We start from the raw sequence: 230,686 nt of genomic DNA, 5'->3' as shown, positions 1-230,686 counted from the left end.
AAATCTTCGCGATCCGCCGCAACGTGGTCGTGACCGGATGCAGGCCGGCAACCGCCTGGCCTCGTCCCGGCAGGGTGACGTCGATCCGCTCGCTCGCCAGCCGGGTGGCCAGTTCCTTCGCCTCGAGCACTTGCTTGCGGCCGTCCAACTGCTCCTGGAAACGGTCTTTCGCCTGATTGATCTTCTGGCCGGCTTCGCGGCGCTGGTCGGGATCGAGCGCGCCGAGCTCCTTCATCAGCTGGGTCAATAAGCCCTTCTTGCCGAGGTAATGAACGCGGACCTGATCGAGTTGCGTAAGGTCTTGGGCATCCGCAAGCGCTGTCGAAGCTTGCGCGAGAATTTCTTCAGGAGTGAAAGACACTGCTTGGCTCGCTGCTGGAATGGGAGAAAATGGAGTTACGCTAACACGACAAAGCGGCTGCGGATCGATCTCCGATCCGGCCGCTTTGTCTGACAAAACACTTATAAATTGCCTGACATATCCGCTGGGGTCACGCACAGGATGGGTAGAGCGAAGCGAAACCCATCATTAAGCTTTCCCTCATGAGTTTCGACGATGGGTTTCGGCTGGCGCCTCTCGGCAACTGCTCCCTGCGTTGCTCTAACTCCTGCATCCCTGCAGTCGTCGGCAACCGCTCCCTGCGTTGCCCTGCCTCCTGCATCCATGCAGTCGTACCCACCCTCCGCTCTACCTTCGCATTCCGCCCACCTCGCAGGGTGAAACGGACGGAGCTTCTTCGATGCGGACCAGCCGGTTTACAGCGGGCTGACGTTGGCTTTCGCGATCTTGGCGATTTCGGCGAAAGCGTCCATGTCGCGTACCGCGATGTCGGCCAGCACCTTACGGTCGATCGCGACGTTCGCGTTCGACAGGCCGTTGATCAGGCGGCTGTAGGACAGCCCGCATTGTCTGGCGGCGGCGTTGATACGCACGATCCACAAGGCGCGGAACTGGCGTTTTTTCTGTCTGCGGTCGCGGTAAGCATACTGGCCGGCCTTGATGACGGCTTGCTTCGCAACGCGGTAGACCCGGCTGCGGGCACCGTAGTAGCCTTTGGCCTGCTTTAAAATTTTCTTGTGTCTCGCTCTGGCGGTAACGCCGCGTTTCACTCTAGGCATCGTGATTCTCCCGGCTTAGGTGTAAGGCAGCATGCGGGCTGCGCTACGCACGTCGGATGGATGAATCGAAGCCGGACTACGCAATTGGCGTTTCCGCTTGGTGCTTTTCTTGGTCAGAATATGACGCTTATGCGATTGGCCGCATTTGAAACCGCCGTTGCCGGTGCGTCTGAAACGCTTGGCTGCGCCGCGGTTGGTTTTGATTTTTGGCATTTGTTTGCTCCAACGTTAACAATAAAAATCCCTGAGAAAATAACCCAGCAAGGCAAAATGCATGGCCCTGAAGAATTAGGCGCATCGAATCGATGTTAAGATGCTGGCAGATTCATCCTGAAGCTGCAGGAAAGATTCAGGCCCGTCGGGTGCGGGTGCGCGCCGACGGGCCTGCTTGAATTTTACTCGCGTTATTTTTTCTTTTTCGGGGCCATTACCATAATCATTTGACGGCCCTCCATCTTCGGAAACTGCTCGACGACCGCAATGTCTTCCAGATCCTTTTCGAGCCGCTTTAGCTGCTCCATGCCGATTTCGCGATGCGCCAGTTCGCGTCCGCGGTAGCGCACGGTGATCTTGGTCTTATCCCCATCGTTCAGAAACTTGATCAGGCTTCTGAGCTTGACCTGATAGTCGCCTTCGTCCGTACCCGGCCTGAATTTGATTTCCTTGACCTGAATCTGTTTCTGCTTTTTCTTGGCAAGGGCCAGTTTCTTGTTCTGCTCGAACTGGTACTTGCCGTAATTCATGATCTTGCAAACCGGAGGATCCGCATTGGGCGATATTTCGACCAGATCCAGATCGGCCGCATAGGCCAACTGCTTGGCTTCTTCCAATGAAATGATGCCCAATGACTCGCCATCGGCACCTGTCACCCTCACCCGCTTGGCGGTGATCGCATCGTTCAGGCGGATTTCATCTTTTTTAGCAGCGATACCTAGATCCTCCAGCTACACTCATTTTCTGTCCGCGACTTCCTGGCCCAGCCGTTCGCCGAATGCCTCTATCGCCAGACTACCCAAATTGCCACCCTTTTGCGTGCGCACCGTAATCGTCCGATCTTCGAGCTCCTTGTCGCCGATGATCAACAGGTAGGGTATACGCTGCATCGAGTGCTCGCGGATTTTAAACCCGATCTTCTCATTTCTCAAGTCAATTTTGACTCTGAAGCCCCGTTTTTCAAGGGTTTTCATTACCTCGACCGCATAATCGTCGTGACGGTCCGCGATCGTCAGTACGACGGCCTGCACCGGCGCCAGCCAGACCGGGAAAGTGCCGGCATAGTGTTCGATCAGAATGCCGGTAAAACGCTCCAGCGAACCGAGAATCGCCCGGTGCAGCATCACCGGCGTTTGCCGCGAGCTGTCCTCGGCGATATAAGCCGCGCCGAGGCGGCCGGGCATCGAGAAATCGACCTGGATCGTACCGCACTGCCAGACCCGGCCGATGCAGTCCTTCAATGAAAATTCGATCTTCGGGCCGTAGAAAGCGCCCTCGCCCGGCTGCAAATCCCACTTCAGGCTCTTGTTGTTCAAGGCCAGTTCCAGCGCATTTTCGGCTTTGTCCCAGACCGCATCGTCGCCAACCCGGCTTTCCGGACGGGTCGACAGCTTGATGACCACCTCGTCGAAACCAAAGTCTTTGTAGACGTCGAACAGCATGTCGATAAAATTCGACACCTCGTCCTGAATCTGCGCTTCGGTACAGAAAATATGCGCATCGTCCTGCACGAAGTTTCTGACCCGCATCAGCCCGTGCAAGGTGCCGGAAGGCTCGTTCCGGTGACAGGAGCCGAACTCGGCCAGACGGATCGGCAGATCGCGGTAGCTTTTCAGCCCCTGATTGAAAATTTGAACATGGCACGGGCAGTTCATCGGCTTGATCGCGTAATCGCGGTTTTCCGAATGGGTCGTGAACATGCCGGCGCTGAATTTGTCCCAATGCCCGGATTTCTCCCACAGCGAACGGTCGACGATCTGCGGTGTCCTGACTTCGCCGTAGCCGTTCACGCGCAGCTTCTCGCGAATGTATTGCTCGATCTGCTGATAGATCGTCCAGCCTTTCTCGTGCCAGAACACCATGCCGGGCGCTTCTTCCTGGGTATGGAACAAGCCCAGGGTTTTACCCAATTTTCGGTGATCGCGTTTTTCGGCTTCTTCGAGACGCGTGAGGTAAGCCTGCAACTCTTTTTTGTCGCCCCAGGCGGTGCCGTAGATGCGTTGCAGCATTTCGTTTTCGGAATTGCCGCGCCAGTACGCCCCGGCAATCTTCATCAGTTTGAACGCTGTTAGCTTGCCGGTGCTCGGCACATGCGGACCGCGGCACAAATCGGTAAAATCGCCCTGCGAATATAAGGAGATGGACTGATCGGACGGAATCGATCCGATGATCTCGGCCTTGTAATTTTCGCCGAGTTCGCGGAAATATTGCACCGCTTCGTCGCGGGGCATCAGCGCGCGGCTCACTTTGCAGTCGTCGGCGGCCAGCTTCTGCATTCGGGCTTCGATTGCTTCGAGATCTTCCGGCGTAAACGGGCGCTGATAGGAAAAGTCGTAGTAGAAGCCGTTTTCGATGACCGGGCCGATCGTGACCTGGGCGTCGGGGAACAGCTGCTTGACGGCCTGGGCCAGAAGATGGGCGGTGGAGTGACGGATGATGTCGACGCCTTCGGCATCCTTGGCAGTGATGATCTGCAGCGAGGCATCCCGATCGATCAATGCGCTCGCATCGACCAGCCTGTCGTTTACCTTACCCGCCAGAGTCGCCTTGGCCAACCCGGCACCGATGGACTGCGCAACTTCCAGCACAGTGACCGCGCGGTCGAAATCGCGCCTGGAGCCGTCGGGAAGGGTGATTACTGGCATGCTAGATCAACACAATTCGAATTCGGTTTCCGCAATAAAAAAGCACTGCGGAGCAGTGCTTTAGGATATCTGGTAGGCGCGATTGGACTCGAACCAACGACCCCCACCATGTCAAGGTGGTGCTCTAACCAACTGAGCTACGCGCCTGAAGTAGTCACTTCAGCCCGCGCATTATAGCGAGGAATCGGCGATGAGTAAACCCTCGTTTTCCAAAATAATCGAACTCATTCGTTCTTCGCCTTTTCGTAGAGCCGCTGGCAGGCCACGCAACGCTTGGCGGTCGGAAAGGCCAACAGCCGCTTGAAATAGATCGGATACCCGCAGTCCTGACAAATGCCGTATTGGTTTTCGGTGATACGCGTTTGCGCTGCCTCGATATCTTTGATCTCGTTCAGATAGTGATTCAGGTCGATCCTTTTCAAGCCGGCCAAAAGATGCGCCAATGCCGCCGTCGCCGCCTGATAAACCGTCTCGGCGATTTTCGAGCCGTACTCTTTGTCGATCGAAAGAATCTCTTTATAAAGGTCGGAGCGCACCATGTAGAAGCGGTCGTGCAGCAGATTCTTGAACTGTTCGAGCTGAAACCCGGTCAGTTTTTCGGACATACCCGACACTCCCCTCACGCCTTGCCCGGCTTTCCAAAGTATCCGTCCGCATAGCCTCCGGCCGCCTCAGAGAATCCCGCGTACACGTTCGACATGAACTTTTCCGCTCCGCCTGAAATAATGACGCCTCATCCGGGTTTTTTAGGAGGTAAGCCGCCTTTGGATGTTCTTATAGGCAACCTTCAATTCTTCGCCCACGATACGGGTTTTTTCGACAAACTCGGCCGTGGTTTCCTTGCTTTCATCAATAATCTCGGCGAGTTTGTCTTTGAAATGCCCCCATTCTCTTTCGCTTTCTTCCCAATCATCTTTCAAATCGGCAGTGGCCAGATGAATCTGCAGCCTGATTTCATCGCGTTGCTGTTTGAGAGTGTCGGACAGTTTGCCCAATTCTTCATACAGTTCCATACCCGTTCCCCCGGATTTTCAGAATGGGCTCAATCTAAAGAATTTTTCCGGGACTGACCATTCGTATGATTGCCTAAGTAGTCATACTAATTGTATCGCGCGGCTATTTTCGGTAATGACTTGTCGGATAAAATAAAAATGCGATTGCCAAGCTTTCGGCCGGCCGATAGACACTCTCGCGAACGCCGAGCCTGAGGCATCGCATCGTACCCGCGTTCGAAGCGGGAGTGAAGGAAATAAGGAAGCAAGCCGTCCCACCTTGCCGAGGCCGGGACGCAGCACCTGATGTGTCAACACTTTTCTGGACACATGGTTAAGCCGCTTTATGCAGCAATTCGTAGTCCACTGGCGACCTATAGCCATTGGCGGAATGCAGTCGCTCGCGGTTGTAAAACACTTCGATATATTCGAACACAGCCTGTTTAGCTTCCGATCGGGTTTGATAGGTCTGCTGATGCACCCGTTCGGTTTTCAAGGTATGGAAGAAGCTTTCTGAAACACTATTATCCCAGCAGTTGCCCTTACGGCTCATGCTTTGCCTTATGCCATGCCGGGCTAATAGCGCCCGATGGCTTTCCGAGGCGTATTGACTGCCGCGATCGGTATGCCACATCAGACCCTTCTCTGGCTTTCGCTTCCAAATGGCCATCAATAAGGCGTCGTTGACCAGCTGAGTCCGCATATGCTCGGCCATGGACCAGCCCACCACCTGCCGGGAATAGAGATCAATCACCACGGCTAAATACAGCCAGCCTTCCTGAGTAAGAATAGAGGTAATGTCGCCGGCATAGACCCGATTGGGCTGATCCACGTTAAACTGCCGATCCAGATGGTTAAGCGCAATCGGCTGATCATGCTGGGAGTTCGTTGTGGCTTTGAATTTGCGCTTAGTTTTACAGGCTAACCCCGCTTCTCGCATCAGACGGCCTATTCGCCGGCGACTGACCGTCCGATCTCGGCCTAATAAGGCAGCCTTGAGGCGGCGAGTCCCGTAGGTGGCTCTGCTCTTGGCAAAGGCGATTTTAATGAACTCGGTCAACACGGCATCCTCTTTTTCACCGGCGGTTTCAGGGCGCTGCAGCCAAGCATAGTAAGCGCTCCGGGACACCTGCATAAACCGGCACATCGTCTCCACGGTAAATTCGCTGACATGCTGTTGGATCCAGGCGTACTTCACCGGGGCTCCTTGGCAAAGTACGCGGCCGCCTTTTTTAACAAATCGCGCTCCTCGGTCAGACGGGCAACTTCTTTCTTGAGGCGTTTGAGTTCGTCGTAAAGATGCTCGTCGGTTCGTGCCGTTTTATCGTTCTCTTTAGGACGGCTGTACTTGCTGATCCAGGTGTGCAGGGTATTGACGTTAATGCCGAGATCTTTGGCGACCTGAGCGATGGGTTTATCTGATTCATTCGCCAGCTTGACGGCTGAAGCCCTGAATTCGGCTGTATAAGTATTGGGTTTTTCTAGACTCATTGGGGGGCGCTCTTGTTTGAGAATATTTTAAAGAGTGTGTCCGGTTTAGTGTAGCCACTTCACACCCGGAGTTAAAAATAAAAAAAGGAGAACGCCCCGCCGCGGCGTCCTCCGATGAGGAAAAGCCTGCACACAGAGCGCCGCGACGGCGGCATATCATTTCATCAATGAGTAGCCATACTGGCCATTTGTTTGCAGCTTTCGGCGCATTCGCGGCAAATCGACACACATTCATCCATATCTCCGATACTGGCGCAGTCCTTGGCGCAAGCTTCGCAGATTTCGGCGCACACTTCGCAGGTACGGGTATGGAAAGGCGAACTGCTCAGCATAAAGTTGGCCGACAACCGGCAGATTTCCGCACAGCAGATCATCAGGCGAAAGTGCTCCGGCTCAACGTGCCGTCCGCCCATTTCCAGACATTGGTTCATCGCCGTCTGCAGACAGGTCTGGGCGCAACGGTTACAGTTGTCTATACAAGGCTGCATGGATTGAAAAGCTGCAGTGGAGGTTTTTTGGGGTTCAGTTTGAGGCGTATACATGATGCCATTCTCCTAAATATCGAAATAACAAATACCAACTGGAAAGGAATGCGCGCTATTTTTTTGAAAAAAATCAGATTTCGGCGCGCCTTATCGAGGGGCGACCCTTAAATAGACCGGCATATCGCACAATCAAATCGGACACTTAAACCGAATCAGACCGCTTCTATTCAAGGATCGCCTCAATGAATCAAAACCGGATAAACAATTTGAACCGAACAGGTAAAAAAATCGGTGCGTTGCCACACCTGTAACCTTCGATGCCTCCACGCTCCGGGCAATTTTTCGCTCCGTTATACCGCCTGGATAAATAGCCCGTCCGGAAAGCAGACAAACCTTGCCGTTTCGTGCGCATACGGAAAATACTAAGGCATCGGCCCCTGCGGCGGCATCGGTTTTCTGCCCGCCTGCGGCTTGCGCATGGAGGCTTCGACCATGCCCATATCCATTTGCAGCTCCTGTTTGCGCAGATTGAGTTCTTCGCCCAGCGCGGCCAGATCGATCGATGATTTTTTCAACTTGGGGAACATCTTGCCTTCCTCTTCCTGGACATGATGCTCGACCATGTCTCTCAGAACATTCACTTCGGCATCGAAATAATCATCCTCCGGCGCCATCGACACCACCTGGTCGATCTGCTCCTTGGCTTTCCCATGTTCGACCAGCGCTTCATCCATGATGTCCAACTGGCCGATCGCATCGATGGCGGCGGGATAGAAGATTTCTTCTTCGAGCTGCGTGTGGATTGTCAATTCCATGCATATCCGCTGCACCAAATCCAGCTTGTCATCTTCGCCGCCCTCTTCCGCTTCGAGCATTTCGAACTCGTCGAACAACTCTTTTACCCTCTCGTGATCCCGAGTGAGCAGCACAATGGCATCCTGTCCCCTGCCGGCGCTTCCCGCTGCATGTCTTTGCTTTTGATTCATAATGCTTACCTCTCATCCATTTGCGATGACACAGGCACCGCGCTTGCAAGACCTTGATTTTATGCGGTCGTATGAGTTAGCGGCTCATGCTTTTCTCGCGCGCCTCTCCGTCCGGCATCTGTGTGCCGACATAACCGCCTACCGCGGCCGCGATGGCGCTCACCAGGATTACCAAAAAACCCCATAAGGCCGACCATGCCACCGCTTTCGCTGTCTGATCGGCGGCTTCCCGTACTTTTTGTTCGGCCTGTTCGTAGATTCTTTCCCATCGATTTACCCGATTGGCCGCTTCGTCGATACTCAACCCGGTCCGCGCGGTCAGCAGATTGATCAACGCGGTGCGATTGGTTTCCTTGACGTTTCTGTCTTCCGCCGTCAGAAACCGTTCCAGCGCCATGCTGAACTCCGGATCCATGATGGCCGAACGAGACTCTCCGCCCGCACGGGGTTCAATCGTCTGCGGAATTCCCGGCCTCGACCGCAGCACCCCTTCGGCATCCTTTCTGATATCGTCCCATGAAACGACCGTTACCGCTTTTTCCGCCACGCCGCGCGTGCCTGCGCTCAATACATTGCCGGCGCCGCTCGCTACCGAACCGATCGCGCTGCCCAGGAAATAGATCGTGACCAGCGTACCCAGCGCCCAGACGAGCAGCCCGTGCAAGATCCCGTCCAGATGGCGCAGGTACCCCGAAAACTGCGCCGCCACCCAGCCGCCGATAAACAGCGAAAGAAAGCTCGAGACGACCCACCATAAGCCGGCGCCGATGCTGAATTCGCGCACAGTCGGCGTATCATGCGCACGCAACGGGTCGATCATGCTCATCCCGATCCCGGTGCCCAGCGTGCTCAGCAGCATCTGAACCCCCAAAGCGACCACCACCCCGGCAAATACCGACGTCCAGGATATCCCTTTTATCCACCGCATCCGTCTCGATCTCTGGGGGGAAATGCCGGAGCCGATATGCGGTTTGTGCGTTTCTTCATAAGGTAAATTGCTCATAGCCATATTCTCCACAACCGGTTAAAAGAAACTGATGAACACCTACTCGGGCGATAGCCGCCAACCCAAAATCGAATAGCTGCTCAGCGTGCATTTGTTCGGTCTCTATATCAATAGATGCGCGAAAGATTACCGGTTTACGGGCGCCCCGTCGGTACGCTTAGGCACATAAACCGGCCGCGGCCGGCAACCCGGGCGGCAAATTCTTCTTACTCGAAATGAGTTTTCAAAGTGCGGCACCGTACCGATTTTTTCCGGCGCTGCAGTTATTTTTCCGCCTAGGGTTCTGGACGAAATGTTCCAGTGATTTCGATTTATTTCATGATTGGGGACACGAAGATGAGTTATGTAGATCGCGATACTTACGGCATATACAAAAACCGGCTCGGCGACGAAGGTCCGGGGCCGCACCTGATGGGAGCGGACACGCTGCTTGGCAATGATGTCTACAACGGCAAGGAGGAAGATCTCGGAGATATCAAAGAGATCATGCTGGACATGACCACCGGCAAAGTCGCTTATGCGGTCTTGTCTTTCGGAGGCATCCTGTCGCTCGGCGAAAAATTGTTTGCCGTACCATGGAATGCCTTAAAGCTCGATACGAAAAACAAACGCTTTACTTTGGATGTCGACAAGGAACGCCTGGAAAGCGCGCCGGGCTTCGACCCCGACCGCTGGCCCGATATGGCCGACGAAACCTGGGTCAACGAAGTGCATTCGTTCTATGGAACGCAGCCGTATTCCAGCGAATCCGGCACGACACGTCATTAATCCACGGATTTTTTTACCGCGCTGCCAAAGCGGCGCGGTTTCGTTCCGGGCTTGCACGGCCCGTTTTTTTCGGCAAAAGGAGATTCCTGATGACTATTAAAATGATCAATATGCTGTCCGGCATTATGCTGGGTTTGGGCGCCGTTACCGTCTATGCGGAAGAAAATCACCTTCAGCAAGCTGTCGAGCATACGATGATGGCCGCCAAACAAACCGACGGCAAGGCAATCGCCCAACACGCTCAAGAAGCGCTAACACATGCCGTAACCGCCGACCAGCACCTGGATGCGGGCATCAAGAGCCTGCAGGAGGCGGTCAATCAAGGCAATCAAAACAACGGCAGCGCCGCTCAGAAGGCCGCTCAGGAAGCCAGTCAACATCTGACGGCGGCCCAATAGCGCTTATTCGACACTTGCCCGGAAAAAAGAACGGCAATCAATCGCAAACCGATTGAGCGCCGTTCTTTATCGAGGATTGGACAGTTCCACCCCGGCTTCCGGTTTTCCGGCTACGGCAGCAGGTTCCGTTTTCGGCTTCGCCTCTTCTTCGGCCGGATGGAAAGTTTCCATGATCCAGGCGGGCGGCAACGCGTGAAACAGCGCAATCAGCAAACTGCCGAAATCCAGCGCTTCCTTCAAGGGCGTCGCTTCGGCACGCAAAGCACCCTCGATCGCCTTGTCGGCGGCTGCGTATTCCGGTTTGGACGGGCGCTTTTTAGTCAATTCGCCGACAATAAAACCCAGCTCGCTCACCAGTAACAACGTCGTGGGCGACGCCAGCTCATGCCTCAGGTCCTTGATCAATGCCCCCGTGTGGACATGCGTACTCAGTTGCCGGTCCAACAACCGGCGCTCGGTTTCCTCGATCCGAGCGGTCAGCGTACCGTTGTCCTCTTTGCGGTGATGATAATTCCGGTCCGCCATTTTTTACTCCTTATCTCGAAAGCTATTAACCGTCTCAGGAAAGAGCAGGTCACGGCTCTTGCGCCGCACGAACCAGAACAGAAGCCATGCAGCCACCAAATTGGCTCCGGCAATCGATAAAATGGTTTCGATATCGCCCATGACATGACTTTTCATCAAGGCCAGCGCAGCGGCGGCCATCAGCCCGCCCCACACGCCGATCAGCAGGACCGCCATCACCACGCCCGCCGCCAGCATGGCGGCCAAGCTGGTGCCGGCCCGTCTCGCTTCGAGCGCGGCAAGCTGCAGATGATCGTGCGTCAGTCCGCGCAGATCAAGCCATAGCAGATGGAGATCTTCCAACAAGTCCGCATGCCGTTCCGCCGGTTCGGCGGGAGCGGCGGAAAAACGGGCCGACCGCTCTTCATGGGGACGAATCGCCATTTATCTTCTCCGGTGCTCGCAGGTATGGGTCATCCGGCTCAAAATATAACCGGCCGCCAATGCGATGCCGATCGAGGTGATCGGATGATTGCGGATGCAGTCGCGGCATTGCTTCACGAGCCGCTCCTCCATGTCCATCAATTGTTCACCCTTTTCGCCAAGCGCTTCGGCGGCCTGGCGGGTGGCGCCGACGATTCTTTCGCCCGCTTCTTCTGCCGCACTCGACAATTTGTCCATGTTTGCCATAACAGTTACCTCCGTTAAATATTAAAAAATAGGCGTCCCGGCGGAACCGAAGCCGGTATGAAACAGCCTCCGGCAGCCGGAATTACCGGCCTTTTTCCCGGCTTTTTTCCATCACCAGATTGCCATACTCGTGTTCTTCCAGGCGTCCCGTCTTGCCGGCATCCACCTCATCGAAGCGCTTGAGCAAGTGCGGGTAGTCCGCCAGCTCGTCCTTGGTCACGTAATGGTCGCCGTTTTTATCCGCTTCCCGGAAGCTGGGGGCCTGCTCTACGGGGGCGCCTTTTTCCAAGGCACCGCCCGGCCCGGTTTCTGCGCCGCGTGAATGCGAAAGTTGAGCGATACCGGCCAGCATGACGCCGAACACGAACGGCGCCCCTCCTTTTTTCCGGAGAAAAGTGAAAGTCTTCATCTCGATTACCTCTAGCTCTGGAGCAGCCTGTTGAGAACACGGATATTCTCTTGTTGGGAATTCATAAACTTCGACTTGATCAGGTCGCTCACTTCGAGAGGCACGTCGGGGTCCTCCGCGGCGTCCTGATAATCGTCCAGGCCGCTCTTTTCCCCGGCTAAAAGCGCATTCAGCATCGCATCCTTGCCGATCAGCTTGGCGCCACCCATCAGCGCTTCGGACCAGGACCCCCATAAGCCGGAGCCGCTGGGGGGCATGCCGCCCAACTGCTGAATTTTTTCCTGCAGCTCGGAAACCGCCTCGGTATGTTCTTCGTAAATCGGCTGCAGCGAACTGATTTCGCTGCCTTGGGCCTCTTCTTCGAACTTTTCCAGGGCTTGATGATAGGTTTCCGCCGCTGCCATCTCGTTCTTCAGCAATTTCTCGATTTTGTTGATATTCAGCATCTGGACCTCCTCAAAGGTTGGATAACACCACGGAATTTCAATAATGTCTGGGCTCGGAGCGGCCGGACGAAGAATAGCGCTTAGGTTGGGCTTCGCCGGTCGATGAAATATCTTCCGCGTTCTCGCGCTCGAAAATGTCTTCCACTTTCGAGCGGGCTTCCGGAGTCTCGGTATGGACGGAAATCAGGGCATTGCCGCCCTGAATCCGGCTTTCATAACGTTTGGCCTCGTATTCGGGAATCCCCAGGCCCACCAACGCGCCGGCCAGACCGCCCGCGGCAGCCCCCACTCCGGCGCCACCCAGCGCCGCCATGATAGGTCCCGCCGCGACGAAGGGCCCCAGGCCCGGTATGGCGAGAGTACCGATACCCGCCAGCCAGCCCAGCACCGCGCCGGTGCCGATGCCTATCGTGCCGCCGATCGCGGTGCCTTCCGGCGATTTGGTATGCTTTTCATGGCCCGCTTCGCGTTCGCTAGTCTTGTCCGGCAACAGCACGGAAATATCGTTATTGGAAAAGCCCGCCGCTTTCAGTTCGCTGACGATGCGTTCCACTTGGTCGTTCGTTTGAGTGATGCAAAAAACTGCTTTCTTCATGACGTTCTCCTGCAATCGATTAGGGCGCCCGGACTTCCAGCTGATTGTCGACCTGGTTTACGCCGGGCGTTTTCTGGGCGATGTCCTGCAGTTTGTTTTTTTCGGCATCACTGTTGACGGGTCCCCGCAAAGTGACCGTACCGTTGCGCGTAATGACTTTCGCATTATGCGCGTTGACCGACAGCGAGCCGTCGCCGGTAATCGCTTTGCGGACATCGGCAGTGATCCTCAGGTCGCCCTCATTCTGAAGCTGATCTTCCGGCGTCAGGGTTGCATTGCCTTTATCGCGCACATTGCGCTCGGTACTTTCTACCGGACTGCCGGCCGTTCCACCTGCGGCTCCGGCCCAATCCGCGATCAGCATCAAACCGGCAGCCAATATGATGGCCAGTCTTGAGAATCTTTTTGACATAGGGTTTCTCCTTAATTAAGCGATGGAATAAACGCCCCGTTTCCGCGTCCGGACAGCCTCGGCAATCAAGCGGCGCCCTGCTCGCCTCGCGGAAAAACACCGGCACTTCCGCTCGTTTGCACATCACCCCGTAAAATACGGTTTGAACCCGCAGTTGTCTGCGTATCGGAACGCAACGCGAGCGGAATGGGAATAAAGCGCCCCGCATAACGGTACGGTAAAGGCCGGAGAACGGATGAAGCGATGTCCGAAAGGCAGCGCAAACCCGATTCAGCGATGCCCCATCAGACGGCTCAAAATAAACCCGCTGCCCAGGGCGATGCCCAGCGAAGTCACCGGATTTTCGCGGACATATTCGCGTATCTGTTCCTGCAGCCGCTCCTGAGCGTCCCTGACCTGTCCGCTTCTTTCGCTGAGGGTGTCCGCCGCCCTGAGCGTCATGTCGGCCGCTCTTTCTACTGCTTCATGCGCGCCTGCTTTGACGCGTTCCACGGTTTCATTCGTAGCGCCTGTTCTTGTCGTTTCCATAATTAACTCCTGGTATTGATGGGTTAAAAGATCATAGGGATCTCAATAAAAGTGCCGTCACAGCACCGGTTATTGATTACGATTCCGGATGGCGAACGCCTCTCGGCAACCGTTGAATGAAAAATCAATTGAAGATCAGATAAATGATAATCAGTAAAGACACCGGCACGCCGAGTAGCCATGCAAGTACATATCTGCCCATCGTGTTTCTCCTCTGAAATAGTGAGGTACCGTCGCTCCGTTTACCGTAACCGCCGGGTACAGGCCAAAGGGAACTCGATTAGCGAGATGCCCTTTTCCATGCGTTTCCGCCGACTGGAGTTGCCCATCTATAATGCATCCTGAGCGTCATCATAAAAACAAAACGACACCGCGTCGGTTCGATAGCTCACAAAAAACATTGAACCGTAATCGGGAGAAGCATCACCCGCCGGCACACCGTTCGCAGAAAAGCTTAAGAGCCGCGGCGATAGCTAATCCGAGACAGTACAGTCGGACCCGTTCGCCGTACCCGCCGCCGGAGAGTTGGACCGACAGCCCGATCATCGCGGGCAGAGACCCGGCTTTCATGAGCCGGATGCCGCCAAGCGTTCCTGCAGCAGATCGGCCAGTTCGTCGGCATGCTCCTCCTCCACCGCGAGAATGTTTTCCAGCATATTGCGCGTGGTCGGGTCATTGTCGCCCAGATACAGGATCATCTCTCGGTAACTGTCGATCGCTATCCGCTCCGCCACCAGATCTTCCTTGATCATATCGACCAGCGAACGGCCTTCCACATATTCCGCATGGCTGCGGCGGGACAGGGTATCCGGGGAAAAATCGGGTTCGCCGCCCAACTGTACGATGCGCCGCGCGATCTGGTCGGCATGTTCCTGCTCCTCGTTGGCGTGCGTAAGAAACTCCTCGGCGACGCCTTTCGATTGAATGCCTTGCGCCATGAAATAATGACGGCGGTAGCGCAGAACGCAGACCAGTTCCGTGGCCAGGGCCTCGTTGAGCAGTTTGACGACCGACTCCGCGTCCGCCGCATAGCCTGCGGTGACCGCGCCCTGCTCGATGTGCCGGCGGGCTTGCGCACGTAAAGTCTGGACCTCGGTCAAATGATGCTGGTTGGACATAAAAAATTCTCCGCATGGGAAATCATGAATCGAACCGAAAACCGCCAGCCCGCGCGAATGCGATGGCTCGCCACCTGCCCGGCTTATCGCGCGCGGCTTTTAAGACGCATATCGTTCTTTACCGATTTGACGCCTTCGACCTGTCGAGCCACTCGAACCGCCCGTTCGATATCTTCCTGAGATTCCACAAACCCGCTGAGCTGCACATTGCCTCGATAAGTCTCGACGCTGATTTCCGCCGAATCCAGACCGGGCTCATTGAAGATGGCCGTTTTAACCTTGGTGGTGATCATGCTGTCGTCAAGGTAGGCGCCGGCGCTTTCTCGCGCCGAGCGGTCGCCGTCGGACGCACAGCCGGATAGGGAAGTCAACACGAGAACCAGAAACCATACCGGATAATATTTGACCGATTTCATAACACACCCTCCTTATGAAGAACCCATTTGACTCGACTCTAAAAGGTTCGGCGCCCGCTGTCGGTGCGATGCCGAACTAATGATCGGGCCGATCATCACTTCTCCGAGCACTCATCGTTATTTATGTAGTGGTACGTTGGGTGACGCAATCGCTAACCCCACCTGCGCGCATTGTTGCAGTGGGTTTACACTCCAAAAAGGCACAAACCGCCGTAGGGTACGATCCCAGGGTGGGAGGAGGTAGATCGCGCCGGGAACACGCGATCGAGGGCAATGCCACCACTGAAGGGTGGTCTAAGGACAAAGCAATTGCCGACGACTGCAGGGAGGCAGGAGATAGAGCAATGCAGGAGCAATTGCCGACGACTGCAAGGAGGCAGGAGATAGAGCAATGCAGGAGAGCAATTGCCGAGTGCGTACCTTTTCAATCCGCATGGTACGCACAGCGTACCCTACAGCTGAAAAGGGTTGAGGGTGTAAATAATTCCGTGTAACCGCTTATTTTCAGTGTAGTAAACTTCTCTCAAGGAGAGCAGAAAATGAGCGATATTATTAAAGACCCCACGATGGTTGCCGCTTGACAAGATTTGGCCCGTGGCGTTAAGTCAGAGCGTGATTTAGCGGCACTGACTCAGGATTTACTGAAAATCACGGTAGAAGCCTCGCTGAATGCCGAAATGGATGCCCATTTAGGGTATGCCAAGCCTTCTCCCGAAGGCTATGGTTCCGGCAATAGTCGCAACGGTTATGGCACAAAAAAGCTGAAAAGCGGACACGGGGTCATTGAGATTGACACCCCACGCGATCGTAACGGCAGCTTCGAGCCGCCGCTGGTCACCAAGCATCAAACCCGCTGGAGTCATTTTGACGATAAGATTCTGACCTTGTATGCCAAGGGCATGAGCACGCGAGATATCGTCGAAACCTTCCGCGAACTCTATGGCGCCGATATCTCGCCCACCCTGGTGTCTAATGTCACGGAAGCGGTACTGGGCAAAGTGATCGAGTGGCAATCCCGACCCTTGGATGCGCTCTATCCTATCCTCTATCTGGACTGCATTGTCGTCAAAATCCGGCAGGACAAGCGAGTCATCAACAAAGCCGTTTACCTGGCGCTCGGCGTCACCCTGGAAGGCAGAAAGGAGTTGCTGGGTCTGTGGCTGTCCGAAAATGAAGGCGCCAAATTCTGGCTGTCGGGCCTGACCGAACTGAAAAACCGCGGCGTCAAGGATGTGCTCATTGCCTGTGTCGATGGCTTAACCGGTTTTCCGGAAGCGATCGCCGCCGCTTTCCCAAGCACACAAGTCCAACTCTGTATCGTGCATAGGGTGCGCAATTCCTTGCGTTTCGTGTCCTGGAAAGACCGCAAAACCGTCGCCGCCGGGCTCCGGAAAATCTACCAGTCCGTTACCGTGACTGAAGCAGAACAGGAATTGGAAGCCTTTGCCGCGCAATGGGACGGCCAATACCCCTCCATCAGTCGCTCCTGGCGCAACCACTGGGCCAACTTGATCGCATTCTTCGATTACCCTGACGCGATCCGGAAAATCATTTACACCACCAATGCCATTGAATCGATCAATAGCGTGATTAGAAAAGCCATCAATCAACGGAAACTGTTCCCCAATGACGATTCGGCTATGAAAGTCATTTATTTGGCAATCGAGAATGCCTCTAAAAAATGGTCCATGCCATTGCGCGATTGGAAGCCGGCTATTAATCAGTTTATGATTATGTTCCCAGACCGCATGCCCAATTAAATTTAACCGCGGTTTACACGGATTGTTTTACACTCTCTTAAAGTGTGGGGTTATTGGTTTTCCACGGCCTTTCTCCTCGCTTAAACCGATAGGAATCGCTTCCCGTTTCTAATCCTTTTTTTAGCCTACAGCATGAGGTGTACGGTAATGAAGACGATACCAATTAGCAAGTCCTTTACTTTGATTGAACCTGGGCCAGTTATCCTCGTTACGACAAGCGATGGGGAGAAGAACAACATTATGACCATCTCCTGGACCATGGTGATGGATTTTTCTCCGAGATTTGCCATAACGACGGGTCCCTGGAACTATTCCTATAAGGCGCTTCGGAACTCCAAAGAATGCGTCATTGCTATTCCTACCGTGGACCTAATAGATCAGGTTGTTGGGATAGGAGCTTGTTCCGGCAGCGATACGGACAAGTTTTATAAGTTCGGATTGACTCCTCTCAAGGGAAAGCATGTCGGTGCGCCGCTGATCAAGGAATGCCTGGCAAATATTGAATGTAAAGTGATCGATGTCGTCGAAAAGCACAACATCATTATCCTTGAAGGTGTCGAAACGTACTTAGATGATTCACGAGAAGAGAAGCGGACTATTCATGCAATCGGCGATGGCACCTTTGTCGTCGATGGAGACAAGTTGGATCGAAGGGAAATGATGCGCTCGAAGCTTCCAGAGGGTGTCTAACGACGTCATTTGAAAAATTAGCAACAAACCGCTCGTGGCCGAATTTGCTCTATCAAAACTGAAGGAGCAAAACCGACCCAAAGCGGGCATTCAACAATTCTCGCTCCCTGTGGCAGGTAACTGAGTAGAGCAGACGTTCGGAGGCACTTCACATCGGCCAAATCCGATGTTGAGCTTGTTGATTACTAACCGGCCGTAACAGGGTTCGACCGGCCGTTGGACAATTCAGGCGATTGGCGGCGGCAAGCTCGAATGAAGTAAACAAATCTGCTCATCAGCCCAGTCCTTAAGTTCTATCACAAGCTTAAGGAGAGAGTAAAATCGCATGCATGAAGACAGTATTTCGTTTAGCGCGGCCTAATTCTGGTGTAGGACTTGAAATATCGCAGTTTCAAGCCCCCGCCTCCGCCGGTTTCAACATTGAGGTTTTACCGACCATAATGTCGACGGCTTTGCGCAGCCTTTTGAATAACGAATCCTGGCAATACGGAATACTGTGCTTCTCGCAGAGAGCCTTAGCCTGCGGTTGCAACTTCTGATACTGGCTGAGTGGCAAATCCGGCCATAGATGATGTTCGATCTGGTAGTTCAGCCAACCGTAGAGGAAGTCGTTGGCATTGGAGCCGGTCGGATAGTTGACCGAGCCGAGTATTTGGCGCAGGTAAAACTCGCCCTTGCTGTGCGCCTTTTCATCGAAGCTCATCACATCATCGCCGGCATGGTTGGGAATCATCACCACAAAGCTGTGGATGTTGGTCAGGATTTCCGCCAATACGGAATTCAATAACACACTGGTCACGGCAACACTTCCTAATGGCAGAAATAACGCCGGCAGCAATACAAAGCGGTAAGCGACATAGGGCAGAATGCTTTTTAACCACAAGCCTCGGCCCTGGGGAGTGAATAAACTCCAGGCGTCGATGCGGGTCATCGTGGGTGCGGGCTGATGCTGGTGCCGATATTCGTTAAGGCGTAATTCTTTGTGGGTGCGTGGGGTGTAATAGCTAAGCTTCCAAACGCCCGAGAAAAATGCCACGATCGCGTAGCGTAACCACATCGGTAATTTCGACTGTCGCAGCCATTCCATGTTGTGCTGGGCATTGTTGGGGTCGGCCGTCTCGCCAAGGCGGTAGTGATGCAGGACGTCGTGTTCGTGGTGCCAACCCGCCGGCGTCATCCAGTCCGGCCAATCCAGAAAACGGCGGCAGCCTTTAGCGAAGCCTTTGCTTTGGTAACGTGCACTGGCGCTGTCGATTTTGTCGTAACCGCGATGCTGGATCGGATGCGCAACTTGAGTCCAACGGGTAAAACTACCCTGACTGATCAGCAGCGCGGACACGAGATTGGGAGCTATCCATGCGGTCGCATACCCCAACAATGAACAGGCTTGGCCCCAGAGCTCCATCCGCTTCATATGGCGAAAATCTTCCGGTCCCATGTCGGCCTGCGCTTGCAGATACAGCTGTTTAATATCTTTGGCTAGCTGTTCTCGGTTGACGGTCTGGTAACTATTCAAGCTCAAATTAGGTAGCCTCGCTGAAGTTCAATTGGAAAATATTCATTTCATTTATGCAATGTTTGATTACGGAAACAAAAAAAAGCCCCTCGACCAGAAGTAGAGAGGCTGGATGGTTTTGATCTCAGAATCAAAGATTCCGAGACCGATCCCTTTATCCCGAAGTGAAGTTATAACCAAAAAGTCCTGAGAAGGATCGACTTCGACTGCTACGGTGTCACCCATTCAAATGGCTAATCAAACGGCTAATGAGGAGGTAACCGACGGAGTGACCACCACATAAAGTGTAAGCGTCTCCTTCAAACATCGGGGATTGCATTAAACTATTAATTATCAGGATTGAAAAGTGCAAAAATTCGCTCATACCTATCGAATTCATCGATCAATATGACCTCAAACCATAAAATTTCGCTGGACCAGTGGCGAGCCCTTGTGTCAGTTAAGGAAAGATTTCAGATTGGCAAATCCTTCGCGAGCTGCTTTCAATTCTTGCGCAGCACCTGGAAAATCCGATTTTTTCGCGGCATCGCGAGCTTTTTTCAGGACTTGTTGCACTTTGGTGCGTTCAAAGTCAAATTTGTAATTGGCGTCCAGTTCTTTAGTTTTTTCGTTAGCGTCTTTGATTAAGGTAGCCAGTTGTTGTGCATTGCCTGCAGGAACGGCCTCTAAAGCGATTTGGATTTTGGCATCGACTTCTTTCAACGTGTCAGACACGTTAACTTTGGCTTCGGCGAAAGTTGCGCCGGAAAAGCCCAGCATGGCGAAAAACAGAGCGAATGCGATAAATACTTTTTTCAATGACATGATTTAATCTCTATAAAAATAATGGGGTATTAAAATATCTTTCAGGTATGACGTTTGACTTTCTTGTTGTCTGCTCCTCATAAAGTGTAAGTGTCTCCTTCAAACATCGGAGATTGCATTAAACTATTGATTATCAGTATTGAAAAGCGCGAAAATTCGCTCATACCTATCGAATTCATCGATCAATATGACCTCAAACCATAAAATTTCGCTGGACCAGTGGCGAGCGCTTGTGTCAGTTGTGGATGCGGGCGGCTATGCGCAGGCTGCTGACCAACTCCACAAGAGCCAATCCACGATGACTTATGCGGTGCATAAACTGGAACAGTCGCTGGGCATTAAAGTCTTCGAAATACAGGGCCGAAAGGCAGTGCTGACCAGCGTCGGTCAAGTGTTGTATCGACGAGGAAAGACACTCATGGAGGAAGCCGTGCGTCTGGAACACGTGGCGGCCAGCCTGGCGGCAGGTTGGGAGCCAGAATTGCGACTGGCCGTGGACACCATTTTCCCCACTTGGCTGTTGTTGGAAGCCTTGGCGCGCTTTTCCGATGAACATCCCGAAACACGCATCGAGCTTATCGAGACGGTGCTGAGTGGCACCGATGAAGCGTTGCAGGAGGGCCTTGTCGAACTGGGTATCGGTCCGACGGTGCCGGCGGGATTTGTCGGCGATCCACTCATACGAGTGCGCTTCATCGCCAGCGCCCACCCTGACCATCCACTACATCAGTTGAGACGGCCGCTTACGATGGCGGATTTGCGTCAGCACAGGCATCTGGTGGTTCGTGACACTGGCCGTGAGCGAACGCGCACAGTCAGCTGGCTCAATGAGCAGCGCTGGACCGTGGGCCAGCAGGCTACCTCGATTCGTGCCGCTTGCCTAGGACTAGGTTATGCTTGGTATGCTGAGGATCTCATCCGTCTGGAACTCGATACAGGAAAGTTAAAACCGCTCCCGCTGGAGGAGGGGTCGGAACGCTGGTCGACCCTGTACTTGATCTTCGCCGACCGCGATGCAACAGGTCCTGGCGCCTTGCGGATCGCTGAAATCCTTCGCGATCAATTGGCCCTACGATGTCCCCAATCCTGCCTGACGGATACCATCCTAGGGCGGAATACTTCGCCGCCGAACGGTTAGTCAAAGGCAGCAGCTCCGGTCTGTGATTCCAGCAGAACGCCATACCGCCTTGGGTGTTCCGTCATCCTGAGCGAGCACAGGTGAAAGCTTCAGAGCCCCGCGTGGCCGCGAAGGGATTGCGGGCCGATGCCCAACTTCTGATGAGCCAGCATGTCAGCCATCTTAAAGCCGATGCCGTGAATATCTAATGCTAAGCGATAGGGATTTTCGCGCACTTTCTCGATTGCCTGCTCACCATAAGGTTTTGTATATTCGCACCGAACGCGAGGTACCGACGCCATGCGATTGGAGAAAAAGGGCGGCGGTTTGTAGGAAGGCAATAAAGAATCATACCGGGTAATAAAGTCTCATACTGGCTAGGCAATAATGTTTCATACCATCGCAAAATCAACGACATAAACACCTGTGGTTGATCGGGTATGCAACGAAACCACGTTTTCAGTATGAAACTTTAATTTTCAAGCGATTTTTGTTGATGTGACGAAATACGGCTTGCAGCCGTTTCCAGTATTAATCTTTAATTGCTTAATTACATGGTTGCCACGGCATTGGCATCGATTTGACCCTCGCTTCCGGGCTATCGCGGCCATTTGAGTGTCTGCTTGCCCGCAATGATGAACTTCCGCTTTTGGCCGCTAGCACTCGATGGCAATTTGGCTGGTACTATCGACTCTAAGAGGGCGCTTGATCTTGGACCTTGAGTTTATAACCCATTTATACCGAACCGGATCTTCGCGAAGCAGGAATGCCCTTATTTCCTCGCGTTTAGCCTTATCCGCACGCAGGAAGATGCCATGCAGGTCATAGTCAATCGTCCGCTCACTGGCTCCGCGTTCTGTCGCCTTGGCATACCAGTCCCTCCCGAGGTCGTAAGTTTCCCATCTCGAAATTTACCGCACCTAATAGGGTGCAGGGGCGGAAATCCTTCGGCGTCAGAGCATGTGCCTGGTCGTCAAAATTCAAAGCTTCATTGAAACGCTTCAAATCTCGCATCACACCGCCATGGGTCGTGCAGATGGCAGAGATCAGTTTGGGGGCTTTCTGACGCCCGGCAGGGATCGAAGCCAGCCGATCATGGGCTTTTCTGGCTTGGTTGCACTTGCGGTAGTGGCCGCTGGCATTCACCGCATTCCATGGATCAGCTGTTCGTTTGTACTCAGCCGTATAGAACTCAGCCTCGCGCTCATGAAAGGCCGTCTGTAGAGCCTCAGTATAGTAATCCGAGCCCTCGGTGGTAAGCCACAGAATGTCTTCGTCAGAGAGACGATTGCCACCGTCTAGGCGATGAAGAATGTCCATCAAACGGGCAAAAAACTGTTTTTCAATGAACTGATCCAGCCCATAGCGTGACCGAAGCTGCTGGTTTTTTATTTTGGCGAACTATTTCGGGTCGCTCTCCCGCTGACGTCGAGCTTCCTCCGCCTGCTGACACTTACGTTCGTATTCGGCTTTACGGATAGCCTCTTGAGCTTTTTCTTGTTCAAATAGTCGCAACTGCGCCGTGAATCACGCTGGTTTTTCAAGGCTCCCCAAGCGACAATAGCGGCTGGAAAGGACATTGCCGGCAATGACCGATAGCGGCTTGCCGAATGCGTCCGTTAATAGAGCTTCTGTATCAATAAGACGAGAATGAAAGACAAGTTAAATCAGGGCCATGGAGAAGGCCAGCAAAAAGAACATACGCCGATGATGCAGCAGTATCTGCGCATCAAGTCCGACTATCCCGAAACCCTGCTGTTTTACCGGATGGGGGATTTCTATGAACTTTTCTACGACGATGCGAAAAAAGCCGCGCGGCTGCTCGACATTACGTTGACCGCCCGCGGCCAGTCGCAGGGCCTGCCGATACCGATGGCGGGCATTCCGTATCATGCAGCGGAAGGCTATATCGCGAAGTTAATCCGGATTGGCGAATCGGTCGCGATCTGCGAACAGATCGGCGATCCGGCCGCCTCCAAGGGGCCGGTCGAGCGCAAGGTGGTCCGAATCATCACGCCCGGCACGGTCACCGACGAAGCGCTGCTCGAAGACCGGAAGGACAACCTGCTGGTCGCGCTCTGCCAATTGCAGGGGCGTTACGGGATCGCAAGCCTCGACTTGACCAGCGGCCGTTTCGTGCTGCAGGAAGCCGAATCGGAAGACCAGTTGCTCGGCGAAGTGGGGCGGCTTAATCCGGCGGAACTTTTGTACAGCGAAAGCTGGCCGCTGCCGGACAATCTGAAGCAGCGCAGCGGCCTGTGCCGGCGTCCGCCCTGGCATTTCGAAGCGGAAAGCGCGCGGCTGTTGGTGTTGAAGCAGTTCAAAGCGCACGATCTGAAAGGTTTCGGCTGCGAGGCGATGCCGGCGGCGGTGGCGGCGGCCGGCGGGCTTCTGCAATACGTCCGCGATACCCAGCAGAACGTGCTGCCGCACATTCAGGGCATCCGTACCGAAACCAGCGACGATTCCATTCAGCTCGACGCGTCGAGCCGGCGGAATCTCGAAATCGACACGCATCCGAGCGGACAACTGCAATTCACGCTGCTCGGCGTGCTGGACAAAACCGCGACCGCGATGGGCAGCCGCTGCCTCCGGCGCTGGCTGAACCGGCCGCTCCGGGATCACTTCGTCCTGAACCGGCGCTATGCCTGCATCGAAACCCTGCTTCAGGACGGCCTGTACCGGGCGCTGCAGGACACCTTGCGGCAGGTCGGCGACATCGAGCGAATCAGTACCCGGATCGCGCTGAAATCGGCCCGGCCCCGCGATTTGCTGGTGCTGCGTTCGACGCTGGCGGCCCTGCCGGTTCTGCAGAAACGCCTGGACGGGTTCGACGATCCGCATCTGGCCGGGCTGCGCGCGGACATCGGCGAACATCCGGCCATGCTGGAGCTGCTCGGCAGGGCAATCGTCGACAATCCGCCGATGCTGATCCGCGACGGCGGGGTAATCGCGGCGGGTTACGACGAAGAACTCGACGAACTGCGCAATCTGAGCCAGAACGCCGACCGGTTTCTGATCGAGATGGAGCGGCGCGAGCGGCAAGCGACCGGGATTCATAACCTGAAGGTCAACTACAATCGAGTGCACGGTTTTTACATCGAAATTTCGAACGCGAACGCGGACAAGGTGCCGGTTCACTATACCCGCAAGCAGACCCTGAAAGGCGCCGAACGCTACATCACCGAAGAGCTGAAGGCGTTCGAGGACAAGGTGCTGAGCGCCCGTGAAAAATCGCTGGCCTTCGAGAAGGCCCTGTACGACGAACTGCTGGACGTGATCGCCAGTTCTTTAGGCGAACTGCAACTGTGCGCGGCGGCGCTGGCCGAACTCGATGTGCTGGTCAACTTCGCCGAGCGCGCCGAGACGCTGAACCTGTCGCGGCCCATGCTGCAGGCCGAGCCGGGCATCCGGATCGAAGCCGGCCGGCATCCGGTGGTCGAGCAGGTTGGCGGCGTGCCTTTTGTGCCGAACGATTTGAATTTGGCAGGCGAAAGCCGGATGCTGGTCATTACCGGTCCGAACATGGGCGGCAAGTCGACCTACATGCGGCAGGCCGCGCTGATCGTACTGATCGCGCATGTCGGCTGTTTCGTGCCGGCAAAGTCGGCGGTTCTCGGGCCGGTCGACAAGATCTTCACCCGGATCGGCGCTTCGGACGATCTGGCCTCGGGCCGTTCGACGTTCATGGTCGAAATGTCCGAAACCGCCAACATTTTGCACAACGCGACCGCGCAAAGCCTGATCCTGATGGACGAAATCGGCCGCGGCACCAGCACCTTCGACGGTCTGTCGCTGGCCTGGGCCTGCGCGGACCACCTGGCGAGAGTCACGCAGGCGTTCACGCTGTTCGCCACCCATTATTTCGAATTGACCACGCTGGCCGAGGAGCGTCCGTCGATCCGCAACGTGCATCTGGAGGCGATGGAGCACGGTGACCGGATCGTGTTCCTGCATGCGGTGAAGGACGGCCCGGCCAACCAGAGTTACGGGCTGCAGGTGGCGGCGCTGGCCGGCGTGCCGCGCGCGGTGATCGAGAAAGCCAAAACCAAACTGGCGCATCTCGAAAACAACGCCTATATCGAGCAGCGGGCCGAATCGGGCATCGATCAGTTCGACCTGTTTTCCGTGCCGGAATGCCACCCGGCGGTCGGCTTGCTGGAGGACATCGATCCCGACGCACTGAGTCCGAAACAGGCATTGGATGCGTTGTACCGGCTCAAGGCGCTGTTATAGGACCCGCCACTTCGCGGGATACCGCGAAGCATTCCGGGCTTTCGCCGTCTCGAAGACTGACGAAGCGGTGCCTTCCTCATTCGCTCTGCTTTATCGTTTGACGCGCGGCTCCCCCGTATCCGGGCGGCCGCGAATAAAAAGTCGCACTTGCAAACCTTATTTGACTCTAATGGACGACTTGCATCATCAAAAAGGAGTGAAACGGCGTAAAACCGGGTTGCTGTCCCGATGTGGGCGGACCATTCCGTGTGCGGCTCAGGGTACAGACAGCGCCCTAACCTAACCGTAGATTAAATCTACGGGCCTGTTCTTGGGCATCAAGCCGGGTATCCGGAGGGTGCCGGCGATTGGGTTTTGAATCATTTGCGGTGCAGATTCAATACCGCCGCGGGAGCGAAGCGGGGATGCCGGTACCGAAGTCTCGGGGTTCCAGGCCGAAGCCCGGCTTCAGGATTAGCGTTTACGTTTTATGGAGAATCGTTATGTCGACAAGTACTCTATTGCTGGTCATTTTACTCTTGATCATTTTGGGCGCGGTTCCCGTTTGGCCTTATAGCCGGAGCTGAGGGTATGGACCCAGCGGCATACTCGGCCTGATACTGGTAATTTTTCTCGTTATGCTGCTCTTGGGCGCGGTATAGGCATGAGGAGAGCCGTGATTCCCGGTTCCCCGAATAACCACGGCCAAAAACACATGGATAAACGGCCTTGAGGCTTTTGGCTTATCCGATAAATCCGCTGAAACGGAGGTTTTCGTCGAACTGTTTCCCACTCTCGCGAACGGCGGTAAGGATGTAATCAGCAGGACGGGGCGGAATGGGGCAATGCCGTTAAGTTAAGGGGCCGTAGGATGGATAAGCGAAGCGCATCCACCACGCACAATCGGCCGGATACCCCCCGCCCCGGCGGGCACTCACCTTAGCGATTTACCGTGCGAAGGAAAGCCTAAAAAACGACCCTCTAACAAATCCGTTATTAGAGAGCCGTTTTTATTACGGAAATGAATGAATTTAATGCGCTCTTCCTTCCCCTTCCCCTCCTTCTTCTTCTCTGCCGCCGCCATGCGAAGCTTTGCCGCCTTTGCGTCCGGCTTCCCGGGCTTCTTCGGAAGTGAACTCGTGGGCGGTGCCTTTCTCGTGGGCGGCCTTGCCGCCTTTGCGTCCGGCTTCGCGGGCTTCTTCGGAAGTGAACTCGTGGGCGGTGCCTTTCTGATGAGCGACCTGGCCGCCTTTGCGTCCGGCTTCGCGGGCTTCTTCGGAAGTGAATTCGTGGGCGGTGCCTCTCTCATGAGCGACTTGGCCGCCTTTGCGTCCGGCTTCCCGAGCTTCTTCCGGCGTGAACTCGTGGGCGGTGCCTTTCTCATGGCTGGCGTGGCCGCCTTTGCTGGCAATTGCGCGTTGTTTTTCTTCATCCATTGAAGCAAAGCCGCGGGCTGACTTGCCTTGGCCGGTTTCTTCTCTTTGTCTGGGCATGATATACATCCTCGAAAATATTAATGAATCATTGGTTGATTTGTGTCTGAAATCTAGCCAATTACCCCATTCTTTTTATATAAAAAGAATGATGAAAATATACGGGGCTGATATAAAAGTTCTGTACGGTATCGAACATTCCCTGTGGCATGAATCAAACAAAATAAAGCTTTATGAAGAAAGCAGCTTAGTATGAGTTATAGTTTATATTTATTTTTTTATATAAATAATTCACTAAATGTAAAGAAATTTTTCCCGAGAAATGAATTAACGAAGTTATTTTTTAATCGAAGTATTTAGAAGTTATCGTTTGGGTTTTATTTAATAATCATGGCTCTTAAATAATCGATTCGATAGTTTTCGCGATGAAAATATTGAATGTCAAAAATGTCCTTCTTCAAGGCAGCTTATGCGCGCTGTTGAGTGCGAGTCCGGGATTGCCGGGGTGTACCGGGAAAGAAGAAGGGGAAGCGGCCTCCAAAACGGAGACGAAAGTTCAGGATGCAGCGCCCCGGAAGGCTCATAAAGAAGTAGGGGAAGCCTCTTGGTACGGTCCCGGTTTTCATGGCTGCAAGACGGCCAGCGGCGAGGTTTTCGATCAGCGGGAAATGACGGCTGCCCATCCTGAGTTGCCTTTGGGGACCGAAGTGGAAGTGACCAATCTCGAAAACAAGAAAAAGGTCGAAGTCGAGATCAACGACCGAGGGCCCTATGCGAAGGATCGCGTAATCGACCTCTCGAAGGCCGCGGCGAAAAAGCTTGGAATGAAGGAACAGGGAGTCAGTACGGTCAAGATCGAAACCGCCGAGCCCGTCGAAAAAAAAATTCGCCGCCCAAGACTTCGAGTCAAACCCGGAAAAAGCGGGCCGGCAAGTCATCGCAGGCGATATCCTCGAAGAGGTAGGCGCTGTCCGGTCAGCGGAAAATCGGGCATACATCGGGAGACGCTAGCGTAGAGAAGCCAAACAACGCCTCTTATGTTGTAAGCTCCGTAACCCTTTGAGAGGGTAAAACAATCCGTGTAAACCGCGGTTAAATTTAATTGGGCATGCGGTCTGGAAACATAATCATAAACTGATTAATAGCCGGCTTCCAATCGCGCAATGGCATGGACCATTTTTTAGAGGCATTCTCGATTGCCAAATAAATGACTTTCATAGCCGAATCGTCATTGGGGAACAGTTTCCGTTGATTGATGGCTTTTCTAATCACGCTATTGATCGATTCAATGGCATTGGTGGTGTAAATGATTTTCCGGATCGCGTCAGGGTAATCGAAGAATGCGATCAAGTTGGCCCAGTGGTTGCGCCAGGAGCGACTGATGGAGGGGTATTGGCCGTCCCATTGCGCGGCAAAGGCTTCCAATTCCTGTTCTGCTTCAGTCACGGTAACGGACTGGTAGATTTTCCGGAGCCCGGCGGCGACGGTTTTGCGGTCTTTCCAGGACACGAAACGCAAGGAATTGCGCACCCTATGCACGATACAGAGTTGGACTTGTGTGCTTGGGAAAGCGGCGGCGATCGCTTCCGGAAAACCGGTTAAGCCATCGACACAGGCAATGAGCACATCCTTGACGCCGCGGTTTTTCAGTTCGGTCAGGACCGACAGCCAGAATTTGGCGCCTTCATTTTCGGACAGCCACAGACCCAGCAACTCCTTTCTGCCTTCCAGGGTGACGCCGAGCGCCAGGTAAACGGCTTTGTTGATGACTCGCTTGTCCTGCCGGATTTTGACGACAATGCAGTCCAGATAGAGGATAGGATAGAGCGCATCCAAGGGTCGGGATTGCCACTCGATCACTTTGCCCAGTACCGCTTCCGTGACATTAGACACCAGGGTGGGCGAGATATCGGCGCCATAGAGTTCGCGGAAGGTTTCGACGATATCTCGCGTGCTCATGCCCTTGGCATACAAGGTCAGAATCTTATCGTCAAAATGACTCCAGCGGGTTTGATGCTTGGTGACCAGCGGCGGCTCGAAGCTGCCGTTACGATCGCGTGGGGTGTCAATCTCAATGACCCCGTGTCCGCTTTTCAGCTTTTTTGTGCCATAACCGTTGCGACTATTGCCGGAACCATAGCCTTCGGGAGAAGGCTTGGCATACCCTAAATGGGCATCCATTTCGGCATTCAGCGAGGCTTCTACCGTGATTTTCAGTAAATCCTGAGTCAGTGCCGCTAAATCACGCTCTGACTTAACGCCACGGGCCAAATCTTGTCAAGCGGCAACCATCGTGGGGTCTTTAATAATATCGCTCATTTTCTGCTCTCCTTGAGAGAAGTTTACTACACTGAAAATAAGCGGTTACACGGAATTATTTACACCCTCCACTTTAACTGGGAACTATTCGACGCTCTTTACTGGAAACTGTTCAACTCTGTTTGACGCTAACGTGCTGGAGCAACCAGACGGTCTCCGTTGATGCGACTTTTCCCTTCAAACCTCCCGCGACACGCTTGCTTTCAACTGCCTTTAATTGGTACATAGCGCCATAATGTTGCTTGACTTCGTTTTCGTTAACTGAAAACGGAGGGCCATCCATCAACCGTTGGTCGTATTCATAACAGATCAGCAACTGCGGCGCTGTGCCGGTTATGTTCATCAGATGGGACGTATATCGCTCTCGTATGCTGGAAGGCAAGGCGACTAAAGCAGCGCGATCGTATATCGCGCTTATGGGCCCAAGAAATTCAGCAGACACATCAAAAATATCGCCCACGAATATGTCGATATCTTTAGCGCTGTAGCGGACCAACTCCCTAGCTTTAAAGATTTGCGGCTCTAACCCAAGTTCTTTAAACAACTCGTTAACGGCGAGTTCGCTCAATTCGGCGCCAGCCACTCGATAACCGCAGCCAAGTAACCAGGAAATGTCGCGTGTTTTGCCGCATAAAGGCAGGAACACACGGCAACCTTTTGCCAGCTTTAATTTTTCAAAATGGGCTATCAGAAATGGGTTTGCTTCGCTTTCATGAAAAGCAATCTCACCGCGCTCCCATTTTTGATGCCAGAAACTTGCTTCCATATCGACTCCTTAAATGTTCAAATATAAAAAATCACCACAAAATTATTGCTTCAGTGTTGTACCACGTTATGTTCAGGGCTAGGATAAAATTTCAAGTCAACTTGAAGTCAAGTATTAATTACGACAGGTGAAATAATGGATATATCTGAGGTAGCAAAGGCAACTGGCTTGCCCGCTTCAACGTTACGGTTTTATGAAGAAAAAGGACTGATCCAGTCTACCGGTCGCTTGGGTTTGCGCCGTCTATTCAGCGCCAATGTCAAATCGTAAAAATTGTTCCATGGAACAAGGGTAAGTTGATGGGTCAGCTTCTTCCATGCCGCAACTGATGAGCAACCCAGCGATTCGGATGCACGTACGTTTAACCCGAACGCCGGTCTTTACCATGGTACAATTATTTGCACTTTACGATTCGGCGGCTTCTCGCCAAAACCCATCTGCACATGAGCGACTTTTAGGGCCAAAAGCGTGTTAAATCCGGGGCCATGCGCCTCGGTAAACATCAACCCGTTTGAGCTTAAATTCTGAATGAAGAAGAACAAGAAAAATAAGAATCTTTGGCTGAAAGAATCAGAGATTGCAGTTGGCGATTTGTATTTCACCACAGCAAATCAATATCGCGCGGTCCTGGCCATGAAAGGCGGTTTTTTAATCTATGCGCCAAGCTTGGAAGGAATGGAGCCTTTGCGTTCAGATTCAAAAATGCCATTCGATAATTCTCCGGTTAAGAAATGCCAAATCGCTACCTTTGCTCAAAAGGAATACCAACCATTTGAATGGCATGGTGTTGCATCAATCAAGCATCAATTAAATAACGCGCAACTCGCCGAAGCCATCGCTCAATGCAATGCGAAAGCCGCTATTGAAGCTCTGTTAGCCGAATAAAAGTTGAGAGCCGTTCAGCGGCAGACTTTTCAACGGGTTTTTTGTTTATGGAAAACCGTTTGAAAATTAACCCCCTCTAACTGGGTCTCTATAAACCGTTAGCGTTCTTTGATTCTGACAGAGCAGGTTCGGCCGCCATTTGCTGACACGGAACACGCATTGACCACTGGCCGTAAACTGGCTCAATCCTGCCAATGATTTGGTTTGCTTCAAAATCCAGATGTAGGGTACGCACCGCGTACCTTGTTGGGCGATCCAATTGCCGAGGCTTCAAAAGGTACGCGGTGCGTACCCTACTTGGCTACTTGGCTGGAGAGAGATCGCAAGAAGCTGTCGGAAGACAGGAAGAAAAAGGGAGAACAAAAGATAATGACCGAACAAGAAAAACAGTGGTTTGATGAGCTGGCAACGCGCCGTGTTAAGCTTGCCGACGCATTTGATGACCCAGCCGCACGCGGCATCTGGGGCGGCATCGTGGACAAATATTCCGATCAAGCGCACTTCATCTACGAGCTTTTGCAAAACGCAGATGATGTCAAGGCGACAACTGCCACATTCCGCCTTGAAGAAAGCGGACTTTATTTCACGCATAACGGCTCTGTCCGATTCACCATTTCCAATCCGCAGAACGAAGAAGCGGATACGAACAACGGCACTCTGGGGCATATCAACGCCATTACTTCCATTGCCAATTCAAACAAGACGGAGGCTTCCATCGGCAAGTTCGGCGTTGGGTTCAAGGCGGTCTTTCAATACACGCAAACACCGCACATTTACGACCCGGAAATTCGGTTCAAGATCGAACGCTTCATCGTGCCGCACATGCTGGATGCCGACCTTGATTGGCGGAACTCTTCAAAGACGGTGTTCTTCTTTCCGTTTGACCATAAGAAAAAACAGCCCCAAGAGAGCCATGATGAAATTCTTGAGAAACTAAAGGCTCTGGAGTTTCCTGTCCTGTTCCTTTCCAGTCTGAAATCCGTGTCCTTTGAGGCGGAGAAAGTCTCTGGTAAATACACCAAGAAAGTCACTCGGAAAATTGAGGAAGGAGGCATAACCGCTCAGTGGATCACGCTGGCATTGAAGTTGGACGGCAAAAGAACTAGCCAACGTTTGGTGATGTTCACGCGAAACAACGCGAGCGGGCATCCCTGTTCCATCGGCTATGCCTTGGGAGAGAGCGGAAATCTCGTGCCGATTGATCGCACGGCATTCTGTTTTTTCCCGACAAAAGAGGCGACGAATCTGAATTTCATCCTTCACGCGCCCTTTCTTCTGACGGATAGCCGCGAAGGCATCAAAGCCGGAGAAAAGCACAATAATGAATTGATTGAGCAGTTGGCAGAACTCGCCGCGAACAGTTTGCCGATTCTTCGGGATGAAAAACTGATTGACGACGGCATCCTTGACATCATCCCCTACGACGAGGCGAGATTCAGCGAACTGGGCGATAGACGCATAATTTCATTCAAGCCGTTCTATACCGCTTTTAATTCAAAATTACAGACAGAAGCATTGCTTCCTTCCACGGACAATCTATTCGCAGAATCGAAAAACGCATATTGGGCATCTGTTCCTCGAATTGCGCAGCTCATTTCTAACAAACAATTGGCGCACATAACCAACAACAAGAATGCACGCTGGGTGTTTACTTCATTTGGACGTGACGAGTGCTTACGCAAAAACAAAGAAATTGCGACGTATATTGATGAAGTTATATGCACATGGTTGGACGAAAAAGACATTCTTACCGGTTGGAAAGGTGATGGAGGCAAAAGCTTTGACGGTATTTCTGCTGACTTCATAAAAAAACAACCGCACGACTGGTTGTTTAATTTTTATCAATGGCTGTCTGAAACAAAAACAAGAACAGAGATAACAAAAAACAGGAAAATCTTCATTGACAGTGTCGGTAATGCCGTTGCCTCGTATGGCCAAGACGGAAAACTAATCCTATTTCTTCCAGACAATGATGGTGATGGCTATACCACTTTGTCTTCTAAATTATTTTCCAAAGTGGAAAAAATTCTGCAACGCATTGATAGTACAAAAACTCAAACCGCCAAGGAGTTTTTTGACCGTTTTGGTATTCGAGGGCACACCGTAAAAGACGAAATCGAATCTGCCATTGAAAAAATGAAGAAGGGCGAAATTCCGGCAGATAATTTCCTTATTAAATCGTTCAAATACTTCAAAGATGAGTGTCCACAAAATGAGATTGAGGAATTCATTTCAAAAATCCGATCGTTGGCGTTTTTGCCTTATGAAACAAAGATCGGAAAGACTGGTTTTTCATCAGGACAGGGGTTGTACTTCCCAACCCCACGTCTCGTTTCCTTCTATGTGCTTAGGCCAGAAACAAAATTTGTCGCTTGGGAAACACTTCGTGCGAGATACCCTGAATCCGACCATGAGACATTGAAAAATTTCTTGGGGAAATTAGGCGTCAATAGTCAGGAACCGTCTAAACGCGATGAGGTTTATAATATTATTCTTCCTCAATGGCGGCAGAATCAAAAGCCCGACAACACCGTTGATGAAGGACTTGTCCATTTTAAGACATTCTTCGACTATTTCACGTCTCTTTCTCAATACCTAGGCGATACTTTCTTAAGAGACATCATAGAACTGCCTTTTCTTCTCTGTTCAACCAAACAGGATTCAGAAAAAAAATGTTTCTGGGGGAAATCCGCCAATATCTATCTGCCGACCGATGATTTGAAAGTGTGGTTTGAAACCAAGCCCGACAGTATGTTTCTATTGTTAGATAAATACTATAAGACGGTGGATGAAGAAGACCGCGCAAACCTCATGGGGTTTTTTGACAAATTGGGGGTCAGGAAGACCCCAAGTGTGCTTTCTCGTACGATCTCGCCTGCGGAGCTTGGTAATCAACGTGTGTCGTGGAGCGGGAAACATCATGAGTTTGAAGATAAATATCTTGATGGATGCCAACAAGTCATCGAAAACATTAACGCTACTCGCTCCGTCCTGCTATGGCGTGTTCTTGCAACCACTGTCCAGCTTCATGGTTTGAGAGGGCGGCACACTTGGTTTTATTACAGCCATCAAAGCGAATACTTCAAATCAACGGAAGAACAGAGACTCCTGACGGCGAAGTGGATTCTCAACAAGGCGGGCGAACTGGTTTCTGCCGATGCCGTGACAATCCAATCACTTTCAGATCAATATGACACAACCAGCGCAGGAGCAGAGGCGCTCATCAGGTTTTTGGGAATCCATGACGAAGCACAGGACACCGCGCATCTAAACGAGGAGGAGCGGCGAAAGATTGCGCTCGCGGAGAAAATCGAAAAATCAGGGTATTCCCCTGAGCAAATTCTTTCGCTAATCGAAGATGACAAGCGTACAAAGGCCGCTCAGACCTCGACGGTTACGATTGGAGGTGGTAGCGAACAGACCTCTCCTGGATCGACTCTGATTCAAGAGATTCAAAAGCGTCGCCCCTCCGTCAAGCACGACAACTCGTCGGGTCGTCAGGAAAATGATCCCACACCACCTACCCAGCCAAGTGATGCCAACGAAGACGCGGACGACTACACACCGAAAGCAGTGGACTACGGCAAAAAACTGGATCGCGCCAAAGATCGTTACGCCAGCGAGCTTGACCGTATAGAGCGTGAGCAGGTTCTGCATGACAAAGCCAATACTTTGCCGCGTTACAGCTACGGCTGGTTTCTCGCCCTGCTGGAACTGGAGTGCATGGCAAGCAGTGAAAAAAACGCGGACGGCAAGACCATTTCCATCAGCTTCGGCAAGGTGGAGCGGAACAGTCAATCGTCCAGAACCATCGTCCTGAAAGAGCCGAGCCGTTTCATCCCGCAGTCCATCGAAGAGTTTTCGGGCGTGCGTGTGGATCTCGATTTTGGCAATGGCCGCACAGGGACGTTGCATGTCGAATCGTTTACTGCCAGAGAGTTTTCATTGCTCGGCAAACTGGCGTCCGCGGGTGAGTTGAGCGGGATTGACTTGGGCGAGGTATTAGAGGCACGCATCGAAGTTCAGAATCCGTCCTTCCTGTTGCAAGAGTTGCTGGAGCGATTCCGTGAGTTGAGGCTTGCCGAAAAATTCGACATGAAGGCGAGCCTGACGCCCGACATCGAATTCGTATTCGGCCCGCCGGGAACAGGCAAGACCACTCACCTCGCGGAAAAGGTGCTGATTCCCATGATGCAGGCAACGGAGCAGGCAAGAGTGCTTGTCCTGACGCCGACCAACAAAGCGGCCGATGTGCTGACGACCCGCATAATGGAAAAGATGGGCGCGGATACTTCATTTCTGAACTGGCTGGTTCGCTTCGGAACCTCGGCTGACGAGCGCATCGAGAAAGCAGGCGTGTGGCGGGATCGTTCTTTTGACATCGGTGCATTGCCTCGCTCCGTAACGGTTACGACCATTGCCCGCTTCGCCTACGATGGGCTTGCGGTCGAGTATGGCAGCAAGAAGCTGCATGAAATGGAGTGGGATGCCATCGTCATTGACGAGGCTTCGATGATTTCGCTTGCCAGCATCATCTACCCACTTTACCGCCAGAAACCCCGGAAATTCATCGTTGCCGGAGACCCTTTCCAGATTGAACCGATTGTCGCAGTCGAGCAATGGAAGGACGAAAACATCTACACGTTGGTCGGCCTCAATAAGCCAGGCGCTTTTGCAAAGCCTGCTACGAAGCCACACGACTACTTGGTGACGAATCTGGAAACGCAATACCGAAGTATCCCGGCCATCGGCGAGATTTTCAGCCGTTTCACCTATGACGGCATCTTGAAGCACCACCGCGCGACTGGAACGCAGCGTCCACTGGAACTTGACGGCCTTGCTGTCCAACCGCTCAACCTCATCAAGTTCCCCGTCAGCAAATACGAAAGCATCTACCGGGCGAAGCGGTTGGAGAGCGGAACGCCCTATCAAACCTATTCGGCACTGTTCACTTTCGAATTCGTCCGGTGGCTTGCAGAGCAGATACGGATCGGCCATGAAAACAAATTTCGCATCGGGGTCATTGCGCCCTATCGTGCCCAGGCGAACCTGTTGAGCAGGCTGAACGACTCGTGGGCGTACAAGCCTGATGTCGTGGAGATTCAGGTCGGCACAATTCACGGTTTTCAGGGCGATGAGTGCGACATTATCATTGCCGTTTTCAATCCACCGCCGACTATCTCTTCAAGCCCGCAGATGTTTCTCAACAAGCGGAGCATCCTGAATGTCGCCATCAGTCGTGCACGAGACTACCTCTTTATCATCATGCCGGACGATGAAACAGAGGGCCTAAGAAATCTGCACAAAATTGCCAAGATTGAAGGACTTGTGAAGTCAGGTGGTGCGTTCGGTGAGTATGCGTCCCGTACTATTGAGGAAATGATCTGGGGCAATGCAAATTACCTTGAGGAAAACACCTTCTCAACCGGCCATCAGATGGTGAATATTTATCGCAACCCGGAGCGTTACTATGAAGTCCGTAGCGACGATTCGGCAATTGATGTTCAGATTCACGGAAAACAATGAAGGAATCCTCAAACCCGTGTGCTTCGTGATCGACTTCGCACCCAAAAAAAGGAAAAGAGGACGCTACCCTTTTTCGAAGCACATCGCTTTTTTGCTTGTGGCTGCACGGTTTTGGATGTACTCTCTGGCCTAACAAAACGATCAAAGGCGCGCCATCCGTTGGCGGTTTTGAAGTTTGGTTTTTATCATGGTGAGAAGGTCACGGTCTGGGAATCCTACCTGCGACGTTCCTGCGTCATTTGTGGTCGTGTTCCGCAACTTTTCGCTTCAATGACAAGATCAACGTCATTGGCTGGGTCGGTGAAGCCACAAAGCCATGATGTTCATAAAAAGCCTTAGCTTCAGCGGAGAGGGCATGCACCAAAAGGCCTCGAATGCCGAGAATTTCACTCGCGTGGAGCGTGCGCAGCACTGCGTCTTGCAACAGTGCGACGCCCACGCCTCGACCTTGCCACGCTTGATGGATGGCCAGACGGCCGAGTATGGCGACCGGTACGGGATCTGGCATATTGCGACGCAGTAAAGCCGGCGCATCGCTCAAGGCCAACGCCCCGGAGGCTAGGCAGTAATAGCCGACCACCTGCGTCCTTTCAGCGACCACATAGGTCCGTGAGGCGCCGCTTACCTGATTAGAACGAGCGCGCCGCTTAAGCCAGTCGTCCAGACTATCGACTCCGCAGGCAAAGTCATCCAGCCGATGTTCCGGCGAGAGCGGAGCCGGGGCGGATAGCATTATTCCTGCCAAGGTTTGGCAGCAGCCATCAGGCGTTCAAACCCTTCACCGCTCGGCGGCTGATCCAGCACCTCGAGAAAATGGTCATACGTTTTTTGATCGACGCGCACGAGGGTTTGATCGAGCAAGGATTCTTCAGCGGCACGGCGCGCTGCATCAATCATAAAGTCTGAGCGCGTCTTACCCTGGGCCTTGGCGGCTCTGTCAATCAAGGAACGAATGTCACTGCGCACCCGTAAATTGACTGCCTGGGTTTGCGTATCCGTGGGTGTTTGGTGCTTAGGGGGCATGGCAACCTCTTTCATTATCTGTAGGAATGAATCCTAACATAGTAGATACACATTGTGTATCTCATTTTTAATTGATCGATCCCTCGCACGGTCCGATCTTCGTAGCCGACGCCGATGCGCTTCGGAGCGGGTTGTCGGCACCTAAGCGCTTTTTGCACAGAGTTGAGCTCTTCTTCATGGTGACGAGAGTCCGGTTATCGGGGCAAGCTCGAACAATTGGATGCCGAAAGCCTTGCGCAGGTGCGCACCGCCAAATTGACTAACATAGGCGCCTGATTTGATGAAGTACGGCCTTGGCATCATTGTAGTCATATTGGATGGCGGTAAAGACACCTTCTTTTTCCAATAAGAGTGTCGGAAAACCTTTTACTTCCAGTCTGCGAGTGCATTCAATCTCTTTTAACAGCTCCTCCTGGACGGCTAGACTTTCGATATCCGCTGAAAAGAGCGCCCCATCCAAACCGATCTCACCGGCAAGTTCAATCAGCGTGTTTTTATCGGCAGGATTTCTTGCCTCCAAATAGTAGGCCTGTTGGATTGCCAGGATCATCTTTTCTTCATGGCCGGAATTTTGTCGCCGGGCAGCGATGACGGCACGACAGGCCGCATAAGTGGACCGCCGAGGCACACATTTCTCCCAGAATTCAAAATTGAACGGCGTCCCGGGAACCGTGTGTTGGATTTTTTGCCAGATACTTCTCAGCTTGGTCTGCATTTCTGCCGGCATCGTTTGATCCGTGTCCGGAGCCAGACCTCCCAGAACACGTTGGCTATGCACATGATCTGGAAGACCCGCAACGATTTCTTGCCAGCGCGGACTGAAGGCCCAACACCAACTGCACATGGGATCATGGAAGTAGTAAAGCGTAAGCGGCATAGCCGAACCTGTGCGAATGAGAGGTGATCAAAATTTTATCGCCACTGAGCCTTATGAAATTTATTATAGAGACAGGACTGACAATCAGTCCCGGATATTGACTTCCTTCTAAAGGTCAATAGATAGCATCTGCATTTTTCCGTATAACCGTTCCGGCATTTTTGTATTTTGTTTCAAAAGTAACATGGTAAATTCCAAATCAATGCGCTGAGGTTTTGAAATGATGGCTTTCCCCTCACCTTCTTCAAACAACCGAAATGCCGAAGCCAAGGTCTTTCTGGTCACCGGCGCGACCGGCGCGATGGGTCAAGCCATTGCCCGGCAATTGGCTGCAACCCCGGATTCCGAGGTCGTGCTGGTCTGCCGCCATCAAGATAAGGCCAAACAGGCGGTCAAGGAAATCGTCGATTCGACAGGAAATTCCAGGGTGCGTTATGAACTTGCCGACTTGAGCCGGCAGGATGACATCCGCGGACTGGTGGCGCGCTGGACAGGTCCCCTGCACGTCTTGATCAACAATGCCGCCTGCACGCCGCGCACCCGGCAGGAGACGCCCGAGGGCATCGAAATGCAGTTTGCCACCAATGTGCTCGGTTATTTTTGGTTAACCGAGGCATTCACGCCGGTTTTAAAAACATCTGCACCCGCGCGTGTCGTCAATGTCGCCAGCTACTGGGCCGGCGGCCTGGATTTAAACGATTTGGAATTTGTCCGCCGACGCTACGACAACGACACCGCCTACCGTCAGTCCAAACAGGCCGACCGCATGCTGAGCGCTGCCTTTGCTGAAACGCTCGCGCCTTACCGCATCAGCGTCAATGCCTGCCATCCCGGCGACGTCCATTCGACATTAAGCCATAATCTGGGGTTCGGAGGTCACGAAACGCCGGACCAGGGGGCTGCGACGCCTGTCTGGCTGGCGACCCATCCCGTCGGCCAGCAATCTACCGGACGCTATTTCGAGCACAGGTGCGAGTCCAACTGCGCTTTCAGCCGCGACAGGCAGGCGGTACGCACCCTCTATGAGCTATGCGCCAACTACTCAAACGGTAAACTCCGGCGCTAACCAGCGATTTTTGCAGGATGCTTGATCACCCATCCCGGCGGGATGGCGTATCCCGCAAGGAATGGATGAATACACACAGTAAACCCCGTGTCATGTCGGTTTGATCCGGTGCTAACGCCGTGCAAACCGATGCCCTTGCATGAAATCCCGATACTGCTGGGCCTCAAGTTTGGACTGAAACCGCGCATGCACGACATCGTCGATCCATACTTCCCATGGCAAGCGTTGCAGAGCGCCCTTGACCAGGGTAACGTCGCCCACCCGAAACGTCGCATGCTGATAGAGTACCTTGCGCGGGGTATCGATGCGGATGATGCAATGATCCAGCAATGCCGGTCCGCCGATTTCGCCGGACTCGACCAGTAACGGGACTTTGATGAAACCCCTCGACCGGCCTATGCAGCCGATGATATCGTGTTCCTCGTGCCAGGACTGACCGGTTTCTGGATCGCCGTAAAACAGACGGATCTTGCGCCGACATTGCCGCAACTGTTCCAACAGCTCGATGACCGGTTCCGGTGTCTCGGCATGATAACAGGTGCCGGATGGCAACCGGCGATAGTGAACGCTCTGGCCATTGCCGAAGCGATGTTCGAAGATATTTGAATTCATGATGATCTCCTCAATAAAAAAACGGAAACGTCATGAATCCCCGGTCGGGAATGAGACATTCCCGACTGGGTTGATAAAAAGGACCCCGTGTCAAATGACGGAGCTAACTCGGTTTGTGACGATTCACGCTGTTTTAGCCAACCATCGACTGAATGACTCAGGTTGGCAACGCGCTCTTGCCCAAGGCTTGCCGTGCCAAAGGCACCCACTGATCTAAATCTTCCCAGTGGATACTGCCTCCGTTGGCTTCGCCCTGTCGATAGGCTTCGACCAGTCCTCGGCAGACCTGCATCGCCGCCTGCTCCTTTTTCAGTTGTTGTACCGAGGTGTCGGGAGCCGGCCATCGTTCGACTGCCACGCCTTCCCAAACCAACCTCTCATCACCCGACTCCTGGTAATCGTCGGCCAATAACGGCATCGCCGCGGTATCATCCCAGATCGGGGCCTCATTGAACGCCTGCTCGGCGATCTGTTGGGCCGCTTCGGGACTCTCCGCTTCAATACCCACCGAGACACGGTGGACATCATCGATTTCCTACGAGACGACAAAGTGTTGCGTCATGGCTATTCTCCACGATGATCGACGGTAAGCCTCTTCCCCATGGAACGAAGGTTCCCGCCAGGTTAAAGTGCAATGTCTTCGCTGTGTAGCGGGACGATTTCTTGGTGACACCCCGGGCAGCGATCATTACAAGCGCCGTCCCCTTCATCCTGCCCATCGAGCAGGCAATCCGGGCAGCGGTAATCATTGCGGTATCGGGCTATCGTGTCATCAGACATTGCTTGGCTGATAGGAATACGGGATTGTGACATGAGTGATCTCCAAAAGTATGTGGCAGGAAACCCATCCGTCAGGATGGCTGTTCCGGCCGGATAATTGAAGCGGATAAGACCAAAAAACAGCCTGCTCAGCCCGCTTGATTTTGCATAAAAAAGGTTATATTGTTGCTATCTTTCACGAATTAACGGGAAATAAGCCATGTTTGAGCCGATATTGCGCATTTTTGATTTTCTCAGTCCTAACCGGACAGAGACTCGACATCAGCCGCCTAAACCGATGGCAATTCCGGTCGATGAGCGACTCAACACCGTTCAACAGTGCGAACACATTTTCAAAAAACTCGATGCGGTAGAAGCCGAGGTGTTGAGCCGAATTGACAACCCGGAGCAAGCCTGGCCCTTTTTATGTCGAATCCGACAACTCAGACGCGAGACCCAGAGCGACCTGTTATCGCTGTTGCCGGAAGGCAGTTGGGTCTTTCCAATTGACTCCCCTACCCTCGATAGCCCGGTTCGCGCAGCTAATACGCGAACCGGCGCACCCTTGCAGGTGTTCAATGGCGGGCGGGCTGATTATTAGGTGGCGTCGCTCCGCCACCCTTCAAGGCTTCCCTGAGTTGAAAAACCTGCTGGGCGGTTTTGGATGAATGGTCGTCTGTGACCGCCTGAGCCGGCTGGGTTTTAGCCTTGCGGCGTTTTTTGACTTCCGGTTCGGGACTCACGTCCACCGGTTTGATCTTGTGTAATTCCCGTTCCAGCTTGGCGATTTCAATTTCCGCCTCATATAACTTGATGGTTTTCTGTTTGGCTTGATATTGAAGCTCCAGTCGATCCAGTTCATTGCCTGAACCGCTGTTGCGCCGTTGTATTTCCCGGCGCACCGTTTCCGACATCGCCTCCCAATCGACCTCTTGGCTGATGCGAGGCAGGACGACCGGCACGGCCTTTCTGGCCGACCGTTGCATATAATGACCGAGTATGGCGGATAAACCGCTTTTAACGATCACGAGTAGTTGAAAGGCCGTTGCCCAGATCACCCGCAGCGCGAGGATGAACATCGCCACGATGATGATGCCAAAGATAAAGTTCATTGAAGGTCTCCTGTTTGAAAGTTAAACACCGGTCTTCGAATGAACCGTCGCCCCGCGGGCGATGATCGCCCGAAGCGGGATTGAGTGGAATACATTTAAGGTTGCAAAATGCGCTTGAACATCGGGCTTAACGCACCCGACCCGCATAGATGAGGCTATGCGCCGCCTGCTAACGGTACGCCGGCCAACGCCGGATTCAGCATTCTCGAACGAATGCATGAAATGTCTGTTTTTCCGATGCTCTCATTCTGTGCAAGAGCATGGGAAAAATGCACGGGCCAATCGGCTATTCATAGCCACAATCCCTTTGCGTAGGCTCAGGGATTGGGCTACGGATAACGACCTGGTATTTAGGCCGCCGCTAACAGCACCGCCTTCGATAACTCGAACAATTGCGTTCTGAGTTCTCTCAGTTCGTTGATCATGATCGCCACCGGAAACAGATGACTGACATCAAGGCCTAAGCCCACGCCCACGGTCTCAATCCCGCTGTTACGGCACCGCTGCAAAATCTCCAGCGTGCTCAGGATGTCGTTGGGCTGACCGTCGGTCATCACCAGCAACACCTTGCGCGGTTCCCGGCAACGGAGCAACGCCGCGGCGGCAAACCAGACGGCTTCCGTCATCGGCGTCGTGCCGCCGGCTCGTAACGAAAACGCCGCCGAATTTGCGCGAACGCGTTCGCCATGCTCCAGCAAACGAAACACCGAGGTGTCGTCCATTCCTGGAAAGGCCGTCATGCCGAGATTAACGCCCGCAATGCCCTCGAATGCCAAGGCCAGTGCCATGGACGCTTCCAAGGCGATCGATAACCGATTTGTCACGGACTGATGCTTACCGCCCCACACCGGTTCATCCATGCTCTCGGACTTGTCCAGCAGCAGATGGATGGCGGTATTCGGCGCGGGTTTGACCACACGCCGCGCAAATACCCGGGGATCGCCCAGAGCAAGTTGAGGAAGCCGCCGACCGATCACGCGCCGGCCCCGGCCTACGGGATGGCTTCGATCGAGACTTTGCGATTGCACCCAGCCTTGCAAGGCGGCACGAATTTTCACTGATTCGCTTTGCACGTGGTTGAGCAGGTTCAGGCCTGCCGCTGCATTACCCAGCGGCTTGAGCCCGACCGGCATCACCGTCTCAGGCGCATCCCGATCGTCCAGCGCCAAAGCGGACTTGACCACCTCAAAAACGTCGCGGTCGAAATCAGCATCTGAGGCCGATTGCAGCGTTGCCATCAAAGACGGGTAGTCCGGTCCGTCTTCTTGCCCGGCCAATTCCTTGTCAGCCATCTGGCTGGGCATGAGATCCATGCCGGCCATGTCATCGTTATCGGCGACTTCGTCTGGGCCGGAAGATCCCGCTGAAGAATCAGCATCATCCGTGTTTGTACCCGAACGATAATGATCATCGTCAGGCTCAGTCTCGCCCTTGCTCACACTCGCTTCGATATCAGAATCTTCCTGAGTCGATTGAGTTTGCTGTTGCGGCGTGTCTTCCTGTGCGGGCTTCTCACATTCCTGTTCAATGAGGGTCAGGATGCGATCCGCCAGGTGCAGACAATCGGTTTCCGATGCCAAACTGTCCGGGACTTCGGATAACAGTCCTTTCAGTCGTATCAACGCGCCGGCCGGAAAAAGCGATTTCAGCACCTGTTCGCTGATTTCGACCAAAGGATTCAGAGCCGTCTGACCGAGCACGCGTGCCCTCAGGCTTTTCAGCACATAGCCATACAACACGTTGGCCGGATGATCGTCCTGATGGGCGGCGGCAAAGCCGCCGTTCGCGATCATTTTTTCAATCACGGTACGCAGGGTGAGCCGGGTCCCGGGAAAGACCTTGGCCAGCTCGTATTCGATGCGGACATCTTCAATGGCGCCACACAGCCGCCGTCGCAAAACCGACTGCCCATAGACCAGGGTAAAATCGGAATAGCGAAGATGCGCGGCTTCGTGCGCCAACAATCCCCAGGCATAATCCTGATAATCGGGATCATTGCCGTTATAAGCCGGCAATTGAATCAACTTGCCGTCGGTATAGGCTTGATCGCCGCCCACTTTGACCTGAATGCCGAAGCGGTTACCGATGGCGGCCGCCACAATCGGAAACGCGTGATGTAAGGTGTTATTTCTCATGGCTTGCTCCTAAAAGTGAGGGACAAGCCACCGCCCCAAAAGGGACGATGAACTGCCCCCGTTGGGTATCAAATAAATGAATGCTATCCGTTAAAACCAATAATCGGGGTCTGTACCCGTCTCATCATTATCATCGTCTACCGTCATCACCGTTTCCGGTTCGGCGTGAGACAATCTTGACTTGTCCGGATTGGACGCCCCGATGGTTACGGCTGCAAGAACAGTGGGATTTGACGGCTGTCCCGTGCTTTCGGCCAGATGGGCGGGTTCGTCCAAACTCTCCGTTTGAAGATCGTTGAATTCCATATCCCCTGCCCCCTCGTCCTCGAAAATGCCATCGAACAACCCGGAAAACAGATCGCTGTCCGGACTGGCTTCGTTATTTTCTCGGGATGCGATCGTGCTCCCGCCTTCCTCAGTCTCGACTGCGGTGGTTTGATCATCCGATCTGTAAGCCACGCCGATGTCACAGTCAGACAGAACTGGCGGTGATAAAAGCGGCAGCAGTAAAGACTGATCCGCCGTTGCCCGCAAATCAGAGTGTTCCACAAGATCATCCTCCACTTCCCGGCCGTCATCGTCCATCGCATGACTCTGCTCGGCCAGCAGCCCTTCGCCGTGGCGGCGGGTTTTGTCCGGATCGGCCAACAGCATGGCGGTGGCGAGAATCTCCTGCAGGATACTGCCCGTAATCGCGCCTTTGTCAGGAATCCTGGCCAATAGCGCATCGATGGTGCCGACCACGGGCGCCACCCGGTAATCGAGAAAGCCCAAGCCATCGAGTTTGTCGCGCATGCGGCGAATCGGACGGAGCGCATTGCGCGTGACCTGATCCTTACCCAATAACGATTGCTCGATCAAGTGATTGGCTTCTACCGAGATTTCATAGAACATCTGCTCGCTCAAGGTACCGATTTTGGTTTCCAGGCGCGCAATGTCTTCCGCTGGCAACGTATCCGGCACGCCGACCGTAACGATTAAATAGTCAAATGACAAGCGCGTCGAGACGAACTCCACCGAATCCACCGCTTGCTCGATAATGCCGGCAAATTCCGGATGGCGAACTACCCAGTCCGTCACCGCAGCATCGTAGCCGGCCAAAAACTCCGCTTTGGCGCTGGCAAAGTCCTGGGCAATCCGTTCGAGTTCGAGGGTAATGCCGGCGGCCGATTCGCTGGGAATCGCAAAACCGCCCAAAAACCGGGTACCGACCCGCAAACAGATGCGTTCGGCTTCCTTTTTCAGGCGATTGAACACCGTCAGCCGGTCCGGATCGAGCAGACGCTTGGAACCCAGACTGGCCAAATCCTCGGGCGGCAATTTGCTGCCGTCGGCGAGCACCAGGTCTTCCTTTTTCAGTTTTTTGCGGGCGCCGTAAATGTTGGCTTCGACTTTCACCAACACGACGCGGTCTAAAATGATATTGGCTGCTTGGATCATAAAAACCTCCTTGGGAGAAAGAGGCGCAGCCGGCCCGGATGGGCAGGTTCGCCCCTTCCGGGTTAAAGTAAAAATGAACAGGATTAACTTTCTAAAACCAACGATCGTCTGTATCGGATAAAACCGAGGCCAGATTCAACCGGGGTTTCAGTAAACCTAACATTTCAGCCGTTGCTCTGATTTGGTCGAGATTCGTGCCGAAAAAATCCAACACGTCCTGTTCAGCCTTCAGATCGGCGGATACCTCGCGGCTGCTTTCCGTGGCTATACCGATCTCAACGCCGGCAAAGGCTTGCTGTTTTAACGCCATCAAAAACAACCAGGGCAGAATGCCATGGCCGGGTTTGATCTGGCCGCTTTGCGAAAACGGCTCGGCGCCCAGTGCCAGATCGCTCAACCGCTGCCAGCCTTCCCAGAGGGGATGGGGCATCACGGCATAGTCCGGCAAGGACTGAATCGCATCGATCAGACGCCTGATTTCGCTGGCCAAGGCCAAGCAGGTCTCCTGACTGGCCCGGCAATCGATATGCCAATACAAGGCTCCACCCGAAGTAGCCGGTGGATCGGGCTTGGCTGGATCAGGAAAAAGCACGTGTCCTTCGCTGTCGATCTCCACCTCGGCGACGAATACATAGCCTTTGGCCTGTTTTTGCTTTTCGAGATCGAATAGCCTCACACCCCTTCGGGTACTCACCCCAGGCAGACGCGCTGCGGTTCTGCCCCATCGAGTCGTGATCGCACCGTCCGCATTCGCCCTGACCGCCCAGTCTTTCGAGCGGCCATCGCTGTGGCGATAACGGTATAAACGCCACGCTGCCATGACTACACCTGCCAGTCATCGCCGAACACGTCCTTGGCGATGCGATGAATCGCTTCGCGTTCCGACGCTTCCGCCCGGAAAGTCAAGGCTCTGTCCAACGAATAGGCCAAGGCATTGGGGGCACTTTTAAAGGTCGCCACCAGTGTCGCCCACCGCACTAAACCGCGGGTCGACAGCGTGACCGACAACATGCCCGCCCCATCCTGGCCGCCCATGAAGACCTTGCGGATCTGATTGGCGACTTTGATCATGCTTTCGCGCAGCGTTTCCGGCATGCTCGGCACAACGTCGGCCAGGAGTTTCATTTCGTCTTCGGGCTCGGGATACCCCACTTCCATCAAACGAAACCGGTCCAGAAAGGCCAGGTTCTGTCTCAATACGCCCTGATACAAACCCGACGGATCGCCTGCACCCTGACTGTTGCCGGTGGCGACCAGCCGAAACTTGGGATGCGGTAGGATCACGTCCCCGGTCTGCGGAATCGTCAACGGCTTGCCTTCAACGACTTCGTTCAAACCGATCAATTCGGCCGGATCGACCGCATCGATTTCATTGATCAACAAGATGTGTCCGAGACGAACCGCCCGCGTCAACGGACCGTCGATCCATTTCATGGCGCCGCCATCGACCAGCATGTACTGGCCGAGCAAATCGTTCAGTTCCAGGCGGCCGTGTCCGGTGACGGAATGGACGCCCCACTGCAGCCGGGCGGCCACTTGTTCCAAGAGCGACGTTTTGCCGGAGCCGGTGGGACCGGTCAGATACAAACCATCGCCATTGGCCGAGCCCAGAAACGCCAGGACATCGCGCAGATGATCCTTGCGAAACACATAGGACTTTTTGATCGGCACATACGGATTGTGCGCCGAGCTAAAACCCTCCACTTTCATCGAAGCGGGTGCGGCAATGCCGAAGGTGTCGGCAATGGAATACTGTTGCATCATGGTGGACTCCTTAAGTTTGGGTTGAAACCCGAAACCGGAGACACACCATGCCCCTGAAGGGTGCTGTGTCCCCTTCGGGTGAGTAAATTCCCTGGCAATCCAGGGGATGAATGATGAGTAAACGTAAAGAAATCGAGATCAGTGGGCCATGGACAAGCGCATGATATTCGCCAGCTCGGCGCGGGCGAGAATCTCTGCGTCCATAAAGCGCAAAATCCGGCGAATGTCGGCTTTCAAGTCGCGGTCGCGGCTTTCACTCAGCAGTTGCCGCACGCATTGCTGTTTAGCCTTGATCTCTTCCAGACTGGCCGTTTCCAACCAGGCATACAAGGTTTTCCAAAAGTCTTTGTTCATGAGGGACCTCCTCTAATTAAAACAAGGGGCCACCATGACCCGGCGGGGCGATGAACCCCGACGGGACGACAACATCAGGCTTGACGCACCTGACCCAAGAAAGGGGTAACCTTTCCTGCCGCTCTACAGCGGAACGCCGGCAAGCGCCGGATTCGGGGTTCCTCGAAAGGAACGCCTGAATGTTCTGGCTTTTCCTCTGACCTTGGCGCGCAAGGTCAGAGGAAAAACCGGAAAAATTGGCTGAGCAAACTGACACCCTTGGCGATGCCGGTCCCCGCTAAAGGATCAGGACGCCCCGCAGGCCTGAAAGGCCATGCAGGGGTCCCGTTCCATCAAAGACAACCTTCAAAACCAGTAATCGACACCGGCCAGGTCTTTCAACGCCTCGGCATCGAAAGGCACTTCGGCGCGGTTGCCGTCGTCATCGCGACAGGTGATGCGAACTCGCTCGGAGGGTTTTTTCCGGTAGGGTTCCAGCGCCGATTCCCCCACCTCCGGCAGCATGGCGTTAAGGACCGCTTTGTAATCAATGCTCCCCTGCACCTGAAAGCGGCTGACCCGCAGTCCGGAGTGCTCGGCCGCCAGGAAGTGTCCCATCAAGCCGACCAGCGTGTGTTCGATCGTGGCTTGCTGCAATTCCATCGCTTTGAGCTGGGCTTTGATGTCGTCGATCTTCTCCGCATTCTGGCGATAGTCAGCGGCCAATCGCTGCCACTGTTGTTCGTCATCTCCTTGGGGCAGATAAAGATCGCGTTCCGGATCTTTTTTCGGCTCCCGTCCGGTTTTGACGGCCGACCAGAAATCCATGGCCGTTTCGATCAACTGTATGAGAAAAGCTTCATCACGCTCGATCACGAACTCCACATCTTGCCCCTGGTGATAAAAAAACAAAAACCCGCGTGCGGCTTCGGCGACCAGGAGCTGCTGTTGCACCTGGCACCAATACAGTTGATAGGCCGCCGACTGCTCGCGGTTTAACAGTACATCCAGAAAAGTGGATTCATGCGGACATTTCACTTCCACGGGCTCTTGGCTTTCGGACAAGCCATCGAATGACGCCCGCATCAGAGGATAGCGCTCCGACTCACCGCAGAGCGGCAATAACAGCACATCGTGCTTATCCTCAAAACGTTGCAGCGCTTGAGGCTCGTATTCGAGTCCGAGGCGAATCAACGGATTATTTTCCAGCGTCTGTTCCAGCACGAGTCCTTTCTTCTCCGCCCATAGCCGCCAGGGCGTCTTGTACGGCGAGCGGTTCATGATGATCGCCGCCTCACTGGCGCTAACGCCTTGTGACCGCCACAACCGCCATTCGGGCGAGCGCTGCGAAACATTATTGATGACTTTCATCACTCCACTCCGTGCAGTTGGATGTAACAGCCCCAACGCAACGTCGATTGCCCGAGCTTGACGAGCTGCGCATCACAACGGCGAGTCCAGTGATAGTCATCAAAGATCAGCAGAACGGAATCTGACGTCGTCACACAGTGACCGCCATAGCTCTCGACCAAGCTATGAAGCTGGTCTTTCGATAACGTAGCGGTGTTTTTGACTGTTCCTTCGGGTTTCCAGGCCCGTTCCAAAAAACTGCGGCCATGCCGGCGGATCACCGTGGGCGAATCGTAGCGATGCCAGTCCGTATGGCAGGGTATTCGATTGAATGATTGATCGATGGCGTTCATGACATCTCCTCTTAGTGCAGGACGTCATGAAATTCACCCCATGGGCGAAACATGACGCCCTGGAAGGGTGGATAATGACCGGCTGAGTAAACCGGCGTAAAATGTAAAGGCTTGACCTCGATTAGCGTAACGAACCCAAGGTCTCACGGGCCTTATGCAAGGCTTCCGAGGCTACCGTGGACACGGGCGGCATCAAAGCTTCGTCGATGGCCTGATTTCCCGGATCGAAGGCATTCGATGCCGCTTTCGCCGCCTGCGACGCTTGGTCCAGTTCGGTAATGGCATAGGTCAATTCCAGCCCGGCGAACTTGTGGTTGGCGTAGTCGTAGGCGGCTTTCCAGGCACCGGCCATGGCCGTGCGCCTGACCAGTTCCGCGACCGCTTTCTGGACCTTGGGGCTGATCAGCGACAGATCGATCACACGGGGACCGGTGTCGGCATCAGTCCCGCCATCGATCGCATCGAGTCGGCTGGCACTGCCGTTTATCACGGCCCCGTCGTTCAGCTCGTCCAGGCTTTTGCCGTCCATTTCCTCGGCGGCATAACCGCACTCCTCCGGAAAGGCGGCGCGCAGCGAGGCGGCTTTACCGCATTTCCCTAACTGGCCCTTGGGCCGTTTAATCCACATGGCCGTCGGCAGCTGGGAGTTTTTACCGCCCGCGGTGCTGTAGGCCTCCATCCAGTACACTTCTTCGGTAAAGGCGCAGCGGCGGCCGCCGACCAGACGGTAAACCGTCACTGCTACCCATTCGGGAAAAGTCACGGTGACTGTGCTTTCCTGCCAGGTATCGGTGTCGTCTTTGAATTTGCCGGTAAAGGTGTGAGTGACATCGGGCCCCCAGACCGGCCGATCCATGCCCGCCCAAAGCCCGGTCCGGGTTGCCGTGGTCTGTATTTCCATAATCGATGGCCAGACAGTTTCCACATTGCGTCCCAGGGCGGTGCTCCACATCGGCACGATATGCACGGGTTTTTTGAAAATATCGAGCTTGCGGGCCCTGCAGTAATCCAGCGCCATCATGATGGCTTCCGGGGTTTTGGCCGTCGGAAAGGTCACTTCGGTGAGGACTTTCCAGGATTGCTCCGAGAGACCATAAACCTGATGCGCGTCGACCGGCATCGGCAGGTTCCGGGTTTTTGGCTGCGTGTTTTTGGAGGGATAGCTCATTGCGTTTCTCCTTGATAAAGTGAGGACGCAATGCCCCAGACGGGGAATGACGTCCCCATGGGGTTAAAAAATACCGAGACAGCGAGCGCTGCAACGGCAGGATTATTGAATACTCGAGATGAAAAGCTTTTTCTGTGAGTTGAAGAATTAATTCACAAATTGATCACCGTCCATCTCATCCGCATCGAGCCGATGAGTACGAGCGGTGTTGCCGAGGCTTGGCGAAATTCTGCTGATCGCTGTTCCCGACAGCCGCCTCGTGAGCGTTTGCCCTATTCAGGATTTGCAGATCGTTGGCGACCACTTCGGTGGTAGTGCGTTTCTCACCGTCTTTCTCCCATTGCTGGGTTCGCAAACTGCCTTCGACGTAGATCTTGCTGCCTTTCCTCAGTAATTCACCGGCGATTTCAGCCAGGCGGCGATAAAACACCACCTGATGCCATTCGGTGCGCTCCTGGTGTGTGCCGTTTTGATCTTTCCAGACTTCGCCCGTTGCCAGACGAATCACCGTGACCCGGTCGCCATTGGCTAAAAACCGGATATCGGGATTGGCGCCCAAGTTGCCGACCAGGATGACTTTGTTAACACCGCGACTTGCCATACGGCTAACCTCCTCCGTCCGTGCCCGGATCAAGACTGAATTAAACCCACAGGCACGGCTGTGAGTTTTATGCTCGGGAGGCGAATCACCCCGGCCGGGGAATTGGCTCTCCCAGAACAGGATTAACAAATGCACACTGCATTCACATCATCGGGCTTAACGCACCCGACCCGTCGATGAATATCATCCACGCCGCCTGAAGGCGGAACGCCGACAAAGAGTCGGTCCACAGCGTCTCGTAAGACGGCATGAAATGTTATGTTTCCATTTGATCAGCAAAGAAGCACCCATGGAAAAAGCCAGGCTGATTTAAAAACGAAAATCAGCGCCATTGCCGAACATTGAAGCGGATAACGCCCCATCACGGTCAGCAATAGATCGTGCAATCGGTGATTTTTTGTAGGGGTGGCCAGAACAAAGCAACTTACTATCGGGTGTGATATGGCAACCACAGAAAGGAAAAGGCATGGCAGACACGACAGTGCCAGAGAAGATCGTTCGTCCGGCCATCAGTCGTCCGGTTTTCGAACGCACTATCAAAATCCAAAGCGAACAAGCCATTCGGGTGATTCGCCGCAGCTATGGCCGCTTGATTCGCTCGCTATATGCGATTGACGTCACCTTGCGAATCGTCGGCGCGGAACAGGCGATCGATGATATCGAGGAGATCGTCAGTAAAATGATCGGCGATTGTGCCGTGCAACTGCAGCAGGAAAAAGCGCGGCTCGACAAACTCTGCGCTGATAACGGCATTGCTGAAGCGCCACGCTATACCCACCCGACTGATTTCAAGGCTCGCATCACCTCACCGCAGATAGCTCAGTTTGTGGAGTTGATCCGCTTGCTGGATCAACTGATGATCGCCATGGATACGCTATGGCTTTGCCAGATATTAACCAGTAAGCAATGCTCAACCGCGAGGTACCAATGGCAACAGCGGTTACACCGTTTAGCCCGGCGTATTGTCTCTATCGAACAGAGGGCACATCAGGCGGCTTATGCTCAAGGGAAAGGTGATGAAGTACGTACAGCCCGAGAAGAATCGGGGTTATTGGCGGAACCAGAAACAATCTCAGAAAACGACAATGAAAAAGAGTCCGACGAAAAGTCTATTGAGAACTGAAAGGTCTCTCTCCAAATTTGTGGATGTCGGCAGGGATTCCTTCCTGCCTGGGGCCGTATTAGCTGCTTCGCAAAAAAGTTGTTAGGGGAAATAGGACCAAAATCTGGCAACCGGTAGCCGTTTATTCAAGTTAAAAATTGGATAGCAAGGCGTCCCTGCGTGTGCTTCTTACTATCGAAAACGTATTATATCAAGCGTAAGATACTGCAATGAACGCCCCTAAATTTTATCCAGACCCTCCGCTCGGAAGGCCGGCTCCTGACCTCTGAAGGTTTTCGTCGGTTGTCGGACGTCCCGCCTGAAGTCGAATGGTTCGCGAACCTAACCTACACGGCGATCCGGCGTAAGTATGAATATGCGATCCGGGATTTCATGAGCTACACCGGGATCGTCCAAGCGCCAGAATTCCGCGCCGTCCCGGTCGGTCAGTAATAATATGACAAGCAACGTAAGCGTCCATCCGAGCCACCTATAAAATAGTTTTCGTCTGCGGCATCCTGTGATTTTTTTGATCAGGAGTTTTAGCATGGCCATCACAGCGAAATGGCGTCAGCATATCGAAGCGTGGCAACGCAGTGGTTTGTCGCAAGCCGCGTATTGCGCAGCACAGCAACTCAATGTCCGTACGTTCACAGCACGGCTGAGCGATTATCGCAAATTACCCAAGCAGGATTCGACGGCCTTGATACCGGTGCAGATTCAACCGGCTGTCACTGAGGTCATTGTCTTTACCCATGCTCAGGGCCATCGCCTGGAACTGCCGGCTTCGATGCCGGCGAGTTGGCTCGCGGAGCTGTTGCGATGCCTGGCCTGATCGCGAGCCCGGCACAGATTTGGCTGGCGGTGGCGCCGGTCGACATGCGGCGCGGCCTGGATGGCTTAACCACGATCGTGCAGCAGAGCCTGGGTCATTCGCCGTGTGCTGGGTCGGCCTTCATCTTCCGCAACCGTGCCGGCAACCGCTTGCGCCTGTTGCTGTGGGACGGCAATGGCGTGTGGCTCTGTCAGCGGCGCTTGCATCGAGGCAGTTTTGTCTGGCCCCAGGCCTCTGATCCGGTGTTTGCGATCAGTCCGGCCCAGTGGCAGTGGTTGGCCGCCGGTGTCGATTGGCAACGGTTATCGGCTCAACCCTCGGCGGAATGGCGAGTCTGATGTTAACGATAAAATCCTCTTGAACATCAGTCATATCAAGGCTTTCAGGGGATGAGTGCGGTATAATATCCCCCATGAATTTGCTCGCTGAACTCGATCAACTCAACCTGGAACCGGCCGCTAAAGCCCAAGTCGCGGCAATGCTTCAGACGCTTGTCGAGCAAGCGGCGCAGGATGCTCAAACCATTGCGAATCAGCAGCAACTCCTGCAAACGAAGGACGCCAGCCTGCAAGCCAAAGAGGTCAAAATCGCCGCGCTGACGCACGAGTTGGCCTATTACAAGCGCATCCGTTTCAGTACCAAGAGCGAAGCCTTGGCTCCGCTGCAGCGGGATGTCTTCGAGGAAACCTGGAACACGGATATTTCGGCGATTGAAGCCGAAGTCGAGCAACTGCAGGATGACAGCCCTTGTGCAACGGTGGCTCGTCCGAAACGCCTGCGTGCCGGTCGTCAGCTGTTGCCCGCTCACTTGCCCCGCGTCGAGCACCGGCATGAACCCGAGTCCTGCACCTGCGGGCACTGCGGCCGGGACTTGGTCAAGATCGGCGAGGATGTGACCGAGCAACTGGACGTCGAGCCGGCCAAGTTCTTCGTGCATCGGCACATCCGCCCGCAATATGCCTGCCGGCGCTGTGAAACCGTGACCGCGGCGCCGATTCCGCCGGCGGTGATCGATGGCGGCATGGCGGCGGTCGGTTTGTTGAGTTGGGTGATGATCAGTAAATTTCTGGATCACCTGCCGCTGTACCGGTTGGAACAGATCGCTGCCCGCGACGGCGTAACCTTGTCCCGCTCCACCCTGGCCGACTGGGTCGGACGCCTCGGCGTCGCCTTAGAGCCTTTGGCAGACCGTCTGGCCTGGCACCTCTTGCAACGCGATTGCCTGCATGCGGATGAGACGCCGGTGCCGCAATTGGATCCCGGCAACGGCAAAACGAAAAAGGCCTATTTGTGGGCGTATCGCAGCAACGACTTGCAGCCGGGACCGAAGATCCTCGTCTTCGACTATCAAGCCGGCCGCAGCGGCCGGCATGCGCAGCAGTTTCTGCAAGACTGGCAAGGCCACCTCGTCGTCGACGACTATGCCGGCTACAAAGCCCTGTTTGCGGCCGCCCGCGCGCATCCCGAGGATCAACGCCTGCTTGAACCGTGCATCGAGCTCGCCTGTTGGGCGCATGCACGGCGGAAATTCTTCGACTTGTTCCAGGCCAGCCAGAGCCCGATCGCGCACGAAGCCTTGAACCGCATCGCGGTGCTGTATGCGATTGAAGCCGAAGGGAGTGACCTAACGCCCGATGGGCGCCAAGCCCTGCGTGTCGAAAAAACGCTGCCGACCTTGGCAGCCTTCCACGACTGGCTTCAGCAAACCCGTTTGCGCACCGCGCCCGGCAGTGCCACCGCCAAAGCGATCGACTACAGTTTGAAGCGATGGGCTGCGCTCACGCGCTACGCCGAGACTGGTGATCTGCCGATCGACAATAACCCGATCGAAAACAGCATTCGTCCGATTGCATTGGGCAAAAAAAACTGGTTGTTCGTAGGCTCCGAACGCGCCGGCCAGCGTGCCGCCATCATTCAAACCTTGCTCGGCACCGCCAAGCTCAACGGGTTCGATCCAGCGGTATGGCTAAAAGAAACCCTGGAAAAGCTCCCAACTTGGCCCAACAGTCGCATCGACGAGCTTCTGCCTCTTCGCTTCGCGGATTAAATCATAACGTTTTAGTCCTGGCTATGTGGTTCCGCTGGCCGCTTACCAAGCAACGGCGGTAAAGGCATCACGCCGGACGGCGTGTACAAGCTGGTGCGGGCGAATTCAGGCAGGCTCGGGTTTGAAATCGGCGCGCATTCGCTCCGGGCCGCCGCGGCGACCAACGACCTTGATCACCAGGCCGACATCGCCAAGGTGCAGGAATGGCTTGGCCATGCGAACATTGCGACGACCCGGATCTACGATCACCGGAAGACCCGGCCGGAAGACAGCTCGACGTTTAAGGTGAATTATTGACTGGTCTCGTTTATCGGGACAGAAGCATCAGCATAAATCTGAAGTAATGCACACTTAAAGAAACAAACATGGATCTGATCCAGGAGTCAAAATTGTAGTTTTTTCCATTGCTCGAGTTACACCAACTCTGAGCGTAAGCTTAGCCTGTGCATGAGCTTTAGCATCGGCTCCCTGCCATACGATTTTTCCATGATGGCGGCTCTCATAAATGATGACTTCACTGAATTCCTTACCTTTTGATTTGTGGATTGTCATGACATGGAGGCCCCGCCACTCTTTCAACGAGGCAGAAAAATGCTCCTGTACTAAAGCATCACGAACGGCGGCGGCAGCGCCAATATAGCTACCCGATTTCCTCCACAACTCATTGAGCCGAGATCGTAGCACTGCCCCTTTATGGAGCAAGCGAAGGTATTTTGCGTCGTCTGCTATCTGCATGAACTCCTGGGCATTGCAGACGTGCAACATATCTCGAATGCTCAGCCAATCCTTACCCGGATCACCGGATAGTTTCAACTCGAACCTCTGTTCCCCGAGCAACTTAGCCGTTTCTACAATCCGCTTTCTTTTAATGCCCCGAATTGTCCCGGATTGCAGGAAATCGCCTAGCGCGTTCACCAAGGCCAATTCACTTTGGTTTAACGGGGTATTTCCTTTGCGGCCTCTTATGTGAGTGCAGAGATCGTTCAGAAGGCGCTGAGCAATTTCGCTTGCTGTGGGAGCTCCCTCCAAAAGAGACGCTATTAATACCGCAGCCAGGGCCGGGGCTTCCGTATCAAGAGCAACATCGTGTTGCAACGAGGGTAAATTGTCTGATTTTGCCCCTAAGTAGTCTGAAACCTGAAGCATCAATTTTTTTGTTGGAACAAGTACAGCAATCGACCAGTCATCCTTTCCGGATTTAAGCTGCCGCTTGAGGCTCGCTATCAGGGTTGTCTTTACAGGATAATGCGGATTGCACCCGCCGTAGAATCCATATTTGGAAACGTTTACATCATTGTATGTCTTTGATTTATTAGCTCCTGTAAGAAGGTCGTTTCCAAAAATGGCGATATCGGTTCCCCTACTGCGATGATTTTCGTTACCAAAGTCGAATGATGTAGGGCTATAACGCTCGATGAATTCGCTAATCCGCATTGGATCAGCGCCACGAAATTCATAAATTCGCTGCTCGGCGTCAGCTAGTGCGATCAGCCGACTGTGCTCACCCAGCGATTGTATTAAGGCCCATTCTTCTTTATTGGTATCTTGAAACTCATCGAGAATAATGATGGGATAGGCATCGCAAATGATGCGACATAGAGATTGGCTGCGAGAGAGAAGCGAGCTTGCAATTTCAGCAAACAGATCGAAGTGAAGCAGGCCCTCTTCAAAAAATAATCTATATTTCTCTTGGGAACGCGCATCCCCTTCTATTCCAGAAAGTCGAGCTGCAGCTTCTGGAGGTAGCAGCAATTGAATACCGCGACCTTTCCTCAGTAGGTAGCCATGACTGCGCAAAAGATTCCATGTAAATCCATGGTACGTATTGATCTCGAGTCTCTCTTTACCTTCGATCGTCAGCAATTTACCAGCCTGCTGTGCCACTCTGGCTATAGTCGCCCTAGCAAAACTCAAGAACAGTATTCGTTGTCCGGTTTTAAGATTGCCGGTTTGAATTTCGCGATCAGCTTTAAGCAGAGCAATCGTAGTTTTCCCTGACCCCGGTCCACCAAGGACAAGGATATTTCCCTCGGTTGCAAGAAGAGCTTGACGATGCTCAGTCAGTTCCAAGACTTTGCCCTCATACGGTAAAAGCTTCGCCCTCAGGTAGAGTTTCGGCATCATCCTCATCAACAGACAGATCTGTGGCCTCGGGAGGCTCGATGATCTTCTGTATCGAAATGAGAGTATTAACGATGAACTCTGGCATTTCTTCCTTTGAACATATCGCAAGCAAATCGGCGGCATCGCCACTGCCTTTTGCCCAAGAGAAATATGATCTCAATGCTTCACGAAGATCAGCTAGAGGAGTTGTTGATGTAGGTTTTTGAGCAGTTAGATGTGTTGGCCACTCTCCCCCATCGACGATCTGCATAGCGAATCGACGGAGCGCAGATTCAGCAGTACCGTTTAAAACGATATTCTCGAATCCTTTTTCTTGTGCTTCGAAAGGATATTGAACAGAAGAATCAATCAGCGTTTTTTGTTCCGCCCCTTGTTTGTCGAATACGGCAAATACAGTCTTACCGAGCATGCTGAAGTAATTTCCCAGAGGAGTGATCTGGGTATCTGTTGCAGCATTAATGATGGCAACTCCCATGGCCTCAACAGTGCGAAACTCTTCAGGGTATAGTTCATGGAGACGTCGCGCTGCAGCAGGCCAGGCGTCATATTCTGTTCGGCCTTCAGCAATTAAAACTCGACGAGCAAGAAGCGCCTCGCAAAAACGCTTACGAATCTCTTCTTTGTAGGCTTTTGGTTTTACTGCTGGTGGATATGTGGCTTGGACAGCTGTCAGCTGTCCCTCATGTCGCTTGAGGACGACAATCTGCTCAGGGGGAAATTCTTCAAGCACATAGGGAGAGTGCGAGGTGAAAAGGGCCTGCGCTGATCTACTTCGAACACCATCAATAATTCGCTTCTGCGTGTGGGGAGGGATCGCAATTTCAGGCTCCTCCATTGCAAAAATCACATTCTGTTTTAGGTCGGCAATAAGAGAGAGTAACGCAAGAACCAGGGTGTTTATCGTCCCTGTACCTTGGTGTTGAAACGGAGCGGCATAGTCCGAGCCATCTTCGCGTTTGACTCCTGTCGCCATAAACACAGTTAGCGTTCGGCGCAGGGCTTCGCGGGTCAGGTCGGAAACTCTCATGTGTGGGTTGCTGACGGAGTCCGCGGGCATGAATTTGCGGATTGCCACTTGGACGCTGTTCAAGATGTCAGTAATACCTAATTCGGGATTTTCAGCGACAGGGAGGTCGCGAAGTTGCTTCAACACGTCCTCCCAGATCTTGAAATTTTTATCATCGTGAAGGCGGAGTATTATATCTAGCAGTGAGCCGCGCTCAAGGCTTAACGCACGGCTTCCGGTCCGTAACGTTCTAAGATATAGGAATCCGCACAATCGCTTATCCGAGGTTCGGAAAGTATCGTGGGTGCCGTCTTCTTTGGTAGGAGATGCAAAAAAGGTCGATCCAATGAAGTCGTCCTCTTCGGTATCATACTTACCCTCGAACCCAATACGTAAAGCGGGTTTTACGTGTACGATATCTGTTTCTTCAGGCGGTGGACCTTCAAGTAGATTTTGTGATTGCTCGTTCCACCATTCAAGATGATCACGGAAATGCCTTGCTTGATTTTCTGATAGGTCCGTTACAACAACTTCTATCAATATTGGAACAGGATTTCCTTCTAAATCAATATATTTTCCTGTATAGAAATCGTGTTCATCAATGACTGGGCGCCTACTGAGTCGCTCAGGACCAAGAACAAGATCTATAGCTTCCAATAAGGTTGACTTGCCTATGTTGTTGTCACCAACAAGTACTGCATGCTCCGGTAGAAGAACCTCTCCGTTGAAAATGCCCCTAAAATTACGAACATTGATTTTTGTGATTCTCACGTTAAATTTCCTTGTTCATCTATCATCTACCTTATGGATATAGTTTGAGGGCTAATTATAGCTACATAGATTAAATCCTACACTGCTGTTCAGGGAAAAAGCGGCATTTACCTCCTGAGATCAGTGCATAATATCGCCAGCCACCGGATCGAAAAAGCTTTTCCAGGATCGACTAATTAATCTCAAGCGGATTTTTTTTAATAGCTTCAATAACACCACTTGCCGTTTGCTTCTTTGTAGGGGTGTGATTTCCATCGATACGTCTGGCAAGCGATTCAAGCGCTGTTTGTACAATTAGAATTGGCACGTCTATGTGTCCTTCTCCTTGAGAAGGAAACTTGGGTGTTATTAAGCCAGTCATCAAGGTATTTTCAAGATCTCTGGGCAGACTGCTCACACGCAAAGCTGTATCTCGGTTAAAAAACTGTTCTTCAAGCGCTTTGAGTAATACAGAAGCAATATCTTCTAATTTGCTGCTTTTTAATTTTGATGATAACAACGTGCGGACAATTTGGTTATTCAGAGCTACTTGTGCTTGAGCTTGCAGCCGATTGCCTCTCTCAACTCCCTCAATCCTTTGAATGTTACGAGACTGTTTTTTGGAATAGGCTTCCAGTTGAGTAATAGAACGCTCAATAGCCTGATCGTTTAATTTTCCTATTGTACCAATTGGCTTTAGCGTTTGTTTAATGGAGGTTACCACCTGACAACGACCATTTTCATCGATATAGGTAATTCCAGTTGTACAAATACCATCTGACTCAGATTCGAGAATCTTGAATGGCATTTCTTCTGTTTGCTTCAAGATTGAATCGAGTAGTCTTTCAAATACCGGCTCGCCATAAGTTGCGAAAAAAAGAGTTTGATCATCTGGCAGGCCTTCATTATACAAAGCACGGTCCACAGTGATGGCTACGCCATCAGCAATAGAATCAACACCCCTAATTACCATATATTTGGCGCATTCGCTGACTTCGCAGCCCAACTGCTTTAGATAGTCTGACTGAGTTAACACATCCCAAATGTCGGAAAGCGTAGCAGGCAATGCTTGTTGACGATACGCTTGGCTCAACCTCACGTAAACGTTAAACATCTCCTCAACAGGGACTTCTATCAGACGGTTGTTTTGTTTCTGTCGAACGGCTCGCTCCATGGCAAACTGCTCAACCTGTTTTTCGGTCATCGTGCCATCGGCGAGTGCTCTAAACTCATCTGTTGTTACTGGCAGCATGGAAAACTGCTGGGCTCCTACCACTAAATTGGCATTTGCCAACCGTTGCAGTAATCGCTCATAAACGAATTGCTCTGCTGAATCGGCAAAACATAGATTTAGAACAAAAATTTTATCGTGCTTCTGCCCAATACGATCAATTCGACCAATCCGCTGTTCGACTTTCATCGGATTCCAGGGCAGATCATAGTTCACTAGCAGGTCAGCCGTTTGTAAGTTCAAACCTTCCGCAGCCGCATCTGTACATAACAGAATGTCAATATAACCTTGGACAAATCGATGCTTAATAATGTCGCGCTCGACCCCTACCATTTTGTTCTTATTCGGGTCAAAATAACTGCCGCCTTCCCCGGAATAGGTGCCGAGCAGCAAATCAGGAAATTTCGTCTGCAGACGTTGTTGAATATCTCTCAACGTATCCAAAAATCGAGTAAAAATAACCGTTTGCTTAATTCTTTTGCCATTTTGACGTTGCTTTAGCACTTTTAATAGTGCAATAAACTTATTGGAATCTTCGTAAATGTACTCTAACTCGCTAAGCAAACCATCGATTTGAGTTCTCTCCCACCTCAGATCATTTGGGGTGCGATTGTTAAGCATAACCTCAATCGCATCGACGTCATCATCACCGCCTTCAATTAATAACTCTTCTAGCTCATCTAAATCCTTCGCATCATTTTCATGCTTCAGATGATGGATAAGTGTTGCTTCTACCTTAGCTTTCCGGCGCAAGAGGGTTAGTTTCAATGCAGAAAGACTGGACGCAAATCTTAGCCTTAAAAAACTAAGATAAAATCCAAGCGCGACCTGACCGGATTCATTTAATCCATTGGCCAGTAATTGCTCTCTTAACCCTTTACAGTATTCACCGAGAAGATTGTCTACGTTTGTTTCCTGTGTGGTAAAAACAATTTTAGGCGTCGGAATAACATTGCGATCGGCAAGATTGGCACTTAATTTACCCTTTTTGCGATAAATCTTTAGTAAATCGCGCGTGTGTCTTTGCATCACTCTCGACAAAGGGGCGGCAGCAAATAACAACCGTGCTAATGCGGGTAACTCAAATTGCATAGGTACAATGCCGTGATTCAACCATTGCTGCAATGAAATTTTAGAAACAGGATCGATGACTACCTCATTAAGATACAACCAGAACTTAGGGTCCAAATGCTCAATGCTCGTTACCGCTTGACGCATTAATTGCCATTCGTCGGGTTTAATGGATTGGCCAGATGCGATGACACTGACTAAACGATAATAAACAAGCAACAATGATGGGTCGTACTGGAAAGCTCCTGCCCTGTTGCTCAAGCGTATTAGATCGCTTACCTCTATAGGGTCAAGTTGCATCGGTGTTGCTGTAGCCAATAAAAGAGAGCGACAATTTTCCCTTAAGTAGTCTGAAACAGTCTGATACAGTTGATTGAAACGCGGAAAACCCCGGCTACCTTTTGTCGAATTTGACCGGCGGGCATAATGGGCTTCATCGACCAAGGCGATATCAAATGTCTGTGCTTGTTTGATGAGTCTACGCCGTGCATTACGAGCCATAAGGCCGGTAGAAATAATCGTAAGGTTTGAATCGTAAAGATTCCCGATTGTGGTCTTTTCTTCGACCGGAAAAATAGCTTCTCGGCAGACAGTTGGTGACGCCGACACCCGGTCAAATGGCAGATAAAATTTACTGGCCATCTCTCGCTGCCACTGACGAGTCAAACTGGCCGGTGCTGCTATCAAAATGCGTTTAGCGCGCTTGCTTAAATACAATGATCTAAAAGCAAGGCCCGCCTCAATGGTTTTTCCTAATCCCACTTCGTCGCACATCAAGTGCGATGCTGGAAAATTATCAATAATCCGCCTGGCAACGACTTCCTGATGAGGCCATGGCTCAACTGGAGCAGTGTACATGCCGACATATTCGCCACTTGGCATTAAAGGTGCGTATTTAATTGCTGCAAAGCGTATTGCTTCTTGAGTTGATAACATAGGTGCCGGCGTCTGAGCCGGGCGATTGTCAATCTCGACAGGAACGATAATGCCATCAGAAAACCTGAGCAATTTTTCTTTTACCGCTGTAGGCAGATCTTTAACTACAAAGGCTGGATGTTGATTGGCCCACATTGCCTCAAATGAACGAGCGGCATCGGCAATTTTTGCGCGTTCTTTGTTCCCTTGCCAGGAACAATCGACATCAATATTTTCCGCATTGCGCGTTAGCGCAGTTTCTGATTCATTCCATGATCCGCTGGCATACAGTGTTTCTCCATTATCGTCATAACCCAGCGCCCATTTTTCATGAACATAGCCGTCTTCACTTGAATCTAGGGGTAAACCTTCTCCCGTTTGCGCATGTTTTCTGAGAGCGACTTTAATTTCCAGATAACCATGCCGTACCATCCATGAGAGTAACTCGACTCCACGCTCCGCCTCTTCCGGCCAGGATGATTTTTTTGATAACGCCTTGTCCAAATGACTTTCGAGCATTAATGACTGACCATCAATCACCGCCTGAACATCTTGAGGCGTCATGTCAACACCTGCAATCAGTCGCATTTTTCCCGTACGATTCACGAACGAAGACATTCCACGGCTAGCTAGTGCTAAGGATGATGATCGGAAATAACCCGCAACGCGGTCATAGCGGGATACCCGCTGAAGGAAGGGAATGTAGAACTCTCTTAGGATGTCGACATCCGGCTCGCCTAGTGCGCGGACTTGAGATGTTTTATAGCTGTACTTCCAATCAAAATCCTTTAGGCCCACACTAAGTTACTCCTCGTCTAGCGCATCTTCATGATCAAAACGATATTGTTCGCAGAGCATTTCAACCATTTTCGAATTTCGACTGTCAATGGCGGGTTGAGTCCAGGTTTCTATGGTTGCAAGTGAAGTATTCCGACGATTACATTTAAAAATGAGCTTATTGAGAAAAAGGCCATTTTTGTAGCCAATATGGATTTTATGTCCTGCAGCCGTGATTTCAGTCTTAGATTGTTTCCGATCAAAGCTGTGATTAGACAGGCGAGAGTTATAGCCACTTAAGGTTAAATTTCCAAGGCAATGAACCCAATCTTCCTGGATTTCTGAGGCAGCATCGCTATCGCCATCGGCAATCATATCGACCCAATGTTTTGGGATTTTTTCTCCTTGAGGAAAGATATGTTCAACTGTCCATACATATTGCCCTTCATCGTTTCTTGCCCAAAAATCTGGCTTGTATTCTCTGTTATGTGCCGTTTCGTCAAGTTTAACAAGAACATAGCGGGCCATTGATTTGTTGTACAAAAATAAATTGTCCGCAATATTTTCCTTAAAGTCAGCAAGCGAGGCTGGTTCACCACGTCCCTTGCAGTAAGCTTCAATAAGAAAATCCGTACTTAATGTTTTCTTATTTTTCAATCGTTTTTCACAGGCATCAATGACATCAATTTGCAATTGATCGAGGTCGCGTGTGCTTGGAGTATCCGTAATGTTCCTTCTTACAAAGTACTTCTGGAGGAAATATACAAAATTCAGTAAGGTTTTATTATTTTCTAATGCTCCATTTTCAAGCGTCATTAAATACAGAAGCAGTGTATTAGAAGGAACAGCACCTATACGGCTAAGATCCATGAAAGCAAGGCTCAGAGCAGAAGTTTCATCAGGCTGCGTAATTTCACCATATACTTTCGCTTTAGCCACTAATTCATCAAAAACAAACTGAGCCCCCCCATTGATCATGTTTTCATAAATGGCTATGAGGGTTGATGATGTCGCTTTGGCCGCATAGCGTGGTTGGCCAATTCTGTCTTTATGTTTAAAGGCGTTATAAAACTGACGCAAAAACCGGTCTTCAATCCCTTCAATATCTTCTAACATCTCCTGCCACAGTTCATAAGCTTCATCAATGGCGATCTGATGTTGACGCTCCATTTCAGACAACATTTTATTTTTAATAATATCGACAGCCGTTAACGGCACTCCTCGATTGTTCAATGTTTCGAATAACCGGAAAGCATTGGAATGCGAATTGACAGAAATATAAACCAGCTGGAGTTGATTTATCTTATCTGTTAATGTAAGTAAATCGTTAATTTCGCTCGGAAGTCGGCTTTGAAAATATCGGTAAGCTTTAGCCATCAATCGATTGCCAAAATGACTAGGGCAATCCTGTTTATGATCCAATACGCCACAATGAGACATAATGTATAGATAGTCATCGAGATTGCCATTTTGAGTAGACGGCTGCACCCGCAAGAGAATGCGTCGTTTACCCGTTTTAATAGCTCCTCGTTGATCGGCAAAATCTTCTTTGATTTTTTTGATAAGCTGAAGGCCTATACCGCGGCGTTTTGCTTTGATTTCTTCAATCTCATCCTCATCAGAATCCTCTTCAGATTCCGCATGAAATATAACTTGGCTCAAATTAAAAAAAATAGCAGCCATTAATAATGAGATTGAAGTCATGCGTTGCTGACCGTCGATTAACTCGTAAACAAGGTCATGACCGGGCTTGCGATTGTTATGGTCATCAATGCAAATGATCGAGCCAATAAAATGACCAGCTTCATTCTCATCGATATCATCGAATAATTGCGCCCAATTGGATTGCCCCCAACTGTAAGCGCGCTGATATTTGGGAATGTGGTAATGTTCATTACCATTGTCAGATTGAATGATTTTCGAAAAGGTTTGTTCAGAGGCCTTCATTGTTTTCTATTTAATCCTTGAGAATCCTACGCTGGGCTTTTTCTAAAGCTCGTTATTGTCTTAAACCAAATAGCAAGGCTCTGGCTTCATTACGCGCTTCCGATGTTTCAGCTTCCTCGCCCCACACTTCAAGAAGGTCGAGAATAATACCGTCGTTGCCTTCGCGATTTTCATCAAGATAAGCACGAGCTACGGGCACATCGCCTTCCCGGTATTTAAGCAACATGCCGTGTAGGACGTCCCAATCTGATTGAGGTTTAGCGACGCGGCGAGCGCTGCGCTCTTCTGGTTTTGCCAAGCGCAACTTTGAGCCGCTTTTCACGAGCGGCGCCGCGTAGCCTTTATCTTCTGCGGTTTGACTGGAAACTGCTTTTCGACCACCTACATCGGTATTGATGCCTACCATGCGCCCTTCTATGGCGTAACCACCGGTGCGAGTTTCAAGGCTGATGTTGAGAGATCGTGATAGGTTCAATACCTCAGAAAATGCCACTTCATTGTGCCCCCAGATACCGTATATCGTCAGCGCTATACCGGTTTCAGTATCCAAATCATCAACTGAAATGCGACCGTTGGTTATTTCAGTAATTTGCTGTGCAGCCACGACTTGGCTTGCTTCATTCATAGCACGAATAGGTGAAACTTCCTCATCTCCATCCATTACCGGCCAGTTTTCGCTTAATACCTGCAAAGCCCGACCATAGCAGGCAATCATTTGGTCAACCGCATTGAGTTTTAGAGGCCTAAATTCATCAAGCCCTGCCTTAACAGCATCGCGAATTTGGAGCTGAACGCCGGTACCGCCAAAAGCGGACCAAAATGCGGGCTGCGCGTTTTCGCTAGTCCGTTTTCTGCAAGTAATAAAGATAGTGCTCGAGGCAGACGCCATATTCATCTGATGCGTCGAGTAGCTGCTTTCGGATTCGACCGGGAAGCAGGAGGTAATTTTCCAGCCGGCCTCAATTAGTGATCTCGTTAAGGTTTCCCAGGCATCCTGTGCCTTATGGGTAAACATTAATGTCATTAGTCCATCGTTCTTAACCAGGCGGCGGGATTCTTCGAAAATTTCACGCATTAATTTCTCGTATTCCGCTTTGGCAGAATTTGCGGAACCATCTCTACTTGGATTTGCAACCGCTTCCTCGCGTTTATTGGTTAAGCGCGGCCATGAAATTTCAGGGTAGAGGTCTTTTAGTGTACGTTTTTGCCATACATAAAAGTAATCAGATAATTCCGAATACTGAACATTGTCATAATAAGGTGGGTCCATACAAACCAAATCAACTGAACTGTCTGTCATTTCAGAAATATGAACTGCAGAACCATTCAATACCTTAATCGGAACACCATGATAACCCCCAGGAAAAGCAGGCTCTACCAATTGTTGAATTCCGCTGTAACCGTCTAAAATCTGCGAGAGCCCCCATTTAAGACCGGAGTATGGGCCTGAGAAGACCATTTCCCCATACGTCCACTTCAGGGAAAAATCATGTCTGCCAAATGTGCCTTTAACTACACCTCGCGTGAATTCCCAGCGGGTTTGTCTACTGTTGTAATCTAGGTTTTTATCTATTGCAAATTGTAGGTAGGTCACCACCGCACGCCCTCGCTCCTCTCCCATCTCGGCCAAAATTTGCGGCTTTAATTGATTCAGCGATTCCATCGCAGTTAAATGTCCTAGTAATTGCCGATCATTGAAAAACTTGTACCATTGTTCCATGCCGTAGATAACTGGGCGCATGTCATTGCCATCAGGAAACTTTTCAGTGGGAATCAAGCCTTGGTTATCGAAATGCCCCCATTGTGCATGCAATTCAACTGATGCTGCTGCAATGGCTTCCATATCAGTCTGATTGGATGGTCTGAAGAACCGGATTTTCTCAGTCTTAATTTCGCCAGCACGTGATCCCGAAGAAAAGTATTGCGGATTGCCGTGTTTATCGAGACTGGGTTGATGGCGGATCGCAACAACAGCGTAAAGTTCGTCTTGCCACGGTCCGTGGAGGGACTCACCGCGAGCCTGTGCTTTGATTTCATCGCTATCGATTGCCTGTTTGCAATGTACGCATTGTCCGATGCCACGTTTTACCGTTCCCAATTCAGGGTCTTCGCCGTTAGGACCTTTTCCGTTTTTGGCCTGATAGGTTTCAAACCGGTAATCGGCCTTTGCACCCGTGCCGTTCGTAACGACTCTTACTCCCCATGGATCGCCAGCCTCTTTGGATAACCAGCATGTGTTCAGTAATGGGGTTTTGGCATGGCAGCTCGGACAGGTGATTTGCCGACAGTAGAGAAGCCCGTTTTGATCATGTTCCGGAACATTAAAAACATCAAAAAGTTGTGGACACTTTTCCAAATGCTTCTTTAAACGGTTTTGTTCATATTCTGGCAATGGGGAAAACGGGGTGAAAGCCTTCATTTTGGCTTCAACTCGATCAATCATTTTTACTCCCCAGCTTTCAATATCCTTGTAAAGCGATTCACCAAATCGGGCTGGGAAGTCAAGAGTTGCGTAGAGGATAGTAGTTGCAACCGGATTTAGCTCGTTGGCGATCACATTATGGCCCAGCCGAAGTGCCTCAAAAGGTATCGAACCTCCGCCGGCAGTGGGGTCCAAAACTGTAAGTCCTGAAAATTTTGGAGCGTGGTCATTTTGATAAGCACGGCCGTATCCATAAAGGTCCTCGGCATCCCACTTAATGAAATTGCCAAGTGCTGCCCTGACTTCAGCTAATTTTGCAAATTCAATCCGCTCGTTCGTATGGGCCGGATCACCCATAACACGCTGAACCGTCAGGCTTTCACCTTCATAGATTTGTCTTAGTGCTTGAGACTCCTTTTCCCAACGCAGTAAAACTGGATGATTGGCAAGCTCGATGGAATAAGCCTTTAGTTTGGCGATCCTTTCCTTGTTTGTTGCTCTTCGCAATTGCTCTTTGTCAAAAGCGCGTATAACGACAGAATCAACTGAAAGGATTTCGATGCCACCTCGCTTTTCAAGCCGTTCTTCCAGCTTACCGGTAAGTACCCATTCACCGCCTGGCAGTGCGATCACTTTTTTCTCGATGCCAAGTTCTTTTACAAATTCGCTGGCATCTGTATGTTCAGGTAACAATGATCCAGCAATAGCGGCGCGACTGGGTGTCAGGGGACGACGCGCCCACCATACGTGCAAAAAATAAAGCGGAGGTAGGGCTGAACTGGCCCCACGTTCACGTTGCGTTTCAGCACCTACCTGATGGCAAGGAAAACCTGCCTCAATCAATCGTCTATCGGCCATTTTTCTACCTTAATTTGTTCAGCAGACGCTCAATGCCCGCATCGTTATTAGTCGTTCCACACAACATAGTTCGCAGGCCCGCCTCGGCCCAGCGGTTCGCATCCGCGCCGTAGTGGGTGGTTCTACCTAACCAGTAAGCAGCTTCTTCCCGGCTGAAACGTTGCACACGCCTAGCCAGCAATTCCAGACGATCCGGGTTGTGAAGTCTGGATTGTAGCTTGAAAATTAACGCCAATTTGGCGCCTGCTTCCTCGTCCAAGGGCAGATTATCCCTAAGCTTGAGCCCTTCTTGGCTAATAAAGCGTTGCAGTTCCAGTGGGACGCCGCCTTCGTCGACCACAGATTCAAGAATCGCTTTGATGCGGGGTTGCAGGATTTTAAGATTTTCGCCATATAAGGCACCGCGATCTTGTAGGCAGCCCAGCATTTTTCCTTTAGCGCCGGTTTCTTTATCGACCCTTTCCTTAACGACCAGTACGACGCCAGGATATTCGGCCAGTTCGGTAATGCGTAAAACAAACGGTGCAGTTCGCCACAGGTTTTTCAGGGTTTTGTCATAAGACTCGGAGAGCTTTGTTTTTTTACTCATCAGCTTGTTTCACTAAATTAAAGAATGCGCAGTCGTCGAGCGGGTTCTGAATATCAATCATAGCTTGACTGTCTTCACCGATTGAAGTGAGGTTGGCCAATACCTCAAACAATTCGCTCAATGCCTTCATGTCTTTTGGAGTGGCTTTGATTAAATCGAGGTTTAGCTTGCCACCATCAGGGAGTTCCAGCATAGATAATCGGAGGATATCAGGTTGCGTTGTTGCTCCTCTGCTGTACAGTGAACTGAGCTTACTTAGCTGCTTATGCAGCGTTACGGCAAGTCCGTGTCCTTGTTTGGTAAAACGCGTGTCTTCAGGCTTGATCCATCCCTTTTCCGCCGCTGCTGCCGGCGTGACCAACATATCGTCTTCTTGAGTTTGGTGGAACATAGCGCCGGAGCCATAGATCAGATTTGGGTGTTCTTCGTCACCCGGCTCCCTAACTTCATACGTGAAAATGCGGCCACTTTGTACAATGCTATCTACCGCTTCAAGTACCGTAGCATTCTTCACACTACCATGCTGCTCCTGTACTTTTTCAATGACATCGCTCACTTTGCTGCAGGTTTCTTGAGCCATGACCTGCTCAACCCATTGCTTAACCTGATCAACAGCGGGCTCGGCCTCCGGATTCCAACCGCGTTGCTTGGCTCCCGGTTCTGAAACCAGTTTCCAACCACTTTCAGCCAGATTTAAATCGACCGGTATACCTCCAGTTTCTCGGCTATAGAAATGTTCTGGCTTTGTTGATTCTGTTGATTCCAATCGGTAAAGACACCATTGCCCTTTTTCCACGCCACTACGAATGATTTGTTCAAGTACGCGCGGGTTTTCGAGGATAGGCCAACGGCGATTTTGATTAAACTGGTTTTTAATCTGTTCCACCGAGGGCGTTTGACCAATATTGTCAAAAATCAGCTTTCCTAGTTGCAGCAACATTCCCTGAGTGCTTGCCGCATCCGTGGTAATAAGCTCTCCCTCGTCGATCAGAACCCGACGAATTTCTTCATCAACGGAAGCACCGCCTTCGCCGCCTGCTTGTTTGATACTTTTTTGAGACACTTGACCAGAAGCACCTGAAAAAAGGATAGTGTCATACGCTTGAGCCACTGACGTTAGCAAAGCCTGCTCTCGTTCCCTTAGCTTGGCGGTAAACCCACTATCTTGCAGTTTAGTTGCCGACATGCCGTAATCTTCTGGTTTATTTTGCAGACGACGCATGGCAATCACGGTTCTAGCCAAATCATTTAAACGATCTTTGCGATACATTGACTTCTTGACGCGATCTTCGCTCCAAGTATCGCCGGCAATGTGTACGGTTTCAGGTACCAACATGAAAACATTGTTTTGTTCAAGTCGAGGCTGACCATTGCCTGACGTTGTGATCATTTCGCTCGGATCGATTTTATTAGCATCCAGGCGTATGATCGCCAAGACCGGTCGTCCAGAACGATCGGGTATATTATCCGGCGCTGATACATCTTGTGCGACTTGGAAGGTTGGGCTGTTATGGCTGACGACTTTACGCGCAACAATGGTTAATTGTTCGCTCACATCGTCTGGATTCAGGCCTTGCTTGATCGTTGAAACGATACGTGCTTCAGTTGGATCTGTATGAGCGTAGTAACGGCCATCTCTTGTGCGCAGATAATAAGCTTCATTGGCGATTGCCTTTAAAGCTGTTTCTACTTGTGACGGCGGCACATTGGGCATGGCAACTTCAAGCAATGCATCAGCGAATGTTATACCGAAAACATTTGATGACAATCCTTCGCCCCGGCCAACAAGACTGTGCAAGAAGACGGCTTTCCAAGTCCATTCGAATAATGGTAAGCCTTGTGGGTGCGGATTAGAACGATCCAGCTTTTGCGCAACAGATATGCCCATTTCAAGATTGTTGGAGTCAGCACCTCCGACATCGGCATTGAGAACGGTGATAAGATCATTAGCTCCGGTTCGCCCAATCAACTCGTCTGCCAGATCAGGATTAGCCATATTCAGGTGGTTGGTATGAATCAGCTGAATATCCATACGTTGTTGCCAGATCGTCCGTATGGCCATAGCAAGTACGCGCAATACGCCGCGAGTACCCTGAAAACTTTCAGATGCTGCCAATTTATTGGTCAAATAGGCAATGAAGCTTGGGTGAAAAGGGTAATTTGCAGCGATTGATTTTTGGTAATCGTCGCGAGTGGCTGAATCGGGTAATTGTGCGCCACTTCGCTTGTACATTTCCATGTAAGCAGCCGCAGTTTCTTCTGCTTCTAGTTCATTGATTGATGTGAACAAGCGACGCGCTAATACGCGAGAAATTTCAGTTGGCCTGACCGGTACCGTTGTTGTGGCATCGCGTTTAACCACGCTCATAATGCTTTGACTGGCACGCTGTGCAAGAGCAGCTGCTTCTTCTTCATCGACGTTACGTCCGAGGGTTGAAGACAAGATACCTTGCAACATGCCGGTTTGACCTTGGAAAGCATCGCTTTGGCTGGCCAAAGTCATTACCACGCTGATACCATGATGAGTTCTGGCATATCCAAGTAGAGCCATTAGAAATGCGCTAATTTGTTCGCCCCCCCCAATGTGGGATGCTTCGTAGCGGGTTGCGTACTGGGCAAGCTCATCGAGCATAATAAGGACTTTGCGACCATCGAACATGCGCTCAAGAAAGTATTGACCGGGGAATGCATTGGACGTGGCCTCTTTCAAGTAATCCTTATAAAAGCTTTCACCTCCCAGTTTAATCGCCATCTCGCCCCAAAGGGTATAGGCCAGGATCTTGTCACCGCTTGGCGCAATGACCGGCATTTCATCACAAGCGATTGCAACTACATCAATGCTGCCAGCCGGTTGTAGAATGCTTCTGTCTACTACATCCGCAGCAGCCGCAGCAATATCTGTACCTCGGTGACCTAGGTGGGTTAATGCAATTAACGTGTGAGTTTTACCACCACCAAAGGCCGTTTCCAAACGATGAATGGCTGGTTTACTACTATCGCCATTCAATCTGCCCATCACATCGCGAACTACCCGACGCAAACCTTCTGTTGGGAAAGTAGCTTCACGAAAGAAGGCTTCAGCATCAGTGTAAATTGAATCTATCGCGCTTCCTTGTCCAGAATATGCAGACGCTACCTGACTGATGGAGGCCGTGAAGATTTCAGGGTTAAACGAACCTTCTATAATGTCTTTACGTGGCTCACATGTTCTTAAAATTGACTGCACATTTGACTCCATTAATAGGGTATTTAAAACTTGGTGTCCTAAAGCAATGCTACAACACTAAGAAATTTCTGTTTTTTTTCAGGGTCGTTCTTTCTAACACTCAATTGGCACCAATCATGAATCCTTGGATTTCTGTCCAATGAACATGGATTACTTCGGAAAGACATGTTTAGCGATTTGGATTTCGATGTCGGCGGCTGAGGTAAAGCAGTGGTCAAATTGGCTTTCCTTCGCGTTTTTGGCATTGGGAACGATCCACGCTATGGCATCCTTACTGGGTTAGGGTGCTGTTGATTGATGTTTAATTTTAGTAGAGCTTCCGTGAACCATTTTTATACTTCCCTAATTAAGTTCGAAAGTCTCTGGCCATTGTCTCGCCTCATGAAAAACCGCCAAGATCTGAATTTGGTTATCTTTCACGCGATAAGGCAGAATATACGTGGTTCCTGCAATCACTAATTCCCGCGTTCCGTCGACGCGCCCCATTCGGCCCATGTGGGGATTGTCTTGCAGTAAAACTGCGCGTTCTTGGATTATGGACAGTAATTTGCTCGCAGCCTTGGGGCTGTCCTCAGCTATGTACTCAAAGATTTGGCGTAAATCCTGGCGTGCCGGTTCGGTCCAGACGACTTTCACAGGTTGCCTTTGGCTTTGCTCGCGATCAAGTCCTCCATTTCACGCATGACATCATCATGCGCGACTAATTCGCCACGATCTGCAGCGGCAATGCCTTGGGTGATTTTCTCAATCTGCCAGGCGTGGTGCTCCAGGTACTCTTTGAGTGCCTGGTTGACTAAATAATTACGCGATCTGTCCAATGAGTCGGCCAAATGATCCAGTTGGTGGACGAGCTCTGATTCAGCTCTGACAGTAAATGCTTCTGTAGCCATGAGCAATTCTCCGGTTCTTTGTGGTTCGTTTGCAATCATAGCGCATCCTTTATATATTCTCTAGCTGGATTGATACCCTTTTTCCTCTTGGCGTCGCACAGCTTAAACCTATCTAACTTCATAACCGGCGCCGATCCGCTTCGGAGAAGACTGCCTGCGTTTACGCGCTTTTTGAACACAGGGGTAGAGCAAGCAGTCGTTTCACCAGCCGCCGTTTGGACCTGTCGATTGTCGACTGCTCGCCTAAAACTTTAGAGCACTTCCTAAAAATCAGCCATTCAACGGGGCCCCAAAGCAGTATCGATACCGAAATCATGGAGTTTAGCCTCTAGCAAATCGCGTGTTGAAGACGTACAGTTTGTTACTATGCCATCAATTACGTTATCCCAACAAAAAGGAACTGCTATGTGACCGTCTCCTTTGATTTTTACATTGTTTTTAACCCACTCTTGGTTTCTTTCCAGTCTGTACACAAGTCTGACTTCTTCTTCTGCCGAAGCATCGTCCGGCAATTTCAATACGGAAAGCACAATGCGCTGCCCGAGACTATCTAGGTATTTCGTGAAATCCTGATCTTCGTAAAAGGTGTCGAACTCTGCCTCAGTTACGTACTCGATCTTACCGATGAAGTGCTGCAGCATGAAATAAGGATTTCGTAAATCCATCACTCCTTCAAGAAGTTTCTTCGGTGTTGATTGAATACGTATTGATTCACGACCATAAGAATAATAGGACCACATCTCGGGCGTTGCACTAGGGAAGAGAGACCAACAAACGCCGAAAAGATCTTCTATGAGTGGCTCCAGCGATAATTCGCATCCAGTAACCTCCTCAGGGAATCTCTTTTCGAGCAGAGGGTTTTCGGCCGGGTCCCCCCAGATCATGGGGCCTATTCTTGTATGCGTCAGACATTTATTCTCAATATCATCCAGAAGATCATCAATTACAGCGATACGGAAAATCGGGGTGTCAAGGGCAATGTCAAAGGCATTCTGCTCAATATAAAGCGGTTTCCTGAGGCTCATTGAGTCGCCGCGCAGATCGGCAGCCATGACTTTTGAGATAGCTTCTAAGTTTCTTTCTGGTCTCATAGAGTTATGGTAAAGGATTCCTCATGCTGATTTTGCCACAGATAGGTCTTTTGGCCGGCAGATCTTTGCCGCATGTTAGTTTTGCTCTGCCGTACAACATCTTTTCCCAACATTGAAAACAGGGGAAATTTTTCCCGGGAGCAAAGGCCGAACCTGTGCGCTAAATCATGCAGGGAAGGCACTTCAACCGAAAACTTCGCCTTAAAAGATTTCTGTATGCCCAACGTCAGCTGGTGACACGACCGCTTGCTCCCCCCTTGATGTAGAGAAACAGGGTTGGGCACTTTTGCCTCTTTAGCCTTCGAAAGGTTTGGATACCCTTACAAGCTGCTTATCCAGCCGCTCATTGATCAATGCGAAGAGAGCTTCGAACTTCTCAAGGCTCTGTTCCGGTAATACATTCTCTGGCTCTGACGCCATCTTCTTGAGAAACAAGCGCGTTGGCCGAGTTTTGTGGAATGGAATCCCGAGTTCGCTTAGGCCAGATTCAATACGTTTAGCAAGCCGTGGAATGTTCGCATTGAGTTGCAACGTCTTGCCGTTTAGCTCGGTGCGGTAGCTCTCTTGTACGAGGGACTCGTAAACCGCAGTGTCCATCAAGTCTTCGATGTCGGCCTCCTTTGGTGGGGAAACGAACGCCTCCGAAACGAAAACGACGTTTTGGTCGCGGATGAGCTTCGCCTTCAACAGTTCCTCTTTGGTTGTCTTAGAATCACGCTCGGTGTCTAGAAGAACAAGCACATTGAGGGACTCAGACGTTAGCAGTGCGACCATGTAGGAAACCTTCTGAGCGCCTCCGGCGGGAGTCAATGTGAGTTCTGGGTGGAGTGTCGTCCTGCCCTTCTCTGACAGATAGGCGCTGACCGCGCTCAAGATCCAGAAGTCGGTGACACCTTCGACGACGAGATTGTTGTGGCCGATAAAAAGGCTTTGAGCCAGATCGTAACCGAGTGCCGCTTGGAGCGGAAATAATGTTCTAGCGTCTCCCGCCGGATCGTTCGTTACAGTAGTCCCCGTGTCTTCCGCAATATTGACCGTGCGCACTGAATCGAGTGCATGTGTAGGCACCATGAACGGGGAGTGGGTAGTGTAGATGATCTGATTAGAGAAGTCGTCTTCGAAATGCCGCAGCAGGTCAGACTGGGATCTTGCGTGCAGATACAGTCCGGGCTCATCCAGCAGGAGCACGGCGTTTTCGGCTCTGCCTCCGTCCGTATCGGCCGAGAACGTGATGTAGAAAGCAAAGAACCATTGGAAACCGCGGCTTCTTTCGTTGAGATTAACCTCAACGTCGTAGGTACTAGTCGGGTCAGAGATAATTGTTTCGAGGTGTTGGGCATCTAGATTAAACCGAATTTTGAGCGGACGATCCTTCCATAAGCGCTTTATCTCAGCAGTGACGACCGCACTGGCGCGGTTTGCAAGTTGATTTCGAGTCTCGTGATCGTTTTGACTGAGGTGCTCTTGCAGTCTTTCCGGATTCAGCCCTGCGACCTTACAGAGTTTCTCAAAGTTCTTATCTGCCTCGTTTTTCTGATTTTGCGATTTTCGTTGAAGGAAGGTGGAAATGTCTTGGTATCCTTTAAGTTCTGGATATTCTTCCAAATAGATAAATTTGGGAATGGAGCTGATGACCCAGCTCTTGGCATTTTGCAGAGCATCTTTGTCTGACGCGATGCTATTGGCTAGATCTTCGAGCTCAGAGAGCATCTCCTCCTGCTTATCAGTCAACTCAGCATCTACCCCAGCCAGAGCGGTTCGCAGAGACTTGGCTGCTACCGCGGCCTGAGTAGCCCAAGTCTCACACACTGTTGTAACAGATGCCGCCGCTTCAAAAGCATCAGCTGCTGTATCCAAACTGGTATTCTCATGCTTCTGGGCTGCGGCGCGAACCGCTGCTGCCACCTTTTTCACCTTGTTCTTGATCAAGGCATCGTCGAAATGTATTGACTTAAGTTCAGGGAAACTTACTGTTCTATTTATTCCGTAGCTTCGGTCGATAATGACTTTAAATATCTCTGTCGCCCGAGGAAGCTTCTCAAGTAAAGTCTCTTTATCATCATCGTCTAATATCCAAGTCGTGGACAAGACCGGGGTATCCTCCTTGCACTCTTCTAAACGCCTGTGTCGAGGAAAGTCCTTTATGGGCTTCAGCGGTTCAAACCCATCGATTGGATTAAGGCTATGCAGCGCCCGCAACAGATTTGACTTACCGCTTTCGTTTCGACCCAAGAGGGATGTGATACGAGAGACGGCAATCTCTCCGCTATCATTGATTGAGCGATAGTTCCATACTCGAAATGATTCTAGCCGCATGATGCCCCCTTTGTTAATTTAAATGATAATAACTATGGGCAATTCAGCAGAAAACAAGAGCCTGTAGTCGAGCTCTATACGGCATACAAATTAAGTATTGCTCCAATTAAAATCTTGAATGGCTGTTTTCTAGAAAGACAGTAATTGGAAGTCTATGATAGCCGTCGGCTTTTGGTTGGTCTTTGACCTCTGATAAACGGCCGTTTTTGAGATTGTTTAGCTAACAAAGGCCAATTGTATAGAGATCTTCATTAATTTCTATGAAATCAACTATTATCAACTCTTTAAACTCCGTATCGCTTTTAATTACCGCCCACAGGAACATTGATATGAACAAATCCGAACTCATCGATGCCATCGCCAACCACGCCAACCTGACCAAAGCCGACGCAGGCCGGGCGCTGGAAGGTTTAACCAAAACCATCGAATCTGTCTTGAAAACCGGTGACTCGATTGCATTGGTCGGCTTTGGCTCTTTTGAAGTTAAAGAAAGAGCGGAACGCACTGGCCGTAATCCGCAAACCGGCGCTGCCATTACGATTGCCGCTGCAAAAACCCCTTCCTTCAAACCCGGCAAAGGATTGAAAGACGCGGTCAACGCTTGATCGTCTCGGGGCCGGTTACTGCGGCCCCATGCCCCAGCCTTCCAGTTCCGATTGCCGTTTGACCGTGGGAACATCCAGCTCGGTCATGCGGCCCTGGGTGCGGGTCAAGGTGTCTTGCCGGTTGCCGGTGGCGGCGCCATACCGTTGCGGATTGAGTCGGCTGCCCGTGCCGGTCAATTGGTCGAGATTGAGCATTGAAGCGGCATTTTCCGCCGTCGGTAAATGGTGGGTTTGCGCCAGGAGTCCCAGCCATTCGTCCAGATTGACCTGGTTCCAATCGACTTTATCCAGATCCTCGACTTTGATGCCGGTACACTCGGGCGCTTCAGCGGTACCAAAGCCCATACCCAGTTGCGGTTTGATTTGTTCGTTCAGGATCCTTGCCAGCGGCGTGTTGTAGCAGCAGTAGCTTTCCTTACGGATCAAACAGAGCCCGGTAATCGGGTCCTTGCTGTCGCAGTAGGTACCCAAGTCCTTACAGACTTTCAACTGTTTCTTTGCCGCCAGCTCGTATTCCGGAATCTCGCACGACCAGACGATCTGGATGATCATGATCGCGATCATGACCGCGGTATAGGCGGCCATCAGCGTGCTTAACATCGTCCCTGCAAATGCCGCTCCGCCACCCAGTTGAACGCCGCCCGATTGTGCGGCCGGCGTCAGATTGCCCAAGGAATCAAACGCCACTTGCCCACCGGCACTGAACAGCGCATTGCCGGCCGCTTCACCAAAGGTGCTGCCGATCCATTCCGCCACTGTTTTCATCAATTCGCCTTTCAATGAATCCAGCAAACCCTGCGAAGCAATATCGGTGGTGCTGAGCATGTCGGTGCCGACCAGATCATTGACGGTCGAGGCGAAATCCGCCTGGAAACTGTTCCAGGCATCCCCTGCCACGGAAAAGGGCGTCCGCAGGGTTTCCCAAACCCCTCTGACCGCAGAGGTAGCATCCATGCGCATCACCGCATTGTCCAGTTGACTGGTGGCCAGGATCAAATCGATATATTGACTCAGCCCCATGCTGCCGGCGGGCGTTTTGCAACAATCGACCAGTGTCACCACGCCGCCGACCATTTTGCAGCTGGCATCTTCGCCTTTGAATACCTCGCAGGAACTGGGATCTTTTTGCTGTAGCTCGGCATTGGCATAGTCGCAACTCAAATCCATCGCCATTTGCTGGGCCGTATTGAGCAACGCCAGCGCCTGGGTAAAATCCTGACTTTGCGTCCGGTTCACGGTCATGCAATCTTCACCCATGCAACGGATCGGACCCGAGCATTGCTGTTGTGTGCGGCTTTGAATGCCGGGAATGCCGGCCTGCTGGCCGCAGTCATAGGTATCCACGCTATCCCAGCAGGTCCCCGAAGCCAGGGTATCCAGGCATTGGCTTTTGATGAAGGCGCAGCCCTGGTTTTCCAGATCAGCGCACGCCGTGCTCGGCGTGCCCGCGTCGGGCGGTGACAGACAATGGGTGCCCGCCGAATCCGTCCAGCATTGTCCGGTGCTGTTCAGATCGCACTGTCCGGCCGCGGTGATGCTCATGCAGGTATTGCGAATCCCTGCGGACTCGGCCACCGGCGCCTTGGCCAGATCGGACTCGCAAATCATCACTTGCGAGACCGGATCGACATAACATCCGGATGCATTGGCCGGATCGTTGGTACAGATGAGCTGGCTGCCCGCCTGGCAAATGCCATCGGTAATGGCGCTGGCCAGATTCTGGCAGTTCGGACCGCTCCAGCTCCACTCGTCCTGGGTCATCAGTTTCGACAAGTCATAACGAAGGCGGATGCGCGAGTAGCCTTCGCCATTGCCGCCGACCATCGTATCCTGCCGAAAGACCTTGTTGCCGGTACTGTTAAACGCATACGAGACATCCTTGTTGGGATGATCGACCCAGCTGTTGCTGAGTTCACAAGAACCTCCCCAGCCGGTAGAACCGGTATAAATCAGGCTGCCGCCATAGTAAACCCGGGCATGATCGTCGAACTCGACATCCTCCAAAGTAGCGCTGACAATCGCCTCGGGATGCAGCACATTATAAGTGACCTGCCAGCTGAATACGGCGCAGCCGGCCGACCAGTAATTATCGCCGACCACACCGACATACAAATCCATACAGCCCGGCCCGCAACTGGACAATCCGCCATTGCCCGAAACGTAGCTGAGCAGCGGTTCGACTTTCACCTCATGCGTCGCAGTACAGTTTTGCGGCACGGCCGGCTGCCTTAAACACAACTGATAGTCGGGAATGTGAACCGGCTGCGTGGCCGTAGTTTGGGTCGTGGTGATCGTGCAGTCCGAAAACGACGCTGCCCACGGCGTAAAATCGGCAAACACCTGATCGCCGGCCTTCCAGAGCGGGTCGTTTTGTAAGTCCGGATGCGATTGATGTGCATTGTTGACGAGGGTGCGATAGGCTTCGCCGGTGGCGCTGGGTTCTCCGTTCAAAATCGTTTGGGCATTGAGACCGGCGGCGATCGTGCCGGGGTTATTGCCATACAGACTGGTGAGGTTGGCCGCGACACTGTTAGCATTGTTTGCATCCGGAAACAGGGTACTGACATTAATCGAGCTTTCTTGCGTCGTGCCCGGATTCAGCGTCATCGTGCCGCCGCCGGCATCGACTGGAAACTGAAAGGCCCCCAAAATTTGCTGCCCGGTTTGCTGCCCTTCGCTGCCTGCGGCCTGCATGGGATCCGCCCAGGCCACAGCGAACGGCGTCCAGGCCATGGTGACGCTCAGCGTCATGGCGAGCGAGCGCGTCAACCGGAGATGACGATCAAAAAACGCTCCCAAACCCATCTAAAGTCCCACGCAGCAGTCCTGCCAGCGCCACAGGATATATAGATGATCCTCCCCGGGCCCGGGAAAGGTGCGCCCTGCTCCCCAGGTGAAGGTGGTTTCGCCAATCGCATGATTGGATTCGGTTTCCGCGACCGGATAAAACATGCTCAGCCGGTATTGGGATTTCGGAATGAAGGGATAAATCAGCCCGCCGCACAAGGCGTCGTTCCCCGAGGTCTTCCAGGCCAAGCCCCGGCGATGCAAGGCGGCCGTCGCCCGGGTGGCCAGTAAACTGGAAATTCTGGGATCGGTACCGTAGCTGGTCGGTGAAATCCCGGACAAGGGATACATGTGCCCCCAGGCGCCGGCACACCAGAACAAGGCATCAAGTGGATTGCCGGTCGCTGCGGCGGCCGCATCGGCGACACAGGCGGCAATGGCCGCCGGATTGGCAAACAGCGCCGTTTCGGGACTGGTGAAAAACGCCAGCAGGTCGCTGTTCCAGGTGGGGTCGAGTTCCGAGACATACAGCAGATCGAAATCCCGGTAGCCGTCGGCGTTACAACGATCGTCCCAGAATAGATCGAGCAGAATGGTGAGCGGAAACGCGAAGTAGTGGTAATTGAAAAACGCCATCTCGCTGGCATCGAAATCGGCCTTGCCGGTGGTCGCGATCAGACGCACTTTCGAGGCGCTGAACGTGTGCCCGCCCAAGGCCGGCGAGCACCAGGGATTTCTGACCACTTCGATCAGCCGGGCCGGATTCCATAGCCCGACGGTCATGCCCAATTGCGGCACCCCCAAAGGATCGGTGCAGAAGCAGAACTTCTGATCGGTCGCGATACTCGGCACATTGCCGCCACCCAGCGACGCACCGGCCGCACGAATCGGAAACAAGCAGCTCCAGCAAATATCGGTGATCAGTTTGCCGGACCACAGCTCGGCATCGGCGCAGAGCGGATCCACCGCTTTGCTCGTCGTCTCGGCATGGCTGGCGACCGCCAGGCTCAAAAGCAGCCCAAACAGCCATGCTGGAGCCGGCCATTTCATGATCGCGCTCCTCCCGCCGGTTTTATGACTCTGCGTTCCCGGACGACGATCCGGTTGCCGGCCTGTTCGACCACTGCCGGCACCTGCTGCAACTGAAAACGCTGACGCACATCCGGCGTCAACAAATACACCGGCGCATCGAGCGTTGTTTCCAGACTTTTTAAGCCTTCCCAGCCATCCTCTCGAGACAGCTGCGTTGCAAGATACAGGATTCGTGCGTTCTGGTCCCGACAGGACAACTGCCTGATGGTATCGAGCTGGGCTGGTTGGGTGGCATCGAAGACGATCAGACACAGCCCAAACGCCATCTGGTCCAGGGGATTGACGGTGTGCCCGGCACGAATGATCAGATTGCCGTTGGGGGCGATCAGATCCCGCGGCGCGGTGACGGTCAGATCAATGGTTCGATCCCGATCTTCCCGAGACGCCGGCAACACTTCGAATTGGCGTTTTTGCCAAAACCGGGCCATAGCCTGCTGTTTTAGCCGCGGCCCATCCAGCGTAGCGAGTCGGCTTTTGATGGCTTCGAGCAAATCGATTTCGGCAATGTCATACACCTCACCGAAGCGTCCCAGATCGCCCTGGCGTCCGGTATTCTGACGCGATTTGACCCAATCGAGGCTAGTCACGCCCTTGACCCGAAGCAGCGCCCTGCCCTGCGCCTCGACGACGATTTCGGGGACGGTGGTCACTTTCCATTTCTGAAAGCGCGTCGGATCGATCACGATATTCGGTACCGGATCGATGTCCTTCAACAGCGCTTTCAAATCGGCGAAAAAACCCGGCAGCTTTTGCCCGGGCTTGGGTCCTCGGAAGACCAGTAAGACATCCTCCTGCCCCGAGGCTTCCTCAAAGATGCCCTTGAGCACCGCGTCTCCCAACGAGAACGAGACGAACATTACGCGTACCGGTTTGCCTTGTGGCTGGGTTGCCAGCCCATCGGGCATCGCAGCCAGGGCCTTGAATTTTGAGGCGTTGACGAGTTCCAATGCTTGCAGGTTAGCTTCAGCCTGATGGGTATTGCTGTTCAGCCAGGCTGGCCGCGGCTGTCCTTCCAGACGTTCGAGAATGTGTTGCGACCGGGCCAGCCAGTCCTCTTCGGCCTGCGCGAGACTCTGAATCAACAAAGTCGCCAGCATAGTGAATCCGCTCATCCAGCGCACCGAACGTGGTTGCCGCGCGTGCTTAAAAGATCGCATAAGCCCGCCCAATCACCTGGTGGTCATAGACATATCCCCAGTAACGCGAATCGAAACTTTTCGGCGTTAAACCCGTAACCCAATACGCGGCCGTCGGGATGGTTTCGTCGCGTTTGAAGATGGACGGCGGTTTTCTGAGTTTCTCGGCCAGCGGCAGCCCCTCAATAATGACGGCGCCATTAATTCGGGTTTGACGGCTATCGACCTGGACATGGTCGCCAGTAACACCGACGGCGATCTTGACGATGATCTGGCCATCCTTGAAATACGGCTTCATGCGTTCCGCCCGAAAGGCGATCAAATCACCGCGCCAAATATCCTTGTTGTAGGTATCGATGAGATAAATGCGCTTGTCCGGCAAACAGCGGTCGACCTGATCATCGCCGCCGATCAAAAACCGCTGGCCGATGTAATGCTCCAGGGCCAACAGCAGGAACAGAAGCGGCAAGGCTTTCAGCAGAAACAGCCCGAGCGGAACTTTGGGCCGAAGGTTTCGAAGCATCGACGTTGGTCTCATGGCTTCACTGCCCTTCCGGCCTGACATAGGTATCGTCCGGTGCCGCGACCACGGCCGTCGAATCGAGCACCAGGTAACCCGCCTTACTCAACTTGGTGGCCAGACGCTGCCAGTCTTCGACGGTGCGGGCCATTTGCTCCGGGGTGGCATTCGGCGGAATCGCCTGGATCAAGCGGGCACGATCCAGCACAAAAACCGGGGTGATCAGGTTCAATCGTTGCAAGGGTTCTTTCAGCATCTGATAAGCCGCGATCGTGCCGCCCATGAGACCCAAAACCAAAGCCATGAGGCCGATACCCAGCCACTGCGCTTTAGCGGCCATGGTAGACCTCCTTCTCTTTGGATTTACGGCTGCTTTGCAGTTGCTGGATGGCATCGCCCAGGCTCAAGCCCTGGCGGCGCAGTTGTTTCAGCGCCTGCACATCTTCCGGCTTGGTGGAAAACAAAAGCCGTTTGAAGGGGTCGACGATCAGCCGGCCGATTCCCGAGCCCATCTCGGTCAGGAAAAAGATTTCGGAATACGCGCCCGGCAAGGTATGGACGGTCTTGAGCAATTCGTAACCGCCGTCCGACAACGGCAGCCGCCGGTCCTGCTTCATGCCTTCGATGACTTCGGCTTTCTGACCCAACAGATACATATTCGCCGAGTTCTCGACGATGGCCCGGCCGGCGGCATTGCGGTAGAGGTCGTTGACCGACTGGGTGATGGTGACCGCGGCGCCGCCGTACTTCCGAAAGCGCCGATAGCCGTGCTCCATGAATTTGGCGACATCGCCCTCGGTGAGCAGATCCCAGGCTTCATCGATAATCACGATCTTGGGACGGTTGCGTTCACCGAGATACATTTCCTGCTGGATTTGATAAATCAGTTGCAGTAACACGACCTGCTGCAGATGTTTCCGGCCTTTCAGCTCCTCCAGCTCCAGCACCGTGAAATCGTTGCTGAAGCGGGCGTTGTTGCGGCCGTTGAAGTAACGACCATATTCGCCGCGGCTCGTGAACGGAAACAACTGCTCGCCGACATCTCTGTGGCGTTGATCGTCTTCCCGGCAGAGGATGGCCGCGATGTCGTCGACCGACATCGCCTGGGCTTTCTCGGTCCAGAGGTTTTTCAGAACACGCTTCAGGCCCGCCGTTTGAAAATCGCTGAGCTTTTCCGTGGGCGCGGCCATTTGACTGACCAGTCCGGCCAGCATGTCGGCCTCCTCTTCAAAGTTCTGCACGATTTCGAAAGGATTCATGCAAATCCCCGAGCCGTGGGTAAATTTGACGAAATCGCCTTCCAGCACTTCGCAGAGGTTCTCATAGGAGCGGCCGACATCGATCGTCCAGATTTGCGCCCCTTCGGTCAGGTAGCTGACGATGATTTCATTGGTCAGAAACGATTTGCCCTTGCCGGATTCGGCGGCGATGCAGAGATTGTAGTTGCCGGTGGTGTCGAACAACGACACCGCCATGTGTTCGCCATTGCGCGAGACAAAATTCAACGTCGGCGTGCCGGTGCCGGCCCAATCGCCGAACAGCGGCAGCAACGGAATCGCATGCCGGGTGGCCAGAGTACGGTAGCGTTTGAGATCGGGTATCGCCGCCCGTTCGGCCCCGAACGGCAGGCAATTGAGAAAGAACGGCAGACAAAAATACTTGTCTTCCAACAGCTGAAAACCCAGTTCCCGGAAATACACGCGGGCATTCGAAATCGCCGCGGATTCCTCGCCATCATCGCAGAACAACACCAGGCCGAAATAGCTCCGGATCGGCCGGTCACCGTCGCCATAGGCATCGAACAGCACATCGAAGTTATGCTTGCGCTGGATCAGCGCCGGCAGAAAACGGGCGATCGGCGTATTGACCTGATTGGTGATGAACTGCCTGACGCCTTCCTGGCGGGCACGGGTGGACTCGGCATCCGGGTAATGCAGCGTCAGGCTGATGAGCGCATTTTGGCGAATGCCGCGCGTGCCGGACAGAATGTCGCCGAGATAGCTTTTGGCGCTGCCGAAATAGAAATGATCGGGCGTGCGCTTGGCGGACAAAGTTTTGACCCGCTTGGGGCCCAGCCAAACGCCCTTCTCGTCGGTCTCCAGCGCATTGTCATAATCCAGCAACTGGTCGCGGATCAGTTGCGTCGGGTCGCATTCAGGAACGACGCGGTCTTTCCAGCCGGCATCATCATTCCAATTGAGGACCGTATTCAGCACCCGCACATAGTGATCCGCGTCGAGCACGTCAGGATTGAGCCCGATGGTGGTCAAGGATTGTTGGGTCGCCCGCTGCAATTCCGCGGCCCTGACTAATTCATTCTCGCTGGGCCGGGGATTAACGATGGGCAGCTTGACGGTCACGATCACCTGGCTGCGGCGCAGGTGCGCCCCGGAAACCGATTCCGGCGCTTTACCGGTTCCCTGCCGTAAAAAATCGATGCTGGCTTGCGTCATCGCTTTATAGATCGTCTTTTGCTGTTTGAGGCGACGGGTCTGCATGATGGCCAACGATTCCTCAATATCCGGGGAGGTCCAGAGACTCACCTGCAGCAAGGTCTCGGTCGGCCAGTCCTGATTCAACAGCACATTGACCCGGGCCGAAACGCTCGGATCGGCGCCGGTCAGCGGCCGGCAAATAAAGCCAAAACCGATGCTCGCGTCCGCCAGCAGAAAAAGCTGGTGATCGGGATCATACGCCAAGGCCGAAAACAGGGAATCGGCCGGATGAATGCGGGAGGGTTTCATGAGGCATCCTGCAGCGAAGGGTTAGCTTCAGCCTCCTGCGATGTCGTCTCTAACAAGCGTATCGTGTAAGGCTGGCGACTGAGTCGCAGAGCGCGCCCTTTGCGGATGAGTTCACGGGCGCGCGCCGGATGACAGGAATTGAGCACCCGCCCATCGCTCGCCACGACATGCACCCGCACCACGTTGGAAACCCGAGTTGAAATTCGACAGTTGCCCGCCGCCCTCTCGGAATGGAAGTGGCTTCCGGTGATCTCGTTCATGTCGAACTCACAGCGTGGCGGTGACGATATTGGTAATGATCGTCGGGGCGGCAAACAAGCCGACGCCACTGGCAATACCCAATACGAAACCCATAATGCTGCCGCGCACCACGCCGGCAACCAGGCCCACGATCACAAACACGATGGCGATGATGCGGCCGAGCAGCCCTTCCACCCAGCCGGTGAGCAACGTCCAGACATTGTTGAATTCGGTACCACCGGCTCCGGCCAGCGCATCGGGCGCCAGCATGACCAGCAATAGGGATGCCAGGACCACCGACGCGCCCGTTTGACGTGACAATCTCATAAAAAACGACCTCATGGGGAAATGAAAAGACGGTTGCCCGTCCTGCCTCGGACCCAATGTCCGGCTCGCCCAAGCGGTTGCCCGCGGCTTCTCGCCCATCCCGGTGAGGATTGGCGGAATGTTGGTTTAATGCGTGTTCGGTGCCTTGGATGTGCCTGACGGCATGCCTTCGGTCTCGCTAACGGCCTGATCCCGATCTAGCGGCCTTTCCGGAGGACGCTGCTCGATTTGCAGCGGAATCAGCGACGGGCTGACCGTCGGGGCGCTTTTACCGATCATCCAGCGGCGGGGTTCCAGTTCGGTGTACACATAGCCCGATACCATCAGGTCGCCGTCACTGTCTTCCCAGGGCGCGATCCAGATGCGCATGACCTGAGCCGGGGTTCGGATCGGCGTGGGATCCTCGATTTTGGGGACGGGTTGCCGGGCGTGGCGCGGGAAAGGGGCGATTGCCCCAGCTTTAACCGCCTCAACTTGGGGGGGCTCCGGCTTGGGCGGCTCAGGCAAGGCTTTGTCAGTCACCTGATAGGCTTCGGTGGTCGACAGACACTTAGGGTCATCCGGCATGCCCTTGCAGCCGTATTGCGTGGCGCAGCCGGTGCTGAGGATGACGACCCATCCCAGGAGAACCGTTAGAATCAACCGGCGCGGGCTCACGGCTTTTTCTCCGTTTTGTCGGCGTTGGCTGGAGCTTTTACGATGGCAGGTTTGTTTTCCAGCCAATCGGCCAGCGATTCGGGCGCGCCACTGTGCGTGCGGCCGTCCGGAGCGATCAGAAACGGCACCCCAGGCAGACCAAACAGCTTGGCGGTCACGATCGCCCGTTGCAGCGGCTCCTTGTTACAAGACGCAGGATTATCGGTTGGAAGACCGGCATATTCCTGTTTCAGGAGACGCTGGCGGACGCTGTCCTGAACTTTTTGATCTTTGGAGGCTTGCTGACAGGCCAGTTGCACGACGATGTTTTGCGATTCCTGGCCCAGGATCGGCACCATGACCAGATTGAAGGTATAGCGGTCCTGCAAGGCTTGCAGGTCTTTCATGACCTTGCCGCAATACGGGCAGCGCGGATCGATGAAGATCAGCACGGCCTCTTTGCCTCGACCGACGGTGACAGGGCCCAGATCGTCGATATTGAGCTTCATCCGGGAAAGATCAATCCGCCTGGCGATCCGGTCAATATCGGGAAGGTCCTTGATCTCCTGCTGGGTCCAGACATCGAGTAGTTTGCCGCCGTACAACGCAAAGCGGCCGTTGCTCGACATGAACACGATCTGCTCGCCGGTCTTGACCATTTTGAGCCCGGTAATCGGCAAATCCTGCATGCCATCGATTTTGACCGACATCAAGCCGGCGGCGATATCGGCCGGTGAAATCTTCGGCGCATCGGCCGCCATCGCGGCCGTACCTGGGCAAAGCAGTAACAAAAAAGCGAATCGGCTAAGACAATTCATGAGGTCGACCGTTAAGGGTTGAAATGGTGGCAACAGCTTACTGGCTGCCTCAAGGCAGACACGGACAATAAATGGAGAAAATGCTCATCTTTTGCATCAGGCCGGCGTTTTCAATTTGAGCGCCGTGCCTTTTTGCACGATAAAATTGACCTGCCGGGTGGCATCGACTTCGATCACCGGGTAAATCTCTTCGGCCATGTCCATGTAAAAGTGCGAGAGGCGCTCCATGGCATAACCGGCCCCTTTCAGCGCACCGCCTTCCATCGACTGGGCGGAAAAGGCGCTTTGAAACGGCGTCGTGCCGGCTAGGCTCCCCAGACCGCCGGTCAGCAACACCGGAACCTGGTTACGGCCAAAGGCATCGGAAAAGCCGCGCAGAAAGCCGGCCATCATCGACTGCGCCAGCAAGGCGCCTTGCTTGGAGACGACACGGCCTCTAACGCCGTTCTTGCCGTCCTCGCCGGTCGCGTAAGCGTTCATCGGCACTTCAATCACCCCACCGTCCTGACGCACGCAGGAAAACGTCTCGCCGCGAAAATAAGCGCGCTCGGCGCTCAAGTCACCGAAGCCGGCGGCCAACAGGAAGCATTCGCGCAAATCCGCATGGAAGCGATTGGGCAAAATGGCTTCCTTTTTGATCCGGAACAGCACCGGCATCGGCTCCTTCTTGGCCTTTTTACCGGTGGGCGCATCCAATCCGTTCAACAAGACGCCGGTCAGAATGCTGCCGGCCGGAATAAAGACTTCGCTGTGTCGGGCGTTTTGATCAGGCAATGCTTTTCTTTCCGATACAGACGGTGACGCCTTGTCATCCTTGATCACGCGAATCTGCAAGACCGCCTGCGGTTGGGCATTCGGAGACGCACGTCCTCCGGATAGACCAGGATTGCCCGAATTCGGGCCGGGGATGGCCGCTTGTTCGAAAACGCTAGTCAGGTCATTGGGGTCCGGCGTGGTGTGAGTGACGCTCGATCGCCGATCGGACGTATTGGGCAGGGGTAATACGGTACCCGCTGTCGAGCAGGTATCCGGAAGCACAGCCCCCGGCGCTGCCGGTTTGTTTCTGAGCGCTTCCAGTTCACCGGAGACGGCTTTCAACTTGGCGTCATAGGCCTCCCGCTCGGCCAGGGTCCATTGTTTGAAGCGCATCTCATCGGATTGTTGCTGACGTTTTTGCTGTTCCTCGATCGCCCCGAGACGGCGGCCCTGCTCTTCGTTCTTCTGCAGCAAGTCGCGTAACTGGGCGGAAATACCGTCGATGCCCAACGAGCGGGGATCGCTATCGGTAAGAATGTGCTGGATCGTAGCCTGCTTGCTGGAAGGTTTGACGACTTCCGGAGACACCGAAGCCAAGCCGATGATCGTCGCGATCAACACGGTACCGATGCTGCCTACGACAACTTGACGTTTGGCATTCGGGCTCAGCGCCGACCACCCCTTATCGATACCGGTCATTAAGGCATCCTCCCGTTCAGCAAGGACGGTCTGACCATGATGGCAGCCTCGTCTTTTCGTCTGACGGCGACATAGAGTTCGGTCGATTCACCGGGTCCCAGCACCACTTTCGGCCAGGCGGCCACGGCCAGGACCTCTTCCTGGGTGGAAGCACAGGCGCGTTCATCGAATTCGATCGGGACGACGCCGGTGTTGCGGGCGACACCCACGAATATCAGCAGATCCTGACCTTCCAAAAGCTGGCCGGTATGAATCCGGAGCCGGTCTTGGTGACACTGGATTTGTTCGGATTGACTCGGATCGCGTAATGAAAACCCGGCGGGCGTTTTTTGCAGTCCCAGATCGCGAAACAACTGCTTCAGGGTAGTGATGTAGTCCTGTTCCTGGTTCGTGGGTTTATCGGACGAGTCTTTGGTTTGCCGCTGCCACTGCATCAGCCGTTTGTAAGTCTCCTGATCCAGGCTGAGATGGATTTCACGGGCGGGTATCCGTTTGGGGATCAGCGTCAGCGAGAGCGCGATATCCTGATTGTCGCCGGGGGTAATGTACAAAGTCACCGGCGTTTCATCGGCGGTCGCGACATAGACGATCTTACCTTTGGTGCTGGTGGTCGCCTGACTGGTCGTGGTCACCACGGGGTTGTCGAACGGTGTCACCAGCCGGTTCAAATGACCGACCGCAATCGGCATCAGCTCGTTGATGCCGGGCTTGACCTGAAGGGTTTGCGGCGCGACGGAAGTCGCCGCCTGCTGAGGGGGCGGATTCAGAATACTGGCATCGACGGGCGGCAATTCGACTTGCAGTGGAGACTGATCAGTTGCCATACCTGGCAACTCCTGCAAGGACGCGGTTTCCAGAGCCTTATTGTCTTGATGCGGAGGTGAGGTTAACCCGTTAGCCGGTAATTCCTGGGCGGATACCGGCATGCTGATGATCAGCAATAACGCGAGCGGATAACAGGCACTTTTCATGGCGTTGCTCTCTGTGGCGATTGCATGGCTTTCAGGCGTTCCAGCGTTCTGGGGTCTTCAGGATAGACATCGATGAACTCCAGGCGCGGCCGGTAGTTTTTGATGGCGATGATGAATTCGTAGGTACGCGGCTTGATGTCCGGTTTAGAACTGGGCCCCTGGCTTTTGAGTTCGCCGCTGACAAAGACCTTGTTGGTTTCGGCTTCATAATCCACATGCCGGGGTGTAAAGCTGATCGCGACCCGATCCATTTTGATCGCCTTGATCTGATCGGTCATCGCATCCAGCACGGTGCGGTAGATCTCGGGCGCCAACAGCGGCTCGATGGCGATTTTTAAGAAATCGGCATTGGCCGGTGTGGTGTTACCCAACAGCTCGGCCAGAAACAGGCCCCAGGACTCCTTGAACTCGCTGGAAGCCGCCGTCCGGGTCACCTCGACTTCTTTCGTCAAGGTCGGCGGCACCAGAATGATGCTGCGTTCGGTGCGCCAGGCAGCCAACGAAGTAATCACGCAGATTACCAGCAAACCCAGAATGATGATGCGGCTGAAGCGATTCTCGGCCTCGTGCCCCTCCCAAGTACGCAGGAAATCCGAAAGCTTCACGGGTAGAACCGCCGAATAAAGGGATTGGGAATGGTGATCGCTTTGCTGGGCAGCAAACCCAGCCAATAGATCGCATGCAAGGTGTAACCATCTGGACGGTTATCACGAAAGCGCCGGTAGAATTTGACAGCAATGGCGCCAAAGGCCAGAGCGGGAATGAATTGATCGATCAGCATGCCGGTGAGCATGCATACCATGAAAGGCACGATTTCATCGGCGCTCCAGAGCAAAAGGTGAATCGGATCGTCGATGGTTTTAGGGATGGCAACGGGTTCCATAATGATCTCCGGGAGGGATGATCACTATTTTGGTGATTTGAAAGCCCTCGTCGGCGGCAATAAATGTCGTTGCCGAGGATTTTTTGTTGGGCGTCGCACTATTTTTTGTGGCTGGGGAATAAGATAATCCAATCCAAAGAGGTGGTAGCCTGAAAAAAGATACTTTTATATTTAGGGGACAGGGGCTTTGCTTGGCTTTTTTCAATTTGAAAAAAATAGTGCAAACCGTAAAGCAGTCATCCACGAATACAAAATTGAAGAGAATTCGCTGGCTCAGACCGACTCCAAGCCGTCACTCACACCAAAAATCCAAATGTCAGCCCACCATCATAAATCGGTCAATCAGTTCTATGGCTCCATGTCGACCAAAAATCAGACCTCAGTCAAGGTATAATCAACGTCACCTTAACGGCTTCATTAACCCGTAACTCCAGATTAATTTGTAATCAGTGGCTACTTTTCTCGAACTTTACCAAGGCTTTGACGCCGACCCTTTTAAACGTGGCAAGCAATTTGAACGTTTTACTAAATGGTTTCTCAAAAATGATCCCGAATGGTCAACTCAAGTTGATCAGGTCTGGCTATGGGAAGAATATCCTAAACGCTGGGGTATCGATTGCGGTATTGACCTGGTTTTCCAACATAAAAATGGCGAAACCTGGGCAGTACAAGCCAAGTGTTACTCATCTAATCATGACATTACCAAAAACGATGTAGATAAATTCCTCAGTGAGTCCAATCGTGCGGGCATCGACAAGCGCTTGTTAATTGCTACTACTGATCGCATCGGCAAGAATGCAATACAGGTTTGCGAAGCCCAGGAAAAAACAGTAGTAAGGTTTCTGCTTTCAGACTTTGAGCGTTCAGAGCTTGAATATCCATCACATTACAATGAACTATATAGAGGAAAGCGCAAAGAGCCTCCAAAGCCGCGTCCACATCAACTTGAAGCGATTGTCTCGGTTGCTGATAACTTCCAACATACCGAACGTGGTCAACTGATTATGGCATGTGGAACAGGCAAGACCTTTACCACACTTTGGATTAAAGAAGAACTTGCCTCCAAACGGACGTTGGTATTGTTGCCGTCTTTAAGCCTGTTGTCACAAACACTCAGAGAATGGACATTTGCCGCAAGTCAGCCATTCGATGTACTTTGCGTATGCTCAGACGAAACGGTTGGAAAACGAGGCGAGGATGAAACCATCCAATCGGTTTCTGAACTGGCTTTTCCCGTAACCTCAGATGCAGAAGAAATCAGACGATTCATAAACGGAGACGGTTCCAAGGTTATATTCTCCACCTACCAATCATCGCCTATGGTAGCCGATGCTCAAGCCGGTGACTTTACTCTGGCATTCGACTTAGTTGTTGCCGATGAAGCCCATCGTTGTACCGGCAAGATCACCAGTGCTTTCTCCACCGTATTGGACAACAACCGTATCATCGCCACCAAACGCCTATTCGCAACAGCCACCCCACGCACCTATACTGCCTCAGTAAAGAAAACCGCAGAGGATCGCGGTGTAGAAGTGGCTTGCATGGATGATGAAACTGTCTTTGGCAAAGTACTGTATTCGCTGCCCTTTGGTAAAGCTATCAGACAAAATCTGCTGACCGATTACCGGATCGTGATTATCGGGGTGGATAGCCCGATGATCGCCAAATGGATCAAGAACAGAGAACTTATTAAAACCGATTCTGGCATTGAAAATGATGCAGAATCTTTGGCAGCCCAGATTGGCCTGCTCAAGGCAATTAAAGATTACGACCTCAAGCGGGTCATCAGCTTCCATAGCCGGGTTAGTCGGGCAGAATCATTCAAAAATGACGTGCAAGAAGTACTTACCTGGATTTACGAAGAGCATCGCCCAACTGGTGAGTTGTGGAGTGACTTTGTATCAGGGGCAATGGCAACAGATAAAAGACGGCAAAAATTGGATTACCTGAAAGGCTTAGGGCATAACCAAAGAGGACTCATTACTAACGCCCGTTGCCTTTCCGAAGGAGTAGATGTCCCTTCGTTAGATGGTGTTGCCTTTATTGATCCTAAAAACAGTCAGGTAGACATTGTCCAGGCAGTGGGTCGTGCTATTCGGTTAAGCGAGGATAAAAAGTTTGGAACTATTGTAATCCCCGTTTTTATTGAACAGGGCGACAACGCCATCGCCTCCATTGAAGCCAGTAATTTTAAACCTGTCTGGGAAGTACTGAATGCGTTTAAGGCCCATGATGAAGTCTTATCGCAGCAACTGGATATGCTGCGCACCGAGCTAGGCAGAAAATCTGGATCAAAGGTTAATCCGCAAGATCTTTCAAAAATCACCATTGATTTGCCTGCTTCAGTGGACAATGATTTTGGTGATTCGCTTCGTACCCATTTAGTTGAGCAGAGCACAGCCCCATGGAACTACTGGTATGGGTTGTTAGAAATTTATGCACAGAACCATGGCAATGCGAGCCCACCCTGTTTTTACATCACCGCTGATGGTTTCAAACTTGGAATATGGGTAAGCAAACAACGCACGTATCAGTCCAAAAATCTTCTTGGCCAGGATCGGATGGTACGTCTTGAAGCTCTTCCCGGATGGTCTTGGGATCCCTTTACAGAACAATGGGAAAATGCATTCGAACAGCTTCAGTCATATGTGAAGCTACACGGTAATGCAAGTGTCTCTCAAAAATATGTCACTTCTGATGGTTTGAAACTTGGTAATTGGATTAGCGACCAGCGCCAGAAAAAATTCAAAAATCTGCTTAGCCAGGACCGAATAGAGCGTCTTGAAGCACTCACTGGATGGTCTTGGGATCCGACTACGGAACAATGGGAAGAAGCATTCGAACAACTTCGGTCCTATGTAGAGCTGAATGGTAATGCAAAAATTCACTGGAAATATGTCACCAATGATGGTCTTAGACTTGGGACATGGACTAATAGCCAGCGCACGAAAAAATCCAGAAAACTTCTTAGCCAGGACCGAATAGAGCGTCTTGAAGCGCTGCCAGGATGGTCCTGGGATCGTTTAATGGAACAATGGGAAGAAGGGTTTGAACAGCTTCAGTCTTATATAAAGCTGCATGGCATTGCTAGTATATCTCAGCAATATGTCACTCCTGATGGTTTTAAACTTGGGGCTTGGTCTAATACCCAACGCACAAACAAATCCAAAAATCTCCTTCCCCAGGACCGAATAGAACGCCTTGAAGCACTCCCTGGATGGTCTTGGCGTCCATTAACGGAACAATGGGAAGAAGCTTTTGGACAGCTTCAGTCCTATGTAAAACAGTATGGCAATGCAAAAGCTCCCGGATCACACATTACCTCTGATGGTTTCAATCTTGGAGGGTGGGTTAACAATCAACGCGAAAGTAAATCTAAAAACCTCCTTAGCCAGGATCGGATAGCACGCCTTGAAGCGCTCACTGGATGGTCTTGGGATCCCTATGCAACACAATGGGAGGAAGCATTTGAACAACTTCAGTCTTATGTGTCGCTGCATGGTAATGCAAAAGTCACCCGTAATTATGTTACACCTGATGGCTTCAAACTGGCGAGTTGGGTGAATAACCAGCGCACGAAAAAATCCCAAAACAGCCTTCCCCAGGACCGAATAGAACGCCTTGAAGCACTCCCTGGATGGTCTTGGCGTCCATTAACGGAACAAAAGGACGAACCATTCGAACAACTCCAGTCTTATGTGTCGCTGCATGGTAATGCAAATGTCCCTCGTAATTATGTTACATCTAATGGTTTCAATCTTGGAGGGTGGGTTAACAATCAACGTGTGAAAAAATCCCAAAACAGCCTTCCCCAGGACCGAATAGAACGCCTTGAAGCACTCCCTGGATGGTCTTGGCGTCCATTAACGGAACAAAAGGACGAACCATTCGAACAACTCCAGTCTTATGTGTCGCTGCATGGTAATGCAAATGTCCCTCGTAATTATGTTACACTTGATGGGTTTAATCTTGGAAACTGGGTTAAGACTCAGCGCACGAACAAATCCAAAAACCAACTTAGCTTGGATCAAATAGCTCGTTTTGATGCTCTCCCGGGATGGCATTGGGATCTTTCTGAAAAATGGGACGAAGCCTTCGTTCAGCTTCAGGCTTATGTATACCATCATAATAATGTAAACGTCCCTAGAAGTTATGTCACCCCAAATGATTTCAATCTTGGGACATGGGTTAGTACCCAGCGTCAAAATAAATCCAAAAATCTGCTTAGCCAGGATCGGATAGAACGTCTTGAATCCATCCCAGGATGGTCTTGGGATCCCTATGCAAAACAATGGGAAGAAGCTTTTGGACATCTTCAGTCCTATGTGAACCAATGTGGACATGCAATGGTTTCTGGTCTTTATGTCACTGCGGATGGTTTTAAACTTGGCAGTTGGATTAGCGGGCAACGCAAGAGTAAATCCAAAAATTTACTTAGTCAGGATCGCATAAACCGACTTGAAGCTATTCCCGGTTGGCGTTGGGATGTCATTGATGAACAATGGAACGTGGCTTTTGATCAACTTAAATTATTTGTGAAACAGTATGGTAATGCAGGTGTTTCCCGAAATTACGTTACTACAAATGGTTTTAAACTTGGGATATGGGTTAAGACTCAACGTGATAATAAAAATAAAAAAAATCTCAGCCAGCACCGGATAGATCGGCTTGAATCACTTCCAGGATGGGTCTGGTCTGTTGAAAAAGATTAGCCGGGGTGTTATCACATGGCAACTGCCAAAAAAGGAATAGCACAGGTCTTGCTTGTGCATTAGGTGTCAATCTTGTTTGCTTTTCAGTCTAACAATCAAGTTCAATTAGTTTCACTTAAAGGATATTCTATATGTCGTATGACGAATCGGACGCATTACGTGATCAAGAAATAACTTATTTATATGAACAGTTCGAAATGCAATATGAAAGTGAATTCATTTATAAAAGGATTGAGAAATTCTATGAAAGTAATCGTGAAATTGTAAAAGCTCCTCTTCAAAACCTACTTGATTCGAAGACTCTATTTGAAAATGAATATTACACGTCTGCTTTTATACATGCAGTAATTTCAATTGAGGTGGGCATAAAGTCAGTTATTCTTAAACCTATTTTATATTCGCTAACTATTGACGATAAAGCAGGTAACTTACTTTACACGCAGACGTTCAAGAATAAAAGCCTGGGATATATTGACCCTCTTTATTACCAAATTCTTGAAGAAATAACAGAATTAAATTTTAAAACTAAAATTAGAGACAACAATCAACTGACAATTTGGAATGAGTGGTTTGAACTTCAAAAATTGAGAAACGATGTACTTCATCAAGGTATTTCTATTGAAAAGCTTGATGCAGAAAAAGCAATTAACATGGCATCTTACGTTTGCGATGAAATAATTCCGTATGTTCTTGATAAGTTTTTAAACCATATTGAAAACGGCGTTATTAAAGATGGAAGCCGAGAATATACGTTACGTCGTGAAAAACTTAAAAACAATAATGCGTAAGACCCAATCCATAAAGAAAACGTTAGGCATTACAACAAGAAAGCACTACGCATGAGAGAGCAACCACGAACTGATAGATTAGGCAGTAGCAAAGTTGAACACTTTTTCTCTCAACAGGGCTGGTTATACCGTGAGCAAACTATGCATGACTATGGAATTGATGCTCAAGTTGAAATTGTAAAAAACGGCAAGCCAACAGGTGATTTAATTGCAATTCAAATAAAGTCAGGTACAAGCTATTTCTCAGAAAAGACTGATAAAAGCGTGATTTTCCGCACGGATGATAATCATATTGACTATTGGTTCAGGCACTGTCTGCCAGTCATTATTGTACTGTATAATCCAGAGGATGATATTTGCTATTGGCAAAACATATCAGACAATACAATATCAAAAACTGGAAAAGGATGGAAAATTGAAGTACCAATTGTAAAAAAATTAACAAATTCCAGTCTTTCTGAGCTTTGTCAAATCACGCAGCCCCCGCCTTATATTAAAAATCTAAATAAATTGCGCTTAGAAAAAGAATGGATGCAGTTAATCGAGAACGGAGAGACCATATATATAGAATTTCACTCTTGGCTTAACAAAACCATGCCGAGGTTTGAAATTAATATTGGCTGCGCTTCTAGGAATGATATTGAAAGCGAGGCGTGGCCTACGTTATATGGGGAAATGGAAGAAGTCATTTCGCATTTGTTACCTTGGGCTGATTATGAAATGGATATTGATGCCTATGAAGAAGCCATGCAAGATGAATGGCATGACGAGTGTTATATAGGCTCTGATGAAGATGGTGAACCAATTTATTCTCAACCATTTGATGAATGGCTCGAATATCCAGAAGATATTGTGCCAATTTCAGATAATGGTGAGACCGCAGAATATAGACTCATATTATCGCTAAATGACATTGGCAAAGCGTTCCTTGAATTGGATGAATATTTATTTGAATAGAGCGAAACCAGTCACTTTAGACCGGATGTTGCAGGATTCCATCCGACCTAACTGATCGTTGCAGCGAACTCCGCCACACGACGCCGCTGAACGTAACGTTGAACGGCAGCTTTCTGTTTTGCAGCCGCCATACGCTGAAATCCTTGAGTGACGCAAAGTGGCCGCTCAGAGACAATCAATAAACCTTACTGATGATAAATGCACTGGCTGCTTTCGAGCATTCTAATGATTGCTAAGGCCTATGGGGATTGCGAATTCATCAGACAGATTGAAGATTTAAACGATGGCGTCAAGGCAGAGATGATAGCGAGTATGCTTCCTTTCCCCCGTCCTTGACAACGCGCCCTTGCCGACCAAGTCCTGGAGATCCCGTGTCGCAGTGGCTCGGGTTGCACCCGTGATGTGGATGTATTTTTCGGCGCTGAGCCCGCCCGTGAAGCCTTCCGGTCCTTCTCGGAACATTCTGGCCAACGCTTTCTCCTGACGCGCATTCAATTGGCCCCGTAGCCGATCATACAATTTGGTTTTTTTGATCAAAAACTCGATCCAGCTTTGTGTATAGGCTTGAGCGGTGATCACCCGATCCGCGAAATAGATCAGCCAATCGGTAATCTCGTTGTGTCGATTGGCGCGCTCAAGCGCTTCGTAGTAAGCCTTTTTGTGGCGTTCGATGGTATAGGCCAGTGCAATCAGGGTCGGTTGACCCAAACATTGGGCCAGCGCTTTTTCGGCAAGCGCCCGTCCGATCCGGCCATTGCCATCTTCGAAGGGATGGATGCTGACAAAATAGAGATGGGCCATACCGGCGCGCAATAAAGCCGGCAGCGGGTTATTTCCTTCCGGTGCTGTATCGTTAAACCAGGCGATAAACCGATCCATCTCCGGCATCATTGCAGAGGATGGAGGGGCTTCAAAATGCACTTTTGGCGCATAGACGGCGCCGGATACGATTTGCATCGGCTCCGGGTGAGTCCGGTACCGACCGATGTCATGCAGGTCACGGCGACCATTCGCCAGCATTTGATGCCATTCGAATAGCATGGTATGGGAGAGAGGCGCATCGAACCCCCGATACAACGAAACCATCAATTCCGCTATGCCTTGTTCAGCCGGGGAGACTTTGCGATGATCGGACAGCAATCCGAATTGGCGGCGAATAGAGGACTGAAGACTATCGCGGTTAAGATATTCTCCTTCGATCTCGGAGGTTTTCAGGGCTTCATTGCTGATCAACTCGATGGTTAATTGCCGCTTGTCATCATCGCCAAGGTGTTTGAAAGCGCCGAACAATAGACCGGCGCCCAGCAGCAAACGTTTTTCGCTTTCCTCAATCTGGGATTTGTCGTAGCTAAAATCAGGCCAGTCGGGTTGTTGCCAGTTCCACATCATGAGTGATATCCCCTCCTCTTATCACTCATCATAAGTAAATTTATGAGTTATAGAAAGTGTTTTTTTAACTCATCAGCCTCGTTGAAGAAAGCTTCAGTGAAATTCAAGATTTCAGGATGGGAAAATAAAGCGCTTGAACCGGATGTCATCCCGATCACCGTGTTTATCCTGGCTCACTGCGTTGTGATGCTATAGAAAAATCCGTTAAACCCGCTTCTGGGTATTAGCCAGAAACACATTCAAGGCAGCCGCCACCATAAAGATGCCGACCGGGACCATTTGCGGCGGCACCGGAAACGGCAGCGTTAAGCCCATAAACAGCAGATAGACGGCGCCCAGCATCAGATAAAGGCTGTAGCGATGCGCCATGGGGCTGGGATAATCGAAATTGGTCTGACTGATTTTTCGGCGAATCAGCCCATCGATCGCAAAGGGCATGATGGTGACGGCTAATAGCGGCCACCATACCCACGCCATGATCAACCGTTTGATCATCTGGTACACCGTCTCCCAAAGCACATCCAGTCGGCTTTGGATAAAAGGAAAGAAATCCCGGCGGCCGACATCTTCAAAGCCTTTCGATAGTTGCCGTTCACGTTCGGTGGGAATAAAGTAGTGGTAGACGCAGCCCCGGATGCCGGTTTTCACGAAGAGCCGATCAAACCATCTTTGGCTGGTCCATCGAATTTCCGCCTCTTTCTCGACGCCGATATAGGCGATCAGCATTTGGTCCTCGGCAACCTGAATCTCGCGTGTCCAGCGATCCGACACCAGGCAGGCCACCAGAATGATTTCCAATAGCCAAACCATCAAACTGAGCAGTAAATTACGCTGCACGTTCAATCCTTGCCGGTGTCGAGGGCTGGACGCAGCACGGGAAGTCGGCCTTTTACGATCCGTCCGCCCGACAATTTGGCGATGTAATGCAGGTCAGGCAGCTGTCCCAATAACTGCGGCGCAAACAAATCGCCCTCCTCTTCCATCAGGCGTTCACCGACATTGCCGGAAAAAACCGTGGGATTGGTCGCGCTGGTGGCGACACCCTGGGTGCGCATGATGTATTTCAGTCGGGTTTTGGGCAGATTGTCGGTAATGTACTGCTGGGTTTCGCTATCCATGATGCGCAGGGCGATCAGGTTATTGACGTTGCCCAGGACCTGTCGGGCTTTATCCTGGGAGCCCGTACGCGCCGCAAAGTCGGCAAACGTCTGGGTGGCAATGAACAGCCGTATCTTGGCGCCGCGGCCTTTGTTCAAGACTTGGATGAAGGGATCGTTGATCACTTCGGCGGCTTCATCGACAAACACATTGACCGGTCTGTCCGAGACCCCATAGTTATAGCGATCCCCCGCCACCGCGGCGAGATCGGCCAGCAGAATCGAACCAATCGCGCTGCCGACCAAGCCATCCGACAGCGAATCCAGACCGATGTACGCCACTTGGGCCTTTTCGATGATATGGCCGGTATTGGTAATGGGGCGAAGATCATCCACATCATTCGGATTGGGCGACAGCAGAGGTCCCAGAGGACCCGACGTCAGCATGTTCATGATCGGAATCAAGGAAGCCACCATCTTGCTGAAATGGGTGCGGTCGTGTTCGAATAACGATAACAAGCCTTCCAGATCCAGGTTGGCCGTCTGGTGCTGCACAACTTCCCGATAAAAGCGCACCAGGCCGGCGGCTTTGGAGTCAATGTCTTTAGCTGCTTTCAAATAGGGCCTGGCATCGCGCCGCCAATCGCCTAAAGAGGTGTCGTAATAGCGTTCCAACGCTTGAATGACCAAGGTGGAAGGACCTCCTTCGAGATAACGGCGCAGCTTGGCTAAAGTCGGCCTTTCCTCGATCACCATGAGTCCTTGGATCACGTTATCCAGTGACTTCTGGCCAAATGCCTTGAAGGGATCATTGGTCGTCTCGCCCGGGGAAATGGCGGTAATGCGGCTGGCAATTTCCGAAGGGCGGTTGAAATTGTGCAAGGGATCCAGACGCACGCTGTCCTCCGGGAAGGCCGGATGAAAATAGACGAAGCGATCGGGGCGCCGTGCCAATTGACAAGCCCGCTTCGCCGATGCCATCAGATCCTTGTCGCCTTTGGGATCGATGATGATCACCGCTTCGCCACGCAGCACCGCCTGCGTCACCAGCAGATCAAACGCCCGCGTCTTACCGGCACCGGTGGTGCCGACGATCAAAGTATGGCCGGCCGTATGTTGAAGCGGCTGACGGACATCGCTTTCCGAAATTTCAAGCCCATGAATCCAGGCCGAGCCCATGCGTTGATGATCCGTCGGAATGAGCGTGGAAACATCGCGTTTGAGAATTTCGTAAGCCAGCTGGGCATGGCTTTGCACCCAATCAAACCCCCAGCCGAACCATAATTCATCGGGATGGCGTTTCACGAATCGCTTGAGTTTGTCGGCTTCCAGATACTGAAACCGGAATTGCCGAAGGCGCCTTTTGCGGACCCAAAGATTTATTGCGGGCGGCAATCTCCACAATATCATGATGCCGCACACCCCCATCAGCCAGTCGAAAGGCTCACGCGGCAGACCCGACAAACGATTGACCCAAAAGGCCATGACGGCGCCGCCGAGCCAGCCAGCAATCGAAATGATTTCGAAGAGAGGCCGCCAGGGAAACTGATAATCGTAATCGGACTTCATGGACCGACTCTGACTTTGAAGCCACCATCCTCGATTCGGCAATCCGGGTGACTGGCCATCTCGCGTAACAGCGTGCTACGCTTGAGGCCGGGATGCTGTTGCAGGCATTGAACGATGTCGGACTCTTCAACAATGCACCAATCTTTACCAGGAGGGCCCGCATTTGAAACAGGTCTGGTTTTTCTCAATTGGTCGATCAAGGCCATGACCGCTTGGGTGCCAAATGGCGTACTGTGAGCCACCTTTGTCATGGAAAACTTGGTCGAAACGGTATCGACAGCAGACTTTGGTTTCGATGGCTTTTGGGTAATGGATGGCTCAGAATCAGATTGCCGTTTGGGCTGGTAAAATGCCTCGGGTTTGGCTTGCGCTGGTTTTACGGGGTGCACTTTGGACGCTCCGGTTTCTACAGGCACCGGATTATCTGCAATCGAAGCTTTGTTGGGGTCAAGCCGCTTTCCGGATTTTTCAGGCTTGATCGGCAGAGGTTTAACCTTTTTGTCCTCTCCATGTGTTCGTTCAGCAATTTTCGGGGCTTGTTCCATGGCAACGGTTAGCGAACCGGGTACCTGAATGAGCTGTTTCAGAAAACCACTGGGCTCCTGGGCCAACAATACCCCCCGAACCTGATTGATCACCTGTACCTTACGCATGGGAGAAAGAATATCGGTCACCAGCCAGCCTTTCTCTTCCAGGGTCTTGATGAATAGGTTTTGTTCGACATGGAGTTTTTGCGCCGTGTCTGGAAACGGCAATAACCATTTTCCCTGAGCCTCCAACAGAGCGGTACCCCACTGTAAATTTCCCAAGTTAATCTTGTTAGCCAGCTGAATGAGCCATTCTCCAGCCAAGCCATGGGCATATAGCCAATTTCTGGCTGCATCGACACTGTCAATTTCGGACGAAGGGATAACTGGTTGTTCGTTGTTTGCATCAGGATTGAGTGGAGTATTTGGGCGTTTATCTTTTTTCGACGTGCCGGCCTTTTCGATGGGTTGTACGGCAGGTTGAGAAATGGCCGTATTCGTGTTTATCGATTCAACTCTGGCAGTCGGGTTTAACGGCGTGTCACTCATTTCATCCTTATTCGAGAGATCCTGGCATTCCTGGAGGAATGATTGATCAGGCGCCGTCGCAGTCTCCTGGTTGCTGGCGAGCGTGTCATTCTGCTCTTGATTGATTCCCATAGCCGACGTGGCCATCATGCCATCAGTCACCAGAGATGTTGTCATCTGTGCATTCGGCTGAACCTCCGGCCCTCCTGCTTTGTCTTGTCCCGACTCGGCTTTAACGGTTGCCTGGAGGTCTTCCTCGACCTCGATCGCTTCGATGGCAACCGGCGGCTCATTGCTATAAATCAATTCCGTTGAAGCCAGACGCAGCATGTACAAGACTACGTCCAGTCCCTGAGGCTGCATGCGCCAATAACGATAATGCCGGCCATCAGGCAATGTCTTCGGAATTGCCAGACCGCGCTCGATCAAAATATCGGCCAAGGTATCTTCATCGCGCGGAATGCCGGGGACTTTGTCTTTGGCGAGCAGGTCAACGATGTCCTGAGCGCCGGTCCGCCAGACGATATGAATGCCTTCCTTGAACCGCCAGAGGCGCGCGCCCTTTTCATTGGCGAGCCAGTGTCCCGACTTGATCAAGCGCCGCATGGCATCGAACAGGTATTTTTCAACCGGCATCCCCATCGCCGAATCGACGGTATGATAATGCGCTTTCAGATCACGCTCGACGCTCTTCCGATCCGCCGCCATGACCAGTTCATATAATTTCGCACCGCGGTCCAGGCCGTGGATGGCTTCCAGCATCGCCTGCATGATGTCGGGGCCTGGCGCCAACAGGTAAGATCTCGAAGCCCGGGTGAGCACCCGCTCGATCACCAGGGCGGAGAACTGCTCATGGCGCTTGTGACGGTTTTCCCGCCAGCGCAAAAAATAACGGTCGATGCCATGCTGAGATGCCCAGTCGGTGAGATTTTCCTCGCAGGGATTCCAGAGATGCTCGCCCTCTCTGTCGACGACCGCGATATCGGAAACCGGTTTACCGATGTCATGCAGCAAGCCCGCAAAACACACCGCCAGGCGCCAACGCAGTTCTTGCTCTTTGCGTTCGCGCGGCGTGGCATGGGTGGCAAACAAACAGCCTTGTGCGGATTGCGTTGCCCAATGCGCCACCTCCAAGCCATGCCGGAACAGACCGCCGGCACCCCGATGATGGTGCGATTCCGAGGCCGGTAACAGATGGCTGAAGGCCGCATAACGCGCAATGACGGGTTCGGCAATGGTCCGATAAAGATCGTCCGGCAAGGACAGCGCATGTTCGATCGCTTTGATCAGCTCGACCTGGCTTGACAGGATGCGCTCGACCGGCGCCGCCGGCAGCCCTTTCATGAACGGCGGATAGCGTGGAATCTCCTCTTCGGGCGGTGGCGACTGAACGGTGGATAACGCCGGACGTTGGCCAAACAGGAGATTCCCCAGGCGGTTGATGAAGTCACTATTAATGATTCGCATAGCGTTTCATCGTGGCAAACATCGGGGCCGCGTGCCTGACAAAAGATGCCGAAAAACCCAATCTTTTACGGAATCGCAACGCTTGATTCCTTCTACGGTGGTGATTTTTTCAAATCATCCCGGAGCCACCATGAAATCGAAATCCCTGCCCTCTTTCCTCCTCATAAACTCACTGTTGAGCACGGGTTGCGCCCATCATGCCCCGTTGGCAGAGGTGAGCGAGACGGTGATCGCATCGCTGATACCCGATGCCTCAGTTGAAGTGCCTTGGCGCCTCGATCATGCCTGGCAAGGTGGTGAACTCGGTGGCGCGGCATTACGGGCGGCGTCGACTGAGCATGTGGTCCGGCAAGTCGATAACCCGATTCCGGTTTCGTCATCCGGCTCAGACTTATCGTCAATTAAACCTGGCGTCGACAATAACAAAGCCGTTACACCTTCAAACCCAAGTGACAAGAAAGCCGTCGAACGCGCCTGGCGGAAGTACTGTCATCACCAACTCGACATGACAGCGGAAGACCACGCCCTCATCGACCTCACACCGGTTCCTAAGACTATCCTGAAACAAGGCTGTAACCCTAAGAGCCTATTGAAGTGAGGCGACGATGAAAAACTGTCGCGCTCCCTTAGAATCTTCAGAAATGAACGGTCAAAACTCTGACCCCATCACCCCCAACGATCTTTCCGCCCGATTCGAACAATTGGTCAAGCGCAAAAAAGCTCAGTTGCGCGTTGTCGAACCGCTGACGGCGATTCCCAGTTGGCCGACCACGATGCGAGGCACTCCCAATACCTGTTTACGCAGTGCCTTGTTCGCCGGCGTCCAGGGCAAAGAACGCATTGCCTATAAAAAACGTACCTTGCTGGCTTCGGTTGACGGTACCGAAGTCCGGTTTCTGGGCATACAACTGATCCAGTCGGATCTAGATGTCTGGATGCAAATCGTGCATCTGTCCCGCCAGCAGTTGCCGGGATTCAGCGTCACCTTCAGCGCCCATGCGCTGCTGACCGCTCTCGGCAAAGGTACCGGCAAAAGTCAGCACGAATGGCTGAAAGAATCGATGGCCCGCTTGGGCGGAGCCTTTGTCGAAATCACTTTCCAGGGCCGCGACAGTTTCGGTGAAAAAGGGTTTCTACGCTATTACCGGGACGAGACAACCCAGCGCTACATTGTCGAATTGACCGAATCCATGCTGCGACTGTTTGAAGACGGCTATACCCACATTCAATTCGAGCAGCGGCACAAATTGCGCAAACAGCCGCTGGCACTGTGGCTGCATGGATTTTTGTCTTCCCACGCCGCGCCTTATCCGCTGAAGGTCGACACACTTCATCGTTTGAGCGGCAGCAGCACAACCAATCTTCGGGACTTCAAGCTGAGATTGCGTAAAGCCCTGGAAGCCCTGGTCGTCATTGGAGCAATCGAAAGTTTTTTGATTGTCGAGGATGCGGTCAAGATCAAAAAGAACCCGACCCCGAGCCAACAACGCCACCTCATCAGCAAACAGCAGGGATGAAAAAGCACGGCATACGGCTGACGCACTTTTGGGCCGATCATTGTTCCTGGGACACGGCATTCGGCCGACGAGATAACGGCATTCGGCTGATACCCCACGGCATTGGGCCGACGCAAAGCACGGCATTCGACTGACGTTGGAGACGGCATTTGACCGACGCCAATCCCATTTTTGAAAATCGCTGCAGCCCCTGCCTGGCGTGGCTTACAGACATTTTGAAGACGTCAAAAACTCTCATGCTAATCTTTTTATAATCTTTTATTAATCTAAATAATAAGGCAGACACGGTTGTGGATATCTGTACGGTTCGACTCGATCACGAGATAGCATCAGTAACGCTCAGATATTTTCAATCAAGGATTTTATCGGTGGGCATGTCGAAGCCTGAGCGTGTGGCCTTGCGATAGCCCTGTACGGCATCCCGAATTTTCCCCAATAAATCGATTTGCTTGCGAATGTCGGCAAATTCGGTTTCCAGCTCTTCAATCAGCACCGCCTCCCATTCGGGTTCCCCTTGCAGGAGACGACCCATGGGATAATGATAACCCGGCCCTTTTTTGAGATAGTGGGCGATGGGTTTGGTTTGACCCTGCTGGCGAATCATCGCCATCCGAAACCACTCGATACTGAATGACAGGCAAGTTTCCCGACGGCGAATACGCACCCCGATCCGGGCCTTTTCCGATCCCGCATGCCGGTTTTGCTCCGCTTTCAAGCGCCGCCAGTAATCATCGACCAACACCTTGGCCTCTGCGTAAAGCTGATCGACTTTCGCCTCGATCCAGCCGAGCACGTCTTCTTCCGACAGCGCGGATGGGTTCATATTAGCTTGTTCGTTTTTCATTAAGATCCCTAATACTTAACTACAGGAATTTAGGCCTGAAATCCCTAGGCGATTCCAGTGCCCAACGATGGCGATTCCGGCGTTCATCCAGCAACTCAAACGACTTTCATGTCTATCGGGATTTTGAAGATTCCATCCCTATTGCATTAGGGATTTGGAACTCGCCCAAACCTGGTCGAGGATCGAGTAATACCTAATGCAGGAACTTGCCTTCAATTTGGTGGACATTCTGAGCATCGTAATCCCTCATTTCATAGGGATTTAACCTCGCCATCCCCAATAGAGACGCCAGGCCTTACTGGTGATTTTAGGAGAGGTTCCAATCAGCTCTTCGCAATAAATCAATCAGGGTGTGATCTTTTACGGTAGCCCCGTTCATGTTGCCCGCCTCTCCCACTGCAAAACATGGCGCTTTCTGGAATCTTTTGCAGGCTGGGCGGGACCGGCCTGATAGAAAATTCGGCTATGAACCGAAACTCTGTCTTATTGATCGCGTTAATCTTGTTATCCCCAGTGTTTACAGCCTGGGGGGCCGATATCGATGAGCCCGGCGTTTCCTATTTCACGGACAAACAGCGCGGCTGGTTTTGGTACGAAGTCCAGCCGGAACCGGTGTTGAAACGCAAACCCGAGCCGCCCCAACCGCCTCCGAGTTTGCCTACGATGACCGCTGAATCACCCTCAAAGCCGATCACCTCGGCGGAACCAAAACCCTTCACCTCGGCCTGGCTGCGCAAAAACATGGAGACTTATCTCAACAAGGCGATTGATGAGCCGACGCATGAAAACGTCGCGGCGTTTTATTACCTGCAACGGGTGATGATGGACAAAGCCGAACGGTTTACCAACACGGCTCGCTATGTGGTGATGTCCGATCCTCAGCTGGATGAAACCGTCCGCCGTCCGGTCGCGACCTATGCCGCCAATGAAGCCAATCATCAGGCCAGTGTGATGGCGGATCGCGCCTTGAAAGACATCGCAGGCCAAGCCGGAATTTTATTTTTCTTTCGTTCCGATTGCCCCTATTGTCATGTCCAGGCGCCGGTTCTGAACATGCTGGAAAAGGCCTACGGTTTTAAGATCTATCCGGTCTCGCTGGATGGCCGGCCGATGCCGAATGGCCTGTTCGGAAATTTTAAGCTCGATCAAGGCCAGGCCGCCCTGCTGGGCGTTGAACAAACGCCTGCCCTCTTCCTGATGAAACCACCCCGGCAAATCGTGCCACTCTCGCAGGGCGCGCTGTCGCTGGAGGAACTGACCAGCCGCATTTTGTTGGCAGCCAAGGAATCGGGTTGGCTGGATGCGACACAGTACGAAACCATCCAGGGTATCCGTTCCACGCCGCGGCTATTACCCACTTCGGGGAGCATCAGCTCAGCCACTCTGCAAGACCCGTTGTCATTGATTCAAGCGCTGCAACAGAGTGCTCAAGACGGGAGAACCCCATGATCAGCCCCATGGTTAAACGAGCCCTATTGTTTTTTCTGCTGACATTGAGTTCGATGTCCGCTGATGCCGATTTACAGCAGGAAATGGACAGCATGTTCGGCACCATGACCAATTACACTGCACCGACGGCGCATCTCGGGCAACGCCGGGGCGTGATTACCGGCGGCAGTCTGGTCGCTCGGAATGGCATTACCAACACCAATCTGGTGTCATTCGTACCGCCCTCGTTCAGCGCCGGCTGTGGGGGAATCGATCTGTTCGCTGGCAGCTTTAGCTTTATCAATTACAACCAGTTCGTGCAATTGCTGCGGAATATCGCCGCCAATGCCGCCGGCTACGCGTTTCAACTGGCGATCGGGGCCATGTGTCCGTGGTGCGCTTCGGTGATGACCGATCTGCAAAAGAAAATCCAGGAACTGAACCAGATGTTCAGCAACTCCTGTCGCCTGGCGCAGGGCATGGTCAACGATACCGTCAAGGCGTTCGATCTGCAGAGCAAAACCAATCTGTCCAATGTCTCATTCACCCAGGGCATCAGCGATGTCTTTTCCAGCTGGACCAACACCAGTACGCTGGGGGATCCGCTGCAGCAGGTCAAACAAAACGCGCCCAATGACATGGCGCAAAAAATCCAGGGCAATCTGGTTTGGCGCGCGTTGATCAATCACAATGCCGGCGCCTGGTTCCGCTTCGGCGGCAATAGCCTGTTGGAGGCGGCGATGAGCATCTCCGGCACCGTCATTGTCGATGCTCCCCAAGCCGCTCCCGACGGCAAGGGCGAAAACACTCCGGTGAGTGCGCCGCCGCCCCTTCTTCGCATCAAGGACCTGATCTACGGCAGCGATGCCGGCAACAGTTATCAAACCGTCAAATTGTACAGCTGCTCGGATGGTCATGGCGCCGACCAGTGCCTGAAACCGGTGGTTCAGAGCGTCAATCTGGTCGGCCTCAAACAACGGGTGATGGAGATCCTGCTGGGCTCGGCCAGCAACGGCAATGGCCTGATCGTTAAATTCTCGACCAACCAGGGCCAAATCACCGCCACCGAACAGGCTTTCATGCAGACTGTGCCGGATGCCATCGGCGGCATGATCCACAATTTGGCCCGCGAAGACGCCGGGATTGCCAAGCTCTGGGCCGAAGAAGCCGCGCCGGTGATCGCCTTGGAACTGGCGCAGTTGATCGTCAACGATTTACTGAATGCGGTGCAGACGGCCGCCCAGATCAATGATCATGCCTATGCCAAATTGCTAATGGATGCGCTGAAGGACGCCCGCGAACAGATCCAGGACGAGTATGTCACCATCGCAGGGCGTTATGGCAATCCACAAACCCTGATGGCGTTTTATCAGCAACTGATGAATACCGTCAAACCGCGCCAATATGGCAGTGTGGCTCAGCTTCCGGCTTCCGCACCGGCGTGGCCGAACCCTTAGCCATTATTGTTCCTCAGCCCTTTCACGTCAGGTCCCTATGTTCGAAATCTTCTCCGTCGGCGATTCCGCTTACCTGCAAGCCGTGTTAAATGCGGTCGCGATGATTTCCGGAACCGGCGATTACCGCACCGCCGCCGGCGTGGGCGGCTTGATCGGCGTGATCATCATCATGGTGCGGGCTTTACTGCAATGGGATGGCCGGGGCATTCGCTATCAGGATCTGTTTCTGGCTTACGTTTTGTGGTTGATGCTGTATGCACCTTCCGTCAAAGTCGCGATTGAAGATGCTTATACCGGCAGCGTGGTCGTGGTCGACCACGTGCCGTTGGGACCGGCCGTCGTTGGCAGCGTCATGTCGAATCTGGGGTATCGGTCGACTCGCCTGTTCGAACAGGCCTTTGCCCTGCCCTCGATGACCGGCCATGGTTTTGCCGATAGTTTGCAAACCTTGACCGCGGTTCGCAGGAACCTGCTCTCCCGAGTCGGCTTGGGCGCCGCCAATGCTCCCAATGCCGGCAGCGACATGGAAACGTCCTTTGCCAATTATGTCCGCGAATGCACCCTGACCGGCGTGGATTTGAATCTGAAATCGGTCGACGCCATTTTGCGCGATGCCGATCCCCTCAATGCGCTTCGGTTCGACTCCGACATTTACATGACCGAAATCTATGTCGGTAGCCAGCCGCAAACCAAAACCTGTACCGATGCCTGGGCGGATTTAGGCGTGGTGGCGAATGGCGCTTTCGCTACCTCCCTGGAAAACCTGTTGCAGCAGACCTTGGGCGTCGCCGCGGCGAGCGATACCGTGCCGAAAATTCAGGAGGCCTTCGATGCCCTGGCCGGTCCCGGCGTCATTAATGCGACCGATTATATGTTGATGTCGGCGATTATGCCGATGTTCGAAAAAGGTGTCATTGGCCGACATGAGGATGCGATGCATTGGACCAAAGCCTCGATGATCGAACAAGCCATCCAGCAACGCAATACCCAGTGGGCGGCGGAACAAACGTTGTTTTCCAGGATCGTCCGGCCCATGATGGCCTTTATCGAGGGCCTGAGCTATGCGATTGCCCCGATCATGGCGTTCGTGGTGCTGTTTGGCAGCGTGGGATTGCGGATGAACATCGGTTACTTTTCCATGCTGCTTTGGATCCAGTTATGGATGCCGATTCTGGCGGTGGTGAATCTGTTCATCAATATGTCGGCGGCCGGCAAAATGACGGCGTTGACTTCCGCCAACTACAATCTGCCGTCGATGATGGGCATTTACCAGCTCGATATGGAATTACAGCAATGGCTCTCGATCGGCGGCATGTTGGCGGCCTCGACACCGGCCATCACCTTGATGCTGATTTACCGCGGCGCCGTGACCGCCACGCATTTTCTGGGACGGATGGACGGCGGCGATTATGTCAACGAGAAAATCGCGACGCCGGATGTGGTCAGTCCCGGGCCATTACTGAACGCACAACCGCTGCATCAGTACAGCCCCCTGTCGGCGGTCACTATGAGCGGAAGCGACAAAGTCTTGCCAACTTTTTCCGCAGGGCGAGACCTGAACGCCGCCGTGGCGTCCGCCTCTCAGGCATCCGAACAAGCCACGAGCAGCTTCATGCACAACGTGTCAGCAACGGCTTCAAAAACCCACAGCATCACCAACGATGCGTTTGACAGCCATTCCCTCGGTCAGCAAATCGCCAGCAGCTCCAGCCATACCGATGCCTATAACCGGCAGTTCGGGGAAACGTTTGCCAAGAAGCATAGCGATACCGGTATTTCAGCGGATCACTTCTCGGCATTGGTGGCCGGCAGCGCGAATGCCGGCACCAAATTGTCCGAGGCAGCCTTGGGCGCTGCTATTTCAGGGCGGTTACAGAACGATTTTAAAGTCGGCCAGGACAAATCCGATTCGATTGCCGCGGATATTGCGCAAACGGTGACGGACAGCCAGGGTTATCAGGCGGGGCTCGCGAAAAGTTTGGCTCTGGACGCGCAATCCGGCACCCGTAACGTGGCCTCGATGGGCTTGCAAAACCAATCGCTATCATCGTTACAACACAGTGCAACCGATGCCGTTTTCGCCTCGGAAACCTATCAACAAACGGTCTCCGCCGGGCAACGCTTCGGGGCCCAGGCCAGCTTTGGCGCTGCGGAGACCGGATTGCGGCTGGCCAGTGACGGCGCCTTGATGGAACGACTGGATCAAGCGCTGGATCAGTATGGCCTTCGCGGAGATGCGCAACGATTGGCTTCGCAATGGAAATCGGTCGGTTGGATGGCCAATAGCGATCAGGCCTATGCGGCGGCAGGCATGTCCTTGTTAACCGGCTTTTCCTCACCCCGCTATCGAACCTTGGATAGTCAACAGTCGCGTAGTGCGGAAATTGCGGGTTACCAGTTACTGGGCTATGCGTTTCATGCGCCAACATCGGACGCTGACTGGAATTCAGGGAAAAACGAAAACCTGAAATCCCAGACACCCATCTTCGGTGCGGCTCAAACTCTGGTTGAACGCGCAGACCTGGCTGATCCTCGACCCGAAGCTGAAGCCGCTACTCACCGAGCACAAAGCCAGATCAACACGACAGGTGGCCGGATGGCGGCTGGTCAAAAGTCGATTGCGGCCGATCATCAGCAGAGCCTCGAGCGTTTGGATCAACAGACGAATGCCGGGGTTGACGAGATGAGGCAACTCAAAGCCGAACATTTTAGAAACGCGTTAGCAGCTGCCGCCAACAATACGCCATCAGCTGCGGAGTGGTCATACAACATGCTGGGCGGCAGTCTCTATGATACGGCTAAAACAATTGAAGCTGTCGGTGCTGCCAGCAGTGAGGCTATCCACCAATTTACCGGAAGCTTTCAAGAGGCGCTTTCGACAGGCGCGGATTACTGGGATGCGCTTAAATTCGCCGCATCAGAGTCGTCTTCCGGGTTTGAACAAGCTTCACAAATCTGGGCCGATCACCGAGTCAATGAAGTAGCCGACAAACTGACGCCGAGCCAACAAGCCTATTATCGCGCCGCCATGTTCGAGGCCTTTGCCGGAATTGCCGTCGGCGGTGAAGACAATGGCAGCTTGGGGCAGGCAAAACAAAAACTGCTTGAGGAAGAAGGCGACATCGACGGCAACAATATCGCAAATTTGCTACGCAGTGCGGCCGGGCAGAACCGAAAGGATCTGATCGATCAGATTGGTAACTTCAATCGGGCACGCGGACGGGTGAGCGATTAATAATCGATCCGACTGCTACTTGTTTCTAATCAGCATGCGCATACTGCCAACAACAACCCAACGTATCAGAAGGACGATGGAAAAGAGCATCAGCCAGTAATTGATCATAAAATCCCGTTGGTTGGCAATGATCAGTGCTATTAAAATCAATCCAGTCCAATAATAAGTGCTCTCGTGAGACAGTCTGGCGGCGAGATGTTCCACGCCCTGTACAAACAGTTCAGCCAAGGCCAATAGACCAAATCCGACGCTTCCTAATGCCGCGATAAAGGTTAGATTTACGGGTAAGATTGCCCAATCACTCACCCACCAGAGCAAGCCAAAGCCTAACGCTAGAACTACCATCCATGCAAAGGCAGCAAACGACAAGCGGCGCGTTTGAAAACGCTGCATCAGTCGCTGCAATCCGCTGGGAAATTTACTGAAGGTCGCGCCACAAAAGGGACAAATGGACCGTAACGGCTGGCCATAATAACTGATCACCCGAGGTACCATGGTCCTGTTACAAACATTGCAATTGACAGTGCTATGCTGGCCGGCAAAGCTAGCTTTTACCGAGTCAGCTGGTAGAGGACGGGGGGATAGTTTGATATGGCTTGAAGGAGATGAGAATGAGGGCATGATGAGCCTCCAATAGAACTCAATACTGTCTATAGTACTTCATATAGACTCAGTTGCCAATATCTATAAAACTTTGGCCTTGACCTGACGACTTCCAAGATTAGTATGAATAACCTGAGTTCGGGATAAGAAAATCTTGAGAGAGGCACCTCCTTTTTCGCGTAAGATTCTGTTTAGCAAACTAATCTGAAGGGAATCGGGATGCGCTCATGGACAGTTTAACCGAACTTTTTTGTCTGATCGACGATTTTTGCCGGGTGTTTGAGCCGCCATGGAAACGCCATCTGTTAGCGAGCGGGGCGAAACGGCGCCAGCGGCCCAGCACCTTGAGTCTATCGGAGTTAATGACGCTGTCCATTCTGTTTCATCAGTTGCGCATCCGCCAGCTCAAGTCCTCCTACCTGGGCTATGTCTGCCGCCATCTGCGCGCCGAATTTCCCAGACTCCCCAGTTATCCCCGTTGCGTCGAATTCCTGCCCCGCTGCGTGGTGCCGCTGGCCGCCTTGTTCATATTGTTCAAGGGCGAATGTGACGGGATTTCTATTGCCGATGCCACCGCGTTAGCGGTCTGCGATAACCGGCGCATTCGGCGCCACCAGGTCTTCCAGGGCTTGCTCAGCGCGGCAAGACCTCGATGGGCTTGGTTCTATGGCTTGAAGCTCCATGCGATCATCAATTCGAAAGGCCAGCTGATCGGCCTCAAACTGACACCCGGCAATGTCGACGATCGTAAGCCCATGCCGGAGTTATGCCAAGGGCTCTTCGGCCAGCTGTTCGCCGACAAAGGCTATCTGAGCAAAGAGCTGACTGAAACCCTGGCCGGGCTGGGGATCCAGCTCATTACCCCACTCAGAAAGAATATGAAACCTGTGCCCCGCACCGACTTTGAAAAAGCCATCCTGCGCCGACGCGCTTTGATCGAGACGGTCTTTGACGAATTGAAAAACTTGTGTCAGATTGAACACACCCGCCATCGTTCGGTGGGCAACTTCGTCGTTAACCTGATGTCTGGCATCATCGCTTACTGCCTGTGCGATAACAAACCCACGCTCTCATTACTTAAAGTGAATCTGGTACCTCAGACATAATGGCTTATCCCGAACTCAGGTTAATTAGGATTGGAACTATAGCCTAAGCCTATTGCCATATGGTTATGAAGCTTGCTTACAGAAGCATTAGCATAGGCAGTGTCGCCCGCCGCATCAATAGCACGGTAGGAGCCTATCTCAGTAGGAACCTCGGTCTGGCAAGAGACCTCTAAAACTGAAACGATTGTTGAAGAAGTATACAGTATGGGATTAGCGATAAAAGACGATGGCTGGCGGCTTTCGGATGCCTTATGGGGGCGGATGGAGCCTTTGTTGCCGCCCCGTAAGTCCCATCATTTGGGCTGCCACAATCCTCGCGTTCCGGATCGGCAGGCGATGAACGCGATCTTGTTCGTGCTGCGCACCGGCTGCCCATGGAATGCGCTAAACGCCACCGGCCTCTGTTCCAGCAGCTCGGCGCATCGGCGCTTTCTGGAATGGACCTAGGCCGGCGTCTTTTAAGCCTTCTGGCAGGAAGGGCTATTGGCCTATGACGGACTGAAAGGAGTGGATTGATCGTGGTTGTCTCTGGATGGAGCGATGAGCAAACCCCCGCTCGCGGAGGCGGAAAAAAGTCGGGCGCAATCCCACCGATCGCGGCAAGCAAGGCGTCAAGCGAAACCTATTGACCGACGCGGCGGGACTGCTGGTCAGTGAGGTGATTGACGGCGCGAACCGGAATGACATGAAGTTGACGCGTGCCACCGGGGCGGCGATTGTTATCCCGCGCCCCGAACCGACACCTGAGCCACCGAAAAACCGCTGCCAGGACAAAGGCTACGACTATGAGGAAATTCGCGAGTTGGCGGAGGCGTTCGGTTATACGGCGCCTATCCGGGGTACGCGGTGAAGAAGCGCAGTCCCTCAAGCGCGAGGCCGACTTTAAGGCACGGCGTTGGATCGTGGAGCGCACCCCCAACGGGATGAATCGGTTTCGCCGGATCCTAATCCGCGGGGAGAAACATGCGGCGTCTTATTTGTCCATGCTCCACTTAGCCTGCGGCCTCATCACCTGGCGCTTCGGAGCTATTGGGATAGGCTCTTAGTGCAATGACGTACAACTATTAACGATCTGATAATTAAAAACAGTTGTAATGGGAGGATTTGTGCCATGATATCCAATACTTTTCGTATCGCTGCCGCCTTTATTTTGTTTGCAAGCCTCATCATCTCGGCGTATGCCACTCCATTAGAAGTAACTGAATCAGCTATAAAAAATTGCCAATTTCTAGGCATTATTGACGGATTTTCCGGATATGGAAAGCATTTGGAATGGAAGCCGCTTGCCAAAGTCAATGCCATCCGGAAAGCCGGTGCCTTAAGGGCTACCGATATTGTCTATACGAATTTCAGAACGATTGGGGGATGGAACGGAGAAGCCGAAGCCCGGGTTTACACGTGCCGCTAACCGTTGTTTTTCAATAAGGAAAATTTCATTTAACTCACTTCAATTCAATTCACTAAACAACCACCGGCTAGAAGCCGGTGGGTTTGCGTTACAGACTGAAAGTCCGGATAAGCGTCGGCTAAACGACGCGTCTTCACCGGGCTTCATCTTAAAAATCGTCATTGGGATTAGGCACCCATGTGATACTCCAAATACGGTTTAATCATCCTTTCCGTCATTTCACTAACGATTGAACAGAAAATAATACTGTGCCCAATTTTGTTACCGTCACAAAATGATATTCAATCTGGCAAACCGTATGGCTTCCGTATCTGTAATCCATCTCACACCTCCTTGTGCTCTATTTTCGCAGCTAAAGCTGACCGGCTAAAGCCGGTGGTTTAAACCTTGTGATGGAAAATCAGAACGAAACGACGATATCGGCTCCAAACAACAGTTGATGATCTTTATTGCCTGCATCGTAATTGTCTATTCCGTCCGCCCAGTCGTAACGAATTTCTGGTCTGACCGCTACCCATTTGACCGGCTTCCAGTTCAAGCCTGCGGATACAGTGTAATAACTGGCAGGGCCGCTGGCCAGTTTGGCGCATCCGGGGCACATCTGGCCGACGCGAACGCCATCGTCATCGCGAAACCATTCGGCTCTGAGGCCAATGCCCAGGGTATCGGACAGGTCGTAACGAGTTTGCGTCTGCACCCCGTACCATTCGGCGGTGCGAAAATTGTTCAGCGGATGCTGCTGTTCGATGCCGTGGTCATGCTGCAGGACATAATGCCAGCGTTCGGTAAAATCGTGCTGGAGCACAAAACTGTAAAATGTACGATTGTCTCTTTTCTCGAAGCCGTTTTGCAACCGGAAATCCTCCAGCGCGCTGTCGCTGTTTACGTCGCCGGTAATGACGGACATCGCAAGCCGGGTTGCCTGATCTTTTGAATTCCAGAAGAGGCCGCCCAGAAAATTCCAGATGTTCAGGTTCTCATCGAAACCATCCCAGCCGCCGTTGCCGTCCAATACTCCGTTCAGGGAAGTGTGTCCGCCGGTGACTGCACCTGCGACCACGCTGAACTGATCGGAGAAAGGATAAGTCAGGGTCATCCCCAAGTGGGTGAAAGGTTCGCCGTATTGGAAAGTATAAGGATGGGTATAAAAAAAGTTGTCCGGCGACAACCCGGTTTCATACCCCATGATCGTATAAAAGCGCCCGATACGCGCAGTCAGGCCGTTGCCGATGGGCGCTAAGATGTCGAGGTAAGCATTCGGCATCGCGATTTTATAAAAACGCGTGTCGTCGCTGATCAGATCATTGTCCCAGTGGCCTTTTCCGTACGGATTAATCGTATTGAAACGCGCATCACTGCCGTACATAAAAGTGAAGCGTCCTCCAATATCCCAGTCGTTGCCTTTCGTGTCTATATCGCGCGAAAGCTGGACAACCAGTTGATTCAAATTGAATTCATTGGCGCGATCTGCGAAGACCACCGGACCGTTGTAATTATCCTCGGGATCATTGGCATTATAGACAATTCCCATATCCGCCCAGGCGTTCAGATACAATCCGCTGTCTTTGAACCAGGATGACTCGTTGATGAAGGAAAGGCCGTCCAGGAGGCCCTGACGGTCTTCGGCGTAAAGCGTTCCGGGCGCGAACACGATCGGCAAGGCTGCTCCCAAGGTGCGAAATAGATGGAATTTATGGGTCATGCTGAAACCTCTCGAAAACATTGTGAAAAAAATAAATCGTAAAATTTATGCGCAAGCCGGCCTGACTCGCTTGCTACAAGGCCAGCGAGATCGTATGCGGCGAAGATCGGGGAAAATGGCCTGGAAGCGGCCCGTGTCGACTACGAGGGGCGCGCGAGATACGCTCGCCAGCTATTGAAGACGGTTATGTCGCGGGCTTCTTCGGAAGCATAGGCCTCGCAAAGAAAGCCCTGCACCCGAGAACCGTCGTTCAGTTCGACCCAGCCGATACCGAGCGGGGCCGGGATTTCGGCGACAAACTCGCCATAAGCCGTCGTCGGCAGCTTCCAGACTTCGACTTCGATCGAGGCTCCGCCGGCGCGCCTGACTAGTCCGGGACGCTTGCCGTCCGGCAAGGCATACAAGCGGTAAAGAGGTTGCGTCCGGACGGTCCGGATCAGGCGTCCCCCGCGATCGGTCAGCAGATGGTTCAGAGGCATCCCGGAGAGGTGGGCTCCGCAAACAGCGACTTCGGTAAACTCGGGCTTGGAATAGGAAATTGCCGCTTCGAGAGCCGCCGGATACCGGCGGCTGGTTCCCAGTGTGTGCGGCCGCGCGATTTCGCGGCGCCGCGCCAAGGCCAACAATAAGCGATCGGAAAACGCCGGGGCGCACAACGTGATGCCGAACGGCAGGCCGTTGGGACGGAATCCCGCGGGCAAAGCAATCGCGGACAGGTCGAGCAAATTCATGAAGTTGGTGTAATAGCCGAGATCGGTATTGCGTTTGATGGGTTCGGCCTCGACTTCATCGATCCGATAGATCGTACCGGTCGTGGGCGTGAGCAGGACATCCGCCTGTTTCCAAAGACTATCGGCCTGCCGCTTCAAGATCTGAAGCCTGTGAAAGGCTTTCCAGGCATCCGCCATCGATAACTCCGCGCCGGCGGCGATAATTTCCCGGGTAACCGGCCACAAGGCGTCCGGGTCGCGGTCGAGCATCTTCCTGACGACGCCGTAGCGCTCTGCGACCCAAGGGCCGTTATACAGCAGTTTCGCCGCTTCAAGAAAAGGTTCAAAATCGACCGCAACCGCTTCCCCGCCGAGTTCGGAAAGCTCATCGACAGCCTGATAGAACAGGGCCCTGGCGTCCTGATCGCCGAAGAAAGCCAGTTGCCCGGACTCCGGAACGCCGAAACGGAAGGTATCCGGAAAGCCCGGCCACATCGGCCTGGGATCGTCGGGGCGGGCGTAGAGATCGAGCCTGTCGTAAGCCTGAGCGACCTGCAAAACCCGCTCGGCATCCTGGGCGCTCAACGCGAAAATCGAAACGCAATCGAGGCTTTGGCAGGCCGGTACGACGCCCGAAGCACTGAGCAGCCCGCGGCTGGGTTTCACTCCGACGAGATTGTTGAATGCCGCCGGCACGCGGCCGGAGCCGGCGGTATCGGTGCCGAGCGCAAAACTGACCAGGCCTTTGGCAACAGCTACCGCAGAACCCGAGCTTGAGCCACCCGCGATGTAATCGGCATCGAAAGCGTTTCTGCAAATACCGTAGGGCGAACGGGTGCCGACCAGGCCGGTCGCGAACTGGTCGAGATTGGTTTTGCCGATCGGTATCGCGCCCGCCGCAATCAACCGCTGCACCACGAAAGCCGATTTTTCCGGGCGATAGGCAAAGGACGGACAGGCGGCGGTCGTCTCCAAGCCGGCCAGATCGATGTTGTCCTTGATCGCAAATGGAATGCCGTATAACGGCAATTCGTCCGGGCTTTTCCGCTCCAACGCGGCGGCGTAGCCGATCAAATCCTCGCGGGACAGCCGGCTGATCCAGACGCCGTCATTCGGGATGTGTTCGAGGCGTTGCCACAACCTCTCGACGAGCCCGGTCGGCGTCAATAGGCGGTCCATATAGGCTTGCCGCAAGGCTGCCATATCGAGCGCAAGGGGTAATTCGTAAGGGATGGCCATCAGGCGTGCTCCTCGTCCTGCAAAATCAACAAATCCTGGCCGGCCGCAATCGGTCCGCCTTCGCTGCAAAACACTTTCCAGATACGGCCGCTTTGGGGGGCTAGAATGTCGAATTCCATCTTCATCGACTCGACGATGACCAACGGATCGCCTTGATCGACCCATTCGCCCTCCCTGGCCAAAACCTTCCAGACGTTGCCGGCCATGTGACTGGCCACCGGTCTTGCGCCGGCCGGCAAATCCAGTTCGGTATCGGCGGACGCCTGTGCGACCGCATGATCATCCGCGTAACTCAGGCCTGTACGATTCCAGCTTTCGCGTTCGTCGTCGAATGCCGCTTGCTGCCGGCATTTGAAGGAGGCAATCTCGGCAGCGTGCGCGCGCAAGAACTCGTTGTAGCGGCGCAGGCTGAAGGTTTCTTCGCGGATGTCGAGCTTGATTCTGCCCCGGGTCACGTCTTCTCGGTAGCGCAACAGTTCGTCCGCCGTGACCGGAAAGAAGCGGATCTGATCAAAAAACCGCAGCAGCCATGGCTTGCCGTCCTGAAAATCCGCGGTTTGCCGGTAGTGGTTCCACATCGGCACGGTGCGCCCGACAAACTGGTAACCGCCCGGCCCTTCCATACCGTAGACGCATAAATAGGCGCCGCCGATCCCGACCGCATTTTCGGGCGTCCAGGTGCGGGCCGGATTGTACTTGGTCGTGACCAGGCGATGACGGGGATCGATCGGCGTCGCAACCGGCGCGCCGAGATACACATCGCCGAGACCCAGCACCAGGTAACTGGCGTCGAAAAGAATCTCGCGCACCTGCTCGATGCTGTCGAGGCCGTTGATCCGGCGGATGAACTCGATGTTACTCGGGCACCAGGGCGCATCCTTGCGCACCGATTGCATGTATTTTTCGATTGCCAAACGCGTTGATGGATCGTCCCAGGACAAGGGCAAATGCACGATCCGCGAGGGCACTTCCATTTCATCGATCGCCGGCAATTCCGCTTCGGCTTGCGCCAGAATGTCCATCAGCCTGGACAACGGCAATCTGCGGTCGTAATGAATCTGCAGCGAGCGAATGCCCGGCGTCAGATCGACGATCCCGGAAATCCGCTCTGTCCTGAGCCATTCGACCAATGCGTGGATCCGAAACCGCAGATTCAAATCCAGCACCAGAGGACCGTATTCGACCAGAAGATAGCTGTCGCCGGCCTGGCGATAGATGACCGCCAGGCTGGCCGGGGATTCCGGAAGCCGTTTCAGGACACAGTCTTCGCCGACGCGAGTCTCCGTTCTGGCCGGTAACTGCGGCGGCAAGGCCTGCTCCGGCGCCGCGATGAACTGCTCAAGGGACCTATCGAGCGCGGCGGCTTCTTCGCGCGTAAGGCGGTGAAAACGGATCGTGTCGCCGGGCTTGAGCTGGCCGAGCTTCCACAAGTCGGCGCCTACGACCGTCGCCGGGCACACGAAACCGCCGAGGCTCGGGCCGTCCGGCCCCAGGATCACCGGCATGTCACCGGTAAAGTCCACCGTGCCGACCGCATAGGCATTGTCGTGAATGTTCGACGGATGCAGCCCGGCCTCGCCGCCGTCGGGACGCGCCCATTCCGGCTTCGGCCCGATCAGACGGATGCCGGTCCGATTCGAGTTGTAATGTACTTCCCAGGCGGTCGAGAAAAATTGTTCGATGTCCGCCTCGGTAAAAAAATCGGGAGCGCCATGCGGGCCGTACAGCACGCCGATGGTCCAGTCGTTTCGATAATCGGGTATAGCGGCTTTTCGAATCCGCGTTTCCGTCAAGCCGGAACTCTCTTTCCGCACCGCGAGCACATCGCCGACCCGCAAGGCCCGCCCCCCGTGGCCGCCGAACTTGCCGAGCGCGAATGTCGCGCGGCTGCCGAGATACTCGGGCACGTCAAAGCCGTGGCTGACCGCCAGGTAGGTGCGGCAACCCTGGCCGATAATACCGCCTAGTTTCAACGTATCGCCCGCCTTGACCACCACCGGCTGCCAAAAAGGGACCGCTTCGCCGTTCAGTTCGGCACTCATCGCCGCGCCGGTCAGCGCAATCCGGGCATCCAGATTAAATCTGAGCGTCGGACCGTGGATCGTCATTTCGAGCCCAGCCGCATCTTCTGCATTGCCGAGTATCCGGTTGGCCAGACGGAACGCGAAAGGATCCATCGGGCCGGAAGGCGGCACCCCGACATCCCAATACCCCAGGCGTCCCGGATAGTCCTGAATCATGCTTTGGGTGCCCGCCTCCAGCACGTCGATCGTAAGGGCGCAGTAGCGGAATTGATTCAGATACGCGGTCGTTTGCCGGCCGCCGCGGAAGATGGAGTCGGCGACGATTTGCCGCAAATAGGCCAGGTTCGTTTCAATGCCTGCCAGGTGCGTGGCGTCCAGCGCGGTTTCCATCTGCAGAAGCGCGGTGGCGCGCGTATCGCCGTGCACGATGATCTTGGCGAGCAAGGGATCGTAATGCGGCGTCACCAGCAAACCGTTTTCGAGCCAATGATCGACACGGATATGCTGCGGAAGGCGCGTATCGGTTAAAAGGCCCGCTGATGGTTGAAAGTTTTTGTTCGGGTCTTCCGCGTAGACCCGCACCTGCATCGCCGCGCCTTGCGGCCGGTGCCGATAAGTGTCCAGAAAATCCGATTCGCCGGCTGCGAGGCGCAGCATCCACTCGACCAAATCAACGCCGGTCACGGCCTCGGTCACGCCATGTTCAACCTGAAGCCGCGTATTTACCTCCAAGAAATAGCATGCAGATGCGTCTTCGTCATAAACGAACTCCACCGTGCCGGCCGAGCGGTAATTCACGGCGGCGGTCAACGCAAGCGCATGCCGGTAGAGCGAGTCGCGCATCGCCTCCGGCAGATTCGGGGCGGGTGTTTCTTCGATCACTTTTTGGTTCCGTCGCTGCACAGAGCAGTCGCGCTCGCCGAGATGCAGCACGCGGCCCCGGCCGTCGCCAAAGATCTGCACTTCGAGGTGGCGGGCGCGCTGGACGAACTTTTCGAGGTACAAACCGCCGTCCTTGAAGTTGGCAGCGCTGAGCCGCTGCACGATGCCGAACGCATCCTGCAGCTCGTTTTTGTTGCGGCACAGGCGCATGCCTATACCGCCTCCGCCGGCGGTGCTTTTAAGCATGACCGGATAACCGATCACTTCGGCGAGGCTTTCCGCCTGTTCAATGCCGGACAAAAGGTCGGTGCCGGGCAATAGCGGCACTCGATTGGCTTCCGCGAGCGCGCGCGCTGTATGTTTGAGTCCGAACTGCCGGAGCATGTCCGGCGTCGGGCCGATGAACACGACGCCATGAGCCGCGCATTGTTCGGCAAAATCGGCATTTTCGCTCAAAAAACCATAGCCGGGATGGATCGCCTCGGCGCCGGTGGACAGAGCGGCGTCCAATATCCGGTCGGTGCGCAAATAGCTGTCGGCAGGGGCGGACGGACCTATACAGACCGCTTCGTCGGCTTCCTGCACGTGAAGCGCATGCGCATCCGCTTCCGAATAGACAGCAACGCTGCGGATATCGAGCTTTTTTAGCGTGGCGATGATGCGGCAGGCAATTTCGCCGCGGTTGGCGATCAACACCTTGGTAAACATGATTCCTCGTTGGGCGGGCCGTCCCGCCGAAAGATTGCTGCGCGCCGGGCCGTCCCGGTGCGGAAGTATGGCGACTAATCCCAGATCAACAAACGCACCGGCGTCGGATTGTAAGCGTTGCACGGATTATTCAGTTGCGGGCAGTTCGAGATCAACGCGATCACGTCCATTTCGGCGCGCATTTCGACATATTTGCCGGGTGCGGAAATGCCGTCCGCGAACGTCAGCTTGCCGTCTTCGGTAACCGGCACGTTCATGAAGAAATTGATATTGCCGGTCAAATGGCACTTGCTCAGGCCGCAGTCGGCATGCGCAATTGCGTGCAGGAAACTGTCGCGGCAGCTGTGCATGAAACGCTTTTCCAGCGAGTAACGTACGCTGTTGCTTTCGGCCGCGCAGGCGCCGCCCAGGGTATCGTGGCGGCCGCAGGTATCGGCGACGAGGGTCATCAGCACGTTGCCTTCGCTTGAAATCAATTGGGTGCCGGTGCTCAGATAGATGTTGCCCTGGCGGCGGATCGTATCGCTGGCGCTGTAGCGGTCATCGTGATCCGCCGCGCTGTAGAACAGCGTATCGACGGCCTGATTGCCCTCCAGATCGTGAATCCTGAAGGTTTGCCCCTGCTTGATCATGTGCAGCCAGGGTTCGCCCGCGGGCAGAGTGAAATCGTAAACCGCAGCGCGGGGACCGAGTTTGCTTTCGACGATTGCCATGATGGTGTTCCGTGTCAGAGGTAATATCTTTCGGTGTTGCAAAAACCGCGTTGATTTTCCGGACGAAAGTTCCGGCAAAAATCGTCGCTGCCCGCAGGTTCGCTGCGGAATGCCTGCAGCAGCACCGGTTTCGGCGCATAGACGGGACTCGGATCGAGAGGATGGGGACAACTTGACAAAATCACCAGCGTGTTCATCTCGAAGCGCAGTTCCACCTCGCCGCCGGCCGGAGAATGGTTCGACACAAAACGCATGTCGCCCGCTTCGGAGACGGTCACCTTGCTGAAAAAATTGATCGGTGTCACAAGATCGCGCTTGCCGAGTCCCCATTTTTCGAGTTCGATCAGCATACTGTCGCGGCCGTTCCGGTACATCGCATTGCGATGGGTCTGGTAAGGCGCCGCACCGTATTTGGCTTCTACGCCGTGCGCATCCGAGACCCCGCACACGGCATCGTGCCAGCCCACCGTGTCGCCAGTGACGGAACAGAGAACGCGCCCCATGTCCGAGTAGCAGACGAAGCCCCGAGTCAGATAGAAGGTATGCTGGGCTTTCAGTGTGTCGGCCATGTTGTAGCGCTCGGTTTTTTCATCGTAATGTACGAACAGCGCCGAAAGATTCGCACCGCCTTCGAGATCGGTCAGGCGCAGTCTGTTGCCGCGCCGGATCGGAAACGAATGGTGCGCGCCGCCGGGCAGTTGTTCGCTCCATAACACACGTTGAGCGTCAATCGGGGGTAAATTCATCGATGTCTCCATAAAATCAATAAGAAGCGCCGGAGGCTTCGCCGAGACGCTCCAGCCATTCGCGTTGGGTTTGCATCCCCGATGTGGCACGAATGCCGTCGAGAATGTCCTTTTTGAGCCGAAGAAACTCCGGGGATTGTTTCATCTCCTGATCGCGCGGATCGGGCAGCGGAACCGGATGGATGGCTTCGATCCGGCCGGGGCGCGGAGCCATCAGCACGACCCGGTGCGCGAGATAAATCGCTTCCTCGACGTCATGAGTCACGAACAACAGGGTCGTTTTTTCAAGCAGCGAAACGTGCAAGATCAAATCGTGCATCACCTCCCGGGTCTGTGCGTCCAGGGCGCCGAAGGGTTCGTCCATCAGCAAAATTTTCGGTCGCGCCATCAACGCACGGGCGATTGCAACCCGCTGCTGCATGCCGCCGGACAACTGGTTCGGATAGGCGTTCGCGACATGGCTAAGGCCCATCAGTTGAATCAGCGCGTCGGCCCTGCCGGCTGCCGCTTCGACGTCCGCCGAAGTCGAAACGTCGCGGTGCACGCGCAATTGCCGGCAGAATTTGATGTTTTCGAGCACCGTCAACCAGGGATACAGGCTGTAATGCTGGAACACCATCGCGCGGTCGATGCCGGGCCCCTGGATCGGCTGCGCATCGACCGCGACATCGCCCGCGCTCGCCTGTTCCAGGCCGGCGACGATGCGCAGCAGAGTCGATTTGCCGCAGCCGGAGGCGCCGACCAAGGTCACGAATTCGCCGGGCGAAATCTGCAGATTCGCATTCTGTAAGGCGACGAAGTCCAGCCCGTCCGTCGCGAACGATTTGGAGAGGCCGCTGATCGAAATTGCGGGAGTAGTCGTCATGATCATTTCCGGTAGAGCCAGGGAAAGCTTCGCCGATGCAGCCCGCGGAACAGTTGGTCCGTGACCAGTCCGAACAAACCGATCAGGATGATGCCGGCGAAGATTTTGTCGGTTTGCAAAAAACGCTGCGCTTTCAGGACCGCATAGCCAAGCCCCGAATTGGCCGCCACCAGTTCGGCGACGACTAGGTAAGTCCAGGCCCAGCCCATCGTGATCCGCAAGGTATCGAGGATCGCCGGCTTCGCCGACGGCAGGATCACTTTCATGATGATTTCCTCGCGGTCCGCGCCCATCGTCTGCGCGGCTTCGATCTGCTCCATCGGGACGCTACGGATGTTTTCGGCGATCATCAGCACCATCTGAAAGAAGGTGCCGATAAAGATGATTGCGACTTTCGCGCCCTCATCGATGCCGACCCATAACATCACCAGCGGAATGAAAGCCGCGGCCGGCATATAACGGATGAAATCGGTCAGCGGTTCGAAAAAGGCTTTGACCGGCGCATAAGCGCCGATATAGATGCCGAGCGGCAGCGCGATCGCGGCGGATAGCAAAAAGCCGGCCACCACTCGGTACACGCTGATGCCGATATCGCCGATCAAATCGCCCTCGCGAAGCCAATCCCAGGCGCTGATGACCACCAGTGGCGGGGTGGGCAAGAAGACCGCATCCACCGTCCCGGCTGACGACAGCCACCACCAGCCAAAAAACGGCAGCAGCAACCCGGACAGGGCAATGGACCAATAGCTGCGCCGGCTCAGTGAGCCGCGCAGGATCCAGCAAGATCGTCGTGAGGGCCTGATTGCTTTCATCGGCGTATCCGCTTAGTGTCCGGCCAGTGCTTCGATAAGCAGGGAAGCGTCGATACCCGCCGCCAGCGACGGATCGCCTTCGATCAACTTATTGTCTTTGAGGAATTTGGCGATCACAGGGCCGACCGCGAGCAGTGAAGACGGTTCGGCGTCGGGTCCCAACGCCTTCAGGCTGTCTTGTAAATTGAAGAAACGGGTGCCGGGCAGGAAAATCTTATAGGCATCCGGCTTCATGCCGACGACTTTGGCCATGATCCGGACGGCTTCGTCGGGCTGTTCCCGGATGAAACGTTGCGTTTCGTCCCAGGCTTTGATCATGCCGATCAAGTCGGCGCGCTGCTGTTGAATGGCCTTTTCACGGGCGATCAGCAAGTCAGGGATCAATCCCGGCATGTCCTTGGAACTGAACAACGCCACGCCTTTGCCGCTGGCCTGAATGTTATTGACCCAGGGATTCCAGACGACCGTTGCATCCACCCGTCCACTTAAAAAGGCCGCCGCGGCATCGCCGGCCGACAGGTTAACGATGTTGACATCATCGAAACGCAAGCCATTTTTCGCCAGCGCGGTCGCGAGCACGAAATGCGAGATCGAATATTGCTCCAGCGCGATGGTTTTGCCTTTCATGTCGGCAAAGTTCTTGATCGACGGCTTGACCATCAGCGCATCGTTGCCGTCCGAGTTGTCGTTGACCAGGATTGCCTTCAGCGGTATGCCCTTGGTCAAGGGCGCCATCGTATCGGACCAGGTTTGGCTGTTCGCGTCGATCTGGCCGGCGGATAGAGCGGAAATGGAGTCGGTGTAATTGGCGAACCAGACCAGTTTGACCTTGGCGCCGTGCTTTTTGAAAAACTCTTTTTCTTCGGCCACATACCAGGCGACCCAGCCGGGCCAGTCGCTGACGCCGACCTTGATCTCGGCTTGCGAAGAAAGCGGATTGAAGACGAGAAGCGTAAAAAAGAGTGCCGCGAAACGGCGGGAGAAAAGTATTGAGTGAAAGCTCACGAGATGCTCCGGTTGAGATGAAAAGACTACACACAGAGGGCGATCGGTTCGATATGAACCGAAATGTCCTCCCGGGCTTTTATCCCGCCGTGTAGCCCCTACCGGAGCCGGCAACTCTCGGTCCAGACACTCACTGATGAGCCGGAACCCTAGTCGCCATTTTTTTCAATCAAGATACTGTCGAACGACCGCACCTCTTGTGTTTTTCAGTTCTGATTAAGCACTTTTTATGCCATATTATACAATTTATTGATAATTCAGAGATATAAAATGTTAAAACGGGTTTAAGTTTTTAAGAATGCACTAATATAGCGCATTATTAATAAGTCAATGCACAATATTGGGGAGGTTGAGTAAACGATTGTTTCTACAAATTGAATAAGGAATATCCACTCTTGACGACTGCAAAATTTATGTCCAGTTTTTCAATTGTGGAGGGTTTGCTCAACTCAATAAATACCGGTTATTCCCCCCATTCAACTCCAAGGTACTATGTATAAAAGGACACTTAACATAATGGCCGAACTAAGACTGTCAGTGTCATGTTCAATCCAAACTGATGTATGAATATGCCCGATCAAACCGAGAGTTTTACAAAAACTCACATTCTGCCGTTACCTCAAGCCCGGAGTGTTTCCCCTTTTTCGCAATTGATCTATGACACAAATCTGGCAGGTGGGCGAAAATTTGCTGTTGTAGATAACGATATGATCACCATGACAGCTTTTACAATAATGCACGGCTGCCAGGCCGATTTTTAGCGCTTGCGCGACGACCCAGGCTTCGCTGAAATTGGCGGGACGCACTTTGCCATAAGGTCTGCGTTCACGAACATGGTTGGGAAATGTCTCGCAAAAAAAATCCCAGGCAAAAATAATGGCGGACACATCCATTTCAGCCCTGATATCAATCTGGCTGGCACTTCGATAAAGGGATGCAAACAGAGAGATGTACAGCATAGACTCTCGTACTTGGGGAATAGCTTCGATAGCCGGAAGCAATCCCGAACTCGGGCTCTCGCCTTGGTGAATCGAGCGATGAATATCCCGAATTTCCGGCAAACTGATGCTTTTAATCAGTTGGCTAACATACGATGTTCTGAGCTTTCGTTTCAGCAGTTGATAGGCTAATTGGTAGTTTTGCAACTGATCTTCATAGGACAAGCCTTCAGCTATCATGACTGGCCTCCTGATTTGCTTAAAAACATTCTCAGACGGAGGGCGCGTTGTTCAAAAGGCTCGCTCACCGTGGGTTCGTTACGCAAGAATGTCCGCCAGGAATTGACGTGAAAACGGGGAGCAAAACTGAGCACATCGCTTCGCGCCAGCATTTTCAATTGATCGACCGGCATTTTAGCCAAAATGGTCACCGCTTCCGGTGTTAAGCCGAGACTGACCATGGCGTGCTGTTTACGGCCGGACTGGATCAACGCATGAGCCAGAATCAGATAATCCAGATTCAGGTTATAGATATTTTCGTCCATAAAGCACGCGATCAGAGCACTGCCCTGATTTGATTCGCCACCGCCAGCACCCTGCGCCCATAACTCACTGCGGCTTCGGTATTTTGCCAGCTGTGATAGCGCCCTATCCCTAAAACCAGATCATGGGGTGCTGATTGGATGGCTTCGGCCAAGACTAAAGCACCGATCTGTAAGTTCGTGACAGGGTTCAACAGTTGCTCAGGTTTGCCGACCCGATGTCCATGCCAGTGGAGATTGATTTGCATGAGTCCGACATCGATATTCCGGCCACCCTCGATAAGGGTCTTATTTAAGATAGCTCGTGCTTCCTGTTGAGAGGCAGGGATGATGGATTTGCCGGACTTGTTAATGGCCCAAGGCCATGGAGTCACATGATTTAAGGGATTCACTTTGGCTGATTCAACCAGCGCAACGGCATATAGAATGTAGGGATCCAGCTGATGCTGTTCGGCGATTTGCCACCAAAGTGTGGTGTGCAGCTTGGAAGGAGAAGGGTTTGAAATTTTTGAACTGGCCGTAGTGATATAGCTTTTTGGCAAAGCCGCCTTTTCTTGCGCTTGGCAACTTGGGCCGAAACTAATGAGCCCTAAACAAAATATAAGCAGCACAAGAGCATAATTCTTTTGGCAAAAACTCCGACTCTTGTGGGATTCAGAGAGATGTTGAGCCGATGACTGATGGTGGCTCTGTAAATTAGTAAGCAACATGGTAGATGAGCATCATTTGTAGTGATGAAGCGAGTCTACCTTGTGTTCCTAATTTCTCTATGTCGGAAAAACGACCGTTTGGGGGCTTTTCTAAGAAAGAATCGCTTGGGCGCCAATCTAAATGGATCACAGTTAAGCACACCTCTTCGTCGACAACTGCGAACCAGAAAACCGAGTAGTCTCAGTTAACTAAAAACCGATTAGGACAGCACTGAGCTAGCAAATTTGCATGTTGCAATATCCCATATTAATGGATAATCCGTATTGACATTGTGATCACAATTGGATAAAAATAGCACTTACGACTAAAATCCATGGAGGCCTCATCAATGCAGCCGTCATCAACCAAAGCGAATAGCCCCCGCGACATTAATATCAACATCAGGGCCAAAAGAACGCAACGCGACTTGATCGACCAGGCCGCCGAGATGCTTGGCAAAACTCGATCGGATTTCATGCTGGAAACAGCGTGCCGTGAGGCCGAAGAACTGTTACTTGATCAACGAATTTTCCATTTGGATGCGGAAAGATTCAAGCAATTTCAAGCCTTGCTGGATACGCCGCCGACTGCCAATCCCAAACTACGCGAACTAATGTCAAGCAAAGGCCCTTGGGAAGACTAGTTTGGCTAGTTCAGTAAAATGGAGCCTGCCCTCACCGCTGAAAACAGAACATGACTTTACCGCGTTTACTTGCGGCGAAATCAGTCTTGATCATTGGCTAAAAAATCGTGCACTGCGTAACGAGGGTCGTGGCGCTTCACGAACTTATGTCGTGTGTGTTGACCAACCTCGCGCCGGAACCATCGTTGCCTATTATTGTTTGGCTACCGGATCAATTGCCTGTGAGCTAGCGCCGGGAGGCATTCGTCGTAACATGCCAGATCCCATTCCCGTCATGGTGTTGGGCCGACTCGCCGTTGATATAAACTGGCAAGGCCAAGGGATTGGCAAAGCGCTTTTGCGCGACGCCATACTCCGTACCCTTCAAGTGTCCGAAATCGTGGGTGTCAAAGCCCTTGTGATTCATGCACTTTCGGATCAATCCGTCCATTTTTACGAAGAACACGGTTTTCAAAAATCGCCGATGGATTCCAATACGCTATTATTGCCTTTACCGCACGTTATTTTCCAAGGTAACGCCGAATAACGGAGCGATCTTATCCCCATGCCCCACGTTGTCCATCTTTTTTGGGCCCCTGAAACCACCGAGGCTTTCATTCAAGCCGGCCACTTTTATCTGTGGGTGGAATCCGCGGCACAAGCCGCAAATCAATCCAAGAAACGTAAAACCCGATCTCACCCCAACCACCTGGATGCCGAGCGTTTGCGAGACTGGTTGAAATCGTCCATCGGTGTCACGTCACGAGAGTCCGATTCTGTGACCTATCCCGTGCCACTCCCTTCGTTCCAGGGCAACCCCCTTCCCTGCCCCGAATTATCGACCCATCTGGATGCCGAAGCGTATGCCTGGCATGAGGCGGAAATCGAGATCTGGCCCATCCGCTGTTTTTGTTTCAATAACCGGGCCATCAACCTCATCAACGACATCCATTTCCGGTTGATCTTCCAGGGGGAAGACTTTAAAGCCGGCAGCGATTTTTTGTTTTGGTATTATTTCACCCAATCGCTTCGCGGCATCCTGCTCAAAGACCAGTATATCCCGGCTTTGCGCTACCGAGTCCGGCAAACCGGCAAACACCCTTACGAGGTTTATACCGGTTGGGAGTTTTTGTCTCCGCACTACGAATGCCTGATAGAGGAAGCGGCCGAACGCCTGCCGCCGGCCGCCGCACCGAATTTCGAACCTGCCACGGTATTGCGTCATTGTGCCGAAGTATTGCTCAGACAGGCCGCCGGCAATTCGCGCCTGACGCAAGCCCTGGAGAAACAACTGGCCGATTCGTGGCTGTTGCCGGCCTGTCGGCCGACTCGTCAAGAACCCTGGTTGACCGCCGGGGATCTGACGCTTGGCGAGCAGTGGGCCACCTGGCGAAAACAGCTTTCGGGCGCAGCCGGCGAAACCGGCTTCCAACTGGGTCTTCAACTGCAGGAAGCCTCAACAGAACAGCCCGACTCCTGGCGCCTGGAATTCCGTGTGGTATCGCGCCGCGACCCTTCGCTGCAACGACCGCTGGCCGACTATTGGCAACTTTCCGGCACTGCTCGGCAACATTGGGAAAAGGATTTTGGGTCCGATTTTGAGCAGCGTTTATTGATCGATTTGGGACAGGCCGCGCGGGTTTATCCTGCGTTGTGGAAGGGCATGGAAACGGCAGAGCCGTCCGGCATCGATCTGTCGCTGGAAGAAGCTTTCGCTTTTTTAAATGAAACCGCCTGGGTATTGGAAGCCGCAGGCTTCCGGGTCAGTGTGCCGTCCTGGTGGACTCCGCAAGGCCGGCGGCGCGCCAAATTGCGTATGCGTCCGGCGGCAACCTCGAAAAAAGCGGCACGCTCTACAACGCAAAGCCTTTTGAGTCTGGATCAATTGCTCGAATACCGTTACGAACTGACACTGGGCGGTGAACAGGTCGGCGCGGAGGAATGGATGCAACTGGTCGAGACGAAAACGCCGCTGGTGCAATTCCGCGGCCAGTGGGTCGTGCTGGACCGTGAGCGCATGAAAGACATGCTGGAATTTTGGCGGCGCCAGGGCGAGGCGGAAGAAAACCTGGACATGCGCGACTGGCTCAAGCGCACCGCGGATGAAGCGGACCTCTTCGAAGTCGACCCAGGCAGCGCCTTGGCAGACATGCTGGATAAGTTGCGTCATCAACAGCACTTACAGCCAATCGAGGACATTCCCGGCCTGAACGCCGAACTGCGTGAATATCAAAAACGCGGCGTCGCCTGGCTGGTGTTTTTGGAACAACTCGGCCTCTGCGGTTGTTTGGCCGACGACATGGGCCTGGGTAAAACCCTGCAGGTCATCGCCCGATTAGTCATGGCGCGTGACGAAGCCGGTCACGGCCCTTCTTTGCTGATCGCGCCGACTTCGGTGCTCGGGAATTGGCGCAAGGAAATCGAGCGCTTCGCGCCGCAATTGACAACGCGGCTGCATCACGGCAGCGAGCGCTGCAAGGCTGAAGAGGAATTCGACGCGGCGGCACAAGCCGTGGATGTGGTGATCGTGTCCTATCCACTAGCGCTGCGCGACGCGAAATTGTTTCAAGCCCTGAAATGGCGGCGCATCGTATTGGACGAAGCGCAAAACATCAAAAATCCGGAAGCCAAGCAAACTAAGGCGATTTTCAAGCTGGACGCGGACTATCGCTGGGCGCTGACCGGCACGCCGGTGGAAAACCGCCTGCTGGATTTATGGTCGATCTTCAATTTCCTGAATCCGGGATACCTCGGCAAGCAAGCCGCTTTCCGGAAAGCCTTTGAGGCCCCCATTCAACGTGACAACGATCCCATGAAGTCTGCGATGTTGAAGCGTCTGGTGGAGCCGTTCATTTTGCGCCGGGTCAAGACCGACCCGGCGATCATCCGCGACTTGCCGGACAAAGTCGAAAACAAGCAATACTGCAATCTCAGCAAGGAACAGGCCTCGTTGTACGAAGCCGTGGTCCGCGATGTCGAACAGCAGTTGGAAGCCAGCGAGGGTATTCAGCGGCAGGGCCTGATGTTGTCGACCTTGATGAAGCTCAAGCAAATCTGCAACCATCCGGCGCAGTTTCTTCAGGATGACAGTGCGTTCAACGCCGAACGCTCTCATAAACTGGAACGGCTCGGCGACATGCTCGCCGACGCCCTGGCCGAAGGCGAAAGCGTGCTGATTTTCACGCAATTCACCGAAATCGGCGCCCGCCTCGAACGCTATTGCCGCAGCCGCCTCGATTGCCGGACTTATTATCTGCACGGCGGCACAGCACGGAATACGCGCGAGAAAATGATTGCTGAATTTCAAAACCCGGAAACGCCGCCGGCGGTGTTTATTCTGTCGCTGAAAGCGGGCGGCGTCGGCATCACGCTGACCCGCGCCAATCATGTGTTCCATTTCGACCGCTGGTGGAATCCGGCGGTGGAAGACCAGGCCACCGACCGAGCGTTCCGGATCGGCCAGACGAAAAATGTCTTCGTGCATAAGTTCATCACCCTGGGCACGCTGGAAGAACGCATCGATCAAATGATCGACGCCAAAAAGAAAATCGCCGGCGCCATCGTCGGCAACGACGAGTCCTGGTTGACGCAACTCGATAACGCCGCATTCAAGCAGCTCATTCGCCTCAATCAAACCGCTGTATTGGAGTAAACCATGAGAGCGCTATGCACCTGGTGGGGACAACGCTTTATCCAGGCCCTGGAGAGCTTTACCGATTCGGCAAGGCTGGCGCGGGGACGCGCTTATGCCACTAACGACCGCATTCGCAGTTGGCAGCGGAAAGGCTGCGTGGTCAGTGCGACGATCCGGGGCAACATTAATCCTTATTACGGTGTTTATAAAGAGCCTCTCTATAAAACAACGATCGCCTTCCAGTCGATCGATGCGGCTCAGTGGCAGCAATTGATTCAAATTCTCGGCAGCCGTGCCGCGTTTATTTCCCGTCTTTTGCTGAATGAAGTGCCGGATTCTATCGAAGACGTGTTTCGGACACTGAAACTGAACTTGCTTCCTTACAGCCGCAAAGACCTGAAAACCGACTGCTCCTGCCCGGATTACGCCAACCCGTGCAAGCACATCGCCGGACTGTATTATTTCCTCGCGGCACAGCTGGACCGCGACCCGTTCTTATTGTTCGAATTGCGCGGCCTCGAGCGCGACGAATTGCAAAAACAATTACAAAAAACGCCGCTGGGCCAGGCGTTGGCGGCGGCCATCGGAGAACAGGACGCCGGCTTTGGCATCGTTGACAGCTACTTCACGCGCGCAACAACACAACCGCTTGCACCCCGCATGACGCCCGGCGACTTCTGGCACGGCCAAAGGCGCCTGCCCGAAAACTTGCCACAGACCACAGCGACCGTTATTCCGGCCTTATTAATCAAAAAAGGCGGCGACTTCCCGGCTTTTTGGCCATACCATCAATCTTTCATTACGACGATGGAAACCATTTATCAAGCCATCCGTAAACGCGAAAAAGACTGGTGATATTATCGTCCTATGGGGAAGAAAATTCCGGAATTTAGCTTATACTGCGCGGGGTCAAGTCTGCGGATTTTAAAAAAATGTAATTACTGTAAAAAAGGCGGGCTCCGCGCGCTATGCCCTTACCTTTCAAATTCAGCAAAGCATTTCGCGCACCGAACCCACCTTTTCTAGAAGCTTTGTTTTTTGTGGAAAATACCATGCATATCGTAAATATGTTGCAAGCCAAGTCATCCCTGTCCCGCTTAGTGGAGGCTATCGAACAAGGACGCGAGCGTGAAATTGTGATTGCCCGAAATGGCCGTCTGGCTGCCAAACTGGTTCCGATGGATACGGTACCCTCTGGGAAACGCATTGGTATAGCAAAAGGCTTGTTCGTGGTGCCGGACAGCATCGATGCGCACAACGACGAAGTGGCGCAGTTGCTCAGCGGAGTTGATTGCCCACTCCCATGGAACATAGCGTAAGCCGGGATTATCTCAAATAGCCATCAATTAAAGTGAGTTCTTAGTGTAGTATTTGGCGTAACAAATTAAATTATTCAATTGAAACTCATTATAAATCAATGCCCACATACTGCTGCATCATCGGCGTATGTTCTTTTTGCTGGTCTTCCCCATTACCCTGATTCAATTTGTCTTTCATTCTCATCTTATTGATAACAGAGGGTTATTAACATCTTTATTCGTCTCGCTTAACATCATCCGCACTTATCAAAACTTACCTACACTTTACATTTTAATGTAGCTTTTTTATATCATTTCAAAAAAGCTATACTGAAATTTCAGGGCAACTAAAAAAGCTATACTAACCTGAATTCGGGATAAGCCATTAGGTCCGAGGCAGCAGATTGACTTTGATGAATGAGTGCAGGGGGTTGTTGTTTCTCATCCCGAACTCGGGTTTCAAGTAGGGGTACGCTGTGCGTACCTTTTTCGGCGGCAAAGGTACGCACTCGGCAATTGCTCCTGCATTGCTCTATCTCCTGCATCCCTGCAGTCGAGCGTACCCTACGAAACGGTCCATAAACGCCTGCCGATTCCGTTCGAATTTGTTTCCTAAAACAGCAGCTTACGCGAAAAGGTGCGCGCTGGACTTCTTATCCCGAACTCAGGTTATACTAATACGCACTTCGACTCCCGCACAGCCAAAGCTTTGCAACCTGGACAGCATATCACCTTTACCGATTATCCCGGTCTTCGCCTCTCGGCTTCAGCTAAGTTGCGGACCTGAATTTATCGATATAGAAGCTCAATTGATGGACGCGTTCGGCAAGCCGCTATAGGTCATTGGCCGGCCATGTCCTTTCCAGCCGCTATTGTCTCTTGGGAAGCCTTGAAAAACCAGCGCGATTCAGTATTATCAACAACTTTATGAGCCTGCTATCGCAGCATGACTCACAACCAACAGCCTCCGAGATTCCCGGGGCGGTTCAATCCCGAAAGCCCCAACCGAAGGATAGTCCGACGTTCAAGGTGAATTATTGACTTGCTTTGGTTGGCCGGATAGAAATCAGAATATCCTGCACGAGCAATTTACATGCAAATCAAAATTCTCATCGATACGTATATTTGGTTAGATGTGACAAAAAGTTTTCTACATATTGGTTATCATAGAGGCTACTTCGCTAAATATGGACTAACTATTCCATGCGAAGATATAAATAACCCCTTGATAGCCCGAGTAGCCGCAACATGGAACAAGGCCCGTTCATTCTCATCGCGTAAGCGGGCTTCTGTCGGATCTTGCGTTTCGGTGCTGATTTTCAATGGCACAACACCCTCATTAATACCTGCCATTAAAACCACTTTAAATTCCAAACCTTTTACACGATGCATCGTCGCCAAGCGAATACCCGGCAAATTTCTGTTATCCGATTGTTGTCGAGACAATTTTCGGGTTTCGATTCCCATCTGTTGTAATTGAGAGCCATATTCATCGACTAAATGATTAGTTCGAGCAACCAAACAAATATCCTGAGAGAGCAAGCCATTTTCAATTAATACTTCAATTTTTTCCCTTATCCACTTAGCTTCTTCACTAATGGAATTAAAATGTTTAATTTCAGGAAAGTCCCCATGCATCAGCGATCGATAATCGGTCAATGTATCCTGAGCATCATCCATGTCATCCACAGCAATTCCTTCTAAGACTTGCGTGGAGAAACGTCGAATTTCTTCGGTCGTTCGGTAATTGATTTTCAGTTTTTTGCCTCGCCCACGAATATTAATCCCGCATTTGCCTAAAACGGCTTTACGCTGATAAATCCGCTGGTGCCCATCACCGACGATGAAAAGGTCGTCTGGCCCCTCTGGAATCAAGCGGCGCAACAAGGTAAGCATTTCCGGCCCGAAATCCTGCCCTTCATCAACCACAATTGACCGATAACGCTTATTATTCGCGCCCGAATCGAGCATGGACATAATATCAAAGGCTGCATCTTCAATCGTGGTCAGCTTTCTTTGTGTCAATTGAATACGCATTTCTTCGAAAACCGGCCAAATATCGGCCCTCTGTTTTCTGGTTAGCGGTACGCCGCGCCCCATGCGGCTCGTGGTTAAATAAGCCTGACGCGATCGAACGAACTGCGGCAGAATGACCCTTTCCCATTCTTCCCTATAAAAGCTTGTCGATAATCCTAAGTTGGGCGAAATTAACCCCTCTGCCAAAGACCAACATTTTTCATATTCACTGTCTTTGCCATTGGGATAAGCAATTCGGAAGTCATATTCTTGCTGCTTCAAAAAATCCACTATCCAGGCGTCGATGTGTTGTACGTCAATGCGTCTGAGCTCCTGTGCCGTACAAATCTTGCGTAAACTCTCCTGAATATCGACGGCTAAATTGCTGGTAAAGGTCGTAAACAAAATCCGTTCATTCGTTTCGGCCGCTTGTGCAGCCAACCATTTAGCGCGGTGCATCGCAACGACCGTTTTACCCGTGCCTGCACCGCCGAGCACGCGAACCGGCCCGGACCAATGACGGTTGATGAGTCTGCGCTGAGAGGGATGCAGAAAAACCCGCCATTTTTCCAACGGCGCTTCCAGCATTTCCAATAACTCCATTTCGTCGGCCACGACATAGAAGCGTCGACGCGATGCGTCCTGATTGAGGGCTTCGGCAAAATCCTCAGTATCAACCATTGTCGATTTTTTCGCAGCGTAATCGGTTAATATTTCGTCCAACAATGTCCCTGCCGCCAACAGATACAGCGCTTCGAAGGCTTCTATGGGCAGCGATTTTTCAATCGCCTCCAATGCCTCGACATGGGTCAAGCTTTGGATTCTTGCTAAATCATCCGAAGGGACTCCCAAACTCAATAATGTCTCGTCCGATAAATCAAATAGACGATTTTCCTGCGCTGCCTGAGTTTCAATCTTGACCGGTTCGATCTCCGGTTGATTGCCTTGCAATATCTCGACCAACTGCAAAGCGCCCGTCTGCGGATGGATGTCGCAGCGGTGACTACGCGCCCAATCGTAAGCGTCATCATGTTTATCGACCCAGAGAAGAATGTAAACGTTGCCTTGCGCCGGTTTCAGCACAATGCCCCGATAATCCTGATCGATTCGAACCGAACGAAAGTTCACGTCGCGTGCATCGTTGATTTTTTCGTAATTGATGCCGTTCGCCATCGGGTTGTAACGAAACTTTGCGACAAACTCCATCACCTTCCTCTGTTTGGCTTTCGGAATTTGCGCAAACGATTCCAGAAAGCCATCCCCAATCGCTATTTTTAGATTTTCCACTTATCGCTCCCGATTCGTTAGCAACGTCAACAATCGATCCATCCAATCCGGGCTTTGAACGCTAATCATTACCCATCCCGGTATGTTATTGTGAAAGTCGTCGTAGACGCGATGTCCTCGTCGCGTGGGGACGTCCTCGTCGCGACGAGACGTCGCATCTACACTTAGATTTTCCACTTATCGCTCCTGGTTCGTTAGCAACGTCAACAATCGATCCATCCAATCCGGGCTTTGAACGCTAATCATTACCCATCCCGGTATGTTATTGTGAAAGTCGTCGTAGACGCGATGTCCTCGTCGCGTGGGGACGTCCTCGTCGCGACGAGACGTCGCATCTACATCGTTAGGGAGTTCCGCTCTATTTTCCATCATCAGCGCGATGGAACGGTTGGGCCAAGCCAATTCAGCCGTCGCCACGACTTGCGAATCCAGATACAGATCGAGACCGACTTCCGGACAATCAATCCCTGCGGCAACCAATTGCTCCAATGCAAACTGCTCGATCTGACACAAGTCAAAAACGGCTTGCCAGCGCTCATCGGTGGTTTGCAATGCGGCCGATTTTTTCAGTTGCTTCGACGACGGCCAGCCTTCCAGTAAATTTTCATACATTTGCTCAGCGACACCGGTTCGAGTCGCCACCGTAAAATAAGGAACAAATTGCAGCACATTGACCGCATGCCAAAAGCCGCGCCAGATTTTTTCAAATTCCTTGGTTTGTGCCGCCGCGGTATCGTCGAGGGTCACCGAAATGCCAACCTCTTCTAACAGGCGTTGTTTCGAGCTCAATGCAGTCGCTGGCAAATAAACGGCGATATCGACCGGAGGGGTCCCCGTTTGAATCCCTTTCAGCAAACCGCCAAATGCCATCGCATCTTCATGAGTCTGCAGCCATTGCCAAACCGTGCCTGGAACAACCCTATTCAATCCCATTGCCGGATCGTCCCAAAGCCGTGCTTTCAAGGAAGGCAAATAGAGCCAACCGATCGTATTGCAAAGCGTAATTTGTTGGAGTTGTGATAAGGTTTCTGCCGGCTTCTGCAAAAATGCCAGCAAAAGCTTAAACGGCCCGGCGGTCAGAGCATCCTCAATCTTTGTTGCTTTTTGCCATTCAAATCGTTCCGCCAATTTATCGTACTGAGCCAACATCGCGGGTTGACGGTGATTTAATAGATAATCGTTGATAACGGAATTGGGCTGTTGGCCGCTCTGCGGTATGTCCTGCCACCCCAGGCTCCATACGCGCCGCCCCGAGCGCATCACCGCCAGGCGTTTTCGCGTATCATCGGTCTGGTTATTGAAATGCGGTCCGAATCCATCCAAGTACAAGGCCCACTCGCCAAACTCGGCCAGATCGTTTTCCCTGACCGGACGCAGCATAAAATCCGGGATGGTTTGCAATAAAACGTCTTGAGACGGCCCAAGTTTTGCTTGAGGTTCAAGTTCCCACACTTGATCAGCGCCATCTTCTCCTCGCGCATGAATCCAATAGCCGGGTTTGCCGTTGACCGTCTTTTTGGTCATTCCGACAGATTTTGACAACGCACTGACAAATAACGCCTCCAACGGGCTACCCAGCGCGCTGTTCATGTCGATTTGGCTTAATTGCTCGACCGGCTGCAATTGATCGCGCAAAGCCAGAATTCGCTCCAACAATTCGATCGCCGCTTTTCTCGAAATCGCCGCCATGTTACGGCTATCCCGGTAAGCCAGGATACAATGATAACAACCGTCCTGATCGGCCTGATCCGCACAGGTGCAACTCAACAACAGATCATGAGCCTGCTCCAACAATCCCATCAAATTATCGGAGGTGCGCATCAACTCCTTCAAATAACCGGTTCCGCCCGGAACGCGGTCATAGATCACCAGATATTGACGAGGAGAGTGACCATTCGCATCCGATTCCGACATTTCGGTAATTTCAAGGTGCTGCACGTTGCCACGGAAATACTGACGCAGTCCCATATTCAGAGCAGCGATGAATGATGTTCTTCGTACCTCGGACTGTGCGACATCGGCCAGCGGCAACAAAATACGAATGGCTTCGGAATTCAGCTCCCTATACAGATAAAGACTGTTGATCCAGTCAGATTCGCTGACTTGCGCCCCCGGTTTCGATAAAGGGCAATCCAAGGTATGCGCATATTGACCCTTGCGCAATCGTTGCCGTCTGACCATGCCGCAATGCCGGCAAATCACGAAGCCTTTGCGCGCATCGCTTCTGCCGGCGACATGAAACGTTTCGGCTGAATCACCCGGTTCTCCAAAATTGATTTCCCGAAAACGCGCATTGCGCAAATACTCGAATCCAAACGGCAACTCGTCTCCGGCAATCCGATAGCCGCCCTGCATCGATACAGGCGGCACATCCACCAGCAACTGCCGCTGATAAAACACCGGCTCACGTTGATCGTTGTCGTCCCCGATACGATCACTCTGCGCATCCGCTCTGGCATAGACTTGCCGAAGCTTCAGCAGCGTGCGCTTTTGACCGGTATCGGCCCACTGCGCATTACCACAGCGGGGGCATACGCCGTGCGGATCGCCGCTCTCTTCAAGGTTTTCGTTATAATGACACGAAGGACATAAACGCCAGGTTTGGGGCTTTGAAAGTTTCAAATCGACTTGTTCGATGTTTAATTGATGCTCTGCCGCATAAAAACGGGCCTCCGGCACCAATTCACCCAGCGCGGCTTGAGCGGAGCGCTGAAACGAGAAACTCAAGGCTTCGTACCGTTTGCGTTCATTACCTTCATCACGTGTTTCCTTACGGCGGAGAATCACCGAGTTTAACGTGACCCCTTCCTCCGGAAAGGCGTAATTGGGCAATAAGCCTTCATCGGTGAAAAAATTCAGCGTCAATCGTCGATTGATGCTGCCAATCAATGCCAGCAATGCCCCCCGCTCGCTCCTGGTATCGGCCAACAATTGATCGCGGGCTTCATCGGCAGGCTGGGCTTCCAATTGCGCAATGCGTTTTTTCAATTCATCGGCGCGGCCTCTGACGGATTTGCGGGTCTCGACAAGCTCGCTGAGCCGATTCAAGATGCGCCATCCCAAAGCTCCTTTGGTTTTACTGCCCAATAAAAACTGTCTAATGTGCTCGATCCCTTCGACATCCAGATCAGGAAACAGCACCAAAAATCGATCTAAGATCGAAAGAGCGTGCTCATCGACAAATTTCAGCATATTGTGCGGAAAACCATCCAACCTTCCGGCTTCGACCGTATCCAGCACCCTCTGCAAAGTGCCGGGAATAGCGGAGGCATCGACGCCGGTTGCCACCCAGCGATCAAAACAAAAGGCAATCAACTGCCTTTCCAGCACTGCCATCGCTTGCAGAAAAACACCGGGCGGAGAAATCTGTCCTTCCATCATTGCTTTCGGGCTGGTGTAAAAATAAAGATCATGCCGATGCCCGGTCGCGATGGTAACCGCCAGCGCATTCCCGTCGCGGCGCCCCGCCCGCCCAATGCGTTGCAGATAGTTCGCCTGCGCCGGCGGCACCGAACAGAGCAACACCGTCGACAAGTCGCCGATATTAATCCCCATTTCCAACGTCGGGGTCGCGGACAAGAGGTTAATATCCCAAGAATTGCCGCCCTCGATAAACGAGGATTCAATGGCGTGGCGTTTCTCGCCGTCCAGTAAACCGGTATGTTCGCTGGGCACCAAACGCCGGGGCCACGCGCGATAATGGCCGGATCGCGCCTGCATCGGCGCCGGCTGGTAATGGCCGAAACACCCTTGCCGCAAGCATTTCATGCCGATCAGCCAATGCAGTTGCCGGCTTGACGTCGGCAAACGATGTTGACAGTCCTTGCAGGCGACATCGACTATTTGCGTGGTCACCTGCCATTGCGACGGATTCAGGCCCCAAACCATCTGCTGCCGAACCGGCATGGCATGTAGCCAGCCATCCTTTTCCAGCACATCCAGCGTAATCGTGTACGCCTGTTGGTACTCGACCGAAGCCAACGGTTGATCGGCCGCCAGACATTTGTTGAACCAGTCGCGATACCAAGCGCCTTGACTCAGCAAATTTTCAAAACTACCGGAGACCTTATCCATGCTCAGCATCGCCGGCGGCCGGTTGCCGAATCCGTAACCCGGCATGAACGGCAATCGGGTCAGCAAAAACTCCTTGCCGCCTTCCTTGACGTAAGTCTCCAGCTCCTTCGTATAAAATGCGCCCTTTTGCCGAAGCCGCGTTAACATCCCCAACAGAAAATAGCGAACATCGTTGACAGGCACATCCGAAAGCATGCCCAGTTCTTCTCGTAATCGATGTGCCAGACGATCGCAGCTGTTTTGCAAGCGATCGTTATCCGGCACTACGGTTGCCACTGCCGAACGTTCGAGCGTCCGCCCGATCCGGCAACGCAGCCCGAACTCGCTGATCACCTCCCAAGACAGACGCTTGGAAACCAAGTTGGCCACATCGCTGGCATTGGGTATTTTGCCGGTCGCCTTCAATTCCTGATAACCCTGCAACCATTCCATGTTCGGCGCGATAAAAGTGCCGACGAAGGCTTCCTCACTGGCCAATTGCTGCCGCCAAAAATTCGGAAACTCTTGCGACAAACGGGGTAACGACAGCCCTTCACCTTGGCTACGAATATATCGAGCCAAGGCATTGCGCAGCGTTTGCGAATACGTTCTCGCGCCAAAAAAGCCGGCGCGATGTGCCGCATCCTGAACCGAATCGGAAAACGCGACCAGCTTGTAATCGTCATTGAAAGACGATCCGAACAATTCTCCGATCATCACGCTGGACAGACTTGCCGCACGGGAACCGATGACCGACAGCGACTCATGCCCACTGCAACAAGGGCAATCGGCCGAAACCACGGTTCTGTTGATACCGTTCCGCTGAACTGGTTTACGAATGTCCGGCGCCCAAAGCGCGATACGTTCTCCTTCACAGCCTGTACAGACATTGCTGCCTTTCAACGGCGACAATTGATGGCAACGAACACAAAGCCAGACTCTCTCGTTGTCGGCTCTTCCGCGTTCGGAGTCCAATGGAAAAAATAAGGCCGCATCCGGTTTTTGTGCGAACCAGGATTGATAAAAACCCTGCAAATCGGGCTTTATTCTGCGTTCACCTTCGGCAACGACCGAGCCCCAGGCAACGGCATGGCATTCCCGGCAGTGCAGAAGCGGCAGATGCAGCGGACCGGCCAAATTGCGCAGATCATCGGCATGCGTCAGTTCAGGATTTTCACTCACGCTGGCGACCATCCGCCTGAGTTCGCGTAACCAAAGCTGAACCCTGACTTGCAAGAAAGGTTCGACATCGTCCTTTGTGACAGGACGTTTTACATCATACCCCGGATTTTTCCAGCGCCGAGCGGCAGAAATCAAAGCCGCCAAGCTATCGATCAAAGTTTCGGCTGCCTCCTGGTCGGGCAGGCGCAGGCGCTGCTGCCATTCGTTCGCCAATTCTTTGGCATCGCACAAGACATGCGCTTGCCTTAACAGCTCCTGGAACGCCGTCAGCCGCAACAATTGCTCGCCCAATAGGACGGAAGCCTTGATTCGAGCAGATTCGTCAGCGGCATCCAAAGCCAACGACTGACCCAGCCACAACTCAGCAGCACGGCGCAAATAAACGCCCGCGTCGGATTCTCCGGGTCGCAATTCGGCCAGTGCCTCGACCGGCCATCGCGCGATCACCTCCTGATGTGCACCGTGACGGCTCAAATATTCATCCACCGCCAAACGATCTTCCAGCACGATCGCATCGTCATCAAAGGGGGTAGCGAATACCTGTTCGGCATAGTCCCTAAGATCGGCGACAGCCGACGCATCGCCGATAGTGGCCGAAGTTCCCACGCACGCCATTTCATCACCGGCGCTCAGTTTGTCGCACAAGCGCCGGATCAAACAGGCCAGATCGGTTCCCTGCGCGCCATCGAAGGTATGCAGTTCGTCAACCACCAGATAACGCAACACGCCCGGCGAATTGAATTGCCACAAACGCTGATCCTGCGGTCGCATCAGCAGAAAGTCCAACATTTTGTAGTTGGTCAGCAAAATATCCGGCGGATTGTCGCGCAACGATTCCCGATGCGTAATCACTTGTTCCTGCGTCATCCCGCGATTGTTCGAGCCATCGTCGCCGGTAAACAGGCCGACGCTCAATTTGATGTCGAGCTTGCTGCATTCCTTCGCAAAACGCCGCGCCTGATCGGTCGCCAGCGCATTCATCGGGTAAATGATGATCGCCTTGATGCCCGAATGCCGATGAGACAGACAATAATCCAGTATCGGATACATAAAGCATTCGGTCTTGCCCGAGCCGGTGCCGGTGGCGACAATCGTCGATCGTGCGCCATTGCCGGACAAACGCCTAAACGCCAAAACTTGATGTTGATAGGGCGTAAATGTGATCGAATAATGCGTAAACGGCAGCGGCTCGCCGGTTTCAGCGGTTCGATAAGGCAGTTTGACTTCCAGCCAGGGCCCTTTCGCCAAATTGCCGTCTTTGTCGAGAAAGTCGTCGATCAAGGTTCGGCTGGCGTCGTGTCTAAACCCGTGTGTGGTAACCGGAAACGTTGTACGCAAAAATGTTTGCAGACCTTCGACAATCTGGCGCGCGACCAATATGGGGAGCATACCGGCCTTACCGTATGCCCTGAATTTCTAAATTTAAGGCCGCCGCCAAATTTAACCAGGCACGGTCGGCAGTAAGCACCGGAATCTGTCGACGCATGCCAAAAGCCAAGCAAGCGCGATCACCCAGCGATAAACCCAGCGGCCGTGAAATCGACCATAATCTTGCGGCGCACTCGGCATCTTCCAGAGTAAAGGCCTCGATTCTTACCCCAAGCGCTTCGATGTCTTCGCGCAAGCCTTCGATATCTATGCCGCGGGATAAGGATTTTTGCATCACTTCGGACCAATTGACCGTTGAAATGAAGCTCTCGCCAATGACCGCGCCAACGGTATCCGCGCCGGGTTCTTCGTGCAGATAAGCCAATAATGCAGAAGCGTCCAAAACAATACTCATAACTCCCCATCACGGCTGGCTTCGCGGCGACGGTCCGCGATCAATTCATCGGCCAAGCTGACATCGGCGGGAATTTTTGCAAACCGGGCTTTCAAACGCTCTCGAACGTTGTCTCGTTTTTCGAGTATCAAACGACCGTCTTCCACCTTCGCTATCAGCGAAGCGTCATTTTCGGCGGCAATTGCGCGTTTCAATTCGATCGGTATGACCAAGTGGCCTTGCGCATCGAACTGGACTTCGGTTTGTAAAATGACGGCCATAGTTGCCTCCTGAGGGTTGGGATGAGCGGTTAAACTATATCAGACGCTTAGCGGCAACCCTAACTAAAGTGCCTTGATAAATGCTTTCAAACCATCCAGCACCGGGTGATCGAGATTCCAACAACCTTTCTGAGCCGCCAAGCCCACTGCCGTCACACTCTCGTGCATTCCGGCCAGAAAAGCCTGTGCCTTCGCTTTACTGCGATTTTTAGGGAAATAGAAACATCCCGGTTCTTTGGGTTGGTTAGGTTGCCGGATCATTAACGAGTGCTCCAAACAAGCTAGGTATCCATCGACACAATTCATCGCCGGATGATCCGTTACTGTTTGTAAACATAAATCTTCCAACATGCCTTCTTCTTGATTGCCCGGCATGATGAATACTCCGACACGGCGTTTATCAGTGCTGTCGTAATCCGCGTGCTTTGTCGGAACCGGTTCCTTATTCTTTTTTAAAAGATCGGTAATGCTTTGAAATGCGGCCGCCGGATCGCCGTCCGCATCACGGATGATCGCGTAGGATTGAACTTGTTTATCGAAGCTCAACAGGAACGCAGCCAATTCATTCGGAAACTTGTCTTTTCCGCCAACCTCCCAAATGTCCACATTTTCAACCCCGCAATTTTTCAGTAAAGCCCCAAAAAAATTGACTTCATCCTTGCCTTCGACCAATAAAACCTTAGGCTGTGTAATCGATTCGGCCATCAACGCACCTCCCAATTGCGTTCAAGCGCCGCGCCTAATACGCCATGCGAATAAGTTTTGCCTTCAATGCGTCCGTCTAAGCGCTCCAAGCGCACATAACAAAACTCATTTTGTAAATCTTCCGGCAAGCCCTGAACTGCAGCCTGCAAGCATTCATAGCTGTGCGTCGTTGCGAAAACCTGACAATTGAATTGCTTGGCGGCCTTGACGATGCCCGCCCAAACTTTCGGCAAAGCCGAGTAATGGATGCCATTCTCGATTTCGTCGATAAAAACGCAACCGTCTCTGGTGGTCATCATCACCAGAATGACCGACAACAAGCGCCCCATGCCGTCGCCCATGAAGGCGACCGGAATTTTTCGCTCCAAGCCTTCCAGTTGGGCATGAATAAAGGTTTGGTCTCCGACCGCAACGGCGGAAAGACCTACCAGCCTGGGTTCGACGGTTTCCTTCAAAAAATGCACGACTTCTTGCAATTTGCCGACAACATCCAATTGACCGAAGCGAACCGCATCCTCTTGCGTGGCAACTCTCCCGGTCGCCGCAAGAAAAACAGCCTTTTCCGAATTAACTGACATGTTTTCGATCTCAAGACTGATGCCTTGCTGGCCAATGACGTGGTGCGAAATCTGCGGCGATTGCTTATCCAGTTGGTAAACAACATCCAGCGATAAACTCGGCGTAGGCTTGGCTTGAGTGTCTATTTTTGCCGGCATGCCGTGCAAAGCAGGAATTCCGGAACGAACCCGGCTCACGTAATCGCGATTCAATTGCAGTTTAAGGTTAGCGGTGTGCTTTTTTTCATCCTTAACCACAATTTCGATAGCTTTCTCCATGTCGTATTTAGAAAACATCGGCGCCCACATCGCATCGGGATTGAGCGATACGAAGGGAACATTGCGCCAGGCATATTGGCGCAGCAAGGCATCCGCGTTATGGCGATCGAAATAAAGAAACAGCGCTTCCAGAAAACTGGTCTTGCCGACATTGTTGCGCCCGCCGAGCAAGGTAACCCTCGCCAAAGCGCTGACCTCAAACTCCGATAAGCCTTTAAAATGCCTGATCTGCACCTGTTTAATCATATAAAAACCTAATTTATCGTTTCTTTTTAGTGTTCAAAGCCGCAGGCTTTGCATCATTTTAACTGTCTTCTATCGTATCTCTGAAAAATGCCACTATTTTGAAGTTGACATCTGCCATCAAACAATCCCGGACCTGGCTCATTTCGGCCCGGACTGAACTTGATTTTCAAAAAACGCCCAGGCAATCCGATAATCCACTTCCCGGTTCGGTTTGAAGAAGGGGGCGACGTAGGTAATCGTGCGTTCGGTGGGGCCGCCGGGGAGCGTGTCGTCCAGGAAAGTTTTGGTGACTTGGCCGGATTTCATATCGGCAATGTCTTCCCAGCCGAGAGCGATGTCTTGCTCGTTTCGGTCTGTGCTTTGGATGCCGTAGCGGATGCCTTCGTTGAGGTCGGATTTGCGGACTTTGCGCGGCAGACCAACGCCGACCAGGCCTTTGCTGGGGGTAAAGACGATGCGGCCGTTTTGGTCGTACCAGGTGTCGGCTTCGTACTGACGCATCACCGGAAATTGGACGCGGTAGATGGTCAGCAACTCTTCCAGTGTCATGCCCAAGGCTTGCGCGACCAGCACGTCGATTTCCAGCAGCGCCTGACGGCGGGCATAATCGATGCGTAAGGCGCAATGGCGTTGCCATTCAGGCGTGAGGTTGGCAAAGAAAGTAGCCGCGGCATCCTGCCGCGAGTCGAGCGCCGGGGACGGCGCTGCTACGATCGCCCCGGCGCTATTCGATAGCGCGGGGTGATTGCTGGACCAGCGTTGTTTTAGAAACTCTAGATTCCATAACTTTTTCCATAGCGAGGCATAACTATGGGTTAAGCAAAGAAGCGTCAAAAATCGACATTCTGCCGATTTGCTTGAAATCATCGGAAAAAAACGAAGCGTCGACTCCCAGAGATCGGTCTTACCTGTTGATTTCAAGTAAAAATCATAGATGATAGACTGACATACAGTACCGAGAGTAATGGCGCTAACTATGTCCTTGAATGTTGTTCCAATACAAGTATTGATATGCGCAACGTAAGGGGGGATTATTGTTGTTATCAGTGATCGTTCTGACGATGCACCGAACATCCTGCGATTCACAAACCGATAATACTCCGTCACCCGCCTCGTCTCGTCTTCCCCCTCTTCAACCCAACTCACCTTCGGCACCCGCGCAAGATAATCATCCACCGAGCAGGCAGGCACATAGTTCGTGCGCGGCAGATAGTCATCCGGCAAAGTTTCCAAATCCAGCACATCGTAATGGCTGTTTTGAGTGCATTCGGCGCGAGGGGTTTTATAAAATGGCGTACCGACAAAAAAATGCGGACCGGACAATACCCATTCGCCGGCATGTTTTGGGAAACGGGTTTCCCTTTTTATCGTGCCGTCTTTTTGCGCATTGGTTTCGTCAAACATGACGGTTGAAACATACCCGCCTTGCAAATCGCCCAGCCGTTTGGGTTGCGCGGCGAACTTCTCCAGTACCGCGAGCAATTGCCGGGCGTGCAAGGCGGGCAAGCGGGCTTCCAGCGCCGGGGTTCCGGCTTCGTCGTAAAGTTTGGCAAACAAAGCCAGTTCATGTTCGCCTACGGAAATCATGCGGTCGCGGTGGCCTTGGGTATTCCAGCGAGTTTTTACTTTACCGTCGGCGTCTTCGGTTTCTTCCTTGATACCGGGGATTTCCCCGGTACCATCATGATTAAAACATGCATCAAGAGTTTTAGGTGTAAATAAATTGTTAATGCTTAAAAACTTAACTTTAGGATCGGCCTTAGCTAAATAAATATGAGTCCCGAACCTTAGCCGACCATGATCGTTTGTTCCGACGAAAAGGGTAAATTCATTTTGATATTGGGCATGCAGCCGCAATCTCTGGTAAATTTCACTCCGAAATTGGCCTCCATTTGGATCATCATAAACACCTTCTGGGTGAACAAACCCGCTTACTCCTTTAGCTGAGCCATTTGCCCAGGCTCTCGGCAAAAAGCACTTGTACAAATTGGTCTGCATGCCCTTCAATTCCGGGTAATTGCAGACCGCGTTGAGAAAATTCTGCGTCCCTTCCGATTCCTCGAATTCCGAACGCCAGGCCGCTTCCAGTTCGGGTATCCGGTGAAAGGTTTCTTCACGCAAATCCGCCAACTGCTTGGCGCTGTGATTTTTCAGCACGAAGCGCGGCTCGAAGTCGCCCAGCACCGCGCCGCTATTCCATTCCACTTTCAACCAGGGCGGGTTTCCCAGAATCAGATCAAAACCACCGTGATGGCGTGAACGGCGAGACGCCGCGGCTACCGTAGCAGCGGCGTCCCGCCGCTCATCCCCCCGCTCACTCCCCCGCAAAACCTTCGGATTATCCCGAATATACTGGCGAATCCGTTCCATTTGCTCGGGATTGCGCACGATATGATCAAACGATTCCTTTTGCCAAAACGTTCCCGTTTTTCCGGCCCGCTTGTTGATTTCGTGCGCGGTAAAGGATTTCCACGACTGGGTTATTTCGGACAGTTGATGTTTTCCGAGCGGCGCGACCAGCACATGCACATGATTCGGCATGACCACGAATTCGTCCAGGCTATAACGCTCGCCGTCGAAATGACGCAAGGCATTTTCGACCAATTGCTTGTACTGCGGCTCCGCCAGCAGGCAGGCGCCATAACCGTTATCCAGGCATTGGTGCAAACGCTCGGTAAAGCGCTCATGGTATTCGCGCTTCTCGTCGTCGCTATGGGGTTTGGGGTGTGCCGACAGCCAGGCATCCCGTTCCGCTCGCCACCGATCGAGCAAGGTTTGCGGGAGCGAGTCGGCGGTGCGGAAGGTCACGAAATAAGTCACGCCTTCTTGCCGCCAGTGGGGCAGGTTGCCGGCGTATACGGCCACAGGGTCTTTGGGGCTGTAGTAGCCCAGGTTTAGGGGTGTGGCGTTGGGTGATGAACGGCCGGAGGCCGTTGCTACTGTTCCGGCGAAGATGTCGGCAAAGGCGAGGTGCCAATGGAAAAACCGGCGTTGCCCCGCAATTTCGTCGGCGCGTTTGAGCCTTGGCGAGGCATTGAACAGTTTATTGAGATTGACCACGCCAAAGCGATTCACGAAAGGCACCGCTTCCTGACGCGGTTGGGCTTCAGTGAACAATTCCATTTGTTCGCCGCTCGGCCCCACCGGCACGGTATCGCCCAATAACAGCGTTTCCAGGTCGAACAGCCATTCTTCGCGGCTGGGTAAATCGAAGGCGTCGTGGATCGGCCAAAACCACAGCGCGCACCAGTAATCCATCACCAGCTTCAGGCGGCGATAAGCGCTGGCGTTTTCCAAGCCCTTGGCTTCCAGTTCCTGCGCCAAAACCTGATCCTTAAAGCCCAGCGAAGTGGGCTGTCCGCTCAATTCGAAACCGTAAATCCGGTAAGGATCGGTCGTTTTTTTGCGCAGCCCAGCCAGCGACCGGGCATGTTCATGCCACAGTTCCTCGACCTTGGCGCTCAGTTTTTCCAACCGCTCCAAATCGGTTTTATCGAACGGCTTGATAAATCCTTTGCGCCAGGCGCTGATGGCTTTAATTTGATCGGGATAGAGCGATTTGACTTCCTTGTCGCTGTAGTTCGCCATGCCGCTGTCGGGCAACAGAAAGTGCCAGATTTGCCCGGATCTTCGTGGGACGGACATCGGCACGGCCTGAGGCGCTCGATTGAGCCAGCAGTCTTCGTCACCCGATTTACGGTTGAGCCGGTCGCTGGCGAACACTTCTCTGCGGGCGCCGATCAACGAATTGCCGCAATAGAGTTGCAGCCCGAACCAGGGCACGAAACGGTCTTTGGACAAGGCATTCAGCCAGAGCGATACTTCGGCCAGTTCCACCGCGACCGGATTCAGGTCGATGCCGAACACGCAATTGTCGGCCAGATACATTTTGACTTTTTGCAGTTCTTCCCGGTATTGATGCTGCGGGATGCGCTCGTTCAAGGCCGATTGCATTAGCTCCAGGTATTTTTCGGCCAGTTGGTTGATCGCTTCGTTCAAGAACGCCGCCGAGCCCATGGCCGGCTCGCAGACTTTCAAGGTTAACAGCTTTTCGGCGCGGGCGCGGTCGTCGGGAAGCGGTTCGAATTGTTCCTTGAACAGTTCTTTCAACGCATATTTGACCAGGCTGCGGGTCAGCACTTCCGGGGTGTAATAGGAGGCGGACTTTTGCCGGTCGCGGCCGGCCAGGCGGTAAATGAAGCTGCCTTTTTTGTGCAGGCGCAGAACTTTTTCGCCGCGCTCGTTGCGGTCGTACACCCGTTCGTTGTCGGCGTAATCTTCCAAGGCTTCGCGGGTCACGAAATAGCCGGTATCGAGGTCGTCGGGATCGGTATCGGCTTTTTTGACTTCGTACAAATCGTCCTGGGCGAAAAAGCCGCGATAGGACAGCAGCGCCTCGTACACCGCACCCAATTGGTTGATGCCGAGCTGGGCGTAGGAAATCCGCCCGCGCCGACGCTTGCCCTTGGCTGGGCGGCTCAGCGACATCAACTGAATGACGCGTTGCAGAATGTGGTTGGGAAAGACGACTTTATCGAGTAACGCGGTGCGGTTCGGATCGAACAAGTGCGATTTGAGCGGCGCCAGTTCGAAAGCGTCGCGGCCGGTTTGCTGTCCGATCATGAAGAGGTTTTGCTCAGGCTTATGCTCGGTGCCTTCGCCGACCAAACGAAACAGCATCTGGATCGAATGATGCAGATAATGGCCGTTGCGTTCCACTTCGCTGGTCAACGGCATCAGTTCCAGATCACGCAAGGCTTCGAGCGAATAGCCTTTCAGGTAAACATCGGAATCGGTCGGCGCATAGCCCAAATCCGGGCGGGCTTCGATATAAAACAAAAACAGTAGCCGGTACATGTAGCGCAGGCATTGTCGTGTTAGTTCTTCACGATCGAGCGCGTCCTTGCCGGTGAAAATGCCTTTTTTATCGGCACGGGCCTGTTCGATCAATTGCTGCGCGGCTTCGTTGCCGAGCAATTCGATACATTCGCGCAACGCATATTTAAGATCTTCCGAAACGCCATAGGCATGCTTGTGCGCGTTTTCGTCCAGCGTATCGAGCAGGCTTTGGCCTTGGGCATCGAGCAGCGATTCTTTATGCAACAGCACCGATACAGCTTTCAGAGTATCGGTTTCGCGGCGAGTGAACAGTTCTTTCCAGTCGAAGCGCAACAGGCGGTGTTGGGCAAACTTGGCGCGATCCAGGAGCAGCCATTGAAACGGGCTGACCAGCAGCACCCAGCGCGGCGGCCGGGTTTGGGTAAACACGGCGGTGGACAATAGCTTTTGCCAGTCCGGCGCGTCGGAGCCTGCCAAGGTTTTGGCGACCGGAATAGCGCTCAGGCTGGTCAGTTGCGCCGGATGGATGCTGAGGCTCAAGGGATCGGCGTCGAATTCGTCGCCTTCGTCGAGCGATTGCGCTTCGAGCACCCATAATAAGGGCTCGCCCTGCGGCGCGCGCAATTCGCCGAGCAAGGGCAATTCCAGGTCGTCATTGCCGCTGAGAGGTTGTCGTGTAGCCTGAAAAGGTAAATCGAAGATGTTCAGCAGTTGCCGAATCAAAGCACGCCCTTTGGCGAGTCGCTCAGTCGGCGGCTGTGGGCGTTGAATACTATCCAGTTGATTCAGCGCTTCGCGCCAAAACGCATTCAGGCGATTGTAAGGTGCGCGGTAGCCGGGTTCCTTAAGGTTTTGTTCGCGGGCGGTTTCGCGGGCTTCGGTTTCCTGATTGCCCCAGGCTTCCAGCACGCCGCGCACGTCGCCGGTAAAGATTTCCGACAGATAGTGCTGGCTGTAGAACTCGTTTTCGTTGGTGATACCGATCCAGTTCACGCTTTATTTTTCCAAAGATTCGATGATAGGCTCCACCCAAGCGGGTGCCGTCTGGTAGGTTTTCATAATTTTGCCGTTACTGGCACGCAAGATTAGCGCGGCTTCCGCACCATCTACCGAGTTGTCGTAGAGGTAAAGCCGATCGACCCAAGGCGCAATCAGCGCGCATTGGGCGATCGACCGAAAGTAACGGTTGATGATTTTGGGGATGGGAACATCGTGTCCGCCCTGCATGACGCGGCGTGCGACGCGGGCGGCATTGATCGCAGGGTCGGCGGTGGCGACGAAAAATACTCGAATAAAATAGCCTTGTTGATGCGCGCGCAGTAGAAAATCCACTTTGTCCGGCGCGGAAAACACGGTTTCAAATGCCAGGCTGCGGTGATCGTATAAACAACTTTCCCGTCGATCTGCCGCCAGCTTTGCTGCTTTTAGAATCGCATCCGGCGAATTCCAGTCGCCGAATTCATCGCGAGCGATAAAATCAGGGTTGATATACTCACAGCCGGCAAACCATTCGTGGGCAAGACCGCGCTCGGTCACTGTGGTTTTCCCCGAACCATTGGGACCGGCGACGACTAACAGCCTCGGTTTTTGCAAATCGGCTTCGGTCATTTTGATGCTTGATGACGGGCCCGTACTTGGGCAACTTCGTCTAAAAGGCGTTGCCGCATCATGGCGTCGGACATTTTTTTACGTTCCATCGCTAAATTAAGCGCTTCGCTCATGACCAGATGCAGTTCCGCATCGGTCGGTTCGGTCTCGGGCGCCATGAGGTCGCGTTCACGGGCTTGGGGTTGCATGATCTGACTCCTAATGAAAGATGAGATTCTACCGCGCGGCCTGACCGGTAAATAGCGCCGCGACTTGAATAAAGGGCTCTTCTTCGGTGGTTTGCGTATTTTCCAACCAGGCAAGATGATCTTGAAAAACGCGCTCGATATGCGACAGACGGTCTTCACGGCGGTGTTTTTTAATCGCTTCGGGTTGATCGCTGCCGCTAAAATCGATTTCAAGCTGCTCGACGTGGCGGCTTTTCAGTTCGTACAGGTTATCCGACAACTTTTTGAGACGTTGACTAAGGCTTTCCTGTTTTTCTTGACGTAAGGCTTGCAATGATTTTTTTGCCGGAGGAATGGCCAAGGCAAGCAGTTTTTGCAATACCGAGGAATCTCCCGCTTCGCCACGATTGGCCAATTTGCCGGGCTGGATTTGAAGTTTATCAAGAACGGCTTCAAGCGAGTGAATGCCGACGACGGTTTGCTCCTGAAACTCGATGCCTAGCCAGTCATGCACCATGATGTGGCCGCGTTTATTCGGAAAACCGCCGTAGATCAACACCATGTGCTGCCGCGCCTGTAAACTGCCCAAGCGCAGAATCGGCGCGGTGTGTCGGCCAAAGGCATTCAGCGCCCGATCGGCCAGCCATTCCATCACGGGATGCTGTTCCCAGAGATATTGAATGTCGGGCCAGGGGCTGTCTTCTTCCCGGCAGCGCTTGAGTTCGTCATAGATGCGCTGCTTATTGCTGGATAGCAGGAAGCGGTCATTGTCGGGCCGGACTTCGCTGGGCAAATAGCGCAGTCTCTGCACCAAATCATTCGGCGCGGTGATACGCAGCAGGTCGCCTTCGATATCGGCTTGCAGATCGACGCCGCTGTCGCGCAGCCATCTTAAGGCTTGGTCGGCATAATCGAGGTCCTGCGGGTATAGCCTGGGACTTTGTTTCAGGACTTGTACAAAATCGGTGCTGGGCGCGCTGTCCGGGGTGAAATGCGCCAACAGATCGCCGGATGATTCGGTATCGCCGAGTAGATCGGCAAAAATGTCGGAAATATCGTCATCGTCTTTTTTATCCTGCTCGATAACGATAGCGGTTAAAGCTTCTTCTTCCTCGGGGTTGAATTTACCCATGAACTCGGAAGGGTCGCCGATGTTCTTTCCCGCCTGGCTGTCTTTTTCGATCAGGACTTCCAAAACGCGAAGGTCGCCTCGGACGTGAGCATTTTCCGACTCGGTCAATAGATAACGAATTTGCGTCTGCCGTTGCTGCCCATAGCGATCGATTCGACCGTTGCGTTGCTGAAACACCATCAGCGACCAGGGAATGTCGAAATGGATCATGCGATGGGACAGATGGTGCAGGTTGATGCCTTCGGAAGCCACATCCGAACAAAGCAGCAGACGGACCGGGCTGTCGAGTTTGTTGAATTGTTCGACGGCTTCCATCAGGTCCCGATCTTTCATATCGCCGCGCAGTGAAGCGACTTGTTGGGGTTTCAAGCCGAGATCGTCCGGCAAGTGCTTTTCCAAGAAGTCGAGCGTAATCAAACTTTCCGTAAAGATGACCAGGCGATCATCGGCATGCTTTGGGCTCCAACCGAGACTTTTTGAGCCGTCCGGACGCAGGAGCTCCACCAGACGTCGATATTTGCTGAACTGAACCGGTGTAATGGCTTGAATGGCCATGCGCAAACCGTCCAGCGTACTGATGTCAGCCCTTATATCGTCGTTTTCGCTTCTCCCTTTTAGCCGCTTCAGACGGTTTTCGATCGTTGATAAACAGGCCGCCGGACTGGAAAATAGCGCTTTTTCAAGTACGGTGCGAAATAGTTGACCGGCTCCTGGCCCGTCCAAAGTATGAAATTTGGCAGTGATCAGTTGGTCGTAGACGGCTTCTTCGACAACGCTCGTTGGAGTGCGAACGGTATCGATTTCGCGTTCCGGGAAATTTTGTTTTAGTTGTTCGCGCACATCTTTTTTAAAACGGCGGATGACCAAGCCTTTATCCCGGAAATCTTCCTGCGAATAATCGCGGGGATTGGCAATAGCGGTGGAATCGAGCATGTTCATCAGGCTGGCGAAACTGGTCGCCTTGCCGTCATGCGGCGTGGCGGACAGCATAATCAGCGTGTCAGAACGAGTAGCCAACAGCTTGGCCAGTTTGGCGCGCTGGGAATTGGCACTTCGTTCCGCAACGTTATGTGCTTCGTCGATAATGATGATGTCCCAATAGGCTTTTTCCAAATGGTGCCGATATTCGATATCCTGCTTCAGAGTATCGATGGAAATGATTGATCGGTCAAAATAATGAAACGGGTTGTGATTGGCCGGTATGCGATTCCGGACCCGTTGCAATCCAACCGAATCCAGGCGAACGAGCGGAATCGAAAAACGGTTCCAGAACTCCTGCTGAAACTGGGCCAGCATTGATTTGACGGCCAATACCAGAATGCGCTTCCCGCGGCCGCGAGCGATCAATTCACTGACCAGAATGCCCGCTTCGAGCGTTTTTCCCAAGCCGACCGAATCGGCGATCAGAATGCGTTGACGGGGCTGACTTAACGCTTGTAAGGCCGGATCAAGCTGGAAAGGCAGCTGCTCCATCGCTGCGCGTTGAGCGATATGGATAAATTCGTCGGTGGGCGGCGTCTTTCGCAGTAACGTATCCAGATAAAGCAGGCTGGCTCGAAAATTGGGTGTCAGATCGTCCACCAGCTGCGTGGTTTCCGGATCAAGAATGCGGATGCCGGGACCATGCGTCTCCTCCAACTTGGTAAGAAACAGGCTTTCACGGCCGCGCACGATCTCCGACAGCCCTTCGCATGTCAGAAGATAGCCCCCATCGGAGGAGTGATCGACCCGCTTGATGCGCCATTCGGCATCGCGCGCTTCTATACGTAAACCCGATGCAAATTGTCGATGCGTGGCCAAGCTTGATCCGTCCCTATTGTTTTGGTTAAGTGGCTTCCAGAAGAATTTGGTAATTATAGAGTAAAGTGTGTTTTGCTATCCTTGTTTAGGTATTTATGCAAAACAGTTTTTCTTGATTATCTCCACTCAAAATCATATTCCGGGGTTATGACTCAAAATCGGATGTCGCGCGCGCCTCATAGCTTACCCCGACCCGCTTAGGGGCGAATTGCCTACGTTTAAGAGATTTTTGCACGTATTTGATTGCCTTGTCTTCATTGCTGACGACTGTAACGAGCTTTGGTCTTTTGCCTCCAATACGTCCGTAAGTCATGTCCACGATCGAATTGCCGAAGAGATCTTGCCCATAGGCGATCGAATAGGCGCGGTGGATGTTGCGGTTGGCGTCTTAGGATTCGAGGTAGACAACGGGTGTCAGCATGGCTCGGCCTCCTGAATCGCTCCCCTGCCCCCGGTAGATGGCAATGCAACGTAGAAGGCGAGGCGCTATACGAAGACGTTTGGCGACATCTTCCATCGTAATGTCCGGCTCTGACAACATGGCCTTAATGAAAACGAACCGGGCCGGATCGAGGGTCGGCTGCGCCTGTTGCCAAGCCTTGCGCTGAAGGCGCACATCCTCACGCCCTTGCTCGGCTGCTGCCAGCGTTTTTTTTGAAGGTCAGGCCGAGGCGCTGGAGGCGATACCAGAGCGTGGAAAGGTGAACTTTCAGCCCCAGCTTGTCCCGCAATTCCTCCAGGGTGGTATCGGGCTGCGCCGCCAGCAGCGTGCGCAACATTTCATCATGTTCGAGGGACAACAAGGGTTGGCGTCCTCCGCCGTGGGGCTTGGGTTCCAGCGTACCGCTCTTCCGCCGCCGCTGTTGCAACTTATTCACAAACGAAGGGCTTACGGCGAAGCGTTGCGCCACCTGAGCAATGGTTTCACCCCGATCGCAGGCTTCGATCACCCGTTTCCGTAAATCCATCGAATAGGCTCTGGGCATCAGGATATCCCCTTCCGCAAAACACCTTCGACGACGTTAGCATGCGGAAGTTGCTGTTCACTCAATCTAAAAACGCTCTAAAGCACCGATTTGCAAGTTCGTGACAGGGTTCAACAGTTATTCGGGTTTGCCGACCCGATTCCATGCCATGGGAAGCCTTGAAAAACCAGTGCGGCTCGCTGCACCCTCCTTTTTCCTGTGTCAGGCCCTCTATATCCCTGCTGCCGGTCTCTCCACCGCTTCCCGGATGATCTCGGCCAGACGCTGCACGCCGGGGCCTGCAAAGTCCGGATTGGCAAAAATCAGGTACAGCGGAACTTCGCGCGTTCCCCCTTCCCGCAAAGACAGCGGTTTGAGCAATCCTGCTTTTAATTCCTCGCGGATATGCGCTTCCGGAAGCCAGGCAAAACCAAACCCCAGGGAGACCCCCTGGATCGACGTGGCGATCTGGCTTACCGTCCAGCGCTGATCCACTTCGATGGACACCGCGCGCCGGTCGCGCCTGCTGCCCGAATCTCTGACCACCAGGTGGCGATAGGCGCGCAGGTCGCGCCGGGTCAGCGCGCGGCCGTAGTGATGTAGGGGATGATCGGCCTGCGCGACCGCGATCAATCGCACCCGCATCAAGAGTTCGCCCAGGAAGCCGGGTGGCTGTTCCGGGGAAATCACCAGGTCGGCTTCCCCCTTGAACAGCGCATCGGCCGTGCCGCCGAGCACCGATTCGATCAACTCCACCCGCGTGCGCGGGCTCTCCCGGCCGAAGCGGTCCAGACAGTCCAGCAGCAGCCGGCAAGGAAAAAGGATTTCCGCCGCGATGCGAATCTCCGCCTCCCAGCCTGCCGACAGCCTGTGCGCCGCTTGCTCCAGATCGCGAGCCTCTTCGACTAACGCCAAGGCGCGCCGGTACAGCATCTGGCCGGTTGGCGTCAGGGTGGCTTTGCGCCCCTGGATCTCGAACGCTTTCACACCCAGCAACGATTCGATTTTTTGCACCGCATAAGTTACCGCCGATTGGCTTTTATTCAGGATTTCCGCCGCCTGCGCGTAACCGCCGGCATCCACCACCACGATCAGCGATCGCCATTGTTCGAGGGTAATATGGGGCGCCTTCATCATTAATCCAATAATTAGATAAGTTTAAGCAAATTATTATACTTTTTTATCGAATTAATTGGATGTTTAATGAAGCCACATTCAGCAACGGAGGAACATCCATGAAAACCCTGCTCCAAATCAACTCCAGCATTTTTTCTTCCGGCGGCCAGTCCAGTCAGCTAGCCGACCAATTTGTCGCTGCCTGGCATAGCCATCATCCGAATGCCCGAATGATCCTTCGCGACCTGGCGCAAGTGCCTCTGCCGCACCTGGACGCGCAACGGGTGGCGGCCTTTTTTACAGCGCCCGAAGCGCGGACGCCGGAACAGCAGGCTTTCGCGGCCGAGTCGGACGCTCTGATCGATGAGATCAAACAGGCCGAGATTCTTGTGATCGGCCTGCCGATGTACAACTTCGGCATCCCTTCGACGCTCAAGGCCTATTTCGACCACATCGCCCGCGCCGGAATAACCTTTCGTTACACCGCGAACGGCCCCGAAGGTCTGTTGACCGGCAAGAAAGCGTATGTCTTCGCGACTCGGGGCGGGCTGTACGCCGGCACGCCGCTCGACAGCCAAACCGGTTATGTACGGAATTTTCTGGGCTTTCTGGGCATCGCCGATGTCCAATTCGTATATGCCGAAGGGCTCAACATGGGCGAGGCGAGCAAGGAGGCCGCACTGGCCGAAGCCCAACAACGGCTCGCCATGCTGGCGGCTTGAGAAGACCATTCCATTCCAATTTTCCAAGAGGAACACCATGTCTACGCGAACATTGAAAAAAGCCATCAACGCACTGCCCGCCACCGACGGCGGTGGCGTCAAACTGCTGCGCAGCCTGGGGCAATCCCAATCGGCGCGCCTTGATCCCTTCCTGATGCTGGACGAGTTTTCGTCGGCGAACGCCGACGACTATAGCGCCGGTTTTCCCGATCACCCGCACCGGGGTTTCGAGACGGTGACTTACATGCTGGAAGGGCACATGCTCCACCGGGACCACCTGGGCAACCGCGGCGATTTGAAGAGCGGTTCGGTGCAGTGGATGACCGCCGGCCGGGGCATCATCCATTCCGAAATGCCGCAGCAGGAAAGCGGCCGCATGCATGGTTTCCAGCTATGGGTGAACTTGCCCGCGCGCGAGAAAATGAAGCCGGCCGCCTACCGGGATATTCAACCGGAAGCCATTCCCCTGCTAGCCCTTCAGGACGGAAGCCGGGTAAAAGTCATTGCCGGCAGCACACAAGCGGAAGGCCGGGTTGTAGCGGGACCGGTCCAGGGACTGAGTACCGAGCCTTTGTTTCTGGATGTCCATCTCCCGGCAGGCGGCCATTTTGTCCACCCGGTTGCAGAGGGGCACAACGCTTTCGTTTATCTTTACGAAGGCTCGGCCGAAGTCGGCCCGATTGCCGAAAGACAGCCACTGGCACCCCATGCCGCCGGCCTGCTTTCCGAAGGGGATCGCGTGGAGGTGCATGCCGGAAAAGAAGGCGCCTCTTTGCTGGTGCTCGCGGCCAAGCCCCTGCGCGAACCGGTTGTCCAGTACGGCCCCTTCGTGATGAACACGCGCGATGAAATCGAGCAGACGCTTGCGGATTATCGGGATGGGCAGTTGGTATGAATGATTGTTTCCATACCAAGCGCGCGTTGGATGGTTTGGCTCATTCGGAATCATGAGCCAAGCCATGAACTTTCAATTCCCGCATGACTCATCCTTTTAGGGTTTTGTCAAAAATAACTTCCCCCTTTGAAAAAGAGGGACTTAGTCAAAAGCACCTCCCCCTTTGAAAAAGGGGGATTGAGGGGGATTTATTAAAAAATCTCCCCCGGCCCCTCGGCAATTGCTCCCTGCATTGCCCTACCTCCTGCATCCATGCAGTCGTCTTTTTCAAAGAGGGGAGTAAATCAGCTGCTTTTCGAAACAATCAACATTCGGGAAGTTATTTCCTACCGGATCCTTAGACATGTGGCGAGTTATTTCTTTAACGGAGATCACTATGAATGCGAAATACAAAAAATTGAACAAAGACGATGCGGCCTTGCTGTTGGTCGACCACCAGTCCGGGCTGATTTCGCTGGTCCAGGATTTTAGTCCCAGCGATTTCAAAAACAACGTAATCGCACTGGCCGACATCGGCAAGTTTTTTCAGTTGCCGACGATATTGACGACCAGCTTCGACGAAGGACCTAACGGACCGCTCGTTCCGGAAATTCTCGAACGTTTTCCCGATGCGCCTTTCATCCATCGCCCCGGACAGATCAACGCCTGGGACAATGAAGACTTTGTGAAAGCGGTCAAAGCGACCGGACGCAGGCAACTGATCATCGCCGGCGTCGTGACCGATGTATGCGTGGCTTTCCCCACCTTATCGGCCTTGGAAGAAGGCTATGACGTGTTTGTCGTCACCGATGCTTCCGGCACGTTCAATTTGACCACCCAGCAGAGTGCATGGAACCGCATGTCGCAAGCCGGAGCGCAGCTGGTCAACTGGTTTGCGGTCGCCTGCGAATTGCAGCGGGACTGGCGCAACGATATGGAAGGACTGGCGACTTTATTGTCGAATCATTTGCCTAATTACCGCAACCTGATGACCAGCTATTCCAGGCTGCAGCAAGCGAGGAATAAATAACGCAGGCTGCCGGAAACCGATTGGGGAGGATCTTACGATGAATACCGTCAATACGCCGGACAAGATTTTCAGAAACGGCCGCTTTACCACGCTGGACCGCAAAAATCCCGAAGCCAGTGCCGTCGCCGTCAAGGACGGCGTGTTCCTCAGCGTCGGCGACGATGCCGCGATCATGAAGCAGGCCACGGCTTCCACCCAGGTCGTTGACCTCAAAGGCAAGCGGGTCATACCGGGTTTTATCGACAGCCATCTGCACATTATCCGCGGCGGCTTGAGTTATTTGCTGGAACTGCGCTGGGACGGCGTGCCGGATGTCGCCACCGCATTGGGCATGCTGAAACAGCAGGTGGCGATCACCCCGCCGCCGCAATGGGTGCGGGTAGTCGGCGGTTTTACCGAGCACCAGTTCGCGGAAAAGCGCCTGCCCACCCTGGAAGAAATCAACGCGATCGCGCCGGACACGCCCGTGTTCATCCTGCACTTGTACGACCGCGCGCTGCTGAACCGCGCCGCGTTGCAGGCTTGCGGCTACGATAAAAACACCCCTGATCCGCCGGGCGGCGAAATTCAACGGGATAGCGGCGGCCATCCGACCGGTTTGCTGATTGCGCGCCCGAATGCGATGATTCTGTACGCCACCTTGGCCAAAGGGCCGAAACTGGCGCCGGAAGATCAACTGATTTCCAGCCGGCATTTCATGCGCGAATTGAACCGGCTGGGCGTCACGTCGGTGATCGATGCGGGCGGCGGTTTCCAGAATTATCCCGAAGACTATCAGGTGATCGAGCAGCTTGCCCGCGACAAGCAACTGACCATCCGCATCGCCTACAACCTGTTCACCCAACGGCCGGGCAAGGAACTGGAGGATTTCCGGACCTGGACCCAACTGCTTAAGCCAGGCCAAGGTTCCCCTATGTACCGTCATAACGGAGCGGGCGAAATGCTGGTGTTTTCCGCCGCCGATTTCGAGGATTTCAGGGAGCCCAGGCCCGATTTGGCGGCAAGCCTGGAAGATGAGCTTTACCGCGTCGCGAGGCATCTGGCCGAAAACCGTTGGCCGTTCCGCATTCACGGCACCTATGACGAATCGATTTCCCGCTTCCTGGACGTGTTCGAGCGGGTCAACGCCGAATTCCCCCTGGACGGCTTAAACTGGTTCATCGACCATGCCGAAACCGTCACGCAGCGCAACCTGGACCGCATCAAGGCGTTGGGCGGCGGCATCGCCATCCAGCACCGCATGGCTTACCAGGGCGAGGATTTCGTCGCGCGCTACGGCGCGAAGGCGGCCGAAGCCACGCCGCCGATCCATAGGATGCTGGCCACCGGAATTCCCGTCGGCATGGGCACGGACGCCACGCGCGTCGCCAGCTATAATCCCTGGATCGGCATTTATTGGCTGGCGACGGGCAAGACCGTGGGTGGACTGACCCTGTATCCGCCCGCCAACCGCCTGTCGCGCGAAGAGGCTTTGAGGTTGTACACCGAAGGTTCGTCGTGGTTTTCCACGGAACACGGCAAGAAAGGCGTAATCGTCGCCGGACAATATGCCGACTTTGCCGTCTTGCCCGAAGACATGATGACGATCGCGGACGACGACCTGAAAAACCTGAAGGCCGTCATGACCGTCGTGGGCGGCGAGATCATCTACGGCGACCGGGAATTCAAGGAATTCGACCCGCCCGCGTTGCCGATTTCCCCGTCCTGGTCGCCGGTGATCCGTTACGACGGCTATCATGCGGCCGCACGTCAGGCTCACGCCAACGCCATGGCACAGACCTGCGCCTGCGGCACGGCTTGCGGCATCCACGGACACGCCCATGCCCGGGCTTTTCAAAGCCGTGTTCCGGCGGCCGATTTGAAAAGTTTCTGGGGCGTGTTGGGTTGCAGTTGTTGGGCGTAAGGATCTGGTAGGAATTAACTTCCCGAATGTTGATTGTTTCGAAAAGCAGATTTATTCATTCCCCTCTTTGAAAAAGACGACTGCATGGATGCAGGAGGTAGAGTAACGCAGGAAGCAGTTACCGAGGGGTTAGGGGAGATTTTTCAAATAAATCCCCCTCGATCCCCCTTTTTCAAAGGGGGAAGTTATTTTTGACGAAATCCTAAGTTTTTTCGATGTCCATGGCTTATCGGATTTTACTGTTTTTACTGAATCTGGCGATAGGCTTTAATGCCTGCGGAGAATACGGCGCTGAGCCTGCGCCGCCTGCCTTTAAAGCCCTTCGCTACGAAGAAACGTACCAAGCGCTGAAAGATCTCAAGCGGCGGCACGGTTTGGGAGACGACATCAAATACATCGCCTTGCCGTTTCTTCCGGACGCTTATTTGAGCCTGGGCGGCGAATGGCGGGAACGCTACCAGAACCTCCACGGTTATGAATTCGGCCTGGCGGAATTCAAGAATGACGATTATCTCCTTCAGCGGGTTTTGCTGCATGGCGATTTGCATTTGGGCAGCCATTTTCGTGCCTTTATTCAATTGGGCAGCCATTACGCATTCGGTAAGGCCAACGAAAAATCCCCGGTCGAAGAAGACCATTTCGACCTGCAGCAAGGCTTCGCGGAATGGCAATGGCCTAGGGGAAGCCATACGCTGACGATTCGCAGCGGCAGGCAGGAAATGAGTTTCGGCTCCGAGCGGCTGGTTTCCATGCGCAACAATCCGAACATTCGCCGCAGTTTCGATGCGGTGCGCGCCAGCTTCAAGGGCGGCGGTTTTACGGTGGACGCCTTTTATGCCGCGCCGCTGGAATTAAGGCAAGGCGTATTGGACGACCGGGATGACGGCGGCCAGCGCTTCTGGGGACTTTATTCCGTATTTAGCCGGCCGGCGGCCCGGTATGCCCCCAACACGGATTTTTACTGCCTCGGCCTGGACCGGGCCGATGCGGTTTACGCCCAAGGCATTGCCGACGAGCATCGGCATACCCTCGGCGCCCGGTTATGGCGCAAGTCCGGAAGCTGGGATTACAATTTCGAATTCGCCTACCAGTTCGGCCGTTTCGGCAAGGATACGATTTCGGCATGGACCGCGGCGTCGGATACGGGTTACCGTTGGGAGCATGCCGCCCTCAAACCTCGGCTGGGTTTGAAAATGGACATCATCAGCGGCGACGACAATCCCCATGACCGTACCTTGAAAACCTTCAATCCTTTGTTTCCCAAACTGGCCTATTTTTCCGAAAACGCGTTGGTCGTACCCGCGAATTTAATGAATGTGTATCCTTATATCAGTATCGAAGCCGGGGAAGGCGTTGAATTGAGCCTGGGCTGGGATTTTCTCTGGCGCTACAGTGTCCACGATGCGTTTTACGTCAATCCGTTCCAGCCGCTGGACGGCACCGACCAAAGCCGTGGACGCTACATCGGCAGCGAACTGACATTGGATGCGGGCTGGCAGGTCAACCGCAACATACAGCTGAATTTCGCTTACGTCCATTTGTTTACGGGCAGCGTGCTGCGGTCCGTAAAAGCCAATGATGTCGATTTTCTGATGCTGATGACCAGCTATCGGTTTTAATCTTGAGTAAGGAAAAGACTCCGGTGCCGCAAAATAAAACACCCCCGCGCCAATCGATCTGGCAGCCGCTGGCCAACAAGCTGTTTCTGGCCGTCTGGCTGGCGACACTGGTTTCGAATATCGGTACCTGGATGAACGACTTGGGGGCTGCATGGCTGATGACTTCGATGACGACCTCTCCCGTCATGGTCGCCTTGGTCCAGACCGCCACCACGCTGCCGATCATGCTCCTGGCAATCCCGGCGGGCGCGCTGGCCGATATCGTGGACCGGCGCCGTTATTTGCTGGCGACGCAAATCTGGATGTTCGTCAGCGCGTCGGGGTTATTGTTCTGTACGCTGTCCGGATTGACGACAGGCTGGGTTTTGGTGCTATTCACTTTTTTGCTGGGCTGCGGCACGGCGATGAGCATGCCGGCGTGGTCGGCCGTCACGCCGGAACTGGTCGGCAAAAAAGAACTGCATGCCGCCATCACGTTAAATGGCCTGGGCGTTAATATTTCCCGTGCGATCGGTCCTGCGGTTGCGGGTTATTTGATCACCCTCTACGGCGTGCCCAGCGTATTCCTGGCCAATACGATATCCTTCCTCGGCGTCATTGTCGTCATCGCCTGCTGGAAAAGAACCCCGAGCGAAAGTGGTTTGCCCGCCGAACGCTGTCTAGGCGCGATGCGGTCGGGCTTGCGGTACGCGCGTTATTCCAGCTTGCTGCCTTCCATATTGGTCCGGGGCATCGGCTTCTTTCCGTTTGCCAGCGCCTTGTGGGCGCTCTTGCCGATTCTGGTCAGTCAGCGCTTGCACGCCGGCTCTTCCGTCTACGGCCTGTTGACGGCCTGCATCGGATTGGGCGCGGTCACGATTGCCTTCGTGCTGCCGCGCATCCGGCAGCGCATCCATTCCGACAATCTGGTGCGCCTGGCGACTTTGGCTTACGGCGGCGCTTCGGCCGTCCTTGCCGTCCAGGACAATCTTTACGTCTTGCTGCCGGTCATGCTGCTGGCGGGCGCGGCCTGGATCTGCGTGATGTCGTCCCTGCAGGTGGCCGCTCAGAGCAGCCTGCCGGACTGGGTGAGAGCGCGCGGCTTGTCCGTCTTCATGATGGTATTCATGGGCGGCATGGCGGGCGGCAGTTTGCTTTGGGGCTATCTGGCCAAGCGCTACGGCATCGAAACGAGTTTTCTGATCGCCGCCGCCGGCCTGATCGTAAGTATTTTTCTCACTTGGCGATACCGCATCGGCGGCTATGACGACGTCGATTTCACGCCCTCCATGCACTGGCCGTTGCCGATTGTCGACCAAACCCCGGAACACGACAAAGGCCCCGTGCTGGTGACGATCGAATACACGGTCGCAAGCGACAAATTCCGGGAATTTCATGACGGTTTGCAGCACTTGAAAAAAATCCGCAAACGCGACGGCGCCTACTTTTGGCAAGTTTTCCAGGATACGGCCAAAGCCGACCATTACATCGAATGCTTTATGGTGGAGTCCTGGCTCGAACACCTGCGCCAGCATGAACGCGTTTCGGTCAGCGACCGTGTTTTGGAGGATCGGATCGGCGCTTGTCTGGCCGCCGGCGAAAGCAAGAAAATCAACCACTATGTGGCGCCCGGTTACGCGAAAAAAGCTAAGCGCAAGCTTAAAAGATAATTGCCCGCCTGAAAAATCCGGTTGCTTCCATTCTATTGATTCGAAGGGCGTTTTGCCGGGTACGGCAATTTCCGCAAGCCGGCGGCCCCTTGCCTTAACGCTCGGATGAGGGACGAAGCCGAGGCGCGGCGGCTTTATGCCACGTCCATCCGCCAGGACAATGGATACACGCCTTGCTGCACATAGGGGAAAAAAGTCGAATAGGGCCAGTCGGCGACTCCCTTGACCAGACCCTGGTTGACCGGATTGTAATGCAGGAAATTCAGATGCCGGGCAAAATCCTGATCATCGCGCAGCATATAGCCGAAACAACGCTTGCGTTCGAAATCGCTGTCCTCGCCGCCTTGCAGCTCTTCGGAAAGGCCGGCCAGTTCGGCGAATTCATTATTGACCTGCTGCCACAGCAAACCGGCCTCCTCCGCGTCGCCCGGCAGTGTCATGAGGCCCTGCACATATTTCGGCAAAATCACCAGCGCATCGAGATTGAACGGGTATTTCCGCTTGATCCTGACCAGTTCGAGACAGAGCGCCTGGGTCCAGTGCATCGCGGCGCCCGAACGCCATTCCGGCAATGCCAGGGTAAAAAAATAAGTTTTGCCGTGGATACGGTAACGGTTCAATTCGGTCATGCCGGTTCGCCTCGGAAAGTTAAACGGAATCGCACTGTCCAGCTAAAAACAGGAAAAAGCGCTCGGCGGCGCCTTTGGATGGACCCATGCTGACAAATTCCGGAAGCAATAACCGGACCAGATCGTCAAAAATGAACAAATTCCGCTCGTTCGAGAGCCCTCCCGACCGGCGGAGCAGCGAACTGTGTGATATGACGCAGGTCTTTGCCGCAAAATCGGGCAAATCCCCCAATTCGGAACAATATACCGTATCGGTTTTAAAACGCGAATAGGCGCTTTACAGTATCCCGGCCTTGATAATGAATGCTTCGACCAGTTTAAGCCCCTCGCCTTTTTTCAGATTCGTAAACACGAACGGACGTTCGCCGCGCATCTTTTTCGCGTCCTGCTTCATGACATCGAGTGAAGCGCCCACATAAGGAGCCAGATCGGTTTTGTTGATCACCAGCAAATCGGAGCGGGTAATGCCTGGCCCGCCTTTACGCGGAATTTTATCGCCGGCCGAGACATCGATCACGTAGATCGTCAAATCGGCCAATTCCGGGCTGAACGTCGCGCTGAGGTTGTCGCCGCCGCTTTCGACCATCACGAAATCGAGATTGCCGAAGCGTTCGCAGAGCTCGTCGACCGCCGCCAGATTCATCGAGGCATCCTCGCGAATGGCGGTATGCGGGCAGCCGCCGGTTTCGACGCCCAGTATCCGCTCTTCCGGCAGGGCCTGGCTGCGGATCAGGAACTGCTGATCCTCGCGGGTGTAAATGTCATTGGTCACCACGCCAATTTCGTAGCGATCGCGCATGCGCTTGCACAGCGCATCGACCAGCGCGGTTTTGCCGGAACCCACCGGGCCGCCGACGCCGACTCTCAAGACTTGTTTGCCATTCATTTTGTCTCCGGATTTTATTTAATCGACCGCCCCATACCCGTAAAGCAGGATATGCGGCGAAACAGTTAACGTAGGGCGGGTTCGGCGCGCCCTGTAAAATCTTTCGGCTGCAACGGATCATTTTGCGCGCCGAACCCGCCGTTATGCGCCAAGGTGGGTTACGCGCGCGGACAAACCGTTACAGCGCGAAATCCATGCAACAGCGCGCGCAACCCACCCTACGACCGGAACAGACGCGAATACTGCATTTCATGGCGGCTGCTCGCCAGGGCAAGGCCGAAAACGCCGCCGCCGATCTGGTCATCGTCGATGCGTAAAGCGCGGTCGACTGCGGCCGGAATGCCTTCTGCCAGATGCAATAACAATTGCTGCCCCGCGACTTGCCCCAAAGGCACCAGTTTGACCGCGCACAGCACCTGATTCTCGAGCCAGCTCCAGGCATAGCCGAGCATTGCCTCGCGTTTGGCGACGCCGAGCCGCAATGCGGCCAGGCCGAATAGCGCCGCCCACGTCATCGAGCGCGCCGCCGGCACCGCAGCGCCGCCGAGATCGAGCGCGGCCAGCAGCCGCTGCAAAGCTTGCCCGGTTTGCCTGTCCTCTGCACGTAATTCAGCAGACTCCCGGCAACTGAGCAACAGGCCGCTCCAATATTCCACACCCGCCGCATCGTTGCGTTCCCCTGCCTCGTAAAGCCTGGCTAAAACCGGCAGATCGGCCCGTGCGACGCTTCTGTTCAACACAGCGCCGATCCAGTCCCCGGCCGTTGCGGCATTATGAATCAAGCCGTCGTCGACCGCCTTTTCGAGCCCTTGAGAATAGCTGTACATCCCGACCGGCAGGCCGGGGCTGGCCAACTGCAACAGCCGCAGCAAGGGCAGATCAGTGGCCATGCGCATGATAGGCGCCGGCTTCGGGCTCGAACGGCAGGCGATCGTGTTCGACCTGCAAGCCGAGCAGTTCGAGCATATGATCGAGCACATGATCGCTCAAATAGCGCAGTTCGCCGTTCATGATCTGCAGCGGCACATGGCGGTTGCCGAGGTGATAGCAGGCCCTGGCGAACAGCAAGGGATCGGCGCAGCGCACGATCGACAAGGCTTCGGGCGCGGCCTTGATCAGGACCCGGTAGCCTTCGTTGCCGGTCAGCACCCTGCCCGGCCGCAGGCACTGCCCGCGGATCGCGAACACGCCGACCTCGACGCCGTTATCGGTCCGCGCCGCGCAGCGGCTTTTCTGGCGAATGTCGAAAGGCAGCGTCAGGCTGTCGTCGCTGTGCTCGGAGTCGGAATATTCGGTCAGTTTCAGCATAATCAAAACAGAAAATAACGTTGGGCGAACGGCAGCACGGCGGCCGGTTCGCAGGTCAGCAGGCGGCCGTCCGCGCGCACCGCATAGGTTTGCGGATCGACTTCCATCAACGGTTGATAATGATTGTGGATCAAATCGCTCTTGCCGATCGCGCGCGCGCCATGCACTGCGCCGATCAGCTTCTGCAAGCCCAGGCGTTCGGGGATATTGTCTTCGATCGCCGCACGCGATAAAAACAGCATCGAGGTGCCGGCAATCGCCCGGCCGAAACCGCCGAACATGGGCCGGTAATGCACCGGCTGCGGCGTCGGGATCGAGGCGTTCGGATCGCCCATGGGCGCTGCCGCGATAAAGCCGCCCTTGATGATCAGGCTCGGCTTGACCCCGAAAAACGCCGGCTGCCAGAGCACCAGATCGGCCAGCTTGCCTTTCTCGATCGAGCCGACTTCATGCGCGATGCCGTGGCTGATGGCGGGATTGATCGTATATTTGGCGATATAGCGCTTGACGCGGAAATTGTCGTTGCTGCTCGTGTCTTCCGGCAGCGAGCCGCGCTGCACCTTCATCTTGTGCGCGGTCTGCCAGGTGCGCGTGATCACTTCGCCGACCCGCCCCATCGCCTGCGAATCGGAGGAAATCATCGAAAACGCGCCGAGGTCGTGCAGGATGTCCTCGGCCGCGATGGTTTCGCGGCGGATGCGCGACTCCGCGAACGCGACATCTTCGGGAATGCCCGGATCGAGATGATGGCAGACCATCAGCATGTCCAGGTGCTCGTCGATCGTGTTGACCGTATAGGGCCGCGTCGGATTGGTCGAGGACGGCAGCACGTTCGGCAGGCCGCAGGCCTTGATGATGTCCGGCGCATGGCCGCCGCCCGCGCCTTCGGTGTGGTAAGTATGGATCGTCCGGCCCTTGAACGCCGCGATCGTGTCCTCGATGAAGCCCGATTCGTTCAGCGTATCGGTATGGATCGCGACCTGCACGTCGAAGCGGTCGGCCACGCTCAGGCAGCAATCGATCGCGGCCGGCGTCGTACCCCAGTCTTCGTGCAGCTTCAGCCCCATCGCGCCGGCGCGGATCTGTTCTTCGAGCGCGGCAGGCAGGCTGGCGTTGCCCTTGCCGAGCAGGCCGAAATTCATCGGCAAGGCATCCAGCGCCTGCAGCATGTGCTTCAGATTCCACGGCCCCGGCGTGCAGGTCGTCGCGTTGGTGCCGGTCGCGGGACCCGTGCCGCCGCCGATCATCGTGGTGACGCCCGAATACAGCGCTTCTTCGATCTGCTGCGGGCAGATGAAATGAATATGCGCATCGATGCCGCCAGCGGTCAAAATCTGCCCTTCTCCGGCGATGATTTCGGTGCCCGGCCCGATGACGAGATCGACGCTGTCCTGAATGTCAGGATTGCCGGCCTTGCCGATACCGAAGATGCGGCCGTTTTTGATGCCGACATCGGCTTTCACGATGCCCCAGTGATCGACGATCAGCGCATTCGTGATCACCGCATCCATTGCCCCTTGCGCCGTGACCTGGCTTTGCCCCATGCCGTCGCGGATCACCTTGCCGCCGCCGAATTTGACTTCTTCGCCATAGCTCGTATGGTCGGCTTCGACTTCGATGAACAGTTCGCTGTCGGCCAGGCGCACCCGGTCGCCGGTGGTCGGGCCGAACATTTCGGCATAAGCGCTGCGGCCGATCTTATTCATCCCGGCCCTCCAAGCTGCCCATGATCTGTTGACGGAAACCGTACACTCGCCGGAGCCCGCCGAACGGAATCAGGCTTACTTCGCGTATCTGCCCCGGTTCGAAGCGCACCGCGGTGCCGGCCGCAATGTCCAGGCGGCAGCCGCGCGCCCGGTTCCGGTCGAAATCCAGCGCGGGATTGGCCTCGAAAAAATGATAATGCGAGCCAACCTGAATCGGCCGGTCGCCGGTATTCCCGACTTCGATACGGATCGCATCACGGATCGCATCAAGGCCGGCGTTCAGTTCGATATCGCCGGTTGCGGTGATGATTTCGCCTGGGATCATTAGCTGACTCCAATGTTTTTTTAATATCATAAGGATTCGGTCAGAATTAACTTCCCGTAATCCGGCCTTATCGTTCCGTCAACGCCATCAAGTCAAGAAAAAACGGAGTCCAAAGCTTGCTTTGGCTGACTTGGCGATTTTTCCAAAGCAAGCTTTGGACTCCACGCGAGGCCGGCTCGATGCTGTTGACTTGGCAGTTTCGTAGGATGGGCTGACGAAGGAAGCCCATCAATCGCGAACGATACGATCGATGCGCTTCACTTTGTTCAGCACATCCTACGTCCTTATAGTCGTACCCATCCCGCCTTCGTCTTATGCAATCGGATTATGCACCGTCACCAGCTTGGTGCCGTCCGGAAAGGTCGCTTCGACCTGCACGTCGGGCAGCATCTCGGCGACCCCTTCCATGACATCCCCGGGATTCAGCAAGGTGCGGCCGTATTCCATCAATTCGGCGACCGTGCGGCCGTCGCGCGCGCCTTCCATAATGCCGGCCGAAATATAGGCGACCGCTTCCGGATAATTCAGTTTGAGGCCTCTCGCTTTGCGCCGCTCCGCCAGCAGCGCGGCGGTAAACAGCAGCAGTTTGTCTTTTTCGCGTGGTGTCAATTGCATCGTTGTGTCCTAGTTCAATACGCCCAAATACGCGGCGGCACATCGGCGCGCAGCAGAACCGCCGGCCTGAGCGCCGCCCAAACCGTCTGCAAAAAAGCGCGCAGCCGATCCGCGCGCGCATCCACGGCCCGGCAGATCAGCACATCGTCGATCAGGGTCACGCCGCGCCCCGGCGCCTCGCCGATCAGATCGCGTACGATTTCCAGCGTTTTGGCCGATGCCGGCGACGCAAACAGCGTTCCGCACGACGAACAGCCCTGCAAACCCCAGTTGGCCTTGACCGCTTCCGCATCCAGCAGCACCCGTTCGATGTGGAACGGCCTGCCCGCTTTGAACAGCCGCCAGCCCGCCTCGACGAAACCATCGTTAAAAATCTCCCCGGCCGCAGGCCGGCCGAACGCCAGCATGTCCCAGCCGATAAAACGCGATGTCTCGCCCAGCTCGATCCGCATCTCGGAGCGAAGCCGGGCGCCGTCAAAAATGATCGTCTCCTGCGGCAGCCATTCGAGCGCGGATTGATCGCCGACCGTCAGTCTTACCGATTGTTCGGCAACACGCGCATCGCTGCGGTAACATTTGCCGGCGGCCGGCGTGGTCAGCAGCGCTTCGCAGCCTTCCGCCAGCGTCGCCTCGATAGTCAGCCGGTCGCCGGCGACCATGCCGCCGGGCGGATGCAGCAGATACAGGTGGCAAAGCCCGTCATCCGCGTAAAACGGCCGCTGCACGGTCAGAGGCCCGCGATGCTTCCGCTCGGTCAATACCGTTTTTTCCCGGCGGCGCGTAAAGCCCAGTTGCAGCTTCGCCTCCCAACCCGGCAGTTCGCCAGGACCGGCGCGGCCGGGATGGAGCGCGCCGCTGCCGTCCGGCGCAAGCAGCATCCGGTCAGATTCCAAGCAATAAGGTAATGCCGGCGCCGGCGCAAATAACGCCGAAAAGCGTCCTCATCCAACGGCCATGCCGCGCGGAAACTCGCCCGATCATCAAACCGATACCCAGCAGCAGCGCGGTCGATACGAGAAAACCGCCCGTATACCCGAGGGCCTGGCTGCCCATTCCGGCTTCAAGCGCATGCACATAACCGTGACTGAAGGCAAACAGCGCCGCTAATACGCTCGCCCAGCCGTGTCGAGCAGAAACGTAGGGTGGGTTCGGCGCGCTTTGTCTACGCCCTTCAAATCCTACGGAGTTTTCCGCGCGCCGAACCCACCTTTTGCAACCCCCGTGGTGGGTTACGACGCGGGGAAAGGACAAACGACAAATAAAGATTGTTCCGATGCGCGTCGTAACCCACCCTACGTTCTTCGCCAGAAAAAATAATTTCGACGGAACTCGCAGCAGAATCGCCCCGATCGCCAGCACCGACGCAGCGACCCAAATTTCCGGCCCTTGCAGCACCATGCCGGCAAATGCCAAAGATCCCCCGGCCGCCATCGCAGCAAGAAAGGCGGCCGGCAGCCATCCGCGTGCAGCCCCGCCTAAAAAACCTGCCCACAAACCCACGCCGACCATCACCAGAATATGATCGATGCCCAGCAGCGGATGCCAGAGACCGGCCCGAAAATCATGTGCAAGCCCCTGTCCGACATGCGCTTCCGCCGGCAGCGACAGCGACAACAATAACCCTGCAAGCAAAACTGCCAAATGGTGGTGTTTCATAAAACTCTCCGAAAAGTCATACGGTCAAATAGCGCTTGACCAGATCGTCGTTCAATTGATTGATCGCACCGGCCGCAACGCCGCGCCCGCGGTCCATGATACAGAAACTATCGGCGATCTTGCGAGCAAAAGGCAGTTTTTGTTCGACCAGCAATACCGTAACGCCGAGTTCGCGATTGATCCGGGAAACGGCTTCATGAATCTCGAAGCGCGGTTCGCCGGCCGCAGGCGCGGCCGGGACCTTGCCGAGCCCGCGGTTCAACCGCTTGATCACATCGCCGATTTCGCTGACGATATTCGGCTGGATGCCTTCGGTCGGTTCGTCCAGGATCAACAATCTCGGATTGATCACCAGCGCCCGGCCGATCGCCAGTTGCTGCTGCTGGCCGCCGGATAAATCGCCGCCGCGCCGTTTCAGCATAGCCTTCAGCACCGGAAAAATTTCGAACACCGACTCGGGAATTTTGTTGCCGAAAATCTTCGGCGCGGCGCGCAGGCCGGTTTTCAGATTCTCCTCGACGGTCAGCAGCGGAAAAATCTCGCGCCCCTGCGGCACGTAGCCGATGCCCAGCTCGGCGCGCTTCTCGGCCTTGATTTGTGTGATATCGGTACCGTCAAAGCGGATGACGCCGCCGCTGCTCTTGACCAGCCCCATCACCGTCTTCAACAAAGTCGTCTTGCCGACGCCGTTGCGCCCGAGCAGGCACAGGCAGGCGCCGGCCGGAACGTCCAGATTCATTTCCCACAAGGTATGGCTTTCGCCGTAGTGTTGATCCAACGATTCGACTTTCAGCATCAGTCCCCCAAATAAACCTGTATTACGCGCGGATCGTTCTGTACCTCGTCCATCGTGCCTTCGGTCAGCACCGAACCTTCATGCAGCACGGTCACCTTGTGCGCGATCGAACGGATGAATTCCATGTCGTGCTCGACCACCACGATCGAGCGCTTGCCCTGCAGCGACAGCAAGAGTTCGGCGGTACGCTCGACTTCCTGATGCGTCATCCCCGCCACCGGCTCGTCGACCAGCATCACCAGCGGCTCCTGCATCAAGAGCATTCCGATTTCCAGCCATTGTTTCTGGCCGTGCGACAGGATGCCGGCGCGTTTGCCGGCCAAAGCGGTCAGCCCGATCGTTTCGAGCGTCTGCCCGATCAGATCGCGCTGCTCGCCGTTCAGTCTGAACAGCAGCGACGACCAGGTGCTTTTGTTCGCTTTCAGCGCCAGTTCGAGGTTTTCGAACACGGTCAACGCCTCGAACACGCTCGGTTTTTGAAATTTGCGGCCGATGCCCGCCTCGGCGATCGCCGCTTCGTCCATTTTCAAGAGGTCGATCGTCTGGCCGAAGAACACGCTGCCCGTGTCGGGCCGGGTCTTGCCGGTAATCACATCCATCAGCGTGGTCTTGCCGGCGCCGTTCGGCCCGATCAGGCAGCGCAGCTCGCCCGCATCGATATACAGCGACAACTGATTCAACGCACGAAAGCCGTCGAAGCTGACCGACACATCCTCCAGATACAGGATCGTGCCGTGGCGGGTATCGACCACGCCTTCGTGATACATCGCGCCGTCAAAGGCCGACTCGTCAATGTTCGGTTTTTCCTTCGTCAATTCGATCATGCCGCACGCTCCTTCAACCTGCGGTTCAGCAAGCCGGCGATCCCGTCGGGCAAGGCCAGCGTGACCAGGATGAATGCCCCGCCGAGCACGAACAGCCAGGCGTCGGGCAAGAGTCCCGTGAACACCGTTTTGCCGTAATTGACCAGCACCGCGCCGACGATCGCGCCGTACAGCGTGCCGCGTCCGCCCAGCGCGACCCAGACCACGATCTCCAGCGAGTTCAGCGGCGAGAATTCGCTCGGATTGATGATCCCGACCTGCGGCACATAAAGCGCACCTGCAATACCGGCCAGCATCGCCGCGAACACGAAGATCCACAGTTTGTACATCTCGACCCGGTAGCCGATAAAGCGCACGCGCGACTCCTGATCGCGGATCGCGGTCACAACACGGCCCAGTTTGGTATTGACCAGCCATCGGCAGGCCAGGAGCGCCCCGATCAGGGCGGCACCCGAGATGAACAGCAGCGCCGCCCTGACGCCTTCGGCCTGGATATTGAAGCCGAGAATGTCCTTGAAATCGGTCAGCCCGTTATTGCCGCCGAAGCCCATCTCGTTCCGGAAAAACGCCAGCATCAGCGCATAGGTCAAGGCCTGCGTCATGATCGACAGATAGACGCCGGCCACCCGCGCCCGAAACGCCAGCCAGCCGAACACGAAAGCCAACAGGCCCGGCGCCAGCAGCACCATGAGCAGCGCAAAGCCGAACCGGTCGAAGCCGTGCCAGTACCAGGGCAGTTTGTCCCAGTTCAAAAACACCATGAAGTCGGGCAGCAGCGGATTGCCGTAAACGCCGCGCTCGCCGATCTGGCGCATCAGGTACATGCCCATCGCATAACCGCCGAGCGCGAAAAACGCGCCGTGCCCCAACGCCAGAATGCCCGCGTAGCCCCAGACCAGGTCCAGCGACAGGCCGAGCAGCGCAAAGGTCATGTATTTGCCGAGCAGCGAAACCGTATAGGCCGAAAAATGCAGCGCCGAGCCTTCCGGAAACACCAGGCTGCACAGCGGCACGATTACGGTAATCGCCCCCAGTACCGCCAGCACGGCCAGAGCGGTCTTATCATTGCCGAAGAAAATCGCTTTCATCGCTTACGCCTCCGCCGCCCGGCCTTTCTGCGGAAACAATCCGCGCGGGCGTTTTTGAATGAATAGGATGATGAAGACCAACACCAGAATTTTGGCCAGCACCGCGCCGGCGTAGGGCTCCAGAAACTTGTTCGCGATCCCAAGCGAAAATCCTGCGACCAGCGTGCCGAACAGATTGCCGACGCCGCCGAACACCACGACCATGAACGAATCGACGATATAGGCCTGCCCCAGATTCGGGCCGACATTGGTGATCTGGCTCAAGGCCACACCGGCGACGCCGGCGATCCCGGAACCAAGCGCGAAGGTCATCGCGTCGACCCGGCCAGTCGGAATGCCCATCGCCTTCGCCATCCGGCGGTTTTGCGCGACCGCCCGCACTTCAAGGCCGAGCCGGGTACGCTTCAAAATTTGCAAGAGCGCCGCGAAAACCAGCAGGCAAAAAATCAGGATGTAAAAACGGTTCCAGGTCAGCGACAGAAAATCGTTAATCTGCCAGGAGCCGCTCATCCACTCGGGCGTCGCGACGCTGCGGTTCAACGGCGAGAAGATCGAACGCACGCCCTGCTGCAGGATCAGGCTGACGCCGAAGGTCGCCAGCAGCGTTTCGAGCGGACGCCCGTACAGGAAACGGATCAGCCCGCGTTCGATGGCCAGCCCTGCGAGCGCGGAAATCAAAAAAGCCGCCGGTATCGCCAGAAATATCGATAACCCCAGGCTGTCCGGCAGCAGTTGCTGAATCACATAAGTCGTATAGGCGCCGAGCATCATCAACTCGCCGTGCGCCATGTTGATCACGCCCATCACGCCGAAAGTGATTGCGAGGCCGATCGCCGCAAGTACCAGGACTGCACCGAGGCTGAGGCCGAAAAACACGGTTTCGATCGAACGGTAAAAATGGATACGCGCCTCGATCGAACGCAGGGTCGTTTTGGCTTCGCTGCGAATATCCGCATCGGCTTCCGCATAGCCGCCTTCGCCGTCGGCTTCCAGCATCGCGTTCAGTTTGTTCACGACGGCCTGGCTGTCATAGTCCTTGAGCGCCTGAATCGCCTTGAGGCGGGCGGCTTTATCGTCGCTGTCGAGATCGCGGACCAGAAAGATCAAGGCGATTGCCTGCTTGACGCGTTCATCCGTTTCGGCCGCGCGGTGTTTCTGCAAAAGATCCAGCGCATCCTGATCCGCGTCCTTCATCATCGCGCCGATGGCGGCAAGGCGCGCCGACGCGTCTTCGGACCCGAGCCGGAGCCGGCCGATCAGTTTGCGCAGCTCGCCGCGCAAACGGCTCGTCACGTTGATCCGGCCGATCGCCTCCGCCTCGGCAAGCCCCAGATCGGCGCCGTTCGAAGCCTCTTCTATCCGGTAGCGGCCGTTGTTTTTTTCCGCGATGACCGGCCGGCCCGAGGCTTTTTCCAGATAAAGGCGGCCGTCCAGCAAGGCCTGTAAAATATCCGGACTGCGCGGATGGCCGGATTCGGCCAGCGCCGCGATGCCTTGTTCGCGTTCGGCCATCGAACCCCGGCCGATTTTCGCGACCGCTTCGGCAAAGGCGTCCCGGATGCCCGGTTGTTCGGCGCGCGCGCCGCCTGGCGGCAACATCAGCGCGATCGTCAGGCCGATGATCGTGCTATAGGTTTTGATAATCATCTGGTGTCCCGAAATATTCAATTTTGATCGTTCCCATTTATGCCCTTGGGGTACGCTCTGCGCTCGTCATTAATTCACACATCGGGTTGCGACCACGGTGTAGGTTGGGTTAGCGATAGCGTAACCCAACGTTTGATGTCCCGATGTGTTGGGTTACGCTATCGCTAACCCAACCTACGTAGGGAGTTTTCTCGTAAGCGCTCTGCGTGGGAACGATAAGCGGGGAGTTTATTTGTAATTCTGCCCCGAGCACTTTTTGGTCTTGGTGTTGTAATTGCCGCAACTGATCGGTGCGGTCCAGTCCGCGATGATCGGTTTGCTTTCCGGCAGATAGTCGGACCAAGCGTCGCCGTCGACAACCTTATTGGTCTGCCAGACGGTCAGGAACTGGCCGTTATCCTGAATTTCGCCGATCAGCACCGGCTTGCTGATGTGATGGTTCGGCAGCATCTTCGCGGTACCGCCGGTCAGGTTCGGAAACTCGACGCCGATCAGCGCCTTCTGCACCGCATCCGGATCGGTCGTGCCGGCCTTTTCGACCGCTTTCACCCACATGTTGAAGCCGATATAGTGCGCTTCCATCGGGTCGTTGCTCACGCGTTTGTCGTTCTTGATAAACGTCTTCCATTGATCGATGAAGGCCGCGTTCTTGGTCGTATCGATGCTCATGAAATAGTTCCATGCCGCGAGATGACCCACCAGCGGTTTGGTATCGATGCCGGACAGCTCTTCCTCGCCGACCGAGAAGGCCACGACCGGAATGTCCTCGGCCGAGACGCCCTGGTTGCCGAGCTCCTTATAGAACGGCACGTTCGCATCGCCGTTGATGGTCGAAACCACCGCGGTTTTCTTGCCGGCCGAGCCGAATTTCTTGATGTCCGCGACGATGCTCTGCCAGTCGGAATGGCCGAACGGGGTGTAGTTGATCATGATGTCCTTCTTCGAAACGCCTTTCGCTTTCAGATAGGCTTCGAGAATCTTGTTGGTCGTGCGCGGATACACGTAATCCGTGCCGGCCAGCACCCAGCGCTTGACCTTCAGGTCGTTCATCAGGTAATCGACCGCCGGAATCGCCTGCTGATTCGGCGCCGCGCCGGTATAGAACACGTTCTTCGACGACTCCTCGCCTTCGTACTGCACCGGATAGAACAGGATGCCGTTCAGTTCCTCGATCACCGGCAGCACCGATTTCCGCGACACCGAGGTCCAACAACCGAAGATCGCGGCGACTTTGTCCTTGGTCAGCAGCTCGCGCGCCTTTTCCGCGAACAGCGGCCAATTCGACGCCGGATCGACCACGACCGGCTCCAGCTTCTTGCCGAGCAGGCCGCCTTTCTTGTTCTGTTCGTCGATCAGCATCAGCATCGTATCCTTCAGCGTCGTTTCGCTGATCGCCATCGTGCCGGACAGGGAATGCAGGATGCCGACCTTGATCGTGTCTTCGGCGGGCTTGGCCTCTTCGGCCGCAGCGGCCTGCATACCGGCCAAAAGCACTGCCGCGGATAACGCACCGGACAGCAGCCGGCGGGGGGATCGTTTTGAAAATAAACTCATGTGAATTCTCCTTGCTTGAATGGTCTTGTCGTTAAATTTGCCACTGGAAGCCCAGCGTCATCGCATTCACCCGGTCGCCGCTCGCGGTGGATGAGTAATCCAGGCCCTTGGTCATCAGGTCGCCGTACTGCCAGCTCAGCGAAATACGGGCGTTATGGCCGTCGATCACGTAATTGACGCCGCCCTCGTAAACCTCGCGGGTCGCGCTGCCGTTCGGATCGACGTTCACGTAGCGCACGAAGGGCTGGAACTGGCCGATCCAGAGTTTTTCCGGAAACAGGTACATCGCGCTAACGTCGTAGGCGTTGCCTTCGAACATCGCGAAACCGCCGCCGGCATCGCGCGAAGCCTGGCTGTAGCCGTCCGAAATGCCGTAATTCTTGTACTCGCCGTTCAGGGTCACCACGCCTTCGTTGGGCAACACTTTTTCGAGCAGCATATCGACCGCGGTGCCCCGGAAAGTGCCCGGATCGAGCTGCGTGCCCGCGCCGTCCTCCTGGTACTGATTCGAAATCGCCAGGGTCAGGATGTCGCCGCCCTTGCCGTAATAGGTGCCGGAGGTGTAATAGCCGGGATTTTTTTCGACGTCCCAGAAGTTGTAGGCGATGCGTTGCGAATAGAGGATGTTGTCGTCGACGTTCGCACCGCCGCGCAGGCCGCGGAAAAAACCGAGCGCGTACTGCAAACGTCCGTCGAAGAACGAACCCCAGACCGTCGCGCCGTCGTCCCGTCCGAACGAACCGGCGGAAGTGCCGTCGCTTTTGATCACCAGATTGAAGTCGGCCGGCTCGAACGGCGTGCCGGTCGCAAAGATGTTGTAAATCGCGCTGTAGAACGGACCGTTCATTTCCCGGCGCTCGGCCGGCACCAGCATCCGCCCGGCCCAGATATTGAACATCGAATTCAGTTCGAACTTGCCGATCGCATCAAGGATGCGCATCTCGCCGCCGTCGCCGCAGGTCTGGCAGTCGGTGTTGAATTCGAGCTTGATGTATTGGTGGATCTGGCCGTTCAGGTACAGACGGATGTTGTCCAGGTTGAAATCGTTGGTCCATTTGCCGCCGTTCGCGGCGCCTTCGGTCGAGCGGAAACTGGTGCGGAGCCCCGCGCCGACGCTGACCCATTTGGTGTCGTCGATCTTGAAAGTCGCCCCGGCTTCCGCGGCCGGCGCATGCCCGCCCGCCGCGATCGCCAAAGCCAGTGCCGGTAAGGCCGGAAGCAGCCGCTTGCCCGCCGTCTGCCCGATGGTATCGTTCATGTTAATCCCCCAAAACTGATAAGCTTGAATGTGACTTGCGCATCAGGAATTTCGCGATGCAGCCTGGTTCGGCTGGCGGAAATTATTCGGCGGGACCATATTTCGCACAATGCGTCATCTGACTGATCAGTCAAATGACGTATGGCGGAATTCGAGCGGCTTTTCTATAGTGCCGGAAACGGTAACGGGTACACATTCCGATGAAAAAACGCACATCCTTTCGCTTATGGAAGACTCTGGGATTCCTGGTTCTGGCGCTGCTTGCCGACATTGCCGCGGCCGGCATTGACAAGGCGTCGGTCCGGAACATCGAAGTCACGGTCGACGAACAGAATCTCGATCAGTTCGGCGTCTCCTTATCCGCAGAGGAATTGGCCCGGGGAGTCGGAAAAAATCTGGCCGATGCCTATTTCCCGGTGCTCAAGCCCGGCGAGAAAGCGTTTTCGCATACGCTGAAGGCCTTTCTCCATCCCATCAAACACCAGGACACGCCGGTCGGATTTTCTTTCAGCGCCGGCAATTCGGACCCGCGCGCGCAGGATTTCCAGAAAGCCGATGTGTTGACGATCGAATGCGGGTTAAGCGACAACCGGACCCCGGCCAACACCGTCAGCCGAACGATGGAATTCGGCGCAAGCTCGCTAAAGCATGCAATCGGCAAGAAAAACAGGCAGCAAATCAGCAAAATCCTGGTCGAGCAGATCAGCACGGCCTGTTATGACCTGCTGGAGGATTTGGAACTGGACGAGTCGGCCGCGGATACCGGAAAAAGCGCCGTCAAGCGCCCCGGCTGGATGCCGCAAATACGCGTCGAGATACGGAACGAGGAGCCGGCGTCAGCCGAAAACAACGCGGGCAAAACAGCGTCGAAACCCGCGAAACCGGCACAGCACGAAGAACCGAAGAAAAAGATGATCATCCATAACCAGGGCTCCCCGGTGATTTTGAAGCTTGGGCACGAGCGATTGTAGGGTACGCTGCGCGTACCTTCAAAGGTTTTACCCGGCGATTGTCGCCGTACCGGTACGCGCAGCGTACCCTACGGTGCTGCATGCCGGGCCGCACTTTATCAAATACCGATTAAACGTTATGCTTCCGCTTTACGATTCGATCCGCGATCATCATGTCCAGCGTCATCTACCAAAACATCACCAAGATCCGCCGCGACTATAACGCCTGGGTCGCGAACGAAACGCTGGAGGACTACGCGCTGCGGTTCGCGCCGCGTTCGTTCCGCAAATGGCCGGAATGGCAGGTCGCCAATACCGCCTTCGGCTCGACTTCGTTTCTGGTGCTCGAAGCGATCGGCGGCTTTCTGTCGATCAATTTCGGCTTTACCAACGCCTGCTGGGCAATCGTCTCGGCCGCGCTGATCATTTTTTTGATCAGCTTTCCGATCAGCTATTACGCGGCGCGCTACAACATCGACATCGATTTGCTGACGCGCAGCGCCGGCTTCGGCTATATCGGCTCGACCGCCACCTCGCTGATCTACGCCTCGTTTACGTTCACCCTGTTCGCGCTCGAAGCCTCGATCATGTCGCAGGCGCTGGAGCTGTATTTCCGGATTCCCATCGCCTGGGCCCACCTGATCAGCGCGGTGATGGTGATTCCGCTGGTCACGTTCGGGATCACCACGATCAGCCGGCTGCAGCTCTGGACGCAGCCGGTCTGGCTGGTCCTGCTGATCGTTCCCTATGTCGGCCTGCTCCGGAACGAACCGGAGGCGGCGCTGACGCTCAGCGCGTATTTCGGCATCGCCGCCGGCTTCGAGGGCTTCGACTGGCTGGCGTACGGCGCGGCGACCACGATCGCGTTTTCGATGATCGCGCAGATCGGCGAGCAGGTGGATTTTCTGCGCTTCATGCCCGACAAGAAAAAGCACAACCGAATCCGCTGGTGGATCGCGACGATTTCCGCAGGTCCCGGCTGGATGCTGTTCGGCATGTGCCGGCAGCTCGCCGGCGCCCTGCTCGCGCATCTGGCGGTCCGGCACGGCATTGCGCCCGAACATGCGCACGAACCGACGCAAATGTATCTGATCGCCTACCAGGAGCTGATCGCCGACCCGCGGCTCGCCCTGGCCGTTACGACGTTGTTCGTGGTGCTGAGCCAGATCAAGATCAATGTGACCAATGCTTACGCGGGCTCCCTGGCCTGGTCCAATTTTTTTTCGCGGCTGACGCACACGCATCCGGGCCGGGTCATCTGGCTGTTTTTCAACGTGATGATCGCGCTCTTGCTGATGGAGTTCGGCGTGTTCGGCGCGCTCGAAAAAATTCTCGGCCTGTTTTCGCACATGTCGATCGCCTGGATCAGCGCGGTCGCCGCCGAACTAATGATCAACAAACCGCTGGGGCTCAGCCCGAAAACGATCGAGTTCAAGCGCGCCTATCTCCCCGATCTGAACCCGGTCGGCATCGTTTCGACATTGACCGCTTCGATTTTTTCGATCATGGCCTACGCCGGCCTGTTCGGGGATTATCCGCAGGCATTTTCGGCCTTTATTGCGCTGGGATTGACCTTTATCCTGATGCCGGCGTTGGCTTTTTGGTACGGCTCCGATCGCTACCTGGCGCGCGACCGTTTGCGCCGCAACCGCAAGCTGCACAACGCATGCTGTATTTGCGAAAACGAATTCGAACATGAGGATATCGCCTACTGCCCTGCCTATGCGGGCAGCATCTGCTCGCTTTGCTGCACGCTGGACGCGCGCTGCTTCGATGCCTGCAAGCCGGGCCATACGCTCGAGGACTATCTGCATACGGTCGCGCGGCGTTGTTTGCCGGCGCGCCTGACGCTCGAATTCCGGCTGCGCCTGCTGCGCTTCGCGCTGCCGTTTTCGCTGCTGGCGGTCTTGAGCGGCATTTTCATCGGCATCATTTATTACCAGGATCTGATCGAGGCGGCCGCGTATCCCGAAACCTTCCGCCTGCTGCTCCAAAATTTCATCAAGACCTATACCGCGCTGCTGGTGTTCATCGGCCTGTGCACCTGGTGGCTGATCCTGAACGACGAGAGCCGGCGCATTGCGCACGAAGAAACCGCGAAACAGACGCAAACGCTTCTGACCGAGATCGAAAAACACAAGCAGACCGACGCCAAACTGCAACAGGCGCTGACTTTGGCCGATTCGGCGAATATCGCGAAAAGCCGCTTTCTGAGCAATATGAGCCACGAAATCCGCTCGCCTTTGAACAGCATCATCGGCTATGCGCACATTCTCGAAAATGACCCCTCGATCCCCGAACACCGGCAGCAGGCGGTCAGAACGCTGAAACGCAGCAGCGAGCACCTGTCCGCCCTGATCGAAGACATTCTCGATATCGCCCGGATCGAGGCGCGCAAATTCGAACTGAAATACCGGCCGGTCAATTTTCCGGTCTTCATCGACCATCTGGTGCAAATCTTCCGCGAACAGGCGACCGAGAAAGGGCTGGCTTTCCGCTGCCATATCGGCAATACCCTTCCCCACTGCATCCGCGGCGACGAACGGCGCATCGGGCAAATCCTGATCAATCTGCTGAGCAACGCAGTCAAGTTTACCGAGCAAGGGGAAATCATCTTCAAAATCGGCTACAGCGGCGGCGTCGCGACCTTCCAGGTAGCCGATACCGGCACCGGCATCAAAGAAGAACACCTGCCGGACATTTTCGAACCGTTTACCCGCTTCGGTTCGGCCGGCGGCAATGCGGCGGCCGGCAGCGGGCTGGGACTGACGATCAGCAAGATTCTGGCCGAAATCATGGGCGGCGAATTGACCGTCAAAAGCGCGCCCGGACAAGGTTCGCAATTTTCGGTGCGCCTGTGGCTGCCGAGCCTCAGTGCCCCGGCCGACCTGCTCGAAACCGATATCACGGGCTACCACGGCCCCCGGCTCAAATTATTGATCGTGGACGATCAGATCGATCACCGGCAACTGTTGCTGGTGCTGCTGGAGCCGTTGGGCTTTTATCTGGCCGAAGCCGGCTCAGGCGAAGAATGCCTGCTCAAAATCGAAGAGGACAAGCCCGATCTGATCCTGCTGGATTTATCGATGCCGGGCATCGGCGGCGCCGAAACGGCGGTGCGCCTGCGCCGGCAGGGCTACCCACATCCGATCATCGTGCTCAGCGCGAATGCTTATCCCGCCGACCGTCTCGCCGCGCTCAACGCCGGCTGCAACGACTTTCTGGCCAAGCCAATCCAGGTCAAGGAGCTTTATTACAAGCTGAAACTGCATCTGAATCTGACCTGGATCGTCAAGGAATGGAACACTGGCACTGCCGCTGCCGCGCGCCCCTTGGAACGGCCTCCCGCAGAGATCATCGAATTGCTGACCGACTCCGTCCGCATTGGCGATTTACTCGGCCTCACCCGACAACTCAAGCAGCTCGGCGGCGAATATCCCGAGTACCAGGCGTTTTTCGCCAAAATCAGGCAATTGGCCGGCGAATTCCGGATCGCCGAAATCAAGAAGCTGCTCCATGCGCCCGCGGCCGACAAACCGCCGGCATGACGGTATGTTCAGGCAAAAACGGCTACCTCTGTGACTTTCTCTTGCGAGCCAACCTCAATGACGAGCGGCAATTTACCGAATAACGGCACTGTGATGATCGTGGACGATACGCCCGGCAACCTGGCGCTGCTTTCCGATACGCTGTCGGAAGCCAACTACCGGGTGCTGGTCGCGACCGACGGCTATTCCGCCCTGGAACAAATGCAGTATCTGCTGCCGGACATTATTCTGCTGGATGTCATGATGCCAGGCATCGACGGCTTCGAGACCTGCCGGCAAATCAAATCGAATCCCGAAACCGCCGACATTCCGATCTTATTCATGACCGGCCTCGGTGAACTGGACTCCTTGTTGCGCGGCTTCGGCGAAGGCGCGCTGGACTATATCGTCAAACCGATCCGTCCGCCGGAAGTTTTGGCCAGAATCGAAGTGCATCTCGCGCAAGCCCGCACTATTCAGCGCGCCCGGCACGCCCTGCAGCACGGCCGTTTTTCCGCGCTGACCGCCGACGGCGCCGGTATGATCCGCTGGCTGACGCCCTCCGCCCGGGACTGGCTGAACGAGATCCGGCCGCCGGAGCGTCCTCCCCTGACCGCCCTTTCCGCTATCAGCTCGCGTATTCCGTCCCCGCTTTACGAATGGTTCATTCATATCCTGACCGGACCCCAGCGGCAAATGCCGGAGAACGCGGCGCCGTATCAATCGGACCTGGGCCATTCCGCCCGCATGGCGCTTTGCCATCAGCCGGACGAGTATTTATTACTGCTGCAGAAGGCGTCCCCGGCCTGGGATCTGGAATCGTTGCGCACGAGCATGAAACTGACGGCCCGCGAAGCCGAAATCCTGATGTGGATATCGCGCGGCAAAACCAACAAGGAAGTCGGCCTGATTCTTGACAGCAGCCCCAGAACGGTCAACAAGCATCTGGAGCATATTTTCGAAAAACTCGGCGTCGCCACGCGCGCGGCGGCGGTGGCGATGGTGTTGAAAGGCCAGTAGAATCACCTCGGCCGACCGTGGTCAACCGAGACGCTAATTCCGCTTTTCGGTGATGAGTTGCCAAAGCGTGTGCATGAAGGCCGCTCGAACGCAGAGGCCTGGCTTTGAACCGGTGCTCCCTGGACCAAGGAATCTTGCTATCTCAATCGGCCTTGCAACGCCTTCATCTGAATCCGGGTCTCGATGCTGCCCGCCAACAGCATCAGATAGCCGACAAACTCCCCGCTTTCTTCAATCACGCATTTATAAAAACGCTGGTAGTCGTCTCCCATCAATTCCTGCAGGAAAGGGCCATGCCCGAACAATTGCGCTACCGGCATGGCCACGATAAATCCTCCCCACAGTACGGAAAACGCGGAAGTCGACATGAAATGCGCAAACTGCCAGCGGAATTTGTCTCTATTCGCGCAACCCAGATAGACGGCATACAGAATCAGGATAAAACTGAATTTCCAACTGATCCAGGGCAGCCATACATCCAGAAGGCCGTCCAGTTCCCGGATCGCGGCAAATCCGGAAACCGACGCCAGAATGATCAGCAGCTCGCGGAAATCCGAAGCGGCTGTGGTTGTTGACAGAAATATCATGCTGGCGCCTAGCAGCAACCCGACATGCACCCATTCGAGAGGCCCGTTTTCCCCAAAAATAGCTTCAACCCCATAACGGACCAACATGGGAAGCGAAAAGGCGAAAAGGGTAATCACCAGAGAATATGCGATGAAACGCAACATTCTTGGCAGCACCGGCTCATTGATGAGTCCGGAAGTGAAGCGGTTATTCTCCATAAAACATCTTAATGCAAATTTAAAACAGCCCAATATGGTGCTGATTTTATTCCCTCATTGCAATACCAATGTCACATTTAAAAGCACGTTCCCCATCAAAGCCGATACTTCGCGCTCTGATTCGGCGTCAACCGGTTGTGCTCGTCGATATAATCCTGCCGGCTGATCGGCCTGATCAGCAGCAGACCGGCGACAAATCCCCCCGCATGCGCCCAGAAGGCGATTTGCGCAGGGCCGCCGACCGCCGGGACCGCGCTGATCAGTTGGATGAAAAACCAGTAGCCGAGCATGTAAACGGCCGGAATCGCAGCGGTCGTGATAAAGAATCCCAATGGAATCACCGTGTGCACATAGGCCCTCGGGTAAAGCCTGGCATAGGCGCCCATGACGCCCCCGATCGCCCCGGAAGCGCCCACCATCGGCGTAACCGCGCTGGGATCGGCCGCGATTTGGGCCGCTGCGGCCGCCAGGATACATAACCCGTAAAAAAAGATAAAATGGAAGGGCCCCATCGCATCCTCGACGTTGTCCCCGAAAATCCACAAAAACCACAGGTTGCTGATGATATGGAACCAGCTGCCGTGCAGGAACGCATGCGTAATCAGCGTGGAAAGGCTTTCCTTGCCGTCGAGCACGCAGACTAGGTCGTCCGTCAACTGCAGGCGCGTGCCGACCGGTACGGAATTCAACAACTCGCCCGGAATCAGGCTGTACAGGCACAGCGATTTGACCAGCGGCTCTTCGCTGCCCGCGCCCTGCACAAAAATCCAGATCAGAAGATTCAATCCGATCAGTCCGAGCGTGGCGACAGGGGTACGGATCGTGGGATTTTCATCGCGGATCGGAAACATGGAATTCTCCTTTAAATTCGGTAAAGTCATTGTCCGGCTGCCGGCGGCATCCGGCCAATGTAAACGGAATCGCTCCCGATTTCAATCGGCATCCCTTATGGCAGGGCCGGAACCGTTTTATTTTTGGACCCGGCCCGCGCCGATTAGGTTGTCCAGCAGAAACGGACCGCCGAAATGACGCCGCCGGTCCGTTGATTGGATCAGGCTAATCCGATGCGTATCACAACGAGTACGGCGCGTGGGAACGATTTTAATTATTTTGCAATATCTCTCCGGCGCGTGCTTGTTTACCAACGCCCGCCGAATAACGCAGCGTGATAAACAGGAAAAACTGCACGCCGAAAATCAGATTCGCCATCAGCAGATGAATTGGCTGCGCGACCGGCGGCATGCCGAGACGGTCTAGCGAAACGCCGGCGAGAATCGCGGTCACGATCAGTCCGATCAGCGCGTAACCGGTACGCACCGGCAGGCTTTGCCGGGGCAGCGTCCGGCGCAGCTTCCAGAATAGCCAGAGGTTGGTGAGCAGGATGATCGACGAGAACGACCGGTGCACGTAAAAAATGATCGGAAAACCCTCGCGCCAGAACTGCCGGTCGATGGCGTTGTGCGCGTGCGCGAGGTAATCGACCGTCTCGCGCACCTGCGTGCCCATCGCGACCTGCAGCAGGGTCATCCCGATCGCGGCTGCCAGCACCGTCTTGAAACGGGGCGGCAACGCGCTGCTGTCGATAGTCGCGAACGTCTCCCTCTGCGAACGGGCGATCGTGTAGATCACCAGCGCCACGATCAACAGCGCCATCAGCATGTGCAGCGTGATCATGTACGGTTTCAGGTTGCTCGCGACAACCGACGAGCCGAGCCAGCCCTGAAAACCGATCAGAAACAGGTTAGTCAGCGATAGATAGAAAATCGTCTTGTCGCGCTTCCGGAAAATGCGCGACGCCCACGCGGTCAGCAGCACCAGAATGCCGGTGGTCGCGCCGACCAGCCGGTTCGAGTATTCGGTCCAGGTCTTGACCGGGTTGAACTGGGTGTTTTCGTAGCCGCGCTGCGCATAAATCTCATGGTAGTTGGACGGCAACTGCGACTCGTCGGTCGGCGGGATCCATTGGCCGAAACAGGTCGGCCAGTCCGGACAGCCCATGCCCGCTCCGGAGGCCCGGACGATGCCGCCGGCCAGAATCACCAGATATACCGCGAGAATGGTCAACAGGCCCAGGCGGCGGAAGTTCAGAATGGTTTGATCGTTCATGCGTTGGGTAAAGGTAACAAACGGAGGGAAATGTCGGGACGGTCTTTCAGTACCAGATCGTAGTCGCCGCTTTCGTTGACCAGCAGTACCGCGAGTAGATGGCAAATTCCGTTATGACCGAGCGCGGTCAACACCTGGCCGCGGCTTTGCTCGCCGCCGTCCCGGTCGACGATCGCCGCATTCGGCTCCGGCGCTTGGTCGAGCTCGCATTCGGCCAGAAACAGCGCGCGTTTGGACTTGCCGAGATAATGGGTTCGCGCGACGATTTCCTGGCCGGTGTAACAGCCTTTGGTAAAGCTGATCCCGTCCAGTTTGTCCAGATTCAGCATTTGCGGAACGTGTTCCTCGGCAGTCGCCGGCGAGAGCCAGGGAATGCCGCCGAGTAGGTCGAGCAGGCGCCAGTCTTCCGAATTGCCGGGCGCAAAGCCATGCTGATCCCGATGGTCGGCCCAGAACTCGATCGCCCGCTCCGGCTCGGCAATCACCAGCGTGCGAGCCGGAGCCAGTTCAATCCGGACTATGCCATCGTCAGCGCGAGCGGCAAACAACTGCCCGGCACCTGGCTCGTTCCGGCTCAACCCCAACAGGCAGAAGTCGCCGGAACGGTCGGCCAGTTTCACGTCCGCGCGCAGCGCGTATTTCTGCAGGTGTTTCCCGATCGCTTCGAGCTGTGCCAGCGGTAGCACGAGCAGGTAATCGTCCGCGTGTTTCGCAAGCAGAAATGTCGCGATCGCCCGCCCTTTCGGATTGCAGAACGCGCCGATCCGGGCCTGATGTTCGGTCACTTCGAACACGTTGCAGGTAGCCTGGCCTTGCAGCAATTTGGCCGCGTCCTTGCCGGAGGCGGACAGAATGCCCAGATGGGATACTGGATAAATCCGAGGCTGGCCGGTTTTTGATTCTTTAAAAACGACACGATCAGCATCGTCGATCACAGCCTGCTCGGAGAGCAGAAAGGTTTTCCATTGCGGATTCATGAAGCAGTTCGGAAAGTTAAAATGCCTATTATACCGGTTATCCTTCCCAAACAGGATCGTAGGATGTGCCGACGCAAGGAGGCGCATCGATCGCGAACGATGCGCTTCACTTCGTTCAGCACATCCTACGAGCTTGTCTTATGACAATCTCATCCGCGGACCCACCAATGTATTAAGAGCTATAGGGCGTTTTCGCGATAGCAAAACGCCATTTGCCATCCTGATGGCGGATTGCCTTCGGCGAATCCGCCCTACGAGAGCTACGAGAGCCGTAGGATGGGTACGACTGCAAGTTTCGATCGATGGGTTTCGGCTGGCGCCTCTACCCATCCGACGATCCTTTCCTTATGACAACCTCACCCGCGGATCGACCAACGTATAAGAAATATCGGTCAACAACAGCCCCAGCACATACAAAATCGACCCCAGAAACACCATCGCCCGCACCATCGCGAAATCCTGGCTGTTGATCGCGTCGATCGTGTAGCTGCCGAGCCCCGGAATGCCGAAAAACGATTCCATGATCAGGCTGCCCATGAACAGGAGCGGCAATACGACCACCACGCCGGTCAGGATCGGGATCATCGCATTCGGCAGCACGTGCCGGAACAGGGTTTGCGTTTCGGTCAGGCCTTTGGCGCGGGCGGTGCGCACGTAATCCTTGCCGACTTCTTCGAGGAACAGGGTCCGGTACCAGCGCACGCCCGAACCGATGCCCGAAATCACGCCGATCACCACCGGCAGGATCAGAAACTTGAACGCGCCGAAGCCTTCGTCGTAGCCGGAAATCGGCACCAGCTTCATCAGCTTGCCGATCGCGAACTGGCCGCCGATGATGTAGAACAAGGACGAGATCGACATTAGGACCACGCACAGCACCAGCCCGCCGAATTCGAGATAGCTGCCCCGGAACAGCACCATCAACAGCGCGAAGCCGATATTGATCAGCAGACCGACCACCAGCGTCGGCAACGCGAGCGCCAGGCTCGGCCACATGCGCTGCCGGATGTCCGCGCCGATGTTGCGGCCGCTGTCGGACACGCCGAAACGGAACAGGAACAGGCCGACCGTCTTCCGGTAAAAAATCGTCTCGGTCAGTTTGTCGCCGCCCTTTGCTTCTTCATTCCAAAGCAGCGGCTTGTCATAGCCATGCTGCTGTTTCCAGTTCTGGATCGCCTGCGGCGTCACATGCTTCTGGCCGAGTTGCATCCGGGCCATGTCGTCGGGGCCGTTCACGACAAAGAACAGCACGAAAGTCAGGATGTTGATCCCGATCAAGATCGGAAACGCGTACAGCAGGCGGCGGATAATGTAGTAGATCATCGAATGGCTTCCGTTTGAATCTTCGATATTTCGGACACGGGCCGGTGGGTGCGGCGGCGGTAGGCGCTAACCGCAGGCATCAGCAACAGAATCAAGGCCGCGCCGCCGATAGCGAGAGGCCAGAGCACCGGCCGGTTCCAGTCTTTGCGGAGTTCGGCGCGCCGGACCGGATCGACCCGGATATATTTGGTCCGATTGTTCGCCATCAGGTTCGGCTTCAGGTTGCTGACCCAGCCGTGGTACAACGAGAAAGTCTTCGGGTGGAAACCGAACACCCAGGGCGCATCGCGGCGGATGATCTCCTGCATCTGCCGGATGATTTCGAGGCGCGGCGGGTCGTTTTCCATGTTGCGCATCCGTTCGAACAGGCGGTCGAATTCGGGATTCCGGTAGTTGCCCGCATTCTCGCCGCTTTGCTTGACCTTGCCGTTCGGCCCGTACAGCAGCGAAAAGAAATTCTCCGGGTCCGGGTAATCGGCGTTCCAGCCCCAGGTAAAAATCTGCGCATTGCCGGAACTCATCTTCTGCTGAAAGCGGTTGTAATCGGTCGCGCGGATCACCAACTGGATGCCGAGCTTCTGGAACTGCTTGCGGTACCAGTTCATCAGCGGCTTGTCATCGACACTGGTCGCGGTGGTGTCGAAATACAGGATCAGCGGGGCTTTGGTCTTCGGATCGATCCCGTTCGGATAGCCGGCTTCCGCGATCAGTTTACGGGCTGCCTCGATCGGCTTCCTCTGCGGCTTGCCGTTCACCCAGTCGTAGACGTAACGGTTCAGTCCGGCTTCCCCTGCTTCGTTGCCGAAAATGCCGGGCGGAATCGCGCCTTGCGCCGGCACGCCGCGCTCGTTCCGGAAGATCGCGATGAACTCCTCGTAATCGACCGCAATCGCGATCGCTTGGCGCAGTTTCCGGCTTTTCTCGCTGTCGCCGCCGACCGTCGGATCGAGCATGTTGAAGCCCATGTAGAAGATCGAGGTTTCGACCGAAGTCTGTAGGCGGATGCCCTTCTCCTTCAGACTGTCGGTCAGCGTGATCCCGCCGCCGGTAAACTGGACCGCCTGATCGAAACTGTCGGAAGCGATGCCCGAGGCGTCGTAATAGCCCTGCAGAAACTTGCTCCAGCTTGGAATCGTTTCCTTTTCGAGCGTGAAGACCACCTTGTCGATGAACGGCAGCGGCTTGCCGGCATCCTCCAGCAGCCCTTGCTCCGCATCGCCCGGCTCGCCTTCGGCCGGATAGGTTTCGGTATGAAAGTTCGGATTTCTGAGCAGCAGCATCCGCCGGTTCGGATTGTTCTCGGCCAGATAAAAAGGCCCGCTGCCGACCGGATACCAGTCCAGCGTGACGTTCTTGTCATCGAGCCCCGGCTGGCCGTAGAACGCATCGGCCTCCCAGGGCATCGGCGCGAAAAACGGCATGGCCAGCCAGTAGCTGAACTGGGGGTATTTGCCCTTGATCCGGATCTTGTAACGGTAACGGTCCAGCACTTCGACGCCGCTCATCGGCAGCGTCCGGAGCGCCGGCATGGGCTTGTCCGCGCTTTGTCCGGCGAACTCGTCGAAACCGACGATATAGCCCTTCATGATTTCCGCGATCGGCGACTGCGTTTTGGGATAGGCCAACCGCTTGATCTGGTAGACATAATCCTCAGCGGTCAATTCGCGCGTGCCGGTTTCGGCAAAATCGTTCAGGGTCGATAACGATTCGATTTCTTCAGGCTTGAGATGATGATAGCGATATTGCCCGCCTTGATCCTGCGCGAAAGCCGGGTGCGGCTGGAAGCGAATGCCGGGCTTGATTTCGAGCAGATAGTCGCTGTAGGCGATGTCTTGCGGGTCCGCATCCGGGGCCAGCTTTTGCCCCTGCCGACCGTAATAGGTAATCTCGGGCAGGCGCGTAACCGTCAGCGGCACCAGTTGATAAGGCCGCTTCAGGTAATGGTATTGCAGCGGCGGTTCGTAAATCTGCGCGATGAACGCATATTCGTTCTCGCTGTAGGCGACCGCCGGATCCAGATGCTTCGGCCGTTCCGCGAACGATTGATACAGGACCGCCTGTTTGTCGTCCTCGGGCGGGTAAGGATCGTTCCAGAGCGTACCGGTACAGCCGGCCGGAATCAGCGAAACCGCCAGGCAAAACAACACGAAAGCCGAAACGCCGGCAGGCCGAAATTTGGATGACAAAAGACTGGACATCGCAGGAGTGGTCGTGGATACTTTGCGGGTTATTTTATCGTGTTTGCAGGGCGATACCGGATTTTTCGCTCGCGAAGGCAAACGCCGCACAAAGTATATCAACAATAATAAGAGGAGATCAGAATGGGATTCATGCAGGGCAAACGTGTCTTGATTGTCGGTCTGGCCAGCAATCGCTCGATTGCCTGGGGGATCGCGAAGGCGATGCACCGGGAAGGCGCCGAGCTGGCGTTCACCTTTCAAAACGACAAGCTGCAGGGCCGGGTCGAGGAAATGGCTGCCGAATGCGGTTCCAACATCACCGTCGAATGCGACGTCAGCAACGACGACCACATCGAGAATGTCTTCAAAGTCCTGGGCCAGCACTGGGACGGGCTCGACGGCATCGTGCATTCGGTCGCGTTCGCGCCGCGCGATGCGCTGGAAGGCGATTACGTGAACGCGACGACCCGCGACAATTTCCGGATTGCGCATGACATCAGTTCGTACAGCTTCACCGCGCTGGCCAAGGCCGGCCGGAGCATGATGGCGGGCCGCAACGGCTCGCTTTTGACCCTGACCTACCTCGGCGCCGAACGCGCAATTCCGAACTACAACGTGATGGGCGTCGCGAAAGCCAGCCTGGAAGCGAACGTGCGCTACATGGCGGTCGCGCTGGGCGCCGAAGGCACCCGCGTGAACGCGATCTCGGCCGGCCCGATCCGCACCCTGGCCGCTTCCGGCATCAACAACTTCAAGGCGATGCTGAGCAAAGCCGCCGACACCGCGCCGCTGAAGCGCAACGTCACCATCGAGGAAGTCGGCAATGTGGCAGCCTTCCTGTGCTCGGACCTCGCCTCCGGCGTCACCGGCGAAGTGACTTACGTCGACTGCGGCTATAACATCGCGGGATTGGCCGCGTCTTAATCACGCCTTCTTCGCTTCGTTCCCACGCTCCGGCGCGGGAACGGGATTGTACGACCCCGTAGGATGGGTAGAGCGAAGCGAAACCCATCGTTTGCGATCGATACCCTAAAGGAGGCTCGATGCGCCTCGCAAACTCAGCGCATCCTGCCCGCGGCGAGCTTTAAAATCGATCGGCCCATTCGCCGCCCGTCCAAACTCTTTCAAAATCGGTCTTTACCGGACGGTAAACGCAGCTTCCGGAACCGTCGGTCACGAAGTAATCGCCCCGTCTGAAAAAATAGCCGGACAAGCGCGCTTCATCATAGATAACAGCGCGGCGATGGACGACCACATTCAATACGTCTATGTCCAGGAAGGGGGAGGCAATGTCTTGCCTGATTCTTTGCGATATCGTCATCATCTTTACTCTCCTGTCCCTAAGACACCCGGACGCATTGAATCGAAAATCGATTGAGTGAGTCGTTTTTAAATTTTTCCTGAACCGCCGGCAGCCAGTAGGCGCTTAATAGCTCCGAATGTCAATCTTTATAATCAACCTGACATGGATGCAATAAATCAAGAGAAAACAATAATTTGTTGTTAAACCTGACTTATCCCGAAAAAGGCTTGCCCAATAAAATCGATCGGGCCACGTATAAAGACGTTCAGGTCTCGTCATCGTTGCGTCTCGAATGATCCGTTCGGATATAAGCAGGCTTCCGCCCTTCCTGGCGGCACCGGACTCATCCATGACGCTTCTCGATGTGCCCCGCCTTCCCTACCGGAATTTTTTACGGGAAAAAACCGTCACTTTGATAAGATGCGTGTTCTGTTGATGTCCCCCTCAAACCGTCGCATTTCAAATATATTAATTAAGGATTCGCTTCATGTCAGACGCCCACGTCTATCCGGTAAAACCTGAAACCGCCGCCCAAGCATATATCGATCGCACAACCTATCATGCCCTTTATCAACGGGCGCTCGCCGAACCCGACGCCTTCTGGGCCGAACAGGCGGAGCGGTTTCTGGACTGGGAACAACGCTGGCATACCGTCTCGGATTATGATTTCGAATCGGCGCATATCCGCTGGTTCGACGGCGGCAAGCTGAACGTCAGCGTAAACTGCCTGGACCGCCATTTGGACAAGCGCGGCGATCAGGTCGCGATCATCTGGGAAGGCGATAATCCGGCGCACGATAAGAAGATCACCTACCGCGAACTGTACGAAGAAGTCTGCCGCTTCGCGAACGTACTGAAAACCCGGGGCGTCGGGAAAGGCGACCGGGTCTGCATCTATTTGCCGATGATCGCCGAGGCCGCGGCGGTGATGCTCGCCTGCGCGCGGATCGGCGCGGTGCATTCGGTCGTGTTCGGCGGCTTTTCGGCCGAGGCGCTGAAAGACCGGATTCTGGACTGCGGCGGCAAATTCGTGGTCTGCGCGGACGAAGGCTACCGGGGCGGCAAGGTCGTGCCGCTGAAGGCGAACGTGGACAAAGCCGCCAAGCATTGCCCGATGCTGGAAAAAATCATCGTGATCCAAAATACCGGCGGCAAAATCGGCTGGCAGGAAGGCCGCGACCTCTGGTATCACGAAACGATGGCCGCCGCCTCCGCCGATTGCCCGCCGGAGCCGATGGATGCCGAAGATCCTCTATTCATTCTTTATACCTCCGGCTCGACCGGCAAACCGAAAGGAATGCTGCATACGACCGGCGGTTACCTGATCTATGCGGCGATCACGCACAAGTATGTGTTCGATTACCACGACGGCGACGTTTACTGGTGCACCGCGGACATCGGTTGGGTGACCGGCCATTCGTACGTGGTCTACGGCCCGCTCTGCAACGGCGCGACAACGCTGATGTTCGAAGGCGTGCCGACTTATCCGGGACCGGACCGCTTCTGGCAGGTGGTCGACAAGCACAAGGTCAATATTTTTTATACCGCGCCGACCGCGATCCGCGCATTGATGGCGCAAGGCGACCGTTACGTCAACCAAACCTCCCGGCAGAGCCTCCGAATCCTCGGCAGCGTCGGCGAGCCGATCAATCCGGAGGCCTGGGAATGGTATTACCATGTGGTCGGCGGCGGCACGCGCCCGATCCTGGATACCTGGTGGCAAACCGAGACCGGCGGGATCATGATCACCCCGCTGCCGGGCGCGACCGACCTGAAACCCGGCTCGGCCACCCTGCCGTTTTTCGGGATCAAACCGGAAATTCTGGATACGAACGGCCAAATCCTGGAAGGCGCCGCCGAAGGCAGCCTGATCATCGCCCGATCCTGGCCCGGACAGGCGCGCACGATCTACGGCGACCATAAGCTCTACATCGACACTTATTTCAGCAAGGCCCCCGGTTTTTATTACAGCGGCGACGGCGCCAAACGCGATGCCGACGGCTATTACTGGATCACCGGCCGAATCGACGACGTGCTGAACGTGTCGGGCCACCGTTTGGGCACGGCCGAGATCGAAAGCGCGCTGGTACTGCACGAGTCGGTCGCGGAAGCGGCGGTGGTCGGCTACCCGCACAACATCAAAGGCCAGGGCATCTATGCGTATGTAACGTTGAACACGGGCGTCGAGCCAACCGAACAACTGCGCAAGGAACTGGACGAACTGGTCCGGAAGGAAATCGGCCCGATCGCGCACCCGGACATCATCCAGTGGGCGCCCTCGCTCCCGAAAACGCGTTCGGGCAAGATCATGCGCCGGATTCTACGCAAGGTCGCGGCGGGCGAACTGGACAATCTCGGCGACACCTCGACGCTGGCCGATCCTTCGGTGGTGCAGAACATCATCGAGCACCGGGTCGTGAAGGGCGATTAGGTTGAGAAAAAGCGGAGGGTACGCTCCTCGTTAAAAACGGACTCGCACCGCGAGTTAACCGCCGGTCTCCAGCCAGTCCAGTTCGGCATCCGAAAAACCGGCTTTGTGGCGCAGCGGTCGGTTGAAAGGTCCTTTCGGCCGGCCGCCTTTGTAATATTCGCCGATGAGGCGGCGGTACTCGGCTTCGGGATCGCCCCCTTCTTCCCGGCAGACGAACTTGAACCAGTAAGACCCGAGTTCGACATGACCGATCTCGTCGGTCAAAATCCGGGTCAGGATCGCGACGCTTTGTTGATCGCCGGCCTGCCGGAACTTCTCGATCAGTGCCGGGGTAACATCCAGTCCCCGCGCTTCCATGCAGCGCGGCACCAGTGCCAAGCGTGCCGGCAAGAGCCCCGCCGTATCGGTCGCATGTTCCCAGAGGCCGCCGTGCGCGGGCAGATCGCCGTAATCGACGCCCATCGCCTTCAGATGCTCGCGAATCAGTGCGAAATGCTGGGCTTCCTCGTCGGCCACGCGCAGCCAATCGCGATAAAACTGTTCAGGCAGACCGCGAAAGCGGTACAGCAAGTCCCAGGCCAGGTAAATCGCGACAAACTCGACGTGCGCGATCGCATGGAAAAACGCCGCGGCCCCTCCGGGCGTGTTCAGCTTCCGGCTCGGCATTTCGCGCGGCGGCAGCAGCACCGGCCGCTCCGGAAACCGGACGCCCTCGATCGGCAACACCTGCCCGGAGGAAGTCAACTGCAAACGGTTTTCCCGCAGCAGTTGCATTGCCCGATGCGTCAGTTCCAGTTTTTCGTCGATGTCGCTCCGGTAAAGGCAGGCTTCGGCAAAATCGAAAATCGAGTTCATACGGGTATCTTTGGTGGGTTGTTACTGCGCGCGGAACGATTTGTGAACCCCAAAAGATTCCGGCATTGCGCGACTAGAGCATTTTCGTTTTGGGTGTACGGTCATAAGCCATGCCGCAAAGTGAGGGGGAAACTCGTCATTCCGGCAGGGATTGCCGGACGACTGCATGGATGCGGGAGATAGAGCAACGCAGGGAGCGGTTGCCGAATCCAGAAGCCAGGGCTGGCAAGCTTTAATGCATCCCTGCAGTCTGGATCTCGGCACAAATCTGTCTGGAACAGATTTGCATTGACCCGAAGGGGGCCAGGCAGGAAAGCCTGGCATGAATCCATGCCGAGATGACGGCTTGACTTAACGGTAGTGCGCCCTTATACGCGATATGAAAATGCTCTAACCCACCTTACAACAATAATATGCCGCCGTTTAAACTTTCGGCATCGCACGCAGTTTCTCGACGACCTTGTCGCCGAACTCGACCGTACTGATCATCTTGACGCCGCTGCCCGGTTTGGACAGATCGGCGGTCGAGAAGCCATCCGCGAACACGCCCTGCATCGCCGCCCAGACATTCTTCGCCTCGTCGGCCATGTCGAAGCTGTTTTCCAGCATCATCGCCACCGAGCCGATCATCGAGTACGGATTGGCGATATTCTTGCCGGCGATATCCGGCGCGGAACCGTGCGAAGGCTCATAATAGGCCTTGTCGTCGCCCAGGCAGGCCGAAGGCATCAGGCCCAGCGAGCCGAGGATGCCGCCGCCCTGGTCGCTCAAAATATCGCCGAACATGTTTTCCATCACCATCACGTCGAACTGGGCCGGGTTCAGGCACAGCGCGGTCGCGGCCGCATCGACCAAATAATTGACGACTTTCACTTCCGGGTATTCCTTCGCGACTTCTTCCATCACCTCGTTCCAGAGCACGCTCGATTTCAGCACGTTGCTCTTGTGGATGTTGTGCAGCAGTTTGCGGCGCTTCATCGCCAGCTTGAACGCCTGGTGCATGATCCGGCGGATCTGCGCTTCGTCGTATTCGAGCGTTTCGCGAACGTAACGCAGACCCTGCGCGTTGACACCCATTTCCTTCTCGCCGAAATACAGGCCGCCGACCAGTTCACGCACCATGATCAGGTCGATCCCTTCGCCGATCACTTCGGGCTTCAGCGGCGAAAAGTGCGCCAGTGCCTTCGGCAGCGAAACCGGACGGAAATTCGCGTAGGTGTTGTAGCGACGGCGCAAAGGCAATAAGGCGCCGCGTTCGGGCTGCTTGTCGACCGGAATTTTTTTGGATTCCTCGTGGCTCAATCCGATCGGACCTTTCAAAATCGCGTCGGCCTGGTCGCAAATGGCGATCGTTTCCTGCGGGAACGCGTCGCCGGTCGCGAAATAGGCACAGGCGCCGAACAGTGCCGGCATCAGTTCGAAGGTGACGTCGTTGCGTTCTTCGACGACTTTGAGAACCTTGATGGCTTCCTGGGTAATTTCGGGACCGATACCGTCACCGGCCAAGACGGCGATTTTGTAATGCTTCATGAGTGCCTTTGGGAATGTTAATGAATTCAATGAACTGAAAATAAACCGCTCATTATACTGCAGTTTGAGCGAAGATGACGGCAGCGGAGGCAAATTTCATGGTGTCGGCGGCGTTCCTGGCGTAGCGGCCGCCGAACCGGAGGCAGCGCCGAAACCCGTAAGGCGGAACCGGCTTGCCGGGCTCCGCCGAATGAAGTTCTGCTGCAGAATAATGGATCGTTTGGCATGGCAGCGGAATCCGTAACCGGTTCCGCCTTAATGAATCAAACCCTCAATTAATGCGTTTTCCGGTAAGTTTTCCGGTAACGGAGGCGGCCGAATAACAGGCGTCAATCACGGACCGCTGGATCAGCGTCGCTTTCAGCGATTTGATTGTTCCGGCGGCGTCAAGCGTATACGTGCCGAGTATCACGATATGATTTCCGGCATCTCCGGAAAAGGCGCTGAACGAAGCCTTCTTGGCCGAGATCGGTAGACTGTTGACGTTGAGTTCGGCGACGACCGATGTGAGCGCCTGATCGCTATAGAGTTTTGCGGAGGTTTCGCCGTCGATGTGAAGCCACAGGTCGACGTCATTGCGCGAACTGAACTTCCGCGGCGGAACGCCTCCGCAATAGGCCGTGCCCGAGGTATTGAGTTTCAGCACTTCCTCGCCGCTTCCGATCGGCGTGGGCGGCACGGCGCCTTTTACGCTAACGATGACATGAGGTACGCTCTTGATCGAATAGGTTCCCGAAGAACGTTGAAACTTGCTTAAATCGAAGTTATCCGAAAACAGCGTCCACGTCGCCAGCGATATAACGAATTTGCCGGAAACCGGCGCCAGCAATTCGGGCGTCAGATCAAAACCAGATAAAGGAAAATTCCCGCTGGTAATCGGTATGAAACCCTTCGCATCGGTGTAAAGCGTGCCTTGTTCCCACTTCACCTCACCACCACCAATATCGGTGAAACGCTCCACATTAGTGAGATCTGTTCGCGGCGCCGCCTGCGCATGCCAAGTGACAAGGCTTATCGCGATTAACACCAGGGTTCTTAAATCAATCATGGTTTCTCCTTAAAAAGCAGGGCTCAAATTACCCTGTACACGACAAAAAATTTATCAGCTGGCTCTCATTGATGGGTTGAGAGGAAGTATTTCGGGGTGCTGTCCATCAACTCCAATTAGATCGGGCGCGCATAAAAATCCACTCGTCTCATCGACGTCCTCCATCTTGGCGGTAAACGCTCCGATGAATGCACGATGCCGCTCCGCCGGATATATCAGCATAGAATAGATGTTACAGTCAAGCCGCTCGACGACCACGCTTAATTCGTTTTCTGCCAACCCGTAAGAAGCCGCCGTCGAACGACGAAAAAATCTGCGAACGGCGATCTGGAGGGGACGAAGGGCACTCCGCCTTCTCTCTCGACGAGGTAAAATGTGCCCATGAACCAGGAGCTAACATCATGAGCATGACAGACATGACCGATCTTGCAGCCGCCGTGCGCAGGGCGACGCTGCGTCTCAGCCTGATCTACTGGATCTGCATGTTCGTCGCCGACAGCCTATTGGGCTATTTCATCCATATCGATCCGCTGGAGTCGGCACCGCTTAAATTCGTGCTGTTCGGGGCAAGCGCGTTGATGACTTACGTCATGTCTCTGTTGCTGTTCCGGATGCGTGGGCTGTCTTTCACGCAGAAAGCGCTGTTCTGCTTCCTGATGACCGCGGTGACCGCGCCGATCTTCACCGCGATCGATTTCATCGACTATATGATCTGCAAATATCCGCAGCCGGTGAAGTTCGATCCGACCTACTCCGGTTATATGCTGATCGAAGGCGCCTCCATGCTGTTCGGCTGGTCGTGCCTGTTCGTTGCCCTCCTCTACAATTTCGAGGTGCGCGACCGCGAACGCAGGCTGGCGGCGGTTCGCGAGGAGGCGCTGACGGCGCAGATGCGGGCGCTCCGCTATCAGGTGAATCCGCATTTCCTGTTCAACACGCTCAACTCCATCGCGGGGTTGATCGAGGAAGGCGCGGCCACGCGCGCCGAACGCATGGTGCTCTCCCTGGCTACGTTCATGCGCGCCACGCTCTCGCTCGACCCCATGCATGACGTTCCGCTTGCCGACGAACTCGCGCTTCAGAAGGAATATCTTGAAATCGAGCGCGAGCGCTTCTCCGACCGAATGACCTTCCGCATCGACATGCCCGCGGAAACTGGCGGCGCGCTGGTGCCGAGCCTGATCCTTCAACCGCTGATCGAAAACGCGATCAAGCATGGCATCGGGACCGCGACCGGCGAGGTGGAAATCTTGCTCAAAGCATACCGGGAGGCCGACCGTCTGCGCGTGGTAGTGGAAAACGACATACCGCCGTGCGATACGGCGGGCAACCGACCGCCCGGCATGGGCGTGGGGCTGCGGAACGTGGCGGAGCGTCTGAACGCCCGATTCCAGGGCGACAGCCAGTTTTCGTCCGGCCCTGTGGCACCCGGCCGCTACCGTGTCTCCATCGACATGCCCTGGAGGCTGGCATGATGGAACTAACCGTTCTCGTGGTTGACGACGAGCCGCTCGCCCGGCGCAGGCTGACGCGCCTTTTGGGCAAAATAGACTGGGTCGGCCGAATCGAAGAGGCTGGCGATGTGGACGAAGCCTACCGCGCGGTAGGGAAAATTCAGCCGGACATTCTGCTCCTCGACATCCAGATGCCCGGCGGAAGCGGCTTCGACGTGCTGGAAAGGCTAGTAGGGGCGGCGCCGCCCGCCGTCGTTTTCGTGACCGCCTTCGACCATCATGCGCTGCGCGCTTTCGAGGCCAATGCCGTGGATTACATCACCAAGCCCATTGAGCCCGGCCGGTTCTGCACGGCCATGGAACGGGCGCGATGGGCCGCTGCGTCACGCCTTCAGGCAGACCGGATCGCCGAGCTGCAGGAAACCATCGTCTCGCTCAAACGGGCCTTGAACGAACAGCCCAAGCGGGCGAGCGAATTTTGGGTGAAGGTCCGGGACGTGTTTGTGCGGATCGCGCCGGAAAACATCCTCCGCTTTCAGGCCGAACGCGATTATGTGCGCATCCATGTCGCGGGGGCGGACTACCTTTACCAGGAAAGCCTCGCCTCCCTTGAACGGCGCCTCGACCCGGCCGACTTCGTGCGCATCCACCGCAGTACCATCGTGCGCCGCAGTGCGATCGTTCGCATCAGACAGGCTCCTTTTGCCGCACTCATCGCGGCTCTCGCCGACGGGTCGGAAGTACGGGTGGGACGAACCTATGCCGCTGCCCTGCGGGCGCGCCTCACGCGAACGGCCGGCCGCGCATCCCGAACAGATGGACTTATTTGAGCTGGTTCCCACACAGGAGCGCCCATCGTTATACACAAGTCCTGCAAAGCTCGAGCATTGGAGTTCAAAGCTTGCTTTGAAAAGCTGGCTTTGAATGTGAGAGAAGAGTGATCCAAAGCGAGCTTTGGGGGAGATTTTTCAAATAAATCCCCCTCGATCCCCCTTTTTCAAAGGGGGGAAGCGAATGTTTATTTCAACTCCTCTGTAGCCTACCGATTTTCGGAAAATTATGTGGAGCTATCCTTAGAGCATTTTCATATCGCGTATAGGGAAGTCCTCACCTTCTGAAGGGTGCCCAGCCGTTAAGTCCAGCCCCGTAGGGTACGCTCGACTGCAGGGATGCGGGAGTTAGGGCAACGCATGGAGCAGTTGCCGAGTGCGTACCCTCAATGTCGAAAGGTACGCATAGCGCTACGGGTACAGTCGTCCGGCAATCCCTGACCGGGGCAGGCTCTGCCGGAATGACGTGCTTTCCTTACGAAGGCCATAGACCCAAAGCGAAAATGCTCTAGCGCCCGGGCAAGCCGGACGCGAGCGGTTTGACTCGCTGCAGGTAATACGGCAGCACCGAGGCGGCTTCGCCGCCGTTCAACACGGCCGATCGATGCAGCCGATTGACCACCGCGTATAAACGGCCTTCCGGCCCGAAGCTGGAAGAATCCGCCCCGGACAAGCGCGGGCACTGCGCAAGACGCCGGTAGCTCCGATCCGGCGCAATCACACCGATCGCGTTTTCAGCCAGTTCGCCGAGATGCTACCCAAATGACGTTTTCTCATGCCGCCATTCATAAAATTTGTGAATCGCGGACATTCGCCGATTCTTTCGTGCAGCATCGTGCCGAATGGCTACGCCTCTTATCCATTCTTTACCCTAAATCAACCGTTATTGCCGATTCAAATCTTCTGCCGATAGCTGTACGCTTCTGATTTAAACGCTGTACCTGGCTTTCTTTTTGAATTGTTTCGGCATCGGTTTTTATCGGATGCCTAAAGCTTTGATTCATTTTTCAGGGAGGATTTATGGTTTTACCCCTCCATTCAACAAGTTGATCTCCAGGTCAACCTTCTGTGTATAACCGCTTATGGACGGCTGCCTCCTGTCTAGTCTCATTGCTTGATAACGGAGAAAGAAGATGCAATCGAAGCCCGTTACCGACTTGATGTTTGCGGAACTTGCCGCCGTCGCGGCACTGATATTTTTCGTCATCGGCCATGACGAAATCGCGGGCGCCTTTTCGCATCACATGATCGCTCATATCGTTTTGATGACGGTCGTGTCGCCGCTTTTGGCAGGCACGTTCGGCGCGCACCTCATGCCGGTTTTCCGGATGGCCGGCCTGAAATCGCTGCCTGCGGCGGCCGTGCTGCAGGCCGTTTCATTTTTCGCGTGGCATGCGCCGCCCGGATTGGCGGCAGGGCAAACCGGCGTTCCCGTATCCGCCATGCTGCTTTTTTCCTCTCTCTGGTTCTGGCTTGCCATATTCGATCAGGCGGGCGCACGATTATGGGGAAAAGTCGCTGCCCTGCTGTTGACCGGCAAGCTGTTTTGCCTTTACGCCATCCTGCTGACCTTGGCGCCGCGCGCGCTTTACAACGAAGCCGCATTCGGCTCGGCCGCGAAGCTCGATCTTGCCGACCAGCAGTTGGCGGGGTTGGTGATGATCACGGCGTGCCCCCTGACCTACCTGCTCGCCGCGACCGTGCTGATTTACCGCTGGTTTTGGGGGCTGTGCGAAGCGCAAAAGGAAACCGCGCCGCCTGTCATGGCTTCGGGAAACGGGTCATGACGGAGTGGCTGGCCGCGCATTGGCGTTCCCTTCTGCTTTGGGCGCTCGGGCTCTTCGCCGGCGGCGTTGCGCTCGCCCTGCTGGTCGCTTATTCCGGCATTTACAACGTGGCGGCGAGCGCGGGCCACCATCCCTGGCTCGAAGCGTTTCTGAAGATGGCCAAGGACCGGTCGGTGATTTTCAACAGCCGATCCGTCAAGGCCCCGGAACTGGAGTTTGCCGAGCAAATGCCGCTGGGAGCGGCGCATTTTCAAGGCACCTGCGCTGTCTGCCACGGCGCGCCGGGACAGGCGGTCAATCCGGTTTATGCGCACATGCTGCCCCGCCCTCCCGATCTGCAGATCCATGCCGCGCATTGGACACGCGCGCAATTGTTCTGGATTGCGCGCCACGGCATTCAGTTCACCGGCATGCCGGCCTGGAGCGGAGACGAGCGGGAAGATGAAATCTGGGCGGTCGTGGCGTTCCTGGAAATGTTACCGTCGATGACGGAGGCGGATTACCGCCGCCATGCCGGCGGCCATAGCGAAACCCGCAATTATTCTGCCAAGGAACTTGTCGGCGCGGGGCGGCCACGGCTCGATCTGACCGCGTGCAGCCGCTGCCACGACACGACCGAAGCGGCGCCGACCAGCCCTTACATCCCGCGTCTGGGCGGCCAGGATCGGGCTTACCTGAAAAGGGCGCTGCAGGAATACCGTGACGATTCGCGGCAGAGCGGCTTTATGGAACCGGTTGCCGACGACCTCGACGACGCACAGATCGACCTATTGTCGGCCTATTACGCCGCCCTAACGCCTTCCTCTTCTCCCGTTTCGCAATCCGCCTCGGTAGAGGAGCGTGAGCGGGGGCGCCAACTGGCGGAACAGGGCGACCGGGCGCGCAAGATTCCTGCCTGCCTTTCCTGCCATACCGAGAAAGGCCGGGAGGATTACCCGCGTCTGGCCGGGCAGTCCGAACAATACCTCAGGCAGCAATTGCAGGTATTCCGGCGCGGAGTCCGCGATAAAACCCCGCATGGGGCCATGATGTCCGTAGTTGCCAGACGGATGACCGAACAGCAGGTCTTGGCCGCGGCCTCGTTCTTTGCGAGTCGGCCGTGGCAGGCTTCCGGCTTTCCGGCAGGTGCGGAGAAAGAAAAGGATTCCCAGCCATGAACGCCGTAAGCCGCCGCTTGCCGAAACTGTTTTTGGCGATCGCGCTGATCACGGCGGTGGCCGGCTGCAGCGGCGAACAATCGGCATTTGCCGGCCTCGGGCCGGTATCGTCGCGCATCACCCTGCTGACGTGGATCATGTTCGCCGCCGCCGCACTGATCACGGTTTTCATGTGCGGGTTGACCGCCTTGGCGATAGCCGGCCCCGCCGGATGGCGGCGCAGGCTGGCCGACGAAAAAAGCGTAATGTGGGGCGGCGTCGTTTTCCCGGTCGCGACCTTGAGCGTGCTCCTGTTTTACGGCTTTTCGATATTGAATGCAGGAGAACGCTTGGCCCAAACCGAAAACCCGATACATATCGCCGTGGTAGGAGAACAGTGGTGGTGGCGGGTCATCTACCGGCACGGCGACGGCCGGGCGACCGAAAGCGCCAACGAAGTGCGCATTCCGACCGGGCGCCCTGTGGAAATCGAGCTGACGACGGCGGACGTGATCCACAGCTTCTGGCTGCCGGCGTATGCGGGCAAGGTCGACATGATTCCCGGCCATGTCAACAGGCTGCATTTCGTTGCCGACCAACCCGGCGTCGTGCGCGGCCAGTGCGCCGAATATTGCGGCGGCGCCCATGCGCTGATGGCTTTTTATGCGGTCGCGATGGCGCCTGCCGACTATGACGCCTGGCTCGCCAAAGAAAGGGCGGACGCGCAGCCGGCGGCCCGGAAAACCGGCGAAAGGCTGTTTTCGGCCAGCGGCTGCGGGGGCTGCCATAGCGTGCGCGGCACCTCGGCCGACGGCAAGGTCGGGCCCGACCTGACGCATGTGGGCGGCCGGGTTTCGCTCGGCGCGGGCATTTTGCCGAATACGCCGGACAGCTTTACGCAATGGATCGGACGCCACCAAAAGCTTAAACCGGACAACCTGATGCTGCCTTTCGATTTTTTTTCCGAAAGCGAACTTCGGGATTTATCGGCTTATTTGAAAGGACTGGAGTAGCATCATGCCGAATTTCGACGAATACAGTCTGGCCGTCAATCTTGCGGTGTTCGCGGCGGCCGCCTGCGCGGTCGGAATTGCCGGTACCCGAATCGCAGCCTATGCGGACGAACTGGCCGAGCGGCTTCAGCTTAGCCGGGCGCTGCTCGGGCTGTTTCTGCTGGCCGGCGTGACGTCTTTGTCGGATATTGCCACCAGCCTGAGCGCGGCTTTCAATAACAATGCCACGCTTGCCGTCAATAACATGCTCGGCGGTATCGCGTTCCAGGTCGCGTTGCTGGCCATCGCCGACATTTTTACCGGCGAGCGGGCGCTCACCTCGGTCATCCCCAATCCCGTGGTGATGCTGCAGGGCGCACTGGTGATTTGCCTGCTGGCCTTTGTGACAATGGCCGTTATTGTCGGCGACGTGCCGCTGTTTGGCGCCGGCATCTGGTCGTGGGGATTGTTGGGAGCTTCGCTGTTCAGTTTCGTCAAAATCAGCGAAGCCGAAGGGCGCTATCCCTGGATCGTGAACAATCCCGAGGATGAAGCGCTGGGCAAGGAAGACCGCAGCGGCCGGGACGAAAGCGAATTTCCCTTACGGCGCGATCCGCTGGCCCGGCTTATCGCCAAAACAGCCGCTGGCGCACTGGTCATTCTGTGCGCCGGCTATGTGCTGGCCACCGTAGGCGACGTGATCGCGCGGCAGAGCGGGCTGGGCTCGTCGTTCGTCGGAATGACCCTGATGTCCTTCGCGACCGCCCTGCCGGAAGCCAGCACGGTATTCGCCAGCATGTACCGGGGCCTTTATACGATGGCCATTTCCGACATTCTGGGTTCCAATATCATCAACGTGATGCTGCTGTTCGGCATCGATGCGCTGACGCCGGGAGATCCGGTTCTGTCGCGGGTCGGCGAGTTTTCCGCGGTCGGGGCGCTGCTGGGCTTAGCCGTCACCGGATTGTTCCTGATGGGGCTCGCCGAACGGGCCGACCGGACTTTTTTGCGCATGGGGCGGGACTCGGCCGCGGTGCTGGCCGTTTACGGCGGCGGCATGATTTTGCTTTATTCGATGAGGGGGGCTGATGGCGGATAGCATTCAAGAAAGGGGCGTGTTGCCCAACAGCCTGCCGCGGCCGGCCGGCGAGAAGGAACAACTGCTGCGCATCTGGTCGACCCCGCCCGGCTGGCGATGGATTACGGCCGTCAACAACACCGTCGTAGGGCTGCTGTATCTCGGCGCCGCCTTCGCGTTTTTCGTGTTGGCCGGCGTCCTGGCGCTGGTGATGCGCACGCAGCTGGCCGTGCCCGAAAACGATCTGGTCAGCCAGGACCTCTACAATCAAATCTTCACCGTGCACGGCACCACGATGATGTTCCTGTTCGCGGTGCCGGCCATGGAGGCCTTGGGCGTGCTGCTGCTGCCGCAGATGCTGGCGGCGCGGGACCTGCCGTTTCCGCGCCTGAGCGCATTCGCGGTCTGGGCCTATATCATCGGCGGCGGGGTGTTTTTCTCGACCGTTTTTTACGGCCTGGCGCCCAAGGGCGGCTGGTTCATGTATCCGCCGTTGACGCTGACCGAATATTCGCCCGGCGACAACGCCGATTTCTGGCTGCTGGGCATCGGTTTTATCGAAATATCCGCGATCGCCGGCGCGATCGAGATTATTGTCGGGATTTTGCGGACCCGGCCTCCCGGCATGTCGCTCGACAAATTGCCCGTGTTCGGCTGGTCGATGCTGGTGTTCGCCGGCATGATCGTGCTGGCATTCCCGGCCGTGATCCTCGCGACGATGTTCCTAGAAATCGAACGTTCTTTCGGCTGGCCTTTTTTCACCGCCGCGCAAGGCGGCGATCCGCTCTTGTGGCAGCACCTGTTCTGGTTTTTCGGCCATCCGGAAGTGTACATCATCTTCCTGCCCGCGGCCGGGCTGGTTTCGATGATCGTACCGACCATGGCGCAAACGCCGCTGGTCGGTTACCGGCTGATCGTGGTGGCCCTGATCGCGGCCGGTTTTTTCAGTTTCGGACTGTGGGTGCACCACATGTTCGCCACCGGCATTCCCGCGCTCAGCATGGCTTTCTTTTCGGCGGCGAGCATGGCGGTCGCGGTACCCTCCGGCATCCAGGTTTTTTCCTGGATCGCGACCATCGCCTCGGCCAAAGAACGGTTCCGGCTGACCACGCCGTCGCTGTTCGTGCTGGGCATGCTGTTCATTTTCACGGTCGGCGGACTGACCGGGGTGATGGTGGCCATGGTGCCGTTCGACTGGCAGGCGCACGATACTTACTTCATCGTCGCGCATCTGCATTACGTCCTGATCGGCGGGATGGTGTTCCCGCTGTTCGCGACGTTTTATTACTGGGCGCCGATGATCGGCACGCGCAGGCTGTCCGAGCGATTGGGCAAATGGTGCTTCTGGCTGTTCTTTATCGGCTTCAACGTTTCGTTCATGCCGATGCATGTTTCCGGGCTGCTGGGCATGCCCCGCCGCGTCTGGACCTATTCGGAGGCATCCGGCTGGGGGGCTTTGAATCTGGTCTCCACGCTGGGGGCTTACCTGATCGGCGCCGGGGTGCTGGTGTTCATTATCGACCTGATCCGCAATTTCCGGGTCGGCGAGAACGGCGAGCCCAATCCCTGGCAGGCCGGTACCCTCGAATGGCTGCCGACCGATCTTTATTCGACGCGCTCGATTCCGCACGTGACCAGCCGCGAACCGCTGTGGATGCAGCCCGGTCTGGCCGAAGAGGTCGACGCCGGCCGGCATTATTTGCCGAATGCGCCGACCGGCGCCCGCGAAACGATCGTGACGTCGGTCATCGACGCCAGGCCGCAATATGTGATCCAGATGCCCGGCAACGGTTGGGGGCATTTGCTCGCGGCGGTTTTTACCGCGGCCTGTTTCCTGCTGCTGACGATTAAAGTGGTCGTTCCGGCGCTGATTTGCGGCGTGTTGGCGATTGCCTGCTGCCTGGCCTGGGTATGGGAGCTCGACAAAGGGCCCGGCAAAGGGCCGGTGCCGATCGGCGCCGGCATTACGCTTCCCGTTTACGTGACCGGGCCGACCGGCCACGGCTGGTGGGCCATGGTGATTCTGATGGGGGTCGCCGGCTCGCTCTATCTGGCTTATTTGTTTTCCTATTTCTATCTCTGGACCGTTTCGCCCAGGGTTTGGCCCGCCAGCGCGCAAAGCCTGCCCGATTTAGAGTGGCCGGCGTTGAGCGCGTCGTTGTTCATTGCCGGCGCGGCATTGTTCGCGCTCGCCCAAAAGACGCTGGCGGCGCCGGGCCGCAAGCCTTTTTGGACACCGCTGCTGATCGGCTCGGGCGCGCTCTCGACGGCCTTCGCGGTAGGCGTGGCGATCGTCTGCCACTGGCAGGCCGGACTCCGCCCCAGCGCATCGAGCTACGCCGCACTGGTCTATATGGATGGCGTATTGACCGGCCAGCTCGTGTTTGCGGTGTTGATCATGTCGCTGTTCGTGATCGCGCGCCACTTCACCGGCAAGCTCGACCGGGTGCGATCGGCCACGCTGGAAAACACCAATCTGCTGGTTTATTACGCGGCGGCGCAAGGCCTGATCGGCCTGCTGCTGGTTCACGGCTTTCCGAGATGGCTTTTATGACGGCATCGAAACCGCCTGTTTCCGAAAAATCGGTCGGTACCGTGGCGATCGCCTTGGTCGGCCCTTCCTTCGTTTGGGGACTGCATTTCGCCGCGGTGTATGCGATCCAATCGCTCTTCTGCGATATCCTCGGCGGCGGCCGCGCCGCTCATGCGGCGCAGACGGCGGTCATTGCCGCGACCGTGGCGGCGCTGCTGATATTGCTGTTGCCGATCGCGAAACCCGATGCGGTGCTGCGCATGAAACGGCCGGAAAAATCCTTGTCTTTTCTTGCCGGCGTGATGCGGCTGCTTGCCCTGCTGTCCTTTTTCGGCGTGTTATGGGCCGGCAGCGCCGCCTTGCTGGTGCCGGCCTGCGCGCCGCTGTCGTGACGCGCGGAGCAGCGTTTTTCGCCCAATAAACGGCCGCGGGGCCGGACCCGCGGCAACGCTTACCGCGACGAGGCGAATGGCGGAGGCAACCGGCCGTTAGTTAAAATCGTCCGTTATTGATAAAATTCAGGATTCGTTCCCTATAAAAATTATCGGGAAGGTCCGTCTCAATTGTGCCTTTTGGCCCATGTTGCCGGCGCCATCACGAACAGAGCCGTTTTTTGCGGAAGCGAAACTTTTACCTGACTCAACATTCAAACATTTACCCATTCCGGAATCCCCGTTTCAGTTTTTTAGAGTAGACCGACAATGTCAACAGCATGGGCAGGCGGAACAGACGCCATACTTGAACGCATGGAGCAAATGACCAATCTTTTTATCGAGGAACAGCGCAAATCGATGTATGCGGGCGAATCGGCCACGCATTGCGAAGAATGCGGCGAGCCGATACCGGAAAGCCGGCGCCAGGCGATTCCCTGCAAATATTGCCTGGCTTGCCAGAGCGAACTGGAAAAACAGTCGCGATAGTTTCCGCACGGCAGGATTTTGGCTGATCGACAAAGCGAGTTTTGTCGATCCAGGTAAAAAGCTTATCCGACGTTTCCTTTATGAGAATGCCGGAGCATTTGAGCGTCGGACTCGCTCCAAGATGAAGTTACGTCGCGGGAAATTCAAACCCGTTATTTTGGGCGGCGAGCGCCTGCATTTCTTCGCTTATTGGCAACTGATCCGAATCCAAGGAGGCAACAATGAAAACGCTGAATCCATCCTTTATTCCCATGGCCGTCATAATGGCTTGCGCTTATTCCGCAAGCGCCTTTTCGGCGGAGGAACCGGGCGCCAAAGTTCAAATGACGCTCACATCCTCCGCCTTTTCTCATCAGGGCTCAATTCCGAAACAGTTTACCTGCGACGGCTCGGACGTCTCGCCCGAACTGGCCTGGTCCAATACTCCGGCGGACGCTAAAAGCCTCGCCTTGATCGTCGACGACCCGGATGCGCCAACGCCCATCACGCCGGTGATGACCTGGGTCCATTGGGTGCTGTACAACATCCCGACCTCAGCTTCCAAATTGTTCCCGAACATCGGCCCGGAAAACCTGCCCCAAGGCACCCTGCAGGGCAAGAACGACTGGAAGAAGACCGGCTACAAAGGTCCTTGCCCGACTTTCGGAACACACCGCTATTTCTTCAAGCTATATGCGCTGGACACGGCGCTGCCCGACCTGGATGAACCGGACAAAGCCGCGCTGATGAAGGCAATGGACGGGCATATTCTCGACCATGCGGAATTGGTCGGAACTTATAAGCACTAAATCACCGGCGCATCCAATCGCTTGATTGTTCTTTTGGCTTATCAAAACGAGCAATCGCAAGGCGCGTCGCAAGACAGATCCGGCAAGTCGCAGCGCGATTGTTCGCAGGCATCGGCTTTTTTGAAGCGGCAGGCCTCGGAACAATCGCAGTCGCAATCCGGACACTCGTCGCAATCGTTCCGGCCGCGCCGGCGTTGTCCGCTTCCGATCAGGGTTTCGTTGGCCTCCTTGCATGCCTGAAAACGGGCGCGGATATCCCGATAACCGCCGAAAGGGCCTTTGTCGCGCACGATTTTTTTGACCGCTTCGGAACAGGAATCGCCGCCGTGCAGCACCGCATAAGCACAGCGGAAGCCCTTGTAGGGCGAGATGAATTTCTGGTAGAAAACGATCAGCAGGACGACAAGGTGTCTCACGGGCGTAGGCTTTTGGAGAAGGATAGCGATAGAGCTGTAGGGCGTTTTCGCGATAGCAAAACGCCGACAGGCTTCAAAGTGGAGGCGGATTGCCTGGAGGCGAATCCGCCCTACAAGAGCCGTAGGATGTGCTGAACGAAGTGAAGCGCATCAAATTGCCTTTTGAGCATCAAGCACAAACGATGCGCCCCTGCGTCGGCACATCCTACGGTTATAGGGGTTAGTCCGTCAGCCTTTCACAAACCGCAGCAGTCCTTCTTCCAGCTCGACCTTGACCGTACCCCCCGACGCGAACCGGCCGGCCAGGATTTCCTGCGCGAGCGGATTTTCAAGCTGATGCTGGATCGCCCGCTTCAACGGCCGCGCACCGTAGACCGGATCGAAGCCGGCCTCGCCCAGCCGGTCGAGCGCGGCCTCGCTGATCTCGAAGCCGATTTCGCGGTCCGCCAGCCGTTTCTGCAGATTGGCGATCTGAATCTTGGCAATCGCCCGGATCTGTTCGCGTTCGAGCGGATGGAACACCACCACTTCATCGATCCGGTTGATGAACTCGGGCCTGAAATGCATTCCGACGATTTCCATCACTTCGTTCTTCATTTCCTGGTAATTCGCTTCGCCGGCCAGTTCCTGAATCCGGCTCGAACCGAGGTTCGAAGTCATCACGACCACCGTGTTTCGGAAGTCGACCGTGCGCCCCTGCCCATCGGTCAGGCGTCCGTCGTCCAGCACCTGCAGCAAGACGTTGAATACGTCCGGATGCGCCTTTTCGACCTCGTCCATCAGGATCACCGAATACGGCTTCCGGCGCACCGCCTCGGTCAGATAGCCGCCTTCCTCGTAGCCGACATAGCCCGGCGGCGCACCGATCAGACGGGCAACCGAATGTTTCTCCATGAACTCGGACATGTCGATCCGGACCAGCGCATCGGCCGTATCGAACAGGAATTCGGCCAGCGCCTTGCACAACTCGGTCTTGCCGACGCCGGTCGGCCCCAGGAACAAGAACGAGCCGTTCGGACGGTTCGGGTCGGACAGCCCCGCCCGCGAGCGGCGAATCGCGTTGCTGACCGCTTTCAGGGCTTCTTCCTGGCCGACTACGCGCTTGCTGATGGCTTCTTCCATACGCAGCAGTTTGTCGCGCTCGCCTTCCATCATCTTCGAGACCGGGATGCCGGTCCATTTGGAAACGACTTCGGCGATTTCCTCTTCGGTCACCTTATTCCGGAGTAGGGTCATCTTCTTGGCTTCGCCGGTGCCTGCCTGCGCCAACTGTTTTTCGAGCTCGGGAATCACCCCGTATTGCAGTTCCGCCATCCGGTTCAAATCGCCCGCGCGCCGCGCCGATTCGAGCTCGACCTTGGCATGGTCGAGTTTTTCCTTGATCGAGGCCGAACCCTGCAGCGACGCCTTTTCGGCCTTCCAGATTTCTTCCAGATCCGAATAGTCCTTTTCGACCTCGGCGATTTCTTCTTCGAGAATTTCGAGCCGCTTTTTGGAGGCCGGATCGGATTCCTTCTTCAACGCGACCTGTTCGATCTTCAGTTGAATCAGGCGGCGGTCCAGCCTGTCCATCTCCTCGGGCTTCGAGTCCTGTTCCATCCGAATCCGGCTCGCGGCCTCATCGATCAGGTCGATCGCCTTGTCCGGTAACTGGCGGTCGGAAATATAGCGGTACGATAATCCGGCCGCCGCGACGATCGCCGGGTCGGTGATTTCGACGCCATGATGCACCTCGTATTTTTCCTTCAGCCCGCGCAGGATCGCGATCGTATCCTCAACCGAGGGCTCGTCGACTAGCACCTTCTGGAACCGGCGTTCCAGCGCCGCATCCTTCTCGACATATTTGCGGTATTCGTCCAGCGTGGTCGCGCCGACGCAGTGCAGTTCGCCGCGCGCGAGCGCCGGTTTCAGCATGTTGCCCGCGTCCATCGCGCCTTCGGCCTTGCCCGCGCCAACCATCGTGTGCAGTTCGTCGATGAACAGGATCACCTGGCCTTCCTGCTTGGCCAGATCGTTCAACACCGCTTTCAGGCGCTCCTCGAATTCGCCGCGGAACTTCGCGCCCGCGATCAGCGCCGCCATGTCCAGCGCCAGTACCCGCTTGCCCTTGATCCCTTCCGGCACTTCGCCGTTCACGATCCTTTGCGCCAGCCCTTCGACGATCGCGGTCTTGCCGACGCCGGGTTCGCCGATCAACACCGGATTGTTCTTGGTGCGGCGCTGCAGCACCTGGATCGTGCGGCGGATTTCGTCGTCGCGGCCGATCACGGGGTCGAGTTTGCCCGCTTCGGCGCGTTCGGTCAGGTCGATCGTATATTTCTTCAGCGCTTGGCGCTGATCTTCCGCGTTCGGGTCGTCGACCTGCTGGCCGCCGCGCATCGCCTCGATCGCTTTTTCGACCGCCTGCCTGCTCGCCCCGGCTTTCTTCAAGAGATCCTGCAACAGGCCTCTTTCCTCGAACGCGGCCAGCAAAAACAGCTCGCTGGCAATGAACTTGTCGCCGCGCTTCTGCGCAAGCTTGTCGGTCAGGTTCAGCAGGCGCGCCAGCTCGCTCGAAATCTGTACGTCGCCGCCGGTGCCCGACACGGTCGGGAACCGGTTCAGCGCTTGTCCGAGTTCGGCGCGCAGACCGGCGGTATTGGCGCCGATCTGGGCGAGCAGCGGTTTGACGGTGCCGCCTTCCTGATCCATCAACGCGATCATCAGGTGCACGGGCTCGATGAACTGGTGATCCTTGCCCAAAGCCAAGCTCTGGGCATCCGACAACGCTTCCTGAAACTTGCCGGTCAATTTATCCATTCGCATGTGGGTTTACCTCTTGATGAGAGAATTTCTGAGTTGCGGGGGATATGGGGAGCGAATGGAGGATTTTCAATAACGGATGGGTAAATTCCCATGTTATCGGGGCGTCATCCCGGCAGGGATTGCCGGGATCCACAACCGCATGGATGCAGGAGGTACGAGCCCAGGAAGGGCGAGGTAGATCGTGTCGGGAACACGCGATCGAGAGTAACGCAGGAGCAGTTACCGAGCCGCCACGGAAGACGATACTAAATCGGGCCACAAGTCTCGCCAAGCTGGGTTATCTAACTCAATCAGACGCTTTTTAAATACACGCGACCATTTCTTAATTTGTTTCTCTCTCATAATAGCGCTTTCCATCTGCTCATGAGTTTCATACCACACCAACTGATCAACCCCATAGCGGGCAGTGAATCCCTGAATCATCTTCTGGCGATGTTGATACACTCGGCCAATTAGGTCAGACGTTACGCCAACATATAGAGTCCCATTACGACCGCTGGCAAGAATATAAACACAAGGTTGTTTTTCCATTAGCATCCTATCACCTCCCTGTGTTCTGGATACCGGCAATCCCTGCCGGTATGACGGCTTCGTTAAGCAGCATCGGACTATTGGAACACACTCTAGTCAACAAACTCCCCCGCCATATCCACCGCCAGAAATGCCGTAATGTCCTGCGGCTCCTGAAAATTCCCATACGCCAGCGCCAGTTTCACGTAAGCCGCCTCAATCGACATGTTCCAGATCATCTCCGCGCCCGCATCGAGCAGAAACCGAGTACTTTCATACGCGTCCGGCGACTTTCGCGCCGGCGCCAGATACACTTTCACGCCCTGCTGCCGGCAGCGTTTGATGAACGCCGGCAGCGAATGATTTTCGCCCCATTGACGGGTGCTGCAGGCGGTGCCGGAATGGTAAAGATCGTGCAGGACCGCTTCGACGCCGTTCAGTGAGAAATGCGTGTAATCGAGCCCCGGATAAGGCCGGATTATCAGAATCCGGTCCGAAAACCGCGCTTTGACGCCAGCCATCTCCGCTCGTGCCGATAATGCCGGCAAGCTCTGGCTCAGGAACCGGCCGTCGCGATATTCCAGATAACTTTGCCCCTGCACGCTGAAAAAATCGCCGCTCAACTGCAATGACGACGCCAGCCGCGCGCCCCGGTGCACCTGCATGGCTTGGCCTCGATTGCGGTAAGGCACGAAGACGCCGGGCTCTTTCACGTCCAGGATAAAATCGACCGCGCAGCGGAAATTGTCCGGCCCGTTCGCCTGCGGATGATCGAGCGGATGGTCGCTCGATACCAGCAGCAGCGGCACCTTCAGCCCACGGAAATAAAAAGCGAGCGCTGCCGCGGTGTAAGCCAGCGTATCGGTGCCGTGGGTCACGATCACGCCGTCGTAGCGTTCCGGCTGCTTGGCTTCGATCGCCTCGATAATGATCGGCCAGGCGGCGGGGGCAAGATTTTCGCTGAGCAGCCGGATCGGTTCGATCGAGTCGAAGCCGATCTCCTTCGCCATCTCGGGAAAACGGCGTCGAAACTCGCCGAGCAGTTTGAAAGGCGCCGCCTCGGACGGCTTGATCGTGCCTTCGCTGGCGGCCGACCCTATCGTACCGCCGGTGAATACAACCAGAATCTGTTTCATAGTGTATGATGTCCGTTTTGTCCTAAACCTGAATCGCCCCAGATTTTAAACCACCCCCGCATGAAAATCTCACTCATCGTCGCGATGGCGAGCAACCGGGCCATCGGCCTGAACAACCAAATGCCCTGGCATCTCTCCGCCGACCTGAAACACTTCAAAAAGATCACGATGGGCTCGCCGATCCTGATGGGCCGCAAGACCTTCGAATCGATCGGCCGGCCTCTGCCCGGCCGCACCAATATCATCCTGACCCGCAATCCGGCCTATGCGCCGGAGGGCTGCGTGGTCGCGCGCGACCTGGAAACCGCGATCCGGACCGGCTGCCGGGATCACGGCGAAATTTTCGTGGCCGGCGGCTCGGACCTTTACGAAGCCCTGCTGCCGCGGGCCGAGACGATTTATCTGACCAAGATCGGCAAGGCATTTCCGGGCGATACTTTTTTTCCGGAGCTGGATATGAGCGAATGGATGGAGACGGAGCGGGAGGATGTCGAGGACGATGCGGCGGCAGGGTTTCGTTACAGTTTTTTGCGGCTGGACAGAATAAAAACGTAGGATGTGCGGAACGAAGGGAAGCGCATCGTTCCTCGGCACATCCTACACATACGGCGCATCTTACGGAGGTTTAGCCCTTGTAGGGCGGATTCGCCGCCAGGCAATCCGCCGCGCTTTGAAGGCTATTGGCGTTTTGCTATCGCGAAAACGCCCTACAGCTTCATTCCCCAAAAGGTACTGCGCCAATTTATTCCATAGGGTACGCTGTGCGTACCTTATGGTTTTTTGTTAAAACTCTTTGAAAATAATACGAATAAGACCGTAGATACTGTTAAGATCCGGAAACCCTGCTCCCGAAAAGGTACGCACAGCGTACCCTACAATAATCACGCTGCCTACAACTCCCGCGTCGCACTGAACTTGATGTCCGGCCAGCGTTCCTCGGTCAATTGGAGATTGACCCGGCTGGTCGCGAGATACACCAGGAACCCGCCGCCGTCTTCGGCCAGGTTGTCGAACACCTTCTTTTTGAACTCTTCCAGTTTGGCCGGCTTGTCCGAAGACACCCAGCGCACGGTCGACACATTCACCGCATCGTAAACGCATTCGACGTTGTATTCGTTCTTGAGCCGGTGCGCGGTCACGTCGAACTGCAGCACCCCGACCGCCCCGAGAATCAGATTGTTGTTCTTCAGCGGCCGGAACAGCTGGGTCGCGCCTTCCTCGGTCAGTTGGACCAAGCCCTTCTGCAGCGCTTTCGCGCGGAGGGGATCTTTCAACACGACCCGGCGGAACAGCTCCGGCGCAAAATACGGAATGCCGCCGAACTTCAGTGTTTCACCCATCGTAAAGGTGTCGCCGACCTGGATCGTGCCGTGGTTGTGCAGGCCGATGATGTCGCCCGGATAAGCCTCCTCGACCGCCTTGCGGGTGTCCGCCTGAAAGGTGATCGCGTTGGCGACCTGGATGGACTTGCCGATCCGCACGTGATGCAGCTTCATGCCCTTGTCGAACTTGCCCGAGCAGATGCGCATGAACGCGACCCGGTCGCGGTGCGCGGGGTCCATGTTCGCCTGGATTTTGAACACGAAGCCGGTGAATTTTTCCTCTTCCGGATGCACGGCGCGCTGCTCGGCCCGTCGCGGCAGGGGCGGCGGCGCGAATTCGGCAAACGCGTCGAGCAGTTCGAGAATCCCGAAATTGTTGATCGCGGAACCGAAGAAGATGGGCGTCTGCGCGCCGGCCAGGTAGGCGTCCAGGCTGAATTCGTGGCTCGCGCCTTTGACCAGGTCGATGTCGACCCTGAGTTCCTCGGCCTGGTCGCCGAGCAGTTCGTCCAGCTTCGGATTGCCCAGCCCCTTGATTACCTCGGCTTCGGCGATCCGGCCGCCGTGCTGCGGGCTGAACAGGTGAATCTCGTCCTTGTAGAGGTGATAGACGCCCTTGAAACGCTTGCCCATGCCGATCGGCCAGGTCATCGGCGCGCATTGGATCTTCAACACATGCTCGACTTCGTCCAGCAGTTCGATCGGCTCGCGCCCTTCACGGTCCAGCTTGTTGATGAAGGTCAGGATCGGCGTCGTGCGCAGGCGGCAGACCTCCATCAGGTTGATCGTCCGTTCCTCGACGCCTTTCGCGGAGTCGATCACCATCAGCGCCGAGTCGACCGCGGTCAGCGTCCGGTAGGTGTCCTCCGAGAAATCCTCGTGACCGGGCGTATCGAGCAGGTTGATGATCGCGTTCTTGTGTTCGAACTGCATCACCGAGGTCGTGACCGAAATCCCCCGCTCCTTTTCCATTTCCATCCAGTCGGAAGTCGCATGCCGGGCGGCCTTGCGCCCTTTCACCGATCCCGCCAGCTGAATCGCGCCGCCAAACAGGAGCAGCTTTTCGGTGATCGTGGTCTTACCCGCGTCCGGGTGCGAAATAATCGCGAAGGTGCGCCGGCGTTTAAGTTCTGAGAGGACTTCGGACATACTCTGGACTGACTGCAAAACCGCGTATTATAACGGAAACTTATCGACAAGAGATAATAGCCATCACCGGATGATGCCTTTGCTCGACATGGACTGAAAAAGCGAAAACCGGCCCCGCTTCAGGATAGGGGCGGGCATTCGGATAAAATCGAATCAAAATACCCGGCCCGCAGGGCCGCTGCTGGCGATTCCGTATGCTACCGTACAGACGGCGCTTTCCCGAGCAATTAATTTTGGAGTGGCTTGTTCCAAATCCGGCCTCCGGTTTGAATGGAGGAAGATTGACCGCCACGCCGAAAAAAGCGAGTATTCGCCCTCGCCCGCTCAGAAGAACGACCAGACTATGCCGGGCGGCGAACGGAAGCGAAAGAACAAGGCATTTTATAGAAGGAGATTGTCTCCATGATCGACAGGAACAGGACTTCAACCGTATGGCTCGGCAAGCCTTATCCTTTGGGCGCCACCTGGGACGGCAAAGGCGTCAATTTCGCCCTGTTTTCCGAACACGCCGAAAAAGTCGAACTGTGCCTGTTCGAGCCCAAAGGGCGCCGCGAATTCCAGCGCATCCCGATGCCGGAACAGACCGGCCAGATCTGGCATTGCTACCTTCCAGAGGCCCGTCCCGGCCTGTTGTACGGTTACCGCGTTTACGGAAAATACGCCCCCTTGGAAGGTGCCCGTTTCAACCACTATAAACTGCTTCTCGATCCTTATGCCAGGGCGATCGTCGGACCGCTGCACTGGAGCGATACCCTGTTCGGCTACAGGATCGGCCATAAAAAAGAAGATTTGTCGTTCGACCGGCGGGACAGCGCTTCGCATATGCCGAGATGCCGGGTCATCGATCCGGCCTTCAGTTGGGGATACGATCAGCCGCCGCAGATTCCCTGGCAGGATACGATCATTTACGAGCTGCACGTCAAAGGCTTCACCAAGCTCCATCCGCTGATTCCCTCCGCTTTACGCGGGACTTATGCCGGGCTTGCCGCCGAACCCGTGATAAACCATCTGAAAAAACTCGGCGTGACGGCCGTGGAGCTGATGCCCGTCCATGCCTTCATCGACGAACGTCATCTGGTGGACAAGGGTCTGCGCAATTACTGGGGCTACAGTTCGATCGGCTATTTTGCTCCGGAAAGCCGCTACGGCTATGTCGATCCGGTCAACGAATTCAAAAGCCTGGTCAAGACCCTGCACCGCAACGATATCGAGGTCATTCTGGACGTGGTCTACAACCATACCGCCGAAGGCAACCAGCTGGGGCCGACCCTGGCGTTCCGGGGCATCGACAACGCCGCGTATTACCGTTTGACCGGCGACCACGGCGCGCGTTATTACAAGGATTACACGGGCTGCGGCAATACGCTCAACATGGGGCATCCGCGCGTGCTGCAAATGGTCATGGACAGCCTGCGCCATTGGGTGACCGAAATGCATGTGGACGGCTTCCGCTTCGACCTGGCTTCCACGCTCGCCCGCGAAACGAACGACGTGGACCGCCGCAGCCCATTCTTCGACATCATTCACCAGGACCCGGTACTTTCGCAAGTCAAGCTGATCGCCGAGCCCTGGGACTTGGCCGAAGGCGGCTACCAGGTCGGCAATTTTCCGGCCGGTTGGGCCGAATGGAACGATAAATACCGGGACGGGGTACGCGCCTACTGGAAAGGCGAAGAAGGGCTGATCGACAATCTGGCCTACCGTCTGACGGGTTCGAGCGATCTTTACGGCCACAGCGGCCGCAAGCCTTATTCCAGCATCAATTATCTGACCGCGCACGACGGCTTCACGCTGCACGACCTGGTCAGCTACGACGGCAAGCATAACGAAGCGAATCTCGACGATAACCGCGACGGCACCGACAACAATAAATCCTGGAATTGCGGCGTCGAAGGCCCGACCCACGATCCCGGCGTGCGCAGTTTGCGCGCCAAACAAAAGCGTAATCTTCTAAGCACCCTGTTTCTTTCCCAGGGCGTTCCGATGCTGCTGGCCGGAGACGAGATGGGCCGCACCCAGCAGGGCAACAATAATGCCTACTGCCAGGATAATGCGCTTAGCTGGCTTGACTGGGATTTACGTCCGGAAGACCGGGAGCTGAGCGATTTCGCCCGGAAATTGATCCATTTGCGCAAACAGCATCCGGTTTTCCGCCGGCGCAATTTCTTTCAGGGGCGTCCGATCTCCGGCGCGGACGACAAGGACATTCTCTGGCTGAATCCGAACGGCCAGGAAATGAACGGCAACGAATGGAATCAGACCTACGTGCGCTGCCTGGGGGTTTATCTGTCAGGCCAGGCGATCGCCGAACGGGACGAACAGGGTCAACCCATTCCGGATAACGATCTTCTGCTGCTGCTGAACAGCTACGACGGCGAAATTCCGTTTCGTCTTCCGGAAGACGAGACGGACGCTTGTTGGTATACCGCTGTGAACACCGCGCAACCGGATGCGCTGGAATGGAAATGCCTCGCCGGCGAGAATTTCGTTTTGCAGGGACGTTCGTTGGCGTTACTGATCAAGATAGGGTCGAAGGATGATCCGGCAGAGCCGTAGGGCGTTTTCGCGACAGCAAAACGCCAATCCCCTTCAAAGCGAGGCGGATTGCCTAACGGCGAATCCGCCCTACAAGAGCTGACGGTACCTGAATCTCCGGTCGCCCGGTAAATCTCGACCCTCCGCCAAGATCGGCTGTCCGGAACTTCGTTATTTTTACATGGCATTACAAACTGAAACTTCCGGTCAGGACAGCAGCTTGCAATGCGATGCATCTTCAATGGTTATTTACTACCGCCTTCCCTGATGGCAAGTTCGCTTTCCACCGCTTTCACATCCGTGACGCTTTGTGCAATGGCCTTGACTCTATCGATACTTTGCTGGGAATCGACGACCCCGGAAAGCTTGACTACGCCATTTTCGGTTTCCACATCGATTTGAGCGGCTTTAAGCAGCGGATCGCTCAGGATGTCCTGCTTGATTTTAGCCGTAATGACCGAATCGTCCATATAATCGCTGGCCTCTTCGAGCCCGGTCCTTGGCTCTTCGGCGCCTGCCTCGCGCTCCTCCATGCCGGTTCCGCTGCCCGACCTTGCCGTCCCGGAGGCACCCGGCCCCGCTCCCGGGCTCTCCGGACTTCCGAAACCCGAGGCTCTTTCGCCTCCCGCTCGGGTCGGATCGGCAACACTCCCTGTTGCCGCATATTCCGATCCCTGCGTCGAGCTCATTCCGGTGTCGGAGCGTCTTGTTTCCGGCGTCGGGGGTTGCCCCGTCCTGTCGCCCGAGCCGTCTTTTTCGCATCCGGCCGCCGACAGAAGGAAACTCAAAAAAATCGTCATAAAAGTTCTGTTTAGGCTCATTTTCATGCCTCTCGTGCAGGTGGGTTAGATTCTCTATCTCGTTCCGGTGCCCGAGCCCGAACCGGTTTCGCCGCCCGGACTGATTCCGCTTGGCTCCGTGCCGGTGCCTGAGCCCGCCGTTCCCGTAGATCCCGAACCCTGGGTCGAGCCCGTACCGGAGCTTTGCGTTCCCTGGCCTGACTTGCTGCCCGAGCCGTCTTTCTGACATCCGGCCAAAGCCAGAAGGAAACTCAAAAAAATCGTCATAAAAATTTTATTCGTGTTCATCTTTCATGCTCCTCGTGTTATTTGCCTTGGAATTTGGCAGAATCATTAACGTCGGCTGCTTTACCGGCGCTAACAATAAGATTCGCCTAAGGTCCTTGAACGGATCATGGCGCTAACTGTAGGCTTTTTCCCAGTCCTTGATTTGTTTGTCGGCTTCCTTTTTGGCGATCTTGTACTTCCGTTGAGTCTTCTTGAGGAGAGTATCCGATTTGCCTGAAAATCGTCCAAGTTCATCATCGGCAAGCCTGCGCCGCCTATCTTTTGACTTACTCTTGAATTGACTCTCGTTGTTGTCTGTTGGGTTATATCTCATAAGGTTTTTCCTTAATTCTGAACCGTTGATCAACCTTCTGAAAAAAACTGAACTTAAATCCGGATAACAACATGAGTCAAGACAGAAACAAATCTACATAAAGGACGGAAATCATTCTGTACATCAACAAACATAAGACTAAAATCCAGCACTGCAGAAGAAATCAATATAATTTTAAAAGATCGGTTTCAATAAACTCTCCGATTCCTTATTGCTCATTCTCGATAATGAGTTTTTTATACTCATTTTCTTCCAGTTGAGCGTCCTTATTGGTATCGGCGCGGTCAAAATGCTTGAGTAAAGAAGGAGAATCGGCCAGCTCGTTTTTGGTTACATAGCCGTCGCCATTCTTGTCCACGCTTTGGAAAGACCGGACTTTGCCCATCCCCTGCGAACTGCCCAGACCGCTCGAACCGCTCTGTTGCGTACCCGAGGTTCCCCCCGACGTTCCTGAAGTGCCCGAACTTCCCGCTGGAGCACCCGGCGTTCCCCGGGAGGTTCCTGAACTTCCTTGCGAACCGCTGCTGCCGCTAGCGCCCGTCGAACTGCCGGAGCCTTCCGTCGAGCCGCTTGTCCCTTCCGGCGAAGTAGCCGAGGGACTGCCCGTACGTTCTTGCGAGCTGATGGAGTCCGCCCCGCCCATCGCGCCTGCTTGAGCGCCTCCCGGCAAACCGACGCAAAAACCGATCAACAGCCAGGACTTTTTATTTAAACCATTGGAAATACGCATATCGATTCTCCCTATTGGATTATCAACCCGATGTTATTCTTCATGTCGCCTCTTTCCGGCTCGATGATCAAGATCGGATAAACCGGAATTCGAGGATTACGCGAAGGCGGTGAAACTATAGAGTTAACTTCAGTATAATGTCGGTACGATATCCAACAGAGAATAGGATCAATTCAATAGCGGCCTGAAAATGCCGAGCATATCTTTCTGGTTCGCCGAATACCAAAGATTGCCCAAATGGCCGCCATGAGGATAAATCATGGCGCGGTCGCCGAACGTTTTTTCCAGAAAGGCGATATCCTGATCGGTAAGCAGAAAATCATCCAGATTGTGCATTAAAAAAAAGTTCTGATTATTTTCCAGCATCGTTTTGATGGCCGGAAGGCTATTCCGGGCATTGAGTTCATCCGGATCAATCCGTGCGTTGCCCATCTGCCGCAGCCGCTCGATAAGAATTTTTTTCAGATACTCCGTCAGCGTATAAGAGTGAGCCTCCCGAAGCCGCTGAGTGCGATCCCCCCAACTGATCGGAGTTCTCAAAATGCCCAGATTCAAGGCCAGATCGGCCGCGTAAATGGCATCGCCGACCGCCCGCTGCATCCGCTCTCCGATCAAATACCCGATTTGCCTGTCCGTAAGTCCGATCCTGCGATCCCATCCCAGGAAATAGTCCGGACTGCCGGGATCGTTGCGCAATGCCTCGCCCAGCAGGCCGAGCGCATAACTTTCCAGGTAGTCGCGCTGATTTTCGCTATACAGGCCGCCGAGGCTGGCCATGTCGTCGATGCGCCGGACCGATCTCAACAGATCGACGGGGGGATTGATCAAGAGGTAAGTCGCAATGCCGATTTTATGTTGGGCGGTATCCAGTTTGCCGACGTATGCCGCATCCAGCGCCCCAACGCTCAATCCCAATAGGCCGATCTTGCCGATTTTCGCCCGCCATCGCTGCTTGACTTCGTTCAGAATTAATTGCATCGCCCGGTAAAGATCTTCGGCATCTTTCCCGGTCAGGCCGGGCAGGCCGGAACGGCTTGCCGCCAAAGCGAAATTCCAGTGGAACGGAGAAGGCAGAACCAGCACATGAAACCCGTACCCGGCCAAAAACTCCGCCACTTGCCTGGCCGAGCCGGCGTAAGCCGAGCTGCCCACTCCGGGCAGGATGAAAACGAGAGGAGCCGGGGTCTTTTGCTGGTAAAACCGGTAAAGCAATTCCCCCTTCCCTTCCAGATAAGGATGATTGCGGCCCTCCAGAATCTTGATCTGAAGATCGCGGATAGCGCCGCCCGGAATGGTTTCCTTCCCCTGCATCAGGGAAACGGTAGAGGTTGCAATCCAGGGATCCTTGTAGGGATAGCGGTAAGCCTCTTCATCGACCCGTTTCGCCAACGCATCCGAAAGACCGCTCATCAGCAGAAAGAAAACAACCGCCGCACAAACAACCCGTCGGGAATGCATGTCATCCTCCGGAACAACCTGATACGCTAGAATTCGCCGCTTTATTTTCCGCATCGAGGCATCCAAAGAGTTTGGGTTCGATCAGTGCAGGAAATAAGGGCTATATCAACAGAAGACCGAATAATAATGTAGAAAGTTGCAGCCGGACCGCCAGCCTGATTCAGAAATGATCGGTATTGATAACGTATCTCTCCTGGCCTGTAGATGGCTCTATTTTTTTGCCGATTTCAAAAGCTCCGGATTGATATTCGTCAGAACGGTTTCCGGATTTCAACAATACTTCCGCTCCTTCGGCGGAAGCAGGGGGGTAATAATGCACAATCGCTTCGACGATCAGGCTCGGCGGAGAAAGATTATTTTTTCCCGCGTTATTTGCCTGATTATTTATCAAAAATAATACCGCCAGCATGACACCGATCATCATTATTTGAATTTTCATGGCTTCTATATTGTTTTGTTATTATTTGCTTTTTAAAAACCGGAAACGTCAGCCGCCCTTTTCTTTGCGCCGCTTATCGATTTCTTTATGGTGCCGGGCTCGAAATGCGGCCCTCTCCTCCTTCGTCTTCATACCGTCGAGCTTCAGCAGATAGTTGCATCTTTCTTGCTCGGTCATGAAATCGGCGCCGTAAATATGAGAATATACCGAAATATCTCCCGCCCTTCCGGTCAGTTCCTGAACAGGCTCGCTAAACGACTCTTCCTGTTGTTCTTCTTCACTGGCGCCGGCTGCATGCGCGAGCGGTGAAACGAAAAATAAAACCATAATAAAAGCTGCAACAAACGCTATCGATATCTCTTGCTTAGTCATAATTCGCCACCTTCACTCTAATTAATAACAGATGTTCTTTTTATTTTTAATTGGTTAAATTTACAACATGACAGTTAAATGTAAACATTGAAGAACAGGTAATTAATGATAAAGAATAGATAGAATCGATATCCTATTTTTAATAGACCGGGATGAGGTTTTCAATCCGAAATACCACAAAACTTCCATGATTTTTTACATCTTGAATCAGTTGACATAGCGCGAAGCAGGACGCGGCGGCACGAGCGAAGGTTTAGCTCCCGCCGGAGCATTGGCCGAGTCAGGTTCCCCGTTCCCATCAAAGAGAACGAGCCGGCCGAACCTAATTCTGAAGGGAGACGAAGAAAAGAGACGAAAGATGGCTAGAGCATTTTCATATCGCGTATAAGGGCGCACTACCGTTAAGTCAAGCCGTCATCTCGGCAGGGATTCATGCCAGGCTTTCCTGCCTGGCCCCCTTCGGGTCAATGCAAATCTGTTCCAGACAGATTTGTGCCGAGATCCAGACTGCAGGGATGCATTAAAGCTTGCCATCCCTGGCTTCTGGATTCGGCAACCGCTCCTTGCGTTGCTCTCGATCGCGTGTTCCCGACGCGATCTACCTCGCCCTTCCTTGGGCTCGTATCTCCCGCATCCATGCAGTCGTCCGGCAATCCCTGCCGGAATGACGCGTTTCCTCTCACTTTGCGGCATGGCTTATGACCGTACACCCAAAACGAAAATGCTCTAAAAAGCCCCGCGCATGATGTTTCCCATCCCGGAAGCATCATGCGCCCGAACCCGCCGGAGCTGGAATTCAATGCTCGGAACAGACACTTTGATCGCCGAGCGGAGCCTCCTCATGCAGGGACATCAAATAGCCGGTCAGATTCAACGAACGGCTGTTCAATCCCAATTTTTTGCGGATGTGCTTCCGGTGAATATTGACCGTTCCCGGCGAGAGCTTCAGCATCGAAGCGATCACTTTTGTCGGCATGGCCTGCCTGATCATCGACGCCACCTGGATTTCGACCGGAGTCAGTTTCATATAGGCGGCCGGCAAGCTTTCCGAAACGCCGTACGATTCCAGCAAATGCTTCAAATTGACTTCCAGAATGCCGATCAAGCGGATTTCGTTTTTATCGCGGGTATGCTCTTTCAACTTTTTCAGAAAAGGCAGCACCGTTCTTTCCGCTTCCTGCGAAAGCGAGAACTGGGCCTTGGAAAGCTCCGCCTGTTGCTGCTTGAGCATCACCTGCAAAGCGGTGTTCATTTCGGAAGTTTCCTTATTGGCTTTCCCGAGGTCCGAATGCATGATCTTGATCTGTTTTTCGAGGAAGGCCTTTTTGTTCAGCAGGACCTTTTCAGCTTCCTTTTGCAAGGTAATGTCCGAAAAACAGATCACATAATGGCTGATGCGTCCATCGGGCCCGATTACCTGGGTGATGCTGAGCGAGACGGGAAAAACCTCGCCGTTCTTGCGCCGCTCGCAGGCTTCGCCTTGCCAATAGCCGTCGCGCACCATGGAGATCCACAAAGATTCCGAAAACAAATCGTCCTGCAGGCCGCATTGAAAAAATGAAGGCGTCTGACCGGCAATTTCTTTCGCGCTGTAACCGGTAATCCGGGTGAAGGCTTTATTGGAGCGGAGAATGGCCTTATCCGCGTCGGTGATCAGGATGGCTTCCTGGGTCTCGAAAGCCGCGGCAGCCACGCGCAGGCATTGTTCGGCCTGCTTGAGGGAAGAAATGTCGCTGAGCGCCAAACGGAAAATCGGCAGTTCGCCGTCAATCTCGATGCGCAGACAGTCGATCTGTACATAAAAAGCGGAACTGTCGGCGCGCCGAATCTGCGTTTCACAGCTCTGTTTATCCGCATTCTGGCGAGCCTGGCAAAAAAACCGGTGCCACTGGTCTTTTTCTTCATCGGCAATGAACTGCGCAAACAGCCGATTGATCAGCTTTTTGCGGGGCGTGTCGAACAATTTCGCGCCGGTGAGATTGCATTCGAGAATCACGCCGCCCCAGGTAATCGTAAAATAACTGACCGGCGCAAAATCGTAAAGGTCGGCGTACCGGTCGCGCGAGGCGGTCAGTTCGCTCTGCGAACGCCGCAGTTCCTCGTTTTGCATTTCCAGTTCGATCTGGTGGACCCGCAATTCGTGCAACAGTTTGTCAGGGCTTGGAACCTCCCGGTCTTTTATGGCGACATGGACAATTCGAGCTTCGGCTTTTTCGCGCAACTCCAACTGCCTTTGTAGCTGATCGAAGAGTAGATCGGTCTTCATAGTCATCAGTTGAGCTCCATCGAAATTTGAACTGTCAACAGCATATTGATTTTGGATACGTTTACTACGATTCTGCCTCCTCGAAGATGGGCAGATTCTTACCGCTAAACTCAGGCAACAGCTCTACCTTAGTGGAACGCTGATCCAGCGCATCATCATATTCCGCCTACATAATTATTTTTGGATTTCATGCAGGGCGAATTGTTCATAATGACCGAAATCAGCTTAAATTCAAAAACCTCCCGATAATGACATGGAGTTCGACAAAACCGAATCGGTCAACGGAAAGCGGCTTTCATCTTCCAGAACCGAAATAATCTCATCGCAATCAATGATAAGCTTGTCGTCAGCCAGAATATGATCCGCCAACCTATTGATGGCGCTCCAGTTCGAGTAATCGCTGACGAAAGCGAATGCGGCCAGGAAGAATTCATTGATCTTTCTTTTTTTCAGGTCTTCGTGATCAAAAAAACATTCAAAGTATTCCCTGACAACATCCAGTTCATACGACCCGTCATAATACTGCAGCGCATTGACGTTAATCCGGCCCGCGTCGACCCGTTCGTCGTTGCGCATGGCGACATCCTTGGCTTCAACCACCGGCCCCGCCAGCAAATTGATGATGTCCGCTTCGAATGCGGTTTCATAGGCGAGTTTCTGGGCGGCGGAAAAATCCTTTGTCGCTGCGGCAAAGGACGTGGGCAGATTCTGAACCAGGCGACCGCCTTCCACTTTGGCAATATAGGTATCGTAGATATCGCCGAGAAGACGTTTTGATTGGCTATCGCTTTGCACTATACCATTGATCGTAATCCGAAAATAGACCGGCGGCAAACCTTTTTGCTTGTTGCCCAGATAAATGGCGGCAGCATGTCCGGCCTCATGGATGGCGTTTCTTCTGCTGAGCTCTTTATGAGCCAGACGCGACGCCTTTATAAAGTTGTGGGTGTACTTGTTCATAAAATGTTCCTGTTTGCCATCGATTTTTCATCCGCATAACACCAAACGAAAACCGGCAAAAATCGACCCCTTTCGTTCGGCGCACCTTAAATACAACATTTTCCATTGCTTTTTATTATCTAAACCGAATAGAACATCCGACCGGGCATAGCGCTAGCTACACGCAAATGTCCCCGCGCCGATCAATTTACAACGCCTTACAACGCAATACAGATTGACTATTTTACCCGATGGCATAACCGCTATCTCCGCCCTATCCCCGGGTAGGGTGCCCGCGCTTGCCGGAGCCGATCGTGTCCTGTTCCGATCTTCCTGTAGCTCGCCCGGCCGTTCTTCATCGGCACGTCAAACCAATCCGCGCTCACTCGAATCGCTGACGAAGCCGCATTTTTACTCATGATGATTTAATGTCAGGTTTCGGGGAATGCCCCTCTCCACCGATGCCGTTAAAAAACTGCGTCATTCCGGCCGGAAATGCCGGACGACGGCTCAACTTAACGACATGGCCCTCTTCGCCAGCGGATACCAGTTTATATTTATAACCAGAAAACTGTAAATATACAAATAATGAGGGCCTACGGATATTAAATGGATATACGAAATATCAATTCCCAAAAAACGACGACCCTGGTTCAAACTAAGCCTTTATAATATAAAGAAATAAAGTTCAGCTCCTGGTTCGGCTTCAGTATTGTACCGGCACTGTTTAAGAAATACCGAGGCTTTATTAAAGGTATTTTAAGTTATTTCAAATCCCTTTTCGTAATATCTCTTTCTATACCGTCAGCTCGTCGATTACTCCCTTGAATAAACCTAAAAACCAAGAGCGAAACTCTGAAACATCAAACATTCAAGCAATTTAATAATCACTTAACGAATATAACTATTTATATTATCGCAAGTTATCAATATTTGTTAATTGATATGCCTAATTTAACATTCCAATAAAATTGGAACTCGAATAACAGCCCTTGCCTCTAATAAATTACTTAAAACAAAAACCATTTACAACCAATGAGTTATAAATAAAAATCTAGACATTGGACATTATTTTAAAACATAAACAACCCTGTTTGTTAACAAGTTTCAGCAAACGGATAAATCTCATGTTTCGGAAAAACACCGGTGCCCCATTTTGTGCGATTACCGGGGGAGTCAATCCTGATGAATGCGGTAAATGACCCAACTCAAACCGATATTCCGCGGTTTGTCTTTAAAGATTGCGCATTGATCGCGATTGCCACTCACAAACGCGCGGCGACCTTGAAAGAACTCCGCGACCATATCGAAACACTGAGTCCGGACAGTCTTTATTACCATTTCTGGGGCAATCTGTTGTTGCCTCACTTTGAAGAAGCGGAATATATCAACGATTTTGCAAGCTGGGTACGCCACAGCCTGCACGATGCGAAACTGGCCGAGCAATTGGCCGTTCTCGACCCCACCTTTTACAATAATCCCGAAGACCTGCGCTACCGCTTGCTGGAGTACATCGACGACCGTCTCGAAGAAAGCGAATATCTGCAATGGTC

General features: G+C 54.3%; 195 protein-coding genes, 1 tRNA gene, 3 pseudogenes and 1 riboswitch (2 of these 200 cut by a window edge). Of the genes and pseudogenes, 60 read left to right on the top strand and 139 right to left on the bottom strand.

Features of this window, described 5'->3' with window-relative positions; genetic code table 11:
• The 12 genes from pheS to METAL_RS03365 all read right to left on the bottom strand — a co-directional run.
• Positions 1–361, bottom strand: the 5' end (the start) of a protein-coding gene (gene pheS, locus METAL_RS03430) for a phenylalanine--tRNA ligase subunit alpha (RefSeq protein WP_005369649.1). The gene continues 659 nt to the left of window position 1, outside the view; the window shows 361 of its 1,020 coding nt (coding positions 1–361); it begins with the start codon at positions 359–361; its stop codon lies off the left edge, out of view.
• Between the two features lie 395 nt (positions 362–756).
• On the bottom strand, positions 757–1,119 hold the full coding sequence (gene rplT, locus METAL_RS03420; RefSeq protein ID WP_005369647.1) for a 50S ribosomal protein L20: 363 nt from the start codon (positions 1,117–1,119) through the stop codon (positions 757–759).
• Between the two features lie 15 nt (positions 1,120–1,134).
• Positions 1,135–1,332 carry a 50S ribosomal protein L35 gene (rpmI, locus tag METAL_RS03415; protein WP_005369644.1) on the bottom strand — a complete coding sequence of 66 codons (198 nt, stop codon included), beginning with the start codon at positions 1,330–1,332 and terminating at the stop codon, positions 1,135–1,137.
• A gap of 191 nt (positions 1,333–1,523) precedes the next feature.
• Positions 1,524–1,988, bottom strand: coding sequence for a translation initiation factor IF-3 (infC, locus tag METAL_RS03410; protein WP_281023975.1), 465 nt, complete (start codon positions 1,986–1,988; stop codon positions 1,524–1,526).
• Positions 1,989–2,069: 81 nt separating this feature from the next.
• Positions 2,070–3,977, bottom strand: a complete 1,908-nt coding sequence (gene thrS / locus METAL_RS03405; protein ID WP_005369640.1) for a threonine--tRNA ligase — start codon at positions 3,975–3,977, stop codon at positions 2,070–2,072.
• Between the two features lie 70 nt (positions 3,978–4,047).
• A tRNA-Val gene (locus METAL_RS03400) sits at positions 4,048–4,124 on the bottom strand.
• Between the two features lie 77 nt (positions 4,125–4,201).
• Positions 4,202–4,582 (bottom strand): TraR/DksA family transcriptional regulator, encoded by a 381-nt coding sequence (locus METAL_RS03395; protein ID WP_005369638.1) that lies wholly within the window; start codon positions 4,580–4,582, stop codon positions 4,202–4,204.
• Positions 4,583–4,723: 141 nt separating this feature from the next.
• The gene (locus tag METAL_RS03390) at positions 4,724–4,990 is read right to left on the bottom strand and encodes a hypothetical protein (RefSeq protein ID WP_005369636.1); all 267 of its coding nucleotides are present in this window, start codon (positions 4,988–4,990) and stop codon (positions 4,724–4,726) included.
• 313 nt (positions 4,991–5,303) lie between these two features.
• Positions 5,304–6,460, bottom strand: a protein-coding gene (locus METAL_RS03385; RefSeq protein WP_157203417.1) for an IS3 family transposase whose coding sequence is annotated in 2 segments (ribosomal slippage) — positions 5,304–6,169 and positions 6,169–6,460 — 1,158 coding nt in all. Because the reading frame shifts where the segments join, the coding sequence is not laid out codon by codon here.
• Between the two features lie 164 nt (positions 6,461–6,624).
• The gene (locus METAL_RS03375) at positions 6,625–6,948 is read right to left on the bottom strand and encodes a four-helix bundle copper-binding protein (RefSeq protein ID WP_031430794.1); all 324 of its coding nucleotides are present in this window, start codon (positions 6,946–6,948) and stop codon (positions 6,625–6,627) included.
• Between the two features lie 419 nt (positions 6,949–7,367).
• Positions 7,368–7,931, bottom strand: coding sequence for a hemerythrin domain-containing protein (locus METAL_RS03370; protein ID WP_005369628.1), 564 nt, complete (start codon positions 7,929–7,931; stop codon positions 7,368–7,370).
• Positions 7,932–8,007: 76 nt separating this feature from the next.
• Positions 8,008–8,934, bottom strand: coding sequence for a hypothetical protein (locus METAL_RS03365; RefSeq protein ID WP_005369626.1), 927 nt, complete (start codon positions 8,932–8,934; stop codon positions 8,008–8,010).
• Positions 8,935–9,273: 339 nt separating this feature from the next.
• On the opposite strand from METAL_RS03365, the gene METAL_RS03360 reads away from it, so the two are divergent.
• A complete protein-coding gene (locus METAL_RS03360; RefSeq protein WP_005369625.1) occupies positions 9,274–9,705 on the top strand; it encodes a PRC-barrel domain-containing protein in 432 nt (143 codons plus the stop codon).
• A gap of 89 nt (positions 9,706–9,794) precedes the next feature.
• Complete coding sequence (gene smbP / locus METAL_RS03355) at positions 9,795–10,103, top strand: small metal-binding protein SmbP (protein ID WP_005369624.1); 309 nt, start codon at positions 9,795–9,797, stop codon at positions 10,101–10,103.
• A 66-nt stretch (positions 10,104–10,169) separates the two neighbouring features.
• On the opposite strand, the gene METAL_RS03350 is transcribed toward smbP, so the two are convergent.
• The 10 genes from METAL_RS03350 to METAL_RS03305 form a co-directional block, all read right to left on the bottom strand.
• On the bottom strand, positions 10,170–10,628 hold the full coding sequence (locus METAL_RS03350) for a hypothetical protein (protein ID WP_005369623.1): 459 nt from the start codon (positions 10,626–10,628) through the stop codon (positions 10,170–10,172).
• Positions 10,629–10,631: 3 nt separating this feature from the next.
• The gene (locus tag METAL_RS03345) at positions 10,632–11,051 is read right to left on the bottom strand and encodes a phage holin family protein (RefSeq protein ID WP_005369622.1); all 420 of its coding nucleotides are present in this window, start codon (positions 11,049–11,051) and stop codon (positions 10,632–10,634) included.
• Positions 11,052–11,297: a hypothetical protein gene (locus tag METAL_RS03340; RefSeq protein WP_005369621.1), complete on the bottom strand. Its 246-nt coding sequence runs from the start codon at positions 11,295–11,297 to the stop codon at positions 11,052–11,054.
• 82 nt (positions 11,298–11,379) lie between these two features.
• Positions 11,380–11,706, bottom strand: a complete 327-nt coding sequence (locus METAL_RS03335; RefSeq protein ID WP_005369620.1) for a hypothetical protein — start codon at positions 11,704–11,706, stop codon at positions 11,380–11,382.
• Positions 11,707–11,717: 11 nt separating this feature from the next.
• Positions 11,718–12,152, bottom strand: coding sequence for a DUF2383 domain-containing protein (locus tag METAL_RS03330; protein ID WP_005369619.1), 435 nt, complete (start codon positions 12,150–12,152; stop codon positions 11,718–11,720).
• A gap of 37 nt (positions 12,153–12,189) precedes the next feature.
• Positions 12,190–12,747, bottom strand: a complete 558-nt coding sequence (locus METAL_RS03325; RefSeq protein ID WP_005369618.1) for a hypothetical protein — start codon at positions 12,745–12,747, stop codon at positions 12,190–12,192.
• A gap of 19 nt (positions 12,748–12,766) precedes the next feature.
• Positions 12,767–13,159: a BON domain-containing protein gene (locus METAL_RS03320; RefSeq protein WP_005369616.1), complete on the bottom strand. Its 393-nt coding sequence runs from the start codon at positions 13,157–13,159 to the stop codon at positions 12,767–12,769.
• Positions 13,160–13,429: 270 nt separating this feature from the next.
• Complete coding sequence (locus METAL_RS03315) at positions 13,430–13,687, bottom strand: ElaB/YgaM/YqjD family protein (RefSeq protein ID WP_005369615.1); 258 nt, start codon at positions 13,685–13,687, stop codon at positions 13,430–13,432.
• Between the two features lie 566 nt (positions 13,688–14,253).
• Positions 14,254–14,805: a ferritin-like domain-containing protein gene (locus METAL_RS03310; protein ID WP_005369611.1), complete on the bottom strand. Its 552-nt coding sequence runs from the start codon at positions 14,803–14,805 to the stop codon at positions 14,254–14,256.
• Positions 14,806–14,888: 83 nt separating this feature from the next.
• Positions 14,889–15,221, bottom strand: a complete 333-nt coding sequence (locus METAL_RS03305; RefSeq protein ID WP_005369609.1) for a BON domain-containing protein — start codon at positions 15,219–15,221, stop codon at positions 14,889–14,891.
• A gap of 587 nt (positions 15,222–15,808) precedes the next feature.
• Between METAL_RS03305 and METAL_RS03295 the strand changes: the two genes are divergently transcribed.
• Both METAL_RS03295 and METAL_RS03290 read left to right on the top strand, forming a co-directional pair.
• On the top strand, positions 15,809–16,981 hold the full coding sequence (locus METAL_RS03295) for an IS256 family transposase (RefSeq protein WP_005369608.1): 1,173 nt from the start codon (positions 15,809–15,811) through the stop codon (positions 16,979–16,981).
• A 147-nt stretch (positions 16,982–17,128) separates the two neighbouring features.
• Positions 17,129–17,671 (top strand): flavin reductase family protein, encoded by a 543-nt coding sequence (locus METAL_RS03290; RefSeq protein WP_005369606.1) that lies wholly within the window; start codon positions 17,129–17,131, stop codon positions 17,669–17,671.
• Positions 17,672–18,062: 391 nt separating this feature from the next.
• Here the strand turns inward: METAL_RS03290 and METAL_RS03285 are convergent, their stop codons facing one another.
• Together METAL_RS03285 and METAL_RS03280 are read right to left on the bottom strand one after the other, a co-directional pair.
• Positions 18,063–19,193 carry a fatty acid desaturase family protein gene (locus tag METAL_RS03285; protein ID WP_005369603.1) on the bottom strand — a complete coding sequence of 377 codons (1,131 nt, stop codon included), beginning with the start codon at positions 19,191–19,193 and terminating at the stop codon, positions 18,063–18,065.
• A gap of 429 nt (positions 19,194–19,622) precedes the next feature.
• On the bottom strand, positions 19,623–19,991 hold the full coding sequence (locus METAL_RS03280; protein ID WP_005369602.1) for a hypothetical protein: 369 nt from the start codon (positions 19,989–19,991) through the stop codon (positions 19,623–19,625).
• Positions 19,992–20,130: 139 nt separating this feature from the next.
• On the opposite strand from METAL_RS03280, the gene METAL_RS03275 reads away from it, so the two are divergent.
• Positions 20,131–21,129: a LysR family transcriptional regulator gene (locus tag METAL_RS03275; RefSeq protein ID WP_236993962.1), complete on the top strand. Its 999-nt coding sequence runs from the start codon at positions 20,131–20,133 to the stop codon at positions 21,127–21,129.
• A gap of 89 nt (positions 21,130–21,218) precedes the next feature.
• Here the strand turns inward: METAL_RS03275 and METAL_RS03270 are convergent, their stop codons facing one another.
• Both METAL_RS03270 and METAL_RS19775 read right to left on the bottom strand, forming a co-directional pair.
• Positions 21,219–21,410: a helix-hairpin-helix domain-containing protein gene (locus tag METAL_RS03270; RefSeq protein ID WP_031430789.1), complete on the bottom strand. Its 192-nt coding sequence runs from the start codon at positions 21,408–21,410 to the stop codon at positions 21,219–21,221.
• Between the two features lie 538 nt (positions 21,411–21,948).
• Positions 21,949–22,428, bottom strand: coding sequence for a hypothetical protein (locus METAL_RS19775; RefSeq protein ID WP_051040289.1), 480 nt, complete (start codon positions 22,426–22,428; stop codon positions 21,949–21,951).
• 330 nt (positions 22,429–22,758) lie between these two features.
• Between METAL_RS19775 and mutS the strand changes: the two genes are divergently transcribed.
• Entirely contained in the window at positions 22,759–25,344 is a 2,586-nt protein-coding gene (gene mutS, locus METAL_RS03260; RefSeq protein WP_005369600.1) for a DNA mismatch repair protein MutS, read from the top strand.
• Positions 25,345–25,748: 404 nt separating this feature from the next.
• Positions 25,749–25,985, top strand: a pseudogene (locus METAL_RS20400) (DUF3309 domain-containing protein).
• 369 nt (positions 25,986–26,354) lie between these two features.
• Here the strand turns inward: METAL_RS20400 and METAL_RS03255 are convergent.
• The gene (locus METAL_RS03255; protein WP_005369599.1) at positions 26,355–26,816 is read right to left on the bottom strand and encodes a KGG domain-containing protein; all 462 of its coding nucleotides are present in this window, start codon (positions 26,814–26,816) and stop codon (positions 26,355–26,357) included.
• A gap of 365 nt (positions 26,817–27,181) precedes the next feature.
• Here METAL_RS03255 and METAL_RS19770 point away from each other — a divergent pair, with 365 nt between their 5' ends.
• Positions 27,182–27,772, top strand: a complete 591-nt coding sequence (locus METAL_RS19770) for a septal ring lytic transglycosylase RlpA family protein (protein ID WP_005369598.1) — start codon at positions 27,182–27,184, stop codon at positions 27,770–27,772.
• Between the two features lie 82 nt (positions 27,773–27,854).
• On the opposite strand, the gene METAL_RS03245 is transcribed toward METAL_RS19770, so the two are convergent.
• Positions 27,855–29,027: an IS256 family transposase gene (locus tag METAL_RS03245; protein WP_005369597.1), complete on the bottom strand. Its 1,173-nt coding sequence runs from the start codon at positions 29,025–29,027 to the stop codon at positions 27,855–27,857.
• A 160-nt stretch (positions 29,028–29,187) separates the two neighbouring features.
• Positions 29,188–29,841: a thiopurine S-methyltransferase gene (gene tmpT / locus METAL_RS03240; RefSeq protein ID WP_005369596.1), complete on the bottom strand. Its 654-nt coding sequence runs from the start codon at positions 29,839–29,841 to the stop codon at positions 29,188–29,190.
• Positions 29,842–29,976: 135 nt separating this feature from the next.
• Between tmpT and METAL_RS20395 the strand changes: the two genes are divergently transcribed.
• From METAL_RS20395 to METAL_RS19765, 3 genes are all read left to right on the top strand, one after another.
• Positions 29,977–30,111 (top strand): MerR family DNA-binding transcriptional regulator, encoded by a 135-nt coding sequence (locus METAL_RS20395; RefSeq protein ID WP_342666511.1) that lies wholly within the window; start codon positions 29,977–29,979, stop codon positions 30,109–30,111.
• 258 nt (positions 30,112–30,369) lie between these two features.
• Positions 30,370–30,726, top strand: a complete 357-nt coding sequence (locus METAL_RS03235; RefSeq protein ID WP_005369594.1) for a hypothetical protein — start codon at positions 30,370–30,372, stop codon at positions 30,724–30,726.
• 369 nt (positions 30,727–31,095) lie between these two features.
• Positions 31,096–36,252, top strand: a complete 5,157-nt coding sequence (locus METAL_RS19765; protein ID WP_005369592.1) for a DEAD/DEAH box helicase — start codon at positions 31,096–31,098, stop codon at positions 36,250–36,252.
• Between the two features lie 235 nt (positions 36,253–36,487).
• Here METAL_RS19765 and METAL_RS03225 read toward each other — a convergent pair whose 3' ends face one another.
• The 3 genes from METAL_RS03225 to METAL_RS03215 all read right to left on the bottom strand — a co-directional run bounded on the left by METAL_RS03225 (position 36,488) and on the right by METAL_RS03215 (position 38,119).
• Entirely contained in the window at positions 36,488–36,985 is a 498-nt protein-coding gene (locus tag METAL_RS03225; RefSeq protein ID WP_005369589.1) for a GNAT family N-acetyltransferase, read from the bottom strand.
• Positions 36,985–37,290: a type II toxin-antitoxin system TacA family antitoxin gene (locus METAL_RS03220; RefSeq protein ID WP_245549462.1), complete on the bottom strand. Its 306-nt coding sequence runs from the start codon at positions 37,288–37,290 to the stop codon at positions 36,985–36,987. Before METAL_RS03220 ends, METAL_RS03225 begins: the two co-directional genes overlap by 1 nt.
• A 244-nt stretch (positions 37,291–37,534) precedes the next feature.
• Positions 37,535–38,119, bottom strand: coding sequence for a DsbA family protein (locus METAL_RS03215; RefSeq protein WP_245549512.1), 585 nt, complete (start codon positions 38,117–38,119; stop codon positions 37,535–37,537).
• Between the two features lie 253 nt (positions 38,120–38,372).
• Here METAL_RS03215 and METAL_RS03210 point away from each other — a divergent pair, with 253 nt between their 5' ends.
• Positions 38,373–39,218, top strand: coding sequence for an SDR family NAD(P)-dependent oxidoreductase (locus tag METAL_RS03210; protein ID WP_005369571.1), 846 nt, complete (start codon positions 38,373–38,375; stop codon positions 39,216–39,218).
• A gap of 111 nt (positions 39,219–39,329) precedes the next feature.
• Here METAL_RS03210 and METAL_RS03205 read toward each other — a convergent pair whose 3' ends face one another.
• Positions 39,330–39,830: a hypothetical protein gene (locus METAL_RS03205; protein WP_005369569.1), complete on the bottom strand. Its 501-nt coding sequence runs from the start codon at positions 39,828–39,830 to the stop codon at positions 39,330–39,332.
• A 157-nt stretch (positions 39,831–39,987) separates the two neighbouring features.
• On the bottom strand, positions 39,988–40,338 hold the full coding sequence (locus METAL_RS19760; protein ID WP_005369567.1) for a hypothetical protein: 351 nt from the start codon (positions 40,336–40,338) through the stop codon (positions 39,988–39,990).
• Positions 40,339–40,809: 471 nt separating this feature from the next.
• Between METAL_RS19760 and METAL_RS20390 the strand changes: the two genes are divergently transcribed.
• A complete protein-coding gene (locus tag METAL_RS20390; RefSeq protein WP_005369565.1) occupies positions 40,810–41,190 on the top strand; it encodes a hypothetical protein in 381 nt (126 codons plus the stop codon).
• Here METAL_RS20390 and METAL_RS03195 read toward each other — a convergent pair.
• The 5 genes from METAL_RS03195 to METAL_RS03175 form a co-directional block, all read right to left on the bottom strand.
• Entirely contained in the window at positions 41,165–41,701 is a 537-nt protein-coding gene (locus METAL_RS03195; RefSeq protein ID WP_005369563.1) for a hypothetical protein, read from the bottom strand. The genes METAL_RS20390 and METAL_RS03195 overlap by 26 nt on opposite strands.
• 350 nt (positions 41,702–42,051) lie before the next feature.
• On the bottom strand, positions 42,052–43,836 hold the full coding sequence (locus METAL_RS03190; RefSeq protein WP_005369561.1) for a VWA domain-containing protein: 1,785 nt from the start codon (positions 43,834–43,836) through the stop codon (positions 42,052–42,054).
• Positions 43,837–43,926: 90 nt separating this feature from the next.
• Complete coding sequence (locus METAL_RS03185) at positions 43,927–45,276, bottom strand: DUF3150 domain-containing protein (protein ID WP_005369559.1); 1,350 nt, start codon at positions 45,274–45,276, stop codon at positions 43,927–43,929.
• 91 nt (positions 45,277–45,367) lie between these two features.
• Positions 45,368–46,096, bottom strand: coding sequence for a hypothetical protein (locus METAL_RS03180; protein ID WP_005369557.1), 729 nt, complete (start codon positions 46,094–46,096; stop codon positions 45,368–45,370).
• A gap of 2 nt (positions 46,097–46,098) precedes the next feature.
• Positions 46,099–47,040, bottom strand: a complete 942-nt coding sequence (locus tag METAL_RS03175) for an AAA family ATPase (RefSeq protein WP_005369556.1) — start codon at positions 47,038–47,040, stop codon at positions 46,099–46,101.
• Positions 47,041–47,188: 148 nt separating this feature from the next.
• Here METAL_RS03175 and METAL_RS22235 point away from each other — a divergent pair, with 148 nt between their 5' ends.
• Positions 47,189–47,410 (top strand): hypothetical protein, encoded by a 222-nt coding sequence (locus tag METAL_RS22235; RefSeq protein ID WP_213069441.1) that lies wholly within the window; start codon positions 47,189–47,191, stop codon positions 47,408–47,410.
• A 329-nt stretch (positions 47,411–47,739) separates the two neighbouring features.
• Here the strand turns inward: METAL_RS22235 and METAL_RS03165 are convergent, their stop codons facing one another.
• The 4 genes from METAL_RS03165 to ssb all read right to left on the bottom strand — a co-directional run bounded on the left by METAL_RS03165 (position 47,740) and on the right by ssb (position 50,845).
• The gene (locus tag METAL_RS03165) at positions 47,740–48,744 is read right to left on the bottom strand and encodes a YqaJ viral recombinase family nuclease (RefSeq protein WP_005369553.1); all 1,005 of its coding nucleotides are present in this window, start codon (positions 48,742–48,744) and stop codon (positions 47,740–47,742) included.
• Complete coding sequence (locus METAL_RS03160; protein ID WP_005369551.1) at positions 48,744–49,076, bottom strand: hypothetical protein; 333 nt, start codon at positions 49,074–49,076, stop codon at positions 48,744–48,746. Before METAL_RS03160 ends, METAL_RS03165 begins: the two co-directional genes overlap by 1 nt.
• A 121-nt stretch (positions 49,077–49,197) precedes the next feature.
• Positions 49,198–50,244, bottom strand: coding sequence for a phage recombination protein Bet (gene bet / locus METAL_RS03155; protein WP_005369549.1), 1,047 nt, complete (start codon positions 50,242–50,244; stop codon positions 49,198–49,200).
• Between the two features lie 175 nt (positions 50,245–50,419).
• Entirely contained in the window at positions 50,420–50,845 is a 426-nt protein-coding gene (ssb, locus tag METAL_RS03150) for a single-stranded DNA-binding protein (RefSeq protein WP_005369548.1), read from the bottom strand.
• Positions 50,846–51,311: 466 nt separating this feature from the next.
• Between ssb and METAL_RS03145 the strand changes: the two genes are divergently transcribed.
• The 5 genes from METAL_RS03145 to METAL_RS03120 all read left to right on the top strand — a co-directional run bounded on the left by METAL_RS03145 (position 51,312) and on the right by METAL_RS03120 (position 55,126).
• On the top strand, positions 51,312–51,968 hold the full coding sequence (locus METAL_RS03145) for a hypothetical protein (protein WP_005369546.1): 657 nt from the start codon (positions 51,312–51,314) through the stop codon (positions 51,966–51,968).
• Between the two features lie 526 nt (positions 51,969–52,494).
• Positions 52,495–52,782: an IS66 family insertion sequence element accessory protein TnpA gene (gene tnpA / locus METAL_RS03135; RefSeq protein WP_005368392.1), complete on the top strand. Its 288-nt coding sequence runs from the start codon at positions 52,495–52,497 to the stop codon at positions 52,780–52,782.
• A complete protein-coding gene (tnpB, locus tag METAL_RS03130; protein WP_005368390.1) occupies positions 52,770–53,120 on the top strand; it encodes an IS66 family insertion sequence element accessory protein TnpB in 351 nt (116 codons plus the stop codon). The genes tnpA and tnpB overlap by 13 nt, the downstream gene beginning before the upstream one ends.
• Before the next feature lie 74 nt (positions 53,121–53,194).
• Positions 53,195–54,829: an IS66 family transposase gene (gene tnpC, locus METAL_RS03125; protein ID WP_005368386.1), complete on the top strand. Its 1,635-nt coding sequence runs from the start codon at positions 53,195–53,197 to the stop codon at positions 54,827–54,829.
• 93 nt (positions 54,830–54,922) lie between these two features.
• Positions 54,923–55,126 carry a tyrosine-type recombinase/integrase gene (locus METAL_RS03120; protein WP_245549461.1) on the top strand — a complete coding sequence of 68 codons (204 nt, stop codon included), beginning with the start codon at positions 54,923–54,925 and terminating at the stop codon, positions 55,124–55,126.
• A 54-nt stretch (positions 55,127–55,180) separates the two neighbouring features.
• Here the strand turns inward: METAL_RS03120 and METAL_RS03115 are convergent, their stop codons facing one another.
• The 11 genes from METAL_RS03115 to METAL_RS03065 form a co-directional block, all read right to left on the bottom strand.
• Positions 55,181–56,899 (bottom strand): UvrD-helicase domain-containing protein, encoded by a 1,719-nt coding sequence (locus tag METAL_RS03115; protein ID WP_213069440.1) that lies wholly within the window; start codon positions 56,897–56,899, stop codon positions 55,181–55,183.
• Between the two features lie 10 nt (positions 56,900–56,909).
• Entirely contained in the window at positions 56,910–58,730 is a 1,821-nt protein-coding gene (locus tag METAL_RS03110; RefSeq protein WP_005369542.1) for an ATP-dependent nuclease, read from the bottom strand.
• 172 nt (positions 58,731–58,902) lie between these two features.
• Positions 58,903–62,724, bottom strand: coding sequence for a helicase-related protein (locus METAL_RS03105; protein WP_005369539.1), 3,822 nt, complete (start codon positions 62,722–62,724; stop codon positions 58,903–58,905).
• Positions 62,725–62,730: 6 nt separating this feature from the next.
• Complete coding sequence (locus tag METAL_RS03100; protein ID WP_005369528.1) at positions 62,731–64,650, bottom strand: DUF262 domain-containing protein; 1,920 nt, start codon at positions 64,648–64,650, stop codon at positions 62,731–62,733.
• 52 nt (positions 64,651–64,702) lie between these two features.
• Complete coding sequence (locus tag METAL_RS03095; protein ID WP_005369526.1) at positions 64,703–67,930, bottom strand: DUF1156 domain-containing protein; 3,228 nt, start codon at positions 67,928–67,930, stop codon at positions 64,703–64,705.
• Positions 67,931–67,934: 4 nt separating this feature from the next.
• Positions 67,935–68,519 (bottom strand): DUF7680 family protein, encoded by a 585-nt coding sequence (locus METAL_RS03090; RefSeq protein ID WP_005369524.1) that lies wholly within the window; start codon positions 68,517–68,519, stop codon positions 67,935–67,937.
• Positions 68,512–71,745 (bottom strand): ATP-binding protein, encoded by a 3,234-nt coding sequence (locus METAL_RS03085; protein WP_005369522.1) that lies wholly within the window; start codon positions 71,743–71,745, stop codon positions 68,512–68,514. Before METAL_RS03085 ends, METAL_RS03090 begins: the two co-directional genes overlap by 8 nt.
• Positions 71,746–72,087: 342 nt before the next feature.
• Entirely contained in the window at positions 72,088–72,381 is a 294-nt protein-coding gene (locus METAL_RS03080) for a type II toxin-antitoxin system RelE/ParE family toxin (protein ID WP_005369520.1), read from the bottom strand.
• Positions 72,378–72,674 carry a CopG family ribbon-helix-helix protein gene (locus tag METAL_RS03075; RefSeq protein ID WP_245549460.1) on the bottom strand — a complete coding sequence of 99 codons (297 nt, stop codon included), beginning with the start codon at positions 72,672–72,674 and terminating at the stop codon, positions 72,378–72,380. The genes METAL_RS03080 and METAL_RS03075 overlap by 4 nt, the downstream gene beginning before the upstream one ends.
• Before the next feature lie 239 nt (positions 72,675–72,913).
• Positions 72,914–73,726, bottom strand: a complete 813-nt coding sequence (locus tag METAL_RS03070; RefSeq protein WP_005369516.1) for a hypothetical protein — start codon at positions 73,724–73,726, stop codon at positions 72,914–72,916.
• Between the two features lie 294 nt (positions 73,727–74,020).
• Positions 74,021–76,042, bottom strand: coding sequence for an AAA family ATPase (locus METAL_RS03065; protein ID WP_005369514.1), 2,022 nt, complete (start codon positions 76,040–76,042; stop codon positions 74,021–74,023).
• Positions 76,043–76,371: 329 nt separating this feature from the next.
• Here METAL_RS03065 and METAL_RS03060 point away from each other — a divergent pair, with 329 nt between their 5' ends.
• Entirely contained in the window at positions 76,372–76,647 is a 276-nt protein-coding gene (locus tag METAL_RS03060; protein ID WP_005369513.1) for an HU family DNA-binding protein, read from the top strand.
• Positions 76,648–76,662: 15 nt separating this feature from the next.
• Here the strand turns inward: METAL_RS03060 and traN are convergent, their stop codons facing one another.
• From traN to traL, 14 genes are all read right to left on the bottom strand, one after another.
• Positions 76,663–79,416, bottom strand: a complete 2,754-nt coding sequence (gene traN / locus METAL_RS03055; RefSeq protein WP_245549459.1) for a conjugal transfer mating pair stabilization protein TraN — start codon at positions 79,414–79,416, stop codon at positions 76,663–76,665.
• Positions 79,417–79,452: 36 nt separating this feature from the next.
• On the bottom strand, positions 79,453–80,484 hold the full coding sequence (locus METAL_RS03050) for a TraU family protein (RefSeq protein ID WP_005369511.1): 1,032 nt from the start codon (positions 80,482–80,484) through the stop codon (positions 79,453–79,455).
• Positions 80,481–81,638, bottom strand: coding sequence for a TrbC family F-type conjugative pilus assembly protein (locus tag METAL_RS03045; protein ID WP_245549458.1), 1,158 nt, complete (start codon positions 81,636–81,638; stop codon positions 80,481–80,483). The genes METAL_RS03050 and METAL_RS03045 overlap by 4 nt, the downstream gene beginning before the upstream one ends.
• 31 nt (positions 81,639–81,669) lie before the next feature.
• Positions 81,670–82,185 carry a signal peptidase I gene (gene lepB, locus METAL_RS03040; protein ID WP_005369509.1) on the bottom strand — a complete coding sequence of 172 codons (516 nt, stop codon included), beginning with the start codon at positions 82,183–82,185 and terminating at the stop codon, positions 81,670–81,672.
• A 19-nt stretch (positions 82,186–82,204) separates the two neighbouring features.
• A complete protein-coding gene (locus tag METAL_RS03035; protein ID WP_005369508.1) occupies positions 82,205–82,522 on the bottom strand; it encodes a hypothetical protein in 318 nt (105 codons plus the stop codon).
• On the bottom strand, positions 82,512–84,926 hold the full coding sequence (gene traC / locus METAL_RS03030; protein ID WP_005369507.1) for a type IV secretion system protein TraC: 2,415 nt from the start codon (positions 84,924–84,926) through the stop codon (positions 82,512–82,514). The genes METAL_RS03035 and traC overlap by 11 nt, the downstream gene beginning before the upstream one ends.
• Positions 84,923–85,186: an RRXRR domain-containing protein gene (locus tag METAL_RS20380; protein ID WP_005369506.1), complete on the bottom strand. Its 264-nt coding sequence runs from the start codon at positions 85,184–85,186 to the stop codon at positions 84,923–84,925. The genes traC and METAL_RS20380 overlap by 4 nt, the downstream gene beginning before the upstream one ends.
• Before the next feature lie 7 nt (positions 85,187–85,193).
• A complete protein-coding gene (traA, locus tag METAL_RS03025) occupies positions 85,194–85,493 on the bottom strand; it encodes a TraA family conjugative transfer protein (protein ID WP_005369504.1) in 300 nt (99 codons plus the stop codon).
• Positions 85,494–85,619: 126 nt separating this feature from the next.
• On the bottom strand, positions 85,620–86,150 hold the full coding sequence (locus METAL_RS03020) for a TraV family lipoprotein (RefSeq protein WP_005369503.1): 531 nt from the start codon (positions 86,148–86,150) through the stop codon (positions 85,620–85,622).
• Positions 86,147–86,947 carry a DsbC family protein gene (locus tag METAL_RS03015; protein ID WP_245549457.1) on the bottom strand — a complete coding sequence of 267 codons (801 nt, stop codon included), beginning with the start codon at positions 86,945–86,947 and terminating at the stop codon, positions 86,147–86,149. Before METAL_RS03015 ends, METAL_RS03020 begins: the two co-directional genes overlap by 4 nt.
• A 96-nt stretch (positions 86,948–87,043) precedes the next feature.
• A complete protein-coding gene (locus METAL_RS03010; protein WP_005369499.1) occupies positions 87,044–88,402 on the bottom strand; it encodes a TraB/VirB10 family protein in 1,359 nt (452 codons plus the stop codon).
• Positions 88,402–89,373: a TraK domain-containing protein gene (locus METAL_RS03005; protein WP_005369497.1), complete on the bottom strand. Its 972-nt coding sequence runs from the start codon at positions 89,371–89,373 to the stop codon at positions 88,402–88,404. The genes METAL_RS03010 and METAL_RS03005 overlap by 1 nt, the downstream gene beginning before the upstream one ends.
• Positions 89,370–89,978 carry a TraE/TraK family type IV conjugative transfer system protein gene (locus METAL_RS03000; protein ID WP_005369496.1) on the bottom strand — a complete coding sequence of 203 codons (609 nt, stop codon included), beginning with the start codon at positions 89,976–89,978 and terminating at the stop codon, positions 89,370–89,372. The genes METAL_RS03005 and METAL_RS03000 overlap by 4 nt, the downstream gene beginning before the upstream one ends.
• Positions 89,975–90,256 (bottom strand): type IV conjugative transfer system protein TraL, encoded by a 282-nt coding sequence (traL, locus tag METAL_RS02995; RefSeq protein WP_005369494.1) that lies wholly within the window; start codon positions 90,254–90,256, stop codon positions 89,975–89,977. Before traL ends, METAL_RS03000 begins: the two co-directional genes overlap by 4 nt.
• Before the next feature lie 449 nt (positions 90,257–90,705).
• Here traL and METAL_RS02990 point away from each other — a divergent pair, with 449 nt between their 5' ends.
• The 3 genes from METAL_RS02990 to METAL_RS02980 all read left to right on the top strand — a co-directional run bounded on the left by METAL_RS02990 (position 90,706) and on the right by METAL_RS02980 (position 96,713).
• The gene (locus METAL_RS02990; protein WP_005369492.1) at positions 90,706–94,968 is read left to right on the top strand and encodes a DEAD/DEAH box helicase; all 4,263 of its coding nucleotides are present in this window, start codon (positions 90,706–90,708) and stop codon (positions 94,966–94,968) included.
• A gap of 131 nt (positions 94,969–95,099) precedes the next feature.
• Positions 95,100–95,756, top strand: coding sequence for a hypothetical protein (locus tag METAL_RS02985; RefSeq protein WP_005369491.1), 657 nt, complete (start codon positions 95,100–95,102; stop codon positions 95,754–95,756).
• A gap of 51 nt (positions 95,757–95,807) precedes the next feature.
• The gene (locus METAL_RS02980) at positions 95,808–96,713 is read left to right on the top strand and encodes a DUF4365 domain-containing protein (protein ID WP_005369489.1); all 906 of its coding nucleotides are present in this window, start codon (positions 95,808–95,810) and stop codon (positions 96,711–96,713) included.
• A gap of 276 nt (positions 96,714–96,989) precedes the next feature.
• Here the strand turns inward: METAL_RS02980 and METAL_RS02975 are convergent, their stop codons facing one another.
• The 4 genes from METAL_RS02975 to mobH all read right to left on the bottom strand — a co-directional run bounded on the left by METAL_RS02975 (position 96,990) and on the right by mobH (position 103,290).
• Positions 96,990–98,102, bottom strand: coding sequence for a Fic family protein (locus METAL_RS02975; protein ID WP_005369487.1), 1,113 nt, complete (start codon positions 98,100–98,102; stop codon positions 96,990–96,992).
• Between the two features lie 204 nt (positions 98,103–98,306).
• A complete protein-coding gene (locus METAL_RS02970; RefSeq protein WP_245549456.1) occupies positions 98,307–98,900 on the bottom strand; it encodes an IncC plasmid conjugative DNA transfer DtrJ family protein in 594 nt (197 codons plus the stop codon).
• Between the two features lie 41 nt (positions 98,901–98,941).
• Positions 98,942–100,768 carry a conjugative transfer system coupling protein TraD gene (gene traD, locus METAL_RS02965; protein ID WP_005369483.1) on the bottom strand — a complete coding sequence of 609 codons (1,827 nt, stop codon included), beginning with the start codon at positions 100,766–100,768 and terminating at the stop codon, positions 98,942–98,944.
• Positions 100,765–103,290: a MobH family relaxase gene (gene mobH / locus METAL_RS02960; RefSeq protein ID WP_005369481.1), complete on the bottom strand. Its 2,526-nt coding sequence runs from the start codon at positions 103,288–103,290 to the stop codon at positions 100,765–100,767. The genes traD and mobH overlap by 4 nt, the downstream gene beginning before the upstream one ends.
• Positions 103,291–103,420: 130 nt before the next feature.
• Between mobH and METAL_RS02955 the strand changes: the two genes are divergently transcribed.
• A complete protein-coding gene (locus METAL_RS02955) occupies positions 103,421–103,888 on the top strand; it encodes a hypothetical protein (protein WP_005369478.1) in 468 nt (155 codons plus the stop codon).
• Positions 103,889–103,931: 43 nt separating this feature from the next.
• A complete protein-coding gene (trfA, locus tag METAL_RS02950; protein ID WP_040578279.1) occupies positions 103,932–104,807 on the top strand; it encodes a plasmid replication initiator TrfA in 876 nt (291 codons plus the stop codon).
• A gap of 349 nt (positions 104,808–105,156) precedes the next feature.
• Here the strand turns inward: trfA and mobI are convergent, their stop codons facing one another.
• Positions 105,157–105,651 carry a conjugative transfer protein MobI(A/C) gene (gene mobI, locus METAL_RS02945; protein WP_005369475.1) on the bottom strand — a complete coding sequence of 165 codons (495 nt, stop codon included), beginning with the start codon at positions 105,649–105,651 and terminating at the stop codon, positions 105,157–105,159.
• A 405-nt stretch (positions 105,652–106,056) separates the two neighbouring features.
• Between mobI and traF the strand changes: the two genes are divergently transcribed.
• From traF to METAL_RS02930, 3 genes are read left to right on the top strand one after another with little or no spacing between them, the layout of a single operon-like run.
• Positions 106,057–107,100: a conjugal transfer protein TraF gene (traF, locus tag METAL_RS02940; RefSeq protein WP_005369473.1), complete on the top strand. Its 1,044-nt coding sequence runs from the start codon at positions 106,057–106,059 to the stop codon at positions 107,098–107,100.
• A complete protein-coding gene (locus METAL_RS02935; protein ID WP_005369471.1) occupies positions 107,097–108,536 on the top strand; it encodes a conjugal transfer protein TraH in 1,440 nt (479 codons plus the stop codon). Before traF ends, METAL_RS02935 begins: the two co-directional genes overlap by 4 nt.
• Positions 108,537–108,573: 37 nt before the next feature.
• On the top strand, positions 108,574–111,771 hold the full coding sequence (locus METAL_RS02930) for a conjugal transfer protein TraG N-terminal domain-containing protein (protein WP_005369470.1): 3,198 nt from the start codon (positions 108,574–108,576) through the stop codon (positions 111,769–111,771).
• Positions 111,772–111,786: 15 nt separating this feature from the next.
• Here the strand turns inward: METAL_RS02930 and METAL_RS02925 are convergent, their stop codons facing one another.
• Positions 111,787–112,164 carry a hypothetical protein gene (locus METAL_RS02925; RefSeq protein WP_245549455.1) on the bottom strand — a complete coding sequence of 126 codons (378 nt, stop codon included), beginning with the start codon at positions 112,162–112,164 and terminating at the stop codon, positions 111,787–111,789.
• 437 nt (positions 112,165–112,601) lie between these two features.
• Between METAL_RS02925 and METAL_RS02920 the strand changes: the two genes are divergently transcribed.
• The 3 genes and pseudogenes from METAL_RS02920 (at position 112,602) to METAL_RS02905 (ending at position 114,888) form a co-directional block, all read left to right on the top strand.
• Complete coding sequence (locus tag METAL_RS02920; RefSeq protein WP_005369466.1) at positions 112,602–113,480, top strand: IS982 family transposase; 879 nt, start codon at positions 112,602–112,604, stop codon at positions 113,478–113,480.
• A 204-nt stretch (positions 113,481–113,684) separates the two neighbouring features.
• Positions 113,685–114,526: pseudogene (locus METAL_RS20375) on the top strand (IS5 family transposase).
• 65 nt (positions 114,527–114,591) lie between these two features.
• Positions 114,592–114,888, top strand: a complete 297-nt coding sequence (locus METAL_RS02905) for a hypothetical protein (RefSeq protein ID WP_005369460.1) — start codon at positions 114,592–114,594, stop codon at positions 114,886–114,888.
• 217 nt (positions 114,889–115,105) lie between these two features.
• On the opposite strand, the pseudogene METAL_RS22065 reads toward METAL_RS02905, so the two are convergent.
• The 12 genes and pseudogenes from METAL_RS22065 to METAL_RS02850 form a co-directional block, all read right to left on the bottom strand.
• Positions 115,106–115,210: pseudogene (locus tag METAL_RS22065) on the bottom strand (IS200/IS605 family transposase); the annotation flags it as partial.
• Between the two features lie 78 nt (positions 115,211–115,288).
• Positions 115,289–116,590: a porin gene (locus tag METAL_RS02900; protein WP_005369458.1), complete on the bottom strand. Its 1,302-nt coding sequence runs from the start codon at positions 116,588–116,590 to the stop codon at positions 115,289–115,291.
• 140 nt (positions 116,591–116,730) lie between these two features.
• Positions 116,731–118,539 carry an allophanate hydrolase gene (gene atzF / locus METAL_RS02895; RefSeq protein ID WP_005369456.1) on the bottom strand — a complete coding sequence of 603 codons (1,809 nt, stop codon included), beginning with the start codon at positions 118,537–118,539 and terminating at the stop codon, positions 116,731–116,733.
• Positions 118,539–122,153, bottom strand: a complete 3,615-nt coding sequence (gene uca, locus METAL_RS02890) for an urea carboxylase (protein ID WP_005369455.1) — start codon at positions 122,151–122,153, stop codon at positions 118,539–118,541. Before uca ends, atzF begins: the two co-directional genes overlap by 1 nt.
• Positions 122,154–122,227: 74 nt before the next feature.
• A complete protein-coding gene (locus METAL_RS02885) occupies positions 122,228–122,866 on the bottom strand; it encodes an urea amidolyase associated protein UAAP2 (protein ID WP_005369454.1) in 639 nt (212 codons plus the stop codon).
• Between the two features lie 14 nt (positions 122,867–122,880).
• Complete coding sequence (locus METAL_RS02880; protein WP_005369453.1) at positions 122,881–123,612, bottom strand: urea amidolyase associated protein UAAP1; 732 nt, start codon at positions 123,610–123,612, stop codon at positions 122,881–122,883.
• Between the two features lie 16 nt (positions 123,613–123,628).
• Positions 123,629–124,477, bottom strand: a complete 849-nt coding sequence (locus tag METAL_RS02875; RefSeq protein WP_031430703.1) for an ABC transporter ATP-binding protein — start codon at positions 124,475–124,477, stop codon at positions 123,629–123,631.
• Positions 124,478–124,479: 2 nt separating this feature from the next.
• Positions 124,480–125,289 carry an ABC transporter permease gene (locus METAL_RS02870; RefSeq protein ID WP_005369450.1) on the bottom strand — a complete coding sequence of 270 codons (810 nt, stop codon included), beginning with the start codon at positions 125,287–125,289 and terminating at the stop codon, positions 124,480–124,482.
• A gap of 12 nt (positions 125,290–125,301) precedes the next feature.
• Entirely contained in the window at positions 125,302–126,294 is a 993-nt protein-coding gene (locus METAL_RS02865; RefSeq protein ID WP_005369448.1) for an ABC transporter substrate-binding protein, read from the bottom strand.
• Between the two features lie 66 nt (positions 126,295–126,360).
• A riboswitch (guanidine-I (ykkC/yxkD leader) is annotated at positions 126,361–126,458 on the bottom strand.
• Between the two features lie 450 nt (positions 126,459–126,908).
• Positions 126,909–127,472 (bottom strand): FlhC family transcriptional regulator, encoded by a 564-nt coding sequence (locus tag METAL_RS02860; RefSeq protein WP_005369447.1) that lies wholly within the window; start codon positions 127,470–127,472, stop codon positions 126,909–126,911.
• A complete protein-coding gene (locus METAL_RS02855; protein ID WP_005369445.1) occupies positions 127,469–127,777 on the bottom strand; it encodes a flagellar transcriptional regulator FlhD in 309 nt (102 codons plus the stop codon). The genes METAL_RS02860 and METAL_RS02855 overlap by 4 nt, the downstream gene beginning before the upstream one ends.
• Before the next feature lie 11 nt (positions 127,778–127,788).
• Entirely contained in the window at positions 127,789–128,484 is a 696-nt protein-coding gene (locus tag METAL_RS02850; protein WP_005369444.1) for a lytic transglycosylase domain-containing protein, read from the bottom strand.
• Between the two features lie 329 nt (positions 128,485–128,813).
• On the opposite strand from METAL_RS02850, the gene METAL_RS02845 reads away from it, so the two are divergent.
• The 5 genes from METAL_RS02845 to METAL_RS02825 all read left to right on the top strand — a co-directional run bounded on the left by METAL_RS02845 (position 128,814) and on the right by METAL_RS02825 (position 134,039).
• On the top strand, positions 128,814–129,107 hold the full coding sequence (locus METAL_RS02845; RefSeq protein ID WP_005369443.1) for a type II toxin-antitoxin system TacA family antitoxin: 294 nt from the start codon (positions 128,814–128,816) through the stop codon (positions 129,105–129,107).
• A 1-nt stretch (position 129,108) separates the two neighbouring features.
• Positions 129,109–129,633 carry a GNAT family N-acetyltransferase gene (locus METAL_RS02840; protein ID WP_005369440.1) on the top strand — a complete coding sequence of 175 codons (525 nt, stop codon included), beginning with the start codon at positions 129,109–129,111 and terminating at the stop codon, positions 129,631–129,633.
• 231 nt (positions 129,634–129,864) lie between these two features.
• Entirely contained in the window at positions 129,865–132,738 is a 2,874-nt protein-coding gene (locus METAL_RS02835; RefSeq protein WP_245549454.1) for a DEAD/DEAH box helicase, read from the top strand.
• 3 nt (positions 132,739–132,741) lie between these two features.
• Positions 132,742–133,575, top strand: a complete 834-nt coding sequence (locus METAL_RS02830; RefSeq protein ID WP_005369436.1) for an SWIM zinc finger family protein — start codon at positions 132,742–132,744, stop codon at positions 133,573–133,575.
• Positions 133,576–133,688: 113 nt separating this feature from the next.
• A complete protein-coding gene (locus tag METAL_RS02825) occupies positions 133,689–134,039 on the top strand; it encodes a type II toxin-antitoxin system Phd/YefM family antitoxin (protein ID WP_245549453.1) in 351 nt (116 codons plus the stop codon).
• 1,152 nt (positions 134,040–135,191) lie between these two features.
• Here METAL_RS02825 and METAL_RS02820 read toward each other — a convergent pair.
• From METAL_RS02820 to METAL_RS02760, 13 genes are all read right to left on the bottom strand, one after another.
• Positions 135,192–137,321 (bottom strand): 3'-5' exonuclease, encoded by a 2,130-nt coding sequence (locus tag METAL_RS02820; protein WP_005369433.1) that lies wholly within the window; start codon positions 137,319–137,321, stop codon positions 135,192–135,194.
• Between the two features lie 177 nt (positions 137,322–137,498).
• Positions 137,499–143,945 (bottom strand): DEAD/DEAH box helicase, encoded by a 6,447-nt coding sequence (locus tag METAL_RS02815; protein ID WP_005369431.1) that lies wholly within the window; start codon positions 143,943–143,945, stop codon positions 137,499–137,501.
• Positions 143,946–143,952: 7 nt separating this feature from the next.
• On the bottom strand, positions 143,953–144,339 hold the full coding sequence (locus METAL_RS02810; RefSeq protein ID WP_005369425.1) for a type II toxin-antitoxin system VapC family toxin: 387 nt from the start codon (positions 144,337–144,339) through the stop codon (positions 143,953–143,955).
• Positions 144,336–144,599 carry a hypothetical protein gene (locus METAL_RS02805; protein WP_005369418.1) on the bottom strand — a complete coding sequence of 88 codons (264 nt, stop codon included), beginning with the start codon at positions 144,597–144,599 and terminating at the stop codon, positions 144,336–144,338. Before METAL_RS02805 ends, METAL_RS02810 begins: the two co-directional genes overlap by 4 nt.
• A 63-nt stretch (positions 144,600–144,662) precedes the next feature.
• Positions 144,663–145,304: a DUF3226 domain-containing protein gene (locus tag METAL_RS02800; protein WP_005369416.1), complete on the bottom strand. Its 642-nt coding sequence runs from the start codon at positions 145,302–145,304 to the stop codon at positions 144,663–144,665.
• Positions 145,304–146,386, bottom strand: a complete 1,083-nt coding sequence (locus METAL_RS19755; protein WP_005369415.1) for an AAA family ATPase — start codon at positions 146,384–146,386, stop codon at positions 145,304–145,306. Before METAL_RS19755 ends, METAL_RS02800 begins: the two co-directional genes overlap by 1 nt.
• A gap of 138 nt (positions 146,387–146,524) precedes the next feature.
• Positions 146,525–152,218 (bottom strand): transposase, encoded by a 5,694-nt coding sequence (locus METAL_RS02790; protein WP_005369413.1) that lies wholly within the window; start codon positions 152,216–152,218, stop codon positions 146,525–146,527.
• Between the two features lie 3 nt (positions 152,219–152,221).
• The gene (locus METAL_RS02785; RefSeq protein WP_005369411.1) at positions 152,222–152,833 is read right to left on the bottom strand and encodes an ATPase; all 612 of its coding nucleotides are present in this window, start codon (positions 152,831–152,833) and stop codon (positions 152,222–152,224) included.
• Positions 152,830–153,021: a hypothetical protein gene (locus METAL_RS02780; RefSeq protein ID WP_005369409.1), complete on the bottom strand. Its 192-nt coding sequence runs from the start codon at positions 153,019–153,021 to the stop codon at positions 152,830–152,832. The genes METAL_RS02785 and METAL_RS02780 overlap by 4 nt, the downstream gene beginning before the upstream one ends.
• Positions 153,022–153,049: 28 nt before the next feature.
• Positions 153,050–155,932 carry a DEAD/DEAH box helicase gene (locus METAL_RS02775; protein ID WP_005369407.1) on the bottom strand — a complete coding sequence of 961 codons (2,883 nt, stop codon included), beginning with the start codon at positions 155,930–155,932 and terminating at the stop codon, positions 153,050–153,052.
• Positions 155,933–156,077: 145 nt separating this feature from the next.
• Entirely contained in the window at positions 156,078–156,287 is a 210-nt protein-coding gene (locus METAL_RS21425) for a WGR domain-containing protein (protein ID WP_342633142.1), read from the bottom strand.
• A gap of 265 nt (positions 156,288–156,552) precedes the next feature.
• The gene (locus METAL_RS02765; protein ID WP_005369405.1) at positions 156,553–156,918 is read right to left on the bottom strand and encodes an IS630 transposase-related protein; all 366 of its coding nucleotides are present in this window, start codon (positions 156,916–156,918) and stop codon (positions 156,553–156,555) included.
• A gap of 210 nt (positions 156,919–157,128) precedes the next feature.
• Entirely contained in the window at positions 157,129–158,031 is a 903-nt protein-coding gene (locus METAL_RS02760; protein WP_005369404.1) for a LysR family transcriptional regulator, read from the bottom strand.
• 101 nt (positions 158,032–158,132) lie between these two features.
• Here METAL_RS02760 and METAL_RS02755 point away from each other — a divergent pair, with 101 nt between their 5' ends.
• The 6 genes from METAL_RS02755 to METAL_RS02730 all read left to right on the top strand — a co-directional run bounded on the left by METAL_RS02755 (position 158,133) and on the right by METAL_RS02730 (position 165,810).
• On the top strand, positions 158,133–158,735 hold the full coding sequence (locus METAL_RS02755) for an FMN-dependent NADH-azoreductase (protein WP_005369402.1): 603 nt from the start codon (positions 158,133–158,135) through the stop codon (positions 158,733–158,735).
• A gap of 37 nt (positions 158,736–158,772) precedes the next feature.
• Positions 158,773–159,630, top strand: a complete 858-nt coding sequence (locus METAL_RS02750; RefSeq protein WP_005369401.1) for a pirin family protein — start codon at positions 158,773–158,775, stop codon at positions 159,628–159,630.
• A 376-nt stretch (positions 159,631–160,006) separates the two neighbouring features.
• A complete protein-coding gene (gene ycaC, locus METAL_RS02745; RefSeq protein WP_005369399.1) occupies positions 160,007–160,639 on the top strand; it encodes an isochorismate family cysteine hydrolase YcaC in 633 nt (210 codons plus the stop codon).
• A gap of 37 nt (positions 160,640–160,676) precedes the next feature.
• Positions 160,677–162,542 (top strand): amidohydrolase, encoded by a 1,866-nt coding sequence (locus METAL_RS02740; protein WP_005369397.1) that lies wholly within the window; start codon positions 160,677–160,679, stop codon positions 162,540–162,542.
• A gap of 215 nt (positions 162,543–162,757) precedes the next feature.
• On the top strand, positions 162,758–164,161 hold the full coding sequence (locus tag METAL_RS02735; RefSeq protein WP_245549451.1) for an alginate export family protein: 1,404 nt from the start codon (positions 162,758–162,760) through the stop codon (positions 164,159–164,161).
• A gap of 2 nt (positions 164,162–164,163) precedes the next feature.
• On the top strand, positions 164,164–165,810 hold the full coding sequence (locus METAL_RS02730; protein WP_245549450.1) for an MFS transporter: 1,647 nt from the start codon (positions 164,164–164,166) through the stop codon (positions 165,808–165,810).
• Between the two features lie 134 nt (positions 165,811–165,944).
• On the opposite strand, the gene METAL_RS02725 is transcribed toward METAL_RS02730, so the two are convergent.
• From METAL_RS02725 to METAL_RS02650, 15 genes are all read right to left on the bottom strand, one after another.
• On the bottom strand, positions 165,945–166,439 hold the full coding sequence (locus METAL_RS02725; protein WP_005369392.1) for an REP-associated tyrosine transposase: 495 nt from the start codon (positions 166,437–166,439) through the stop codon (positions 165,945–165,947).
• A 277-nt stretch (positions 166,440–166,716) separates the two neighbouring features.
• A complete protein-coding gene (gene ureG / locus METAL_RS02720) occupies positions 166,717–167,325 on the bottom strand; it encodes an urease accessory protein UreG (RefSeq protein WP_005369390.1) in 609 nt (202 codons plus the stop codon).
• A 218-nt stretch (positions 167,326–167,543) separates the two neighbouring features.
• Positions 167,544–168,215: an urease accessory protein UreF gene (locus METAL_RS02715; RefSeq protein WP_040578434.1), complete on the bottom strand. Its 672-nt coding sequence runs from the start codon at positions 168,213–168,215 to the stop codon at positions 167,544–167,546.
• The gene (gene ureE / locus METAL_RS02710; protein ID WP_005369388.1) at positions 168,205–168,633 is read right to left on the bottom strand and encodes an urease accessory protein UreE; all 429 of its coding nucleotides are present in this window, start codon (positions 168,631–168,633) and stop codon (positions 168,205–168,207) included. The genes METAL_RS02715 and ureE overlap by 11 nt, the downstream gene beginning before the upstream one ends.
• Before the next feature lie 2 nt (positions 168,634–168,635).
• Entirely contained in the window at positions 168,636–170,339 is a 1,704-nt protein-coding gene (gene ureC, locus METAL_RS02705) for an urease subunit alpha (protein WP_005369387.1), read from the bottom strand.
• Positions 170,332–170,664 carry an urease subunit beta gene (locus METAL_RS02700; protein ID WP_005369386.1) on the bottom strand — a complete coding sequence of 111 codons (333 nt, stop codon included), beginning with the start codon at positions 170,662–170,664 and terminating at the stop codon, positions 170,332–170,334. Before METAL_RS02700 ends, ureC begins: the two co-directional genes overlap by 8 nt.
• Before the next feature lie 312 nt (positions 170,665–170,976).
• Positions 170,977–171,279, bottom strand: a complete 303-nt coding sequence (gene ureA / locus METAL_RS02695) for an urease subunit gamma (RefSeq protein WP_005369385.1) — start codon at positions 171,277–171,279, stop codon at positions 170,977–170,979.
• 14 nt (positions 171,280–171,293) lie between these two features.
• Complete coding sequence (locus tag METAL_RS02690) at positions 171,294–172,157, bottom strand: urease accessory protein UreD (RefSeq protein WP_005369383.1); 864 nt, start codon at positions 172,155–172,157, stop codon at positions 171,294–171,296.
• 4 nt (positions 172,158–172,161) lie between these two features.
• Positions 172,162–172,935, bottom strand: coding sequence for a HupE/UreJ family protein (locus METAL_RS19750; RefSeq protein ID WP_005369382.1), 774 nt, complete (start codon positions 172,933–172,935; stop codon positions 172,162–172,164).
• Positions 172,936–172,951: 16 nt separating this feature from the next.
• Entirely contained in the window at positions 172,952–173,731 is a 780-nt protein-coding gene (locus tag METAL_RS02675; RefSeq protein ID WP_005369381.1) for an ABC transporter ATP-binding protein, read from the bottom strand.
• Entirely contained in the window at positions 173,731–174,498 is a 768-nt protein-coding gene (urtD, locus tag METAL_RS02670; RefSeq protein WP_051040450.1) for an urea ABC transporter ATP-binding protein UrtD, read from the bottom strand. The genes METAL_RS02675 and urtD overlap by 1 nt, the downstream gene beginning before the upstream one ends.
• Positions 174,499–174,551: 53 nt before the next feature.
• Positions 174,552–175,643 (bottom strand): urea ABC transporter permease subunit UrtC, encoded by a 1,092-nt coding sequence (gene urtC, locus METAL_RS02665; protein ID WP_005369379.1) that lies wholly within the window; start codon positions 175,641–175,643, stop codon positions 174,552–174,554.
• 3 nt (positions 175,644–175,646) lie between these two features.
• Positions 175,647–177,290: an urea ABC transporter permease subunit UrtB gene (gene urtB, locus METAL_RS02660; protein WP_005369378.1), complete on the bottom strand. Its 1,644-nt coding sequence runs from the start codon at positions 177,288–177,290 to the stop codon at positions 175,647–175,649.
• A gap of 228 nt (positions 177,291–177,518) precedes the next feature.
• Positions 177,519–178,769 carry an urea ABC transporter substrate-binding protein gene (urtA, locus tag METAL_RS02655; protein WP_245549510.1) on the bottom strand — a complete coding sequence of 417 codons (1,251 nt, stop codon included), beginning with the start codon at positions 178,767–178,769 and terminating at the stop codon, positions 177,519–177,521.
• A gap of 106 nt (positions 178,770–178,875) precedes the next feature.
• Positions 178,876–180,102: a porin family protein gene (locus tag METAL_RS02650; protein WP_005369376.1), complete on the bottom strand. Its 1,227-nt coding sequence runs from the start codon at positions 180,100–180,102 to the stop codon at positions 178,876–178,878.
• A gap of 200 nt (positions 180,103–180,302) precedes the next feature.
• Between METAL_RS02650 and METAL_RS02645 the strand changes: the two genes are divergently transcribed.
• From METAL_RS02645 to METAL_RS02635, 3 genes are all read left to right on the top strand, one after another.
• Positions 180,303–181,073: a hypothetical protein gene (locus tag METAL_RS02645; RefSeq protein WP_005369375.1), complete on the top strand. Its 771-nt coding sequence runs from the start codon at positions 180,303–180,305 to the stop codon at positions 181,071–181,073.
• A 152-nt stretch (positions 181,074–181,225) separates the two neighbouring features.
• Positions 181,226–184,600, top strand: coding sequence for a hybrid sensor histidine kinase/response regulator (locus METAL_RS02640; RefSeq protein WP_005369373.1), 3,375 nt, complete (start codon positions 181,226–181,228; stop codon positions 184,598–184,600).
• Between the two features lie 57 nt (positions 184,601–184,657).
• Positions 184,658–185,599 carry a response regulator transcription factor gene (locus tag METAL_RS02635; RefSeq protein ID WP_005369370.1) on the top strand — a complete coding sequence of 314 codons (942 nt, stop codon included), beginning with the start codon at positions 184,658–184,660 and terminating at the stop codon, positions 185,597–185,599.
• 137 nt (positions 185,600–185,736) lie between these two features.
• Here METAL_RS02635 and METAL_RS02630 read toward each other — a convergent pair whose 3' ends face one another.
• The 6 genes from METAL_RS02630 to METAL_RS02605 all read right to left on the bottom strand — a co-directional run bounded on the left by METAL_RS02630 (position 185,737) and on the right by METAL_RS02605 (position 192,988).
• The gene (locus METAL_RS02630) at positions 185,737–186,186 is read right to left on the bottom strand and encodes a hypothetical protein (protein ID WP_157203413.1); all 450 of its coding nucleotides are present in this window, start codon (positions 186,184–186,186) and stop codon (positions 185,737–185,739) included.
• Between the two features lie 293 nt (positions 186,187–186,479).
• Complete coding sequence (locus METAL_RS02625) at positions 186,480–187,235, bottom strand: rhomboid family intramembrane serine protease (protein WP_005369365.1); 756 nt, start codon at positions 187,233–187,235, stop codon at positions 186,480–186,482.
• A 250-nt stretch (positions 187,236–187,485) separates the two neighbouring features.
• Entirely contained in the window at positions 187,486–188,490 is a 1,005-nt protein-coding gene (locus METAL_RS02620; protein ID WP_005369364.1) for a COX15/CtaA family protein, read from the bottom strand.
• On the bottom strand, positions 188,487–189,467 hold the full coding sequence (gene ygfZ, locus METAL_RS02615) for a CAF17-like 4Fe-4S cluster assembly/insertion protein YgfZ (RefSeq protein ID WP_005369363.1): 981 nt from the start codon (positions 189,465–189,467) through the stop codon (positions 188,487–188,489). The genes METAL_RS02620 and ygfZ overlap by 4 nt, the downstream gene beginning before the upstream one ends.
• A 345-nt stretch (positions 189,468–189,812) precedes the next feature.
• Positions 189,813–190,790, bottom strand: a complete 978-nt coding sequence (locus METAL_RS02610) for an ABC transporter permease (RefSeq protein WP_005369362.1) — start codon at positions 190,788–190,790, stop codon at positions 189,813–189,815.
• Complete coding sequence (locus tag METAL_RS02605; protein WP_005369361.1) at positions 190,787–192,988, bottom strand: ABC transporter substrate-binding protein; 2,202 nt, start codon at positions 192,986–192,988, stop codon at positions 190,787–190,789. Before METAL_RS02605 ends, METAL_RS02610 begins: the two co-directional genes overlap by 4 nt.
• A 123-nt stretch (positions 192,989–193,111) precedes the next feature.
• Between METAL_RS02605 and METAL_RS02600 the strand changes: the two genes are divergently transcribed.
• Positions 193,112–193,894 (top strand): enoyl-ACP reductase FabI, encoded by a 783-nt coding sequence (locus METAL_RS02600; RefSeq protein ID WP_005369360.1) that lies wholly within the window; start codon positions 193,112–193,114, stop codon positions 193,892–193,894.
• Between the two features lie 160 nt (positions 193,895–194,054).
• Here the strand turns inward: METAL_RS02600 and METAL_RS02595 are convergent, their stop codons facing one another.
• Positions 194,055–194,294 carry a hypothetical protein gene (locus METAL_RS02595; protein ID WP_005369359.1) on the bottom strand — a complete coding sequence of 80 codons (240 nt, stop codon included), beginning with the start codon at positions 194,292–194,294 and terminating at the stop codon, positions 194,055–194,057.
• Between the two features lie 466 nt (positions 194,295–194,760).
• Here METAL_RS02595 and acs point away from each other — a divergent pair, with 466 nt between their 5' ends.
• A complete protein-coding gene (acs, locus tag METAL_RS02590; RefSeq protein ID WP_005369356.1) occupies positions 194,761–196,704 on the top strand; it encodes an acetate--CoA ligase in 1,944 nt (647 codons plus the stop codon).
• Positions 196,705–196,758: 54 nt separating this feature from the next.
• Here acs and METAL_RS02585 read toward each other — a convergent pair whose 3' ends face one another.
• From METAL_RS02585 to METAL_RS02575, 3 genes are all read right to left on the bottom strand, one after another.
• Complete coding sequence (locus METAL_RS02585) at positions 196,759–197,559, bottom strand: ferritin-like domain-containing protein (RefSeq protein WP_005369355.1); 801 nt, start codon at positions 197,557–197,559, stop codon at positions 196,759–196,761.
• A gap of 423 nt (positions 197,560–197,982) precedes the next feature.
• Positions 197,983–199,089: a 3-isopropylmalate dehydrogenase gene (leuB, locus tag METAL_RS02580; protein ID WP_005369353.1), complete on the bottom strand. Its 1,107-nt coding sequence runs from the start codon at positions 199,087–199,089 to the stop codon at positions 197,983–197,985.
• Between the two features lie 271 nt (positions 199,090–199,360).
• The gene (locus tag METAL_RS02575; RefSeq protein ID WP_005369352.1) at positions 199,361–200,137 is read right to left on the bottom strand and encodes a hypothetical protein; all 777 of its coding nucleotides are present in this window, start codon (positions 200,135–200,137) and stop codon (positions 199,361–199,363) included.
• Between the two features lie 401 nt (positions 200,138–200,538).
• On the opposite strand from METAL_RS02575, the gene METAL_RS02565 reads away from it, so the two are divergent.
• Complete coding sequence (locus METAL_RS02565) at positions 200,539–201,612, top strand: sensor histidine kinase (RefSeq protein WP_005369350.1); 1,074 nt, start codon at positions 200,539–200,541, stop codon at positions 201,610–201,612.
• Positions 201,609–202,421 (top strand): LytR/AlgR family response regulator transcription factor, encoded by an 813-nt coding sequence (locus tag METAL_RS02560; RefSeq protein WP_005369348.1) that lies wholly within the window; start codon positions 201,609–201,611, stop codon positions 202,419–202,421. Before METAL_RS02565 ends, METAL_RS02560 begins: the two co-directional genes overlap by 4 nt.
• Before the next feature lie 508 nt (positions 202,422–202,929).
• Here METAL_RS02560 and METAL_RS02555 read toward each other — a convergent pair.
• Positions 202,930–203,142: a hypothetical protein gene (locus METAL_RS02555; protein WP_040578273.1), complete on the bottom strand. Its 213-nt coding sequence runs from the start codon at positions 203,140–203,142 to the stop codon at positions 202,930–202,932.
• A gap of 145 nt (positions 203,143–203,287) precedes the next feature.
• On the bottom strand, positions 203,288–203,425 hold the full coding sequence (locus METAL_RS20360; RefSeq protein ID WP_213069438.1) for a hypothetical protein: 138 nt from the start codon (positions 203,423–203,425) through the stop codon (positions 203,288–203,290).
• A 129-nt stretch (positions 203,426–203,554) separates the two neighbouring features.
• Here METAL_RS20360 and METAL_RS02550 point away from each other — a divergent pair, with 129 nt between their 5' ends.
• From METAL_RS02550 to METAL_RS02515, 8 genes are all read left to right on the top strand, one after another.
• On the top strand, positions 203,555–204,208 hold the full coding sequence (locus METAL_RS02550; RefSeq protein ID WP_005369345.1) for a cytochrome c oxidase assembly protein: 654 nt from the start codon (positions 203,555–203,557) through the stop codon (positions 204,206–204,208).
• Positions 204,205–205,365, top strand: coding sequence for a c-type cytochrome (locus tag METAL_RS02545; protein ID WP_005369343.1), 1,161 nt, complete (start codon positions 204,205–204,207; stop codon positions 205,363–205,365). The genes METAL_RS02550 and METAL_RS02545 overlap by 4 nt, the downstream gene beginning before the upstream one ends.
• Complete coding sequence (gene coxB / locus METAL_RS02540) at positions 205,362–206,357, top strand: cytochrome c oxidase subunit II (RefSeq protein WP_005369341.1); 996 nt, start codon at positions 205,362–205,364, stop codon at positions 206,355–206,357. Before METAL_RS02545 ends, coxB begins: the two co-directional genes overlap by 4 nt.
• Before the next feature lie 4 nt (positions 206,358–206,361).
• Positions 206,362–207,435, top strand: a complete 1,074-nt coding sequence (locus METAL_RS02535) for a sodium:calcium antiporter (protein WP_005369339.1) — start codon at positions 206,362–206,364, stop codon at positions 207,433–207,435.
• Positions 207,425–209,968, top strand: coding sequence for a cytochrome c oxidase subunit I (gene ctaD / locus METAL_RS02530; RefSeq protein ID WP_005369337.1), 2,544 nt, complete (start codon positions 207,425–207,427; stop codon positions 209,966–209,968). Before METAL_RS02535 ends, ctaD begins: the two co-directional genes overlap by 11 nt.
• Complete coding sequence (locus tag METAL_RS02525) at positions 209,965–210,339, top strand: hypothetical protein (protein WP_005369335.1); 375 nt, start codon at positions 209,965–209,967, stop codon at positions 210,337–210,339. The genes ctaD and METAL_RS02525 overlap by 4 nt, the downstream gene beginning before the upstream one ends.
• A gap of 363 nt (positions 210,340–210,702) precedes the next feature.
• Entirely contained in the window at positions 210,703–210,867 is a 165-nt protein-coding gene (locus METAL_RS02520) for a TraR/DksA C4-type zinc finger protein (RefSeq protein ID WP_245549449.1), read from the top strand.
• Between the two features lie 221 nt (positions 210,868–211,088).
• Complete coding sequence (locus METAL_RS02515; RefSeq protein WP_005369331.1) at positions 211,089–211,655, top strand: YbhB/YbcL family Raf kinase inhibitor-like protein; 567 nt, start codon at positions 211,089–211,091, stop codon at positions 211,653–211,655.
• A gap of 41 nt (positions 211,656–211,696) precedes the next feature.
• On the opposite strand, the gene yidD is transcribed toward METAL_RS02515, so the two are convergent.
• From yidD to METAL_RS02495, 4 genes are all read right to left on the bottom strand, one after another.
• Positions 211,697–212,071, bottom strand: coding sequence for a membrane protein insertion efficiency factor YidD (gene yidD / locus METAL_RS02510; protein WP_005369329.1), 375 nt, complete (start codon positions 212,069–212,071; stop codon positions 211,697–211,699).
• Between the two features lie 228 nt (positions 212,072–212,299).
• On the bottom strand, positions 212,300–214,876 hold the full coding sequence (gene clpB / locus METAL_RS02505; RefSeq protein ID WP_005369326.1) for an ATP-dependent chaperone ClpB: 2,577 nt from the start codon (positions 214,874–214,876) through the stop codon (positions 212,300–212,302).
• A gap of 219 nt (positions 214,877–215,095) precedes the next feature.
• Positions 215,096–215,413 (bottom strand): GIY-YIG nuclease family protein, encoded by a 318-nt coding sequence (locus METAL_RS02500; RefSeq protein ID WP_005369325.1) that lies wholly within the window; start codon positions 215,411–215,413, stop codon positions 215,096–215,098.
• A gap of 86 nt (positions 215,414–215,499) precedes the next feature.
• The gene (locus METAL_RS02495) at positions 215,500–216,522 is read right to left on the bottom strand and encodes an asparaginase domain-containing protein (protein ID WP_005369323.1); all 1,023 of its coding nucleotides are present in this window, start codon (positions 216,520–216,522) and stop codon (positions 215,500–215,502) included.
• 60 nt (positions 216,523–216,582) lie between these two features.
• Between METAL_RS02495 and METAL_RS02490 the strand changes: the two genes are divergently transcribed.
• The gene (locus METAL_RS02490) at positions 216,583–217,077 is read left to right on the top strand and encodes a dihydrofolate reductase (protein ID WP_005369321.1); all 495 of its coding nucleotides are present in this window, start codon (positions 216,583–216,585) and stop codon (positions 217,075–217,077) included.
• A gap of 335 nt (positions 217,078–217,412) precedes the next feature.
• Here METAL_RS02490 and METAL_RS02485 read toward each other — a convergent pair whose 3' ends face one another.
• The gene (locus tag METAL_RS02485) at positions 217,413–218,993 is read right to left on the bottom strand and encodes a peptide chain release factor 3 (protein ID WP_005369319.1); all 1,581 of its coding nucleotides are present in this window, start codon (positions 218,991–218,993) and stop codon (positions 217,413–217,415) included.
• A gap of 402 nt (positions 218,994–219,395) precedes the next feature.
• Here METAL_RS02485 and glgX point away from each other — a divergent pair, with 402 nt between their 5' ends.
• Complete coding sequence (gene glgX, locus METAL_RS02480; RefSeq protein WP_005369314.1) at positions 219,396–221,549, top strand: glycogen debranching protein GlgX; 2,154 nt, start codon at positions 219,396–219,398, stop codon at positions 221,547–221,549.
• Between the two features lie 224 nt (positions 221,550–221,773).
• Here the strand turns inward: glgX and METAL_RS20355 are convergent, their stop codons facing one another.
• The 8 genes from METAL_RS20355 to METAL_RS02430 all read right to left on the bottom strand — a co-directional run bounded on the left by METAL_RS20355 (position 221,774) and on the right by METAL_RS02430 (position 229,154).
• Complete coding sequence (locus tag METAL_RS20355) at positions 221,774–222,349, bottom strand: BON domain-containing protein (protein WP_005369312.1); 576 nt, start codon at positions 222,347–222,349, stop codon at positions 221,774–221,776.
• A gap of 379 nt (positions 222,350–222,728) precedes the next feature.
• Complete coding sequence (locus tag METAL_RS02460) at positions 222,729–222,929, bottom strand: CsbD family protein (protein ID WP_005369309.1); 201 nt, start codon at positions 222,927–222,929, stop codon at positions 222,729–222,731.
• A 208-nt stretch (positions 222,930–223,137) separates the two neighbouring features.
• Positions 223,138–223,659 (bottom strand): EF-hand domain-containing protein, encoded by a 522-nt coding sequence (locus tag METAL_RS21420; RefSeq protein ID WP_005369308.1) that lies wholly within the window; start codon positions 223,657–223,659, stop codon positions 223,138–223,140.
• Positions 223,660–223,827: 168 nt separating this feature from the next.
• Positions 223,828–225,069, bottom strand: a complete 1,242-nt coding sequence (locus METAL_RS02450) for a dienelactone hydrolase family protein (protein ID WP_245549448.1) — start codon at positions 225,067–225,069, stop codon at positions 223,828–223,830.
• Between the two features lie 208 nt (positions 225,070–225,277).
• The gene (locus METAL_RS02445; RefSeq protein WP_005369304.1) at positions 225,278–225,556 is read right to left on the bottom strand and encodes a hypothetical protein; all 279 of its coding nucleotides are present in this window, start codon (positions 225,554–225,556) and stop codon (positions 225,278–225,280) included.
• A 48-nt stretch (positions 225,557–225,604) separates the two neighbouring features.
• On the bottom strand, positions 225,605–225,928 hold the full coding sequence (locus METAL_RS02440; RefSeq protein ID WP_005369302.1) for a hypothetical protein: 324 nt from the start codon (positions 225,926–225,928) through the stop codon (positions 225,605–225,607).
• A 796-nt stretch (positions 225,929–226,724) separates the two neighbouring features.
• Positions 226,725–228,200, bottom strand: coding sequence for a PAS domain S-box protein (locus tag METAL_RS19745; RefSeq protein ID WP_005369300.1), 1,476 nt, complete (start codon positions 228,198–228,200; stop codon positions 226,725–226,727).
• Between the two features lie 225 nt (positions 228,201–228,425).
• A complete protein-coding gene (locus METAL_RS02430; protein WP_005369298.1) occupies positions 228,426–229,154 on the bottom strand; it encodes a hypothetical protein in 729 nt (242 codons plus the stop codon).
• A 1,164-nt stretch (positions 229,155–230,318) separates the two neighbouring features.
• Between METAL_RS02430 and METAL_RS02425 the strand changes: the two genes are divergently transcribed.
• Positions 230,319–230,686, top strand: the 5' portion of a protein-coding gene (locus METAL_RS02425; RefSeq protein WP_005369295.1) for a DUF5752 family protein. 322 nt of this gene lie beyond the right edge of the window; the window shows 368 of its 690 coding nt (coding positions 1–368); its start codon is at positions 230,319–230,321; its stop codon lies off the right edge, out of view.

Source organism: Methylomicrobium album BG8 (assembly GCF_000214275.2).
In the GTDB taxonomy this organism is placed as follows: domain Bacteria; phylum Pseudomonadota; class Gammaproteobacteria; order Methylococcales; family Methylomonadaceae; genus Methylomicrobium; species Methylomicrobium agile.
Note: the sequence above shows the minus strand (reverse complement) of the source record. Positions and strands in the feature narration are given on the sequence as shown.

What these genes read in the sequence shown, in the direction of transcription:
- rplT (WP_005369647.1), bottom strand. Translation starts at nt 1,119, where the DNA reads ATGCCTAGAGTGAAACGCGGCGTTACCGCCAGAGCGAGACACAAGAAA.
- rpmI (WP_005369644.1), bottom strand. Translation starts at nt 1,332, where the DNA reads ATGCCAAAAATCAAAACCAACCGCGGCGCAGCCAAGCGTTTCAGACGC.
- thrS (WP_005369640.1), bottom strand. Translation starts at nt 3,977, where the DNA reads ATGCCAGTAATCACCCTTCCCGACGGCTCCAGGCGCGATTTCGACCGC.
- METAL_RS03395 (WP_005369638.1), bottom strand. Translation starts at nt 4,582, where the DNA reads ATGTCCGAAAAACTGACCGGGTTTCAGCTCGAACAGTTCAAGAATCTG.
- METAL_RS03390 (WP_005369636.1), bottom strand. Translation starts at nt 4,990, where the DNA reads ATGGAACTGTATGAAGAATTGGGCAAACTGTCCGACACTCTCAAACAG.
- METAL_RS03375 (WP_031430794.1), bottom strand. Translation starts at nt 6,948, where the DNA reads ATGCAGCCTTGTATAGACAACTGTAACCGTTGCGCCCAGACCTGTCTG.
- METAL_RS03370 (WP_005369628.1), bottom strand. Translation starts at nt 7,931, where the DNA reads ATGAATCAAAAGCAAAGACATGCAGCGGGAAGCGCCGGCAGGGGACAG.
- METAL_RS03365 (WP_005369626.1), bottom strand. Translation starts at nt 8,934, where the DNA reads ATGAGCAATTTACCTTATGAAGAAACGCACAAACCGCATATCGGCTCC.
- METAL_RS03360 (WP_005369625.1), top strand. Translation starts at nt 9,274, where the DNA reads ATGAGTTATGTAGATCGCGATACTTACGGCATATACAAAAACCGGCTC.
- smbP (WP_005369624.1), top strand. Translation starts at nt 9,795, where the DNA reads ATGACTATTAAAATGATCAATATGCTGTCCGGCATTATGCTGGGTTTG.
- METAL_RS03350 (WP_005369623.1), bottom strand. Translation starts at nt 10,628, where the DNA reads ATGGCGGACCGGAATTATCATCACCGCAAAGAGGACAACGGTACGCTG.
- METAL_RS03345 (WP_005369622.1), bottom strand. Translation starts at nt 11,051, where the DNA reads ATGGCGATTCGTCCCCATGAAGAGCGGTCGGCCCGTTTTTCCGCCGCT.
- METAL_RS03340 (WP_005369621.1), bottom strand. Translation starts at nt 11,297, where the DNA reads ATGGCAAACATGGACAAATTGTCGAGTGCGGCAGAAGAAGCGGGCGAA.
- METAL_RS03335 (WP_005369620.1), bottom strand. Translation starts at nt 11,706, where the DNA reads ATGAAGACTTTCACTTTTCTCCGGAAAAAAGGAGGGGCGCCGTTCGTG.
- METAL_RS03330 (WP_005369619.1), bottom strand. Translation starts at nt 12,152, where the DNA reads ATGCTGAATATCAACAAAATCGAGAAATTGCTGAAGAACGAGATGGCA.
- METAL_RS03325 (WP_005369618.1), bottom strand. Translation starts at nt 12,747, where the DNA reads ATGAAGAAAGCAGTTTTTTGCATCACTCAAACGAACGACCAAGTGGAA.
- METAL_RS03320 (WP_005369616.1), bottom strand. Translation starts at nt 13,159, where the DNA reads ATGTCAAAAAGATTCTCAAGACTGGCCATCATATTGGCTGCCGGTTTG.
- METAL_RS03315 (WP_005369615.1), bottom strand. Translation starts at nt 13,687, where the DNA reads ATGGAAACGACAAGAACAGGCGCTACGAATGAAACCGTGGAACGCGTC.
- METAL_RS03310 (WP_005369611.1), bottom strand. Translation starts at nt 14,805, where the DNA reads ATGTCCAACCAGCATCATTTGACCGAGGTCCAGACTTTACGTGCGCAA.
- METAL_RS03305 (WP_005369609.1), bottom strand. Translation starts at nt 15,221, where the DNA reads ATGAAATCGGTCAAATATTATCCGGTATGGTTTCTGGTTCTCGTGTTG.
- METAL_RS03290 (WP_005369606.1), top strand. Translation starts at nt 17,129, where the DNA reads ATGAAGACGATACCAATTAGCAAGTCCTTTACTTTGATTGAACCTGGG.
- METAL_RS03280 (WP_005369602.1), bottom strand. Translation starts at nt 19,991, where the DNA reads ATGTCATTGAAAAAAGTATTTATCGCATTCGCTCTGTTTTTCGCCATG.
- METAL_RS03270 (WP_031430789.1), bottom strand. Translation starts at nt 21,410, where the DNA reads ATGGCGTCGGTACCTCGCGTTCGGTGCGAATATACAAAACCTTATGGT.
- METAL_RS19775 (WP_051040289.1), bottom strand. Translation starts at nt 22,428, where the DNA reads ATGGACATTCTTCATCGCCTAGACGGTGGCAATCGTCTCTCTGACGAA.
- mutS (WP_005369600.1), top strand. Translation starts at nt 22,759, where the DNA reads ATGAAAGACAAGTTAAATCAGGGCCATGGAGAAGGCCAGCAAAAAGAA.
- METAL_RS03255 (WP_005369599.1), bottom strand. Translation starts at nt 26,816, where the DNA reads ATGCCCAGACAAAGAGAAGAAACCGGCCAAGGCAAGTCAGCCCGCGGC.
- METAL_RS19770 (WP_005369598.1), top strand. Translation starts at nt 27,182, where the DNA reads ATGAAAATATTGAATGTCAAAAATGTCCTTCTTCAAGGCAGCTTATGC.
- tmpT (WP_005369596.1), bottom strand. Translation starts at nt 29,841, where the DNA reads ATGGAAGCAAGTTTCTGGCATCAAAAATGGGAGCGCGGTGAGATTGCT.
- METAL_RS20395 (WP_342666511.1), top strand. Translation starts at nt 29,977, where the DNA reads ATGGATATATCTGAGGTAGCAAAGGCAACTGGCTTGCCCGCTTCAACG.
- METAL_RS03235 (WP_005369594.1), top strand. Translation starts at nt 30,370, where the DNA reads ATGAAGAAGAACAAGAAAAATAAGAATCTTTGGCTGAAAGAATCAGAG.
- METAL_RS19765 (WP_005369592.1), top strand. Translation starts at nt 31,096, where the DNA reads ATGACCGAACAAGAAAAACAGTGGTTTGATGAGCTGGCAACGCGCCGT.
- METAL_RS03225 (WP_005369589.1), bottom strand. Translation starts at nt 36,985, where the DNA reads ATGCTATCCGCCCCGGCTCCGCTCTCGCCGGAACATCGGCTGGATGAC.
- METAL_RS03220 (WP_245549462.1), bottom strand. Translation starts at nt 37,290, where the DNA reads ATGAAAGAGGTTGCCATGCCCCCTAAGCACCAAACACCCACGGATACG.
- METAL_RS03215 (WP_245549512.1), bottom strand. Translation starts at nt 38,119, where the DNA reads ATGTGCAGTTGGTGTTGGGCCTTCAGTCCGCGCTGGCAAGAAATCGTT.
- METAL_RS03210 (WP_005369571.1), top strand. Translation starts at nt 38,373, where the DNA reads ATGATGGCTTTCCCCTCACCTTCTTCAAACAACCGAAATGCCGAAGCC.
- METAL_RS03205 (WP_005369569.1), bottom strand. Translation starts at nt 39,830, where the DNA reads ATGAATTCAAATATCTTCGAACATCGCTTCGGCAATGGCCAGAGCGTT.
- METAL_RS20390 (WP_005369565.1), top strand. Translation starts at nt 40,810, where the DNA reads ATGTTTGAGCCGATATTGCGCATTTTTGATTTTCTCAGTCCTAACCGG.
- METAL_RS03195 (WP_005369563.1), bottom strand. Translation starts at nt 41,701, where the DNA reads ATGAACTTTATCTTTGGCATCATCATCGTGGCGATGTTCATCCTCGCG.
- METAL_RS03190 (WP_005369561.1), bottom strand. Translation starts at nt 43,836, where the DNA reads ATGAGAAATAACACCTTACATCACGCGTTTCCGATTGTGGCGGCCGCC.
- METAL_RS03185 (WP_005369559.1), bottom strand. Translation starts at nt 45,276, where the DNA reads ATGATCCAAGCAGCCAATATCATTTTAGACCGCGTCGTGTTGGTGAAA.
- METAL_RS03180 (WP_005369557.1), bottom strand. Translation starts at nt 46,096, where the DNA reads ATGGCAGCGTGGCGTTTATACCGTTATCGCCACAGCGATGGCCGCTCG.
- METAL_RS03175 (WP_005369556.1), bottom strand. Translation starts at nt 47,040, where the DNA reads ATGATGCAACAGTATTCCATTGCCGACACCTTCGGCATTGCCGCACCC.
- METAL_RS22235 (WP_213069441.1), top strand. Translation starts at nt 47,189, where the DNA reads ATGGACAAGCGCATGATATTCGCCAGCTCGGCGCGGGCGAGAATCTCT.
- METAL_RS03165 (WP_005369553.1), bottom strand. Translation starts at nt 48,744, where the DNA reads ATGAAAGTCATCAATAATGTTTCGCAGCGCTCGCCCGAATGGCGGTTG.
- METAL_RS03160 (WP_005369551.1), bottom strand. Translation starts at nt 49,076, where the DNA reads ATGAACGCCATCGATCAATCATTCAATCGAATACCCTGCCATACGGAC.
- bet (WP_005369549.1), bottom strand. Translation starts at nt 50,244, where the DNA reads ATGAGCTATCCCTCCAAAAACACGCAGCCAAAAACCCGGAACCTGCCG.
- ssb (WP_005369548.1), bottom strand. Translation starts at nt 50,845, where the DNA reads ATGGCAAGTCGCGGTGTTAACAAAGTCATCCTGGTCGGCAACTTGGGC.
- METAL_RS03145 (WP_005369546.1), top strand. Translation starts at nt 51,312, where the DNA reads ATGGCAGACACGACAGTGCCAGAGAAGATCGTTCGTCCGGCCATCAGT.
- tnpA (WP_005368392.1), top strand. Translation starts at nt 52,495, where the DNA reads ATGGCCATCACAGCGAAATGGCGTCAGCATATCGAAGCGTGGCAACGC.
- tnpB (WP_005368390.1), top strand. Translation starts at nt 52,770, where the DNA reads ATGCCTGGCCTGATCGCGAGCCCGGCACAGATTTGGCTGGCGGTGGCG.
- tnpC (WP_005368386.1), top strand. Translation starts at nt 53,195, where the DNA reads ATGAATTTGCTCGCTGAACTCGATCAACTCAACCTGGAACCGGCCGCT.
- METAL_RS03100 (WP_005369528.1), bottom strand. Translation starts at nt 64,650, where the DNA reads ATGAAGGCCTCTGAACAAACCTTTTCGAAAATCATTCAATCTGACAAT.
- METAL_RS03095 (WP_005369526.1), bottom strand. Translation starts at nt 67,930, where the DNA reads ATGGCCGATAGACGATTGATTGAGGCAGGTTTTCCTTGCCATCAGGTA.
- METAL_RS03090 (WP_005369524.1), bottom strand. Translation starts at nt 68,519, where the DNA reads ATGAGTAAAAAAACAAAGCTCTCCGAGTCTTATGACAAAACCCTGAAA.
- METAL_RS03075 (WP_245549460.1), bottom strand. Translation starts at nt 72,674, where the DNA reads ATGATTGCAAACGAACCACAAAGAACCGGAGAATTGCTCATGGCTACA.
- METAL_RS03070 (WP_005369516.1), bottom strand. Translation starts at nt 73,726, where the DNA reads ATGAGACCAGAAAGAAACTTAGAAGCTATCTCAAAAGTCATGGCTGCC.
- METAL_RS03065 (WP_005369514.1), bottom strand. Translation starts at nt 76,042, where the DNA reads ATGCGGCTAGAATCATTTCGAGTATGGAACTATCGCTCAATCAATGAT.
- METAL_RS03060 (WP_005369513.1), top strand. Translation starts at nt 76,372, where the DNA reads ATGAACAAATCCGAACTCATCGATGCCATCGCCAACCACGCCAACCTG.
- METAL_RS03050 (WP_005369511.1), bottom strand. Translation starts at nt 80,484, where the DNA reads ATGAAATGGCCGGCTCCAGCATGGCTGTTTGGGCTGCTTTTGAGCCTG.
- METAL_RS03045 (WP_245549458.1), bottom strand. Translation starts at nt 81,638, where the DNA reads ATGAGCGGATTCACTATGCTGGCGACTTTGTTGATTCAGAGTCTCGCG.
- lepB (WP_005369509.1), bottom strand. Translation starts at nt 82,185, where the DNA reads ATGCTTCGAAACCTTCGGCCCAAAGTTCCGCTCGGGCTGTTTCTGCTG.
- METAL_RS03035 (WP_005369508.1), bottom strand. Translation starts at nt 82,522, where the DNA reads ATGGCCGCTAAAGCGCAGTGGCTGGGTATCGGCCTCATGGCTTTGGTT.
- traC (WP_005369507.1), bottom strand. Translation starts at nt 84,926, where the DNA reads ATGAAACCCTCCCGCATTCATCCGGCCGATTCCCTGTTTTCGGCCTTG.
- METAL_RS20380 (WP_005369506.1), bottom strand. Translation starts at nt 85,186, where the DNA reads ATGAACGAGATCACCGGAAGCCACTTCCATTCCGAGAGGGCGGCGGGC.
- traA (WP_005369504.1), bottom strand. Translation starts at nt 85,493, where the DNA reads ATGAGATTGTCACGTCAAACGGGCGCGTCGGTGGTCCTGGCATCCCTA.
- METAL_RS03015 (WP_245549457.1), bottom strand. Translation starts at nt 86,947, where the DNA reads ATGAATTGTCTTAGCCGATTCGCTTTTTTGTTACTGCTTTGCCCAGGT.
- METAL_RS03010 (WP_005369499.1), bottom strand. Translation starts at nt 88,402, where the DNA reads ATGACCGGTATCGATAAGGGGTGGTCGGCGCTGAGCCCGAATGCCAAA.
- METAL_RS03005 (WP_005369497.1), bottom strand. Translation starts at nt 89,373, where the DNA reads ATGAAAAGTGCCTGTTATCCGCTCGCGTTATTGCTGATCATCAGCATG.
- traL (WP_005369494.1), bottom strand. Translation starts at nt 90,256, where the DNA reads ATGGAACCCGTTGCCATCCCTAAAACCATCGACGATCCGATTCACCTT.
- METAL_RS02985 (WP_005369491.1), top strand. Translation starts at nt 95,100, where the DNA reads ATGTCGTATGACGAATCGGACGCATTACGTGATCAAGAAATAACTTAT.
- METAL_RS02980 (WP_005369489.1), top strand. Translation starts at nt 95,808, where the DNA reads ATGAGAGAGCAACCACGAACTGATAGATTAGGCAGTAGCAAAGTTGAA.
- METAL_RS02975 (WP_005369487.1), bottom strand. Translation starts at nt 98,102, where the DNA reads ATGATGTGGAACTGGCAACAACCCGACTGGCCTGATTTTAGCTACGAC.
- traD (WP_005369483.1), bottom strand. Translation starts at nt 100,768, where the DNA reads ATGAAGTCCGATTACGATTATCAGTTTCCCTGGCGGCCTCTCTTCGAA.
- mobH (WP_005369481.1), bottom strand. Translation starts at nt 103,290, where the DNA reads ATGCGAATCATTAATAGTGACTTCATCAACCGCCTGGGGAATCTCCTG.
- METAL_RS02955 (WP_005369478.1), top strand. Translation starts at nt 103,421, where the DNA reads ATGAAATCGAAATCCCTGCCCTCTTTCCTCCTCATAAACTCACTGTTG.
- trfA (WP_040578279.1), top strand. Translation starts at nt 103,932, where the DNA reads ATGAACGGTCAAAACTCTGACCCCATCACCCCCAACGATCTTTCCGCC.
- mobI (WP_005369475.1), bottom strand. Translation starts at nt 105,651, where the DNA reads ATGAAAAACGAACAAGCTAATATGAACCCATCCGCGCTGTCGGAAGAA.
- traF (WP_005369473.1), top strand. Translation starts at nt 106,057, where the DNA reads ATGGCGCTTTCTGGAATCTTTTGCAGGCTGGGCGGGACCGGCCTGATA.
- METAL_RS02935 (WP_005369471.1), top strand. Translation starts at nt 107,097, where the DNA reads ATGATCAGCCCCATGGTTAAACGAGCCCTATTGTTTTTTCTGCTGACA.
- METAL_RS02930 (WP_005369470.1), top strand. Translation starts at nt 108,574, where the DNA reads ATGTTCGAAATCTTCTCCGTCGGCGATTCCGCTTACCTGCAAGCCGTG.
- METAL_RS02925 (WP_245549455.1), bottom strand. Translation starts at nt 112,164, where the DNA reads ATGCAGCGTTTTCAAACGCGCCGCTTGTCGTTTGCTGCCTTTGCATGG.
- METAL_RS02920 (WP_005369466.1), top strand. Translation starts at nt 112,602, where the DNA reads ATGGACAGTTTAACCGAACTTTTTTGTCTGATCGACGATTTTTGCCGG.
- METAL_RS02905 (WP_005369460.1), top strand. Translation starts at nt 114,592, where the DNA reads ATGATATCCAATACTTTTCGTATCGCTGCCGCCTTTATTTTGTTTGCA.
- METAL_RS02900 (WP_005369458.1), bottom strand. Translation starts at nt 116,590, where the DNA reads ATGACCCATAAATTCCATCTATTTCGCACCTTGGGAGCAGCCTTGCCG.
- atzF (WP_005369456.1), bottom strand. Translation starts at nt 118,539, where the DNA reads ATGGCCATCCCTTACGAATTACCCCTTGCGCTCGATATGGCAGCCTTG.
- uca (WP_005369455.1), bottom strand. Translation starts at nt 122,153, where the DNA reads ATGTTTACCAAGGTGTTGATCGCCAACCGCGGCGAAATTGCCTGCCGC.
- METAL_RS02885 (WP_005369454.1), bottom strand. Translation starts at nt 122,866, where the DNA reads ATGGCAATCGTCGAAAGCAAACTCGGTCCCCGCGCTGCGGTTTACGAT.
- METAL_RS02880 (WP_005369453.1), bottom strand. Translation starts at nt 123,612, where the DNA reads ATGAATTTACCCCCGATTGACGCTCAACGTGTGTTATGGAGCGAACAA.
- METAL_RS02875 (WP_031430703.1), bottom strand. Translation starts at nt 124,477, where the DNA reads ATGACGACTACTCCCGCAATTTCGATCAGCGGCCTCTCCAAATCGTTC.
- METAL_RS02870 (WP_005369450.1), bottom strand. Translation starts at nt 125,289, where the DNA reads ATGAAAGCAATCAGGCCCTCACGACGATCTTGCTGGATCCTGCGCGGC.
- METAL_RS02860 (WP_005369447.1), bottom strand. Translation starts at nt 127,472, where the DNA reads ATGATAGCTGAAGGCTTGTCCTATGAAGATCAGTTGCAAAACTACCAA.
- METAL_RS02855 (WP_005369445.1), bottom strand. Translation starts at nt 127,777, where the DNA reads ATGGACGAAAATATCTATAACCTGAATCTGGATTATCTGATTCTGGCT.
- METAL_RS02850 (WP_005369444.1), bottom strand. Translation starts at nt 128,484, where the DNA reads ATGTTGCTTACTAATTTACAGAGCCACCATCAGTCATCGGCTCAACAT.
- METAL_RS02845 (WP_005369443.1), top strand. Translation starts at nt 128,814, where the DNA reads ATGCAGCCGTCATCAACCAAAGCGAATAGCCCCCGCGACATTAATATC.
- METAL_RS02830 (WP_005369436.1), top strand. Translation starts at nt 132,742, where the DNA reads ATGAGAGCGCTATGCACCTGGTGGGGACAACGCTTTATCCAGGCCCTG.
- METAL_RS02825 (WP_245549453.1), top strand. Translation starts at nt 133,689, where the DNA reads ATGCCCTTACCTTTCAAATTCAGCAAAGCATTTCGCGCACCGAACCCA.
- METAL_RS02815 (WP_005369431.1), bottom strand. Translation starts at nt 143,945, where the DNA reads ATGCTCCCCATATTGGTCGCGCGCCAGATTGTCGAAGGTCTGCAAACA.
- METAL_RS02810 (WP_005369425.1), bottom strand. Translation starts at nt 144,339, where the DNA reads ATGAGTATTGTTTTGGACGCTTCTGCATTATTGGCTTATCTGCACGAA.
- METAL_RS02805 (WP_005369418.1), bottom strand. Translation starts at nt 144,599, where the DNA reads ATGGCCGTCATTTTACAAACCGAAGTCCAGTTCGATGCGCAAGGCCAC.
- METAL_RS02800 (WP_005369416.1), bottom strand. Translation starts at nt 145,304, where the DNA reads ATGGCCGAATCGATTACACAGCCTAAGGTTTTATTGGTCGAAGGCAAG.
- METAL_RS19755 (WP_005369415.1), bottom strand. Translation starts at nt 146,386, where the DNA reads ATGATTAAACAGGTGCAGATCAGGCATTTTAAAGGCTTATCGGAGTTT.
- METAL_RS02785 (WP_005369411.1), bottom strand. Translation starts at nt 152,833, where the DNA reads ATGACCGAAGCCGATTTGCAAAAACCGAGGCTGTTAGTCGTCGCCGGT.
- METAL_RS02780 (WP_005369409.1), bottom strand. Translation starts at nt 153,021, where the DNA reads ATGCAACCCCAAGCCCGTGAACGCGACCTCATGGCGCCCGAGACCGAA.
- METAL_RS02765 (WP_005369405.1), bottom strand. Translation starts at nt 156,918, where the DNA reads ATGCCCAGAGCCTATTCGATGGATTTACGGAAACGGGTGATCGAAGCC.
- METAL_RS02760 (WP_005369404.1), bottom strand. Translation starts at nt 158,031, where the DNA reads ATGAAGGCGCCCCATATTACCCTCGAACAATGGCGATCGCTGATCGTG.
- METAL_RS02755 (WP_005369402.1), top strand. Translation starts at nt 158,133, where the DNA reads ATGAAAACCCTGCTCCAAATCAACTCCAGCATTTTTTCTTCCGGCGGC.
- METAL_RS02750 (WP_005369401.1), top strand. Translation starts at nt 158,773, where the DNA reads ATGTCTACGCGAACATTGAAAAAAGCCATCAACGCACTGCCCGCCACC.
- ycaC (WP_005369399.1), top strand. Translation starts at nt 160,007, where the DNA reads ATGAATGCGAAATACAAAAAATTGAACAAAGACGATGCGGCCTTGCTG.
- METAL_RS02740 (WP_005369397.1), top strand. Translation starts at nt 160,677, where the DNA reads ATGAATACCGTCAATACGCCGGACAAGATTTTCAGAAACGGCCGCTTT.
- METAL_RS02735 (WP_245549451.1), top strand. Translation starts at nt 162,758, where the DNA reads ATGTCCATGGCTTATCGGATTTTACTGTTTTTACTGAATCTGGCGATA.
- METAL_RS02725 (WP_005369392.1), bottom strand. Translation starts at nt 166,439, where the DNA reads ATGACCGAATTGAACCGTTACCGTATCCACGGCAAAACTTATTTTTTT.
- ureG (WP_005369390.1), bottom strand. Translation starts at nt 167,325, where the DNA reads ATGAATGGCAAACAAGTCTTGAGAGTCGGCGTCGGCGGCCCGGTGGGT.
- METAL_RS02715 (WP_040578434.1), bottom strand. Translation starts at nt 168,215, where the DNA reads ATGGCCACTGATCTGCCCTTGCTGCGGCTGTTGCAGTTGGCCAGCCCC.
- ureE (WP_005369388.1), bottom strand. Translation starts at nt 168,633, where the DNA reads ATGCTGAAACTGACCGAATATTCCGACTCCGAGCACAGCGACGACAGC.
- ureC (WP_005369387.1), bottom strand. Translation starts at nt 170,339, where the DNA reads ATGAATAAGATCGGCCGCAGCGCTTATGCCGAAATGTTCGGCCCGACC.
- METAL_RS02700 (WP_005369386.1), bottom strand. Translation starts at nt 170,664, where the DNA reads ATGATCCCAGGCGAAATCATCACCGCAACCGGCGATATCGAACTGAAC.
- ureA (WP_005369385.1), bottom strand. Translation starts at nt 171,279, where the DNA reads ATGCAATTGACACCACGCGAAAAAGACAAACTGCTGCTGTTTACCGCC.
- METAL_RS02690 (WP_005369383.1), bottom strand. Translation starts at nt 172,157, where the DNA reads ATGCTGCTTGCGCCGGACGGCAGCGGCGCGCTCCATCCCGGCCGCGCC.
- METAL_RS19750 (WP_005369382.1), bottom strand. Translation starts at nt 172,935, where the DNA reads ATGAAACACCACCATTTGGCAGTTTTGCTTGCAGGGTTATTGTTGTCG.
- METAL_RS02675 (WP_005369381.1), bottom strand. Translation starts at nt 173,731, where the DNA reads ATGCTGAAAGTCGAATCGTTGGATCAACACTACGGCGAAAGCCATACC.
- urtD (WP_051040450.1), bottom strand. Translation starts at nt 174,498, where the DNA reads ATGTATCACGAAGGCGTGGTCGATACCCGCCACGGCACGATCCTGTAT.
- urtC (WP_005369379.1), bottom strand. Translation starts at nt 175,643, where the DNA reads ATGAAAGCGATTTTCTTCGGCAATGATAAGACCGCTCTGGCCGTGCTG.
- urtB (WP_005369378.1), bottom strand. Translation starts at nt 177,290, where the DNA reads ATGATTATCAAAACCTATAGCACGATCATCGGCCTGACGATCGCGCTG.
- urtA (WP_245549510.1), bottom strand. Translation starts at nt 178,769, where the DNA reads ATGCAGGCCGCTGCGGCCGAAGAGGCCAAGCCCGCCGAAGACACGATC.
- METAL_RS02650 (WP_005369376.1), bottom strand. Translation starts at nt 180,102, where the DNA reads ATGAACGATACCATCGGGCAGACGGCGGGCAAGCGGCTGCTTCCGGCC.
- METAL_RS02645 (WP_005369375.1), top strand. Translation starts at nt 180,303, where the DNA reads ATGAAAAAACGCACATCCTTTCGCTTATGGAAGACTCTGGGATTCCTG.
- METAL_RS02640 (WP_005369373.1), top strand. Translation starts at nt 181,226, where the DNA reads ATGTCCAGCGTCATCTACCAAAACATCACCAAGATCCGCCGCGACTAT.
- METAL_RS02635 (WP_005369370.1), top strand. Translation starts at nt 184,658, where the DNA reads ATGACGAGCGGCAATTTACCGAATAACGGCACTGTGATGATCGTGGAC.
- METAL_RS02630 (WP_157203413.1), bottom strand. Translation starts at nt 186,186, where the DNA reads ATGATATTTCTGTCAACAACCACAGCCGCTTCGGATTTCCGCGAGCTG.
- METAL_RS02625 (WP_005369365.1), bottom strand. Translation starts at nt 187,235, where the DNA reads ATGTTTCCGATCCGCGATGAAAATCCCACGATCCGTACCCCTGTCGCC.
- METAL_RS02620 (WP_005369364.1), bottom strand. Translation starts at nt 188,490, where the DNA reads ATGAACGATCAAACCATTCTGAACTTCCGCCGCCTGGGCCTGTTGACC.
- ygfZ (WP_005369363.1), bottom strand. Translation starts at nt 189,467, where the DNA reads ATGAATCCGCAATGGAAAACCTTTCTGCTCTCCGAGCAGGCTGTGATC.
- METAL_RS02610 (WP_005369362.1), bottom strand. Translation starts at nt 190,790, where the DNA reads ATGATCTACTACATTATCCGCCGCCTGCTGTACGCGTTTCCGATCTTG.
- METAL_RS02605 (WP_005369361.1), bottom strand. Translation starts at nt 192,988, where the DNA reads ATGTCCAGTCTTTTGTCATCCAAATTTCGGCCTGCCGGCGTTTCGGCT.
- METAL_RS02600 (WP_005369360.1), top strand. Translation starts at nt 193,112, where the DNA reads ATGGGATTCATGCAGGGCAAACGTGTCTTGATTGTCGGTCTGGCCAGC.
- METAL_RS02595 (WP_005369359.1), bottom strand. Translation starts at nt 194,294, where the DNA reads ATGATGACGATATCGCAAAGAATCAGGCAAGACATTGCCTCCCCCTTC.
- acs (WP_005369356.1), top strand. Translation starts at nt 194,761, where the DNA reads ATGTCAGACGCCCACGTCTATCCGGTAAAACCTGAAACCGCCGCCCAA.
- METAL_RS02585 (WP_005369355.1), bottom strand. Translation starts at nt 197,559, where the DNA reads ATGAACTCGATTTTCGATTTTGCCGAAGCCTGCCTTTACCGGAGCGAC.
- leuB (WP_005369353.1), bottom strand. Translation starts at nt 199,089, where the DNA reads ATGAAGCATTACAAAATCGCCGTCTTGGCCGGTGACGGTATCGGTCCC.
- METAL_RS02575 (WP_005369352.1), bottom strand. Translation starts at nt 200,137, where the DNA reads ATGATTGATTTAAGAACCCTGGTGTTAATCGCGATAAGCCTTGTCACT.
- METAL_RS02565 (WP_005369350.1), top strand. Translation starts at nt 200,539, where the DNA reads ATGAGCATGACAGACATGACCGATCTTGCAGCCGCCGTGCGCAGGGCG.
- METAL_RS02560 (WP_005369348.1), top strand. Translation starts at nt 201,609, where the DNA reads ATGATGGAACTAACCGTTCTCGTGGTTGACGACGAGCCGCTCGCCCGG.
- METAL_RS20360 (WP_213069438.1), bottom strand. Translation starts at nt 203,425, where the DNA reads ATGAATCAAAGCTTTAGGCATCCGATAAAAACCGATGCCGAAACAATT.
- METAL_RS02550 (WP_005369345.1), top strand. Translation starts at nt 203,555, where the DNA reads ATGCAATCGAAGCCCGTTACCGACTTGATGTTTGCGGAACTTGCCGCC.
- METAL_RS02545 (WP_005369343.1), top strand. Translation starts at nt 204,205, where the DNA reads ATGACGGAGTGGCTGGCCGCGCATTGGCGTTCCCTTCTGCTTTGGGCG.
- coxB (WP_005369341.1), top strand. Translation starts at nt 205,362, where the DNA reads ATGAACGCCGTAAGCCGCCGCTTGCCGAAACTGTTTTTGGCGATCGCG.
- METAL_RS02535 (WP_005369339.1), top strand. Translation starts at nt 206,362, where the DNA reads ATGCCGAATTTCGACGAATACAGTCTGGCCGTCAATCTTGCGGTGTTC.
- ctaD (WP_005369337.1), top strand. Translation starts at nt 207,425, where the DNA reads ATGGCGGATAGCATTCAAGAAAGGGGCGTGTTGCCCAACAGCCTGCCG.
- METAL_RS02525 (WP_005369335.1), top strand. Translation starts at nt 209,965, where the DNA reads ATGACGGCATCGAAACCGCCTGTTTCCGAAAAATCGGTCGGTACCGTG.
- METAL_RS02520 (WP_245549449.1), top strand. Translation starts at nt 210,703, where the DNA reads ATGACCAATCTTTTTATCGAGGAACAGCGCAAATCGATGTATGCGGGC.
- METAL_RS02515 (WP_005369331.1), top strand. Translation starts at nt 211,089, where the DNA reads ATGAAAACGCTGAATCCATCCTTTATTCCCATGGCCGTCATAATGGCT.
- clpB (WP_005369326.1), bottom strand. Translation starts at nt 214,876, where the DNA reads ATGCGAATGGATAAATTGACCGGCAAGTTTCAGGAAGCGTTGTCGGAT.
- METAL_RS02500 (WP_005369325.1), bottom strand. Translation starts at nt 215,413, where the DNA reads ATGCTAATGGAAAAACAACCTTGTGTTTATATTCTTGCCAGCGGTCGT.
- METAL_RS02495 (WP_005369323.1), bottom strand. Translation starts at nt 216,522, where the DNA reads ATGAAACAGATTCTGGTTGTATTCACCGGCGGTACGATAGGGTCGGCC.
- METAL_RS02490 (WP_005369321.1), top strand. Translation starts at nt 216,583, where the DNA reads ATGAAAATCTCACTCATCGTCGCGATGGCGAGCAACCGGGCCATCGGC.
- METAL_RS02485 (WP_005369319.1), bottom strand. Translation starts at nt 218,993, where the DNA reads ATGTCCGAAGTCCTCTCAGAACTTAAACGCCGGCGCACCTTCGCGATT.
- glgX (WP_005369314.1), top strand. Translation starts at nt 219,396, where the DNA reads ATGATCGACAGGAACAGGACTTCAACCGTATGGCTCGGCAAGCCTTAT.
- METAL_RS20355 (WP_005369312.1), bottom strand. Translation starts at nt 222,349, where the DNA reads ATGAGCCTAAACAGAACTTTTATGACGATTTTTTTGAGTTTCCTTCTG.
- METAL_RS02460 (WP_005369309.1), bottom strand. Translation starts at nt 222,929, where the DNA reads ATGAGATATAACCCAACAGACAACAACGAGAGTCAATTCAAGAGTAAG.
- METAL_RS21420 (WP_005369308.1), bottom strand. Translation starts at nt 223,659, where the DNA reads ATGCGTATTTCCAATGGTTTAAATAAAAAGTCCTGGCTGTTGATCGGT.
- METAL_RS02450 (WP_245549448.1), bottom strand. Translation starts at nt 225,069, where the DNA reads ATGAGCGGTCTTTCGGATGCGTTGGCGAAACGGGTCGATGAAGAGGCT.
- METAL_RS02445 (WP_005369304.1), bottom strand. Translation starts at nt 225,556, where the DNA reads ATGAAAATTCAAATAATGATGATCGGTGTCATGCTGGCGGTATTATTT.
- METAL_RS02440 (WP_005369302.1), bottom strand. Translation starts at nt 225,928, where the DNA reads ATGACTAAGCAAGAGATATCGATAGCGTTTGTTGCAGCTTTTATTATG.
- METAL_RS19745 (WP_005369300.1), bottom strand. Translation starts at nt 228,200, where the DNA reads ATGACTATGAAGACCGATCTACTCTTCGATCAGCTACAAAGGCAGTTG.
- METAL_RS02430 (WP_005369298.1), bottom strand. Translation starts at nt 229,154, where the DNA reads ATGAACAAGTACACCCACAACTTTATAAAGGCGTCGCGTCTGGCTCAT.